Here is a 219889-nt window from a genome sequence, read left to right as displayed (position 1 = left end):
GAGTTACGGCGGCCATAGCGGAGGGGAAACGCCCGGTCCCATTCCGAACCCGGAAGCTAAGCCCTCCAGCGCCGATGGTACTGCACTCGACAGGGTGTGGGAGAGTAGGACACCGCCGAACATAAATTGCGAATGCCTCGCACTACAGTCTCGTAAGAGGGTGTGGTGCGGGGCATTTCGCATTTCCAGGGACTGCCCATCCCTGTCCACTTCCCGATGGCGATGGCGATGGCGATGGCGATGGCGATGGCCCGAGTCCGACACCCGCCATTGCGATAATGCTGGTTCTTCTGGTGCCTGCTGGGAAGTCGGAACCACTGCCCACCGGACGGCTACTCGTCGTAGAGGCTCCCGAACTCGTGTGCGCTGACGAGTCGCTTCGGTGCGGTCAGAGCCCAGGCCTCGGTGACCAGTTCCAGCAGTTCGTCGGATTCGATCTTCGGCAGGTGGACCACCACCCACCCGAACTGGCCGGCGGTGAACTGAACCTCGAACACCTCGGGACGTTCGGCGACGAGCGCGATCTGCTCGTCGAGGGTCGCCTTGAGGCCCACCGTCTGGGTCTTCTCCCAGACGAAGCCGAATCCCTTACCGCCGACCTTGAGCGAGATCCAGTTCCCGGTGTCGGTCTGCGTGGTCTCGGGCAACGTGCCCAGCATCGTGAGGAACTCGTCGACTGTCACACTCATGCCCCACATCTACCATCACGCACCGACAGGGGTTGCCAGCCGGGTGGCGGCAGCGCGGCCGCGTAGCACCACCGCGTCACCGAGCGTCCACTGCTGTGACTCCCAGGGATCGGCGGCGGCCACGGCTCGATCGGAGGCGACCAGGGCTCCGGGAACTGTTTTCGCGAGCTCGGACAGCCGCGCGGCCTCGTTGACCGGATCTCCGATCACGGTGTACTCGAAGCGTTCTCGTGCGCCGATGTTTCCCGCGACCGCGGTGCCGGCAGCGACGCCGATCGCGGCATCACAGTCGGGCACCTCGACCAGCAGCCGGGCCCGGATGCGTCGCGCGGCGGCAAGGGCGTTGCCCGCGGGGTCGGGGATCTCCGCCGGGGCGCCGAAGATGGCGAGGGCAGCGTCCCCCTCGAACTTGTTGACGAACCCCGCGTGCCGGTCCACCTCGTCCACCACGACGTCGAAGAACCGATTCAACAGGTCGACCACTTCCCGGGGTGGCCGGGTCGCGGCGAGCTCGGTGGAACCGATCAGATCGATGAAGAAGACTGCGATATCGCGTTCCTCGCCGCCCAGTTCGGGATTGCGTGCGATGGCGGCCGCGGCGACCTCGTGCCCGACGTGCCGGCCGAACAGGTCCTGGATGCGTTGGCGTTCACGTAGCCCTTCGGCCATCCGGTTGAAGCCACTCTGCAGCTCGCCGAGTTCGGTCCCGTCGTACACCGCGACCGGACCGTCGAGGTCGCCGACCTCGACCTTCGCCATCGCCCGGGTCACCGAGCGGATCGGCGCGACCGTGGCGCCGATGCCCAGCAGCGTCAGCGACAGCCCGAACAGGAGGGTGATCGCCCCAAGGACGAGGATGATGACGGCGAGCTGATTGCTGTCGACGTCGTAGCGCACCAGGCTGAAGATCGCGATAAGCATCAGGCCGATCACCGGTACGCCGGTCCCCAGCAACCAGGCCAGCAGGTTGCGACCGGTGACACCGGCGAGGCGGTACCGCCTCGGGTCGCCCGCCTCGAGGGCGCGGGCCGCTGCCGGGCGCAGCGCGAACTCGCTGAACAGATAGCTGAACGCGCACACCGTGACCCCGGACAGTGCGACGGTGAAGGCCACCTTGGGAATCGTCTCCGGCCCGATCAGCCCGTAGCTGAGAGTGAAGACGACGAGCCCACCCGTCCACAGGACTGCCTGTATCTGGGTCAGCCGCCACGGCATCGTCAGCGCGGTGGTGGCCTCGCGGCGGGTCGGCGCCTTGCCGTCGATCGCCCACCGCAGGCCCCTGACCGCCCGCAGCGTGCCCCAGAGAACGCCGACGGCGATCGCAAGGCCCACGTACACGGGACCGATCACAGCATTGACGAACAGGTACTCCCGGGTGAGCAGGTCGGGGCCGGGGATGACCACGGTGATCAGCGCGCCGACCATGACCGCGCCGATGAGGTTGGACAACACCAGGCTCGCGGTCAGCAGTACCTGTACCCGGATCCGGCGGCGTCCACTGCTCTCGTTCTCGCCGCCGAGCAGTCGCGAACCGAGTGGGGCGTCGGCGAGTCCGGGAATCTGCATGGTCGCCCCAGACTAGTTGGTGCAACGGTGGTGTCGGGGTCTGTGTGCTCTAGGGTGGTGCGCGTGCGCCTCGTGATTGCCAGCTGCCATGTCGACTACGTCGGCCGTCTCACCGCACATCTGCCGAAGGCGCGCAGGCTCCTGCTGGTCAAGTCCGACGGCTCGGTGAGCGTGCACGCCGACGACCGTGCGTACAAGCCCTTGAACTGGATGAGCCCGCCCTGCTGGCTCGTCGAGAACGACGGTGACGAGGGCACTCAGCTGTGGGTGGTGACGAACAAGGCCGGCGAGGAACTGCGGATCACCATCCACGAGGTCGAGCACGACTCCTCACACGAGCTCGGCATCGACCCGGGTCTGATCAAGGACGGTGTCGAAGCGCACCTGCAGGAACTGCTGGCCGAACACGTGGAGACCCTCGGCGCCGGTTACAGCCTGGTGCGCCGCGAGTACATGACGGCCATCGGTCCGGTCGACCTGATGTGCCGTGACGCCGACGGCGCTTCGGTGGCGGTGGAGATCAAGCGTCGGGGTGAGATCGACGGCGTCGAGCAGCTGACCCGGTATCTCGAACTGCTCAACCGGGACCCGCTGATCGCGCCGGTGCGTGGCGTGTTCGCCGCGCAGCAGATCAAGCCGCAGGCGAAGACGCTGGCGGAGGATCGTGGAATTCGTTGCCTGACCCTCGATTACGAGGCGCTGCGCGGGATCGAGAGCACTGAGTTCCGGCTGTTCTGAGAGAGCTTGTCGACCGCGGATAAAGTGGACGTCATGCCTCGCCGCAATCAGCACCGCCCCTCCGGCGGGCCCGCCCCCGTCGGACTGAATCAGCCGCGGGTGGAGTCGGGGCCGGCCGGTTACGACGGCGAGCGATTCCTGGTGCGGCAGGTACCGGGGGCGCGGGCGACCAAGACCTACCGCTGCCCGGGCTGCGACCACGAGATCCGGCCTGGGGTCGCACACCTGGTGGCCTGGCCGGCGGATGATCTCGGCGGGGCCGAGGACCGCCGGCACTGGCACACCGGATGTTGGAACGGTCGCGGATCGCGGGGGATCACCCGACGCTGGTCGTGACCGACTTCTGCGAGGCGTCATCGTCTGACGCGTCGGAATCCGCGTCCTGCGCGTCGCTCTTGGAGGGAACGCCGTCGAGCAGCTCACCCTCTCGGTTGACGGACGCGAGCATGGCGGGCACCGAGTCCAGCTGACCGCGAATTCCCAAGAGCTGAGCCAACACTCGGCCGCGCAGCACCCGGAGTTCCTCGGCGAGTTCCTTGGCGTGCGCGATTCGCTTCTCGGCCTGCTCGGTCGCGGTCTGCAGGCGTCGACGGGCCTCGTTGGTCGCGTCGGTGAGCCGGCGCTCGGCCTCGGCCTTGCTGGAGGACTCGAGTTCCTCGACCGCGGCGACGACCGTGGTCCGCCGCTCGGTCATGGTGATCTCGAAGTCCTGCTGGATCCGCGCGCGCTTGGCGTCGGACTCGGCCTCGAGCCGTGCGGCCTCGGCCTGCGCGGACTCGACCGTCCGGGCAGCCTCGGTGCGCGCGCTGGCCATCGTCTGCTCGTGCTCGGTCTCCATCGCCGACCGACGGTCCGCGAGCTCGGCCAGCTTCGCCTCGTACTTGCCGCGCAGGGCGGTCGCGTCCTGCTCGGCGATCGAGACCATCTCGGCGGACTCCGCCTGGGCCTTGGCCCGCACCTCGGAGGCCTCGTCGGAGGCCAGCCGGAGCATCCGGGAGATGCGCTCGCTCATGCCCTCCGCGGTGGTCGGGGGCACCGACAGTCGGTCGACGTCCTTGCGCAGGTCGTCGATCTCGTCACGGGCGTCCTCGAGCTGGTGCGCCAGGTCGCGGGCCTGCGCCGCGGCGGCATCGCGGTCGGTCGCGGTGACGCGGAGCTCCGCGTCGAAGCGATCGAAGAAGTTGCGTACCTCGTCCTTGTCGTAGCCCTTACGAACAATGTTGAAGGGCAGGGGGACGGGACCGCGGTCGTGCTCGTTGGACATGGTCAATAACCTACCGTGGCTGGGATGTCGGGGGCGATGCTCTTCGAGTCAGTGTGACGGATTCGCGGCCGGTTCGACCAGCTCCACGAGTACGCCGCCGGCGTCCTTCGGGTGCAGGAAGTTGATCCGGGAGTCGGCGGTGCCACGACGCGGGGCGTCGTAGAGCAACCGGACGCCGCCCGCACGCAGGCGTGCGGAGATCTCGTCCAGGTCGGTGACGCGGTAGGCGAGCTGCTGCAGGCCGGGACCGCTGCGGTCGATGAACTTGGCAATCGTGGAGTTCTCGTTGAGCGGTGCGAGCAGCTGGATCATGGTGGCACCCTCCGGGCTGCCCGGCACGGCCAGCATCGCCTCGCGCACGCCCTGCTCCTCGTTGACCTCTTCGTGGGTCGAGACCAGGCCGAGGTGCTCGCCGTACCACGCGATCGCGGCGTCGAGGTCGGGGACCGCGATACCGACGTGGTCGATGGCCGTGACGAGCTCGGAGGCCAGGGGAGAAGTCGCTGCGCTGGGGGCGGAATGTGTCATGGCACTGACGGTAGCGCTACCGTCTTTGTAGGCCCTCGACGGGATGTGACTTCGGTCGCTGCCCGCCGAGCCGATCCCGTCGCAGTTGATCGTTGGAGGAAGTCGTGAGCAGTTCTGTCATCGTCGCCGGAGCCCGTACCCCTGTGGGTCGGCTGCTCGGATCGCTCAAGGATTTCTCGGGGTCGGACCTCGGTGGTGTCGCGATCGCGGGTGCGTTGGAGAAGGCGGGGGTGGCGCCGGAGCAGGTGCAGTACGTGATCATGGGTCAGGTGCTCACTGCGGGTGCGGGGCAGATGCCGGCCCGTCAGGCGGCGGTCGCCGCCGGTATTCCGATGGATGTGCCCGCGTTGTCGATCAACAAGGTGTGTCTGTCGGGGATCGACGCGATCGCGTTGGCGGATCAGCTGATCCGGGCGGGTGAGTTCGACGTGGTGGTGGCCGGTGGTCAGGAGTCGATGTCGCGGGCGCCGCACATGCTCGAGAAGTCGCGGGAGGGTTTCAAGTACGGGGATGTGACGTTGCGTGATCACATGGCGTACGACGGGTTGCATGACATCTTCACCGATCAGCCGATGGGCAATCTGACCGAGCAGGCCAATCAGGGTGAGGGTCAGCGGATCAGTCGTCAGGAGCAGGACGCGTTCTCGGCGGCGTCGCATCAGAATGCGGCGCGGGCGTGGAAGGACGGGCTGTTCGACGCGGAGGTGGTGCCGGTGTCGATTCCGCAGCGCAAGGGCGAGCCGGTGGTGTTCGCGCAGGACGAGGGCATCCGCGCCGACACCACCGTCGAGTCGCTGGGCAAGCTGCGTCCCGCGTTCTCCAAGGACGGGACCGTCACCGCCGGGTCGGCGTCGCAGATCTCGGACGGCGCCGCCGCGGTCGTGGTGATGAGCAAGGCGAAGGCGCAGGAGCTGGGCCTGAGCTGGATCGCGGAGATCGGTGCGCACGGTGTGGTGGCCGGGCCGGATTCGACGTTGCAGTCGCAGCCGGCGCGGGCGATCGCGAAGGCGTGTGCGCGTGAGGGTATCGATCCGAGGGATCTGGATCTGGTGGAGATCAACGAGGCGTTCGCGGCTGTGGGGATCGCCTCGACCGTGGAGCTCGGCCTCGATGCGTCGAAGGTGAACGTGAACGGTGGGGCGATCGCGATCGGGCATCCGTTGGGGATGTCGGGTGCGCGGATTGCGTTGCATCTGGCGTTGGAGCTTGGTCGTCGTGGCGGTGGTGTGGGCGCGGCGGCGTTGTGTGGTGGTGGCGGGCAGGGTGATGCGTTGATCATCCGGGTGCCGAAGCAGTAGTCGCCGACACGTAAGTCGCGACTACAGGGCGTCGTAGATCACAGTCTGCGGCGCCCGGTGGTCGGGCACAATGGAGCGCATGCCCAAGTTTCTCGACGTGTCCACGCCCGCGAAGCGGTTCCGCCTTGTCGCCTTCTGGGAGGCCGTGACCTGGGCAGCCCTGCTCGTGGCGATGTTCTTCAAGTGGGTCCTCGGCCACGAGGAGGCCGTCAAGATTCCCGGAATGGTGCACGGTGTCGCGGCGTTCATCCCGTTCGTGATCATCGCGCTGCTGACCGCGCGATCGCTGAAGTGGAACCTGACGACCACCTTCTGGGCGCTGGTGTCGAGCGTGCCCCCGTTCGGTTCGGTGGTGTTCGAGCGCTGGGCCGTGCGCACCGGAAAGCTCGGCGAACTCTCCGCACCCGGCACCGCGGCCCCCGCCGCCGATCCGGCTCTCAGCAGGGCCTGACCCCTTCCCGTCCCCCCACTGTGCCCGGCGAATCGTGACGGTTCGCCGGGCACAGTGCTGTCCGGGCGGGGGCGGCCGGGGGTGAGCGGAGGTGCCCGCCCGTCGTGCGTGCCAAAATGTCAGGTGTGACTCGACCCGGATCTCGCCAGCCCGCACGTCCGTCCGCCGCGATGGCCGCCGCCATGTCCGGGGCAGTGGACCTGTCCGGATTCAAGGACAGTCCGCAGCCCCCGGCAGCGACCCCCTCAGGCGGCCCGGCCGCGCCCGCCGGTGGGCTCGCCCCGATCGTGGAGGTCACCGAGGCGAACTTCGAGGCGGAGGTTCTCGAACGATCCATGCAGGTCCCGGTGGTCGTCGAGCTGTTCGCGGGCTCGATGCCGGCGAGCGCTGCGTTCTCCGCGACCCTCGACGACCTGGCGAGCGCCCAGGGCGGTTCCTGGGTGCTGGCCAAGGTGGACCTGGACGTGAGCCCCCGGATCGCCCAGGCCTTCCAGGTGCAGGTGGTTCCCGCGGTGATCGCGGTCGCGGCCGGTCGACCGCTCGCGGACTTCGACGGCGGCGTCGAGCAGCTCGGTCAGTGGGTGGACGCGGTGCTCGCCGCGACCGAGGGCAAGCTGTCCGGACCGCCGCCGGTCGAGGGAAGCGAGTCCGAGCCCGAGCCGGAGGATCCCCGTTTCGTCGCGGCCGAGGACGCCCTCGCGGAGGGTGACCTCGCGGGCGCCGAGGCCGGTTACCAGGCGATCCTCGACGCCGAGCCGACCAACGTGCAGGCGCAGGCCGCGATCCGGCAGGTGCGCTTCCTCGCCCGCGTGCAGACCGTCGCGCCCGACGCGGTCGCGACCGCGTCCGCGGAGCCGACGAACGTCGAGGCCCAACTCGACGCCGCCGACGCCCTGCTCTACACGCAGCAGCCCGAGGAGGCATTCGGACTGCTCGTCGAGGCGATCCGGCGCTACGCGGGCGACGACCGCACCGCGGTGCGCACCCGGTTGCTCGAGCTGTTCGAGCTCTTCGACCCGGCCGACGCGGTGGTCGTCGCGGCCAGGCGCAAACTGGCGTCCGCCCTGTACTGAGCGCTGCGCGACTGTGCGCGCCAATTACCCCGATCGGGGTGAACGGCGCGCACAGGCGCCGCAGGCGCTAGCCGTACCGGTTGGCGCAGGCGGGCTGGCCGCCGAGGACGCCGGACCGGAAGGCGTCCACCCGGGCGAACCCGCTCGGAACGGTCGTGCCGTCGACGTCGCTGGCCATCAGGCCGTCGGTGAGCAGACCGGAGACGGCCTCGTCGAGGTCACCGGGGGAGAGCTTGAGGGCACCGGCCCGCCCGGTCGCGGTGGCGGCCGTCCAGGCCCCGGACAGGCAGGCGGCCCGGACCGCGGTCTTCGCCTCGGTGAGGGAATCGCCCGCGACGCGCTGGACCGCGAGGGTGAAGCGCGAGGCCACGAGGACGTAGGCGCCGAAGTCGCCGCGGACGTCGGCGGCGATGTCGTTGGGGGACTCGCCGCGCGGGGTGCCGCGCTCGATCAACTGCGGCATCGAGACGCCGATGGTGTTGGTCGAGGGGCAGTAGGACACCGGCTCGGTGCTGCGGGCATCGGCGCAGCCGGTGTCGGCGCCGTCGAACACGACCTTCGGCTTGTCGGGCAGTGTGAACAGGGCCTGCAGGGAGTCGACGGTCTGCCTGACGGTCGACTCCGTCACCGGGGTCTCGCCGTTGCCGCCGGTCGTGGAGAACTGCTGCGGCAACTGTGCTCGCCGGCCCTCGACCTCGGCCTCGTCGATCTTGGTGCACGAGCGGGCTCCGTCTGTGAAGCCGATCTGGAACGCGGTGACCCGTTCGAATGCGGAGCCGTGCACCGACTCCGGATCGTTCGGGTTGGTGTCGCGCACCGCGACCATCGCGGCCATCACCGAGTTGAGTCCGTCCGAGGTGTTGAGGGTGAAATGCGCGGCGTCGCCCTCGGCCACGTGCCGCATGAATGCACCCGCGAAGCAGTCCGCCTGCTGCTCGAGCACCAGCACCGGGTCGTCGTCGCCGGCGAGGCCCGAATCGTGCTGGACGGCGTGCCCGTACTCGTGCGCCATCACCATGACCACCGCCATCGGACCGAAGGTGTCCATCAGCGTCGGCAGCAGCGTGGTGCGATCCCAGCCGATGGAGCCGTCCCGGGTGCAGTAGCCCGCGTTGACCACCCCGTGAGTGCTGTCGCCGCAGAAGGTGTCCGAGCGGGCCGCCGGAATGTCCGGGTCCCAGGACACCAGGTCGGTGACCGGTCGGAAGTCGCCGGTGAACACCTTCGGGTACTCGTCGTGCCAGAAGGCGGTGATGTCGTCGATCGCGTTGGTCGCCAGGACGTCGGCGGCCGAGCCGTCCGCGCCGCGCACCGGCAGCGTCGACGCGGCCGCGTCCTCGCGGGGACCGCTCGGCCCCGACGTCGCGGGCAGACCGGCGACGGTGAACGGGTTGTCGTAGATCGAGACTGCGCGTCCACCGACCGTCGACGCGCAGCCGGCCAGCAGCAGCGCCAGGGAGGCCGCGGCGAGGGTCGCCGCGGTCCGCCCGCTCACCCGCGCTCCAGGCACAGCCAGATCGCGCTGTTCGCGGGCAGCATCACCGCGGCGGACGCGGGACGTCCGTGCCAGGAGTCGGTGGTGGCGTGCACCTCTCCGAAGTTACCGAGTCCGGAGCCGAGGTACTCGCCGGCGTCGGTGTTGAGGATCTCGAGCCACCGGCCGGGCTCGGGCAGTCCGACCCGGTAGTGCGCGTGCGTGGAGCCGGAGAAGTTGAACAGGCACGCCACGATCGACCCGTCGGTGCCGTACCGCAGGTAGCTGAGCACGTTGTTCTCGGTGTCGTTGGCGTCGATCCACGAGTAGCCGCCGGGGGAGGTGTCCAGGGTCCACAGGGCCGGGTGTCCGCGGTAGACGGCGTTGAGGTCCCGGACCAGGCCCCGCAGCCCGCGGTGCAGCTGCGCCTGTGATCCGTGCTCGAGCTGTTCCCAGGCCAGTCCGTGCTCCTCCGACCACTCGGTCCGCTGGCCGAACTCCTGCCCCATGAACAGCAGTTGCTTGCCGGGGTGCGACCACATGTACGCGAGCAGCGTGCGCACGCCCGCGGCCTTGGCGTAGTCGTCGCCGGGCATCCGGGTCCACAGCGTGCCCTTGCCGTGCACCACCTCGTCGTGGCTGATCGGCAGCAGGTAGCTCTCGCTCCACGCGTACATCAGCGAGAAGGTGACCTCGTGGTGGTGGAAGCTGCGGTGGATGGGATCGCGGCCCAGGTAGCCGAGGGTGTCGTGCATCCAGCCCATGTTCCACTTCATCGTGAAACCGAGCCCGCCGACCGAGGTGGTGCGGGTGACCCCCGGCCAGGCGGTGGACTCCTCCGCGACGGTCACCACCCCGCGGTGGTGCTTGTGCACGGTGGCGTTCATCTCCTGCAGGAAGGCGACCGCCTCGAGATTCTCGCGCCCGCCGTGGATGTTCGGGGTCCAGCCGCCGGGCGGCCTCGAGTAGTCGAGGTAGAGCATGGACGCGACCGCGTCCACGCGCAGCCCGTCCACGTGGAACTCCTCGATCCAGTACAGCGCGTTGGCGACGAGGAAGTTGCGGACCTCGGGTCTGCCGTAGTCGAAAACGTAGGTGCCCCAGTCCAACTGCTCGCCGCGTCGGGGATCGGCGTGCTCGTAGAGCGGGCCACCGTCGAACCGGGCGAGGGCCCACTCGTCCTTGGGGAAGTGCGCGGGCACCCAGTCGACGATGACGCCGATGCCCGCCCGGTGCATGCGGTCGACGAAGACCCGGAAGTCGTCGGGCGAGCCGAACCGCGCGGTCGGCGCGTAGTACGAGGTGACCTGGTAGCCCCAGGAACCGCCGTAGGGGTGCTCGGCCACCGGCAGCAGCTCGACGTGGGTGAAGCCGGCGTCCTGGACGTAGGCCGAGAGTTGCTCCGCCAGTTCGAGATAGCTCAGTCCGGGGCGCCACGACCCGAGGTGCACCTCGTACACGCTCATCGGGGCCTGGTTCGGTTCGATCCGTTCGCGGGCGGCGATCCAGTCGTCGTCGGTCCAGACGTGGCTGCCCTGGTAGACGACCGACGCGGTGGCAGGCGGTACCTCGGTGGCGAACGCCATCGGGTCGGCCTTGTCTGCCGCCGAGCCGTCACGCCCGTGCACCCTGAACTTGTAGAGCTCGCCGGGCCCGACGCCGGGCACGAACAACTCCCACACCCCGGTCGACCCGAGGACGCGCATCGGGGCGGACCGGGCACCCCACCCGTCGAAGTCACCCATCACGGTGACGCCGAGCGCGGACGGCGCCCACACTGCGAAGGACGTCCCGGTGACCTCGCCGTCCGGGGTGGTGTAGCTGCGGGGGTGCGCCCCGAGGACGTCCCAGAGCCGTTCGTGCCTGCCCTCGGCGAGCAGGTGCAGGTCGAGTTCGCCGAGGGTCGGCAGGAAGCGATACCCGTCCGCCACGACGACCGTCTCGCCGCCCGCGTACTCGACGACCAGGCGGTAGTCGATCAGGTCCTCGACCGGGACCACGCCACTGAACAGTCCGTCGGCCAGGTGGTCGAGCGGGTGGTCGGTGTCGCCGATCCGGGCCGAGACCGCGATGGCGTGTGGCCGCAGGGTGCGGATGACGGTGCCGCCGGGATGCGAGTGGGCGCCGAGGACCGAGTGCGGGTCGTGGTGGGTGCCGTCGGCGAGGCGGGCCAGGTCGGCTGCGGGCGGGGCGGCGTCGTACCGCCTGGGCGCGCCGCTCACGAAACCGGTGCGCGCAGGGCGAGGTGCATCCGCGCGGGGTAGGGGACGGGCGGCAGGGCGAGGATGTGCGCGACCGCGCGCCAGGGCTCGAGTCGCACGAAATTGGTCTGGCCCCAGTGGAACTGATCGCCGGTAACCTCGTCGAGCACCGTCAGGTGATCCTGCCAGTCGCGGCCGAGCGCGGGCATGTCCAGCCAGATGGTGCCCTGCTCGGCGCCGAACGGGTTGAGGTTGACCACCGTGAGCACCGCGTCGCCGGTGACCGGGTCGAACTTCGAGTACGCGAGCAGCGAGTCGTTGTCGATGTGGTGGAAGGTGATGGTGCGCAACTGCTGCAGCGCGGGATGCGCGCGCCGGATCCGGTTGAGCATGGTGATCCACGGCTCGAGCGACTCGCCCCGCGCGCGCGCCTCGTCGAAGGGGCGGGGGCGCAACTGGTACTTCTCGGAGTCGAGGTACTCCTCGCTGCCCTGGTGCACCGGAAGATGCTCGTAGAGCTCGTATCCCGAGTAGACGCCCCAGGTCGGGCCCAGGGTTGCCGCGAGCACCGCTCGCAGCGCGAACATGCCGGGACCGCCGACCTGCAAGCTCTCGTGCAGGATGTCGGGCGTGTTGACGAACAGGTTCGGACGGGCCTCGTCCGCCTTCGCAGCGAGCTCGAGCGCGAACTCGGTGAGCTCGGACTTGCCCACCCGCCAGGTGAAGTAGGTGTAGGACTGCGTGAACCCGCGCTTGGCGAGACCGTACATCCGCGCGGGCCGGGTGAACGCCTCGGACAGGAACAGTACGTCCGGGTCGCCGGACTTGACCTCGGCGATCAGCCACTCCCAGAAGTCCGGTGGCTTGGTGTGCGGGTTGTCGACCCGAAAGATCTTGACCCCGTTGTCGATCCAGTAACGCACCACCCGCAGGACCTCGGTGTAGATGCCGTCGCGGTCCTCGTCGAAGTTGACCGGGTAGATGTCCTGGTACTTCTTCGGCGGGTTCTCGGCGAACGCGATGGTGCCGTCGGGAAGGACGGTGAACCACTCGGGATGACTTGTGGCCCAGGGATGGTCGGGCGCGCACTGCAGGGCCAGGTCGAGTGCGACCTCGAGGCCGAGGCGTCGCGCCCGGGTGACGAACGCCCGGAAGTCCGCGAGGGTGCCCAGCTCCGGATGGATCGCGTCGTGTCCGCCCTCGGCCGAACCGATCGCCCACGGCGACCCGACGTCGTCCGGTCCGGGGGTCAGTGAGTTGTTCGGGCCCTTGCGGTTCACCCGCCCGATCGGGTGGATCGGCGGCAGGTAGACCACGTCGAATCCCATGCCCGCGATCCGGGGCAGGTCGTTGGCGGCGGTGGCGAAGGTGCCGTGCCGGGGCCTGCCCTCGGCGTCCCAGCCGCCGGTCGAGCGGGGGAAGAACTCGTACCACGAACCGAACAGAGCGCGCTTGCGGTCGACCGACACCTGCAGGGTGCGACCGCGGGTGACGAGATCACGCAGCGGGTGGGCGCGCAGAAGCTGGGCGATGTCGGAGGCGAACGCCGGCGCGACCCGGGCGGGCAGTTGCTGATCGCTGCGCAGCGCCGCGGCCACCGCGGCGCACCGCGGCCGGTCGGCCCGCGGCACCGTCCGCGCGGCGCGGTCGAAGAGCCGGGCGCCGAGCTCGAGATCGTTGGCCAGCTCTGCCGGTCCCTGCCCGACCGACAGCTTCGCCTCCACCGCGGCGCGCCATCCGGTGATCGGGTCGCCCCACCCCTCCACCCGGTAGGTCCAGGTGCCGGCGCAGGTCGGGGTGAACACCGCCGCGAAGGTGTCCGGAAGGGGGCCGGGGAGCATCGGGATCCGGATCGTCGAGGCGGACTCCGGACCGCGGACCGCCAGCGTCGCGGCGACCGCGTCGTGGCCCTCCCGCCAGACCGTCGCGGACACGGGAAACGTCTCGCCAACCACGGCTTTCGCCGGATACCGACCGCCCGCGATCTCGGGGACGACGTCGTCGATTCCAATCCGCCCGGTCATGTCCTCAACCTTACGGGTAGGTGCAGGGCCCCCGCGTGCCGAACGCGGCCGCCGGACGACAGGACCGCGGCACCGCATTTGCGTAGTCTGTGCCGGGTGAAAGCCTTGCGTCGGTTCACCGTCCGTGCCCACCTGCCCGAGCGGCTGTCTGCCCTCGGGCCGTTGTCGACGAACCTGCGGTGGTCGTGGCATCCGCAGACCCAGGATCTGTTCGCGCGGATCGACCCGCAGCTCTGGTCGCAGGTCCGCCAGGACCCGATCCGGATGCTCGGCGAGGTCTCGCCCGCTCGGCTCGACGAACTGGCCGAGGACGCGGACTTCGGGGCGGAGCTGGACCGTCTCGCCGCGGATCTCGACGACTACCTTCAGCGACCGCGCTGGTATCAGAACCAGCAGGCGAAGGGGGTCGACCTGGCCAGCGGGATCGCCTACTTCTCAATGGAGTTCGGTGTCAGCGAGGTGCTGCCGAACTACTCGGGAGGGCTCGGGATCCTGGCGGGCGACCACCTCAAGGCCGCCTCCGACCTCGGCGTACCGCTGATCGGGGTCGGTCTGCTGTACCGGTCCGGCTACTTCCGCCAGTCGTTGACGGCGGACGGCTGGCAGGCCGAGCACTATCCCTCGCTCGACCCGCAGGGGCTGCCGCTGCGACTGCTGACCGAGTCCGGCTCGGGCGCACCGGTGCTGCTGCACGTGGCGATGCCCGGTGGCCGGGTGCTGCGGGCGCGGGTGTGGATCGCGCAGGTCGGCCGGGTTCCCCTGCTGCTGCTGGACTCCGACATCGCCGAGAACGACCCGGACCTGCGCGGGGTCACCGACCGGCTGTACGGCGGCGACCAGGACCACCGGATCAAGCAGGAGATCCTGGCCGGGATCGGCGGGGTGCGCGCGGTGCGGGCGTACACGCGCTCGGAGGGACTCGCGGATCCCGAGGTGTTCCACATGAACGAGGGGCACGCGGGCTTCCTCGGCGTCGAGCGGATCCGGGAGCTGATCACCGGGGCCGGGCTGGACTTCGAGTCGGCGCTCGCCGCCGTCCGCGCGGCCACCGTCTTCACCACCCACACCCCGGTGCCCGCGGGGATCGACCGGTTTCCGGCGGATCTGGTGCGGCACTACTTCGGCGGCGCGGGCGGCGAGAACGCGTCGGCGCTGCTGCCGGGGCTCACGGTGGACCGGATCATCGAGCTCGGCCGGGAGAACGATCCGTCGGTGTTCAACATGGCCCACATGGGCCTGCGGCTCGGCCAGCGCGCGAACGGGGTGTCGAAGCTGCACGGCAGCGTCAGCCGGGAGATGTTCAACGGCCTGTGGCCCGGTTTCGACGCCGCCGAGGTGCCGATCGGGTCGGTCACCAACGGGGTGCACGCACCGACCTGGGCGGCGCGTGAGTGGATGGACCTGGCGCGACGGGCGGTCGGACCCGAACTGGTCGAGGAGGCGCGGGGCTGGGAGCGGCTGAGTGAGATCGCGCCCGCCGAGCTGTGGTCCACCCGCAACACCTTGCGCGCGCAACTGGTCGCCGAGGTGCGCCGGCGGGTGCGGGCGTCGTGGCTCGAGCGCGGGGCCACCGATGCCGAACTGGGTTGGGTGTCGGGCGTTTTCGACCCGGAGGTGTTGACCGTCGGGTTCGCCCGCCGGGTGCCGACGTACAAGCGACTGACGCTGATGCTGCGTGACCCGGAGCGGTTGCGGGCGATGCTGCTGGACCCGGAGCGTCCGGTGCAGTTGGTGGTCGCGGGCAAGTCGCATCCCGCCGACGACGGCGGCAAGGCGCTCATCCAGCAGGTGGTGCGCTTCGCGGACGAGCACGACGTGCGGCACCGGATCGTCTTCCTGCCGGACTACGACATGTCGATGGCACGGTTCCTCTACTGGGGATGCGATGTGTGGCTGAACAATCCGCTGCGACCGCTCGAGGCGTGCGGCACCTCGGGGATGAAGTCCGCGCTCAACGGGGGACTGAACCTGTCCATCCGGGACGGCTGGTGGGACGAGATGTTCGACGGCGAGAACGGCTGGGCCATCCCGACCGCGGACGGCGTCAGCGACGAGGTGCGCCGCGACGACCTCGAGGCGAACGCGATGTACGACCTGCTCGAGCAGTCGGTGCTACCGAAGTTCTACGACCGCGGGCCCGGTGGCGTTCCGGTCCGGTGGGTGGAGATGGTCCGGCACACGCTGCAGTCGCTCGGCCCGAAGGTGTTGGCGTCGAGGATGGTTCGCGACTACACGGTGGACTACTACGCTCCCGCGGCCCGCGCCTCGCGCGCGGTGATCGCGGACGGGTACGCCGGTGCCCGACAGGTCGCGCACTACCGCGAACGTGTCGACACTGCGTGGCCGGGCGTCCAGGTGGTTCAGGTGGACAGCGCCGGGCTGCCCGACACCCCGGTGATCGGGGCCGAGTTGTCGCTACGTGCCTACGTCCGCCTCGGCGGGCTGGATGTCGCCGACGTCACGGTCCAGGCGGTGCTCGGCCGGGTCGGTGCGGACGAGGAACTCGTCGACCTGGTGACCGTGCCGATGACCCACGCCGGCTCGGAGGATCTCGGCGAGGTGTTCGTCGCGACCACGCCGGTGCCGCTCTCGGGCGCGGTGGGGTACACGATCCGGGTGCTACCGCATCACGAACTGCTGGCCGGTGACGCGGAACTCGCGTTGGTGGCGGAGCCGGTCGGCTAGGGCACCGATCACGCGCCGCGCAGGTGCCGCAGGGCCGACTCGGCCGCGTTGTAGCCGCACATCCCGTGCGCGCCCGCGCCCGGGGGTGTCGAGGCCGAGCACAGGTAGACACCCGGCACGCCGGTGCGGTACGGGTCGAGCGCGACCCGCGGTCGCAGCACCACCTGGGTCTCGGTGTTGGCGCCACCGATGATGTCGCCGCCCACGTAGTTCGGGTTGGACTCCGCGAGCCGGGCCGGACCGCTGCTCACCGTGGCGACGATCCGGTCCCGGAAGCCGGGCGCGAACCGTTCGACCTGCGCGACGATCGCCTCCGTGGCGTCGCCCGGGTATCCGTGCGGCACATGGGCGTACGCGTACACCGGGTGCAGGTTCCCGTTGGATCGGGTGGGGTCCGCGAGGTACTGCTGGCCGAGCAGCACGAACGGTCGCTGCGGCATGCGGCCCGCCGTGACGTCGCGTTCGGCCCGCGTGATCTCGGCGAAGTCGCCACCGAGGTGCACCGTGCCGGCGCGGCCGCAGTCGGGGGCGGTCCACGGGACGCCGCCCTCGACCGCGAAGTCCACCTTGAACGCCGCCGCCCCGTGCCGGAACCGGCGGTACGCGCGGGCCACCCGTCCCGGTACCCGGTCGCCGAGAATCTCCAACGCGGCTGCGGGGGTGACGTCGAGCATGACGACGTCGGCGGGTGGGATGTCGCGGGTGCTGCGGACTCGCACCCCGGTGGTGATCCTCCCGCCCCGATCGGTGAGCATCGCCGCGAGGGCCGCCGCGATCGACTGCGAACCGCCCTCGGCCACCGGCCACCCGTAGCGATGACCGGCGGCGACGATCATCAGCCCGACGGCGGAGGTGGCCGGGCGGTCGAGTCGGTGGTAGGTGTGCGCCGCGACGCCCCCGAACAGCGCCCTGGCCCTGTCGGTGCGCCACCACCGGGCCGTCGCGGTCGCGGGCAGCAGCGCCCTCGAGCCGAAACTCGCCAGCCGGACCGGGTGGCGCGGCACGCTCGCGATCGGGCGCATCAGGTCGGCTGCCAGGTCGTCGAAGCTGTCGGCGAGCCCGCCGAACATGCGCTGCCAGCGCCTTCCGTCCGCGCCAAGGCCGGCTGCGGTCTGCGCCACCGACCGGTACAGCAGCCCCGCGTCACCGTTGTCGAGGGGATGGGCGCAGTCGACCTCCGGCCACCGCCAGGTGAGCCCGTACCGCTCGAGCCCGAGGGTCTGCAGGAAGGGGGAACCGGCGCCCATCGGGTGGAACGCCGAGCACTCGTCGTGCAGCAGTCCGGGCACCGTGAGTTCGGCGGACCGCGTTCCGCCGCCGATGGTGTCGGCGGCCTCGAGTACCTGGACGTCGACCCCGTGGCGGGCGAGGTGTACCGCGGCGGCGAGCCCGTTGGGTCCGCTGCCGACGACGACGGCCGTCGTCACGGTCGTACCGGGCCGGTGTCGCGCATCGTTCGAGCCCTCCGTCATTCGGTGTCCGACTCGTCTCGGTCGAATCGGATTTCAGTGTGCCGCACCTCGAACGGTACGGGCCGGCCGTTACCTGTTGCCGCGCTTCGTGCCGTGGCGGAACCGGTCCGGGGGCCCGACGGCTGCGACCATCAAGGAATGACTGTCACCACTCGCAGATCCGGAAGCGCAGACCGTCACGGGATACTCGCGCTGATGCAAGCTTCGCGCGGAGACGACCTGTCGCCCGAGGAGCGGGCCGAGCGCGGCTTCGTGCAGGGCGTGATGGACGAGTCGACGCTGACCCGTCTCCAGGAGGGCTCGGGTGTGTTCGTCGCCGAGGAGGACGGAGAGCTCGCCGGTTTCGCGATGTCCTCGCTGCCGGGGATGTTTGCGTCCGGTCCCGCCAAGGAGACGGTCGACGCGGTGGCCGCGCTCGCGCCGGCGGGGACGAGGTTCTTCCTCTACGGCCCGGTAGCGGTGGACCCGCGATTCCAGGGGCGCGGCGTCATGACGGCGTTGTTGACGGCGCTGAGCCGAGACCTCGCCCCAGACTACGACCTCGGCTCGGCATTCGTCGAGGTTGCCAACGCCAAATCGATTGCGGTGCACCGGCACTACGGCATGGACGAAGCCGCCCGGTTCAGCATCGGCGAGCGGGAGTACGTGGTGTTCACCTTCGACCCGACGGAGTTCGCAGAGCGGTCCGGCTAGCCGTCAGGGCGCATTCATCGCCTCTCGCCCCGACGCGAGCGGGTGTTCCCGAGGTGTCCTTGGTGAGGATTCCTCGAACCGCCTTGCGTTAGGTTGACCTGGTGGAGGTACTCATGAGCGCCTCAGTCGTCTCGACACTGTGCGCTGCGTCGGTTTGGCTGTTCGTAGTACCGCAGCTGGCGACGTCGGGAATGGTCGAGCCTGGACCATTCCTCGGTCTCATGGTTCTGCTACCTACCCCGGTCGGATGGATCGCTGCGCTTGTTGGAGTTGTCGCCGGAGCGATTGGGCTCGCCCGGCGGACCAATCGGAGGTGGGCCACCATCTTGATGACACTCGGTCAGGCTTTGACGTGGATTCTGGCCATCCTGATCGCCGTCTGGGCGCTGAACTTCGGTTCTACCGGGTGGGAGTTGCTGCTGCTGCCGGCCTCGCTGATGCTGGGACAGGTTGTGGTCGCATCCGGTCTGGTTCTCACCATGGTTGGTCGACGCAGAGAGATGCGCCCCGAAGCACGGGAAGAATGGCGGGTCGTCTAATTGCTTGGTCCGCCGGGCTAGCCGGCCGCGAGCCTCGTCAGGGCCTTGCGCACGACCTCCGGATCCGAGGTCTCCCAGAACGGCGGAAGCGACGCGCGGAGGTAGCCGCCGTAGCGGGCGGTCGCCAGCCGCGAGTCCAGCACCGCGACCACACCCTTGTCGTCGACGCTGCGCAGGAGTCGGCCCACGCCCTGGGCCAGCAGCAGTGCCGCATGGTTCGCGGCCACGGACAGGAAGCCGTTGCCGCCGCGGGACTCCACGGCCCGCTGCCGCGCGACCAGCAGCGGATCGTCCGGTCGGGGGAACGGGATGCGGTCGAGGATCACCAGGCTCAGGGACGGTCCGGGCACGTCCACGCCCTGCCACAACGACAGGGTGCCGAACAGCGACGTAGCTTCGTCCTCGGCGAACTTACGGACCAGCTGACCCGTGGCGTCCTCACCCTGGCACAGCACCGGGGTGTCCAGGCGGTCCCGCATGATCTCGGCCGCGGCCTTCGCTGCTCGCATCGAGGAGAACAGGCCCAGCGTGCGCCCGCCCGCCGCGGTCACCAGTTCGGCGATCTCGTCGAGGTAGCTCGGGGCCAGCCCGTCCCGGCCCGGCGCGGGCAGATGCTTTGCGACGTACAGGATTCCGGCCTTGGCGTGGTCGAACGGCGAGCCCACGTCGAGGGAGTTCCACTTGATGTCGGACGCGTCCGAGGGCGCCTCGGTGCCGGTGGCCATCGCCGGGTCGCTACGGACCCCGGACTCCGGCGGCAGCCCCCAGTTCACCGCGAGTCCGTCGAACGAACCGCCGACCGTCAGGGTCGCCGAGGTGAGCACGACCGTCGACTCGGCGAACAGTCGCGAGCGCAGCAGCCCGCCGACCGACAGCGGCGCCATCCGGACCAGCCTGCCGCGGCGTTCCTCGTCCGCCAGCCACACCACGTCGCGGCGCTTGGCGTGGTCGGGCTCGTCGAACGCGGTGAGCACGCGGACGGCGCTGTCGTGCACCTCGTCGACGGCGGCGAGCGCGGTGTTGCGGGCCGCGGCGGCCTCCGGATCGGTCGCGTTCATGCCCGGCCGCACCGGGCCGATGGCCGTGCGCACCGACCACGCCGCGTCCCGAACCGCGGCGAGCGCGGGCGCCGCGCCGTCGGGCAGGTCCTCCCACCGTCCGACGCGGGACTCTTCGAGCACCGCCGCCCAGCCCTCAGCGGAGGCCTCCATCCGGTCGGCGTCCTGCTCCTCGACCAGCTTCACGCAGCGGCGGGCCGCGGCGCTGATCGTGGACGGGGACAGTTCGGCCGTCGCGACCCCGGTGACCCGGTCCACCAGTTCGTGCGCCTCGTCGATCACCACGACGTCGTGCTCGGGCAGGACCGCGATGCCGGTGATCGCGTCGATCGCCAGCAACGCGTGGTTGGTGACCACCACGTCCACCTTCGAGGCCTCCGCCCGCGCGAGTTCGGCGAAGCAGTCCTCGCCCACCGGGCAGCGGGACTTGCCGAGGCACTCGCGGGCGGTGACGCTGACCTGTCGCCAGGACTGGTCGCTGACACCGGGTACCAGCTCGTCGCGGTCGCCGGTCTCGGTGTCCGAGGACCACTTGGTGAGCCGCTGCACCTCACGGCCGAGGCGGGAGATTGCGAACGCGTCGAACAGTTCGGCGTTCTCCGGCTCCTCCGCCGCACCGGTGTGGATCTTGTTCATGCAGAGATAGTTGTTGCGGCCCTTGAGGATTGCGAAGGTCGGCGGCCTGCCGAGTGACTTCTCGAGCGCGTCGGCCAGCCGAGGCAGGTCGCGGTCCACGAGCTGACGCTGCAGTGCGATGGTCGCGGTGGAGATCACCACGGTGCGGCCGGACTCGACGGCGTGCCGGATGCTCGGGACGAGGTAGGCGAGCGACTTGCCGGTGCCGGTGCCGGCCTGCACAGCGAGGTGCTCGCCGGTGTCGATGGCGTGCGCGACCGCCGACGCCATCGTCAACTGGTTGCGGCGTTCGGCGCCGCCGAGCGAGCGCACCGCCACAGAGAGCAGGTCGGGGACGGCGGGGAGTTCGGGCACCGAACAAGGCTACGTCGCCGTACCGACGGGCCGACGCAGTGACACCTGCCGGTGGGGGAGGCGGGCGCGGTCAGGCGGGGGTCGCGACCTGCCCGACCAGGCGCACCCCGGCGGCCCGCATCCGGTCGAGGGGACCGTCCAGGGCGTCGGGGGAGACCGCCGCGGTGTACCCGAGCAGCACCGTCGTCGCGAATCCCGCCCGGCGGGCGTCCAGTGCGGTGGCCAGCACACAGTGGTCGGTGGCGATCCCGACCACGTCGACCGCGTCGATCCCGCGGGTGCGCAGCCAGTCGGCGAGGGAGTCGCCGGAACGCGACGCGCCCTCGAAGCCCGAGTAGGCGGCCGAGTACTCGCCCTTGGTGAAGATCTCCTGCACGGGGCCGGCGTCCAGTGCGGGGTGGAACTCGGCTCCCGGGGTGCCCGCCCGGCAGTGCACGGGCCAGGTGTCCACGTAGTCGGGGTGGTCGGAGAAGTGGGCACCCGGGTCGATGTGGTGATCCGCGGTCGCGACCACCGCCGCGTAGCGGGGGCGGTCCGTCCCGGCCAGGTAGTTCGACACGGCGGCGGCGACGGCTGCGCCGCCTGCGACCGCGAGGGAGCCACCCTCGCAGAAGTCGTTCTGCACGTCGACGACGATCAGCGCGCGTGTGCCCGCGGCGGGGGACTGGCCGGTGGCGCTCATCAGACTCACCGGTCCCGGCCGACGAATCGGGTCGGCACGGCGGCCTCGCCGCGGGAGAGCTTCAGGCCCTCCCAGGGCAGACTCACCAGGCCGTGGGCGAGCAGGTCGCGGCTCTGCGTCAGTGTCGGCTGCCCCGGCTCCGTGACTCCGCCGCGCACCATCGGCACCATCAGTGGCTGGGCCGTCAGACCGCCGGGGTCGGGCTCGGCGGAGCCGGCCGGGTAGACGACCTCCTCGACGATCGTGCCGGTGGCGCGGGCGAGGCGCATCGCGCACTTCGTCCCACCACGCGAGGCCTTGTTGCTGCTGCGCTTCTCCACCGGGATGCCCTCGACCTCGACCAGCTTGTAGACCATGCCTGCCGTGGGCGCGCCGGAACCGGTCACCACCGAGGTGCCCACACCGTAAGTGTCCACCGGTTCCGCGCGCAGCGCCGCGATCGAGTACTCGTCCAGGTCGCCGGAGACCACGATCTTCGTCTTGGTGGCGCCCAGGTCGTCGAGCTGATCGCGCACCTGACGCGCCCACACACCGAGGTCGCCGGAGTCGATCCGGACCCCGCCGAGTTCCGGCCCCGCGACCGCGATCGCGGTCTTGACGCCCTCGGTGATGTCGTAGGTGTCCACCAGCAGGGTGGTGCCCACACCGAGTGCCGCGACCTGCCCGCGGAACGCGGCGGCCTCGTCCGGACCGTCCGCGTCGGTGTGCAGCAGCGTGTACGAGTGTGCGCTGGTGCCCGCACCCGGCACGCCGTAGCGGCGCACCGCCTCGAGGTTCGAGGTGGCGTCGAAACCGGCCAGGTAGGCGGCCCGCGAGCACGCCACCGCGGAGTCCTCGTGGGCGCGGCGCGAACCCATCTCGATCAGCTTGCGGCCCGCGGCGGCGCTGACCATCCGTGCGGCGGCGGCGGCGATTGCGCTGTCGTGGTTGAGGATCGACAGGATCAGCGTCTCGAGCAACACACACTCGGCGAAGGTCCCGCGCACCGACAGGATCGGCGAACCCGGGAAGTACAGTTCGCCCTCGCGGTAACCGTCGATGTCGCCGGAGAACCGGTACTCGGACAGCCACGTCACGGTGCGCTCGTCGAGGAACTTCGACACGACCGCCAGTTCGGGGTCCCCGAAACGGAACCGTTCGAGGGCGTCGAGCATGCGCCCGGTGCCGCCGACCACCCCGTAGCGCCGACCGTCGGGCAGTCGCCGGGCGAACGCCTCGAAGGTGCAGCGGCGGTGCGCGGAACCGTCGGCGAGCGCGGCGGAGAGCATCGTGAGTTCGTACTGGTCGGTGAGCAGCGCGGTGCTGGTCGCGGGGCCGGACCAGTCGGCTGCGGGGTTCGACGCCGGAGTGTTCGTCACGCGCTCACCTTACGAGTCGCGACCGCGTGGAGGGCGTTCGTCGAGCCCGGCGTTTTGCCGGCGGTGGTTCAATCTGTCCGGATCACGTCGTAGGCTGGGGGCATGGCCCCATGCCCAACCGAATTCCCGATGGTGGCCCCGACGGCGAGCATGCCCGCCCCGGCGCCGCAGGTGCTGCCTGCGGAGGCGGAGCAGGAGGTCACCGACGCCGACGAAGCTCAGGACCGTCCCTGGGTGACGGTCGTCTGGGACGACCCCGTGAACCTCATGCACTACGTGACCTACATCTTCCAAAAGCTGTTCGGCTACAGCAAACAGAAGGCCACGGACCTGATGATGCAGGTGCACAAGGAGGGCAAGGCCGTCGTCTCGTCGGGCTCGCGCGACAAGATGGAACACGACGTGCAGCGGCTGCACATGGCCGGTCTCTGGGCCACCATGCAGCGGGACAGCTGACGCGGGACCTCCCGCGACGGCCGCATCACCACCTCGAGAGGACCTGTAGGTACGCATCGTGCGCACATGGAGTCGGAAGAATTCGCTGAGCGGCGTGAAGTTTCGCTCCGAGATGGACGCCCGTGAAGCGTCGGTGTTGCGGTCGCTGGTGACGTCGGTGCTCTCGTTGCTCGAGGAGCGGTCCGAGTCCGCGCCCCAGGACGACCTCGCCGAGCTGACCGGGCTGCGGACCGGGAACTCCACCGCTCCAACGGATGCGGCGCTGGCCCGACTGCTGCCGGACTTCTTCAAGCCCGAGGACGCGATCGCGGACGGGGACGCGCGGGACTCGAATGCCAATGGGGCACTGCGCAGTCTGCACGAACCCGACATCATCGACGCGAAGCTGCAGGCCGGTTCGGTGATCCTGCAGACCGTTCCCGCCGAGGGCGGCAAGGTGGTGCTCACCCCGGAGCAGGCCGACGCCTGGCTGTCCGGGCTCAATGACGTGCGCCTCGCGCTGGGCACCACCATCGGCATCGACGCCGACACCCCGGACGAACTCGACCCCGACGATCCGCGCGCCCCGCACCTCGACGTCTACCACTGGCTCACCTGGATGCAGGACTCACTCGTGCAGGTCCTGCTGCCGTGACGGGACCGGATACCCGGACGGGGGCGCGGAACTCGCTCACCGACGTCGACGGACTGCTGGTCGGGCACCGACACGAACTCGACGAGGACGCGAGCCTGGGTTCCGGCCGGGCCACCGGATGCACGGTGGTGCTGGCGCCCGCCGGAACCGCCGCGGCGGTCGACGTGCGCGGCGGCGGGCCGGGGACCAGGGAGACGGACCTGCTTGACCCGAGCCACAGCGTCCAGCAAGTGGATGCGGTGTTGCTCACCGGCGGCAGCGCGTACGGGTTGGCCGCGGCAGACGGGGTGATGCGGTGGCTCGAGGAGCGCGGACGGGGCATCCCGATGGACGCGCAGGGTCACGTGGTTCCGATCGTGCCGGGCGCGGTCATCTTCGACCTGCCTGTCGGTGACTGGTCGGTTCGGCCCACCTCCGACCACGGCTACCTCGCGGTCGACGCGGCGGCGCCCGACTTCGCGCGCGGGTCGGTCGGGGCGGGCGTCGGGGCGCGCGCCGGCATCGTCAAGGGCGGCGTCGGCACGGCCAGCGCAATGCTCGGACCCGGCCCGGCCGAGGGCGTCACGGTCGCGGCACTGGTGGTCGCGAACCCGGTCGGCTCGGTGTTCGATCCGGGCACCGGCCTGCCGTGGGGCGTCGGGTACGCCGACGCCGCGAGCTGGGGGCTGCGCCCGCCGGACCGCGCCGAGTTGGCCGCCGCGCTCGAACTGGGACAGAAGGGCACCGTCCTCAACACCACCATCGGGGTGGTCGCGACGGACGCCGCACTGAGCAAGGCCGGCTGTCGCCGGGTGGCGGTCGCCGGGCACGACGGCCTGGCCCGGGCGATCCGGCCCGCGCATTCGCCCCTCGACGGCGACACGCTCTTTGCGCTCGCGACCGGAACCGCACAGACCCCGCCGGTCGAGGTACCCGCGGCGTTCCCCGCCGACCTGCCCGTGCTCGACGCGGTGTGTGCAGCCGCGGCAGAGGTGGTGACCCGCGCGATCGTCGACGCGGTGCTGTCCGCGACCCCGGTCGCCGGCATCCCGACCTATCGCCAACTGTTCCCGTCGGCCTTCCGAGCCTAGGTTCGCGCGCTCTCCCGGGCCTCCTCGATTCGGGTGATGGTTCCCTTCGTCCTGTCAGACCGAATGCAGGTTCCCATCACCGTTGAAGGCGGTGGTCCGGACGCGTGCGGCGGTAGGCTCGAAGCAGCGGGACGAGTCCCCGACAGTCGGGGGCGTGGGGCGGCGAAAGAGGTTCGGACAGTGGCAATGCCGAATGGTTCGAGCGACGCGTTCAACGTGAACCCGGCGGGTCTGCCGGTGCCGGGGAAGTCGAACCCGCCCGCGGCCAGGTCGGTCGGCGAACGACCGCTGTGGCAGCAGGCGGCGATGGTGATCGGCGTATTCGTGTTCGCGCTCTACGTCCTCGAATTCGTCGACATGCTCTTCCGCGGCAGCCTCGACAACGGCGGAATCCAGCCGCGGACCCTCGACGGACTGTGGGGCATCGTGTTCGCGCCGGTCCTGCACTACGGCTGGGGACACCTGGTCGCGAACACCATCCCGTTGCTGGTCCTGGGTTTCCTGGTGTTGCTGTCGGGGATCGGGCGCGGCTTGACCGCCACCGGCATCATCTGGGTCGTCGGAGGTCTCGGTACCTGGCTGTTCGGCGGCGCCAACAGCAACCACCTCGGCGCATCGGTACTGGTGTTCGGCTGGCTCACCTACCTGATTGCGCGCGGGCTCTTCACCCGGCACTTCGGACAGTTGGCGCTCGGGGTGGTGGTGTTGTTCGTGTACGGCGGGCTGCTGTGGGGCGTGTTGCCCGGCACGGCAGGCATGTCGTGGCAAGGGCACCTGTTCGGTGCCCTCGGCGGTGTCCTCGCGGCCTGGGTTCTTGCCTCCGACGTGCGCAAGGAGCGCTCCGCGAAGGCCCTCACACAGTAGGTCGCGTGCCCCGATGTGACGGCGCGCGCAGACCCTCGCGTCGAGGTTGTTCGTCTCGAATCGACCCGAACCTTTTTCGGGATCGGGTCCCCGTGGCAGCATGACATCATGCGCATCACCGTCCTGGGTTGTTCGGGCAGCGTCGGGGGTCCCGACTCGCCCGCGTCGGGCTACCTCCTGACCGCACCGGACACCCCACCCGCGGTCATCGATTTCGGTCCGGGTGTGCTCGGTGCGCTGCAGCGGTACGCAGACCCGGGCGAGGTGTCGATCTTCCTGACGCACCTGCACGCCGACCACTGCTTGGACGTGCCCTCGCTGCTCGTGTGGCGGCGCTACCACCCGAACCGTCCGTCCGGTCGGACGCTGATGTACGGGCCCACCGACACCGCCCGCCGGATCGGTGCAGCCTCCGCCGAGTGCGCCGGCGAGGTCGACGACATCACCGACACCCTCGACCTGCACACGCTGACCGACAACGGCACCGTCGAGTACGGCGCACTCACCGTGCAGTCCCGCCGGGTGTTCCATCCGCCGGAGGCCTACGGGCTGCGGTTCACCGACCCCGCCGGTCGCGCGCTGGTCTACACCGGCGACACCGGCATGTGCGACGAGGTGGTCGAACTCGCGCGCGGCGCGAACGTGCTGCTGTCCGAGGCGTCGTGGACCCATCACCCGAGCCGTCCGCAGGGCATCCACCTGTCCGGGACCGAGGCGGGTCGGGTGGCGGCGCTCGCCGGGGTCGACGAGTTGCTGCTGACCCACATCCCGCCGTGGACCTCCCGCGAGGACGTCATCGCCGAGGCGAAGGCCGAGTTCTCCGGCCCCGTACACGCGGTCACCGCCGGGGACGTCTTCGACATCTGATCGCGGGCACTAGGCTGGCGGCCGTGAGCAGACGACTGGACGGCAGGGCGGACGACGAACTCCGCGAGGTACGGATCACCCGAGGTTTCACCAGCCACCCGGCGGGATCGGTGCTGGTCGAGTTCGGCAACACCCGGGTGATGTGCACGGCGAGCGTCGAGGAGGGCGTGCCGCGCTGGCGGAAGGGATCGGGCCTCGGCTGGCTGACCGCCGAGTACGCGATGCTGCCCGCCGCCACCCACACCCGCAGCGGCCGCGAGTCGGTCAAGGGCAGGGTCGGGGGACGCACCCAGGAGATCAGCCGCCTCGTCGGCAGGTCCCTGCGCGCCTGCATCGACCTCGCCGCCATCGGGGAGAACACCATCGCCATCGACTGCGACGTCCTCCAGGCCGACGGCGGTACCCGCACCGCGGCGATCACCGGCGCGTACGTCGCGCTCGCGGACGCTGTCACCTACCTGCGCGCGGCTGGTCGGCTGGCCGACCCGCAGCCGCTGTCCTGCGCGATCGCCGCGGTGAGCGTGGGCGTCGTCGACGGCCGCGTGCGTCTCGACCTGCCCTACGAGGAGGACTCCCGCGCGGAGGTCGACATGAACGTCGTCGCGACCGACACCGGCACCCTGGTCGAGGTGCAGGGCACCGGCGAGGGCGCGACCTTCCCGCGGACGACGCTGGACAAGCTGCTGGACTCGGCTCTGGCCGGCTGCGAGCAGCTGTTCGAGGTGCAGAAGCAGGCGCTGGCGCTGCCGTACCCCGGCGAGTTGCCCGAGCCGAAGGAGCCCGAGGCGGCGAAGAAGAAGTTCGGTGCCTGAGCCGGTCCGCCTGCTCGTCGCCAGCCGGAACACGAAGAAGCTGAAGGAACTCCGGCGGGTGCTCGAGGCCGCCGGGGTGAGCGGCATCGACCTCGTCGGCCTGAACGAGGTCCCGGAGTTCCCGGAGGCGCCGGAGACCGGCGCGACCTTCGAGGACAACGCGCTGGCGAAGGCCCGCGACGGCGCCGCCGCGACCGGTCTGCCCTGCGTCGCCGACGACTCCGGTCTCGAGGTGGACGCGTTGAACGGCATGCCGGGTGTGTTGTCGGCGCGCTGGTCGGGCGGTCACGGCGACGACGCGGCGAACACCTCGCTGGTGCTCGCGCAGCTGTCGGACGTACCGGACGGGCGTCGCGGGGCGGCGTTCGTGTCGGCCTGCGCGCTGGTGGTGCCGGGCGGCGCCGAACGTGTGGTGCGCGGCTCGTGGCCGGGCGCGATCGCGCGCGAGCCGCGTGGCGACGGCGGGTTCGGCTACGACCCGGTGTTCGTGCCCGAAGGGGAGCGGCGCAGTGCTGCCGAGCTCACCCCGGAGGAGAAGGACGCGGCCTCACATCGCGGCCGGGCGCTGGCGCAGCTGGTGCCGGACCTCGCTGCCCTCGCCGCGCGCTGACCGCCCCTCAATTCCCGAATGGCCCCCCGTTCAGTCAGAGTGAACGGGGGGGGGGGGCCATTCGGGAACGAGGGGGACGGCGGTCAGACGCCGAAGTCGCGCTTGACCTGCTGGGTCCGCCAGTGCTCGACGAAGAAGGACAGGAACGGGACGGTGCCGGCCAGCAGGGTGCCGACGGTGCGGCCCGCGGGCCAGCGCACCTTCACGGCGAGATCCATCGTCAGGATCAGGTACACGAAGTAGACCCAGCCGTGCACGATCGCGATCCAGCTCGGCAGGTTCTCGACCTTGAAGATGTACTTCGCGACCATTTCGGCGGTCAGCACGAGCAGCCAGATGCCGGTGGCGTAGGCGAGCACGCGGTAGCGAAGCAACGCTCCGGCGATCTTCTTGGTGTCGCGGGTGGGGGTCGCGGCGACCGTGTCTTCGGGGGCCGTGCTCACGTGGTGCTCCTATCGGCTGCGCGCAACTGCGCGAGGTAGTTGTTGTAAGCCTGGTGGGCCTCGTCGTCGGGGTTTGCGGCGTCCAGCGTCTCGGTGCGACCAACGGTCCGCTGCGGCAGTAGGTCGACCGGGATCTCGCGGGGCTCGGTGCCGTTGGCGACCGCTGGGCGGTCCTCCGGTGCGGTGTCCTCGAGTTGGACGAATCGTCGGTAGGCGTACACGACGAACGCGGCGAACAGTGGCCACTGGAAGGCGTAGCCGAGGTTCTGCCCGGTGCCGCCCGCGGACTCGAACCGGGTCCACTGCCACCAGCCGAGCGCCAGGCACGCGGCAAAGGCGATGACGACGAAGACAATCAGCGCTGGTCGGCGACGGGAGGGGGAACTTGCCACACCACGACGGTACCGGAGCGGGACGGGCCCAAGGCAGGGGTGTGGGGGAGGTGACCATCACAGGTCACGGGAAGTTCTGGTGCGCGAGGGGGGACTTGAACCCCCACGTCCGTTGGACACCACATCCTAAGTGTGGCGCGTCTGCCATTCCGCCACTCGCGCGTGCCGGAACAGACTACGCCACGGCATCGCCGCGAGTCGCGCCGGACACAGTACGCGCGGACCTGTTCCGGCCCGCCCAGCTCGCGGTCTGGGTATGACAATTCGGGCACAGGAACCGCAGGTTCTCGCGCCGGCAATCCAGATAGTCGCCGTTGACGTGATCTACGTGCAGCGTCAACGCGGCACCGTTCCATGTCGGTGGGATGCCACAACACGAGCAGGCGTACGGAACTCCCGATTCGACCAATGCGCGCCGCAGGTGGTGTGGCTTGGCACGCGCACTTCCCGGCGGGCGTACTACGAGGATGTCCGCCGGAGTCAGGCGGTTGAAGGCGGACTGTCCGCGTTGGTGCCCCGAGCCGGTGAAATGCGAAGTGTCGATCTCGAACTTCTTGATTCGCCGGCTGAGGTGAGCGTGTGAACCCCCGGTGATGGAGAGGCCGAGGTATCGCATGACCCCGGCGACGCTCTGCGAACTCTGAACCGCTTCCTGGAGCACTTCTCTCGTGTACTTCACTGGAACCCCTGCCGCTGCCGTGATCGAATATGTGTTCGACAGTAGCCGAGGAGGCCGACAACTTCGGCGCGCTGCCGACCGGCCGGCGCGAGCATTGTCGTCGGCACCCGTCATGAACTGCCCGGCAACTGTGCGCGCGATTCACCCCAATTGGGGTGAATGCCGCGCACGGGCGGCGGAGTCGCACATAACGGTTTTATAACGATCAACGTGAGGAATTCCTCAGGTTTGCTACTCGCCAGTTTTTCCTTCAGCCAGCGGGTTCGTTTCTTACTCGGGAGTCACTTGGACGGTTGGATTGTGACCTGTATCACGCCTACTACCTGGTAGAACGCTTGGGCAGCCGCGAAACGTGAGGAACTCCTCATGATTCTGTGCGAACCTGATCGCGCCCCCGAAGAACATTCCGTGGACCGCCCATGCGCCCGCGAGAGCGTTGTGACGTCGGTGGGTTCCGACCAGGAGAGGACCATCCAGCGTGACGATCGACGAGAGCACACCACTGGGCAACGGAGACGGCTCCGGAGGGTCCCGGTACGCGCCGGCGCGGCCGACCACGGCCAAGCTGCCGCTGCGCGACCGCCTCCTCGCGGGTGAGCCCTACGCGCTCGCATTCGGCGGCCAGGGTGCCGCCTGGCTCGCCCCCCTCGAGGAACTGATCCGCGACAACGGCCTCGAGCCCGACATGACCGACCTGGTCAACGACGCCGCCGCGATCCTCGCGCCCGTCGCGCAGGACCTGCTGGTGGTCCGCCCGGCCGGCTTCGACCCCATCGGCTGGATCCTCGAGCAGGACGTCGCCGACGAGGACGACGCCCCCGCAGGACCCTCCGCCGCGGCCCTGACCTCCGCCTCGGTCTCCCTGCCCGGCGTGCTGCTCACCCAGCTCGCCGCGCTGCGGTCGCTGCGACTGCAGGGCCTCGACCCGGCGACGACTCCGCCCGCCGCCGTGATCGGCCACTCGCAGGGCCTGGTCGCCGCGGAATCGATCGCCGACGGCGGCACGACCGACGGCGAACTGCTCGCCGTCGCGCAGCTCGTCGGCGCAGCGTCGGTCCTGGTCGGCCGTCGCCGCGGTGTCCTCGGCGGCGCCGAGCGTGCGCCCATGCTCGCGGTCTCCGACGTCGACCCGGCCCGCATGCAGGCGATCGTCGACGAACTCGCCGAGGGACTCGACCCCGACCGCGCCGCCGTGATGGCCATCCGCAACGGGCGCCGCCGCGTGGTCGTGTCCGGTCCGCCCGCGCAGCTCGCCCGGGTGCAGCAGCGCGCCGAGCAGATCGCCGCCGACGAGGCCCGCGACCGCGACGCCAAGAAGCGCGGCGGCGCCGTGTTCGCCCCGGTCTTCGAGCCGCTCGCGGTCGAGGTCGGATTCCACCACCCCGCGCTGCAGGACGCCGTCGACACCGTCGGCGCGTGGGCCGTGCGCTGCGGTCTCGACGCGGACCGCGCCACCCGACTGGCCCGCGCCTGCCTGACCGATCCCGTCGACTGGGTGGCCGCCGTGGACTCCGCGATCGACGCGGGCTCCGCGTGGGTCCTCGACCTGGGCCCCGGCGACCTGCTCACCCGGATGACTGCCGGCGCCCTGCGCGGGCACGGCGTCGGCATCGTCGCCACCGCCACCCGCGGTGGCCAGCGCAGCCTCGTCACCCCCGGTGCCGCACCCGAGGTCGACAAGTCCTGGTCCGAGTTCCGGCCGACGCTGGTCACGCTGCCCGACGGCAAGGTCGCCACCTCGACCGCATTCACCCGGCTGACCGGCCGCTCGCCGATCCTGCTCGCGGGCATGACCCCCACCACCGTCGACGCCAAGATCGTCGCCGCGGCGGCCAATGCCGGCCACTGGGCCGAGCTGGCCGGCGGCGGACAGGTCACCGAGCAGATCTTCGCGGACCGCGTCGCCGAGCTGCAGACCCTGCTCGAGCCGGGTCGCGCGGTGCAGTTCAACTCGCTCTTCCTCGACCCGTACCTGTGGAAGCTGCAGCTGGGTGGCAAGCGCCTGGTGCAGCGGGCTCGTGCGGCGGGCGCGCCCATCGACGGCGTGATCGTCACCGCGGGCATCCCCGAGCTCGACGAGGCCGTCGCGCTGATCGAGGAACTGTCCGAGGCCGGCATCAGCCACGTGGCGTTCAAGCCGGGCACCGTCGCGCAGATCCGCTCGGTCATCCGCATCGCGGCCGAGGTGCCCGACTTCCCGGTGATCGTCCACATCGAGGGCGGCAAGGCCGGTGGCCACCACTCCTGGGAGGACCTCGACGACCTGCTCGTGTCCACCTACGCGGAGCTGCGCGCTCGGCCGAACCTGGTGATCTGCGTCGGCGGCGGCATCGGTACCCCCGAGCGGGCCGCCGACTACCTGACCGGCCGCTGGTCCACCGAGTCCGGCTACCCCGCGATGCCGGTCGACGGCATCCTGGTCGGCACCGCCGCGATGGCCACCCTCGAGGCGACCACCGCGCCCGAGGTCAAGCAGCTGCTCGTCGACACCCCCGGCACCCCGGACTGGGTCGGGGCCGGCACGGCGTCCGGCGGTATGGCCTCGGGCCGTAGCCAGCTCGGCGCCGACATCCACGAGATCGACAACGCGGCGTCCCGTACCGGGCGCCTCCTCGACGAGGTCGCCGGCGACGCCGACGCCGTCGCGCAGCGCCGCGAGGAGATCATCGCCGCGCTCGACGTCACCGCGAAGCCGTACTTCGGCGATGTCGCGACCATGACCTACGAGCGCTGGCTGCGCCGCTACCTGGAGCTGGCCGTCGGCATCGACGCCGCGAAGGAATTCGACTGCGGCACGGACTGGGCGCTGGCCTACGCGGAAGCGACCGAGTCGGTCTGGCTCGACATCACCTGGCGGGACCGCTTCGCCGAGATGCTCCAGCGTGCCGAGGCCCGACTGCACCGCAACGACCGCGGGCCGATCCAGACGCAGTTCACCGACGAGCTGACCCTCGAGCGGCCCGAGGCCGCCCTCTGCGCACTCAAGGCCTCCTACCCGGACGCCTCGACCACCCTGCTGCACCCGGCCGACGTGCCATTCTTCACCTCGCTCTGCAAGATCCCGGGCAAGCCGGTCAACTTCGTCCCCGTCATCGACAAGGACGTGCGCCGCTGGTGGCGGTCCGACTCCCTGTGGCAGGCGCACGACCCGCGCTACTCGGCCGACGAGGTCTGCATCATCCCGGGCACCGTCGCGGTCGCCGGCATCACCGAGGTCGACGAGCCGGTGGGCGCCCTGCTCGACCGGTTCGAGCGCGCCACCACCGACGAGCTGCTCGCCGACGGTGTCGCACCCGCCCCGGTCGCGAGCCGGCGGTCGGCGGACGCCCGCGGGCTGCTCGGCGTCGTGCTGTCGGCGCCGGACGTGCTGTGGGCCGGTCGCCTGACCCGCAACCCGGCGCACCGCCTCGGCGACCTCGCCGAGTGGGCCGTGTCCGACGACGTGTCGACGCACGCCCCGACCGGCGCCACCCTGCGCGCCCTCGATGCCGAGCGCGTCGAGCTGCGGGTGCCGCTGGCCGCCGACCGCGCCGTCACGATCGCGCTGACCGTGCCCGACTCGACCCGCGACGGCGGCGCCCCCGTGGTCACCGAGGCCGACGCCGAGGCCGCGATGTCCGCGCTGCTCGGCGTGGCCGCGGGCCAGGAGCTGCCGACCGTCAAGGCGGACGTCGCACGACTGAACGTCGCGTGGATCCCCGACCTGGTCGCAGACCACGCCGGCGTCACCGCGTCCGGGCTGCCCGACTCGCTGAGCCCCGGCACCTCCGCGGTGCCGGACGTCCTCGTCGGCGCCTGCTGGCCGGCGGTGTTCGCGGTGCTCGGCGCCGCCACCACGACCGACGGCGTGCACACCATCGAGGGCATGCTCGACCTGGTCCACCTCGACCACGCGGTGAACCTGGTCGACGCGGTCCCGACAGACGCCGCGGTGCTCACCGTCAAGGCGGAGGGCGCGTCCGTCGTCGACACCGACCTCGGTCGCGTCGTCGAGGTCCGCGTCGAGGTCGGCGCCATGCGCGGCGAGCAGGGCACCACCGCCCCGGTGTTCGCAACCATGGTGGAGCGCTTCGCGATTCGCGGCCGTACCGGCAAGGCCGAGCTGGCCGACCCGCAGCGTGTGGGAGGGTCGCTGACCGATGCCGCCGTCGACACCCCGCGTCGGCGCCGCCGCCAGACCACGATCGTCGCGCCCCGTCACATGGCCGCGTTCGCGCGGGTCTCGGGCGACCACAACCCCATTCACACTTCCGACGCGGCCGCGCTGCTCGCCGGTCTCGGCGCCCCGATCGTGCACGGCATGTGGCTCTCGGCCGCGGCCCAGCAGGTCGTGACCGCCGTCGACCCGGCGGCCACGGTGCCGCCGCGCCGGCTGACCGCGTGGACCGCCCGTTTCCTCGGGATGGTCCGTCCGGGCGCCGAGATCGACGTCCGCGTCGACCGGATCGCCCACGACCGCGGCGCGGAGATCGTCGAGGTCGGGTGCCGGGTGGACGGCGAGTTGGTGATGGTCGCCTCCGGCCGCACCGCCGCCCCGAAGACCGTGTACGCGTTCCCCGGTCAGGGCATCCAGCGTCCCGGCATGGGGCTCGACGCCCGCTCGCGTTCCAAGGCCGCCCGCGACATCTGGGACCGTGCCGACAAGCACACCCGCGCTGCCCTCGGCTTCTCGATCCTCGCGGTGGTGCGCGACAACCCGACCGTCGTCAAGGCGCGCGGCATCGAGCACCGGCACCCGGACGGGGTGCTGCACCTGACCCAGTTCACCCAGGTCGCGATGGCCACCCTCGGCGTCGCGCAGGTCGCGGAGCTGCGGGAGTCCGGCGCCTTCGTCGAGGACTCCTACCTGGCCGGCCACTCGGTCGGCGAGTACAACGCGCTCGCCGCGGTCGCCGGTGTGCTGCCGCTCGAGGCGGTGCTCGAGGTGGTGTTCCAGCGCGGTTCCGCCATGCATGCGCTGGTGCCGCGTGACGCCGCGGGCCGCTCGAACTACCGGCTGGCCGCGATCCGGCCGTCGCAGATCGGTGTCGCCGACGAGGACCTCGCGCAGTTCGTGGCGGACGTCGCCGCGGAGTCCGGTGAGTTCCTCGAGATCGTGAACCTCAACCTGCGCGGATCGCAGTACGCGATCGCGGGCACGGTCGCGGGACTCGACGCGCTCGAAGCCGAGATCGACGTGCGCCGTGAGGCTTTCGGTGGCAAGCGCGCCTACATCCAGATCCCCGGCATCGACGTGCCGTTCCACTCGACCGTCCTGCGCGGCGGCGTCGACGACTTCCGCGAGCGGCTGCTCAAGCTGCTGCCCGAGGAGATCGACCCGGCCATCCTGATCGGCCGCTACATCCCGAACCTGGTGCCCAAGCCGTTCAACCTGGGCCGCGACTTCATCCAGGAGATCGCGGACCTGGTGCCGTCGCAGCAGCTGTCCGACGTGCTCGCCGACTTCGACTCCTGGGCGGCGAAGCCGGTCGCGCTGACCCGTGTGGTCCTCGCCGAGCTGCTGGCCTGGCAGTTCGCGAGCCCGGTGCGCTGGATCGAGACCCAGGACCTGCTCTTCGCCGACGAGTCCGACGGCGGGCTCGGCATCGAGCGGTTCGTCGAGATCGGCCTCGGCGCGGTTCCGACCGTGGCGAACCTGGCGTCGCAGACCCTCAAGCTGCCCGGTCGTTTCGGCAACCCGGTGGAGGTGCTCAACATCGAGCGCGAGGCGGGCGTGGTGTTCTGCACGGACACCGACCCGGCGCCGGTCGAGGATGACGAGCCGGTCGCAGAGGCGGTGTCGGAGGCACCCGCTGCGGCGGCCGCACCCGTCGCGGCCCCCGCGGCACCGTCCGGCGGCCCCCGCCCCGACGACATCGCGTTCTCGGCGTCCGACGCCACCGCCGTGCTGATCGGACTGTGGACCAAGCTGCGTCCCGACCAGATCGGTCCGGCCGACACCATCGAGGCGCTGTGCGACGGCGTGTCCTCGCGCCGCAACCAGCTGCTCGTGGACCTCGGCGCGGAGCTCTCGCTCGGCGCGATCGACGGCGCCGCAGACGCGGACATGGGTTCGCTCGCGGTGACCGTCAACAAGCTGGCTCGCACCTACAAGCCGTTCGGGCCGGTGCTCACCGATTCGCTGAACGACCACCTGCGCAAGGTGTTCGGGCCCTCGGGCAAGCGACCGGCCGCCATCGCGGAGCGGGTCGCCAAGGTCTGGGAGCTCGGCGCGGGTTGGGCCAGCCACGTCACCGCCGAGGTGGCGCTCGGCACCCGCGACGGGTCCAGCGTGCGCGGCGGCGCGATGGGCGGTCTGCACGAGGGTGCGCTGTCCGACGGCGGTGCGGTGGACGCGGTGATCGACGCGGCCGTGCAGTCCGTGGCCGCGCGCCGCGGGGTCGCGGTGTCGATGCCGGCGGCGGGTGGCGGTGCCGGCGGCACCGTCGACGCGGCAGCGCTCGGTGAGTTCACCGAGCACATCACCGGACGCGACGGCGTGCTCGCCTCGGCGGCCCGGCTGGTGCTCGAGCAGCTCGGCCTGACCGACGAGGTCTCGACCGCGTTCTCCGACAACGACACCGAACTGGTGGACCTGGTGTCCGCCGAACTCGGTTCGGACTGGCCGCGTCTGGTCGCGCCGGCGTTCGACGCCCGCAGGGCGGTACTGATCGACGACCGCTGGGCCACCGCCCGTGAGGACCTGGCGCGGCTGTGGATCGGCGACCACGCCACGGTCGTCTCGGTGACCGAGGCCGATTTCACCGGGGCCGGTGGCGCCGTTGCCGCCCATGCCGACTGGTGGCGCAAGCGGGCGGAGTCCGAGGGCCGCGAGGATCTGGTCGGCGCCTACGCCGGCATTGCCGCGGCGGCCGCGGTCGCCGACGAGGAGCCCGGGGTGTGGGCCGACCAGGTGGCCGTCGTCACCGGCGCCAGCAAGGGCTCCATCGCGGCCTCGGTGGCCGGCAACCTGCTGCGCGGCGGCGCGACCGTCTTCGTGACCACCTCGCGGCTCGACTCGGAGCGACTCGGCTTCTACCGGAAGCTGTACCGCGCCAACGCCCGTGCCGGTGCCGCGCTGTGGGTGGTGCCCGCGAACATGGCCTCCTACGCGGACGTCGACGCGCTGATCTCCTGGATCGGCGAGGAGCAGACCGAGACCGCGGGCGGCGCCAAGAAACTGGTCAAGGAAGCCGTCACCCCGACCCTGCTGTTCCCATTCGCCGCGCCCCGAGTCGGCGGCGAGCTCTCCGACGCCGGCGCACGCGCCGAGATGGAGATGCGGGTGCTCCTGTGGTCGGTCGAGCGGCTGATCGGCGGACTGTCGAAGATCGGCTACGACCGTGACGTCGACACCCACCTGCACGTGGTGCTGCCCGGTTCGCCGAACCGCGGACTCTTCGGCGGCGACGGTGCCTACGGCGAGTCGAAGGCCGCGCTCGACGCGGTGGTCACGCGCTGGAAGGCCGAGCGCACCTGGGCCGAGCGGGTCACGTTGGTGCACGCGCTGATCGGCTGGGTGCGCGGCACCGGGCTGATGGGCGGCAACGACCCGATGGTCGAGGCGGTCGAGGCCAAGGGCGTGCGGACCTGGTCCACCGACGAGATGGCGGCCCAGATGCTCGAGAGCTGCGCGCCCGCGGTCCGGGAGCAGGCGGCGACCGCGCCGGTGGAGGTGGACCTGACCGGCGGCCTCGCGGAGGTCCGGCTGGACCTGGTGGCCCTCGCGAAGGACGCCGCGGAGGCCGAGAAGGCCGCGGCGGCAGCCGAACCCGAGGACGACGCGGCCGACACCGTGGATGCGCTGCCCGCGCCCCCGCGGCTCGTGGACGCACTGCCCGCACCGGTGTGGCCGGAGTTGGACGTCAACCCGTCCGACCTGGTCGTCATCGTCGGCGCCGGCGAGCTCGGCCCGTACGGCTCCTCCCGGACGCGTTTCGAGATGGAGGTCGACGAGCAGCTGTCGGCGGCCGGTGTACTCGAGCTGGCGTGGAACACCGGACTGGTCTCCTGGGAGGCCGACCCGGTCGCCGGCTGGTACGACGCCGAGACCGGTGAGTTGGTGCCGGAGGCCGAGATCGCCGATCGCTACCACGACGCCGTCGTCGAGCGGTGCGGCATCCGCACCTACGTCGACGAGGGCGCCATGGTGGACAACACCATGCCGCTGATGACGTCGGTGTTCCTGGACAACGACCTGACCTTCGTGGTCGGCTCCGAGGCGGAGGCCCGCGCCTTCGTCGACTCCGACCCCGAGCACACCGTCGCGGCGGCGGTCCCGGACAGCGGCGACTGGCAGGTCACCCGCCGGGCCGGCACCGAGATCCGGGTGCCGCGCAAGGCGAAGCTTTCGCGGACCGTCGGCGGCCAGATCCCGACCGGGTTCGACGTCACCAAGTGGGGCATCCCCGCGGACATGGCCGGGTCGGTCGACCGGGTCGGTCTGTGGAACCTGGTCACGACGGTGGACGCGTTCCTCACCGGCGGGTTCACCCCGTCGGAGCTGCTGCGCTGGGTGCACCCGTCGACGGTGGCGAACACGCAGGGCACCGGCATGGGCGGCATGACCTCGATGCGCTCGCTCTACATCGACACCCTGCTCGGGGAGTCCCGCGCCAACGACATCCTGCAGGAGGCGCTGCCGAACGTCATTGCCGCGCACGTGGTGCAGTCGTACGTCGGCGGCTACGGCGCGATGGTGCACCCGGTCGCGGCCTGCGCCACGGCGGCGGTGTCCGTCGAGGAGGGCGTGGACAAGATCCGGCTCGGCAAGGCGCAGCTGGTGGTCGCCGGCGGGTTCGACGACCTCGGCATCGAGGGCATCGTCGGCTTCGGCGACATGTCCGCGACGGCGAAGTCGGAGGACATGGCGGCCAAGGGCATCGATGAGCGCCGCTACTCGCGGGCCAACGACCGTAGGCGCGGCGGGTTCGTCGAGTCGGCGGGCGGCGGCACCATCCTGCTGGCGCGCGGCGACCTGGCGCTCGAGATGGGTCTGCCGGTGCTCGGTGTGGTGGCCTGGGCGGGCTCGTTCGCCGACGGTGTGCACACCTCGATCCCGGCCCCCGGTATCGGCGCGCTCGGCGCCGGTCGTGGCGGGCAGGACTCGCAGCTGGCCCTGTCGCTCAACGCACTCGGCGTCACCGCGGACGACATCTCGGTGGTGTCCAAGCACGACACCTCCACGGCCGCAAACGATCCCAACGAGGCCGAGCTGCACGAGCGGCTCGCGGCGGCGCTGGGTCGCAGCGAGGGCGCGCCGCTGTTCGTCATCTCGCAGAAGTCGCTGACCGGTCACGCCAAGGGTGGCGCCGCGGCGTTCCAGCTGATCGGCCTGTGCCAGGTGCTCGGGCAGGGTGTCATCCCGCCGAACCGCAGCCTGGACTGCGTCGACGACAAGATGGCCGAGTTCTCACACCTGGTGTGGGCGCGTGAGCCGCTTCGGTTCGGCGAGCAGTTCCCGCTCAAGGCGGGCCTGCTCACCAGCCTCGGCTTCGGCCACGTGTCCGGGCTGATCGCGGTCGTGCACCCGCAGGCGTTCGTCGAGTCGATCCCCGCCGAGAAGCGGGACGAGTACCTCGAGCGGTCGCAGCAGCGCACGATCGAGGGGCAGCGTCGCCTCGCGTCGGCGATGTGCGGTGGCGCGGACCTCTACGAGCGGCCCGCCGACCGTCGCTTCGGCGGCGACGCCGTGCCGGCGAAGGCGGCCCGCCAGCTCGAGGCGGACGTCCTGCTCACCGAGGACGCGCGCCTCGGCGACGACGAGGTCTACCGCTCCGGACTGCCGGGGTGCCAGTAGATGGCCATCCTGGGAATCGGTTTCGACCTGGTCACCGTCTCCGAGTTCGAGGAGCAGCTGTCCCGGCCGGGCACGGCGATGAAGTCGAGCTTCCGGCCGGGGGAGCGGCGGTACTGCGAGTCCAAGAGCACCGACCCGGCGCGGCACTACGCCGTCCGGTGGGCGGCGAAGGAGGCCGTGATCAAGGCGTGGGCGGCATCCCGATTCGCCCGTCCGCCGGCGGTCGGGGACAACGCCTACGTGCAGATCGAGGTGGTCAACGACGCCTGGGGTCGGCCGTCGATCAAGCTGCACGACGAGGCCGCGGAGTTCCTGCCGGGCGCGATCATTCACCTGTCGCTGACCCACGACGGTGACATGGCCGGGGCGATGGTCGTGATCGAGGAGCCGGACATCGTGGTCCCCCTCGGGAACTGACACCGCCCGGGTCTCCGGGTTCGGAACGGGCCGTTCGATGCCACTACGGCATCGGACGGCCCGTTTTCGCATGCCCGGACCTCGCCCGCCCCTCGAGCAAGATGGCCCAAGGACCGGACAGCGCGCGGACATCGGCGTAGAACGTAAGACGAGGCTGTTCGACGTTCTGTCGATGAAACCAATGGTGGGCGCCTCCGGCACGCGTCGTCGCCAGTCAGCGTCCTCCGGAAGGGCGCATCATGCTCGAATCGACACGGCAACACCCGACACGTCGACCCACTCCGGTCGGCGCGGCGGCGGTCCTCGGATTCGCCGCAGTGCTCGCCCTCGTCCTGGGTGGGTGCGGCTCGAACGACAACACCACCTCCGGCACCGCCCCCACCTCGACTACCGCAACCGGCGACGCCCATGCCGCCGTGACCAACGCGTTCGTCGCGTTCTTCTCGGGGGACACCCCGGGGGCCGAGAAGATCACGCTGGTCCAGAACGGTCAGGCATTCGCGGACACCATCAACGCCCAGGCCGGCTCTCCGATGGCGAAGGGCACCACCGCGACCGTCTCGACAGTCGACCTGGACGCGCCCGGCCACGCGACCGTCACCTACACCGTCCTGATCGACGGCAAGCCCGTCCTGCCGGACCAGATGGGCGAGGCGGTCGACGTGGACGGCAGCTGGAAGGTCGCGCAGACCACGTTCTGCGCGCTGCTGACCCTCGAGGGCAACCCGCCGCCGGTGTGCGCGGTGCCGACCACCGCCGCAGCGCCGAGCTGAGGTTCGCGTGACCTCCGACGCCGCCACGCGGGTGGGCGCGGCGGCGAAGCCCCGGATCGCGCTCGCGACCGTCTGTGCGGTGCTGTTCCTGACCTTCCTCGACACCACGATCGTGAGCGTGACCCTCGGCAGCGTGCAGTCCGACCTGCACGCCGGGGTTATCTCGCTGCAGTGGGTGGTCAACGCGTACACGCTGGTCTTCGCGAGCCTGATGCTCACGGCCGGCTCGCTCGGCGACCGGTGGGGCCGTCAGCGCGTGATGGTCGCCGGCATGGTCGTCTTCTGCGCTGGTTCCGCGGTGTCGGCGCTGGCCCCGACCGTCGCGATGCTGATCGTCGGGCGGGCCGTGATGGGCGTCGGTGCCGCCGCATCCGAACCCGGCACGCTCTCGGTGATCCGGCACATCTACCCCGACCGGGCCGACCGCGCGAAGGCGCTCGGCGCGTGGGCGGGAGTGTCCGGGCTCGCGTTGGCGCTCGGTCCCGTGATCGGTGGCCTGCTGGTGGGCGCGTTCGACTGGCGTGCGGTGTTCTGGTTCAACCTCGCGCTCGGCGCGGTGCTGTTCGTGGCGGCGGTCCGGTTCGTCCCGGACAGTTCCGATCGGCAACCCGGACCGCTCGATCTGGCCGGCTTCGTGCTCGGTTCGACGTTCCTCGGCTGCGTCATCTACGCGGGTATCTCCGGCGAGAGCGTCGGGTACGGCGCGACGTCGGTGGTGACGTTGTTCGTGGTGGGCGGTCTTGCACTGGTCGCGTTCGTCGCGGTGGAGATGCGGGTGCGCAACCCGATGCTCAACTTCCGGTTCCTGCGACCGCCGATGGTGCGCAGCGCGCTGATCGTCGCGTTCGCCGTCTATTTCGGGGTCTTCTCGATCTTCTTCTTCACCGCGTTGTATTTGCAGGAGGTGGTCGACTACTCCGGAATGCGCACGGCCGCAGTCTTTTCGCCGATGGCGGTGGCGATCGTGGCCGGCTCGGTGGCGTGCGGCTTCTGGGTGGCACGCAGTACCGCGGCAGTGCCGATGGTCGTGGGATGCGTGCTCGGTGGCGTCGGGATCCTGTTGACGCGAGCATGTCTGGGGGAGAATCCCTCGTTCACGCTGCTGGCCCTGGCGCTGACGGTAGCGGGGCTCGGATTCGGGATCGCGGTGGTGCCGTTGACCTCCGCGGTACTGACGGGGGTACCGGCCGCGCACTCGGGCATGGCCGCGGCCGCGACGAACACCATGCGTCAGGTGGGGGCGGTGGTGGGGGTCGCGGCGCTCGGCGCCCTGGTGAACGCGCACCTGACCACCGATCTGACCGGCAGGCTGAACCAACTCGCCGTCCCGGTGAACTTCCAGTCCATCATCATCGACGCCATCGAGAAGGGCACGGTGCCCGCGGGCGGAGACGCGTCGGCGTCGGCGGCGTACGGACCGATCGTCGACAAGGTCATCCATGCCACCTACGCGGCGTTTCACGCCGGACTCGACACCGCACTGCTGGTGTCGGCGGTCATGATCTTCGTCGCGGCGGCGGTCACCGTCGTCGCGACACTGCGTGCGTCCACCCACGGCGGCTACGACGAGATTCCGGCGTCGTGACGGTGGGTGACCCGTCGCGGCGTCCGTTCAGCCGGACCGCGATTCCTTCTCCGCGACGAGCAGGTACGCGACCATCAACCGTTTGAGTTCGTCGACGGCGTCGGCATGCGACTGGCCGTCCTGGACCGAGAAGTTGAGCATCGAGTACACGACGTGCACCAGCACCTCGGCCATCATGATCCGGCGGTCGCGCTCGGTGCGAGGGGTGAGCGGGGCCAGCATCAACGCGATCTGCCCGGCCAGCGCCTTCTCCTGGATCTTGCCGGTCGCGCGAGTGGAGGGGGTGGACTGCATCGCCAGCCACACCTCCCGCCGCGACGGGTCCGAGGTCCAGAGCTTCGCGAGGTGGTCGACGAAGTTGTTGAGGAACCGCAGCCAGTCCAGCGACGGGACCTCGCCGTTGAACTGCTCGAGTTCGTCGTGCACGGACGTGAAGTCCTGCCGGTTCAGCTCGCACACTATGACGTACTTGTTGGCGAAGAACTGGTACAGCGTGCCGATCGGGACGTCCGCGCGGGAGGCGACCTCCTCGCAGGTGAACGACTCGAAGCCGACGTCGGTGAGCAGTTCCCTCGACGAGGCCAGGAGTGCGTCGAACTTGCGACGGCTGCGCTCCTGGGTGGGCCGCTTGCGGGGTAGCAGTTCCTGCGGGGCGTCGTCGGTCCCCGCCGACAGCGCATCCGGGTCGCCGGTCCCCGCCGACAGGGCCGGGTCCGCGCGGCGCGAGGCTCGACTACTGGTCATGGCGTCCACCAGTCCAGGTTAGCCGCCACAGGTACCGGATTCGACGAACCCCCGACTTCGGTGTTTCTCCGAGTACCGGATACCTGCGGGCGCCGGGTTGCCCGGGTCAGGCGGCGACGCGGCGGCGGTAGAGCACCGTGGACCAGGCGAACCCGATTACCGTGATCGCCGCGCACCAGCCCAGGGCGAGCCACGCACTGTTGCCGATCTCGGTGCCCATCAGCAGCCCGCGGACGGTCTCGATGATCGGGGTGACCGGCTGGTTCTCGGCGAACCACTGCAGCCACGACGGCATTGAGTCGGCAGGAACGAACGCGCTGCTGACGTACGGCACGAACATGATCACGAAGGTGAAACCGCTCGCCGCCTCCGGATTCTTCGCGAGCAGTCCCAGTGCCGTGGACAGGTAGGACAGTCCGAAGATGAAGGCGCCGATCACCCCGACCACCCCGAGCCACCTCAGCGGGTCACTGGTCGGGCGAAAGCCCATCAGCAGCGCGACCGCGATGACGATCGCGGTGGTGGCGAGGTTGCGCACCACGCTGACCAGTACGTGCCCGGTCAGGAAGGACGACTGCGCGATCGGCAGCGTGCGGAAGCGGTCGATGATGCCCTCGGTCATGTCGGTGGACACGCTGACCGCGGTGGTCGAGGCGCCGAATGCCGCGCACAGCAGGATGATTCCGGGAACGACGTAGTTGATGTAGTCGGTGCCGGTGTTGATCGCGCCGCCGAAGACGTAGACGAACAGCAGCATCAGCATGATCGGCAGCGCCACCGCCATCAGCATGGTGTCGGGGCTGCGCAGGACGTGTTTGAGGTTGCGGCGCAGCATCACCGCGGAATCGGCTGCGACAGAAGTGAATTCGCTGTGTGTGACGGTGCGGGTGCTCATCGGACTGCTGCTTTCGTCGAGTCGGAACCGGTGGCGCGGGGTGCACCGGTGAGGGCGAAGAAGACGTCGTCCAGGTCGGGGGTGTGCAGCGCGAACTGCTCGACCGAGAGTTCGGGGGAGTCGATCCGGTCGAGCAGCGTCTTGAGGGAGGCGATACTGCCGTCGGTCGGCACCTCGACGGTCAGGGTGCCGGCGTCGGTGACAGCCCCGGGCAGCGCGACAGCGGCCCGGTCGAACTGCGTGCGGTCGGCGAACTGAAGTTCCACGTGTCCGCCGTTGACCAGCTTCTTGAGCTCGGTGGGGGTGCCCTCGGCCACGATTGCGCCGCCGTCGATGACGGCGATGCGGTCCGCCAGTTCGTCGGCCTCCTCGAGGTACTGCGTGGTCAGGAAGATGGTCACCCCGCCGTCGGCGAGTTCGCGGATGACGGACCACATCTCGCGACGGCTGCGCGGATCGAGTCCGGTGGTCGGCTCGTCGAGGAAGACGACCTGCGGGTGCGCGACCAGGCTCATGGCCAGGTCCAGTCGGCGCGCCATGCCGCCCGAGTACGTCTCGGCCCGGCGGTCGGCCGCACCGACGAGATCGAATCGGTCCAGCAGTTCCGCCGTGCGGCGGCGTGATTCGGTCCGGCCGAGGTGGTTGAGTTCGGCGACGAGCATGAGGTTCTCGCGGCCGGTCAGCACCTTGTCGACCGCCGCGTACTGGCCGGTGACGCTGATGCTGCGGCGCACCGACTGCGCTGCGCCGGGCAGCGAGTGCCCGGCGACGGTCACCTGGCCGGAGTCGAAGGGCAGCAGCGTGGACAGGATGCGGACGGTGGTGGTCTTGCCTGCGCCGTTCGCGCCGAGCAGGGCGAAGATCCGGCCGACAGGCACGTGCAGGTCGAGTCCGTCGAGGACCAGGTGGTCGCCGTACTTCTTGGTGAGGCCGTGGACGCGGATCGCGTCTCCGGGTTCGTCGTGGTTCATCGATGTTCTCCGATCGCTTCGAGGTTCAGTCACTTCGAGTTCGAGCTCGCTGCATGTCCAGAACTGTGTATGTCATATACTTCGGTTTATAAGGTACACAGTTTTAGGATGAGCGCAAGAGGGGCCGACGACGGGAGAGTTGTACCGATGGACACCGCGGACGAACGCGACCTGCCGCGGACGGTCGCGCTCGCCTGGGGGCTGGCCGAGGCCGGCAGCCGCGGCCCCCGGCGAGGTCTCAGCATCGAGCAGATCGTCGACACGGCAATCGAACTCGCCGACGCCGACGGCATCGCGGCGCTGTCGATGGCCCGCGTCGCCAAGCAACTCGGCTTCACGACCATGTCGCTCTACCGCTACGTCGCGAGCAAGGACGAACTGGTCGAGCTGATCTCCGACCGAGTGGTGGGGCCGCCGCCCGCGATCGCGCCGTCGACCCCGTGGCGGGAGGCGCTCGCGGCGTGGGCGGGCGCCGAGTACGCGGCACTCATGCGGCACCCGTGGTGGCTGCAACTGTCGATCGGGGGCGCCCCGCCGACCGGGCCGAACAACATCGCCTGGCTGGACGCCGGACTCAGCGCCCTCACCGACACGCCGCTGCCGCATTCCCTCCGCTTCCAGGTAGTCCTCACCACGTCGCTGTACGTGATCGGACGGGCGCGTTTCGCCGCGGACTTCGCGACCGCCTCGGCGACGGTCTCGGCGGAGGACGCCGCCGTACGCGACTACCCGGCCCTGCTGCCGCGACTGTTCGAGCCCGACCGGTTTCCGCACCTGTCCGAGGCGTTGGCCGCCGGCGCGTTCGATCCCGACCCCGACGTCGAATGGGAGGACGCGGACTTCGGCTTCGCGCTCGACCTGCTGCTCGACGGCGTCGAGCAGTTGATCGACGCCCATCGCTGACCGGTGCCGCGTATTCACCCGATCCGGGTGAATACGTGCTCGGCTCGCCGTTATCCACTGCACGAAGCCCCCGCGCGGGGGATAGTGCTAGGAAGCCTGCGGCCGCACACAGTCGTCGAAGCTGTGGCGGCCCGTCCGACGGGATGGTGGACCGAATGAGCCTGGACACTGCCGGAGAGTCGAGTTCCACCACTGCGCGCCGGTTGCCGGTCGCGCCGCGGCAGCAGTACATCACCTGGATCGCGCTGGCGATGATGACCACCAGTTCGGTTGCGAGCCTTCGCTCGGCGCCGTCGATGGCCGTCTACGGCCTCGCCTGCGTGTTCCTCTACATCGTTCCCGCGATCGTGTTCCTGCTGCCGACGTCGTTGGTTTCGGCGGAACTGGCGTCCGGCTGGTCCGGCGGCGTCTATCGCTGGGTGGGGGAAGGTCTTTCGGACAAGCTGGGCTTCCTCGCCGTCTGGTGCCAATTCGCGATGACGATCTTCTACTACCCGACGCTGCTCGCCTACGTCGCGAGCACCTTTGCGTACGTGGTGAATCCGTCGCTGGCGTCGAACGGCCTCTACACAGCGATCATCATCGTCACGCTGTTCTGGACGGGCGTGTTCGTCTCCTCACGCGGGATGAAGGCCGTCGCCGGACTCTCCAGTGCCGGACTGGTCCTCGGCACCCTCATTCCCGGCGTACTGCTGATCGTGATGGGCATCGTCTTCCTGGGGCAGGGCAACGCGTCCGCCGCGCCGATGGAATTCAGCGCGCTGCTGCCCGCCTGGACCGGCATCGCCAGCCTGGTGCTCATCGTCAACAACTTCCTGTCCTACTCGGGCATGGAGATGAACGCGGTGCACGTGTCGAGCCTGCGCAAGCCGGCCAGCGAATTTCCGCGCGCCATGTTCGTCGCGATGGGCCTGGTGCTCGGCATCTTCATCCTGCCCGCCATCGCGATCAGCTGGGTCGTGCCGGCGGAGAAGCTCTCGCTGACCGCGGGTGTGATGCAGGCCTTCGACACCTTCTTCGCGCACTTCGGATTCGGCTGGGCCACACCGATTCTGGCCCTGATGCTGATCGCCGCCTCGCTCGGTGGCATGTTGACCTGGCTGGCCGGACCCTCCAAGGGCCTGCTGATGATCGGTCGGCAGGACGGGTTCCTGCCGCCGGTACTGCAGAAGCTCAACAAGCATGGCATCCAGCAGAACATCCTCGTCGCCCAGGGCGCGGTGACCACGCTGATCGCGTTGTTGTACGCCTTCATCCCGGAGGTGTCCAGCGCCTACTGGATCCTGTCGGTCATCACGACCCAGGTCTACCTCGTGGTCTACGTCCTGATGTTCGCCGCGGCGATGCGGCTGCGCCGCCGACAGCCGGACCATCCGCGCGGCTACCGCGCTCCCGCCCTCTTCCTGCTCTGCTGGGTCGGCATCGTGGCCAGTGTCGCGGCCTTCTGCATCGGCTTCGTCCCGCCGTCCCAGTTCGGCGGCGGAAACGTCCTCGTCTACGTCCTGATCGTCGGCGGCGGGTTCGGCGTCGTCGGAATCGGAGTGCCCCTGCTGATCCTGGCGATGCGCAAGCCGTCCTGGAAGCAGGACGTGACAGTCGACCCGCTCGCCGCGCTCAAGGCCGAGGAGGCGTGATGACCGCGCACACCCCCCGGCACGCGGCGGGCCACGAGGTCAACGTCGCCGCGGTGGACGACCTGCACACCCGGCCCGAGAACACCCACCTGATCATCTACCTGGTCGCGTTCGCGCTCTTCGTCGGACTGTCGGTGTGGGGCCTGGTGGCGTTCAACCAGAACCAGCGCGACGCCGAGTCCCTCTCCAAGGCCACCGCATTGGCCGAACGGTTCCAGGCGGCCGGGCTCGGCACCCTGGACGTGGACGCCACCGCCAGGGTGCTCGGGACCACTGGGGGCGTCGCGTGCTCGCATCCGGGCGATGCGCTGCGTCGCGGCGTGCTGGACCAGCAGATAGTCAACGGTGCCGCCGGACCGGGCCAACGCCCGATCATCGCGACCACCGATGTGGTCGCGGGCGAGCGGATCGTGATCGAAACCTACTGCCCCGACCAACTCCGGGGCTTCGTGCAGTACGCCGACGACCTGAAACTGGTGGACGACAAGTGACCGGCGACAAGGCCGGCCGAGACACACGAGGAGGCGACCGTGTCGGATGACAAGACGGATTCGGACCAGATCCGCGCCAAGGTGCAGGCTCTGATGCCCACCGCGCGAGACGAACTCGCGACGCTGGTCGGCTTCCGTTCGGTCGCAGACCCGCGGCAGTTCCCCAAGGAGGAGTGCGTCCGGGCCGCGACCTGGGTCCGGGACGCCTTCCTCGCGGCAGGTGTCGGCAAGGTCGAACTGATCGAGACCACGGACGGCTCGAATGCCGTCGTCGGCCACCAGCCGGGACCGGAGGGTGCGCCGACCGTGCTGCTGTACTGCCACTACGACGTGCAGCCGCCCGGCGACGAGAACAAGTGGCACACCGCGCCGTTCGAGCTCACCGAACGCGACGGTCGCTGGTACGGGCGCGGCGCGGCGGACTGCAAGGGCAACATCGTCATGCACCTGCTGGCGCTGCGGGCCCTGCGGAGTTCGACGACCGATGGCTCGCCGTTCCCGGTCGGGATCCGCCTGGTCGCGGAGGGTTCCGAGGAGATGGGCACGGGCGGCCTCGAGGACCTGGTGCAGGAGCAGCCGGAACTCTTCCAGGCGGACATGATCCTGGTGGTCGACACGGGTAACGCGGAGGTCGGCGAGCCCACCGCGACCGTCACCCTCCGAGGCGTCGCGAACGTCGTGGTGCACGTGGAAACCCTGGCGGGCGAGATCCATTCGGGCATGTTCGGCGGCCCCGCACCCGATGCGATGGCCGCGCTGGTTCAGATGCTCGCGACACTGCGCGACGCGGACGGCAACACCGTGGTCGACGGGCTCGAGTCCGGCCAGTCCTGGGACGGGGTGGGCTACGAGGAGTCCCAGTTCCGCACCGACGCGGGGGTGCTCGACGGGGTCGATCTGCCCGGGACCGGGTCGGTCGCGGACCGGGTGTGGGCCCGACCCGCCCTGACCATCCTCGGGATGGACTGCCCGCCCGTGGTCGGGTCGGCGGCCGCGATCCAGCCGCGGGCCTCGGCCCGGCTGAACCTGCGGGTGCCGCCCGGGATGGATCCGCAGCGGGCACAGGACGCGCTCACCGCGCACCTGCTGTCCAAGGCCCCGTGGGGAGCCCGGGTCACGGTCGAGCCCGAGCAGGTCGGCTCGCCGTTCCGCGCCCGCACCGACGGCCCGGGGTACGCGGCCCTCGGGGCTGCGATGGCGGAGGCGTTCGGCAAGCCGCTGGGCACGGTCGGCCAGGGCGGGTCCATCCCACTGTGCAACGTCTTCGCCGCCGAGGTGCCCGGTGCGGAGATCGTGATGCTCGGCGTCGAGGAGCCACGCTGCCTGATCCACGCGCCGAACGAGAGCGTGGACCCGTCCGAGATCGAGAACCTTGCGGTGGCCGAGGCGTTGTTCCTCGAGAGGTTCGCCTCGACTCCCTCTGCCTGACCCCTGGTGAAGGGAACCTTCATTCGGTCTACCTGGCTGCAGGTTCCCCTCACCCGAGGAGGGGAGTGGGGTCGGACGGGGACAGGGTCGGCGTTACACGGACAGGTCGCGGCGGAGCTTCGCGACGTGTCCCGTGGCCCGCACGTTGTACTGCGCGACCTCGATCTTGCCGTTCTCGTCGACGAGGAAGGTGGAGCGGATGACGCCCTGAACCTTCTTGCCGTACATGGTCTTCTCGCCGAACGCGCCCCACGCCTCGAGCGTGGACTTGTCGGGGTCGGAGAGCAGCGGGAAGGTCAGCTCCTCGGCGTCGCGGAACTTGGCCAGCTTGGCGGGCTTGTCCGGGGAGATGCCGACGACCTCGAGGCCGGCGCCGTTCAGTTCGCCGAGGTTGTCGCGGAAGTCACAGGCCTGCTTCGTGCAGCCGGGCGTGCTGGCGGCGGGGTAGAAGTAGACGATGACCTTGCGTCCGCGGTAGTCGGACAGCGACACCTCCTTACCGTCTGCGTCGGGGAGGGTGAAGGCGGGCGCGGTGTCTCCGGCGGCGAGCCGGTTGTTGTCGGTCACGGTGGTCAGGCTACTTCGTTTCTGCCGTCGGGCGTTCCTGCCGACGACCGTGCGCGGGGCACCGGTACGGTCATGGCAAGCAGATCGACAGACGATAGAAAGTGGGATTCACGTGCCCAGGGACACCGAGAGCATCGAGCGCGACATCGAGCGGGCCCGCAACCAACTCGCGAGCACCCTCGACGAGCTGAGCGTCCGCACCAACCCGAAGCGTCTGGTCGAGAACACCAAGGCCACGTTGTTGGCCAAGGTGAACGAGCCGCCGGTGAAGTTCGCACTGATCGGTGCGGGCGCGTTGGTCGCACTCCTCGTGGTGCGCAAGATCTTCCGGTAGGCCGCGGAGGTGTCCACCCGACTGTCGGGTGGACACCGTGCCGGTCGGTGGGTGGGGCCGGAAGCTGTGCGTCCGGGTACCGGAGTGATCCGCTCGAGTGCGGTGAGATGTGCCCGGTCCCAGAACCGGTTCGTTGTGCGCCATCAGGGACTTGAACCCCGAACCCGCTGATTAAGAGTCAGCTGCTCTGCCAATTGAGCTAATGGCGCCCGTGACGCCTGAGCGACACGAAATCAAACAAGCCCCGGTCCGAGGACTGGGGCTTGTTCGTTGTGCGCCATCAGGGACTTGAACCCCGAACCCGCTGATTAAGAGTCAGCTGCTCTGCCAATTGAGCTAATGGCGCATGTGCGTCTCGCGCTCGTTTCCTTGCGCTCGGTGCGAGAGGAACATTAACAGGAGTTGGCGCCTGAAGTGAAATCGGCTGGTCAGGAGCGGTATCCGGTAACGCCGAGCGGCCCGGGATCGATTGCAATGTGAACGTTATCGCCGTCGTCGTGGCGACCGGGGGTCGGTCCCGCCGTCGGCTGGGATCATTGCTGTTCGCAGGTCACGTCGGTCCGGTACTGGCGGCGGCCTGATCTGGAGTCGTTGTGGAGTGGGGTGGAGTGACGATGAATCGGGTTTCGCTGAGCGCGGTGGCGCTGGGGGCAGCGGCCCTGGTGCTGGGGATCTCGGGATGCACGGTGCCGTCCGGCGGCAGCGAAGCGGGAGCATCGACCGTCGCGATCGACTTGAACCCGGTTGCCGAACTGATCAAGCCCAAGCTGACCTCCGGGGTCGCGGACGGAGCGGTCGGGCATTCGCCGAGTGACCCGGTGACCGTCCTGGTCGGTGACGGCAAACTGTCCGTCGTCACCCTCGCCGACGAGGCCGGCGTGCCGGTGCCCGGTGCCATCGCGCCCGACGGGAAGTCGTGGGTGAACACGGCGCCGCTGGTCTACAACGGTCGCTATCGACTGCAGGCGGACGCCTTCGGCCTCGGTGGCACCGCGACGATCGTCTCGAGCTTCACCACCAGTTCGCCCGGCAATCTCGCGAAGCCGTACATCCTGCCGACAGAGGGCGAGGTCGTGGGTATCGGGCAACCGGTGGCCGTCCAGTTCGACGAGAACATTCCGGACCGCAAGGCCGCGCAGGACGCCATCATCGTCGTCACGAACCCGCCCGTCGAGGGCGCCTTCTACTGGGTCAACAATCGGGAGGTGCGCTGGCGCCCTGAGAATTTCTGGGCCCCGGGCACCACCGTCACCGTCGACGTGAACGTCTTCGGCCGCAATCTCGGCGGCACCCTGTTCGGACAGGTGAACCAGCGGTCGGAGTTCCGGATAGGGGACGCCATGATCGCGACCGCCGACGACAACACCAAGCAGGTCACCTTCGAGCGCAACGGTCAGGTGGTGATGACCATGCCGACCTCGATGGGTAAGGACAGCACGCCCACGGACAACGGCGTCTACATCATCGGGGACCGGTTCGCGAACCTGGTGATGGACTCGTCCACCTACGGGGTGCCGGTGAACTCCCCTCAGGGCTACAAGACGCCGGTGGACTGGGCCACCCGCATGTCCTACAGTGGCATCTTCTTCCACTCCGCGCCGTGGTCGGTCGGACAGCAGGGCTACACGAACACCAGCCACGGCTGCCTGAATCTCAGTCCGGCTGACGCCAAGTGGGTGTACGACAACACCAAGCGCGGGGACCTGGCGATCGTGAAGAACACCCTCGGCGGCACGCTCTCGGGTACCGACGGCCTCGGCGACTGGAACGTCCCCTGGGCCACGTGGAAGGCTGGCAACGTCGCGATGTGACGCCCGCTCGACCACCGTTTCGGGGTGATGGTCCCGCCCGGTGGTGAGGGTTCCTAATTGATTCTTACGCGGGCCCGAAAGCCCGTTCAGCCGGGCCCTTCGTGCCGGTGGGGTGTGATGCTCATGGGTTCCTGGCGGCCGCTCCCGCGGGACGCCTTCACACAGAGAACGGCGCGGCTCACCCGGCGTGGAGGGTTTCGGTGGTGTCCTGCTCGTGGTGCGAGCCGGCCGCAGGGATCAACCTCTCGTGTGGTGTTCACGAGCTGCGAGCTCTTCGATAGATCGAGGCCCCTGCGGTGTGCTGGCGTCACGACACGACTGATGAGATGACGGACCCGCATCCTGCGTGAGTCCTGCAATTAGGGCGTCGTGTGACTCCACTTCGGTTCGACCGACCGTGTTCCTCGACGTGGCAGGAGAGTGGATGTGGACCGTTTCTGCGGAATCGATTGGGCCGACGATCATCACGACATCGCCGTCATCGACGACACCGGGGCCGTGCTGATCAAGGGGCGGGTGAGCAACGATGCGGACGGGTTCGCCCGGCAGCTCGAGATGCTGCCGACGCCGGTGACAGTCCGGAGAATCCGATCCCGATCGCGATCGAGACTGATCGCGGCCTGTGGGTCGCGACTTTGCGGGCGACCGGCCGGGTCGTCTATGCGATCAACCCACTCTCCGCTTCTCGCTATCGCAGCCAGCGCGCCGTGTCCGGTGCGAAATCCGATGCTGCGGATGCCGTGATGTTGGCAAACATCCTGCGCCTCGACGCCGACTCGCACCGACAGATTCCCGATGACACCGACCTCGCTCGCGCGATCAAGGTCCTTGCCCGCGCCCAGCAGGACGCGGTGTGGGCGCGGACGGCACTCGGTAACCAGATTCGTTCGCTGCTCAAGGACTACTTCCCGGCCGCTTTAGTTGCGTTCGATGCGTTGAGCGGTGGCGGGATCACTCGAGCCGACGCCCGAACAGTGCTCGTCGCGGCTCCAACTCCCGGTGATGCGGCGAAGCTGACGCCCGCGAAACTGCGTGCACTGTTGAGGAAGGCAGGCCGGCAACGCAACGTCGACGCCGACACTGCCCGACTTCGTGAGGTCTTCCGCACCACCCAGCTACAGCAGCCCGAGTTTTTGAGCACGCAATGGGCATCCAACTGCGGACGCTGGTGCAGCGGCTCGATGCTGCCTGCGCCGCGGTCGAGGCCCTGACCGAGGCGACAACCCGGCACTTCGAGCGTCATCCGGATTCCGAGATCATCACGAGCTTCCCCGGTCTCGCCGCGGTCAGCGGGGCACGACTGCTTGCCGAGATCGGCGATGATCGCTCACGGTTCGCCGATGCACGCGGGTTGAAGGCGTATGCCGGCGCCTCACCTGTTACCCGCGCGAGCGGCAAGCGAACTGTCGTGATGCACCGGCAGATCAAGAACAACCGCCTTGCGTCTGTCGGCTCGTTCTGGACCCTCGTCGCGATCCAGACCTCGCCCGGAGCCCGGGGACACTTCGACCGACGCCGCACCTCTGGGGACTGGAGTCGGCAAGCTCAACGCCACCTGTTCGGCAAGCTCCTCGGCCAACTCCACACCTGCCTCCGTACGCGACAGGCTTATGACGAACTGAGAGCATTTCCACTCGCATCGGCGATCGCTGCGTAGCTCGATCGACAATTGCGCGAGCGCTGTCCCACCTGCCTACTCGGAGCCCCTGCTGGTCCACTCGCCACCTGAAACTGCTGATCCCCCAGACCCCTTCACCATTGGTTGGTCAACGGTGTTGCTGGTGGGCTGCGAGTCCCGAACGAAGTCGGCGACAGTGCGTGGCGGTTCGTCATCCGAAATGAACGGCTCTTCCAAGTCATCGAGGCACTCGAATTGGTCGTCGTTCGGCTGGACGTTGTCGGTCACAGAGCTCTCCTCAGCGATGTCGCTTGCTGAATCGAGACGCTACTCCAACCAAGCGCCTGATCCCACGTATGAGCGCCCTGTTAACTGCACCTTCGAGACAGAGCCCGCGGATCTGACGAAGTGGTGGAGCGGAATGGACTACTGCTGCGCGTTACGACGAGAATCGGTTGATGATCCGTTGCGGATCAACAGATTCAGGGGGCAATCGCCGCAGTAGAGCGTCGAGCACCATTCCATCCAGCGCGGCTGCAAGCTGGGCAGCGTCGGCCTTCGTCAAGCCGCGTTCGCACAGAACTGCAACGAGGCGGTCCCTGCCGTGAACCAATTCCGTCGCGAGCTCGTCGTCGTGAAATGAGGCGACGATGAGTTCGTAGCGGGCACGGGTTCTCCCTGCCTCTACATCGAGCCACCGTGCAGTCTGTTGATGTGGGGTTTCCCCTGGAGACGGCAAGTCTCCGTCGAGTAGGTGACGGACCATCCTCAGAACCAAACCGCGTTGGTTCGCGAAGTGATGCCGGGCTGTGCCGTGTGGGACGCCGGCCTCGTCTTCGACACCTCGCATCGACCAGCCTCGGAACCCGACTCTGCCGAGTAGCTCCAATCCGGCATCGAGCAGAGCCTCCCGCGTGGACTTCTCCATGCGGAGAGTTTATCGTGAGGCGGCCCTCTCCACGTGGAGAAATCTTTCAGATTGGAGCATCCAGTGGTGATCTTCTTCGACGTCCTTCTCGCACTCGCCATAGCCATGACGCTGTGGTTCGTCGGTTACGTGCTCTACCGCCTGGTGAGCGACGCGCCGAATCAGCGGTAGGCAGACCCTCCGGCGGCGCACTCTCTGAGGGTCGATAACGCGCGGTGAGAACAGGCTGGAGAAGTCTCCGGAGCAGCCCACGCCTTGAATAGTGCAGTGAAACGGCTTCTGACCACAGATGCGCCGCAACCACTTGCGCCTTAGCAAACTGAGATGTCTCTGTGTAAGTCAAGCAGGAACTTCGTTCGAACGCCGAGGCAACCGAGTTTGGTGCGGGTCGATGAGGGAAGCATCGGCCCGCACCATTTTTCCTGTTCAGGGACGTAAGCCCGCGGCCCGCAACCTAACTGATTCGCCCTCTGGCCGGGCGGCTACGTGCAGCAGTTCGGGTCGAGGACCAGGCGCAGTGCGTCGAGGGAGTCGGTCCGGGCGCTGTAGAAGACGTTCATGCCGCGGCGTGTGGGCGCGACCATGCCGGCCTTCTTGAGCTGGCCGAGGTGGTGGCTGACGGTCGATTCGGCGAGGCCGACGCCGGTGGCCAGGTCGCAGGTGCAGACCTCGCCGCCGTCCGCGGTGAGCAGGATCGACATCAGCTTGATCCGGACCGGATCGGCCAGCGCCTTCAGGCGCAGTGCGACCTGGAGGGCCGTGTCGTCGCTCATCGGCGCGGCGGACACGGGGGCGCAGCAGATGGGCGCGCTCACATCGACGATCGGCAGGGCCTTCGGCATGGGGTCGATACTACCTAGTTTCTTGACTTATGTCGAAAAGGTGGGAGGCTGTAGCCGTCCCCTTATTCGACATAAGTCACATCCATGGAGGCTGTCATGTCACGCGCCCAGCTCGCTCTCAACGTCGACGACCTGCAGCAGGCGGTCATGTTCTACTCCAAGCTGTTCAATACCCAGCCGGCGAAGCTCAAGCCCGGCTACGCGAACTTCGCCATCGCCGAACCGCCGCTCAAGCTCGTACTGCTCGAGAACCCCGGCCAGGGCGGCACCATCAACCACCTCGGCGTCGAGGTCGAATCGTCGACGAAGGTGCACGAGGAGATCGCGCGACTGACTGGGGAAGGCTTGTTCACCGACGAGGAGATCGGCACCACCTGTTGCTTCGCCACCCAGGACAAGGTGTGGGTGACCGGCCCGGCCGGGGAGAAGTGGGAGGTCTACACCGTGCTCGCCGACTCCGAGACCTTCGGCTCGAGCCCCCAGCACCTCGACCCCGAGACCGAAGGTGGCGTGTGCTGCGGCACCGCCGCCGAGGAGAATGCACCCGCCGGAACGTCCTGCTGCTGAACGACACACCGCCTGCCCGGCCCGGAGGCTCGGAGCCGGGCAGGCGGTCAGTCGTGATTCCGTAGGCCTGCTGCGAGGTCGGTGACGCGGGCAGCGATGTCGTCGCGGACCAGGCGCATCCGCTCGATGCCGTCGATGCCGCGCTCGGACGGTTCGTCGGTGTCCCAGTTCTCGAATCGGGTGCCGGGCACCGGGTCGAGGTGAGCCTCGGTGCCGAGGGGGACGTCGACGTCGACGTCGCGCACGAGCTGCGCGTCGATGGGCTTCGGGTGCTCGCCGGTGATGTCGACACCCACTTCGAGCAGGGATTCTGCGGAGAGGGCGTTGATCGCAGCGCCGGGTTTCGTTCCGGCCGAGTGGACGTCGACGGTGTCGCCGGCGGCGGCTCGCATCAGGCCGGCGGCCATCTGCGACTTACCGCCGTTCTTGACGCACACGAACAGCACAGAGGGTCTGGTCATCGAGGGGTCCTCGTCTCAGGTGGTCGCGGGAACGAGTTCGGCGATCAGCGCTTCGACACGCTCGCGTATCTGGTCCCGGATCGGGCGGACGGCCTCGACGCCCTTGCCTGCCGGATCGTCGAGGGCCCAGTCGCGGTAGCTGATTCCGGGGAACACCGGGCACGCGTCGCCGCAGCCCATGGTGATCACCACGGTCGAGGATTCGACTGCGTCGGGGGTGAGGATCTTCGGCGACTGCATCGAGATGTCGACGCCGACCTCGGCCATCGCCTCGACGGCCGCGGAGTTGATCGTCTCGGCGGGTGCGCTGCCGGCGGAGCGGACTTCGATCGACTCGCCGGCGAGGTGGGTGAGGAATCCGGCGGCCATCTGGGAGCGGCCGGCGTTGTGGACGCAGACGAACAACACGCTCGGTGTCGTGGACATGAACGGTCCTTTCGGGAGACGAAGTCGGTCAGGCGGACACGGGTGTGCTGGTGAAGCGTTTGCGCAGTGCGAGGGAGACGTAGACGAGCCCGACGAGGACGGGGACCTCGATGAGCGGACCGACCACCCCGGCCAGCGCCTGGCCGGACGTCGCGCCGTACGTCGCTATGGCGACGGCGATGGCGAGTTCGAAGTTGTTGCCCGCCGCGGTGAACGCGAGCGTGGTGGTGCGCTGGTAGCCCAATCCCAGTGCGGCGCCGAGAAGGTAGCCGCCGCCCCACATGATCGCGAAATACGCGAGCAGCGGGATCGCGATTCGCACCACGTCGAGGGGACGGGAGGTGATCTGGTCGCCCTGCAGCGCGAAGAGGATCACGATGGTGAACAGCAGCCCGTACAGCGCCCACGGGCCGATCCTCGGTAGGAACGTGGACTCGTACCAGTCGCGCCCCCTGGCCTTCTCGCCAAAGCGGCGGCTCAGGTAACCAGCGAGCAGCGGGATGCCGAGGAAGATCAACACCGATTTGGCGATCTGCCACGGCGAGGTGTCGATAGTGGTCTGCTCCAGTCCGAGCCAGCCGGGCAGCACCGAGAGGTAGAACCAGCCGAGGACGGCGAACATGAGCACCTGGAAGACGGAGTTGATCGCGACCAGGACGGCCGCGGCCTCGCGGTCCCCGCACGCGAGGTCGTTCCAGATGATCACCATCGCGATGCACCGGGCCAGGCCGACGATGATCAGCCCGGTCCGGTACTCGGGCAGGTCCGGCAGGAAGATCCAGGCGAGGGCGAACATCAGTGCGGGCCCGAGGACCCAGTTCAGCACCAGTGAGCCGATCAGGAGCCTGCGGTCGCCGGTGACGGTGTCGAGGCGGTCGTAGCGGACCTTCGCCAGCACCGGGTACATCATGACCAGCAGGCCGAGCGCGATCGGCAACGAGATGCCGTCGATCTGCACCCTCCCGATCGCAGTGTCCAGTCCGGGGATCGCGCGTCCGAGGAGCAGTCCGGCGACCATTGCCGCGCCGATCCAGACGGGCAGGTAGCGGTCGAGGGTGGCCAGCTTGCCGACGACCACGGAATGTTCGGTTGTCGTGGTCACGCGGGAACCTCCGTGCAGGCCTCGGACGCCGCAGCGGGTTCACCCTCGGTGAGCAGCACGGCCGAGAGTTGCTGCAGCGCAGCGGGGATCGCCCGGTAGTAGACCCAGGTGCCCCGTCGCTCGCAGTCCAGCAACCCCGCCTCGCGCAGCACCTTGAGGTGGTGCGAGATGGTCGGCTGAGACAGCTCGAACGACTCGGAGATGTCGCATACGCAGGCCTCTCCGCCGGCATGACTGGCAACCAGGCTCAGCAGTCGCAGACGGACCGGATCGCCGAGCGCCTTGAACATCCGGGCCAGGTCACCCGCCCAGTCCTGGGTCAGCGGCTCGCGCGCCAGCGGCGCACAACAAGCGCCGATCTCCGACGATTCCTGATTCGACACCCGTCAATATTGACAGATTTCAAATCACGAGTCGAGGGTGAGCCCCTGACTCCTCGTGCGATTGCCGCGGCGTGCGCCGTCAACCTGCCCAGTTGGTCGTCACGCATCGTGCGCCAAAGTCGTTTCGCAACCTTCCTTTTCAGGCAGCGCATCGCCTCGCGTGGCGTCTTGCCCTCCTCGATCCTGCGGCGGTGATATCCGTAGCCGGGGCTCATCGGTGTCCGCGCCTGGGGCACGGCGACGATGTGGATGGCGGCGTCGAGGGTCCGGTCGCCGCCACGGGAGAGTCGGTGGCGCTGCTTGTCGGCGCTGGCGACCTCGACTGGCGCGGTGCCGGTGTAGCTCGCAAACTCGGCCTCGTTCGCGAATCTGGTGGGGTTGCCGGTACGGGCGAGGAACGATGAACTGATCCGGATCGACCCGAGGTCGGTATTCGACGCCGGGTCGACGGCGGTGGCGGTGTGGGTGGACTTGTGTGGGTCGATACCAATCACGATCACCGAGGCGGGCCTCTTCCATGCGAGTGGACAGGGGGTATCCGCGGCCGGCATTCCGACTTCCGGTCGCATCCTTCGGCGACGGTCCTCTGTTGAGCCAAGCCACGAACGGGAACCGTGGGGAGGACAGAACCCTCTTTGAGCCAACCCTTCGGCCGGACGGGTGGCAGGAAGCGCCTCGAGCCATCCCCACGGTCACACGGCACGCCAATAACCCGTCAGTTCGAACGCGAGGCCGCGAACCCATACAAGTCGGAAGCGTCGACCTGCACCGTTCTTCGAGGAGCTCGCCCTACGTGACTGCGTGTCTGATTCGGGGACCCCAGATTAGGGTTGCCGTATGCCGTGGAACTTCACGACCGATGAGGACTTTTTCGGTGATCGCGAGGTGGCGAGCCGAACCTACTCACCTACGCAACCGCGGATGACGCAGCGTCATCGGCAGTTGATTGAACTGTTCGAGCGGCCTACGGAGGCATGGTCGTGTCGCGCACTTCATGCATGTCTCGCGAGTGTCGCCAGCAATTCGTGGTCCATGGTGTGGGGTGTCGGTGTCATCGACGCCTGGGTTGAAGGAGATGTGGCGTTCTGTGTGGTGTACCGGTACCACGGGTACCCGAGCACATTGGGTATTCGTCGAACGGTGGACGACTACCCGAACGGTGCGGCCGCTGAGGATCCTGTGCGGTTCGGGCAGGACGTTGCCGCCGGAGACCTCGGCGAGCCGCTGGGAACCGTGGCGCGGAAATTGAAGCCAGACGCCGCTGGTATCCATTGGTGGGGATCGCTGGGAGAGTCCCTCCCAGTCAACCCAGCTGAGCGCGAAACTTAGCGGCCGGATTCGGGTCGAGGTCGGCAAGTTCGCGTGACAGTTGATAGTCGTCGCGCATGGTGCGCCAGAGCTTCTTGGCGACTTGCGGTTTGAGGCGTCGCATGGCCTCGCGGGAAGTCTTGCCTTCCGCCATCTTGCGTTGGTGGGAGGCGTATCCGCCGCCGGCATTCCGACTTCCGGTCGCATCGTTCGGCGACGGTCCTCTGTTGAGCCAGGCAGCGAACGGAGACCGTGGGGAGGGCAGAACCCTCTTTGAGCCAACCCTGCATCCGGACGGGTGACAGGAAGCCACCGAGCCATCCCCACGGTCACCTACGGCACGCTACGAACCCGTCAGTTCGAACGCGAGACGGCGAGCCAATTCAAGTCGAAAACCATCGCTGGTGGGTGTTCACCGGCCCGCCGCCGACGTGTCACTGCGCTGACGCCGGTTCGCAGCCCGGATGCCCGACTCTTCGATGCGTGACCCCCACCGAGGCTCTCGCCCAGGATCGGCTCGCCACCCTCACCGCACCGCGGTACACCCTGCTGCTGTCCTCCGATCGGGAACACCGGACGGCGGCGCAACGACTTCGCTACCAGGTCTTCGCCGCCGAACCGGGCTTCGAGTCCGCCGTCCGCGGCATCACCGACGGCCTCGACGCCGATCACTTCGACGAGTACAGCGACCACCTGCTCGTGCGCGACGAGCTGACCGACGAGGTGGTCGGCTGCTACCGGATGCTCACCCCGGACGCGGCGACCGCCGCGGGCGGGCTGTACGCGGCCACCGAGTTCGACGTCAGCGCACTCGACCTCCTGCGCCCGGGACTGGTCGAGATGGGCCGGGCCTGCGTACACCCGGACCACCGCACCGGGTCGGTGCTCGGGTTGATGTGGGCCGGCATCCTCAACTACCTCGACCTCACCGGCTACCGCTGGGCGATGGGCTGCGTGTCGGTGCCGATGCGGGCGCTCCCGGACGACGTTCCCGGAGCCAACGTCCGCGCGGTCCGCGACCTGTTGCTCGCCGGGCACGCGACCGCCCCGGACCGTCGGGTCCGGCCGATCCGCCCCGTGCCGATGCCGGACGCGGCGCCGACGCGGTCGGGTCGGGCGGTCCTGCCGCCGCTGCTGCGCGGCTATCTGCGGCTCGGCGCGAAGGTCTGCGGGGAACCCGCGCACGACCCCGACTTCGGCGTCGCGGACTTCGTCGCGCTGCTGGGCATGGACCAGGCCAACGACCGGTACCTGGACCGGCTGCGGTCGGTCGCGGCGCAGGTCCCGGTGATCACCCGGTGAACCACCAGTGGATGCCGTCGAGTCCCTGCGGCGACGGCTGCGTGCCCGCCGCCTCCGAGCGGGCCGGGGTGGTGCGTGTCGCCGGCCGGTACGCGATGCTCGCCGCCATGCTGCTGACCCTGCCGGTGCTGCTCGCCGGTGGGATCCTGCCCGGGCGCTGGCGACGTCGACTGCAGCGGGGCTACGCGCGGGCCGCGCTGCGGGGGATGGGCCTGCGGATGCGGGTGCACGACGACGGCCGAGCCGAGCAGTCGCTCGGCCGAGGCGTACTGGTGGTGGCGGGGCACGTGTCCTGGACGGACGTGCTGGTGCTCAGCGCCCTCGAACCCGCGGACTTCGTCGCCAGGGCCGACCTGCTCGACTGGCCGCTGCTCGGCACACTGGCCCGACGCATGCGGGTCATTCCGATCGACCGGGGCCGACTGAGCGAACTGCCGGGTGCCGTGGACGAGGCGGCCGAGCGGATGCGGGGCGGGGCCCGGGTGGTCGCGTTCCCGGAGGGCACCACCTGGTGCGGCCGGGCCTACGGCAGGCTCCGCCCCGCGATGTTCCAGTCCGCGATCGATGCGGGGGCGCTGGTGGCGCCGATCGGCATCCGGTACTGCCGGGCCGGCGGCGAACTCGACACCGCTGTCTGTTTCGTCGGCGACCAGACCATGGCCGCGTCGCTGCGCCGGATCGTGCGGCTGCGCCGGATCGAGGTCGAGGTCCGGTTGGCGCCGCTGCTGGAACCGGGCACCGATCGCCGCGAACTGGCGGCGCGGTGCGAGGCGCTGGTGCGGTGCGACGCCGACACGGTCGCACACGAGATTCTCGAGCGCACCCTGGTGGGGCGCGCCACATTCGCATCCTGACGCGCCTACCAGCGCAGTCGCCCGTCGGGGCGGGATGTGGCGACGGGCTATCCTGGTCGGGACATGAATTCGCCTCGCCCCCGTACTCCCGGCCGCAGTGACACCCCGCGGTCCGCTCCGGTGTACCTCGATCACGCCGCGACCACCCCGATGCTTCCCGAGGCGGTCCACGCCATGACGGAGGTGCTGTCGACGGTCGGCAACGCGTCGTCGCTGCACGGATCCGGGCGGGCGGCGCGCCGCCGTGTCGAGGAGTCGCGCGAGTCGATCGCGGCCGACCTCGGCGCACGGCCGTCGGAGGTCCTGTTCACCTCCGGTGGTACCGAGTCCGACAATCTCGCGGTCAAGGGGATCTACTGGGCGCGCCGCGATGCCGACCCGCGCCGCCGTCGCATCGTCGCGAGTGCCGTCGAGCACCACGCCGTCCTCGACGCCGTGGAGTGGCTGGCCTTGCACGAGGGCGCGGAGGTGACGTGGCTGCCCGTGGACGCGCAGTGCCGCGTCGACCCCGCCGTGCTGCGCGCCGAGCTCGAACGCCACGGCGACGAGACCGCCCTGATCACGGTCATGTGGGCCAACAACGAGGTCGGTTCGATCATGCCGATCGCGGAACTGTCCGCCGTCGCAGCCGAATTCGGCATCCCGATCCACAGCGACGCGGTGCAGGCCGCCGCTCAGCTGCCGGTGGACTTCGCGAGCAGCGGACTGTCCGCGCTGAGCGTTGCCGCACACAAGTTCGGCGGACCGCACGGAACCGGTGCGTTGCTGCTCGGCCGGACGGTGCCGTGTGTTCCGCTGCTGCACGGCGGTGGTCACGAACGCGACCTGCGCGCCGGAACCCTGGACACCGCGTCGGTGGTGTCGATGGCGACCGCGCTGCGAAAGACCGTGACGGATCTGGACTCCCGAACCACGGAACTGACCCGGTTGCGCGACCGCCTGCTGGACGGTGTGGCGTCGGTGATCGACGGCGCGGTGCTCAACGGACCGCGCGGTGCCGACCGGCTGCCGGGCAACGCGCACTTCACCTTTCCCGGTTGCGAGGGTGATTCGCTGCTCATGCTGCTGGACGCGGCCGGCATCGAGTGCTCCACCGGATCGGCGTGTACGGCCGGAGTGGCGAGCGCCAGTCACGTGCTGATCGCGATGGGCGTCGACTCCCGGTTGGCGCGCGGATCATTGCGGTTCTCGCTCGGGCACACCTCGACCGACGCAGATGTGGACGCACTCGTTGCGGCGCTACCGCAGGTCGTCGAAAGAGCAAGGGCCGCTGGACTTGCCGGCGCGGGATCACGGGGAGGAGTGCGCTGATGCGAGTACTGGCGGCGATGAGTGGCGGAGTGGACTCCGCGGTGGCCGCGGCGCGCGCCGTCGAGGCCGGACACGAGGTGGTCGGGGTGCACCTGGCGCTGTCCACCGCGCCGGGGACCCTGCGCACCGGCTCGCGTGGGTGCTGCTCCAAGGAGGACGCCGGCGACGCCCGCCGCGCGGCCGACGTCCTCGGGATCCCGTTCTACGTCTGGGATTTCGCGGACCGGTTCAAGGAAGACGTGATCGAGGACTTCATCGAGTCCTACGCCGCCGGCGAGACACCCAACCCGTGCCTGCGCTGCAACGAGAAGATCAAGTTCGCCGCGCTGGCCGACCGCGCGCTCGCGCTCGGCTTCGACGCCGTCGCCACCGGGCACTACGCGCAGCTCACCGACGGGGTGCTGCGCCGCGCGGTGGACGCGGACAAGGACCAGTCGTACGTGCTGGGCGTGCTCACCGCGGCGCAGTTGTCGCGGGCGATGTTCCCGGTCGGCGACACCCCGAAGCCGCAGATCCGCGCCGAGGCCGCCGAGCGTGGGCTCGCCGTCGCGGACAAGCCCGACAGCCACGACATCTGCTTCATCCCGTCCGGGGACACCCGTGCGTTCCTCGGCGCGAAGATCGGGATCCGGCCCGGCAAGATCGTCGACGCCGACTCCGGCGAGGAACTCGCCGACCACGAGGGCGTGCACGGTTTCACCATCGGCCAGCGCAAGGGACTCGGCGTCGAGGGCCCGGCGGCGGACGGCAAGCCGCGCTACGTCACCGAGATCGAGCCCGAGACCGGCACCGTGAAGGTGGGTTCGGCCGAGCGACTGCAGGTGTGGTCGATCGCGGCCGACCGCGCGATCTGGACGTCGGGCGTCGCGCCCACCGGCCCCGTCGAATGCGTCGTGCAGGTGCGCGCGCACGGCGGACTGGCGCAGGCCGTGGTCGAGGCCACCGTCGACGGCGGGCTCGACGTGCAGCTGCGCGAGCCGCTGACCGGCGTCGCGCGCGGTCAGGCGGTCGTGCTGTACCGGCCGGACCCGGCAGGCGACGTCGTGCTCGGCAGCGGCACCATCGCCGGCACCGGCTCGGACCGTCGGTGACGTCGGCGTCGATCCCGGTCGGGATCGCGACCGGCGTCGGCTCCTGGCCCGGCACCGATCCCCGCGAGGCCGGCGCCGTCTCGGTCGGCGAACTGTCGGCGTTGCCGCACCTGGTCGAGTTGCCCGCCCGCGGGCTCGGCGCGGACATGATCGGCCGCGCGGCGGCACTGCTGGTCGACCTGCCGCTCGACACCTCGACCACCGGCTATCGCATCGCGCAGCGGCCCGGGAAGGTCACCCGCACGGCGCGGGACCTGCTGGCCCGCGACCTCGACGCGCTCGAGGAGTCCTGGGAGGTCGCCGGGCTGCGCGGCACTGACCAGCCGGTCAAGACGCAGTCGGTGGGTCCGCTGACCCTGGCCGCGCAGCTGGAACTGTTCGGCGGGCACCGAGCGCTCACCGATCCCGGCGCGGTCCGGGACCTCGCGGAGTCGCTGACCGAGGGCGTGCGCGCGCACGTCGCCGAACTCACGCGCCGGCTCGGCTCGCCGGTGGTCGTGCAGTTCGACGAGCCGAGCCTGCCCGCAGTGCTGGACGGTTCCCTGTCGGGGGTGTCGATCCTGCAGACGCCCCGCGCGATGCCCGAACCGGAGGCACTGTCGGTGCTGCAGTCGGTGGTCGGGCAGGTGGAGGTCCCGGTGCTGGTGCACTGCTGCGCGGCGGGCGCGCCGCTGGACCTGTTGCGGCGCAGCGGGGCACAGATGATCGGGCTGGACGTGAGCCTGCTGAGGGCCGCGGACCTCGACGGGGTCGGCGAGGCGCTCGAGGCCGGGCTGTCGTTGGCGCTGGGTCTGGTCCCGACCGTCGCGCCGGACCGTGTTCCCGGCTGGCGGGCGCTCGCCGAACCGGCGGTCACGCTCGTCGACCGTCTGGGTTTCCCGCGGGCCGTGCTCGCCGACCGGGTCGTCGTCACACCACGATGCGGGCTGGCCGGCGCGAGTGCCGGCTGGGCGCGCGAGGCGTTGCGACGTTCCGCCGAAGTCGCGCGGGCGTTCGCCGACGGCGCCGAGTTCGACTCCTGAGCCACTGAACGGCGGGGCCCCCGGGACAGCGCACCAGTGGCACTACGATCGCCCCATGAGTAACTTCGACGCGGCCGTCATCGCCGCGGTCATCGGCCACATGAACGGCGACCACGCCACGGACAACCTGACCATCGTGCGCGCCTTCGCAGAACCCACCGCCGCCGCGGCCACCATGACCGGACTCGACACCGAGGCCGGCGAATGGACGGCGACGGTCGACGGCGCCGAGAAGGCCGTTCGGGTGCCGTGGCTCGGACCGGTCACCGACCGCGCCTCCATCCGCACCGAGGTGGTCGCGCTCTACCAGGCCGCCAACGAGCGCCTCGGCATCGAACCTGTCGAGCACTGAACCGAGTCCGGCTGCGGCGCTGTTGCAGCCGGACTCGTCGGCATCGCGTCAGCGCGTGAGCGCCCGGCGAATCAGGGTTGCCGTCTCGTCGTCGTAGGCCACCAGGGTGACAACGTCGACGTCGGTGGTCGCGGTGGTGACCGCGTCGACGGCCACGTTCACGGCGTCGTGTCGGGGCCAGCCGTACGCTCCCGCGGAGATCAGGGGGAAGGCGACGGTGCGCGCGCCGAGCGAGTCGGCGAGCGTGAGACTCCGCGTGTAGGCAGATCGCAGCAGGTCCGTGCGGTCCTCGGTGGTGGAATGCCGCGGGCCGACGGTGTGGATGATCCACTGCGCCGGGAGGTTTCCTGCCGTGGTCGCGACGGCCGCACCCACCGCGAGGCCGTCGGGCAGGGTGGTGGCGCGCAATGTCTTGCAGGCATCGAGCACGGCCGGTCCGCCGGCCCGGTGGATGGCTCCGTCGACACCGCCCCCGCCGAGCAGGGAACTGTTGGCGGCGTTGATGATTGCGTCGGCATGCACGGCGGTGATGTCGCCACGGACGACCCTGATCGAGGTCGTCGCCTGGTCGTCGTCCCGCCCGCCCCGCACGGTCTCCATGGCGAGCCGCACCAGATCCGGTGCGGTGTGTCCGGGCCAGCCGTGCAGGATCCGTCGCCAGCCGGCCGGGACTGCGGACGCGCCCCACCGGGCGCCGAGCAGGCCACCGGCGATGGCGGCGGTGGTGTCCGTGTCGCCGCCGGCGCGGACCGCTGCTTCGAGGGCGCGCGGCAGGTGCCGATCGTCGGAATCGTCGGTGGACGTGATCGCCCACCACGCGGTCTGCAGGGCGTGCACGACCCACCCGTTGTTGGAAAAGTCTGCGGGCGTGCCGTTCTCGGCTTGATCGAGCAGCGGACCCCAGAACTCGGCGACGTCTGCCGCGGCGACCTTGAGGTAGCCTCGGACGCCATCGAAGGTGCCGTGCAGGACTGCGTGCCGGATCGCGTGGGTCCACAGCTGGCAGGCCTGGGCGGCGGTCGGGTCGTCGTGGGTCAGCGAACTGATCGCGGATGCCGCATCCAGGCAACCCTTTTCGTCGTCGAGGTAGGCGAGCGCGACCGGGGCGGTGCGCATCAACGAACCGTTGCCCGCCTTGCGCCCGGTCAGGGCCCTGGCGCGGGCCTGCATCGCGGCGGCGCCGGCGGGACGGGCCGAGAGCACCGCGCTGGTCTGGTTGCCGATGTCCTTCGGCTTCGAGTCGAACCAGCGGACGAACTGTGCGGCCACCGCGTCGAGTCCGGCTCCGCGGCGGATGTCGCCACCGGTAGCGGCGACCTCGGCAATGGCCAGCGCCATGGCAGTATCGTCGGTCCACTCGCCCGGCTCCCAATGGAACGGTCCGCCACCGATCATCTCGATGGGGGTTTGGGCGGCGGGGTAAGTGAACTCGTAACCGGCCCCGAGTGCGTCGCCCGCCGCCGAAGCGAGCAGGACTCCGGACGCGCGGTCACACTGCTGACTGTTCAACTTCACGACTACTCCTCGGATCACCAACTGTTAGAGCAAGAGTGCGCTAAATATAGAGCATGATTGAGCTAACATGCAAGCGTGACTGAATGGAGAGACACGAGTGGGTCGACGCTGACGGACTACCCGCGACCCTCGGTGGCGGTGGACGTTGCGGTGCTGACGTGTCGTGACGATGTACTTCAGGTGGTGGTGGTCGAACACCGGCTCGGTGAGTCGGCGCTGCCCGGGACGTTCCTGCACGAAGGCGAACGGCTGGCGGACGCCGCTGTGCGGGCCCTGCGGGACAAGGCCGGCCTGACAGGCACTCGGTTTCATCAGCTGGCGCTGTTCGACGATCCGGACCGTGACAACCGGGGCTGGGTGATCTCGATGGCCCACACCGCGGTCATTCCCTTCGGTGACCTTCCCGAGGGCGCCGACCTCGTGGAGGTGCACGACGGCGAGGCGGCGCAGGATCTCGCCTTCGACCACGCCGACATGGTGCGGTTGGCGGTCGACGACCTGCGCACCCGATACGCGGAGCGGGTCGATCCGGATCGGCTGCTGGGCGAGTCGTTCACGGTGCTGCAACTGCGCCGACTCTACGAGGCGGTGTTCGGGCTGACACTGCAGAAGGACTCGTTCCGTAGGCACGTCAGGGACGCACTCGAGGCCACCGAGCGGCGGGAGTCCGACGGCGCCGGTCGACCCGCCGAGGTGTTCCGCCGGAGGGGCGAGGCACGGCTGTCCGCCAAGGCTGCCGTCCTGTTCGCCGGTTAGCACTGCCGGATCTAGGGCCTGTCTCCCAATCCCCGTTTCGGCGCCCCTGGCGTCCAATCGCCGCCCTGCGGCGTTGTCGCCGTCGCCGATACAACACCGGTATCGGCTCCTCCTCCGCCTTCCAGGACGACGATTGTCTCGCCAGGTGCATCCGACAGAGATTAGGAGACACACCCTAGCCCCGTCGCCCGTCGCGGCGGTCCACACCGCCGAATCGGTCGGTGGCCTGGGATAGCCTTTTTCGCGTGACCGACAACGTGGCAGCGACGGCCGACGAACGCGACGAGTGGCAGCGACTCGCGGAGGAGGTGCGCGAACACCAGTTCCGGTACTACGTGCGGGACTCGCCGATCGTCTCCGACGGCGAGTTCGACGCGCTGCTCGGCCGGCTGATCGCGCTCGAGGAGCTCCACCCGGATCTGCGCACGCCGGACTCGCCGACCCAGCTGGTCGGTGGCGGCTTCGCGACCGAGTTCACCGCGGTCGATCACCTCGAGCGAATGCTGAGCCTGGACAACGTCTTCGACGAGGACGAACTGCGCGCCTGGATCGCTCGCGTCGAGGTCGAGACTGGACCCGACCTGCACTACCTCTGCGAGGTGAAGATCGACGGCGTCGCGCTGAACCTGGTGTACGAGAACGGCAGGCTGGTGCGCGGTGCCACCCGTGGAGACGGCCGCACCGGCGAGGACGTCACCCTCAACGCCCGCACCATCGAGGAGATCCCGCACACCCTCACCCCGAGCGAGGAGTTCCCGATCCCGACACTCCTCGAGGTGCGCGGTGAGGTGTTCTTCCGGCTCGAGGACTTCGAGGCGCTCAACGCCTCGCTGGTGGCCGACGGCAAGGCGCCGTTCGCGAACCCGCGGAACTCGGCGGCCGGCTCGCTGCGACAGAAGAACCCGGCGGTGACGGCGAAGCGCCGGCTCGGGATGATCTGCCACGGACTCGGCCGGATCGAGGGATACGAGCCGGCCAGCCAGCACGATGCCTACACGGCGCTCGCCGCGTGGGGCCTGCCGGTGTCGACGCACACGTCACGGGTCCAGGGTGCCGACGCGGTCGTCGCGAAGGTCGCCTACTGGGACGACCACCGGCACGACGTGGAACACGAGATCGACGGCCTGGTCGTCAAGGTCGACGAGATGGCGTTGCACCGCCGCCTCGGCGCGACCTCCCGGGCGCCGCGCTGGGCGATCGCCTACAAGTACCCGCCCGAGGAGGCGACCACCCGCCTGCTCGACATCCGGGTCAGCGTCGGTCGTACCGGACGGGTCACCCCGTTCGCGTACATGGAGCCGGTGACGGTGGCCGGCTCGACGGTCTCGCTGGCGACGCTGCACAACGGGTCCGAGGTCAAGCGCAAGGGCGTGTTGATCGGCGACATGGTCACCATCCGCAAGGCGGGAGAGGTGATCCCGGAGGTTCTCGGACCGGTGGTGGACGTGCGCACCGGCGACGAACGCGAATTCGTGATGCCGACGCACTGCCCCGAGTGCGGGACCGAACTCGCGCCGGCGAAGGAGGGCGACGCCGACATCCGCTGCCCCAACCAGCGGTCCTGCCCGGCGCAGCTGCGCGAGCGGGTCTTCCACGTCTCCGGCCGCGGCGCGTTCGACATAGAGGTGCTCGGCTACGAGGCGGCCACCGAACTGCTCCGGGCCGGGGTGATCGTCGACGAGGGCGACCTGTTCTCGCTCACCGCCGACGACCTGATGAAGACCGCGCTGTTCACCACCAAGGCCGGCGCACTGTCCGCGAACGGCAAGCGACTGCTCGACAACCTGGACTCGGCGAAGGACAAGCCGCTGTGGCGGGTGCTCGTCGCCCTGTCCATCCGCCACGTCGGGCCCACTGCGGCCCGCGCGCTGGCCTCGGAGTTCGGCAGCCTCGACCGGATCGAGAACGCGTCCGTCGAGGAACTCGCGGCGGTCGACGGTGTCGGCGGGACCATCGCCGCCGCGGTCGTCGAGTGGTTCGCGGTCGACTGGCATCGCGAGATCGTCGAGAAGTGGCGCGGCGCAGGTGTTTCCATGGAGGACGCGCGCGACGAGTCGATCGAGCGGAACCTCGAGGGCCTGTCGATCGTGGTGACCGGATCGCTGGTCGGCTTCACCCGGGACGGCGCCAAGGAGGCGATCCTGATGCGCGGCGGCAAGGCCGCGAGCTCGGTGTCGAAGAAGACCGCGTTCGTGGTGATCGGAGAGGCCCCCGGGTCGAAGGCCGACAAGGCCGAGCAGCTCGGCGTGCCGATCCTGGACGAGGACGGTTTCCGCCTGCTGCTCGAGGGCGGGCCGGACGCTGTGGCGCCGACCGCACCGGAGAATCGCTCCGAGGGGTAGTCGAGAGGGGCTGGCCGGGCCCACCCAAGACGAACAACGCCGACGTGGCTCTACTACCCGGTGCCCGGAATTTTGTGGATCTGGCGCACAGTCTTCGGCTTCATTTTCGGCGCAAACAGCGGCATCGCGTGGGCGCTTGCCGTTGTGTTCCTGGTCTTTACCCTGCGGGCGGTGGCCTGACGGCGCGCGTTGATGGGCTGGACGATCAACACCGGCTTCATCGTGAACTATGCACTTGAACCTTGCCTCCACCGCCGTCAAGATCCATAACCCGAGGACGTAGGTGGGCGAGTCCACTGCCCGTGCGGCTCAGCTGGCGACGGCCACTCGGTTTCTGGGTGGGCGGCGGCGCGCTACGGGTAGAGCTGATCCACAACCCAATTCGCGGCGTCCGGGCTCGACCGAAGGCTCGAGTGAACCACCAGGGGGGCGCCGGGGAACAAGTCTTCTAGAAGATGTTGGTGACGCCGGGCTCGGTCATGAACGAGCAGGGTCCAGCGGGGTGGCGACCGCGTCGTTCTTGGTCGCAATCACCGCGTAGCGCACCCCGGGCTGGGTGAGGGGGCCGTCGTCCATCACGGCTTGATAGACCTCGGAGACGGGACTGAGCTGCAGCGCGGACGCCATGTCCGGCATCGCCGCCGTCATCACCGGCAACGGCCAGGGCATCGCCTGCAGGACCTGCACCGGGGTGAGCGGCGGATCTGTCACCCCGTATTGAGTCAGTGGGCCCGCGCCGTCGCGGCCGCGCACCTCGGGTGCCAGCAGGGCGACATTGTGCACGTCCGCGCCGCCGCCAAGCACTTTGAGGTAGAAGTTCGCCACGAAAGACCCTGCCGAGTGGGCGACGTTGTCGACCTTTGCCGCCCCGGTGGCCTTCTTGACGTCGGCGCTGGGCAGCACGATCACCGGAACGGCCGGGCATCGGTGGGGCGGCAGTCGACGGGCGGCTCGATCGCCGATCCTGCCGGTACCTGCGGCGCGGATGAGCCGGCGTCGGGAGCCGCGGTGGCGGGTCCCGACGCGATCGCCAGTGCGCCCCCGAGCACCACCGCCAACACTCCCGCCCGCATGGCCACAGATCGTCCGTAGCGCCTGATCATCATGTGCTGCACTCGCCATATGTAGAGCTGGGCGAAGTTCAACCCCGGGCGGGCGGAAGCGAAGCCGACTGGGCGCGCCTACGGTCTGAAGGAGAGCTCAGGAGCCTGATATCGCCAACTGTGAGACCAAAATCTGCGGGGCGGCAACCAATATCCGCGAGGGGGAGAAGTTGCAGGTAAATTCATCACATCCGATCGAGGGGAAGTCGCCGTAGACGGGGATGCCGAGCAAGCCGGCGAGGGGGCCGCTCAGGCTGCCACCGGCGGGTTCCGCGGCCGACGCCGTGCCCCCGCCGAGGGCCAGACCGCCGCCGAGCAGAGCCGTGGCGACAAGGACGGACGCGCAGCGGCGCGCCAGGGATCGAGACATGGCAGATTCCTTCGCTCGAGGTGTGATGACGGGGCGGCCACACCCATCGGACGCCCACTGACCGCGCCAGCATAGGGGCTGTCCGCCCGCCCGACGGCCGAACCCGAGAATTGGCGTCTTCGCAGGTCAGTCATTCGGGAGTGCCAATCGTGGTGCCGATCCGGTCGGCCGAAGCAGATCTGCCGTCCGTTCGTCGTCGGCGATACCACCTACGAACCGGGCCAGCTGGTCAAGGCAGGGGTCGGTCGGCATGAAAGTTCCGGTCGCAGCTCCGCTCGTCAACAACTACGGGGCTCGAGGAAACGCCCCCCACCGGGGGGTGGGGGGGTGTCGCTGCCGGGCCGGAATTGACCTAACGGATCTCGTGTCCGCGAGCGCTTCCGCCGTCGAACGTCTCGAGCGCATATTGGAACCGCAGGAAGGTAGCCTGCACGGAATTGTCGTCGATGATGTCCAGGGCGAACGAATCGGACAGGGTGCCTTGCTGGGCGGTCACCACGTAATGGCCTGCCGCCTGCGGTGTCCACGCCAGGTCAGCAAAGTTCAGGTTGTTGATCTCGACGGGCATGGCCGTGCCAACTACCGTGCCATTGAGCCTGAACGTGACTGGGGTGGCGGTATCGGTGACCTCAGCCCACAATTCGCAGCTCGATCCGGTCGCCACACATGCGAGCGGAACACCCAACGTACTCATTCCCACCTTCAGGGCGGTCGAGGCCGACGCCGTGCCCCCACCGAGGGCCAGACCGCCGCCGAGCAGAGCCGTGGCGACAAGGACGGACGCGCAGCGGCGCGCCAGGGATCGAGACATGGCAGATTCCTTCGTACGAGGTGTGATGACGGGGCGGCTACACCCATCGGACGCCCACTGACCGCGTCAGCATAGGGGCTGTCCACCCGCCCGACGGACGAATCCGAAAATCGGCGTCTTCGCAGGTCAACCGTTAGACGCAACGGATTCGGCCGACCGGATCGGCACTCCCGACGTTGTCGTGGGCCAAATTCTGGCCCGCCCCGGGTCTGGCAGCGACACGCCGCCAAGTCTGCTGGTCAGGGCCTCACCGATTTCCACCACTCCAGGGACTCTCCCTCAACGCCGGCGCTGAAGTTCGCGGTCTGCGTTCGCTCACCGGGTGATCGAGCTGCCGGCGGAGTCGTCGCGGTGCAACGCCCTCGGCAGGAAGGCGGCACCCGGTCCGTAGCTGGCTGCGGCGTCGCCGGGATTCGACAGCGCGCAGGTCTTGAGCGACAGGCAACCGCAGCCGATGCACGAGTCCAGGCCGTCGCGCAGCGCCACCAGCGCGTCGATCTGCTCGTTGAGTCGGGTGCGCCAGTGCTGGGACAGTCGGGTCCAGTCCGCCCTGGTGGGTGTGCGCCCGCCGGGCAGATCGGTGAACGCGTCGGCGATCTCCTCGAGGCTCAGTCCGATGCTGCGCGCCGCCCGGATGAAGGCGATCCGCCGCAACACGCTGCGCTGGTATCGACGCTGATTGCCGGACGTTCGGCTCGACTCGATCAGGCCTTCGCTCTCGTAGTACCTCAGGGCCGACGCGGCGAGCCCGCTGCGTCGGGTCACCTCGCCGACCGTCAGCAGGTCCGTGGTCCGCACGTTGTCGCCCTCCTTGACATCAAGTGAACTTCAACTTCCAGGATGGACTCAGAAGCCGTTGACGGCAAGGAGCTCTCATGGACACCGCTCGAACAGCACTGGTCACCGGGGGATCGGCGGGACTCGGCCGCGCCCTCGCTCGCGAACTCGTTCGCCGCGGCTGGGAGGTGGTCATCACCGGACGACGCCCCCAACGACTGCGGGCGGTGGCGGCGGAGTCGCCTGCGATGACGCCGATCGTCGGTGACGTGACCGACTCGCGGCATCGCACCGCACTGGTTGCCGAGGTGTCCCGGCGCGGCAGGCTCGACCTGCTGGTCAACAACGCCAGCGCGCTCGGGCCGAGTCCGTTGCCTGTGTTGCGGGACTACCCGGAGCAGGCGCTGGCGGAGGTGTTCGCGACCGACGTGCTCGCCCCGCTCGCGCTGATCGCCGACCTACTGCCGTGGGCTCACAGCGCTGGTGGAGTCGTGGTGAACATCACCTCGGACGCCGCGGCGGAGGCCTATCCGGGGTGGGGTGGCTACGGTGCGGCGAAGGCCGCCCTCGACCACGCGAGTGCGGTGCTGGCGGTCGAGGAACCCGACGTCGCCGTGTACTCGTTCGACCCAGGCGACATGCGTACCGCCATGCATCAGGCGGCCTTCCCGGGGCAGGACATCTCCGACCGGCCGGAGCCCGAGACGGTGGTCCCCGCGCTGCTCCGACTGCTCGACGAACGACCGCCGAGCGGACGGTACCGGGCCGCCGACCTGACCGCGGCGTGGGACGACGCGGTGGGGGCACGGCGATGACCACCGCCGACCGGACGTCCGAACCCCGGACCCGGTTCGAGTTGTCGCACCGGCAGGAGGCCGACGTTCCGCCGGAGGCGAGGGGGCTGGCACGCGACGGCGTCCGGTTGCTCGTGTCCGATCGGGAAAAGCTCGAGCACAGCGTCTTCCGTGACATTCCGCGGTTCCTGCGCGCCGGCGACCTGCTGGTGGTGAACACCTCCGCGACCCTGCCGGCAGCGGTGGACGCCGAGATCGACGGCGAGGGCCGCGTGGTCGTGCACTTCTCCACCCCGCTCGGCTCCGGCCCGCTCGGTGGACAGGACTGGGCGGTCGAGGTTCGTGGGCCCGGTCCGGTCACCGGGCCGCTGCCCGGAATCGGCGTCGGGACACGGATCCGACTGCCGCGCAACGCCTCCGTGATGCTCCTGGAGCCGTGGCCGCCCGGGTCGCGCCGGCTGTGGCGGGCGCGGGTGGACGGGATGGCGGACGTGACGTCGGACCTGCTGGCCGCGGAGGGCAGGCCCGTCACCTATGCGTACGTCTCCGGCCGCTGGCCGCTGCCCTACTACCAGACCGTCTTCGGTCGTGATCCCGGCAGCGCTGAAATGCCCAGCGCGGGAAGGCCGTTCACAGACGTTCTGATCGCCGATCTGGTGGCGCGGTCGGTGCTGGTGGCGCCGGTGCTGCTGCACACCGGTGTCTCGTCGCCGGAGGCGGGCGAGCCGCCCCTGCCGGAGCGGTATGCGGTGCCGGCGACCACCGCCCGGTTGGTCAACGAGACCCGCGCCGCGGGCGGCCGGGTGATCGCGGTCGGGACCACCGTGACGCGGGCCCTGGAGACCGCGGCGACCGTCGGCGGGCGGGCGGTTGAGGGGGCCGGCTGGACCGATCTGGTGCTCGGCCGACACCGCCGCGCCCGGGTGGTGGACGGGTTGGTTACGGGGTGGCATGCGCCCGGCGCATCGCACCTGATGCTGCTCGAAGCCGTGGTGGGGGAGTCCGTCGTGCGGCGGGCATACGAGGCCGCGCTAACTCACGGCTACCTGTGGCACGAGTTTGGGGACAGCGCGTTGTTGCTGCGATAGTGACCCCATGATCACGATTCGCCCCGTCGACCCCGCCGACTTCGACGCCGTCGCACACCTCACTGTGGACACCTACGTGGGTGGCGGATTCGTCGCTGAATCCAGCAACTACGTTGCCCGGCTCCGCGACACCGCGGCCCGAGCGGACCAGGCCGAGGTCGTGGTGGCGGAGATGAACGGCGAGGTGGTCGGTTCGGTGACCATCGCGGAACCGGGCTCACCGTTCGCCGACGTCGCATCGACCGGCGAACTCGAGTTCCGGATGCTGGCCGTCTCGCCCGATTCGCGCGGCAAGGGAGCGGGCTCGGCCCTGGTGCGGCACGTCCTCGACGCCGCCTACGACCGCGGTCTGCACGCGGTGGTCATCTCGACGGAGCCGGAGATGGTCGACGCCCGACGCATCTACGACCGCTACGACTTCACCCCCGCGCCGGACCGGAACTGGGAGCCGGTGCCGGGGATGTCGCTCACCGTGCTGGTGCGCGAGATCGCCTGAGGCGCAGCCTTCGTGGAGGTCGGCGGTCCTCAGCCCAACACGGTGGCGACGATGCCGGCGAGGTAGCCGAGCCGAGCGATCTCGGACGGCCGGAAGTCCGGTCCGCCCGGCCTGCCGAGCAGGAGTGCTCGCCCGGAGTGCCCCAGTGGCGCCGCGGCGAGCGTGGTGTTCATGTCCTTCCAGAACTGGGGAACCCAGTCGGCCTCGCCGTCGAGCACTGTCGGCTTCTGCAGCGGCATCCACGGCACGTCACCGGCCTGGGTCTCGGGTGCACCCGGGCTGCCCACCACCCGGAAAGCGCCGTGCGGGCCGATGCCCACCACCACCGTCCATCCGACCCTCAGTACCCGCGCGGCGCCGTCGACCAGCACCTGCAGCCGGTCGTCGCGCGCGGTGGCGACCTGGTCGATCAGCTCGAGTTCGCGGTGCGTGTCGAGGAATCCCGAGTACGGGCGGATCGAGTCGACGTGGACTCCGCTCAGCTGCTCGGCCGCGGTGATGAGGGTGTCCGGCAGCGAGCCCTGTGCGACGTCGACCACGAGGTCGTCCACCGCCACGCCCGCGCCACGCTCGACCACGTCGAGCGAGAGGATGTCCGCGCCGACCGAGCCCAGTGCGACTGCCAGCGAACCCAGACTGCCGGGCCGGTCGGGGAGCTGGACACGCAGTAGATAGGACACACCGATTCCTTCGTCGCGCAGATCGCCGGAGGTCGTCGTTGCCCCCGCAGGAGTCATCCTTTCACCATCGACCGACGGCGGCGGATCCCAACATGGCGGAGCTCTGGCGGACCGGTCGAGAACCCGCAGCTCGCCGCAAAATGGTCACATCGCCGACATGTGGCCGCCGCGGGATCGAAACGCGGGCGGCGCGATCGAAGGCGCTGCCCGCAGCGGGATCGGCCGCAGCCGATAGGCTGACAGGCGATCGTTGTCCGTTGACCTGAAAGGGGCCCACGCGGTGCCTGCCATCTCCCGTGACGAGGTCGCCCACCTCGCCCGGCTGTCCCGGCTCGCGCTGTCCGACGCCGAACTCGACGAGTTCGCCGGCCAGCTCGACTCGATTCTCAGCCACGTCAAGGCCGTCGCGGAGGTCGCCGCGGACGACGTGCCCCCCACCGCGAGCCCGAACCCGATCACCAACGTGACGCGACCGGACGTCATCGTGCCGGGCCTGACCCCGGAGCAGGCGCTCTCGGGCGCCCCGGCCGTCGAGCAGGACCGTTTCGCCGTGCCGCAGATCCTGGGAGAAGAGCAGTGACCGCCGACCTCACCGCGCTCGACGCGTCCGTCCTCGCGACCAAGATCCACACGCGCGAGGTCTCCTCCGTCGAGGTCACCCAGGCGCATCTGGACCGGATCGTCGCCGTGGACGGCGAGCTCAATGCCTTCCTGCACGTGGCGGGGGAGCAGGCACTCGCGGCCGCGAAGGACGTCGACGACTCCCTCGCGGCGGGGAACGCCCCCGCGTCCGCGCTCGCCGGAGTGCCGTTGGCGCTCAAGGACGTGTTCACCACCGCCGACATGCCGACCACCTGCGGCTCGAAGATCCTCGAGGGCTGGGTCGCGCCGTACGACGCGACGCTGACCACGAAGCTGCGCGAGGCCGGGATCCCGGTCCTCGGCAAGACCAACATGGACGAGTTCGCGATGGGCTCGTCCACCGAGAACTCCGCGTACGGACCGACCCGCAACCCGTGGGACACCACCCGGATCCCCGGCGGCTCGGGCGGCGGCTCGGCGGCGGCGCTCGCGTCCAACCAGGCCCCGCTCGCGATCGGGACCGACACCGGCGGGTCGATCCGTCAGCCCGCAGCCGTCACCGCGACCGTCGGCACGAAGCCGACCTACGGCACCGTCTCGCGGTTCGGCCTGGTCGCGTGCGCGTCCTCGCTGGACCAGGGTGGCCCCTGCGGGCGCACCGTCCTCGACACCGCGCTGCTGCACGAGGTCATCGCCGGCTACGACCCGCGCGACTCCACGTCGATCGATGCGCCGGTCCGGCCGGTCGTGGCGGCGGCGCGCCAGGGTGCCACCGGTGACTTGAAGGGCGTGCGCGTCGGCGTGGTCAAGGAGCTGCACTCCGACAGCTACCAGCCGGGCGTGATCTCCTCCTTCGACGCCGCGGTCGCCCAACTCACCGAGCTCGGCGCCGAGGTGGTCGAGGTGTCCTGCCCCAACTTCGAGTACGCCCTCGCCGCCTACTACCTGATCCTGCCGAGCGAGGTGTCCTCGAACCTGGCCCGCTTCGACGCGATGCGGTACGGCCTGCGCGTCGACGACGGCAACATGAGTGCCGACCAGGTGATGGCCGCGACGCGCGCCGCCGGATTCGGCAAAGAGGTCAAGCGCCGCATCATGATCGGCACCTACGCGTTGTCGTCGGGCTACTACGACGCCTACTACGGTTCGGCGCTCAAGGTCCGCACGCTGATCGCCCGCGACTTCGACCGGGCCTACGAGTCCGTCGACGTGCTGGTCTCGCCGACCAGCCCGTTCACGCCGTGGAAGCTGGGCGAGAAGGTCGACGACCCGTTGGCGATGTACCTGTCGGACCTGTGCACGCTGCCGACCAACCTGGCCGGGCACTGCGCGATGTCGGTGCCGTCGGGATTGTCCGCGGACGACGGCCTGCCGGTCGGGCTGCAGATCATGGCTCCCGCCATGGCCGACGAGCGCCTGTACCGGGTCGGCGCGGCCTACGAGGCGGCTCGCGGCCCGATCAAGTAGCGCTCCGCGCCTGTGCGCGCGTTTCACCCCGACTGGGGTGAAACGCGCGCACAGTTCGCGTCACCCGGTGAACCAGCGGCGACGCCGGGTCGCCGCGAAATCCGCCTTCTCCTGGGCGAGTTCGGCCGACGGCCCGTAGAGCGGCGCGACCGGCGCGGGACCCGAGAGGAAGTCGGCGTCCACCTTGGCGACGAGTCCGCCGCCGAACTCGATGTAGCACGATCCCTGGCCGCGGTACTTCTCCGGCGGCGGGGATCCGCGCAGCTGTGCGGCGATACCGGCGGCGACCGTCCGGGCGGCGTTCTCGGCGAAGACGCCGGCCCGGGGGACGGGGGCGTCCGCGCAGTCGCCGACCGCGTAGACACCCGGGTACGGCGTGGCGAGCGTGCCCGGGTCGACGCGGATCCAGCCGTCCGCACCGCCCTCGGTCAGCCCCGACGCCTCGACCACCTCTGGCACCCGGTGCCGCGGGATCCCGATGAACAGGTCGTAGGCGAGTTCACCGTCGCGGGTGGTCGCCACGTGACGGACCGGGTCGAGCGACTGGACGCGCAGTCCGGGCGTGTACCCGATGTCGCGTTCGCCCAGCGCCGCGACCAGCGCCGCCGAGGTCTCCGCGGACACCGGGATCGGGGCGGGCATCGGGGAGACGACATGGATGCGTGCGGCGTCGCGGAGACCTCGACGGGTGAGGTGGTCGTGCAGCAGCAGGGCGCCCTCGTACGGGGCGGGCGGACACTTGAACGGCACGCTCAGGATCCCGATCAGCACGGTCCCGCCGGTGAACTCGGCGAGGCGGTCCCGCAGCCGGCAGGTGCCGTCGATCGAGTAGTACTCGTGGCCGTCCTCGACGAATCCGGGCGTCGCGGCGTGGTCGTAGTCGGCGCCGAGCGCCACGACGAGGGTGTCCGGTTCGTACTCCGACCGGTCGGTGACGACCCGCCGGGTCCGTGGATCGATCGAGGTCACCCGCTCCTGACGGAACTCGACGCCCGGTCGGGTGAGGTCGGCGTACGGGATCCGGACGGCCTCGGGCGCCTTGTCGCGGAACAGGATGTCGATCTTGGAGAATCCGAAGGTGAACGAGTCGTTCTGGTCGACGAGGACGACACGAGCCTCGTCGGCCAGCGACTCCGAAATGCATGCGGCCAACTCGAGCCCCCCGAAACCGGCACCGAGAATCAGGACGGTGTGCATTCGTCCAGTGTCCTCGTGCGTCCGGGCCAGGGGAAGGGCGTTCAATCGGCGTCCGGCGGTGCGCACTGCGGCAGCGCGGTGCCCTGGTCCGTCCCGTACCGGTGCCCGTGTCCGGCCGGGGCGTCCAGTGCGGTCAGCAGGTCGACGGTGGTCTGCACGAAGCTGACCACGGGCAGCCAACCCGGTGTCGGGGCGTCGGGTCGGGTTTCGTCCAGCCGGGGCGGCGCGACGAGCAGTCGGGGCGACCAGCGGACGACCGGGTCGGAGGCATTCGCGAGCACCGTCGCGCCGTCCGTGCGCACGGCGCCGGCAGGCGGGCCCGCGTACAGGGCGCCGCACGGGGCTGCGACGGTCGGGTCGCGCAGCGCCGCGCTGGCGCCCACCGAGCCGAGGCTCTGGCCGTACAGGTAGACGTTGGGCCGGCGGTCCGTCGGCAGCTGCGAGACACGCTGTGTCACAGCGGAGTACAGGGCGCGTGCCGATTCCTGTGCGGCGTCGCGACCGAAGACGAATGTCACCCAACTGGGCGCGACCGAGTACTGCACCGCGACCTCGGCGACATCGCCGGCGAAGCGCCGCTCGAAACCGGCCACCGCGTTCGCGTCGAGCCAGCCGGAACCGGTGGGCACCGCGACCACCACGTTCGCACGGTCGAATCCGCCGGACCTGTCGAGTTCACGGACCGCGAGCCGCACCCGGGAGTCGAGGTCGGGCGCGGTGTCCACGCCGACGTACGTGCGGGCCACGCTCGGCGCTGCGGGCGCCGCGACGAATCGGCGTCCCTCCGCGCCGAGCGAGTCCCAGGGCGTCAGCGATGCCGCGCTGCCCGACATCGAGGGCGACGAGGGTTGTGGCAGTGCGGGATCCACGGTGGAGTTCGAGCTGGCGTAGGAGCTTGCGAGCTGGTTCCACACCGCGGGCGCCGCCCAGAAGGTGATGGCGAGGCAGGCCGTGACGAGTGCGGCCAGCGTGCGCGCGGTGCCGAGCCTGCGTCCGAGGGCGTGAACAACGCCACCGATCCCGACGAGCAGGGCGCACACCGCCGCGCCGCCCGCCAGGACCAGGAGCCAGTGCCCGGGCCCGACCGCCGGAGCGCCCATCGCGGCGCGCAGTTCGTTCTGCCAACGGTCCGCGACCAGTACCGACCACCCGAGCACCACGGCCCCGGTCAGCGCCGCGAGCGGACGCGCCGAGCCGCCCGAACCGGGTCGGTGCCGAGGCATTCGGCGCCACAGGGCGGCCAGTCCCCACCCGAGCGCCGTCAGCACGCCGGTGAGCAGCGCCTGGGTCGTCGCTCCGCGCGGCAGCAGCGAGGGGGCGAGCGAGATCGCCGCGGTCGTCGTCAGAGCCACCGTGGTGGCCACCCGTGGACCCGCCAGGGACAGCCCGGCAGTCCAGCCGGCGAGGTGCCGGTCGAATTCCGCTGCGGGAGAATCGAAGATCATGCCGGCACCGCCCCTCCGGCCGGCGTGGTCGCGAACTCCGGTTCGCGGCGGCGCCGATGCACCACCGCGGCGCCGACCAGCAGGGTGATGCCCACCCCGCCGGCGAGCGCGTACGCACCGATCGGCTCGGGGCGTGGGGCGTCGTAGTTCTGCCGCCACGAGTTGGAGTTCACGGCGGCGGTCGCGACATTCGCCATCACGTAGCAGGAGGTCCGGGACTCGTCGTCCGGTCGCGTGGCGCAGGCGGCGTGCATGCGCTCGTCGAGCTGTCGGTCCAGGGCCTGGCGCGCCCACGGTCCGAGCGGTGCGCCGGCGACGTCCGCGTACCGCAGCAGGTCGTAGCCGAGATCGTGCCCCTTGCAGGCGGTGTCGAATTCGGCGGGCAGGGGTACCGGCGAGGAGCAGTCACCGTGCGGGTTGACGAGCATTCCGTCGATCCGCGTCGGCCGGTACCCCATCACTGCGTCGAAGTCGACCGGCATCGCTGCGGCGGCGGTCGCGGGGTCGGTGGAGGTGACGGTCTCGATCGCCCGAGCGGCCGAGGCCTGGGCCGTGCTGGCGGCGGCGTCGAGAGCGGGCCCGGTCGAGGCATCGGCAGGGTGCGGCGCGAGCGCGGTGGTCAGGGCGATGGCGCCGCCGACGGTGAGCACTGTCCAGGTGGTTTTCCGCATGTCATCGACGCTAGGAATCGAGAACACACGGGCACATCACCCTGCGGCGCGGTCGTCGGCTCGCACCCGGGAGGCGAGCGGGTGCGCCCCTCATACCTGGGTGCCAGTGCGCATCTCACTCCGAGGTATGAGGACTTTCCGGGTCGGGATTCCTAGTCTTCTCGGTGTGAGGAAGAAGAAGAGGGCGTTGGACAGGGCCGCGCGCACCACCGCTACGGCGGTCGCGCCGAGGCTGAAGCGACTGACCGCCGGCCAGCGACTGGATCTGCTGGTGGTGTTCGTGAGTCTGGTCCTGTACGCGATCGCCTGGCCGACGCTACAGGTCACCCATCACGTGCCCGCCGGGGTGCAGCCGGTCATCGCCGGGCTCGCTGCATTGCCGCTTCTGCTGATTCGGGCGAATCCTGCTCTCGGATGGGCGATCTCGGCGGCCGGCGCGCTGGTGATCCCGCTGGTGTACGACCGCGCCGACGGCTACGACTTCCCGTGGCAGGTCGTGCACGTCATGGTGATCATGGCGTTGCTGCTCGCCGTGAGCATGCGCTCGCCGCTGCCCGTCGTCGGCGTCGCATGGATGGCCACCGCCCTGCTGTTCCTCGCCGACGCGCCCGGTCAGGACGGACGCGGCTGGGCGTTCGGGCTGACGGTCCTGGTCCTGTTCGGGCTGCTGATCCGCTGGCTCGTACTGTCCCGCCGTCAGCTCGCCCAGCAGGAGGAGGTCAACGAGGTCGAGCGGGCGCGGCGCGCGATCCTCGAGGAGAAGACGCGCATCGCGCGGGACCTGCACGACGTGGTCGCCCACCACATGTCCCTGGTGGTGGTGCAGGCGCAGAGCGCGCCGTACCGGATCGCGGGCGTCTCCCCGGAGGTGAAGGCCGAGTTCGAGTCGATCGGCGCGACGGCCCGCGAAGCGCTCAACGAGATCCGCGGCATGCTCGGTGTGCTCCGCAGCGACGGCCAACTCGCCGAGAACGCACCCGTCCCGGGCATCGGCCGCATCGACGAACTGATCGAGGGCAGCAGGCGCGCCGGGATGACGGTGTCGATCGAGCGCCACGGGCTGCCTGCGTCGATGTCGGACACTGCCGGGCTGGCGATCTACCGGATCCTGCAGGAGTCGCTGTCGAACGCGGCCCGGCACGCGCCGGGGGCCGCGGTCCGCGTCGCGCTCGCAGTCGAGGGCGCCCTGGCCACGCTGATCGTCGCCAACGACGCTCCGCCGAGCCCTCCCGCAGTCTCGTCGAGTCGATCGGGCGGTCACGGCATCATCGGTATGCAGGACCGGGCGCTGTCTGTCGGTGGCACGCTGACCGCGGTCTCCGCGCCCGACGGCGGCTTCGAGGTCCGCGCGAGAATCCCGATCGGGGCGACCCTGGCGGTGTCCGAGGTGCCCGTCGCACCGGCATAGGGTGGCCGGGTGGCGATCACGGTGTTCATTGCGGACGATCAGGCGATGGTGCGGCAGGGTTTCGGGGCGCTGCTCGCCGCCCAACCGGACATCAGCGTCGTCGGTGACGCCCCGGACGGGAAGGTCGCCGTCGCGGAGGTGCTGCGGCTGCGGCCCGACGTGGTCCTGATGGACGTGCGGATGCCGGAGATGAACGGTCTCGAGGCGGCCGACCGGATCCTGTCGGCATCGCTCGAACCGCCGGTGCGGGTGCTGATGCTGACCACCTTCGACATCGACGACTACGTCTACGAGGCGCTGCGGGTCGGAGCGAGCGGGTTCATGCTCAAGGACGCGCCCGCCGAGGAGTTGGTGCGCGCGGTGCGGGTGGTTGCGGACGGTGAGGCGCTGCTCGCGCCGACCGTCACCCGCAGGCTCATCGCGGACGTCACCAGCAGGCGGGCCGCACGACGGCCCGAACCCGCGCAGTTGTCCGCCCTGACCCCGCGCGAGCGGGAGGTGCTCGAACTCATCGCCCGCGGCCTGTCGAACACCGAGATCGCCGAGTCGTTGTTCGTGGCCGAACAGACCGTCAAGACCCACGTCGGGAAGGTGCTGGCGAAGCTGAACCTGCGCGATCGAGCGCAGGCCGTCGTGCTGGCCTACGAGACCGGGGTGGTCACACCGGGCTGACCGTCCGGAGCTTCCGGGGGTGCCGGGTCGGCCGAGCGAGGGCAGTATTGCCGGTAGTGGACCGAGCATTCCGACGCCGACGAACCGGGGGCAGTGCATGACCACGATCGGCATTCTCACCAGCGGTGGCGACTGCCCGGGCCTGAACGCGGTCATCCGGGGTGCGGTCCTCAAGGGCGACACTGTCTACGGGCAGCAGTTCGTCGGATTCCTGGACGGGTGGCGTGGCCTGGTCGAGGGTGAGGCGATTCCGCTCGACCGCAGCCGGGTCCGTGGCCTGTCCCACGAGGGTGGCACCATCCTCGGGACCAGCCGGTTCGGACCGTTCCAGGGGCCGAACGGCGGGGCCGACAACATCGCCCGCACCCTCGAGCGACTCGACGTCGACGCGGTGGTCGCGATCGGCGGCGAGGGCACCGCCGCCGCCGCCCAACGCCTGTTCGACGAGGGGATCAAGATCGTCGGCGTCCCGAAGACCATCGACAACGACCTCGATCAGACCGACTACACGTTCGGCTTCGACACCGCGGTCGAGATCGCGACCGAGGCGATCGACCGGCTGCGCACCACCGGCAACTCGCACAAGCGGTGCATGGTGCTCGAGGTGATGGGCCGCAACGCCGGGTGGATCGCGCTGCACTCGGGAACCGCGGGTGGCGCGCACGCGATCCTCATCCCCGAACAACCCGAGAGCATCGAACAGATCTGCGCGTGGGTCACCAGCGTCCGCGATCGCGGACGGTCGCCGATGGTGGTGGTCGCCGAGGGGTTCACGCTGCCGGACATGACCGCGGCGCACTCGACCAAGGGACTGGACGGGTTCGACCGTCCACGGCTCGGCGGCATCGCCGAACTGCTGGCCCCGATGATCCAGGAGCGCACCGGAATCGAGACCAGGGCGACGGTGCTCGGGCACATTCAGCGCGGCGGCGTGCCGACCGCGTTCGACCGGGTGCTGGCCACCCGGCTCGGCATGGCGGTCACTGATCTCGTTGCGCGGCAACGGTGGGGGCACATGGTCGCGCTGCACGGGACCGAGATCGTCGAAGTCGGATTCGACGAGGCGCTCGTCGACCACAAGTCGGTACCCGATCACCGCTACCGCGAGATGCGGATCATCTTCGGCTGACGGCGGGCTACGGTCGCACCATTTCGGGCCACCGTGTACGGGATGGTCGCGCTGCGGCCGGCGAGGGTCGAGGGCACCTTGGGCCCGTGGCAGAAGGTGCACGAGCAGATCTACAACCTGGCCGATCTGCTGCTCCCGGTACGCGACGCATAAACTCGTGACCATGACTGCAGCCGGCCGGGTGGCGACCACGACAGACCTTCTCGACTACGACGAGGTGCTCGCGAAGTTCGAGCCGGTGATGGGCATGGAGGTGCACGTCGAGCTGCACACCGCGACCAAGATGTTCTGCCCGTGCCCGACCACCTTCGGTGCAGAGCCGAACACCCAGGTCTGCCCGGTGTGCCTGGGCCTGCCCGGGTCGATGCCGGTGGTCAACGAGAAGGCCGTCGAATCGGCGATCCGCATCGGCCTCTCGCTGAACTGTTCGATCACCCCGTGGGGCCGGTTCGCGCGGAAGAACTATTTCTACCCGGACCAGCCGAAGAACTACCAGATCTCCCAGTACGACGAGCCCATCGCGACCGAGGGCTACCTCGACGTGGTCCTCGACGACGGGTCCACCTTCCGGGTCGAGATCGAGCGCGCGCACATGGAGGAGGACACCGGCAAGTCGCTGCACGTCGGCGGCGCCACCGGACGCATCCACGGCGCCAGCCACTCGCTGCTCGACTACAACCGGGCCGGCGTTCCCCTCGTCGAGATCGTCACCAAGACCATCGAGGGAGCGGGTGAGCGCGCCCCCGAGGTCGCCCGCGCCTATGTCACCGCGCTGCGAGACCTGCTCAAGTCCCTGGACGTGTCCGACGTCCGGATGGACCAGGGCTCGATGCGCTGCGACGCCAACATCTCGCTGATGCCGATCGGCGCCAAGGAGTTCGGCACCCGCACCGAGACCAAGAACGTCAACTCGCTCAAGAGCGTCGAGGTGGCCGTCCGCTACGAGATGCGTAGGCAGGCCGCTGTTCTCAGCTCCGGTGGCGAGGTCATCCAGGAGACCAGGCACTTCCAGGAGGCCGACGGCACCACCTCGGCCGGTCGCCGCAAGGAGACCGCGGAGGACTACCGCTACTTCCCGGAGCCGGACCTCGAGCCGGTCGCGCCGAGCGCGGAGTGGGTCGAGGAGCTGCGCGGCACCCTGCCCGAACTGCCGTGGATCCGGCGCGGCCGCATCCAGGCCGACTGGGGCGTCTCCGACGAGGAGATGCGTGACCTGGTGAACTCCGGGGCACTGGAGTTGGTCATCGCCACCACGGAGGCCGGCGCTCCTGCCGACGCTGCGCGATCCTGGTGGGTGGCGTACCTGTCGCAGCAGGCCAACACCCGTGGCGTCGCGCTGGCCGAGCTCCCGATCACACCGGCACAGCTGGCCCGCATCATCGCGCTCGTCGCCGACGGCACCCTGGCGAACAAGCAGGCAAGGCAGGCTGTCGACGGCGTCCTCGCAGGCGAGGGCGAGCCGGACGAGGTCGTCGCGAAGCGAGAGCTTGCTGTGATGCGCGATGATTCGGCGCTGCAGGCGGCGGTCGACGCCGCACTCGCCGCGAACCCGGACATCGCCGAGAAGATCAGGTCCGGAAAGGTAGCCGCCGCGGGCAAGATCGTCGGCGACGTGATGAAGGCGACTCGCGGCCAGGCCGACCCGGCACAGGTCAAGGACATGGTCATCGCAGCCTGCTCGTAGCACCCCGCCGCGGCGCCGAGCGTGCACTTCTCGTCGGTCGCTCTCGGGCGATACCACGGTAAGTGCACTCTCGACGGCTGACGGGCTGACGGGCGATCCTGCGTGGAAACGTAGGGGGCGGCAAGCATAATCGGCCCATGCCTTCGGTCGGTGCGTCCCTGTTCTGGATCGCCCTGTGCGCGGTGATCGCGCCGCTGCTAGCCGGACTGGTGCCGCGCAAGCTGGTGCCCGAGGTGGTGCTGCTGCTGATCGCGGGCATCGTCATCGGTCCGCACGTCCTCGACATCGCGGTGGCGGGCAGCGAGATCGGCCTGCTCCGCGAACTCGGCCTCGGCATGCTGTTCCTGCTCGCCGGATACGAGATCGACACCAGTGAGCTGTCCGGTCGCGGCGGGCGACGCGCGTTGGTCACCTGGCTCGGATGCCTGGTTCTCGCCTTCGCAGTGGTCGGGCTGCTGGGGCTCACCGGGGCGATCAACGCGGAGATCGCGGTCGCGATCGCGTTGACGTCGACGGCCCTGGGCACCCTGCTCCCGATCCTCAAGGACAGCGGGATGCTCGAGACGCGGCTGGGCAGAACGGTGCTCAACCACGGCGCGTTCGGTGAACTCGGCCCGGTCGTCGCGATGGCGGTGCTGCTCGGTTCGCGGGGCGCGCTCGCCTCGCTGCTGGTGCTGGCGGCGTTCGCGGCACTGGCCGTGGCCGTCGCGTACATCCCCGCGAGTGTCCGCCGCGAGGGCTCGAAGCTGCTCGCGATCATCCGGCTCGGCTCCGAGACCACCGCGCAGACCACGGTGCGGCTCACGATCCTGCTGCTGGTCACGCTCGGCGCGCTGGCGACGATCTTCGACCTCGACATCATCCTCGGCGCGTTCGCGGCCGGGTTCATCCTGCGCCGGACCGTCCCCGCCGGGGACGAGAAGCTCGAGGCCAAGCTGGACGGGTTGGCGTTCGGGCTGCTGATCCCGGTGTTCTTCATCACCTCGGGGATGGCGATCGACGTGAAGGCTGTGGCAGCGGCGCCCGGCGTGCTGATCGCCTTCCTGCTGTTGATCCTGCTCGTGCGGGGGCTGCCGGTGTTCTTCGCGGAGCGCTTCGATCGCGGACCCGCAGGCACCGACGCGCCGCCGACCGTTCGTGACCGCGGGCGGGTCGCGCTCTACGCGGCGACAGGCCTGCCGCTGATCGTGGCCGTCACCGAGGTCGCGGTCGACGCGGGGCAGATGACCACCGCCAACGCCTCGATTCTGGTCGCGGCGGGCGCCATCACGGTGCTGGTGCTGCCGCTGAGTGCGTCGTTGCTCGCGCCGAAACCGGTCGAGGCCCACGTCCGCTAGCGCCGAGCGTGCAGTTGCCGTCGCGGCCACCCGACCGATGCGACGGCAACTGCACTTTCGTCGACTGCCTAGTCGAAGCCGCCGCCGCCCTGGGGGGCCGGGATCTTCACGACACGGTCGTCGGTGGGGCCGACCTCGTTGCCCGACTTGTTGACGGTCGAGACCCACACCTGGTTCTTGTCGCCCAGGGCGGCGCCGCCGAGCTGTCCGTACTTGTTCTGCGCCAACAGGGCCGGGGCCGCGGTTGCGGAGCCGGTGTGCGGGTCGAGCGCGACCAGCGCCAGCGCCTTGCCCGCCGTCAGCGACACCGCGACCGCGTCCGGGCCTGCCGCACAACCGGCGACGCCGGGACGGTCGGGCCAGGTCCACACCGGGACGCCCGCGGCGCCGTTGGGCGCGACGCGTTGCAGCCGGTCCTCGAGCGCGGTCCGGTCCGTCACCCAGACCCCGCCGCCGTGCGGGTCGACGCAGACGCCGCCCGCCGTACCGATGCCCGACAGTACGATCTGCGGAAGCGGTTGTCCGCCGGGCAGATCCGGGGTCAACGCGGTGACACGCAGCAGCTTTCCGGCCAGCGAGGCGGGATCGGTTGCGGCGCCGGGGTTGCCGGCATTGCCGGTGAGGACCATCAGTTCGTTCGGGGCGCTGAAGGCCAGTGCCCCCGCGTTGCCGGTCGCGCCGCGCGGGATGCCGGTGAGCACCGCCTTCGGTGCATCGCCCGGCGCGAGCCGCACCACTCGGTTGTCGGTGGCTGTGCTGACGTAGGCGTAGAGCAGGTTGTCCTCGACGTAGGTGGGGGACAGGGCGATCGAGAGCAGTCCGCCGTCGCCGGAGCCGTCGACGTCGAGGCGGGCGACCTCCTCGGGTGCGGTGCCAGGTGCGACCCGCAGGATCCGCCCGGTGCGGCGCTCCGTGACCAGGGCGGACTGCGCGCCGGGCAGCATCGTCAGGCCGCCGGTGGTGTCCAGGCAGGTGGCCACGACGTTCGGGTCGGCATCCTCGCAGGGTGCGAGTGCCCGTGGTGGCTCGGTCGTGCCGGCACTCGGGCTCGACGTCGGAGCCTGCTGACGTGGCTGCACCTCGCCACCCGCGGAGAAGGTCGGGACGGTGGTGAAGGGTGTCGAGGCGGTGTCGTCGAACCGGGCGCAGCCGGCGACGGCGAGGCCGACCAGACACGCGGACATCGACGCGGCAGCGGTGCGGCGAATCGACGGCAGTCCCATGCCTTCGAACGGTACGCAGCCGCGGGCGGGTACGACGCGCCGACCCTCGACCCGCTCCCGGACGCGCCGTCGCGCTCTACCCTGGGGTCCGTGACCGACAAGCCGCGACAGACCTCCGACCGTGACGCCGCCGAGCGATCGGTTTCGAGCCCGTTCGACCAAGCGACCGAACGGATCCCGACCACCGACGAGGACCTGGGTCTGCTTCCGACCGAGCAGATTCCGATGTACCGCGGCGCCCCGCTGCCGCCGCTGACGGCCGACGATCCGGTGGTCGAGCAGGTGCGCGCCGACACCGACGTCCCCTCCCATGACTTCGCCGCAAACGACTTCGCCGCCAACGACACCGAGGTGATGCGGCGCGACAACGTCACCGAGGAACTGCGCACCGCAGACTCCTTCGACCGCGAGCTGGCCGCGTCGTTCGCTGCGGGCCAGGCGGTGCCCGAGGTGGTCGCGCCCGCACCGGTGGTCGCGACGCCGCGCGGGACGCTGGATCTCGGACTGTTGGTGTTGCGGGTGGCGCTCGGTGCGGTCGCCGTCGTGCACGGGCTGCAGAAGCTCTTCGGCATCTGGGGCGGGCCCGGCCTGGACGGCTTCCAGACCTACCTGCTCGACGCGGGGTTCCAGCAGGCCCGACTGCTGGCGGTCGTCGGCGCGGTCGGGGAGGTCGCGGGTGGGCTCTGCCTGATCGTCGGGCTGCTGACACCGTTGGCCGCCGCAGGCCTGCTCGCCGTGATGATCAATGCGTGGTGCGTGCGACAGGCGGCGGAGCCGGGATTCCAGTTCTTCGCGCCGGCCGGTCCCGAGTTGGAGGCGGTGCTGGGCGCTGCGCTGGTCGCGCTGATCCTCACCGGCCCCGGACGGATCTCGGTGGACGGACGCCGCAAGTGGGCCACCCGCCCGCACGTCGGGTCGGCGCTGGCACTGGTTATCGGGGTGGCGGGCGGCGTGTGCCTGTGGATCTTCCTGAACGGCACGAATCCGCTGCGCTGACCCCTCAACGCAATCCGCACCCCGGATGTACGCGTCGCGGCCGCACGTGCGGGAGCGAGGCGCACAACCGGGGTGCGGATCGTGGTGCCGGGGTGCTTACGGAACCTGGCGGACGGCGCCCTTGTCGGCCGAGGTGGCGAGCGCCGCGTAGGCGCGCAGCGCGGTGGTGACGGTGCGCTGGCGGTCGACCGGCTGCCACGGCCGCTCGGACGCCTCCATCTTCGCGCGACGCTCGGCGAGCACGGTGTCCTCGACGAGGATCTCGAGGGTGCGGGTCGCGACGTCGATGCGGACCTGGTCACCGTTCTCCACCAGACCGATGACGCCACCAGCGGCGGCCTCCGGCGAGATGTGGCCGATCGACAGGCCCGAGGTGCCGCCGGAGAAACGGCCGTCCGTGACCAGCGCGCACTCCTTGCCGAGGCCGGCGCCCTTGAGGAATGCGGTGGGGTGCAGCATCTCCTGCATGCCCGGGCCGCCCTTCGGTCCCTCGTAGCGGACCACGAGGACGTCGCCCGACTTGATCTTCTTCTGCAGGATCACCGAGACGGCCTCCTCCTGCGACTCGACGACCAGCGCCGGGCCCTGGAAGGAGAACAGTTCCTCGTCGATGCCCGCGGTCTTGAGGATGGCGCCGTCGACGGCGACGTTGCCGCGCAACACGACCAGCCCGCCCTCGACGGTGTACGCGTGCTCCTTGTCGCGGATGCATCCGCCGGCGGCGTCCGTGTCCAGCGCGCTCCACCGGTTGTTCGTGGAGAACGGCTCCGTGGTGCGCACTCCGCCCGGCGCGGCGTGGAACAGTTCGATCGCCTCCTCGGAGGCCTTGCCGGAGCGGATGTCCCAGGTGTCGAGCCACTCGTCGAAGCTCTTCGTGTGGACCGTCGAGACGTCCGTCTCGAGCAGTCCGGCGCGGCGGAGTTCGCCGAGCAGTGCGGGGATGCCGCCGGCCCGGTGCACGTCCTCCATGTGGTAGTCCGAGTTGGGGGAGACCTTGGACAGGCAGGGCACCCGGCGACTGATCTCGTCGATGGTGTCGAGATCGAAGTCGACCTCGCCCTCCTGCGCGGCGGCTAGGGTGTGCAGCACGGTGTTGGTGGACCCGCCCATCGCCACGTCGAGCGCCATCGCGTTGCGGAATGCCTTGGGGGTGGCCACGTTCCGCGGGAGCACCGACTCGTCCTCGTCGCGGTAGTAGCGCAGGGCGGCCTCGACGACGGCGGTGCCGGCCCGGCTGAACAGGGCGCGGCGAGCCTCGTGGGTGGCCAGCGTCGAGCCGTTGCCGGGGAGCGCGAGACCGAGTGCCTCGGTCAGGCAGTTCATCGAGTTGGCGGTGAACATGCCCGAGCAGGACCCACAGGTCGGACACGCGCTGCGCTCGACCTCGTCGAGGCCCTCGTCCGACACCGAGTCGTTGGCGGACGCGGAGATCGCGGTGATCAGGTCGGTGGGGGCCTGGGCGACGCCGCCGACGACGACGGCCTTGCCGGCCTCCATCGGACCGCCGGAGACGAACACCGTCGGGATGTTGAGGCGCATCGCGGCATTGAGCATGCCGGGGGTGATCTTGTCGCAGTTCGAGATGCACACCAGAGCGTCGGCGGTATGCGCGTTCACCATGTACTCGACCGAGTCGGCGATGATCTCGCGGCTGGGCAGCGAGTAGAGCATGCCGCCGTGACCCATCGCGATGCCGTCGTCGACCGCGATCGTGTGGAACTCGCGGGGCACGCCGCCGGCGGCACGCACCGCCTCGGCGACGATGTCGCCCACGTTCTTGAGGTGCACGTGGCCCGGCACGAACTGGGTGTACGAGTTCGCGATCGCGACGATGGGCTTGCCGAAGTCGGAGTCGGTCATGCCGGTCGCGCGCCACAGCGAGCGCGCTCCGGCCGCATTGCGTCCGACGGTGGTGGTGCGTGACCTCAACGGGGGCATGGACGTGTCCTTGAGATATCGGGGCACGACCGAGCGTGCCGTGATCGGGGGAACTCGACGCGCGGGGGCTGCCGCGGCGAGCGGTCGCGGGGGTGGGCGGACCGCCCGACTGACGTCGGGTGCTTGCCGCCAACGGTACTCGCGTGTTAGTTCGCGTCCCGATCCGCGTCGGGCTGCTCGGCTGTTGCGTGCTGCTCGGCGTCGGCCTGCTCACGCTCCCGACGATCGCGGGCGGCCTGGTCGGCGGCGGCGTACGGATCGGTGACCCGGCCGCCGCTGGCGGCGGCCAGTTGCGGCAGCCGGCCGAAGGTCACCACCGGCAGGCGCACCTCGCTGCCGTCGGTGAGTTCGGCGAAGGCCCAGCCGCGCTTGGGGAAGCGGAAGCCCTTGATCTCGCTCCACGACAGGGTCCGGCTCGAGAACGCGCGGCGCAGTCGCAGGCCGTCCGCGTCGACGATCGTGCGGACGCGCAGCATCCAGTACGCGACCGCGATCGGGATGAGCCACAGCAGTGACGTGACCCACGAACTCGCGAAGATCACGAAGGTGAAACCGAATGCGAGCAGTCCGACGGCGAGGAGGCCGAGCTTCGAGATGTGTATGGACTGCTCGGCCGGATCCGCGGTGTGGGAGGATGGGCGTGGTGGCACGGGCTGCGATGGGGATGACACAGCACCATCCTCGCATCGCCGCCAGCGCTTCTCACATTCTGGGACAGCAGACTCATCAAAGTTGACTGTTTACCCTTGACGCGCCTACCTTCGAGCGCGTGAAGCAGAATGAGTTGCTCGTAATCGGCCGGCGCGTCGTCGCCTGAGTCGATCGAAGTCAACTCGCAAGCACGACGCGCCACCCTCGTCCAGCAGTGAATGCTGACGGGGGTTTTTTGTTGCCCGGAGTCAGCTAGAGATCGTCAAGACCAGAGGATTACCAGTGAGCGCACCAACAGCACGGCCGCAGCCCACGCCGCGCAAGTCGGGGGGCCAAGGTCAGCCCAGCCCCGCGACGGCAGCATCCCAGCCCGGCACCCGTCGCCAGGTCGCCCCCGAGCGGGTCACCGGCGCCCAGTCCGTGGTGCGTGCCCTCGAGGAGCTCGAGGTCGACACCGTGTTCGGCATTCCGGGTGGCGCGGTTCTCCCCGTCTACGACCCGCTCTTCGACTCGCAGAAGGTCCGGCACGTGCTGGTCCGGCACGAGCAGGGCGCGGGCCACGCCGCGACCGGCTACGCCCAGGCCACCGGCCGGGTCGGCGTCTGCATGGCCACCTCCGGTCCCGGTGCCACCAACCTGGTCACGCCGCTCGCCGACGCGCAGATGGACTCCGTGCCCGTCGTCGCCATCACCGGCCAGGTCGGTCGCAGCCTGATCGGCACCGACGCGTTCCAGGAAGCCGACATCTCCGGCATCACCATGCCGGTCACCAAGCACAACTTCCTCATCACCGACGGCATCGACATCCCGCGGATCATGGCCGAGGCGTTCTACCTCGCTTCCTCCGGTCGTCCCGGTGCCGTCCTCGTCGACATCCCCAAGGACGTCCTGCAGGCCCAGACCACGTTCTCGTGGCCGCCGGAGATGCGTCTGCCCGGCTACCGTCCGGTGAGCAAGCCGCACGGCAAACAGGTCCGTGAGGCCGCCCGGCTGATCGCCGAGTCCACCTCGCCGGTCCTCTACGTCGGCGGCGGCGTCATCAAGGCCGACGCGTCCGCCGAGCTGCTCGAGCTCGCGGAGCTGACCGGGATCCCCGTCGTGACCACGCTGATGGCCCGTGGGGCGTTCCCCGACAGCCACCCGCTGCACTGCGGCATGCCCGGCATGCACGGCACCGTGGCCGCGGTCGCCGCCCTGCAGAAGAGTGACCTGCTGATCACCCTCGGTGCCCGTTTCGACGACCGCGTCACCGGCCAGCTCGACTCGTTCGCGCCGGACGCCAAGGTCATCCACGCGGACATCGACCCCGCCGAGATCGGCAAGAACCGCTACGCGGACGTGCCGATCGTCGGCGACTGCCGCGAGGTCATCACCGAGCTGATCGAGGCGATCAAGGCGGACAAGGCCACCGGCACCACGATGGACCTGACGCAGTGGTGGGCCTACCTCGACGACATCCGCAAGACCTACCCGCTGGCGTACGGCAAGCCGTCGGACGGCGCGCTCTCGCCGGAGTTCGTCATCGAGGCGGTCGGCCGGCTCGCCGGTCCCGACGCGATCTACTGCGCCGGCGTCGGCCAGCACCAGATGTGGGCCGCGCAGTTCGTCAAGTACGAGAAGCCGCGCACCTGGCTCAACTCGGGTGGCCTGGGCACCATGGGCTACGCGGTGCCCGCCGCGATGGGCGCGAAGATGGGCATGCCCGACCGCGAGGTGTGGGCCATCGACGGCGACGGCTGCTTCCAGATGACCAACCAGGAGCTGGCCACCTGCGCAGTCGAGGGTGTCCCGATCAAGGTCGCGCTCGTCAACAACGGCAACCTCGGCATGGTCCGGCAGTGGCAGACGCTGTTCTACGACCAGCGCTACTCCAACACCAACCTCGGCACGCACGGCGCGGTCCGCATCCCGGACTTCGTCAAGCTCGCGGAAGCGTTGGGCTGCCACGGAATCCGTGTCGAGCGCGAGGAGGACGTCGAGGCGGCGATCCGCGAGGCGCAGTCGATCAACGACAAGCCCGTGGTCATCGACTTCATCGTCGGCAAGGACGCGCAGGTGTGGCCGATGGTCGCCGCGGGCACCAGCAACGACGAGATCCAGGCGGCGCGGGGAATTCGCCCGCTGTTCGACGACGACGAGACGGCCTCCGAGCCGGCCGTCATCCACGAGGCGATGGAACGCGAGCAGCGCGACGGCGAGGCCGCCGCTGCCACGGAAGCGGAGGACAACCAGTGAGCACCAGCCACACCCTCAGTGTTCTCGTCGAGGACAAGCCGGGAGTGTTGGCCCGTGTGGCCGCCCTGTTCTCGCGCCGGGGATTCAACATCGAGTCCCTGGCGGTCGGTGGCACCGAGCTGCCCGAGATCTCCCGAATGACCATCGTCGTGACCGTCGACGAGTTCCCGCTCGAGCAGGTGACCAAGCAGCTGAACAAGCTGATCAACGTCATCAAGATCGTCGAGCAGGACAACGAGGCGTCGGTGGCACGCGAGTTGGTCCTGATCAAGGTCAGGGCCGACGCAAGCGTGCGGACTCAGGTCATCGAAACGGTGAACCTGTTCCGCGCCAAGGTGATCGACGTCTCGCCCGAGTCGGTGACCGTCGAGGCGACCGGTACCCGGTCGAAGCTCGACGCTCTACTGCGGATGCTCGATCCCTACGGCATCCGGGAGATCGTGCAGTCCGGGGTGGTGGCGGTCGGACGTGGTCCGAAGTCCATCACCGCAGCCCGGTAGTACTTTCTAGACAACTTTCAGCCAGGCTTTGACGTTAAACCAGAGGAGAGGTAATACCAGTGGCAGTCGAGATGTTCTACGACGATGACGCCGACCTGTCGATCATCCAGGGCCGCAAGGTCGCTGTGATCGGTTACGGCAGCCAGGGCCACGCGCACTCGCTGAGCCTGCGCGATTCCGGCGTCGATGTGCGCATCGGCCTCAAGGAGGGCTCGAAGTCCCGCGCGAAGGCCGAGGAGCAGGGCCTGACCGTCGGCACCCCGGCCGAGGTCTCGGAGTGGGCCGACGTGATCATGGTGCTCGCCCCCGACACCGCGCAGGCGTCGATCTTCACCAACGACATCGAGCCGAACCTCAAGGACGGCGACGCGCTGTTCTTCGGCCACGGCCTCAACATCCACTTCGACCTGATCAAGGCTCCGGAGTTCGTCACGGTCGGCATGGTCGCCCCGAAGGGCCCCGGCCACCTGGTGCGTCGCCAGTTCGTCGACGGCAAGGGCGTTCCCGCGCTCATCGCCATCGACCAGGACCCGAAGGGTGAGGGCCAGGCGCTGGCGCTGTCCTACGCCAAGGGCATCGGCGGCACCCGCGCCGGCGTCATCAAGACCACCTTCAAGGAAGAGACCGAGACGGATCTCTTCGGCGAGCAGGCCGTGCTCTGCGGCGGCACCGAGGAGCTCGTCAAGACGGGCTTCGAGGTCATGGTCGAGGCCGGCTACGCGCCCGAGATGGCGTACTTCGAGGTGCTGCACGAGCTCAAGCTCATCGTCGACCTCATGTACGAGGGTGGCATCGCCCGGATGAACTACTCGGTGTCCGACACCGCGGAGTTCGGTGGCTACCTGTCCGGCCCGCGCGTCATCGACGCCGGCACCAAGGAGCGCATGAAGGCGATCCTGGCCGACATCCAGTCCGGCGAGTTCACCCGTCGCCTCGTCGCCAACGTCGAGAACGGCAACACCGAGCTCGAGGGCCTGCGCAAGGCCAACGCCGAGCACCCGATCGAGGTCACCGGCAAGAAGCTGCGCGACCTGATGAGCTGGGTCGATCGCCCGATCACCGAAACCGCGTAAGGCGGCTCCGCCGCCTGTGAGTCCTTTTGGTCCCTGACTGGACCAGAAGGACGCACAGGCGCGAAGCGCGATGACGCCGGCCCGGTGTCACACTCACAAGGCAACTGCCCGAGTGTGACACCGGGCCTTCGCGTTTCACGGGACCGACTACGGATGGTGATCGATGGCAGGGGAATCGGCGATTCGGCGATGGCTCCCGGGCGTGGAGGTGGCCCGGACCTACCGGCGTGAATGGCTGCGCTCGGACATCGTCGCCGGGCTCGCCCTGACCGCATTGCTGATCCCGGCGGGAATGGGATACGCGCAGGCGGCAGGACTGCCACCCGAAACCGGCCTGTACGCGACCATCGTGCCGCTGCTCGTCTACGCGCTCGTCGGGCCGTCGCGAATCCTGGTGCTGGGGCCCGATTCGTCGCTCGCGCCGATCATCGGTGCGGCGGTGATCCCGCTCACTTCAGGCGACCCGCAGCGGGCAGTCGCGCTCGCCGGTCTGCTCGCGATTCTGATGGGTGCCGTGCTGGTTCTCGGCGGCTTGCTGAACCTGGGCTTCGTGACAGACCTGCTCTCCAAACCGATCCGGCTCGGCTACCTCAACGGCATCGCGCTTGTCGTCGTCGTCAGCCAGGTCCCGAAACTGCTGGGCTTCTCCATCGAGGGCGTGGACCTGATCCACGAGATCCGCGCCACCGTGTCCGCGATCGCGGCGGGCAGGGTCGATCCGACCGCGACGGCTGTAGGAGTTGGCGCACTCGTGGTGATCCTCGGATTTCGGTTGTGGCGCACGCGGATCCCGGGAGTGCTCGTCGCGGTCGTGGGTGCCGTCGCGGTGGCGTACTTCCTCGGACTGTCCGACGACATCCCGATGGTCGGGGCGCTGCCGCACGGACTGCCCGCGCCCGCACTCGGCGGGTTGTCCTGGTCGGACGTCGGCACGCTGATCGGACCGGCCGCCGGCATCGCGTTGATCGCGTTCGCGGACACCGGTGTGCTGTCCCGGACGTTCGCAGCACGCCGCGGCGAGAGCGTCGACGGCAGTCAGGAGATGCGGGCGATCGGCACCGCCAACGTGGCCAGCGGACTGCTCGGCGGCTTCCCGATGTCGGCGAGTTCGTCGCGCACGCCCGTCGCGGAACAGAACGGCGCCAAGTCGCAGCTGGTCGGCGTCGTCGGCGCCGTGGCGATCGTGCTCTTCGTCCTCGTGGCACCGGGCCTGACCGGCTACCTGCCGACCGCCGCGCTCGCGGCGGTGGTGATCGTGGCCGCGACCTCGCTGGTCGACGTCCGCAGTGTCGTCGCGATGTGGGCGATGAGCCGGGTCGAGACCGGGCTGGCGGTGGCGGCCTTCCTCGGGGTCGCGCTGGTCGGCGTACTCGAGGGCATCCTCGTCGCCATCGGCTTGTCGTTCGTGGCGGTGGTCGTGCACGCGTGGCGGCCGTACCGGACCGAACTGGTGGTCGTCCCTGGTGTCGATGGCTACCACGACGTCAAGCGGAACCCGACCGGCAGCCGGATTCCGGGTCTGGTGATCGTGCGGTTCGACGCGCAGCTCTTCTTCGCGAACGGTGCGATCTTCGACGAGTACACCCGCCGGGTCGTCGCGCGGGCGCCGGAGAAGGTCCAGTGGGTGGTGATCGCGGCCGAGCCGATCACAGGTCTGGACACCACCGCGATGGACGAGCTCGTCGAGCTCGACCAGTACCTGTCCGGCAACGGGATTCGCCTGGTGTTCGCGGAGATGAAGGACCCGGTGAAGGACAAGCTGCGCCGATTGGGGCTGGGCGAGCGATTCGGGCCGGACCACTTCTATCCGACCCTCGACACCGCCGTCGGGGCGTTCCGGGGCGAGGCGTCCCGGTAGCTCCGACGCCTTCCTGTGGTGTCCATCATGTGGTATCGGTGACCCGCGGGGTGGGTTCGGCGGGGTTGGACCACTAAGCTGTTCGGGTCACGGTTCCCGTGGGCGCCGGCGCGGCGCCGCGGACCGGGCACGATCCGCCCACACCTAAACCGCAGGGGAGTTCACTCGTGAGCCAGCCAGGCCGTCCCGTTGTCCTGATCGCCGACAAGCTCGCGCAATCGACCGTCGATGCGCTCGGTGACGGTGTCGAGGTGCGCTGGGTCGACGGCCCGGACCGTCCGGCGTTGCTCGCCGCGGTTCCCGAGGCGGACGCCCTGCTGGTCCGCTCCGCCACCACCGTCGACGCAGAGGTCCTCGCCGCCGCGACGAACCTGAAGATCGTCGGTCGCGCCGGTGTCGGCCTCGACAACGTCGACATCCCGGCCGCCACCGAGCGCGGTGTGATGGTCGTCAACGCCCCGACATCGAACATCCACACCGCCGCCGAGCACGCCGTCGCGCTGCTGCTGTCCACGGCCCGCCAGATCCCGGCCGCTGACCGCACCCTGCGCGAGAAGACCTGGAAGCGCTCGAGCTTCAACGGCACCGAGATTCTCGGCAAGACCGTCGGCGTCGTCGGCCTCGGCCGCATCGGCCAGCTGTTCGCGCAGCGTCTCGCCGCGTTCGAGACCCACGTCATCGCGTACGACCCCTACCTGCCCGCGGCCCGCGCCGCCCAACTCGGCATCGAGCTCGTCGACATCGACGAACTGGTCCGCCGCTCCGACTTCATCTCGGTGCACCTCCCCAAGACCAAGGAGACCGCCGGCCTGATCAACGCCGAGCGTCTCGCCACCGCCAAGGACGGGCTGATCATCGTCAACGCCGCCCGCGGCGGGCTGATCGACGAGGACGCGCTGTACGACGCGCTCGTCTCCGGCAAGGTCCGCGCCGCCGGCCTGGACGTGTTCAACACCGAGCCGTGCACCGACTCGAAGCTGTTCGACCTCGACAACGTCGTCGTCACCCCGCACCTCGGTGCGTCCACCTCGGAGGCCCAGGACCGCGCGGGCACCGACGTCGCCAAGTCCGTGCTGCTGGCGCTGGCCGGCGAGTTCGTGCCCGAGGCCGTCAACGTCTCGGGTGGTCCGGTCGGCGAGGAGGTCGCGCCGTGGCTCGACCTGGTCCGCAAGCTCGGCCTGCTCGCGGGCACCCTGTCGCCGGAGGCCGTGCAGAACGTGCAGGTCGTGGTCAGCGGTGAGCTCTCCGCCGAGAACGTCGAGATCCTCGGCCTCGCCGCACTGCGCGGGCTGTTCTCCGCCAGCAGCGACGAGGCCGTCACCTTCGTCAACGCCCCGCAGCTCGCCGAGCAGCGCGGCGTCGGCGTCGAGGTCGACAAGCACAGCGAGGCGCAGACGCACCGCAGCGCCGTCGAGGTGCGCGCGGTTGCCGCCGACGGCACCGTCACCGCGGTCGCGGGCGCGCTGACCGGCCTGCAGCAGGTCGAGAAGATCGTCAACGTCAACGGCCGCAGCTTCGACCTGCGCGCCGAGGGCCACAACATCGTCGTGCACTACCAGGATCGTCCGGGCGTGCTCGGCACCCTCGGCACCGTGCTCGGCAACGCGGGCATCGACATCCAGGCCGCGGCGCTGAGCCAGGACGTGGAGGGTGCCGGCGCGACCGTCATCCTGCGCGTCGACCGCGTCGTCGGTGACGCCGAGGTGGAGCAGATCGTCGCGCAGCTCGACGCCCGCGTCGCCCAGGTCGACCTGTCCTAGTCGAAGCGTGATCGGTGGCCGCGACCATGCAGTTGGTCGCGGCCCCGCCGTTTCTACCTGCAGTCGTATCCACTTGAAGGAGTGTTCATGAAGCTTGCGGTCATCCCCGGAGACGGCATCGGTGTCGAGGTCACGACCGAGGCGCTCAAGGTGCTGCGAAAGCTGGTCCCGGACCTGGAGACCACCGAGTACGACCTCGGTGCCAAGCGCTACAACGCGACCGGTGAGCTGCTGCCCGAGGCGGAGCTCGCGGAGATCCGTCAGCACGACGCGATCCTGCTCGGCGCCATCGGCGACCCGCGGATCGTCGCCCCGGGGGTGCTCGAGCGGGGCCTGCTGCTGAACATGCGGTTCCAGCTGGACCACCACGTGAACCTGCGGCCGTCGCGGCTGTACCCGGGCTCGACGTCGCCGCTGGCCGCGAACCCCGACATCGACTTCGTGGTCGTGCGTGAGGGCACCGAGGGTCCGTACACGGGTAACGGCGGCGCGATCCGCGTCGGCACCCCGCACGAGATCGCGACCGAGGTCTCGATCAACACCTGGTTCGGCGCCGAGCGCGTCGTCCGGTACGCGTTCGAGCTCGCGCAGACCCGACGCAAGCACCTCACGCTGATCCACAAGACCAACGTGCTCTCGAATGCCGGCGCCATCTGGACCCGCGCGATCGAGACCGTGGGCGCCGAGTTCCCCGAGGTCGAGACGGCGTACTGCCACATCGACGCGGCGACCATCTACATGGTGTCCGACCCGTCCCGCTTCGACGTGATCGTCACCGACAACCTGTTCGGCGACATCATCACCGACCTGGCCGGCGCGGTCACCGGCGGTATCGGCCTCTCGGCGTCCGGCAACATCGACGCGTCGGGCACCAACCCGTCGATGTTCGAGCCCGTGCACGGCAGCGCCCCGGACATCGCGGGCAAGGGGATCGCCGATCCCACCGCCGCGATCTCGTCGGTCGCGCTGCTGCTGCGTCACCTCGGCCGTGACGAGGACGCCGCCCGCGTCGAGCGTGCGGTCGAGGCTGACCTCGCCGCTCGCGGTGACGCCCCGATCGTCACCGCCGAGGTCGGCGACCGCATCACCGCCGCCGTCTGACCGGTTCCCAACCTGGGTGAAGGGAACCATCATTCGGTCAGACCGAATGATGGTTCCCTTCACCAGTTCTAGGAGGCGCGCTCGGGGTGGTCCGGCGGGACCAGGGGAGCAGCGAGCACGGGACACAGCGCGGCGAGCGCGAAGGCGGCCGGGAATCCGAACACCCCGATCACTGCGCCGAACAGCGGCGGCACCACCGAGGCGGCCAGGTACTGGCTGGTGTTCTGCGCGCCCAGCGCCCGACCGCTCCAGTAGGGCCCGGAGATCTCGGCGACGGCGGTGAACGCCAACCCGTTGTCCGCGACCGTGATCACCGAAGCCAGGAGCAGCAGGGCGACGGAGATCGGCGAGTCCAGCCAGTCGGTCACCGCCAACGCGGCCATGGACACCGCGGCGGCCAGTGCGACCTGACGCAGCGGCCGCATCCGGCTGCCCACCCGGTCCGACCAGGCGCCGGCGCCGATACGCCCGGCCGCACCGAGCAGTTGCGCTGCGGTGACGAGCACACCGGCCGACGCGGCCGACCAGTGCCGGTCGGTGATCAGCCACACCAGTGCGAACGTCCACACCAGGTACTGCGGGACCACCAGCAGCACCGACACCGCGTGGATCCGCCACAGCACACTGCGTCCGCGGTACGGGTTGTCCAGCAGTCCCTGCTCGGCGGCGTCGGCCCGGCTCGGCCGGGGCGGGTCGATCACGAACGCCAGGCAGCACACCGCGGCCGCCACACAGATGATCGCGGGAAGTGTCATGGCCCAAGAGATTCCGTGGTCAGATGCGATCCGCGGGACGGTCAACGCCGCCACCGCGACCCCCAGTGGCAGGGCCATCTGCCGGATGCCCATGGCGAATCCACGTTGGTGAGCCGGGAACCAGCCGACGACGACGCGTCCGCTGGCGGCGTTGGCGCTCGATGCGGCGGTGCCGCCGAGGAACAGGAACGCGCCGAGCAGGCCCAGCGAGATGTCGGCGGTGACGGCGGCCGCGGCCGAGGCGAGCGCCGCCGCACCCAGTCCGATGCCGAGTACGCGACGTTCGCCGATGCGGTCGACCACCGCGCCCCACGCGATCAGGCTGACCAGGAAACCGACGGTCGGCATCGCGGCGATGACGCCCGCCTGGGCGAGGCTCAGCCCCGCGCGATCGTGCAGGGTCGGGATGAGGAATGCGGGGGCGTTGGCGAAGACACCGCCCGCGGCCTGTGCAAAGACGCCGAGGCCGAGCATCGACCAGCGTCGGGTGGTGCTGACGGCGGGCGGCGCGGCGGTGGTCATGCCTCCACGCTACGAGGAGTGTCCCAGTACCTGAAATGGCAATCCCACATAATGGACGAGCGCTAGGATTCCGCCATGCGCCTAGGTCGAATTGCCAGCCCCGACGGGGTCGCCTTCGTGTCCATCGAGGGGGAGGGCGACGCGCGGACGGCGAAGGAGATCGCCGAACATCCCTTCGGTACCCCGACTTTCACCGGTCGGAGCTGGCCGCTCGCCGACGTGCGACTGCTCGCTCCGATCCTCGCCAGCAAGGTGATCTGCGTCGGCAAGAACTACGCCGCGCACGCCGCCGAGATGGGCGGCGAGGCGCCCGAGGATCCGGTGATCTTCCTCAAGCCGAACACCTCGATCGTCGGGCCGGGTGCGCCGATCCTGTTGCCGCCCACCTCGAACGAGGTGCACTACGAGGGCGAGCTGGCGATCGTGATCGGCCGTCCGTGCAAGGACGTGCCCGCTGCGAAAGCGCTCGAGGTGGTGCTCGGCTACACCGTGGCCAACGACGTCTCCGCGCGCGACCACCAGCGGAAGGACGGGCAGTGGACTCGGGCCAAGGGCCACGACACCTTCTGCCCGCTCGGGCCCTGGATCGAGACGTCGCTCGACGCGTCCGATCTCGAGATCAAGACTGAGGTCGACGGTGCGCTCAAGCAGCGCAGCCGCACATCGCTTCTGCTGCACGACATTCCGAAGATCATCGAGTGGGTCACCGCGGTGATGACGCTGCTGCCCGGCGACGTGATCCTCACCGGCACCCCGGAGGGCGTCGGCCCGATCGTCGCCGGCGACACCGTCAGTGTGACGATCGAGGGCATCGGCACCCTCACCAATCCGGTCGCCGCAAAGGGCTGAACGGCGCCGTCCGTTCCGGACGGCGGAACCGGTGTGGGACTAACCTGTAGGGGACCGATTTCATCCCCTAGAGCCAAGTGAGCCATGACCACCAGCGAAGTGCGTGTTCGTTTCTGCCCGTCACCCACCGGAACCCCGCACGTCGGGCTGATCCGTACGGCCCTGTTCAACTGGGCTTACGCGCGGCACCACGGCGGCAAGTTCGTCTTCCGCATCGAGGACACCGACGCGGCCCGCGACTCGGAGGAGTCGTACCAGGCGATCCTCGACGCGCTGCGGTGGCTCGGACTGACCTGGGACGAGGGACCCGAGGTCGGCGGCCCCTACGAGCCGTACCGGCAGTCCCAGCGCCGGGACCTGCACCTCGAGGTGGTGGCGAAGTTGCTCGCCGCGGGTGAGGCCTACGAGTCGTTCTCCACGCCGGAGGAGGTCGAGGCCCGGCACAAGGCTGCCGGCCGCGACCCCAAGCTCGGCTACGACAACTTCGACCGCGACCTGACCGACGAGCAGCGCCAGGCGTACCTCGACGAGGGACGCAAGCCCGTCGTGCGGCTGCGGATGCCCGACCACGACCTGACCTGGGTGGACCTCGTGCGCGGCGAGACGACGTTCAAGGCGGGCACGGTGCCGGACTTCGCGCTCACCCGCGGCAACGGCATTCCGCTGTACACGCTCGTGAACCCGGTCGACGACGCGCTGATGAAGATCACCCACGTGCTGCGCGGTGAGGACCTGCTGTCCTCCACGCCGCGTCAGCTGGCGCTCTACGAGGCGCTGCAGCGCGTCGGCGTCGCCGAGTTCACCCCGGAGTTCGGGCACCTGCCGTTCGTGATGGGGCAGGGCAACAAGAAGCTGTCCAAGCGTGACCCCGAGTCGAACCTGTTCATCCACCGCGACCGCGGGTTCATCCCCGAGGGCCTGCTCAACTACCTGGCGCTGCTGGGCTGGAGCATCGCCGACGACCACGACGTGTTCTCCCTCACGGAGATGGTCGAGGCGTTCGACGTCTCGAAGGTGAACTCGAATCCGGCGCGCTTCGACCAGAAGAAGGCCGACGCGATCAACGCCGAGCACATCCGACTGCTCGAGCCCGCCGACTTCTCGGCCCGACTGCGGGCGTACCTGACCACGCACGGTCACCCCGTCGATGCCGTGACCGTCGAACAGTTCGACGTCGCAGCCGACCTCGTGCAGACCCGCATCGTCGTGCTCTCCGACGCCTGGGACCTGCTGAAGTTCCTGTTCGTCGACGAGGCGGACTTCGCGATCGATCCGGCCACCGCGGCGAAGAACCTGGGCGCCGACGCCGCGCCGGTGCTCGACGCGACAGTCGCCGCCCTCGACGGGCTGGAGACCTGGGTCACCGCGGATCTCGAGGAGGCGCTCAAGGCCGCACTCATCGAGGGGTTGGAACTCAAGCCGCGCAAGGCCTTTGCTCCGGTGCGCGTCGCGGTGACCGGTTCGCACATCAGTCCGCCGCTGTACGAGTCGATGGAGTTGCTCGGCCGCGAGAAGACGATGGCCCGGTTGCGCTCGGCACGCGCCCAGGTCGGCCAGTAGGTCCGGCGGTCGCGGTCAGGGGGCCGATATCGGCCCCCTGACCAGCCGATTTGGAGAATCACCCCAGGGCTTTGCTATTGTTCTCCTCGTCCGAAACGGAGCGCACAGCCGCAAGGTTGAGCGAGCCGCCGAGGTCATTGGGGTATGGTGTAATTGGCAACACAGCGGTTTCTGGTACCGCCATTCTAGGTTCGAGTCCTGGTACCCCAGCGGTGAGTTCAGTGAATATTTCGCCGGACTGTCCGAGCAGTACACGGCACGTTCCCTGGCCCCGTCGTCTAGCGGCCTAGGACGCCGCCCTCTCAAGGCGGTAGCGCGGGTTCGAATCCCGTCGGGGCTACCACGGAGAGCGTGCCGAAAACATGTGATCGCGAGAATGTGGCGATCATGATCCTGGCCCCGTCGTCTAGCGGCCTAGGACGCCGCCCTCTCAAGGCGGTAGCGCGGGTTCGAATCCCGTCGGGGCTACAACGAAAAGACCCTCCGGTTGTCCGGAGGGTCTTTGTCGTTTCTGCGCGAGCTCAGCCGCTTTTGCGGCGGAATTCTCGCTTGTGGTCGGCGGGCCCGTGGGTGTGATGAATTTTCGAGTCGCCGGCCGAACTCGACGCCGGCGTCGCGTTCTTGTGGTTCTTCCGGTCGAGCGCCTCACGGAACTGCTGCTTGATCTGTTCGTTCTCGGAGTCGGTCACGATGCGTTCCTCCTGTTGTCGGTCGCACCGTGACCGTACCGCCGTCGCCGCCTCGCGTCGCGGCAATTTCCCGCGAGCCGGGCCGTGCCGGCGGAGACGCAGTGTGTCAGAGGGTCAGAGGTACTGTGCGGTGCTGCCGCCGACCGGCATCTGGGGCAGTCCCAGCTTCCGGTGATCCCAGGAGCGCACCCGGTCGGGCCGGACGCGCACCGCGACCCGCTTGTGCAGCATCATCTCGATGGCCGGATCGACGTCGGCGGAGTACGGGCCGGTGTAGCGCTCCCAGATGCTCACGCCCACCTGCCAGAGCGCGTCGGCGTCGTCGACGATCTCGGCCGTGCCCTCGAACGAGACACCGCGCAGGGTGTCGTAGGTCTGCCCGTCCTCGATCATGACGGTGATCCGGTCGTCTCGACGGAGGTTGACGGCCTTCTGCGACTTGGCCTTCGTCTCGAACCAGAGCTCGCCGTCGATCAGCGCGTACCACATCGCGATGAGGTGCGGTGCCCCGCTGTGGCCGACGGTCGCCATGGTGGCGACCCGGCTGCGTTCGACGAACTGCGTGATCTCGGACTCGGTCATCGTGATCTGAGACCGTTGGTTGGTGCCCACTGCGACGTCCTCCCATGGGGATCGGAACCTGTTGTCGCATGCACTGTGCCACGGCTGGGCGCGTCGGCGGCCGAGATCTCAGAGGCGCTTGTGCAGAGCCTCCGCGGCCGCGAGCAGGTCCGCCGCCCAGCGTGCGCCCGGACGCCTGCCCATCCGGTCGATGGGGCCGGAGACGGAGATGGCCGCGACCACGGCGCCGCTGCGATCGCGTACCGGTGCCGCGACGCTGGCGACGCCGGGCTCGCGCTCGGCCGCGCTCTGTGCCCAGCCACGCTTGCGGACCTCCACCAGTACCCGTTCGCTGAACAGTGCGTCGGGCAGGACAAGTCGCTGCACCTGTGGATCTGCCCAGGCGAGTAGCACCTTCGCCCCCGAGCCCGCGGTCATCGGCAGCCGGGCCCCGACGAGCACGGTGTCGCGCAGGCCGGTCGGCGGCTCCATCGAGGCGACGCAGACTCGCTGCAGGCCCTCGCGGCGATAGAGCTGGACACTCTCGCCGGTGATCTCGCGCAGCCGCGGCAGCACCAGTGCGGCGGCTTCGAGCAGGCTGTCGTTCGCTGCGGGAGCCAGCTCGGACAGTCCGGGGCCCGGCCGCCACAGGCCGTCGGAGTCGCGCGCGAGCAGTCGGTGCACCTCGAGCCCGACGGCGAGGCGGTGGGCCGTCGCGCGCGGCAATCCGGTGCGCGCACACAGTTCGCCGAGATTGCACGGTTGCTCGGCGACGGCGTACAGAACCGACATGGCCTTGTCGAGTACCCCGATCCCGCTGGTGGCGGGGGAGCCGCTATGCTGTCTCATAGGTCGATACTATCGTCTCGCATTATGAGATGGAAATTCGGGACGATGCGATCGACTCGAACCGAGAGATGATGGAAGTCGGGCGCCGACCGGGCCCGTCTGATCCCCGGGGCGGGACGAATCACAAAGAGGTGGAGAACATGGCCAGCACAGGGCGCACCCTGGCGGAGAAGGTGTGGGACGAGCACGTCGTCGTCAAGGGAGAGGGCGAGGGATCGGCGCGCAAGCCGGACCTCATCTACATCGATCTGCATCTGGTTCACGAGGTGACCAGTCCGCAGGCGTTCGACGGACTCCGGCTGGCGGGCCGCCCCCTTCGGCGTCCCGACCTCACGATCGCGACCGAGGACCACAACGTGCCGACGGTCGACATCGACAAGCCGATCGCCGACCCGGTCTCGCGCACGCAGGTCGAGACGTTGCGCCGCAACTGCGAGGAGTTCGGTGTCCGCCTGCACGCGATGGGCGACCTGGACCAGGGCATCGTGCACGTGGTCGGTCCGCAGCTCGGCCTGACCCAGCCCGGCATGACCGTCGTGTGTGGTGACAGCCACACCTCGACGCACGGTGCTTTCGGTGCTCTCGCAATGGGAATCGGAACCAGCGAGGTCGAGCACGTGATGGCGACGCAGACGTTGTCGCTGCGTCCGTTCAAGACGATGGCGATCAACGTCGAGGGTGAACTCGCGCCCGGCGTCATGAGCAAGGACCTGATCCTCGCCGTGATCGCCAAGATCGGGACCGGCGGCGGTCAGGGCTACGTGCTCGAGTACCGCGGCGAGGCCATCAGGAACCTGTCGATGGAAGCCCGAATGACGATCTGCAACATGTCGATCGAGGCGGGTGCACGTGCCGGCATGATCGCCCCCGACGAGACGACCTACGAGTTCATCAAGGGCCGCCCGCACGCCCCGTCGGGCGCCGACTGGGACGCCGCGGTCGCGTCCTGGGAGCAGTTGAAGACCGACGAGGGTGCGGTTTTCGACAACGAAGTGACCATCGACGCATCCACGCTCACCCCATTCGTGACCTGGGGCACCAACCCGGGCCAGGGCGCTCCGCTCGGCGCGACGGTGCCGAACCCCGCCGACATCGTCGACGAGAGCGAGCGGGCCGCGGCCGAGAAGGCGCTCGGCTACATGGGACTGGAGGCGGGCACGCCGCTGCGTGAGATCGCCGTGGACACCGTGTTCGTCGGTTCCTGCACCAACGGGCGGATCGAGGATCTGCGGGCCGTGGCGAGCGTCCTGAAGGGCCGCAAGGTGGCTCCGGGTGTGCGCATGCTCGTGGTGCCCGGCTCGATGCGGGTACGCGCGGAAGCCGAGAAGGAGGGCCTGGGTGACATTTTCGTCGCGGCCGGCGCCGAATGGCGGCAGGCAGGTTGCTCGATGTGCCTCGGCATGAACCCGGATCAGCTGGCGTCGGGCGAGCGTTCGGCCTCCACGTCCAACCGGAACTTCGAGGGCCGACAGGGCAAGGGCGGGCGTACGCATCTGGTTTCGCCGCTGGTTGCTGCGGCGACCGCCGTGCGCGGAACGCTCTCCGCGCCTGCGGACCTGGACTGAAGACACGGAAGCGACAGGAGATAAATCGATGGAAGCCTTCACCACTCACAAGGGCATCGGCGTCCCCCTGCGGCGATCAAATGTCGACACCGATCAGATCATTCCCGCGGTCTACCTAAAGCGGGTGACTCGCACGGGTTTCGAGGACGGGCTCTTCGCGGCCTGGCGTAACGATCCGGAGTTCATTCTCAACATCGCGCCCTACGACAAGGGAACGGTTCTGGTGGCCGGGCCGGACTTCGGCACCGGGTCCTCCCGCGAGCATGCGGTGTGGGCGCTCTCGGACTTCGGTTTTCGGGTCGTGATCGCGTCCCGCTTCGCCGACATCTTCCGCGGCAACGCCGGCAAGGCCGGTCTGCTCGCTGCCGAGGTCGAGCAGGCGGACGTCGAGTTGCTCTGGAAGTTGCTCGAGGAACAGCCCGGACTCGAAATTGTTGTGGATCTCACGAATCGGACGATCAGCGCCGGAACTCTAGTGGTGCGCTTCAGCATTGACGACTACACGCGGTGGCGTCTGCTCGAGGGCCTCGACGACATCGGATTGACGTTGCGCCAGGTAGACGCGATTTCCGAGTTCGAAAAGTCAAGGCCGTCATGGAAACCTGCGACTCTTCCGGAGCGCATCGCAGAGGGTGACCGATAGGCGGACTAAGCAGATCGGTAGCCGGACAAGGGGAGCCACGCCGCTGAGAAGGGCATGAGAATTGGCGTGGCACATAGACTCTTGCGCTTTTCCGGTTTACCGTATTTGCTAGTCGGTCCGACAATGGGCCATTGGTATGCGGAGGTACATCCAATGAACAAGGCAGAGCTCATTGATCAGCTCACCGAGAGACTGAGCTCGGACCGTCGGGCTGCGACCGAAGCGGTCGAGCACGTCGTCGACATCATCGTCCGCGCCGTGCACGCCGGTGAGAACGTCACCATCACAGGATTCGGCGTCTTCGAGCAGCGCCGCCGCGCGGCTCGCGTCGCGCGCAACCCGCGCACCGGTGAGACCGTCAAGGTCAAGCCGACGTCGGTCCCGGCCTTCCGTCCCGGCGCTCAGTTCAAGGCCGTCATCGCGGGCAAGCAGAAGCTGCCGGCCAGCGGTCCCGCCGTGAAGCGTGGCTCCGCAGCGGCGCCGGCCAAGAAGGCGGCCGCGAAGAAGACGGTTGCCAAGAAGGCGGCACCCGCGAAGAAGACCGTCGCCAAGGCGGCACCGGCCAAGAAGGCGGCGCCCGCCAAGAAGGCGGTCGTGAAGAAGGCGGCACCGGCCAAGAAGGCGGTCGTGAAGAAGGCGGCACCGGCCAAGAAGACGGTCGCGAAGAAGACCGTCGCCAAGGCGACCCCGGCGAAGAAGACCGTCGCCAAGAAGACCGTCGCCAAGGCGACCCCGGCGAAGAAGACCGTCGCGAAGAAGGCGGCACCCGCCAAGAAGGCGGTCGTGAAGAAGGCGGCACCGGCCAAGAAGGCTCCGGCCAAGAAGGCTCCGGCCCGCAAGCGATAGCAGACCGACTGCGCGAAACAGGGGCGGCGACGGGACATCCCGTCGCCGCCCTGTTCGTGTGTACGACTTACACGTCCGGCAGTGCGCTGTCGATGTGGTTCGCGGCGACCAGTTTGCCGCCCGACAGCGACAGCACCCAGGTGCTGCCCTTTCGGTTGCGGGCAGGTGGGAGATCGATTCCGTCACGCTCGGCCCACCGCTCGAGCAGGTCCGGGATCACCCGGCCCTGGCTGCAGATGACCTGAACGCCGCCGCGTGCCGCGATCTTTCGGGTCACCGCCTGCGCCGCCGCGGGATCCTTCGCGTACGCCTCCTCGGAGAGCGCCGGCTCGACTGCGATGTCGACACCGATGGCCTCCGCGAGAGGTTCGACCGTCTGGACACACCGCGCCCGATCCGCTGCGTGAATCTCGGTCGCCCCGAACGCCTGCAGCAGCGTGCTCAGGGCGGCGGCCTGCGTCCTGCCGTTCTTGTCGAGCGGCCGGAGTGCGTCGTCGCCCGAGTACCGCTCGCTGCGGCCCGCCTTCGCGTGCCGGACCACCAGCACGGTGGTGGTGTCGACGGGCAACTTGAGGAATCGGCGCAGGACCTTGTGGTCCACCGAATACGACAGCGCCCCGAACACGTCGTCCGGCGCGAGCCAGCGCAGCACGTCGACCTCGTTGTTGGGTACGAACTCCCCGCCCAGCGCCTCCGCCGCCCAGTAGTCGACCCGCTTGCGCCTGCGGTGCCCCGGGATCTCGTAGGACACCCGGGTGACATGCCTGCCGAGTTGCACCCGAAGGCCGGTCTCCTCCTCCACCTCGCGCAGCGCGGCGACCACCGGAGTCTCGCCCGGGTCGAGCTTGCCCTTCGGGAATGACCAGTCGTCGTACTTCGGGCGGTGGATCAGGGCGATCTCGATCTCGTACGGGTTGGTCGGCGACTTGCGCCACAGGACCGCCCCTGCCGCAAAGATGTTGGCTTTGATCGGGCGATCCGACTTCGAGGTCACAAAGTTGCCTTCCTGCGCTCGGGAGAAGTGGCCTAGGCGCCGCCGCCGCGGCGGCTGCGCATCAGTTCCTGTTGGTGTTCGCGGACCTGCTCGCCGCGCGCGGGCGAGGCCGCCCAACTGCCGTCGGACTGCAGCACCCAGCACCGGGTGGTCGGGTCGAGCGCGGAGTCGAAGATGTCGCCGAGCTGGCGGCTCAGGCGTGGATCCTTCACCTGAGCCATGACCTCGACGCGGCGGTCGAGATTGCGATGCATCATGTCGGCGCTGCCGATCCAGAACTCGTTCGCGCCGACGAAGTGCAGGATGCGCGAGTGCTCGAGGAAGCGTCCGAGAATCGAACGCACCTCGATGTTCTCGCTGAGGCCGGGGACGCCGGGTTTGAGTGCGCAGATTCCCCGGACGACGACCTGCACGGGGACCCCGGCCTGCGAGGCGCGGTAGAGCGCGTCGATCACCTGCTCGTCGACGAGTGCGTTGGCCTTGAGGCGGATTCCGGCGGGGCGGCCCGCGAGCTTGGCCTCGGTTTCTGCCTGGATGCGCGCGACGATGCCCGCTCGCACTCCGTAGGGAGCGACGAGAAGGTTGCGGTACTTGGCTTTTCGCGAGTACCCGGTCAGTGAGTTGAACAGGTCGGTGAGGTCCGCGCCGATCTCGGGCGAGGACGTCAGCAGGCCGACGTCCTCGTAGAGCCGGGCGGTCTTGGGGTTGTAGTTGCCGGTGCCGATGTGGCAGTAGCGGCGGATGGTCGAGCCCTCGCGGCGTACCACGAGGCACGTCTTGCAGTGCGTCTTGAGACCGACGAGCCCGTACACCACGTGCACGCCGGCCTGCTCCAGCTTGCGGGCCCACTTGATGTTCGCCTGCTCGTCGAAGCGCGCCTTGATCTCCACCAGTGCGACCACCTGCTTGCCTGCCTCCGCGGCGTCGACGAGGGCGTTGACGATCGGGGAGTCTCCGGAGGTCCGGTACAGCGTCTGCTTGATGGCGAGTACGTGCGGGTCGGCGGCCGCCTGTTCGATGAACCGCTGCACGCTCGTGGAGAAGGAGTCGTACGGGTGGTGCACCAGGACGTCCCCGTCGCGCAGGGTCGAGAACACACTCTTGGGTGTCTCGCGTTCGCCGAACGCCGGGTGGGTGGCGGGTACGAACGGCGCGTCCTTGAGGTTGGCGCGGTCGACGCCGTAGACCTGCCACAGGCACGACAGGTCGAGGAGTCCGGGCACCTGGATCACATCGCCCGGGTCGACGTCGAGCTCGCGCAGCAGCAGTTCGAGCATGTGGTCGGTCATGTCGTCGGCGACCTCGAGCCGGACCGGGGACCCGAACCGGCGGCGGGCGAGTTCGCGTTCGAGGGCCTGTAGCAGGTCCTCGTCCCGATCTTCCTCGACCTCGAAGTCGGCGTTGCGAGTGATCCGGAAGGCGTGGTGCTCGACGATCTCCATGCCGGGGAACAGGACGCCGAGGTGCGCGGCGATCAGCGCCTCCATCGGCAGGAACGCCGGGATGGTGGCGGGGGAGTCGGTGCGGTTCACCCGGACGAACCGATCCACGTTGTCGGGCACCTTGACCCTGGCGAAGTGTTCGCCGCCCGTCGACGAGTCCTTCACGGTCACCGCGAGGTTGAGACTGAGGCCGCTGATGTACGGGAACGGGTGCGCCGGATCGACGGCCAGCGGGGTGAGGACCGGGAACACCTGGTCGATGAAGTACTCCGACAGCCGGCGCTCCTCGGTGGCGTCGAGGTCGGACCACCGGATGATCGAGATGCCCGCGGTCGCGAGCTCGGGGAGCACCTTGTCGAGGAAGGTGCGCGCATGGCGCTCCGTGATCTCCTGGGAGCGCCGATTGATCAGAGCCAGTTGTTCGCGCGGGGTCAGCCCGTCCGCCGAGCGGACCGACAGTCCGGTCTCGTCGCGGCGCTTGAGGCCGGCGACGCGCACCATGTAGAACTCGTCGAGGTTCGAGGCGAAGATCGCCAGGAACTTGGCGCGTTCGAGGAGGGGGAGCGACGGATCCTCGGCCAGGCTGAGCACCCGGGAGTTGAAGTCGAGCCAGCTGAGTTCGCGGTTGAGGTAGCGGTCCTCGGCCAGCGGGATCACCGAACCGTCGACGGCCAGCGGGGTGGCGGCGGGCGGCGCGGTCGGGATCACCGGCAGGTGGTTGGTCGTCGCCGGGCCGGCCTCACGCACCCCGTTGGTCGCCGCCTGTGCTCCGATGTCCTGTCTCACGCTCTCGCCGTTGCTCACGCGTCGATCATCCCCCAGATCGAGAGCCCACGACAATCGACGACCTCAGATTTCAGATGAATTCTGTGCTGCGCCGATACCCTGGCTGCCAACCGATTCGGTGCAGCGTCTCGGCAGTAGCGGGCCCTGGGCCGAGGACTGCTGCGGCGTCCAGATCGGCGGCGGTGTCGACGTCGAGTCGCAGACCCGGCCAGTTCCCGGCCAACGCCGTGGCGCCGGAGTCCAGGTGACGCCGCGCCGAGCCCGCACCGAAGCGCGGGTCGAACTCCGTGCTCGGGTCGCCCACGATCAGTGCGGACGTCCCGGTGCCGTGATGGTCCACGACGATCGCGCGCGGATACGACCGAGCCCGGTCGAGCGCTTCGGACAGTTCGGTCCCGGCCAGGCACGGCAGGTCGCCCTGGAGCGCGACGAGTGGGCCGTCGGCCACACGGGAAGCGGCTACCCGGGCGGCAGCCCGCAGCACCCCGTTCAGCCCGTCCCCGCCGGGGTCCTCCGGGTCGCGGTACCACCGGGCGCCGGCGGCCTCGGCGGCCTCGGCGACCGTCGCGTCCGGGGTGATCACGGTGACCTCGCCCACCGCCGGCGCCGAGCGGGCGGCAGCCAGGGTGTCTCGCAGCATGGCCAGGACCAGGGCATTGCGGTCGGCGGGGCCGAGGCGCGGTGCCAGCCGGCTCTTGGCCCGGTCGAGGTCCTTGACGGCGATGAGCACGTGCGCCTGCCCGGGGGGCGGTGTGCGGGGCGCGACGTCCATGGGACCAATCCTGCCAGCATCGCCGGTTCGGGCGGTCGGCCGTGGCCCCCTCTCCGTCGATTGCTGACAGAATGCGGTGAGTTGCGGGCTGGAGTGGGCGGAGGAGCTGGATGGCGAGAGCAGCGGTACTTGGGGCGGGTTCGTGGGGGACCGCGTTCGCGAAGGTGTTGGCGGATGCCGGCACCGACGTCACGCTGTGGGCGCGCAGAGCGGAAGTGGCGGAAGCGATCTCGACCGGCCATGTCAATCCGTTCTATCTCGACGGCATCGAGCTGCCGCCCACGCTTGCGGCCACGAGCGATCCGGAGCGGGCGCTCGACGGCGCGGACATCGTGGTGCTCGCGGTCCCGTCGCAGTCGTTGCGGGAGAACCTGGCGGCGTGGACACCACTGATCGGGTCCGACTCGTCGCTGTTGTCGCTGGCCAAGGGCATCGAGAGCGGCACCCTGCTCCGAATGAGCGAGGTGATCAGTGAGGTCACCGGCGCCGACCCGTCCCGGGTCGCGGTGCTGTCCGGGCCGAACCTTGCTCGCGAGATCGCGGCAGGCCAGCCCGCCGCGACGGTCGTCGCGTGCACCGACGAGGCGCGGGCTGTCGAGATTCAGAAATCTTGTGCGACAGGATATTTCCGTCCGTACACCAATGTCGACGTGGTCGGGTGCGAGATCGGCGGGGCCTGCAAGAACGTCATCGCACTCGCGTGTGGCATGGCATCGGGACTCGGCCTCGGTGAGAACACGAACGCCTCGATCATCACCCGGGGGTTGGCGGAGATGATCCGACTCGGCGTGGCGCTCGGCGCGAACCCGGCGACTCTGGCCGGTCTGGCCGGCGTCGGCGACCTGGTCGCGACCTGCTCCTCGCCGCTGTCCCGAAACCGGACGTTCGGTACTCACCTCGCGCAGGGCGGCACCCTGGCCAGTGCCCAGGCGGCGACCAGAGGGCAGGTGGCCGAGGGCGTCAAGTCGTGCACCTCGGTCCGGGCGCTCGCGCAGCGCAGCGGCGTGGAGATGCCGCTCACCGAGGCCGTGCACAAGGTCTGCCACGAGGGGTTGTCCGTGCGTGAGGCGGTCGGACTGCTGCTCGGTCGGCGCATTAAACCCGAATGAGGGCGCGCACGGGTTGGAACGGTACTGTTTGCAGGTGAGTAATCCGCGTACGAGGGTGGCTGTGGTCTTCGGTGGCCGCAGCAGTGAGCACTCGGTGTCCTGTGTTTCCGCCGGCAGTGTGCTGCGCTACCTCGATCCGGAGCGCTACGAGGTGGTGCCGATCGGAATCACCCCCGACGGCGCCTGGGTGCTCGGCCCGGCCGACCCCTCGACCTTGGCGATCGACGGCCGCTCGATGCCCTCGGTGGACACCACCGGTGCGGCGCTGACGCTGACCGCCGACCCGACCCGGGCCGGCGCGCTGGTCGCCCTCGGTAACGAGGAGGCGGGCGCGATCCTGGCGTCGGTCGACGTGGTCTTTCCCGTCCTGCACGGCGCCTACGGCGAGGACGGCACCATCCAGGGGTTGCTCGAACTCGCGGGGCTGCCCTACGTCGGCCCCGGCGTGCTGGCCAGCGCTGCGGGCATGGACAAGGAGTTCACCAAGAAGCTGCTCGCCGCGGAGGGACTGCCCGTCGGCAGACAGGTGGTGCTGCGCCCCGGCACCGCCACCCTGGCGGAGGCCGACCGAGCGGAACTCGGACTGCCGGTGTTCGTCAAGCCCGCTCGCGGCGGATCCTCGATCGGGATCAGCCGGGTCTCGTCCTGGGAAGACCTGGACGAGGCGATCGCGCACGCGCGCAGCCACGACCCGAAGGTGATCGTGGAGGCCGCGATCCACGGCCGCGAGGTCGAATGCGGAGTTCTCGAATTCCCCGACGGCGCAGTGCGTTCGAGCGTCGTCGCGGAGATTCGGATGCCCGAGTTCGCGGAGGACGACGGCGCCTTCTACGACTTCGACACCAAGTACCTCGACGACATCTGCGAGTTCGACGTCCCGGCCAAGCTCGAGGACGACATCAGCGAGGAGATCCGCGCGATCGCCGTGCGCGCCTTCGCCGCGCTGGACTGCCAGGGTCTTGCCCGGGTGGACTTCTTCGTCACCGAGAACGGCCCGGTGATCAACGAGATCAACACCATGCCCGGCTTCACGTCGATCTCGATGTTCCCGCGCATGTGGGACGCCGCCGGCATCGACTACCGGACCCTGGTCTCGACGCTGGTCGACACCGCGCTCGCGCGCGGCACCGGACTCCGCTGACCTCGTTCCCCTAGGGGTTCGGCACCGGCGCCGGATCGAGCGGCTTCGGTTGCAGCGCCGCCGCGACCGCGTCGGAGGCGTCCTGCAGCGGGCTCGGTCCGAGTCCGTGCGGGATCGTCGCAGCCACGTACACACCGCGGTCGACGGCGAACCATGTGCTGGCGTCGACTCCGTCGCCGCCGGGCACCTCGAACCACTGCACGCCGTTGACGACCTGCAGGGCGCTCGCCGCGTTGAACTCGGTGGGCCGGTCGAGGCCACAGCGGAGCACGATCTCCGAGGCGTCCGCCGACTGCCAGGCCGCCGCGGCCTCCGGGGCCGGGTCGACCAGTTCGGCGCGGGTGAAGTCGCCGAGTTTCTCGGGTAGCGCGCCGGTCAGTGCGGTGCACTCGGGCGAGCCCGAGGCGGGTGCCGGGACCGCGCCGAGGGCGACGGGTTCGAGTGTCGGATTGCGCCCGGCCATGAACGCGGCGACTAGGACGCCCACGACCAACGCGACGGGCAGTGCGACGGCGGCGGCGATCAGGCCGGGACTGCGGCGGGAGGCAGCGTCGGACTCTGTCGCAGCGTCGGACTCGGTTACAGCGTCGGACTCGGACACTGCGTCGGGTTCGGAAGAGTTCTCGGTCACGCGCTCGCCGCCACCTGACAGGTCAGGGTCCGGGTGATGCCCGCGACCTGCTGGATTCGCTGAACCACGGCCGGCATCTCGTCGGCGCCGGCAGCCTCGATACGTACGACGACGTCGTACGGCCCGAGAACGTCCTCGGAGGTAAGTACGCCGGACAGTCCCGCGATCTGCTGCGCGATCGACGTGGCCTTGCCCACCTCGGTCTGTATCAAGATGAAAGCCTGCACCACCGGTGGGCCCCTTCCCAGCGCAGCGCCATCACGACCTCGGTAGAGTCGCGGTGACCTGGCTTGCTCCGTGCTCGACCGGGTCGATCCCCGGCCGCCCTCAAGGGTACCGCGGTCACTTTCGACGGAGGTGCGCCATCAGCTCGACGGATCCCGACGCGGGACGCACGGTCGCCGACATCGGGGAGTTCGCGGTGATCGAACGCGCCGTCGCGGGTCGGCCGCAGCCGGACACCACGCTGCTCGGTCCCGGTGACGACGCTGCAGTGGTGCGGGCGCCCGACGGACGGGTGGTCGTCTCGTCCGACATGTTGGTGCAGGGCAGGCACTTTCGCTTCGACTGGTCGAAGCCCGAGCAGGTGGGACGCAAAGCGGTCGCGCAGAACGGCGCTGACATCGTCTCGATGGGCGCCTGGCCCACCGCGTTCCTGGTGTCGCTCGGGTGCCCACCGGACACCCCGGTCGCGCTCACCGACGCACTGACGGACGGCATCTGGGCCGAGGCGCAGGCGCTGGGCGCGGGGGTGGTCGGCGGCGACACGGTGCAGTCCGAGCAGGTGGTGCTGTCGATCACTGTCCTCGGCGACCTCGGCGGTGCGGACGCGGTACTGCGGTCGGGTGCGCGTCCGGGCGACCTGGTGGCGGTCGCGGGCAGGCTCGGCTGGTCGGCCGCCGGACTTGCAGTGCTCCTCGTGGGGTCGGTCGACTTTCCGGAACTTGTTGGCGCGCACCAGGTGCCGGTTCCGCCGTACGTTGCCGGACCCGCCGCGGCCCGGGCCGGTGCGACCGCGATGACGGATGTCTCCGACGGACTGGTCGCCGACCTCGGACACATGTGCACGGCCTCCGGAGTGGGCATCGACCTGGACTCCTCGCTGCTCGAACCCGCGACTGAACTGCGGGCCGCGGCTGCGGCACTGGACGTCGACGCACGGCACTGGGTCCTCACCGGCGGTGAGGATCACGCCCTGGCTGCGACATTCCCCACAGAGGCGGTGCTGCCCGAGGGTTGGCGCCGGATCGGTGAGGTCCGCGCGGGTGCCGGTGTCACCGTCGACGGGCAGTCGTGGACGGGTGCCGGCGGCTGGCAGAGTTTCTCTTAGATAGGTTGCACGCATGCCAATCTATGCACTCGGTGACCGCGAGCCCGACATCCATCCGGACGCCTACGTCCACCCCGATGCGGTGGTCATCGGCGCGGTGACCCTCGCGGCGGGTGCCTCGGTGTGGCCGCAGGCCGTCCTGCGTGGTGACTATGGAACCATCAGCATCGGCGAGAACACGAACATCCAGGACGGCACCGTCATCCACTGCACGCCGATCGACCCGACGGTGATCGGGTCGGGTTGCGTGGTCGGGCACAGCGCCCACATCGAGGGGTCGACGATCGGGGACGACTGCCTGATCGCGTCCGGATCGATCGTGCTGAACGGATCGAAGATCGGTGCGGGTGCGATCGTCGGTGCGGGCGCGGTGATTCCGTTCAAGTTCGAGGTCCCTGCGCGGCGCATGGCGCTCGGCGTTCCGGCGAAGATCCGCGAGGGCTACGAAGTGCCGATCGGGCACGTCGAGATGAACGTGAAGATGTACGCCGCGAATTCTGCGTTCTACCGCGAGTCGCTGCGCAGGCTCGACTGATGGCGCCGCGTCCACTGGCTGAACTGGTGGATCCGGGATGGGCGGCCGCGCTCGCACCTGTCGCGGACCGGATCACCGCGATGGGGGAGTTCCTGCGCGCGGAGACCGCGGCGGGTCGTGACTACCTGCCTGCGGGCGAGAACGTGTTGCGCGCGTTCGGGCAGTCGCTCGACGACGTCCGCGTCCTGATCGTCGGACAGGATCCCTACCCGACCCCCGGTCACGCAGTGGGACTGAGCTTTTCGGTTGCCCCCGATGTCCGTCCCGTGCCGCGAAGCCTGGCCAACATCTTCACCGAGTACAGCGCCGACCTCGGGTACCCGACTCCCGCCAACGGGGACCTGACGCCGTGGGCGGAGCAGGGCGTACTGCTGCTGAACAGGGTGCTGACCGTGCAGCCGGGCCAGGCCGCATCCCATCGCCGCAAGGGGTGGGAGCAGGTGACCGAGCAGGCGATTCGGGCGCTCGTCGAGCGGACCGATCCCGCCGGGGCGCCGCGACCACTCGTCGCGATCCTGTGGGGGCGCGACGCCGCCACCCTCAAACCGATGCTCGGGGACGTGCCGGTCGTCGAGTCGGTGCATCCGTCGCCGCTGTCGGCCTCGCGGGGGTTCTTCGGCTCGCGCCCGTTCAGCCGCGCCAATCGGCTGCTCGAGGAGTCGGGCGGCAAGCCGGTCGACTGGCGCCTGCCCTGACGAAGTCCCCGTAGGTTCCGGGGGCTGTCAATCGACGCTGGTCGAGCTCGCCGGGTCCGGCACAGTGTGTACGTCGCGAATTCTCAATCTGTACAGAACGTGCGATCTGTACAGATTGAGAATTCGGTAGGTCCAGTCTTCTGCGTCCGCTGGTTCAGCGGTTGGTCGCGAAGTCCGCGCGGCGCTTCTCGACGAACGCGTCGACACCCTCACGGCCCGCTGGAGTGCCCGCGGCGGCGGAGATCGACGCGGTCTCGGCGTCGAGCTGCTCCGACAGGGTGGCCGAACCGGAGCCCTCGAGCAGTCGCTTGATGCCGGCGTACGCGCTGGTCGGTCCGGCTGCGAGGGTGCGGGCGACGCGCAGGGCCTCGTCCTTGACCTCGTCGTCCCCGACAAGCCGGCTGAGGACACCGACGCGCACTGCCTCGTCTGCGCCGAGTACGGCGTCGGTGAGCAGGATCTCGCGGGCGCGGGCGACGCCGACGATCCGCGGCAGGTTCCAGGACATGCCGCCGTCGGGCGTGTAGCCGATCGACGGGTACGCCGGGCGCAGCTTGGTGGACGGGCCGCCGATCGCGATGTCCGCCGCGCACACCAGGCTCATCCCGGCACCCGCCGCCCAGCCCTGTACCGCCGCGATCACCGGGACCTCGGTGGCGTCGATCGCCCGCACGAACTCGTGCAGGGTTCGGGCGAGGTCGCCGACGAACTCGCCGCGGTTCTCGGCCCCGGCGAACGCGCGCACGTTGCCGCCCGCGCAGAAGTTGGCGCCCTCGCCGATCAGCAGCACGCTGCGGGCGGCGAGTGTGCCGGCTGACACGGCGGTCAGGGCCTGGGTGCCCTGGTCGACGCCGTCGAAGTCCAGGGAGGTGCCGTTGTCGGCGGTGGCGATCGCGATGCGGAGAACGTCGCCTTCGAGGCTGACGCGGCTGAGGCCGTCGAGTGAAGTCACCGGTGCACCATATCTATTTCGTCTGTCGGGCCGTGACCCCGATCCCGTTCGGCCCGTGCATGGTCGCGAATACGACTGTGCCCCCGACACCGGGTGGTGTCGGGGGCACAGTCGATGCTGGGGAAGATCAGCCGCGAACGACCTTGCCCGCCTTCAGGCAGGAGGTGCACACGTTGAGCTTCTGACGGGTACCGGGTCCAACCTGGGCCCGGACAGTCTGAATGTTCGGGTTCCAGCGACGGTTGGTACGCCGGTGCGAGTGCGAGACCGACTTACCGAAGCCGGGTCCCTTGGCGCATACGTCGCAGACGGCAGCCATAGTCGCGAACTCCTTGATTTGGTGAATGGATAACTTCATTGTCGTGCAGTCGAGCTGTGTTGCGGTGGTGCTTGTTGTGCTCGCCTACGAACAGGGGTAGCCGAAGCGACCCTTGCGAGGCAACCGCTCAAGACTAGCTGCAACGGGATCGAATGGCCAAACCGGCCCGCCCCGCGCATCGAGCCGCGTGCATCGCCGCACCCGCCCGCTAGTCTTGCGGGACCGACACTACCCACACGGGCGGAGGGACAGAACCGAGGTGCTCGAGGCCCTTCAGAGCGTTGACGGGGCGGCGTTACGCCGCTGGGCGCGGGTCTGTGTGGACGGCCTCGCGAGTCGCCGCGAGGAGATCAACCGGCTCAACGTCTTCCCGGTGCCCGATTCCGACACCGGAACCAATCTGCTGTTCACGATGCGTGCCGCCGCCGACGAGGCGAGGGGCGCAGTCGAGGAAGCCTCGGTGGGCGAGGTCGCCGCAGCCCTCGCGCGCGGCGCAGTCGCCGGCGCCCGCGGCAACTCCGGGGTGATCCTGTCCCAGGTACTGCGCGGCATCGCGGAGATCGCCGGAGCGGGCCCTCTCGATGCGGAGAGCGTGCGTGGCGCACTGAACGAGGCTGCTGTTCTGGCGGCCGAGGCGATCAGCATTCCGGTCGAGGGGACGATCGTGACTGTGCTGCGTCACGCCGCGGCGGCGGCCGACGCCTGCCCGCGCGGCACCGACCTCGGCGGCGTGGTGTCGGTCGCGGCTGCGGCCGCGGCCGAGGCACTCGGCAAGACCCCGTCCCAGCTGGCCGCGCTCGGCAAGGCGGGCGTGGTCGACGCGGGCGGCCTCGGGCTGGTGGTGATCCTCGACGCGCTGGTCGGAGTGGTCACCGGCGTCATCCCCGAGCGGTCCGACCTCACCGTCGTCGCGGTCGCGGCCCCCGCACCCGAGGCTGTCGAGGCACCGACCGGGCCACCGGTCGAGTGCGACCACGACGCGGGTGGGCAGGACTACGAGGTCATGTACCTGCTCGGTGACTCCGACGACCACCGGGTCGGCGCCCTGCGCTCGCGTCTCGACGAACTGGGCGGGTCGGTGATCATCGTCGGCGACGGCGGCGGGTCATGGTCGGTGCACGTGCACTGCGCGGACCCCGGCGCTGCGGTGGAGGCGGGCCTGGCCGCGGGCAGGCCGCGACAGATCCGGATCTCGTGCTTCGCGCTCGACGCCGCGCGCGAGCGGCCGCCCGTGCCGGCCCGGTCGGCAGGGCGCGCCATTCTGGCCGTGGTCGCAGGGGACGGCGCTGCCGAACTGTTCGCGGCCGAGGGCGCCGCGGTGCTGCGCTGCGACGAACCGGTGACGCCGCACCAGTTGCTCGCCGCGATCCGGCGGCTGGGCTACGGAGAGGTACTGGTGCTGCCCAACGGCGCGTTGCCGGCCCAGGAGTTGGTGACCGTCGGCGTCGCGGCGCGCGACGAGAACCATTCGGTGCTGCTGCTCCCGACCTCCTCGGTGGTGCAGGGGCTGGCGGCGTTGGCCGTGCACGATCCCGAGCGGGTCGCCGTGGACGACGCGTTCGCGATGTCCGAGGCCGCCGCGACCACGCGGTGGGGGTCTCTGCGCGTCGCCGAGGAGCGGGCGCTGACGCTGATCGGCACCTGCGAGCGCGGCGACGGCCTCGGCCTGCTCGGCCGCGAGGTGGTGGTGATCGCGCCCGACGCTGCCGAGGCAGGTCGGCGGCTGCTCGACAACGTCCTCGGGGTGGGTGGTGAACTGGTCACCCTGCTGCTCGGCGCCCAGGTTCCCGACGGGCTCGCCGACCTGCTCACCGACCACGTCGCCAAGCACCATCCCGGTGTCGAGGTCCTGATCTACCCCGGTGGACAGGACGGCGACCTCCTGCAACTCGGCGTCGAATAGGCGGACAAGCACTGATGGCGACACTGACGGACCGGCTCGACCACCTGCTCGGGCGCAAGATGGCCGACGCACTGGCCGAGGCCTTCGACATCCACACCGTCGAGGACCTGCTGCGGCACTACCCGCAGCGCTACGCGACACAGGGCGCGGAACTCGGCGAGAGCAAGCCGCCCGAGGGCGCACACATCACGATGGTCGCCACTGTCGTCAAGGCCGAAGTGGTGCCTTTCAAGAACCGCAACGGCAAGATGCTCCGCACCGCGCTCGAGTCCGACAAGCAGCGGGTCGATGCGACGTTCTTCAATCCGCAGAAGGTCGCGCACGTGATCAAACCTGGTGTGCGGGCGATGTTTTCGGGCACCGCGAAGTACTTCCGGGAACAACTCCAGCTGACGCACCCGAGCTACCTGATCCTGCCGACCGGGGACGGTGAGCCGGTAATCGGCGGTCGGGTCCGTGGTTCCGGGGAGCTCGCCGGCATGGCCCGCAGCGCGCAGGGGGCGGACGCGGGTGTCGACATGGAGATCTTCGACCGGGAACTGATCCCGATGTACCGGTCGACCCGGGACGTCGAGACCTGGGCGATCGCGAACTCCCTGCGGCAGGTTCTCGACCAACTCGACGACGTACCAGATCCGCTGCCGGACGCCGTCCGCGAGGATCTCGGGCTGATCGGCCTGGACGAGGCCCTGCGCCTGGTGCACCTGCCGGAGACGAACGACGACATCGACCGGGCCCGCGAACGATTGCGGTTCGACGAGGCGGCGGCGCTGCAATTGGTCCTGGCGCAGCGCCGGCACGCCGTCGACGAACGCGTCGCCCCTGCGTGCCCGCCGAGGGCCGACGGCCTCGCCGCGGCGTTCGACGCGCAGCTGCCGTTCACCCTCACCGACGGACAGCTTGCGGTGGCTGAGGAGATCTCGGCAGACCTGTCCCGGCCGCACCCGATGAACCGGCTGCTGCAGGGCGAGGTCGGGTCGGGCAAGACGGTCGTCGCGCTGCGCGCGATGCTGCAGGCGATCGACGCCGGCCACCAGTGCGCGCTGCTCGCTCCGACCGAGGTGCTCGCCGCGCAGCACGCCCGATCCGTGCGACAGATGCTCGGCGGCCTCGCCATGGCAGGCGAACTCGGTGCCGCGGAGCACGCGACTCGGGTCACCTTGGTGACCGGGTCGATGTCGGTTCCCGCCAAGCGGGCGGCGCTGAACGAGGCGATGGTCGGTGACGCGGGAATCGTCATCGGCACCCACGCCCTCATTCAGGAGGGCGTCACGTTCTTCAACCTCGGCATGGTCGTCGTGGACGAGCAGCACCGGTTCGGTGTGAAGCAGCGGGACGCCCTGCGCGCCCGCGCCCGCGAGGGACTGAGCCCGCACGTGCTCGTGATGACCGCGACCCCCATTCCGCGGACCATCGCGATGACCGTGCTCGGCGACCTCGAGACCTCCACCTTGCGGGAGCTGCCCCGGGGTCGTTCCCCGATCGTGAGCAGCGTCGTGCCCGCCGGGGAGAAGCCGGCGTGGGTGGACCGGGCGTGGCAGCGGATCCTCGAGGAGGTCGCCGACGGGCGTCAGGCCTACGTGGTGTGCTCCCGGATCGGCGACGGCGACGAGGACGACGAGGCAGGCGGCGAACCCGCGCTCGACCTCGACGACTTCTTCGGCGGCGACAGCGGTCCGGAACCCACGCCACGCAAACCTGCCCGGAAACCGAAGCAGCCCAAGGGGGGTGACGCGCCGCAGACCGCGGCCGCCGTCGCCGTGTTCGACGAGCTGCGTTCGGGCCCGCTCGCGACCGTCCGCACCGGACTGCTGCACGGCCGGCTGCCGTCCGACGAGAAGGACGCGGTGATGCGCGACTTCACGGCCGGCTTGATCGACGTCCTGGTGTGCACCACCGTCGTCGAGGTCGGCGTCGACGTGCCCAACGCGACGGTCATGGTCATCGTGGACGCGGACCGCTTCGGCGTCAGTCAGCTGCACCAGCTCCGCGGTCGCGTCGGTCGCGGCAAGCACCAGGGCCTGTGCATCCTGGTCACCGGCATGAAGACCGGCTCGCCGCCGTTCCAGCGACTGAGTGCGGTCGCGGGCACCAACGACGGTTTCGAGCTCGCCCAACTGGACCTCGCGCAGCGGCGGGAGGGTGACGTGCTCGGTGCGGCGCAGTCCGGCAACGTGAAGACCCTGCGACTGCTCTCGCTGCTCGACCACGAGGACGTGATCGCGTCGGCGCGTGAATTCGCCCAGCAGGTGGTTGCCGCCGATCCGGACCTGACCGAGCATCCGGGGCTCGCGTCGATGGTGACCGCCGCGCTCGACGCCGACCGCATCGAATTCCTGGAGAAGTCCTGACATGACCGACGACCTGTTCGCGTACCGCGACGAACTGCCGGCAGTGGCGCGGCGAGCCGGATCCGACCGTCGGCTCGATCGCGGAAAGTAGCTGAAACCGCAGTTCACAGGGGGTGTCGTGACTCTGTGAGGTGCCTGCCGGTAGCGTACTGCATCGTTACAGGTGGCCAATTGTGCGGGAGATTCCCGGATGGTGGAACGCCACGCCGCGATCGTGACGAACGCAGGGGTAATTTTCAGCGATGTTCTCAAAAGTCTTGGTTGCCAATCGCGGCGAAATCGCGATCCGGGCATTCCGCGCCTCCTACGAGCTGGGCGCGGGCACCGTTGCCGTCTTTCCCTACGAGGACCGCAACTCGGTCCACCGTCTGAAGGCCGACGAGAGTTACCAGATCGGCGAGCAGGGTCATCCCGTGCGCGCCTACCTCTCCATCGCCGAGATCGTGGCGGCGGCGAAGAAGGCGGGGGCGGACGCCGTCTACCCGGGCTACGGTTTCCTCTCCGAGAACCCCGACCTCGCCGCGGCCTGCGCCGCCGAGGGCATCACCTTCGTCGGACCGTCTGCCGAGGTGCTCGAGCTCACCGGTAACAAGGCGCGCGCGATCGCCGCGGCGAAGGCCGCGGGCCTGCCGGTGCTGGCGTCCTCCGAACCGTCCGCCGACGTGGACGAGCTGCTGGCGGCCGCCGAGACGATGGAGTTCCCGATCTTCGTCAAGGCCGTCGCGGGCGGTGGCGGACGCGGCATGCGCCGGGTGGCCGAGCGCGCCCAGCTGCGCGAGGCGATCGAGGCGGCCGCGCGCGAGGCCGAGTCCGCCTTCGGCGACGCCACCGTCTTCCTCGAGCAGGCGGTGATCGACCCCCGCCACATCGAGGTGCAGATCCTCGCCGACGGCCAGGGCAACGTCATCCACCTGTTCGAGCGCGACTGCAGTGTGCAGCGCCGGCACCAGAAGGTGATCGAGCTCGCGCCCGCTCCGAACCTGCCCGAGGAGCTGCGGGCCCGGATCTGTGCGGACGCCGTCGCGTTCGCCAAGCAGATCAACTACAGCTGCGCAGGCACCGTCGAGTTCCTGCTCGACAAGCGCGGCAACCACGTCTTCATCGAGATGAACCCGCGAATCCAGGTCGAGCACACCGTGACCGAGGAGGTCACCGACGTCGACCTCGTGCAGGCGCAGCTCCGCATCGCCTCCGGTGAGTCGCTGGAACAGCTCGGCCTGAGCCAGGATTCGATCAAACTCCGCGGAGCCGCCCTGCAGCTGCGCATCACCACCGAGGACCCGGCCAACGGATTCCGCCCCGACACCGGGCGGATCACCGCCTACCGCACCCCCGGTGGTGCGGGCGTGCGACTCGACGGCGGCGCGAACCTGGGCGCCGAGGTCGGCGCCTACTTCGACTCCATGCTCGTCAAGCTCACCTGTCGTGGCCGCGACCTGCCCGCCGCGGTCGCGCGCGCCCGCCGCGCGGTCACCGAGTTCCGCATCCGCGGTGTGGCGACGAACATTCCGTTCCTGCAGGCGGTGCTCGACGACCCCGACTTCCGCGAGGGCCGCGTCACCACCTCGTTCATCGAGGAGCGGCCGCAGTTGCTCACCTCGCGGGCATCGGCGGACCGTGGCACCAAGATCCTGACCTATCTGGCCGACGTGACCGTCAACAAGCCGCACGGGGAGCGGCCGTCGACGGTCTACCCGCGCGACAAGCTGCCTGCCATCGACCTCAAGGCGGCCCCGCCCGCCGGCTCCAAGCAGCGCCTGGTCGAGCTGGGGCCGGAGGGCTTCGCGCGCGCCCTGCGCGAGCAGAAGGCCCTCGCCGTCACCGACACCACCTTCCGCGACGCGCACCAGTCGTTGCTCGCGACCCGGGTGCGCACCGGTGGCCTGCTTGCGGTCGCCGGGCACGTCGCCCGGATGACGCCGGAACTGCTCTCGATCGAGGCCTGGGGCGGCGCGACTTACGATGTGGCGCTTCGCTTCCTGCACGAGAGCCCCTGGGAGCGTCTCGCTGCGCTGCGCGAGGCGGTGCCGAACATCTGCCTGCAGATGCTGCTGCGCGGACGCAACACCGTCGGCTACACCCCGTACCCGGAGGCCGTGACCCGCGCCTTCGTCCACGAGGCCGCCGCGACCGGCGTCGACATCTTCCGGATCTTCGACGCGCTCAACAACGTCGACCAGATGCGGCCCGCGATCGACGCGGTCCGCGAGACCGGCACGACCGTCGCGGAGGTCGCGCTGTCGTACACCGGAGACCTGTCGAACCCGAACGAGAACATCTACACCCTCGACTACTACCTCAAGCTGGCCGAGCAGATCGTCGAGGCGGGCGCGCACGTGCTCGCGATCAAGGACATGGCGGGACTGCTGCGCGCGCCGGCGGCCGCCACACTGGTGTCCGCGCTGCGCAGCAACTTCGACCTGCCGGTGCACGTGCACACCCACGACACCCCGGGCGGACAGCTGGCGACCTACCTGGCCGCCTGGCACGCCGGCGCCGACGCCGTCGACGGGGCTGCGGCCCCGCTCGCGGGCACCACCAGTCAGCCGGCGCTCTCGGCGATCGTCGCCGCCGCGGCGCACAGTCCGTACGACACCGGCATCGACCTCGCGGCAGTGTGCGACCTCGAGCCGTACTGGGAGGCGCTGCGAAAGGTGTACGCGCCGTTCGAGTCCGGCCTGCCCGCCCCGACCGGCCGGGTGTACACGCACGAGATCCCCGGCGGCCAGCTGTCGAACCTGCGTCAGCAGGCCATCGCGCTCGGTCTCGGCGACCAGTTCGAGGAGGTCGAGGCCAAGTACGCGGCCGCGGACCGGATGCTCGGCAGGCTCGTGAAGGTCACGCCGTCCTCGAAGGTCGTCGGCGACCTGGCGCTGCACCTGGTCGGCGCGGGTGTGTCGACGGACGAGTTCGCCGCGGACCCGTCCCGGTTCGACCTCCCGGAGTCGGTGATCGGGTTCCTGCGTGGTGAGCTCGGTACCCCGCCCGGTGGCTGGCCGGAACCCTTCCGCAGCAAGGCGCTGGAGGGTCGCGGCGAGGCGAAGCCCGAGGCGGAGCTGACGGCGGCCGACGAGGCCGGGTTGGCAGGCTCCTCGAAGGAGCGGCAGGACACCCTCAACCGGCTCCTGTTCCCCGGTCCGACAAAGGAATTCCTCGAGCATCGCGACAAGTACGGGGACACCTCGCGGCTGTCGGCCAATCAGTTCTTCTACGGCTTGCGCCGCGGCGAGGAGCACCGGGTCGAGCTCGCGCCCGGCGTCGAACTGCTCATCGGGCTCGAGGCGATCTCGGAGGCGGACGAGCGCGGCATGCGCACGGTGATGTGCATCCTCAACGGCCAGCTGCGGCCGGTGTCGGTGCGGGACCGTTCGATCTCCAGTGAGGTTCCGGTCGCGGAGAAGGCGGACCGCGGCAATCCCGGCCACGTGCCCGCCCCGTTCGCCGGCGTCGTCACCCTGGTCGTCGCCGAGGGCCAGAAGGTCGCGGCGGGCGACACCGTCGCCACCATCGAGGCGATGAAGATGGAGGCCGCGATCACCGCGAGCCGCGGCGGCATCGTCACCCGCCTCGCGATCGGGCCGGTCCAGCAGGTCGAGGGCGGGGACCTGCTCGCGGTCATCTCCGTCGTCGCGGCAGAGGAGGACGGCCCGCAGTGACATCGTGCGTGGCCGGGGCCGCGAGGTGACCCGGATCGTGGCCGGCGCCGCAGGTGGGCGCCGGCTCCGGGTGCCCGCCGCGGGCACCCGGCCGACTTCCGAGCGGGTCCGGGAGGCGTTGTTCAGCGCCCTCGACGCGCGCGTCGAACTCGACGGCGCGGCCGTGCTCGACCTCTATGCGGGGTCGGGAGCCCTTGGGCTGGAAGCCCTTTCGCGTGGGGCCGAGCACGTCGTGCTGGTCGAGTCGAACGCCAAGGCCGCGGCGGTGGTGCGGGAGAACGTCGCCACCGTCGGGCTGCCGGGCGCGTTGGTGCGGACGGCGCCGGTGGCCGCGGTGGTCGCCGGTGCGCCCGACCGCGAGTACGACATCGTGTTCCTCGACCCGCCGTACGCGCTGGGGGAGGAGGAGCTCGGTTCGGTGCTCGCCGCGCTCGCCGGAGGCGGCTGGATCGGGGAGGGCTCGATGGTGGTGGTCGAGCGTGCGTCCCGCTCCGCGGACACCGTGTGGCCGGCCGGACTGGTGGTCGAGCGGGTCCGCAAGTACGGCGACACTCGGGTCGAGATCGCCTGTTACGGTCTGCAGTCATGAGCAGTGCGGTCTGCCCCGGGTCCTTCGATCCCGTCACCAACGGTCATCTCGACGTGATCGGCCGTGTCGCGGCACAATTCGACGAAGTCATCGTCACGGTGATGGTCAACAAGAGCAAGCAGGGCATGTTCACCGTCGACGAGCGGATCGCCATGATGCGCGAGGCCACCTCGGACCTGTCGAACGTGCGCGTCGACTCCTGGCACGGACTGCTGGTCGACTACGCGCAGGCCAACGGCGCCACCGCGATCGTGAAGGGCCTGCGCGGCGCCAACGACTTCGACTACGAACTGCAGATGGCGCAGATGAACCACAAGCTGACCGGGGTCGACACGCTGTTCGTCGCGACGAACCCGCGGTACAGCTACCTGTCGAGTTCGTTGGTCAAGGAGGTCGCGACCTTCGGCGGCGACGTGGCCGACATGCTGCCCGCGAAGGTGCACGCACAGCTGCTGGCGCGCATCGAGGAGCGTCGCGCGCAGTAGGTCCCGACACACCGGGCGTGGCGAGGCGTCCACGAGCGCGTCGGCAGGCAGACTGGTGCAGGTAAGCCGTCGACGACGAATGGGGTGTGGCGTGTACCGGGTATTCGAGGCGCTCGACGAGCTCGTCGCGATCGTGGAAGAGGCTCGCGGTGTCCCGATGACCGCCGGCTGCGTGGTGCCGCGCGGCGACGTGCTGGAGCTGCTCGACGACGTCCGTGACGCGATCCCCGGTGAGCTCGACGACGCGCAGGACGTGCTCGACCACCGCGACAAGCTGGTCGGCGACGCGCGCACACAGGCAGACCAGACGGTGTCGAGCGCCAACGCGGAGGCCGACGAGACGCTCTCCAGTTCGCGCGCCGACGCCGACCGGATCCTCGCCGACGCCAAGGACAAGGCCGACCGGATGGTCTCGGAGGCACAGGCACACGCGGATCAGCTCGTCGCCGATGCGCAGGACGAGGCGGAGCGCACCATCGCGGATGCGCGCAACCAGTACGACGACGTCACCGGCAGGGCGGCGGCCGAGGCCGACCGCATGATCGAGTCCGGCCGGGCCGCGCACGAGCGGTCGATCGCCGAGGGGCAGGCGGAGCAGGACCGCCTGGTCTCGCAGACCGAGGTGGTGCAGGCCGCGCACGCGGAGTCCTCGCGGGTGATCGACGCCGCGCACGCCGAGTCGGATCGGCTGCGCGGGGACTGCGACCTCTACGTCGACAACAAGCTCGCCGAGTTCGAGGAGTTCCTCACCGGGACCGTCCGGTCGGTCGGCCGCGGCCGTCAGCAACTTCGGACCGGCTCGGGCGTGCCGACCTACGACGAGCCGGAGGATCGACGGTCCGAACGTCGCCGCTGAGACCTGGGGGCGTCGCCGCTGACGGATTTCGTGAACCCGCAGGTATCGCGTACCCTGGGGTGGTTGCCCAGTCCGCTTGGTTACCTGACGAAAGAGTATTCGCGTGTCCTCCCACAGTTCCGCCTCCCACCGTCCGAAGGTCGGTGGCTTCGTGCTGGACACCCGCAGTCTCGGCCGTCGGCCCGGATCCATGGCAACCGTCACCCGCACCGTGACGTCGCCGTCGCGCATCGGCCTGGACCTGATCTGGGTTCCCGAAGGCGCCGACGTCGACCTGGACCTGCGCTTGGAATCGGTTTCCGAGGGCGTGCTGGTCACCGGCACCGTCCACGCCGAGACCAAGGGCGAGTGCTCGCGGTGCCTCGAACCGTTCGAGGGTGAGTTCGATCTCCACCTCACCGAACTGTTCGCATACCCGGACAGCGTCACCGAAGAGACCACCGAGGAAGACGAGGTCTACCGAGTCGAGGACGACCTGATCGACCTCGAACCGGTGATCGTCGACGCCGCCGGGCTCGAACTTCCGCTGCAGCCGTTGTGCAGCGAAGACTGCCAGGGACTGTGCCCCGAATGTGGGGTTCGCCTGGCGATTGCAGAATCAGGGCATGGACATGAGATACTGGATCCTCGTTGGGCTGCCCTCGCGGGGAAATTGGACGCCGGTCTCGACGTCGATACTGCAGCATCCCAGTCCAGCAAGAGTCGTGTGAACACCGAAGCCGAGGAGAAGTAGAAGTGGCTGTCCCCAAGCGCAGAATGTCGCGATCCAACACCCGGTCGCGGCGCAGCCAGTGGAAGACCACTGCGCCCACCCTCATCACCTGCCCGAACCGTGGCTGCGGCGAGAAGACGCTGCCCCACATCGCGTGCCCGTCCTGCGGCACCTACAAGGGTCGTCAGGTCACCGCTGCGGTCTAGTCGCGCAGTGACGAGCAGTACGAGCAACACAGCTCCCGCCGGCGGCGAGGAGGGGACTCACGGTTCCCTCCTCGCCGCTCTTGGCGTTGTTCTGGACGAACCGCTCCTGACGTTGGCCTTGACCCACCGCTCGTACGCGTACGAGAACGGTGGACTGCCGACGAACGAGCGACTGGAGTTCCTCGGTGACTCCGTCCTGGGCTTGACCATCACCGAGACGCTCTACGTCGCCCACCCGGACAAGTCCGAGGGCGAGCTCGCGAAGATCAGGGCCAGCATCGTCAACATGCACGCGCTGGCCGAGGTGGCGCGCGAGCTCGGCGAGGGTGGCCTCGGTGCGCACCTGTTGCTCGGCAAGGGCGAGGAGATGACCGGCGGACGCGACAAGCCGAGCATCCTCGCGGACGGTATGGAGTCGCTGCTCGGTGCGGTGCACCTGCAGCACGGCATCGACACCGCGCGCACCGTCGTGCGGACGCTGTTCGCCGGGTTGCTCGAGCGGGCCCCGAAGCTCGGTGCCGGCCTCGACTGGAAGACCAGCTTGCAGGAACTGACCGCCGAGCGCGGCGACGGCGTGCCCTCGTACGAGATCAGCGCGACCGGACCCGATCACGACAAGGAGTTCACCGCGACCGTGGTCGTCGCGGGCAACCCGCTCGGCGTCGGCATCGGACGGTCGAAGAAGGAAGCCGAGCAGAAGGCCGCGAGCACCGCCTGGAAGTCGCTCTCGGAGGGCAACTCCGACCAGGTCGGCTGACGGAAGTGCCCGAGCTGCCCGAGGTCGAGGTGGTCCGGCGCGGACTCGACGCACACGTCGTGGGCGCACGGATCGAATCCGTCGAGGTGCTGCACCCGCGCGCGGTGCGCAGGCATCTGCTCGGCGGCGCCGACCTTGCTGCGCAGCTCGCCGGACTGTCCGTGACCGGTGCCCGCCGGCGCGGTAAGTACCTCTGGCTCGAGCTCTCGCCCGGCGACCTGGCCGTCGTCGTGCACCTCGGGATGAGCGGACAGATGCTGGTCCAACCGCCGGAAGCGGTGCGCGAGAAGCACCTTCGGATCCTCGCCGAACTCGACACCGGCACCCAGCTGCGGTTCGTCGACCAGCGGACCTTCGGCGGCTGGGCGCTCGCTCCGATCGTGGTCGTCGACGGGACCGCGCTGCCGGAGTCGGTCGCGCACATCGCCCGCGACCCCCTCGACCCCGCGTTCGACGCGGAGGCCGTGGTCGGTGCGATTCGCGGCAAGGGCAGCGAGATCAAACGGGTGCTGCTCGACCAGACGGTGCTTTCCGGGGTCGGTAACATCTACGCCGACGAGGCGTTGTGGCGCAGCCGAATTCACGGCAACCGGCCCGCGGACCGGTTGACCCGACCGCAGGTGCGTGAGCTGCTCGCCGCCGTCACCGAGGTGATGGGGGAGGCGCTCGCGCAGGGCGGCACCTCCTTCGACGCGCTGTACGTCAACGTCAACGGCGAATCCGGGTACTTCGACCGGGCGCTGTCCGCCTACGGACAGGAGGACCGGCCGTGCCCGCGCTGCGGCGCCCCGATCCGCCGCGAGAAGTTCATGAACCGGTCGTCGTACAGCTGCCCGAAGTGCCAGCCGCGGCCGCGAGGCGGCTCCGCCGCCCGTGCGCGCGTTTCACCCCCATTGGGGTGAAACGCGCGCACAGTTCCGGTCAGCGTAGGGGTTCGGGAAGCGGGGTAGGTGTCCTGATGGTCGACCAGTTGGACCACTTCGTCGCGGTGCGTGATTCGTGCCCGGACGACGACCCCTGGCCGCACCGCACCGCCACACTGATCAGCTCGGTGTGGGCCGCAACCCGCCAGAACATCACGAAATCACCGATCCCAGCAGGCCATCGCCAGGCGCGGCGCGCAGTACGAGGGCACCTTGCGTCGGCACTTTCGTCGGGCCGACGGCACTGTCCGTGACACCGTCATGTTCGCCGCCACCGCGGAGGACTGGCCGGACGTACGGGAGAGTCTCGCCGTGTCAGGTTGTCGAACGCGCGAACTTGTCGATGCGTTCGGCTACTTCATCACGCCAATGCGGTTCGAGCAGACCATGGGGCATGCCCGGAACAACATGAGCGGTGACTCCGAACCTCCTGGCGGTACTTTGTGCTCCCTTGACCGTGAAGATCGCGTCATTCTCCCCAGCAATGACCGTCATCGGGATGGCGGGGATGTCCTTGCGTCGAGGCGGCAGCGCGAAGGTCATGTCGACGACGGCGCGAAACGACTCATCTTGAAGGTGGCTGTGCATTTCAAGCACTCGCTCTTCGGTCGTTTCGGGCCCGAGAACCCATTCACGGAAGTGATCCGGCTTTTCCACGACCGGCATCAGGCTCAGCGTGAGATAGCAGCGAAGCCACACCCGCGGATGGCGGCGAATCAAACGCATTGTGAACCCGCGAATCCCCGCCGCCGGCACCGGAGCGATCAATACGGCGGCCGCAGCGGGGTGGCCCTTCGTCAAATACCGTTGAAGGACAAACCCGCCCATCGAGTGGCCGACAATCAGCGGCGGCGTGGGCAGTGAATCCGCGACCGAGCGGACGTCGTCGACGTAGTTCTTGATGCTCGCCCAGCGGAGTTTGTCTCTGCCCTCACTCTTGCCGTGGCCGCGCAGGCTCAGTGCATACACTTCCCAGCCGAGCTCGGTCAGCTTGTCGATGAACCCGTACTCCCAGCACCAAGCACCACACCACCCACCGTGCACGAGCAGAATCGGAGGACCGTTCGGAGTCCCGACTGGTTTGCAATGAATCAGCTCGAGTTTCGGCACGATCTAACCTCCGTAGCAGCAACAAACAGTCGCGGATCTGCAGAGTGAGACTTCATCGTGAGTTGCCGCGTAACTAGGCGACTCTGACCAGCCAGGATACGCCTTGCCGCAGTCCCCCAAGAAGACCCTGAACGGACCGATCACCGCGTGAGGTAATCGGTCGCGGTGTCGATGGGTGAACCCAAATGGTTGTTGTCGGTGAACAGCGGGTGGGACGAGCGTCGTGGAACTGTGAGCGCCTGTTACCCCCACCGGGGTGAAACGCGCGCACGGGCGCGGAGCGCGTAAAGAACGCGTCAACACACCAGGTCACGCCGTCAGCGACCCGTAAGGGACGGCGAAACGGGCGATTTCGGGGAGCACTCTGCACTGTGGCCCGGTCACCGGGCCCGGTTCGCCGATGGCCGGCGACCGTGCACAGTCGAAGAGGAAGCGTCATGGCTGATCTGGCCTACGTTCTGCTGATCATCGGGATATTCGGTGCCTGCGCGCTGGTGCTGCGCGTGCTGCAGAGCGGTTCCGGTCGTTCCGCGGGATCCACCCACAACACGAGCGCGCGGTGACGGTCGCGGGCACGTTGAGCGTCGTTCTGATCGCGCTCGCGGTGGCCCTCGTGATCTACCTGCTGGTCGCGCTCGTCGATCCCGAAAGGTTCTAGCCAAGTGAATCCCGCTCTTGCCGCGGGACTGCAGACAGCACTGGTACTCGGCGTACTGGCGATTCTGTACGTTCCCGTCGGCGACTACATGGCGAAGGTGTACACCACCGATACCGAACTCAGGTCCGGCGACCTGCGCGTCGAGTCGGTGCTGTACCGCTTGTGCCGCATCAACCCTCGTGCCGAGCAGACCTGGTACGGCTACGCAGGCTCCCTGCTCGGGTTCTCCGCGGCGAGCGTGCTGTTCCTGTACTTCCTGCAACGCATCCAAGGCGTGCTGCCGCTCAGTGGAGGCCTGTCCGGGGTGAGCCCCGCGGTCGCGTTCAACACCGCCGCCTCCTTCGTGGCGAACACGAACTGGCAGTCGTACGCGCCCGAGACCACGATGAGCAACCTCACCCAGCCGCTCGGTCTGGCCGTGCAGAACTTCGTCTCCGCGGCCGTCGGCATGGCCGTCGCGGTCGCGCTGATCCGCGGCTTCGTCCGGGTCTCGCGAGGCGGCGAGATCGGCAACTTCTGGGTGGACCTGACCCGCGGCAGCTTGCGGATCCTGCTGCCGTTCTCGTTCGTCATCGCGCTGATCCTGTTGAGCCAGGGCGTGATCCAGTCCTTCCACACCGGCTTCGGGTCCACTGGCCTCGACGGGCACTCGGTGACCAACGCCCTGGCGCCGGTCGCCTCGCAGGAGGCCATCAAGGAGCTGGGCACCAACGGCGGCGGCATCCTGGCCGCAAACTCGGCGCATCCGTTCGAGAACCCGACCCCGATCACCAACATCGTGGAGATCATCGCGATCCTGTTGATCCCGGTCGCGTTGACCCGCACCTTCGGCACGATGGTCGGGGACAGGAAGCAGGGCCTGACCCTGCTCTCGGTGATGGGGCTGCTCTGGGCCGGTCTGCTCGCGGTCACCCTGGCCGCCGAGTCCGGGCACCGCGGGGTCGCCGCGACCGCGGCCGGCGGCATGATGGAAGGCAAGGAAGTCCGGTTCGGCATCCCCGGCAGCGCACTGTTCGCCGTGAGCACGACGGGAACCTCCACGGGCGCGGTCAATTCCGCGCACGACAGCATGTCGCCGCTCGGCGGCGGGGCGGTCCTGCTGAACATGCTGCTCGGCGAGATCGCTCCCGGCGGGGTGGGAACCGGGCTCTACTCGATCCTGATCTTCGCCCTGATCGCGGTGTTCGTCGGCGGTCTGCTGGTCGGACGCACCCCCGAGTACCTCGGCAAGAAGCTCGGCAAGCGTGAGATCACCCTGGCGGCCCTGTCGGTGCTCGTGATGCCGGCTTTGGTGCTGATCGGCACCGGGATCACCGTGATCCTGTCGTCCACCACCGGATTCCAGGGCAACAGCGGCGACCCGGGCACTCCCGGTTCGATTCACGGCTTCACCGAGGTGCTCTACGCGTTCGCGTCGGCCTCGAACAACAACGGCAGCGCGTTCGGTGGCCTCACGGTCACGAGCGACTGGTTCCAGGCCTCGCTCGGCGTCTGCATGCTGCTGGGACGGCTCCTTCCGATCATCTTCGTGCTGGCACTGGCCGGATCGCTTGCCTCGCAACGCAAGACCGCGCCCACCGCGGGCACCCTGCCGACTGCCGGCCCGATGTTCGCCGGACTGCTCACCGGCACCGTCGTTCTGGTGGCGGCACTGACATTCTTCCCGGCCCTGGCGCTGGGCCCGATAGCGGAGGCTTTGCAATGAGTGTGCAGTCAACGGTCGAGGAGCGACCCGGCGTGGCCGGGACGTTGCCGGACGACCCGCACGAGCCGACCCCGGTCAAGGCCGGGATCTTCAGTCCACGGCAGATGCTCACCGCGCTGCCCGGCGCGGTCCGCAAGCTCGACCCGCGCCACTTGGCTCGCAATCCGGTGATGTTCGTCGTGTTCGTGGGGTCGGTCGTCACGACGCTGATGGCGGTCGGTGACCCGTCCGTCTTCTCGTGGGTGGTGACGGCGTGGCTGTGGTTCACCGTGCTGTTCGCGAACCTCGCCGAGTCGGTGGCCGAGGGGCGTGGCAAGGCGCAGGCCGCCAGCCTGCGAAAGGTGAAGCAGGACACCACGGCCCACCGCCTCACGACGAGCGGAACGACCGAGTCGGTGCCCGGCACCGAGCTGAAGGTCGGCGACCGGGTGGTCGTGACCGCCGGGGAGGTGATCCCCGGCGACGGCGACGTGGTGGAGGGCATCGCGACCGTGGACGAGTCCGCGATCACCGGTGAGTCCGCGCCGGTGGTCCGTGAGTCCGGTGGCGACCGGTGCGCCGTGACCGGCGGCACGATCGTGCTGTCCGACCGGATCGTCGTCGAGATCACTGCGGCGCCGGGTCACTCGTTCGTCGACCGGATGATCGCGCTCGTCGAGGGCGCGGCACGGCAGAAGACGCCGAACGAGATCGCGCTGAACATCCTGCTCGCCTCGCTCACCGTCGTCTTCATGCTCGCAGTGGTGGCGATCGGCCCGATGGGGCTCTACGCCGGCCACGAGCAGGACCCGGTCAAGCTGATCGCCCTGCTTGTGTGCCTGATCCCGACGACGATCGGTGCCTTGCTCTCCGCCATCGGTATCGCGGGCATGGACCGACTGGTGCAGCGCAACGTGCTCGCCATGTCCGGCCGTGCGGTGGAGGCCGCAGGCGACATCGACACCCTGCTCATGGACAAGACCGGCACCATCACCTTCGGTAACCGGCGCGCGACGGCGCTGCACCCGGCGCCCGGCGTCGACGCGGCCGAACTCGCGGCGGCCGCGCGGCTGTCCAGCCTGGCCGACGGAACCCCCGAGGGTCGCAGCATCGTCGACCTGTGCGCGGCGGAGTTCGGGCTGTCCCCGGATCCGACCGAGAGCGAGCGGGCGGCCGAGTTCGTGCCGTTCACCGCCCAGACCCGGATGAGCGGACTCGACCAGCCGGGGGCGGAGATCCGCAAGGGCGCGGGCGACGCAGTGCTGGCCTGGGTCGCCACCCACGGCGGCAGCGCCGAGCCGGCGGTGACCGACACGGTGAACGAGATTGCGCTCGGTGGCGGAACTCCGCTGGTGGTCGCGCGGGCGAGCGCCGGGCAGACCCGGGTCCTCGGCGTGGTCCAGCTCTCGGACGTCGTCAAACCCGGTATCGCGCAGCGCTTCGCGGAACTTCGGGCGATGGGCATCCGGACGGTGATGGTCACCGGCGACAATCCGCTGACCGCGAAGGCGATCGCCGCAGAGGCGGGCGTCGACGACTTCATGGCCGAGGCCACCCCGGAGGACAAGCTCGCGCTGATCCGCAAGGAGCAGGCGGGCGGCCGGCTGGTCGCGATGACCGGCGACGGCACCAACGACGCCCCCGCGCTCGCGCAGGCCGACGTCGGGGTCGCGATGAACACCGGGACCTCCGCCGCCAAGGAAGCCGGCAACATGGTGGACCTGGACTCCGATCCCACCAAGCTCATCGAGGTCGTCGAGATCGGCAAGCAGTTGCTGATCACCCGGGGAGCCCTGACCACGTTCTCGCTCGCCAACGACCTGGCGAAGTACTTCGCCATCCTGCCCGCGCTGTTCAGCGGGATCTACCCGCAGCTGGGCGCTCTGAACATCATGCACCTGGCGACGCCGCAGTCGGCGATCGTCTCGGCGGTGGTGTTCAACGCGCTCGTGATCGTCGCGCTGATCCCGTTGGCGCTCAAGGGCGTCCGGTACCGGCCGTCGACTGCCTCACAGCTGCTGGGACGAAACCTGTTGATCTACGGACTCGGTGGCGTGATCACGCCGTTCGTCGGGATCTGGTTGATCGACCTCGTTGTCCGTCTCGTTCCTGGAATTGGGTGAGCTCGAATGCGATTCACAATCGGTTTCATGCGGCAGGTGTGGGCGGGACTGCTGGTCCTACTCGCCCTCACCGCTGTCCTCGGCGTGCTCTATCCCGCGGCCGTCTGGGGAGTCGGCAGGATCAGTGCCGGTTCCGCGGAGGGATCGCCCGTGCACGACGCCAACGGCTGCGTCGTCGGAAGCCGGTGGGTCGGCGTCGACTCGCAGGTGCCGGCCGGCGCGCCGGATCCGTTCTTCCACAACAGGGTCACTGGCTCGGTGTCCGACGAGAACGCCTTCGCCCCCGGTGACCCGGCCACCGCCCTGCCCACCAATCTGGGGCCCAGCAGTGAGCTGCTGGCCTCGTTCGTCGAGCAACGTCGCGCGAAGATCTCCGAGCGTGAGGGAGTGCCGGCCTCGGCGGTTCCCCTCGACGCGGTGACCGGCTCCGGTTCGGGCATCGACCCGCACATCAGCCCCGAGTACGCGCAACTGCAGGTGCGCCGCGTCGCTGCGGTGAACGGGATCTCCGAGGCCCGGGTGCGCGAGCTGGTCGACGAGCACACCGAGGGTCGCCAGCTCGGGATTCTCGGTGCCGAGCGCGTCAACGTGCTCGAACTCAACCTCGCGCTCGGCCTGACCGCGCCTTCGTGCGGCACCTCCTCGACTGGTGGATGATGGCCAGGTGAGCGGTACCGACACCCCCGACGAGCGCAGGCGCGGAGAACTGCGGATATACCTGGGCGCGGCGCCGGGTGTCGGAAAGACGTTCGCGATGCTCGGCGAGGCGCACCGGCGCCGCGAGCGGGGAACCGACGTGGTCGCGGCCGTGGTGGAGACCCACGGCCGCGCCCGCACCGCCGCGCAACTCGGCGACCTCGAGGTTGTCGCGCCGAAACTCCTCGAGTACCGCGGCACCACGATGGGTGAGCTGGACGTGGACGCGGTGCTGCGTCGCCGGCCGGCGGTCGTGCTCGTCGACGAGCTCGCCCACACCAACACCCCCGGCAGTCGCAACGAGAAGCGTTGGCAGGACGTCGAAGAACTACTCGTTGCGGGTATCGACGTGCTGACCACGCTGAACGTCCAGCACCTCGAAAGTCTCGGCGACGTGGTCCGCCAGATCACCGGGGTGGCTCAGCAGGAGACCGTCCCCGACGGCGTGGTGCGCGCGGCCACTCAGGTCGAGTTGGTCGACATCACGCCGGAAGCACTGCGGCGCAGGCTCTCCCACGGAAACATCTACGCCGCCGAGAAGGTGGACGCGGCGCTGAGCAACTACTTCCGGCGCGGGAACCTCACGGCACTGCGGGAGATCGCACTGCTGTGGGTGGCCGACCAGGTCGACGCGGCACTGGCGAAGTACCGGGCCGAGAACGCGATCACCGACACCTGGGAAGCACGCGAACGGGTGGTCGTCGCCGTCACCGGTGGCCCGGAGTCGGAGACGTTGGTGCGACGCGCCAGCCGGATCGCCTCGAAGGCCAGTGCCGAACTGATGGTCGTGCACGTGGTGCGCGGCGACGGGCTGGCCGGGGTGTCCGCGCCGGAGATGGGTGCCGTGCGCGCGCTGTGTGCGAGCATCGGCGCGAGCCTGCACAGCGTGGTCGGTGACGACGTCCCGGCCACGCTGCTGGACTTCGCACGGTCGGCGAACGCGACCCAGTTGGTGCTGGGCACCTCCCGGCGTTCGCGCTGGGCGCGGATGTTCGACGAGGGCATCGGCGCGAGCGTGGTGCAGCGATCCGGCAGCATCGACGTGCACATGGTCACCCACGGCGAGACCAACACCCGACGAAGACTGTCCCCGCCGGGATCACGCTCGCGCACGATCCTCGCATGGCTCGCCGCGGTGCTCGTGCCGGTCGCGGCGTCCTCGGTGATGGGGGTGACCAACCACCACTTCGGTGTCGGCGGCGAGAGCGCACTGTTCTTCATCGTCGTGCTGCTGGTCGCGCTGCTCGGCGGTGTCGGCCCGGCGGTGTTGTCCGCGTTGATGTCCGGACTGCTGCTCAACTACTTCTTCACCCCGCCGCTGCACAGCTTCACGATCGCCGAGCCCGACAACTTCATCACCACCGTGGTGCTGCTGGTGATCGCGGTGGCCGTCGCGGTGCTGGTGGACGCGGCAGCGAAGCGGGCCAGGGAGGCTCGCCTGGCCTCGCAGGAGGCCGAGCTGCTCGCCCTGTTCGCCGGCTCGGTGCTGCGCGGCGCCGACCTCCCCGCGCTGCTGGAGAAGGTGCGCGAGACCTACGGCCAGCGGTCCGTCAGCGTGATCCGCCGGGGGACCGGCGTGGTGAGTTCCGTCGGGGAGACGCCGCCGACATCGGTCGCCGAGGCGGACACCGCCTGCGAGGTCGGCGAGGGCGAGTACGCACTGGCGCTGAGGGGCAGCGAACTGCGGGCCCGGGACCGCCGGGTGCTGGCGGCCGTCGCGAACCAGGCGGTCGGGCTGATCCGACAGGCCCAGCTCGCCGAGGAGGCCAGCACCGCGCAGGCCCTGGCGGAGGCGGACCGGCTGCGGCGTTCACTGCTGTCGGCGGTGAGCCACGACCTGCGCACGCCACTGGCCGCGGTCAAGGCCGCGGTGTCCAGCCTGCGCAGCGACGACGTGGAGTTCTCGCCCGAGGACACGGCGGAACTGCTTGCGACGGTGGAGGAGTCCGCCGACCAGCTGACCAACCTCGTCGGCAACCTCCTCGACTCCTCGCGCCTCGCCGCGGGTGTGGTGCGACCCACGTTGCGGCCCGTCTATCTGGAGGAAGTGGTGCATCGCGCGCTGGTCGGGGTGGGTGTCGGGACCCCGGTCCTCGGCAACGCCGGCCGCGAGCGCGTCCAGGTCGACGTCGGTGGGCACGCGGTCGCGGCGGACAGCGGACTGCTCGAGCGGGTGATCGCGAACCTCGTGGACAACGCGCTCCGGTACGCGCCGGACTCGCCGGTCCGCATCGCGGCGGCGGAGGTGGGGGACCGGGTGCTGATCACCGTGGCCGACACCGGGCCCGGGGTGGCGCGCGGCGCGGAGGATCAGATCTTCGACTCGTTCCAACGTCTCGGCGACCGCGACAACTCGACCGGCGTCGGTCTGGGACTGTCGGTGGTGCGCGGATTCGTCGAGGCGATGGGTGGAACAGTCAGCGCCACCGACACACCCGGTGGCGGGCTGACGATGGTGGTGGACTTGGCGGGAATCGGGAAGGTGACTGCATGACCGAGGTGACCGGGTGACCCGGGTACTGGTGATCGACGACGAGCCGCAGATCCTGCGGGCACTCCGGATAAATCTGAGCGTGCGTGGTTACGAGGTGACCACCGCCGCGAACGGGGCGGCGGCGCTGCGGGCGGCCGCCGAGCGTCACCCCGAGGTGATCGTCCTCGATCTCGGGCTCCCGGACATGGACGGCATCGAGGTGCTCGCGGGCCTGCGGGGCTGGTCCACCGCACCGGTCATCGTGCTGTCCGCGCGCACCGACTCCGCGGACAAGGTCGCCGCCCTCGACGCGGGGGCGGACGACTACGTCACCAAACCCTTTGGCATGGACGAGTTCCTGGCCCGGTTGCGGGCGGCAGTGCGTCGCAACACCGCGGCGGCCGATGCCGCAGAACCGGTGGTGGTGACCGACTCGTTCACCGTCGACCTCGCGGTGAAGAAGGTGACCAAGGGGGGCGAGGAGGTGCACCTCACCCCGACCGAGTGGGGGATGCTCGAGATGCTGGTGCGCAACAAGGGCAAGCTGGTCGGGCAGAAGGAACTGCTGCGCGAGGTGTGGGGGCCGGCCTACGCCACCGAGACGCACTACCTGCGCGTGTATCTGGCGCAACTGCGGCGCAAACTCGAGGACGACCCGTCGCATCCGCGGCACCTGATCACCGAGGCCGGAATGGGGTACCGCTTCCAGGAGTGACACGGGTGGGGCGGCTCTCGTCGAGGTTCGTCAGCGCCGGTCGCGCACGATCATCAGTGGGCACTCGACCCCGTGCAGCAGGGCGCGGCTGGTCGACCCGAGCAACATCCCACGGAACCCGCCCCGTCCACGACTGCCGACCACGACGAGTTGCGCGGTGCCGGCCTGGTCGAGGAGTAGCTGGACGGGGCGGTCCTTGGCGACCACTCGTTCCACCGCCACGTCGGGGAACTTCTCTTCCCAGCCCGCCAGTGCCGCCGCGAGCGCCTCCCGCACACTGTCGAGTGCCGTGTCCGGTTCGTGAACGACATTCAGGAAGCGGTCCACGGCGTGGTCACTCGCTGCAAAGGCCGCGACCAACGTCGACCCGCGCAGTGACGCCTCGGTGAACGCGGCCCCGATCGCCGGTCCGCTGTTCGCGGAGCCGTCGACGCCGACGACGACCGGTCCGTTCCCGGGTTCGGTGACGGCGCCGCGGATCACCACCACCGGACACGACCCGTGGGTGGCGAGGGCGTCCGCGACCGAGCCGAGGACCGCGCCGGTGAACTCGCCGCGTCCGCGCGATCCGAGGACCACGAGCGCGGCGCGCTCGGACCAGTCGAGCAGCACCGGAACCGGTTGCCCGGCGTGCAGACTCGCCTCGACCACGAGGTCGGGTGCACGTTCGAGTGCAATGGTCCGCGCCTCGTCGAGCAGCCGGCGGCTCTCCGCCTCGAGGTCGTCGTAGAAGTCCTGGCCGACCGCCGCCATCCCGGCGAACGGCAGCGGCGCCAGTGCCGCGGATACCAGGCGCAAGGTAGTCCCGCGGGCCGCTGCCGAGTCGGCGGCCCAGGCCACCGCGGCCTTCGACGAGTCCGACCCGTCGACGCCGACGACGATCTGGGAGTGATCGGCCATGTGTGCCTCCTGGGGAAAACTGTTGCCGGCGTGGCACTGACGTGCCGCTCGTCTCGAAACTAACCCTGGGGACGAGGTTGTGCTTGCCGAGAGACGAGCGGCACGCACGCCCCGCCGACCGGGATGGCAAAATTGCCGTATGGCTGAACAGAATCCCGAGACCACTGCCGCCGCCACCGAGCTGTGGGTGGAACGGACCGGAACCCGCCGCTACACCGGCCGCAGCTCGCGCGGCGCCGAAGTGCTGATCGGATCGGAGACCGTGGACGGGGTGTTCACGCCGGGCGAGCTGCTGAAGATCGCGCTCGCGGCCTGCACCGGGATGAGCTCCGACCTGCCGCTCTCGCGCCGGCTGGGCGACAACTACGACGCGAGGGTGCGGGTCTCCGGAGCTGCCGACCGGGAGAACGAGGTGTACCCGCGGCTCGACGAGGTGCTCGAGGTCGATCTCAGCGAACTCGATGCCGAAGCGCAGGAACGGCTGCTGACCGTGGTCCTCAAGTCCGTGGACAAGGTCTGCACCGTCGGCCGGACACTGAAAAATGGCACCGTCGTGAACCTTTCAGTCGAGACTGATTCGTGATCGAATAGGCGCCATGATTCTGTCCCGCGTTGCGATGGTCGGCGCGGTGGTCGCCGGCGTGTTCGCCGGTGCACCACTGGCCGGCGCCCAGCCCCTCCCGACCTCCGGCCCCGAGGCCCCGCAGCTTCCCGTTCTGCCGGTGCCGATTCCGGGCGTCGCGACGACGCCGGTGGTCGCGCCGACGACGACCTCCGCGGCCCCTGCACCCGCGACGACATCCGTTCCGGCTCCGTCCACCACGGCCACCCCGGCTCCGTCCACCACGGCCACCCCGGCTCCGTCCACCACGGACGGTGCCACACCGTCCACAGCGGCTGCGGTCGAGACCAAGCCCGCAGCCTGTGCGAAGTGGACCGTGAGCACTGTCGCCAGCGGATTCGGAACGCTCGAGAACCTGAGCTTCGACGGTCGCGGCAAGATGCTGCTGTCGGAGAGCGCGGTGCTCGGTGACGGCGCCATCCGGACCCTCACCCCCAACGGCGACAAGGGCACTCTCGTGTCCTCGGTGAACTCGCCCGGCGGAATCGTCGTGGACGGCGACCGGGTCCTGTTCAACACCGGGAACAACGTGATGGCGGGGCTGTACGGCAGCACCAACGGCACGGTCGAATCGGTGGATCTCGACAGTGGCAAGCAGACCACGGTCGCCCGCGGCCTGACCATGCCCAACGGTCTGGCCAAGCTCGACAACGGCGACCTGTTGGTGACCAACGTGCTCGGCGGCAAGCCGGGCGTCGTGCGGATCCCGGCGACCGAACCGCGTGAGCCGGTCACGGTGCGCACGGACATCGGTTCCGCCAACGGCATTTTCGCGTCGGCGGACGGGAAGCACGTCTACGTCGGCAACACGCTGGAGGGCACCACGCAGATCCGGGTGCTGGACACGAACGATCTCACCGGCCCGGTCCGAGTTCTCGGGCTGCCCGGTCCGGGTCCCGCGAACGCCGGTGACGACCTCACCCTCGGCGCGGACGGCTACCTGTACGAGGCGCTCAACGGGGCGGGCAAGGTGGTCCGCGTCGATCCCGTCAGTGGTGACACCTGTGAGATCGCGACCGGCCTGCCCCTGACCTCCTCGGTCCGGTTCGGCGCCGGTCCCGGTTGGGACGCGACTGCGTTGTACGCGACCAGCTTCGAGGGCACCGTCCACAAGCTCGTGCCGCCGGCGAACTGACGGCGGATCGATGTCTCCGCACCAGGCCCGGCTCACCGCGTGGGTGCACGGTTCGGTCCAGGGAGTGGGCTTCCGGTGGTGGACCCGAGCGCGAGCGCTCGAACTGGGCCTGGTCGGGCACGCGACGAATCGGCCGGACGGCCGGGTGCTGGTGATTGCAGAGGGCACGAGGTCGTCCTGCGAGCGGCTGCTCGCGCTGCTGCGGTCGGGATCGACCCCGGGGACCGTCGACCTGGTCGTGGAGAGTTGGTCGGACGCGGCGGGCGGGCTGGTCGGATTCGTCGAACGATAGGGTCGGGTCGATGACGTCACACGGTGGGGAGGACGCGGTGGGACCCGAGGGGGACAACCCGGACGAGTCGAGCGCGAAGGATCCGGCGTCGCCGGGGGACTCGGCGGCCGAGCAGCCGACGACACCCGCGGGCCGGATCCGTCGCCAGGAAGCCGGCACCACCCAGCCTCGCCCGCCGACCGTCGGTGAGGCGAGGGCCAGGGACAAGGCCCGCAAGCAGCGCGCCGAGGAGGAGCGGCTGGCCGCTGAGGCCGCCGCGAACGAGGCCGCCAAGAAACGCAAGCGCCGCAACGCCATGATCGGCGGTGTCGCTGTGGTCGGCGTGGTGGGGCTTGTCGCGCTCGGCTACTCGGCGCTGTCCTCGGACAACGTCGAGGCCACCTGCATCGACCCGAACACCGAGGTCGTGGTCGACGATTCCTACTGCGCGCAGGGCACTCCCGGTAGCGGCGCCTCGGCCGGCATGTTCATCTACGCAGGCTCGCAGTACCGGTACTACTACGGCGGCCACGGCGGCGGCGTCGGCACGAAGATGTCCGGCGGCACCGTCGTCACACCCAAGGGGGCGACCATCACGACCAAGTCCGGCACCACGATTCAACGCGGCGGCTTCGGCAGCAAGAGCTCCGGAAGCAGCGGGACCTGACGTGCGCAGACTTCGCGGCACCCCGCGACCGGGGTGGCAGGAGACGGTGGCGTCGCAGGGCATGGTGTACGGCAGCCCTGCTCGTCTGGCCGACGGCTCCGACCGTCCGTACTGGGACGAGTCGGTCCACTACGAGTTCGAGATGGACGAGATCCTCGCGCTGGAGGCGGACGTCGAACTGCTGCACTCGATGTGCCTCAATGCCGTCGAGCAGGTCATTCTCACCGAGCGGTACCGGGACTTCGGCCTGCCCGAATGGAGCTGGGAGCCGATCGCCGAGTCCTGGCGACGGGGCGACCCGCACATCTACGGACGGTTCGACCTGCGTTACGACGCCCGGCGACCCGCGAAACTGCTCGAGTACAACGCCGACACCCCGACCACGTTGCTGGAAGCGTCCATCCTGCAATGGCATTGGCTGACCGATGCGCATCCCGGCGACGACCAGTGGAACTCCCTGCACGAGCGGCTGGTCGAGCGCTGGGCGGAGGTGCGCAAGCAGTTGCCCAGTACGGACCTGCATTTCGCGTGGTCGACGGCGGACGCGAGTGGCGAGGACAACGTCACGGTGGCGTACATGCAGGAGTGCGCCGCGGAGGCGGGTCTCGACACCGTGGCGCTGCCCATCGAGGAGATCGGGTTCGACACCGAACTGCACCGCTTCGTCGATCTGGAGGAGGCGCCGATCTCCTCGTTGTTCAAGCTCTACCCGTGGGAATGGATCCTCGACGACGAGTTCGGTAGGCGGGCACTCGAACTGCTACCCGAGACGATGTGGATCGAACCTCTGTGGAAGACGTTGCTGAGCAACAAGGCGATCCTCGCTGTGCTGTGGGGCATGTACCCCGGGCACCCGAACCTGCTGCCCGCCTACCTCGACGATCCGCACGAGCTCACCGAGTACGTGCGCAAACCCAAGCTCGGGCGCGAGGGCGCGAACGTCTCGATCGTCGGCGCGGGGATGGACACCAGCACAGGCGGGATCTACGGCGAGGAAGGGTTCGTGTACCAACTGCTCGACCCGCTGCCGGAGTTCGACGGCATGCGGCCGGCACTCGGCGCCTGGATCGTCGGCGACGAGGCCGCGGGGCTGGGTATCCGGGAGACCGCCGGCCTGGTCACCGACGACGGTGCGGCGTTCGTGCCCCATCGAATCCCCAAGCAGTGAATGTGCTTTCACGCCGAACTCAGACGAAACGGAGCCCGGAATGACGACAACGGTGGTGGCCCTCGGTAGCGACTACTGGTCGACCCTCGGCCGAGGTGTCTCGGCGATCGTGTTGTACGCGATCGTCGGATTGGCCCTGATGGTCCTGGGGTTCTTCGCCATCGACTGGACCACCCCCGGTGCGTTGCGCACCCTGGTGCGGGAGGGGCGGCCCAATGCCGGAGTCGTCACCGCGTCCGGCATGGTGAGCATGGCGTTGATCGTCGTCCTCGCGATCTACGCGTCGTCCGGCCGGTTGCTGGAAGGCCTGGTCTACAGCTTCGTGTTCGGTCTGGTCGGCATTGCGGCACAGGTCTTCTCGGTCCGATTTGTCGAGTTGGTGACCGGCATCGACATCGGTGAGGTCCTCGCCCGAGACAAGTTCACGCCGGAGGTGCTGGTGGTCGCCGCTGCCCATCTCGCGCTCGGCCTCGTCGTGGCTGTGGCGATCCTGTAGGTCCGGGTATTTCGTGGCGTGACACGGTCAACGCCCGCGATACGTGGTCTGGTGCAGAGCCGACCCGCTGACCGTGCGGGCCTCGGGTAGGAGCATCACTTCTGCATGAAGTCGAAAAGGTACAACTCGCCGAAAATGTACAGATTCAGCGAGTTGTACCTTTTCAGTTCCACTCGGAATAGGTGTCGCCGGGCCGCCGTCGGCTCACGAAACGGGTGCACGCTCCCGCTCAGGCAACCCGCGACCGATCGTCTCGCCGTCGAAGAAGGCCCGCTCCCGACTGCGCCACCACCACATCAAAGGCAGGCCGAGCGCCATCGAACCGACCCCGAGGATGAACACGCCGCCGATGTGCCAGTGCGGGGCGAACGGCATCGCCCAACTGGTTTCGCCCGACGTCCCCGAGAACGACGTGACCGCCGTCCAGCCTGCGGCGAACAGCAGCATTGCACCACCGAGTAGCGGAAAAATGCCCCGCACCACCAGGTCCCGCGTACTGCGCCGCAGGGTGTGGCGGTAGAGCCAGGCGCAGGCGACGCCGGTCATGCCGTAGTAGAAGCCGACCGAGATGCCCACCGCCGACACCGCGTCGAAGATCAACCCGCCGTCGGACACGAAATTGAAGACCACGTACAGCGCGGCCGACACTGCTCCCATCGCCAGCGTCGACACGGTCGGAGTGAGGAAGCGCGGATGCACCCGCGCGAAACTGTCCGGCAGCGCCTTGAACACGCCCATGGACAGGGTGGTGCGCGCGGTCGGCAGGATCGTGGTCTGGGTGGACGCGATCGCGGAGGTCAGGATCATCAACAGCAGCACATGCGTCAGCACCTGCCCGAGCATTCCCTCGCCGAACACCGCGGTACCCAGTGCGGCGAAGAAGTCGTCGAAGTGCTCGGGGTTGGCCAGTCCGGTGCCGTCTTCGCCGACGCCCGCGAAGGACTGTGCGGCGACGGTGACCAGGACGTAGAGCGCGACGAGGACCACGGTCGAGATCACCGCGGACCGGCCCGGTGTGCGGCGGGCATCGACCGTCTCCTCGTTGACCGAGACCACCGAGTCCCAGCCCCAGTAGATGAACACCATCAGCAGGATCGCGTTGACGAACGTGGAGAACGAGCCGATCTCGAACGGGTTGAACCAGCTCCACTGCGGCGTCAGGGCGCCCGCCCCCGCGGTGCCCAGCCACACCCGGACCAGCGCCACCGCCGCGAACACGACCAGCGCGACGAATTCGACGGTGAGCAGGACCGACTGGAACCGCGCGGAGATGTCGATGCCGCGAAAGCACAGGAACGTCATCGCGATCATGAACACGACGCCCAGCGCCAGCACCCACACGCTCGTCGGGTCGTGTCCGATGCCCTCGGCGCCGAGCATGAGGAAGGTGTACTGGCCCGCGACCTGGGCCAGGCTCGCCATCACCAGTACGTCGGCGACCACGATCGCCCAGCCCGACATCCAGCCCCAGGCCGGACCGAACGCGCGGGTCGCCCAGACGAAGGTGGTCCCGCAGTCCGGGTCGGCGGCATTGAGTTCCTTGTAACCGAGCGCCGCGAACAGGATCGGCACGAACGCGAGTAGCGCCACGATCGGGGCCTGCAGTCCCACGGCCGCGACCACCAGGCCGAGCGTCGCCGCGATGCTGTATGCGGGTCCGGCGGAGGCGACGCCGATCACCACGCTCGAGGTCAGGCTCAGCGCACCGGCCCGCAATCCCTTGGCGGCTCCCGCCGCGTCATCAATCACTCGGGGCAGATTAGTGCAGTCCGGGGAGCGCGCTTCCATCGTCCTTGTCGGTGCGGGCGGCTAGCGTCGAGTCGTACCCGACAGCTGAGGAGTAGCTATGAGTGCCGTCACGACGAATCAACCTCTTGGCACACCCACCTGGGTCGACCTGGGGATCCCCGATCTGGACCGCGCGATGGCGTTCTACGGAGCGGTCTTCGGGTGGGAGTTCGACATCGGTCCCGAGGAGTTCGGGAGGTACACGATGTGTCTGCTGCGGGGCAAGAAGGTCGCCGCGTTGATGCCGCATCCCGACGAGAACGCCACCGACTTCTGGTGGAACGTCTACCTGGCCACCGACGACGTCGACGTGACTGTGGCCCGGTCGACCGACGCGGGTGGCGTGGTGCTGGCCGAGCCGATGGATGTGATGGGCGAGGGCCGGATGGCGATCCTGCGGGATCCCGCCGGAGCGCAGTTCGGGCTCTGGCAGGGGCGGGCGCACGTCGGCTGCGAGCTCGTCAACGAGCCGAACACGCTGTTGCGCAACGATCTGGTGACGCCGAACCCCGGTCCGGCGCGGGACTTCTACACCGCTGTGTTCGACTTCACGCTGGACGGGAACTCTGACCTGGCGGGCACGGACTTCACCTTCCTGCGCAGACCCGACGGGCACGAGATCGGCGGCATCATGGGTGCCGCGGCCGCGCCCGAATCGGCCTGGGGCACGCTCTTCCAGGTCGCCGATGCCGACGCGGCCGTGGCCGCTGCCCGGGCCAACGGGGGCTCCGCCGACGACCCGACGGACATGCCCTACGGTCGGACCGCGGAGGTCACCGATCCGTTCGGTGCGACGTTCACAGTCGGCTCGCCGCTGGCGGGGGCCTCTCGGTAGCGGTTCAATGGCCGATCCGGTCGGTGCCGTGCAGTAACGTCTTTCGCCATGCATCTCAAGAGTCTGACGCTGAAGGGCTTCAAGTCCTTCGCGTCCGCGACGACTCTGCGTTTCGAGCCCGGTATCACCTGTGTCGTCGGGCCCAACGGGTCCGGCAAGTCGAACATCCTCGACGCACTGACCTGGGTGATGGGGGAGCAGGGCGCGAAGGCACTGCGCGGCGGGAAGATGGAGGACGTCATCTTCGCCGGGACCGCCGGCCGTGCGCCGCTCGGCCGCGCCGAGGTGACCCTGACCATCGACAACAGCGACGGGGCGCTGCCGATCGAGTACTCCGAGGTCTCCATCACCCGCCGGATGTTCCGCGACGGCGCAGGCGAGTACGAGATCAACGGGACGTCCTGCCGGCTGATGGACGTGCAGGAGTTGCTGTCGGACTCCGGCATCGGCCGAGAGATGCACGTGATCGTCGGGCAGGGCCGGCTGGCCGCGATCCTCGAGTCCCGGCCCGAGGACCGCCGCGCCTTCATCGAGGAGGCCGCGGGCGTCCTCAAGCACCGCAAACGCAAGGAAAAGGCCGTCCGAAAGCTGGACGCCATGCAGGCCAACCTGGCCCGGCTCACCGACCTCACCACCGAGCTGCGCCGCCAGCTCAAGCCCCTCGGCAGGCAGGCGGAGGTCGCGCGGCGGGCGCAGACCGTGCAGGCGGACCTGCGCGACGCCCGGCTGCGGCTGGCCGCCGACGACCTGGTCACCCGGCGCACGGAATTGGCATCCCAGGCCAAGGACGAGGCGATGGCACGGGCCCAGCAGGAGCACGTGCAGGCCGAACTCGAGGCCGCTTCCACCGAACTCGGCCAGCACGAGCAGGCGCTGGCCCGTCTGAACCCCGGCGCCGAGGCCGCCGGACAGACCTGGTTCCAACTCTCCGCCCTCGCCGAACGGGTCAACGCGACCATCCGGATCGCCGCCGAACGCGCTCGGCACCTCGATGCCGCGCCCGCCGGCGGCCGCGGGCAGGACCCCGACCAACTGGAGGCGCAGGCCGAGCGGGTGGCGGCCGAGGAGGCCGAACTGCTCGAGGCGCTCGAGATCGCCCGGGCGACCCTGGACGCGGCCAAGGAGCAGCTGACCCACTACGAGGAGGCGTCCGCCGCCGCCGAGCGCGCCCACCTCGCCGCAGTGCGTGCCATCGCAGACCGCCGCGAAGGCCTGGCCCGGCTCTCCGGTCAGGTCGACACACTGCGCAGCCGCGCCGATTCCGTCGACTCCGAGGTCGCGCGACTGTCGGTGGCCATCGACGAGGCCCGCGCACGCGGTGACGCCGCACAGACCGAGTTCGAGACCGTCCAGGAGAAGATCGGCGACCTCGACGCGGGCGAACTCGGCCTGGACTCGCACCACGAGCGGGCCACCGCCGCGCTCGAGACCGCGACCGCGCGGGTGACCGAACTCCAGGACGCCGAGCGAGCTGCCGGGCAGGAAGTCGCATCCCTGCGCGCCCGCATCGACGCGCTCTCGATCGGACTGCAGCAGAAGGACGGCGCCGCCTGGCTTGGCGATCACCACACGGGCGACGGTCTCGTCGGCCCGCTGGCAGGGCTGCTGCGCATCCGATCTGGCTTCGAGGTGGCGATCGCCGCGGCCCTCGGACCCGCTGCTGACGCCATCGCCGCGCAGTCCGTCGACTCCGCGCGGGCGGCCGTGACCGCACTCAAGGCAGGCGATGGTGGCCGCGCGGCACTGGTCATCGGTGGCACCGCCGCGGCGCCGACCGCGACGACCCCGATGCCGGTGGGGGCAAATCGAGCACTCGAGCTGATCGAACACCCCGGAGACATGACGGGTGCGCTGACCGCCCTGCTCGGTGCGGTCGCGGTGGTCGCGGACCTCGATGCTGCCTCGGAACTCGTTGCCGCGCAGCCACATTTGCGTGCTGTCACCCTGGACGGCGACCTGGCCGGAGCCGGCTGGATGACTGGCGGCTCGGATCGCAGGCCGTCGACCCTCGAGGTGCAGTCCGCGATCGACGCGTCCACCGCTGGTCTCGCCGATGCCGAACGTCGCGCCGACGAACTGGCCGCCGCGCTCGCCGGAGCCGAGGCCGAGCGCGCGGACCGCGCCGAGTCCGCGGAACAGGCCCTGGCCGCCCTCAACGAGTCCGATGCCGCGATGTCCGCAATCTACGAGCAGCTGGGCAGGCTCGGGCAGGTGGCCCGGGCCGCGCACGCCGAGTCGGACCGGCTCGCAGCCCAGCGAGCCACCGCCGAGGGTGGCCGCGAGGAGGCGGTCGCGGCGCTGCGCGAACTCGAGGAGCGCCTGGCGCTCGCCCAGCAGGAACAGTCGGCGGACGGCGACCCCGCAGGTAACGACCCGAGCAGTGGGGAACGCGAGGCCGCTGCCGCGGCCCTGTCGGAGGTCCGGGCGGTCGAGGTCGAGGCCCGGCTGACCCTGCGCACCGCCGAGGAACGCGCGGAATCCGTGCGCGGCAAGGCCGACTCGCTGCGGCGCGCGGCGCAGGCCGAACGCGACGCCCGGGCTCGCGCCGAACGCGCGATGGCCGCCCGGCAGAATGCGGCCGCGGTGGCCGCGGCGGTCGCCGAGTCCGGCCAGCGGGTTGCCGCACACCTCGAAACTGTGGTGGCCTCGGCGGTCGCGCACCGCGACGAGCTGACCCGTCAGCGCACCGAACGGTCCCAGCAGCTCGAGGCGGTCAAGGAGCGGGTGCGTCAGTACACCGCCACCCTCACCGCGCTGACCGACGCCGTCCACCGCGACGAGGTGGCCCGCGCGCAGGCCGCCACCCGCATCGAGCAGCTCGAGGCGACCATCTCCGAGCAGCACGGCATCGGCCTCGACGACCTGATCGCCGAGTACGGGCCGGACGTGCCGTTGCCGCCCTCCGAGCTCGAGATGGCCGAGTACGAACAGGCCCGCGAGCGCGGGGAGCAGGTCGTCGCGCCTGCCCCGATGCCCTACGACCGCGCCAGCCAGGAACGGCGCGCCAAGCGTGCGGAGAAGGACCTCGCCACCCTCGGCAAGGTCAACCCGCTCGCGCTCGAGGAGTTCGCCGCCCTCGAGGAGCGCTACAACTTCCTGTCCACCCAACTCGAGGACGTCAAGAACGCCCGCAAGGACCTGCTCGGTGTGGTCGCCGACGTGGACGCCCGCATCCTGCAGGTGTTCACCGAGGCGTGGGCGGACGTCGAACGCGAGTTCGTCGGGGTGTTCGCCAAGCTGTTCCCCGGCGGCGAGGGCCGGCTCGTGCTCACCGATCCCAGCGACATGTTGACCACGGGCATCGAGGTCGAGGCCCGTCCGCCGGGCAAGAAGGTCAAACGACTCTCGCTGCTGTCCGGCGGCGAGAAGTCGCTGACCGCGGTCGCGATGCTGGTCGCGATCTTCCGTGCGCGACCGTCCCCGTTCTACGTGATGGACGAGGTCGAGGCGGCGCTCGACGACACGAACCTGCGCCGGCTGATCGGACTGTTCGAGCAGCTGCGGGAGAAGTCGCAGCTGATCGTCATCACCCACCAGAAGCCGACCATGGAGGTCGCCGACGCCCTCTACGGCGTGAGCATGCGCGGGGACGGCATCACCCAGGTGATTTCCCAGCGGCTGCGGGGTCAGAACCTGCGGACCCCGCAGCCGGTCGGGGAGTAGCCGCGTCGGTCAGCCGCCGAGGCGCCGCAGGTCGGGATAGGTGGTCAGGTCCCATCCGCCGTCCACGACCAGGCTCGCGCCGGTGATGTAGCTGGCGTCCTCGCTCGCCAGGTACAGGCACGGTCCGGCGATCTCCTCCGGGGTCGCCGCGCGAGCGGCGGGGATGCGTTCGAGGAACATCTCTTTCGCCGGCTCGTAGGCCATCACCGGTGCCACCAACGGCGTGTCCACCAGGCCCGGCAGCACCACGTTGACCCGGATGCCGTCGGGCGCCAGTTCGACGGCCGCGGTCTTGCTGAACATCACGACTCCCGCCTTGCCCGTCGAGTAGGGGCTGCCGGCGGGCATCGGTACGACGGCGTTGAGGGACGACACGTTGACGATCGCACCGCCGCGTCCGGACGCGCGGATGTGCCGGGCCTCGTGCTTGGTGCACAGGAACACGCCCTTCTGGACGAGGTCGACGGTGAAATCCCAGTCGGCCTCCTCGAGATCGACGATCGCCCCGACGCGGGATGCGCCCGCCACGTTGAAGGCGAGGTCCACCCCGCCGAACCTGGTCGCGGCCGCGTCGAGTGCGGCGGCGACCTCGGCCTCGACGGTCACGTCGGCCGGTGCGGGCAGGAAGGACTCGCCGAACTCCTCGGCCATCCGTTCCAGGGCGTCCTTGGCGACGTCGAGTCCCACGACGTTCGCGCCTTCGGCCAGCAGTCGCGCCGCGATCGCCTCGCCGATTCCGGATGCGGCTCCGGTGACCACAGCGGTCTTGCCGGCGAACCTGTCTTCGTCCATGTACGTCACTCCATTTGCTGATTCATGTAGGTGTTGTGGCACAGGGTGATTCGACTACCGGGCGCCGGAGCGGAGGAAGCTCCCGGTGCGCCGGGTCCCGAGCGCCGGTGCCGGCTCGCCGTCGCCGAACACGTACTCGCCGCCGACGAACACGGCGGTCACCGCGTCGTCGTTCCGGTTCACCATCCGGGAGAGGCCGTCGTACTCGGGGACCGGGCATTCGGCGTAGGCGTCGAGCGAGGCGTCGAGATGCGCCGGGTCGATCACCACGACGTCGGCCCGGTCGCCCTCGCGCAGGTGCCCGGCGTCGAGGTCGTACCAGTCGGCGAGCTCGCCGGTGAGCCGGTGCACGGCCTGCTCCACCGACATGAACGGCGTCCCAGCCCGTTCGGCGTCGCGGACGCGCCGCAGCAGGCGCAGGCCGAAGTTGTAGAAGGCCATGTTACGCAGGTGCGCACCCGCATCGGAGAAGCCCAGCTGGATACCGGGATCGGACGCGAACTTGTTGAGCACCTCGGGGCGGTGGTTCGAGATCGTGGTGCGCCACCTGACCTTGGTGCCGTGCTCGACGACCAGGTCGAGGAAGGCGTCCACCGGATGCACCCCGCCCCGGTCGACCCCGACCTGTCCGAAGGTCTTGCCGATCACGGACTCGTCCGGGCACTCGACGATCTCGGCGTCGAAGAAGTCGCGGTGCCAGACCCGCGGCCCGTACTTCTTGTCGTAGTCCTTGCGGAATCGGCGGCGGTAGGACTCGTCGGCCAACAGGGCGCTCCGTTGCTCGAGTTGGTTGGACAGGTCCAGCGCCGCCGCTCCGGAGCCGAACTCCTCGAAGACAGGAAGGTCGATGCCGTCGGAGTACACCTCGAACGGCACGGGCAGGTGCTGCCACCGGAAGTCGCCGCGCATCCCGTTGACGGCCCGCGCCATGGCCGGGAAGACGTGCGCCACAGCCGGTATCGCCTTGACGTCGGCGGCCGAGAGCAGGCTCACCTTCAACGGGCGGCGGAAGAGCCCCACGCTGCTCAGCGCCAACGCGACCATGGACTGCGGGCGGCCCACGTCCGGGCCGGCCTGCAATGCCCGGCCCCGGCGTCGCAGGATCGCACTGAGGCGGCGACGTTCCTGCCGAGTCGAGTACGTCGAGGGCAGGGTCCGGGACCGGCAGACCTCGCCGTCGAGCTTGTCGAACAGCAGTTCCTGCGAGGACATGCCGATGAAGCCCGCGTCGAGCGCCTCCTCGAGTTTGGCTGCCATCGCGTCGAGTTCGGCCGCGGTGGGCTTGACGTCCTTGCGGGTCGCCCGGTCCAGGCCCATCTGCGCGGCGCGGATGTCCGAATGGCCGATGAAGGAGGCGACGTTCGGGCCCAACGGCAGCGCCTCGATCGCCTCGACGTACTCGCGCGCCGAAGTCCAGTTCTTCGACTCGGTGAGCGTGTCGACCACGTGCTTGCGCGGGATGGCCTCGACCCGGCCGAACAGGTCGCCCGCGTCGGAGGGGCCGGCATGGACCGCCGACAGCGAGCAGGACCCCAGGAAGATCGTGGTGACGCCGTGTCGCACCGACTCCGTCAGGCCCGGACTCAGGATGACCTCGACGTCGTAGTGGGTGTGGATGTCGACCATGCCCGGGATGACCCACTTCCCGGCGGCGTCGACCACCTGCGGACAGTCCGACTCGTCGAGCGCCTGGGTCGACGCCGCGGCCACCCGCCCGTCACGGATGCCGAGGTTCCGGGTCTCGGATCTCGCGCCGGTGCCGTCGAACCACCGGCCGTTCTTGATGATCACGTCGTAGCTCATCGCTGACAGGTCCATTCTCGAATGTCGGTTGCGGACAGGGGGGCCATCAGAGCACCACCTTGGTGCGCATCGTCTTGCCGGTCGCGTTGCGTGGCAGGGGAGTGGTGGTGATCCGCCACCGGGCCGGGACCTTGAAGTAGGCGAGGCGTTCGCCCGCGAAGGCCCGCAGCTCCTCCTCCGTGACGGCCTCCTCCGACCGCGCGACGACCACCGCGCCCACCTCCTGGCCGAGATCGGGGTGCTCAACGCCGATCACCACGCACTCGAGAACGGCAGGGTGTTCGTCGAGGCACTGCTCGACCTCGACGGGGTACACGTTCTCGCCGCCCCGCAGGATCAGGTCGGACCGTCGCCCCGTGAGCCGGATCCGGCCGTCCTCGAGCATCCCGTAGTCGCCGGTCCGCAGCCAGCGGTCCGCGCTGATCGTGGAGGCGGTGGCCTCGGGGTTCTCCCAGTAGCCGAGCATCACGTAGGGGCTTCGCACACAGATCTCGCCCTCCACCCCGTCGGACACCTTCTCCCCGAACGGGTCCCGGACCTCCACGCTGACTCCGATGATGGGTTGGCCGAGGGTGCCGGGGAACGCCTGGAGCTCCGGCGGCGTCGCCACGGACACCGCCGTGCTGCACTCGGTCTGACCGTAGCTGTCGACCAGTGCGTTCTTCGCGAACGGCAGCGTCTCGCGGAGCCGTTCCTGGAAGGCCGGTGACGACGGCGCCGAGGCCAGAGCGAACCCGGTGAGGGACGAGAGGTCGTATCGCGACAGATCCTCGTGCTCGAGCAGGCGGTTCGCCAGCGTGGGGACGGCGCCCCAGTTGGTCACGCGTTCGCGTTCGACGAGCCGGAGCATCCGGTCCACGTCGAACGAGCCCTGGTAGATCACCACCGCGCCACCCGTGGCCAGCCTGGGAACGGCCAGATTGTGCAGGCTGGCGATGTGGAACAGCGGCGAGGTGAGCAGGTACCGCAGGTCGCTCGGCGCATCCGAGTTCGGGTCGCCGCCGGTGAACGCGGCGGCGAGCGCGTCGCTGAACCGGTGATAGTCGATGACCGCGAGCAGGTTCCGGTGCGAGTGCACGGCGCCCTTGGGTCGGCCGCTGGTCCCGCTCGTGTAGAGGATCACCGCCGGATCGTCCTCGTCCACCTCGTTGCGTGGCAGGTCGGAGCCGGCGAACTCCGCGACCAGACGGGGGACGTCCGCCTCCATGGTGAGCGCCGGTACGTCGATGCCGAGCTCGTCGAGCAGTGCAGCGCGCTTGGCATCGACGATCACGACCGTGGGCTCGGTGTGCCCGATGCCGTATTCGACCTCGCGCGGCGCCCACCAGGCGTTGAAGCCGACCGCGATCGCGCCGAGCGCCTGTGCCGCCCAGAAGGCGACGAGCCACTCGGGGGTGTTGGCTGCCAGGATGCCGATGCGGTCGCCCTTGCCGACGCCGTACCGCTCACGCAACGCCGTGGCGAGTGCGGCCGCGGCGGCCCCGTGTTCGGCGTAGCTCATCCGGCGGTCCTCGGTGACCAGGTAGTCGCGGTCGCCGAATGCGAGCGAGGCAGCCAGGACGTCGCCGAGCGCCTGGTCGCGGCCCAGCATCACCGGGATCTCGGTCCCGAGCACGTCCTCGACACCCAGTTCGAAGCGCCCGCCCGGTCCCGTCAGTCCGGCCATCACCGAGGCGATGTACGCCTGGGGGTCAACAGCTTTCGTCACTGCATTTCCTTTCGGATCGTCTTGTACCCGGTCACGGGACCAGCACCGCCCGTCCGCGGATCTTGCCCGCCTCCAGTCGGTCGAACGCCTCGCGGGCGTCGGCGAGGTCGAACCGGTCCACCTCCACGACCAGCTTTCCGGCCTGCGCCAGCGCGATCGAGTCGACGAGGTCACTTCTGGTGCCGCCGTAGGACTTCCGGACGGACGCTCCCCACGGCCAGCCCGGGCCGCCTGCCGGGTCGGCAGTCACCCCCGGCACTCCGCCGCCGAGACCGACCATCCGGTAGGCACCGTTCGGTGCCACCGACTCGACCGACATGCGGGCGGTGGGATCGATACCCACGAAGTCGAACACCGCGTCCGCGCCGCGGCCGCCGGTCAGTTCGAGGATCTGGCGCGCGGTGTCCGGACCGGATTCGAGGGTGATGTCGGCGCCGCAGCGCTTCGCCAGGTCCAGTTGGTCCCGGCCGAGGTCCACCGCGACGATCCGGGTTGCGCTGAGCGCACGCAGGATCTGCACGGCGACGTGCCCGAGCCCGCCGACGCCGATCACCACTGCGGTGGAACCGGGACGCAGGTGCTCCTTGGCGCCTCGAATGGCGTGGTAGCTGGTCAGCGCGGCATCAGCCATCGGAGCCGCCTGAAGGAAGTCCAGGTCACCGATGGGGACGAACGACCGGGCCGGGACCTTGACGTACTCGGCCATGCCGCCGTCCGGGCCGAGACCGGGGCACGGCGGCATGGCGGTCCGGCCCGCGGCGAGGCAGACGTTCTCGTTGCCGCTGACGCACTCCCGGCAGACGCCGCACGACCAGCACAGGTAGACGATCCCGCGTTCCCCGACCTGCCGCCCGTCGACCCCGCTACCGACGGACTCGACGGTGCCGGCGATCTCGTGCCCGATGGTGAGCGGTTCCTCCCGCATCTTGACCGGGAAATGCAGCAGGTGCAGATCGGAGTGGCAGATCCCGGCCGCGCCGACCCGGATCAGGAGGTCCGACGGGCCGATCTCCGGCACCGGGACCTCCCGGATCTCCAGCACGCCGGGGTCGGTCAGTTGCAGTGCCCGCATCACGCCACCGCCTCGAACGCCGCGGTGAGGTAGGCGTCGGCTCGGTCAGAGCCGATCAGCCCGGGCGCCATCTTGTTCATCGCGTACGCGAAGGTGACGCCGCGGTCGAGGTCGTTGACGACGAACGAGCCGCCGACCCCCGCCCACCAGCACACCCGGCCGTCGGGAACGGTGGGGGCCGTCTGCGCCTGCGGCAGCCCGTACCCGATGCCGAACCGCAGCGGCGTCATCAGCGCCAGGTCGAAGCCGTCGGACTGCTCCCGGAAGATGGCGTCGACGGTGCCGGGGGACAGCCATGTTCGGCCGTCGAGCAGGCCACCTCCGGAGACGATCGACTGCAGACGTGCGATCGACCGGGCGTTGCCGTGGCCGTTGACGGCGCCGATCTCGGCGCTGCGCCACGCCGGGTCCGCGGTGCGCTCGTAGTCCAGCAGCGGGCAGGTGAGCGTCTTGACCAGGATGCTGTCCTGGTCGAGGGTCGCCATGTCGAACTCCAGTGCCGGCGGCGGCACGATCGGGGCGATCCGGCCGAAATGCTCGGGGCCGGTACCGATGTGGAAGTCGGCGCCGAGCGGCCGCGCCAGCTCCTCGTCGAAGAACCGTCCGAGGGTGCGGCCGTCGATCCGGCGGATCACCTCGCCGATCAGGTGGCCGTAGTTGAGTGCGTGGTACCCGGACGCGGTGCCCGGCTCCCACCACAGCGGCTGACCGGCCAGCCGGGCCGCGGCGGACTCGTGGTCGTAGACGTCCTCGAGCTGCATCGGCGGCTCCCACCCGGAGACGCCCGACGTGTGCGCGAGCAGGTGCCGGATCTCGACGTCCGCCTTGCCGTTCGCGGCGAACTCCGGCCAGTAGTGCGCGACCTTCTCGTCCAGGTCCAGGAGGCCGCGGTCGACGAGCAGCAGCGCGCTCAGGGCAGTCATGGTCTTGGTGATGGAGAAGACGTTGACGAGAGTGTCGCGCTCCCAGGCGGTGTCGCGGGTGGTGTCGGTGTGGCCGCCCCAGATGTCCACCACCGGCTCGCCGTCCACCGTGACGCAGATCGATGCGCCGAGTTCCTCGCCCGTGGCGAGCTGTTGTTCGAGTGCCTCGCGCACCGGCTCGAAGGCCGTGTCGCAGAATCCCTGTGTCAGTGTCATGTCGAATCTCTCCCTTACGCGTTCTGCATGGCACGGGCCGGCACGGGCAGCGCGTTGCCGGCGGCCTGGGCGCGCTTTCCGCCGCTGACGATTTCCTTCTTCAGGTTCCGCACGTACGGATCGAACTCGCACTGGATGGTGTGCCGCGGCGACTTGTAGTACGGCTTGAGGTAGTACTCCTCGTCGGCGGCGAGGACGGCGCCCATCTCGCTGGGCGCCGGGGGCAGGTACTTGCCCGCGAGGTAGGCGGCGACGAGCTTGCTCTGCTGCTCGGCGAAGTTGACGAGGGTCGGCATCGGCTGCGCGAGGCCCATGAAGAACAGGTTGTCGATGTCGGGCTTCATCATCCGCTTGAACAGCGGGAAGCGGTTCTCGCTGTCGGGCAACAGGTTCGGATCGGTGAAGAAGGGGAAACTGATGTGGTAACCGGTGGCGCAGACGATCACGTCGACGTCAAGGGTGCTGCCGTCGGCGAAGCGCACCTGCTTGCCCTCCAGTGCGGTGATCGCCGGCTTGAACGCGATGTCGCCCGAGCCCGCCTTGCCGAGGAACTCGCCACTCGCCGACGGGTGCGCCTGGAAGGGCAGGTGATCGGGCTTGGGCAGGCCGTAGCCCTCCATGGTGCCGATGTTCTTGTCCAGGAAGCGCCGTTGCAGCGCCATGGACAGCGGGCGGGGTATCCACGCCGGCATCGACATCTTGTCCCCGGCCACGCCCTTGAGGTACTTCGGCAGCACCCAGACGCCGCGGCGGGCGGAGACGGTGAGCGTCTTGGCCAGGAAGCGCTGCGAGAGCTCGGAGGCGATGTCGAGGCCGGAGTTGCCCATCCCGACCACCACGACGTTCTTGCCGCGCATGTCGACAGGGTCGAACGGGTCGTTGTACTCGTGGCTGTGGATCAGGGTGCCGTCGAACTCGCCGGGGTAGTCAGGTGTCCGCGGGTCCCAGTGGTGGCCGTTGCACACGATCAGCGCGTCGTACGTGCGGGTCTCGCCGGTGGACAGCGCGACGGTCCACAGCCCGTCCGCGGCCCGCTCGGCATGCTCGACGGAGGTGTTGAAGGTGATCGACTCCCGCAGTCCGAAGTGGTCGACGTAGTCCTTGAAGTACTGGAACAGCAGCGAGTGGTGCGGAAAGTCGGGCCACTCGGCGGGGACCGGGAAGTCCTCGAAGGCGAGGCGCCATTTGGAGGTGTCGATGTGCAGGCTCTGGTAGCACGCCGACATCCCGTTCGGGTTCTTGTAGTACCAGTTGCCGCCGACCTCGTCGGAGGCCTCGAAACAGTCGAACGGGATGCCGTGGTCCTTCAGCCGTTTCGCTGTCGTGATTCCGGACGGTCCGGCGCCAATGACGCAGACCCGTGGCAGGTTCGTGGATGTCATGACGTTCTCTCTCGGAAAGTAGTTCCATGTGACCTGCGCCATAAAACAGTGTTCGCTAACGGTATGTCAAGTGAATCTTCACACCGATTGTGAGTGCCTGTTAGATCAGTGAGTGGTCGCCGGGTATCCTGGTCTGCATGGTGGAGGCGGTGCGCAAGCCGGCAGGCAACAGGCGGGGGACCCTGCGAGACGAACAGAAGCGGGCCACCCGGGCCCGACTCGTCGAGTCAGCAGGTGCGCTGTTCGCCGCGCGGGGATACGCCGCCGTCACGGTCGACGACATCGCGGCCGAGGTCGGGTGCAGTCGGGCCACCTTCTATCTGCACTTCCCCGGCAAGGTGGACATCCTGCGCACGCTCAGCGCAGAAGGCACCGTGCCGAGCACCCTCGCGATCTATCAGGACCTCGATCGCGTCCTCGACACCGGCTCGCGGACGGAGTTCACCGGCTGGATCATGCGGGCGATCGAATGGTTCCAGCAGTACCGGGCACTGCTCCGGGCGTGGGACGAAGCGACCGTGCTCGAACCCGAATTCGCGGCGATCGCCCGGGAGGGCATGCTCTCGCTGCCGAACGTGATGACGACCTACCTGGCGCGGTGGCCCGAATCGGGCCGCGACGAGGCACGACTTCGGATCGAACTCCTGTCGACTCAGATCGAGCGGTTCTTCACCCGGTGGGCGATGCAGGGCACGATCGACGTGTCGGCCGAGCGTGCCGCCGAGGTGCTGACCGACATCTGGTTCCCGGCCCTGTCGGCCCCGGCCCAGCACTGACCGGTCCCGCCGACGCGCCTCGTTCACCCTCGTCACGCGGGCCTGAGAGTATGGGGCGGTGACTACCGGAGCTTGGATCGCAATCGCGGCCGTCGTGGCCGTCCTTCTCGTCGCCCTCGTCGTGGGGGCGGTGCTGTACCGCCGACGGCAGGTCAGCCTCGCGCCGAGCGACAAGACCACGACCGAGGCGCTCGGCGAGGCCAAGGACCGCTCAGGCGGGTACAAGGCCGAGAGCGGGTTCAGCTTCAGTCAGGGCGCGACTGCGACCGCGCCGCCCAAACCGAAGCCGGAACCGGTGGCGCCGAAGGTCGTCGTCCCGCCGATCGTCGAACCGAAGGTCGTCGAGGCCGAAGCCGAGGCCGAGGCCGTAGAAGCTGAGGCCATAGAACCGGGGGTCGTCGAACCTACGGTGGCCGAGCCCGAGGTCGCCGAGACGACGGTCGTCGAGCCGGAGGTTGCCGAGCCGGAGGTTGCAGAGCCGGGGGTCGAAGCGGCTCCGGCCGCGCCGGAACCGGAGGTGCTCGCCCCCGAACCCGTGACGGAACCGGCGGTGGTCACCCCCGAGCCGGCGGCTCCGGCCGCGGCGGTGATCGAGGAGATCGCGCCGACCGCAGGCCGCCTGGACCGCCTGCGCGGCAGGCTCGCACGCTCGCAGTCTGCGGTCGGCAAGTCGCTGCTCGGACTGCTCGGCGGCGGCGACCTCGACGAGGACTCCTGGGAGGAGATCGAGGACACGCTGCTGATCGCGGACCTCGGCAGCGCGGTGACCGAACAGATCGTCACGAAGCTGCGCGCCGAGATCGCGGGCGGAAGCGTCAAGACCGAACCGCAGGCGCGCGCGCTGCTGCGGTCGGTGCTGATCGACGCCCTGCACCCCGAGATGGACCGCTCGATCAAGGCGCTGCCGCACGACGCGACCCCGGGTGTGCTGCTGGTGGTCGGTGTCAACGGCACCGGCAAGACCACCAGCACCGGCAAGCTTGCCCGAGTGCTCGTAGCGGACGGGCGTCGGGTGCTTCTGGGTGCCGCCGACACGTTCCGCGCGGCCGCCGCGGATCAGCTGCAGACCTGGGCGGAACGCGTCGGGGCGGAGGTGGTCCGCGGCAAGGAGGGCGCCGACCCCGCCGCGATCGCGTTCGACTCGGTCAGCAAGGGCATCGAGACCGGTGTCGACGTCGTCATCGTGGACACCGCGGGCCGGCTGCACACCAAGACCGGACTGATGGACGAGCTCGGCAAGGTCAAGCGGGTGGTGGAGAAGCAGGCGCCCGTGGACGAGGTGCTGCTGGTGCTCGACGCGACGATCGGGCAGAACGGGCTCGTCCAGGCGCGGGTGTTCGCCGAGGTCGTCGACATCACCGGCGTCGTGCTGACCAAGCTGGACGGCACCGCGAAGGGCGGCATCGTGTTCCAGGTGCAGCACGAACTCGGTGTCCCGGTGAAGCTGGTCGGGCTCGGTGAGGGCGCCGACGACCTTGCCCCGTTCGAACCGGAAGCCTTCGTGGACGCGCTGCTCGGCTGACGCCGCCACCGACGGTTCCCGTCCGGGAGTAACAACTGGATAACGATGCGCTGGCAGTGGGTCGCGATCGAATGACTGTCGTGTCTACTGGCCGCGTTCGATCGTGACTTACGCCACATCGAGCGACGTCGGTCGGGTTCAGTCAGACGAGAGGACGCCCGTGCGTTTCAGCGCCATCGCAGCGAGGTTCACCCGAAGGATCGTCACCACCACAGCCGCAACGGCGCTTTGTGCGGGCGTACTCGCCCCGGTCTTCGCGGCACCCGCGCAGGCCGACGACTTCGCCGGCGCCCAGGCCCGACTGAACGCCGCAGTCGCGGCCTCGGGCGGCGCCCCGCTGACCTATCAGTTCGGTCCCGACTTCCCGGTTCCGATGATCACCGCCGCGGGCCGGGCCTACGACATGCCCACAGACGCCCGCCTGGTCGTCATCGGGCGCGCCTCGCACTCCGGGCTCGTGTCGCAGCTGCTGACCGACTCCTCCGGCCGCTGCGAGGGCAACCCGAACGCCGTCACCGCCGACGGGATGCGGCAGAACTCGGAGCTCTACGGTCCCGTCGAGGCGTGGCAGCGGATGGGTTCGCCGGCGATCGCGATCAATGCCAACTTCTTCGACGTGCGCCCGCAGGCCGCGGGCACCAACTGGGCGCAGAACGGCTGCAGCTCTCCGCTGGGCGCCTACTACGACGCGCACCCGGACACGCACAGCGCCGCGTCCATCTTCGACTTGGCCAGCCGCTACTACGTCGGCAAGGAAGGCTTGAGCGACGGTGCCGGAAAGGTGTGGTCGCCGCTGTCGACCTTCGTCATCGGCGACGGGTTCCTGGGCATGCCGACCGATGCGAACTTCGATCTCCGCGACGCGGAGTCGGCGACCCTGAACAACGCGGCGGAGGCGCTGGTCAACCAGCTCGAGTTCAGTGGCAAGTCGTTCGTCGCCTTCGGCGGCCTCAAGATTCGTGGTCCGGGACCGGACTTCCAGTTCGTCGACAACCCGATCCGAAGGGCCGCGCGTACCGCGGTGGGCTTCAACACCGCGCGCGACGAGCTGTACGTCTTCCAGGGCGGCAGCAACGAATCGGACGGATTCACCATCGGCAACGTGCAGGACGCGTTCCGGGCCCTCGGCTCGGACCGCGCCGTCGTGCTCGACGGCGGCGGATCGTCGGCTCTGGTCATGAACAAGAACGCCGGAATCACCTGGGCGGGGCAGGGAATCAACGCCGGCATCGCGCCCGTCGGATCATGCGCTCAGATTCCGGGGGCGTACTGCTCGCCGGGTGCCGCGCGCCCCGTGCCGGGCTGGCTCGGACTTCGCACCGGGCGGTAGATCTGCTCGTGACGCGACGGACCGTCGGGCCCGTCGGCGGGCTTCCTCTCGCCCGTCGACGCCCGGTCGGCGCATCACGAAACCTAGAAGCAACAGAGACCCCGAATGCGTTCACTTGAGTGAAACACCACAGCGCCACGGCTGAAACACCAGCTGAGCACTCTTCTCATCAGGTCGACAGCCGCACCGGCAGGACGACAGAAGGAGGAGCTCAACGTGGAATTTCCCACTATCGGAGTGCCGGACACCGGCGACACTGCGTGGATGCTGATCAGCGCCGCGCTGGTGTTGCTGATGACCCCGGGACTCGCGTTCTTCTACGGCGGCATGGTTCGCGCGAAGAGCGTGCTGAACATGATCATGATGAGCATCGGCGCCATGGGCGTCGTCGGGGTGCTCTGGGTGCTGTACGGCTACTCGATGGCCTTCGGCGAGGACAAGGGTCACCTTGTCGGCGACCCGTTCCAGTTCTTCGGCCTCAAGGGTCTTTTCGGCGGTGAGTACCTCGCCAACGCAACCACCGGAGCCGCGGTCGCCATTCCGCTCGTCGGCACCATCCCCGCGACGGTCTTCGTGGCGTTCCAGGCGATGTTCGCGATCATCACGGTCGCGCTGATCTCCGGTGCGGTCGCCGACCGCCTGCGCTTCGGCCCCTGGCTGCTCTTCGCGGGCCTCTGGGCGACGATCGTCTACTTCCCGGTCGCGCACTGGGTGTTCTCGTTCGACGGCGTCACCGCCGAGCACGGCGGCTGGATCGCGAACAACCTCAAGGCAATCGACTTCGCCGGTGGTACCGCGGTGCACATCAACGCCGGTATCGCCGGTCTGGTACTGGCGATCGTCCTCGGCAAGCGCCGCGGCTGGCCGACCACGCCGTTCCGGCCCCACAACCTGCCGTTCGTGATGCTCGGTGCTGCACTGCTGTGGTTCGGCTGGTTCGGATTCAACGCGGGTTCGGCGGTGGGCTCCAACGGTATTGCCGGTGCCACCTTCATCACCACGGTGGTCGCGACCTGCGCCGCCATGCTGGCCTGGCTGCTGGTCGAGCGCATCCGTGACGGTCACGCCACCACACTCGGTGCCGCGTCCGGAATCGTCGCGGGCCTCGTCGCGATCACGCCCTCCTGCTCGTCGGTGAACGTGCTCGGCGCCCTCGTCATCGGCGTTGTCGCCGGCGTGCTGTGCGCACTCGCGGTCGGCCTGAAGTACCGCTTCGGGTTCGACGATTCGCTCGACGTCGTCGGCGTGCACCTGGTGGGCGGTCTGATCGGCACCCTGATGGTCGGACTCGTAGCCACGTCGGAAGCTCCCGCGGGTGTCGAAGGCCTGTTCTATGGTGGTGGCTTCGACCAGCTCTGGCGTCAGGCGGTCGGCGCGGGCGCGGTTCTGCTGTACTCGCTCGTCGGCACGACAATCATTGCCCTTATCGTGAAGTACACGATCGGACTTCGGGCGAGTGCGGAGAGTGAAGCCAGGGGTCTGGACGATACGGAACACGCTGAGAACGCATACGACTTCGTCGCAATCGGAGCGAGCACGGTGCCGAGCCGCGCGACCGTCACCGTCAGGGAGGCATGAGAAATATGAAGCTGATCACGGCAATCGTCAAGCCGTTCACCCTCGAGGACGTCAAGACCGGACTCGAGCAGGCCGGGGTGCTCGGCATGACAGTCAGCGAGGTTCAAGGGTACGGCCGGCAGAAGGGCCACACCGAGGTCTACCGCGGTGCCGAGTACTCGGTGGACTTCGTACCCAAGGTGCGAGTCGAGGTGGTCGTGGACGACGGGGCCGTCGACAAGGTCGTCGAGGTGATCGTCGAGGCCGCGCGCACGGGGAAGATCGGCGACGGCAAGGTGTGGGTCTCTCCGGTGGAGTCGGTCATCCGGGTCCGTACCGGCGAACGGGGCGCGGATGCGCTCTGACCCCACAGGGTCCGGATCAGGTGGCCCCGATCCCGCCGCGTCGTCGGCGGGGTCGGGGCCGCCCCCGTCCGGGGGTACGGTCGCCGCTGACGACCTCGTCCGGGCCCGGAAACAGTTGCTGGACGGCGGTTCCCGCACTCGCAGGCTGGACGCACCGGCTGTGCGTCAGGCACTCGTCGACCTGCACGAGTTCTGGCTGACCACCAAGGGTGCCGAACTCGGAATCAAGCCCGACAGCGGATTCGCCATCGTTGCGGTGGGCGGCCTCGGCAGGCGCGAACTGCTGCCGTACTCGGACCTCGACCTGGTGCTGCTGCACGACGACATGGCGCCCGAGATCGTCTCCGAGGTGGCGGACCGGCTCTGGTATCCGCTGTGGGACGCGCACATCAAGCTCGATCACAGTGTGCGGACGGTCCCGCAGGCGATCCAGGTCGCCTCCACCGACCTGACTGCCGCACTGGGACTGCTCGAGGCCCGCCACATCGCCGGTGACGCGGAACTGAGCAACCTGCTGATCGGCGGCGTGCGCAGGCAGTGGCGGACCGGAATCCGTTCGCGCTTCGACGAACTGATCGAGCTGACCCGCGCACGGTGGTCGCGCAGCGGCGAGATCGCGCACCGCGCCGAGCCGGACATCAAGAACGGCCGCGGCGGGCTGCGGGACGTGCAGTTGCTCGATGCGCTCGCCATCGCCCAGCTCACCGACGCGGTCCCCGGGCTCGGACCCGACACTCCCGGTGGCGGACTGGCCTTCGCGCACGACAGGCTGCTCGACGTGCGCACCGAACTGCACCGGGTGGCGGGTCGGGGCCGCGATCAGCTGCGCGCCCAGGACGCCGACGAGATCGGGGCGGCCCTGCGCATCGGGGACCGTTTCGACCTGGCCCGCATGCTCAGCGACTCCGCGCGCACCATCAGCTACTCGGTGGACGTGGGGCTCCGGACAGCGGCGAACGCGCTTCCCCGGCGCGGCCTGTCGCGGTTGCGTCGGGTGCCGGTGCGCAGGCCGCTCGACGAGGGTGTCGTGGAGCACGCGGGCGAGGTGGTGCTGGCCCGCGACGCCAAGCCGACCAAGGATCCCGGCCTGATCATGCGGGTGGCGGCGGCCGCCGCGCAGACCGGCATGCCGATGTCGGCCTCGACCCTGAGCAGGCTCTCGGACAGTGCGCCGGAGCTGCGGGAACCGTGGCCGCGGGAGGCGCTCGGGGACCTGCTGGTGGTTATCGGGTCCGGCAGTCGCACGGCCCCGGTGGTCGAGGCGCTGGACCGGACCGGTCTGTGGGGGCGGTTGCTTCCGGAGTGGGGCGCGGTGCGCGACCTCCCGCCCCGCGACGCCGTGCACACCTGGACCGTGGACCGTCACCTGGTGGAGACGGCGGCGCAGGCGAGCGCGTTCACCACCCGGGTGTCGCGGCCCGATCTGCTGGTGCTCGGTGCGCTCCTGCACGACATCGGCAAGGGACGCGGAGGCGACCACAGCGTCGTGGGCGCGGAACTGGCCACGCAGATCGGTAATCGGCTCGGCATGTGGCCGTCCGACGTCGCGCTGCTCACGGCGATGGTCCGCCACCACCTGCTGCTGCCGCAGACCGCCACCCGACGCGACCTCGACGACCCGGCCACCGTTCAACTGGTGGTGGACGCGATCGGTGGCGACCTGGTCCTGCTCGACCTGCTCGCCGCCCTGGCGGAGGCCGACTCCCTGGCGACCGGGCCCGGCGTGTGGGGCGACTGGAAATCCTCGTTGCTCGGCGAACTGGTGCGGCGTTGTCGCCTGGTGATGGCCGGCGAGCAACTGCCCGCGCCGGACCCGATCGACCCCGAACACGCCGAGCTGGCCGCAGACGGGGGAGTGCACGTGCTGTTGCGGCCCGCGGAGGGCGCGCACACCTACACGGTCACGGTGGTCGCCCCGGACACCCCGGGACTGCTGTCGGACGCCGCCGGCGTGCTGGCACTGCACTCGATGCGGGTGCTGTCCGCCTCGGTCGGCAGTCACGAGGGGTCAGCGGTGAACTCGTTCACGGTGTCGCCGCGGTTCGGCGCCCCGCCGCAGGCTGGGTTGCTCCGACAGGAGCTGATCCGGGCGATCGCGGGGGAGCTGGATCTGGTCGCGATGCTCGAGCAGAAGGAGGAGCAGGCCAACGCCGAGCAGGCGCTGGAGCTCGGCGTCGCGGGCGTGCCCGTTCAGTACGCGCAGGCACCGCCGCGCATCATCTGGTTCGACACCGCCGTCGACGGTCAGGCGATCGTGGAACTGCGCGCCGAGGACCGGCTCGGCCTGCTCTGCCGGTTGGCGGCGGCGCTCGAGCAGCACGGCGCGGACGTCCAGTGGGCGCGCGTGTCGACCCTCGGATCCTCGGTGGTCGACGCGTTCGGACTGAACCTGGGCGACACCGACACGCGGGTGACGCGCCAGGACCTCGAGGCCGCGATCCTGGCGGTGGTGCCGCAATCGCCGCCGAAGAAGGACAGTGCGGACGGGGGCGGAGCCGGTAGCGGCTAGGCTGGGGCGCAAGTAAGCACGTCCGCAGGCGGCAACTCGACCAGCCAACTCGACCAGCCAGGAGCCCGATCGGTGTTCGAATCCCTTTCCGACAGGTTGACCGGTGCCCTCAAGGACCTGCGTGGCAAGGGTCGGCTGTCCGGTGCCGACATCGACGCAACCTGCCGGGAGATCCGGCTCGCGCTCCTCGAGGCCGACGTCGCGCTGCCGGTGGTGCGGTCCTTCATCGCCAAGATCAAGGAGCGGGCGAAGGGCGCCGAGGTGTCCGGCGCCCTCAACCCGGCCCAGCAGGTCGTCAAGATCGTCAACGAGGAACTCGTCGGCATCCTCGGCGGCGAGACCCGGCGGCTGCGGTTCGCGAAGAACCCGCCGACCGTCATCATGCTCGCCGGCCTGCAGGGTTCCGGTAAGACCACCCTCGCGGGCAAGCTCGCCAAGTGGCTGACCGGGCAGGGACACACGCCGCTGCTGGTGGCCTGTGACCTGCAGCGGCCCGGTGCGGTCAGCCAGCTGCAGATCGTCGGCGAGCGGGCCGGCGCGGCGGTCTTCGCCCCGCACCCGGGTACCTCGATCGGCGGCGGCGACAACGCTCTCGGCGTCTCCGCGGCAGACCCGGTCGACGTCGCGCGTCGCGGCGTCGAGGAGGCTCGCGGCAAGCACTACGACGTGGTCATCGTCGACACCGCGGGCCGCCTCGGCATCGACGAGGAACTGATGGGCCAGGCCGCGGGCATCCGCGATGCGGTACAGCCCGACGAGGTGCTGTTCGTTCTCGACGCGATGACCGGTCAGGACGCAGTGCACACCGCGCAGGCGTTCCAGACCGGCGTCGGGTTCACCGGCGTGGTGCTCACCAAGCTCGACGGCGACGCACGCGGCGGCGCGGCGCTCAGCGTCCGGGACATCACCGGCGAGCCGATCATGTTCGCCTCCACCGGTGAGAAGCTCGAGGACTTCGACGTCTTCCACCCGGACCGGATGGCCAGCCGGATCCTCGGCATGGGCGACGTGCTCAGCCTCATCGAGCAGGCCGAGCAGGTCTTCGACGCCCAGCAGGCCGAGGCCGCCGCGCACAAGATCGGTTCAGGCCAGCTCACCCTCGAGGACTTCCTCGAGCAGATGATGGCCGTGCGCAAGATGGGTCCGATCGGCAACCTGCTGGGCATGCTGCCCGGCGCGGGCCAGATGAAGGACGCGCTCGCCAACGTCGACGAGAAGCAGCTCGACCGGGTGCAGGCGATCATCCGCGGCATGACCCCCGCCGAGCGCGAGGACCCGAAGATCATCAACGCCTCCCGCCGGCTGCGCATCGCGAACGGCTCCGGCGTCAAGGTCTCCGACGTCAACCAGCTGGTAGACCGCTTCTTCGAGGCCCGCAAGATGATGGCGGCGATGGCCGGCCGGATGGGGATGCCCGGCGCGCGGTCGAGCCAGCGCAGCAAGAAGGGCAAGAAGGGCAAGAAGGGCGGCAAGGGCCCGACCCAGCCGAAGATCCGCGGCGGCTTCCCGGGCATGCCTGCCGGGATGCCCGGCGGGTTCCCGGGGCTGCCGGCGGGGATGGACCTGTCGAAGATGCCGAAGGGCCTCGACGAGTTGCCGCCCGGACTCGAGGGCATCGACCTGTCCCAGCTGAAGCTGCCGAAGAAGTAGTCGTGGCGGTGCGGCTGGCCGGTGTGGGGCTGCCCGACGAGCAGCCCGTCGAACTGTGGATCGACGGCGGGATCATCTCCACCGAACCCGTCGCCGGGGCCGAGACGCTCAGCGAGTCGGGCTGGGTCCTGCCCGGACTGGTCGACGCGCACTGCCACGTCGGAATCCGCTACGGCGGCGGTCACGAGGACGAGGCCGGCGTGCTCGCCCAGGCGCAGACCGAACGCGACACCGGGGTGCTGCTGCTGCGCGACGCGGGCTCACCGGTGGACACCCGCGCCCTCGACCAGCGCGAGGACCTGCCGCGGATCATCCGTGCGGGCCGCCACATCGCGATGGCCAAGCGGTACATCCGCGGACTGCCGATCGACCTGGAGGACGAGTCGCAGCTGCCCGCCGCCGTGACCGAACAGGCGTTGCGCGGCGACGGGTGGGTCAAGCTCGTCGGCGACTGGATCGACCGGTCGGTGGGCGACCTGCGCCCGCTGTGGGGCGACGCCGTGCTCAAGGAGGCGATCGACGCCGCGCACCGGGTGGGGGCCCGGGTCACCGCGCACGTGTTCGGCGAGGACGCCTTACCCGGCCTGATCGAGGCCGGCATCGACTGCATCGAGCACGGCACCGGACTGACCGCGGACACCATCGAGATGATGGTCGAACGCGGCACCGCACTGGTGCCGACGCTGATCAACATCGCCACGTTCCCGGAGATCGCGGACTCGGCCGACCGGTTTCCCGTCTACGCCACGCACATGCGGGACCTGCACGCGCGGGTCGGCGACACGATCGGCGCCGCGCACGAGGCGGGCATCCCGATCTACGCCGGTACCGACGCCGGCGGGTCGATCCGGCACGGCCGGATCGCCGACGAGGTCGCCGCGCTGTCCGCGGTCGGACTCGGGCCGACCGGCGCGCTCGGCGCCGCCTGCTGGGACGCGCGCACCTGGCTGGGGCATCCCGGCTTGGAAACCGGGGCGCCCGCGGATCTGCTTGTCTACGACCGCGATCCGCGCACCGGGCCGGACGTTCTCGCCAACCCGGATCTGGTGGTGTTGCGCGGCCGCGTCGTCAAGGCGCGCGGCCGCTTCGCCTGACGGCGGCCCTCACTTCGCGCAGCCGTCGCCCCCGTCGCCCGCCCGGGCGGTGAACCGAACCTCGCTGACCGAGGTGACGTCGTTGAACGGCGCGAACTGCTCGCCGGTCCGGTTGGTGACCGGCTGACCGTCGACGGTCTGGACGACCGTCATCTTCGCCGTCCGACTGGTCTTGTCGACCTCGAGGATCTGGATGCCCCGCTCGGGCTTCAGTTGCTGCTCGACGGTGCTGCCGTCGTCGAAGGACCAGGTCACCTTGGTGACCTTGCGGTTCTGCGCGAACCGGTCGGAGCCGTCGATGTCGGTCTTGTCGTAGCCGGGGTCGATGCCGACGGTCGCGAGGTGCTGGGCGCACACGAAGCTGACCGACAGCGACTGCCCCGCGATGCCCTGGCAGCGCCACGCCGTCGTGAGGTCGCCGTCGGTGGCGTTCGGCGCCTCGTAGGTGTGCGGCCGCCCGGCCGAGTCCACCGCGGGCGGGAAGGTCGTGCAGGTCGCGACCGCCCCGGTGGGGGTGACTGGGACCGTCTCCTTCGGCCCTGTGGTGCCGGGTGTCGCGTCGGTCGAGTCGCCGGATCCGCTCGGCTCCGCGGTGGCGCTGCCGGCGGTCGTCGAATTGCTCTGTGTCAGTGCGCGATCGAGGAGGTATCCGCCGCCGCCGAGCAGGGCGATCACGATCGCCACCACGGCGAGCACCGCCAGCCATCCGCGTACCGACAACGGCGGGCGGTACGGCGGCGAAGGCGTCTGCGGCGGAGCCGGGGCGGCCGGGGGCAGCACCACGGTCTGCTCGTCGGCGCTGGGGGGAGTCGGAGTCGGAGTCGGGGGAGCCGGGGTCGGAGTCGGGGGAGCCGGGGTCGGGGGAGTCGGGGTCGGAACCGGAGCGGCCGATTCGGGGCTCGGCGGCGTGGCGTCCGGCTTCGGGCTGTCGGTCATGGGGCGGCGACTTTCTCGGGGGCGCGGCGCGACTGCAGGAGGCCGAGGTCGTAGGCGAGGGCGGCGAATGCGACCAGCGACTGCACCACCGCCAGCGCGAGGACCGCGATGCCGGCCCAGCCGAGCCCGACCACCAGGGTCAGGTCGTCACGGGAGTCCCCGACCAGGTCCTCGCCCAGTCGCGGCACGTTGCTCACCACGATCAGCAGGAACAGCGCCAGCAGCGCGCCGACCGTGGCGGCCGCGGTGGAAATTGCGTGCAGCACGGGTCCCGCGCCCCGGACCTGGGCGAGCCGCGGCAACGTGGACAGTCCCGCGGTCATACCGGAGAACAGCAGGCAGACGACCACGAGCAGGCCCTGCGGAAGCACGAACCCGCTGATGGCGACCTCGCCCGCGGAGGTGTGCACGCTCAGGTACGGACCGAACCCGATGAGCAGGCTCGCCAGGCCGAGCACCAGGACGGTGGCGGCCAGGACGCTGGCGCGACTGCGGTCCGGTGGCGGTGGCCCGTCCGTGAATGCCGAATACGACAACTGACCCCCTCGCTCGTGCTGCTGATACTGCTCGTGCGCTGCGACTGTCCGGAGTTTAGGCGGACGAGGTCGGGGGAGCCGGGCAATCGGCGTCGCGCCGGGCGATTCGTCCCCTGGGCCGTGCGTCTGGCAGAATGGACCGCTGTTCGCCCGTCTCCGGTCACGTACCGCGCGGCGGTCACGACAACCCTCCAACGCAAAACCGGGTGCGCACTCCTTGCGCATCGCAGAATTGCGCCGTGACCACCTGAAAGGCTCCATCATGGCTGTCAAGATCAAGCTCATGCGGCTCGGCAAGATCCGCACCCCGCACTACCGCATCGTCATCGCCGACTCTCGCACCCGCCGCAACGGCCGTGCGATCGAGACCATCGGCAAGTACCACCCCAAGGAAGAGCCCTCCCTGATCGAGATCGACTCGGAGCGCGCGCAGTACTGGCTCGGCGTCGGCGCCCAGCCCACCGAGCCGGTCGAGAACCTGCTCAAGATCACCGGTGACTGGCAGAAGTTCAAGGGCCTGCCGGGCACCGAGGGCACCCTGAAGACCAAGGAAGCCAAGCCGTCCAAGCTGGAGCTCTTCCAGGCCGCGCTGGCGCAGGCCGACAGCGAGCCGGTCGCCGAGGCGATCACCCCGAAGAAGAAGGCCGCCAAGAAGGCCGACGCAGAGGAGGCCGCCGAGGCCCCCGCCGAGGCTGCCGCGGATTCCGAGGCTGCTGACAAGTGAGTGCCGTTGTCGCCGATGCCGTCGAACATCTCGTTCGCGGCATCGTCGCCAATCCCGACGACGTCCGGGTGGAGCTGATCACCGGACGCCGCGGGCGCACCGTCGAGGTGCACGTGCACCCCGAGGACCTGGGCAAGGTCATCGGGCGTGGCGGGCGCACCGCGACCGCGCTGCGGACCCTGGTCACCGGCATCGGTGGTCGCGGGATCCGCGTCGACGTGATCGACACCGATCAGTAGTCGGGCGCGAGTAGTGGAGCTCGTCATCGGGCGTGTGGCCAAGTCACACGGCATCAGGGGTGAACTCGCCGTAGACATACGGACCGACGATCCCGAGCTGCGTTTCGCAGTCGGTGCCGTGTTGCACGGTCACAAGCCCCGCGAGCAGAAACTCACCAGTTACACGGTGGAAGCCGCCCGGGAGCACTCCGGGCGGCTTCTGCTGCGTCTGCGGGGCGTCGACGACCGCACCGCCGCGGACGCGATCCGCGGCATGCTGTTCGTGATCGATACCGCGGACCTGCCGCCGTCCGACGATCCGGACGCGTTCTACGACCACGAACTCGAGGGGCTCGAGGTCCGACTGGCCGACGGCACCCCGATCGGCACGGTCAACGAGGTACTGCACTCGGCGGCCGGGGAGTTGCTCTCCGTGCGCCCCGAGGGGCAGCCGTCGGGCGAGATCCTGATCCCGTTCGTCACCGCCATCGTCCCCGTCGTCTCCGTGGCCGAGGGCTACGTCGAGATCGATCCGCCCGAAGGTCTACTGGATCCGGAGTAGTCGTGCGCCTGGACGTCATCACGATCTTCCCCGAGTACCTCGAACCACTGCGCACCGCGCTGCTGGGCAAGGCCATCGACAAGGGCCTCATCTCCGTCGGTGTGCGCGACCTGCGGGACTGGACCCACGACGTGCACAAAGCCGTCGACGACTCACCGTACGGCGGCGGCCCCGGCATGGTCATGAAGCCGACGGTCTGGGGTCCGGCCCTCGACGAGGTGTGCCCGGACGACGCGCTGCTCGTGGTGCCCACTCCCGCCGGCACCCCCTTCACCCAGCAGACCGCGCACCGGTGGGCGGAGGAGAAGCATCTCGTCTTCGCATGCGGCCGTTACGAGGGCATCGACCAGCGGGTGTTCGACGACGCGGCGCGGCGGGTGCGCGTCGAGGAGGTCAGCATCGGCGACTACGTGCTGATCGGTGGCGAGGCCGCGGTGCTGGTGATGGCCGAGGCTGTCGTCCGGCTGCTGCCCGGCGTGCTCGGTAATCAGCAGTCGCACCAAGAGGATTCGTTCTCCGACGGTCTGCTCGAGGGACCGAGTTACACCCGTCCGGTCAGTTGGCGCGACCTCGACGTTCCGCCCGTGCTGCTCTCGGGCGACCACGCCAAGGTGGCCGCCTGGCGACGCGAGCAGTCCCTGCAGCGGACCGCGCAGCGTCGACCCGACCTGCTGCCCGAGGCGGACCGCCCGGCGGAGTAGCGGCCCGTTCGGGGGTCCGGCTCAGTCGATTCGCCCCTCGGGGAACAGGATTCGCACCACGTCGGTCATCGTCTCGCGGGCGTGGGCCGCGCTCGCGTCGTCGGACGCTGTGGTCACCGTGGTGTCCGGGTACTGGCGGACCTGAACGTAGTGGTGTGGACGGGCGGTGGTGGTCGGTGTCGCGGTCGGGACCGGACTGGTCACCTCGGTGGGGGTGCTCGCGACGGTGGGTTCGTCCGCGCCGGCGGGCTCGTCGCGTGGCTCGTCGGAACGGTCGTCGTCGACCTCGACGGTGACGGTGGGCCAGCCGTCGGGATAGTCGACGTCCTCGCGGGACGCGACCACCAGAACGTACCGGTTCCCCGCCCCGACCAACCCGGTCGACAGGTGCAGCCACTGGTTGGCGATGCAACACATCCAGCCCTGCTTGACTGCGACGGTGGACTCGCCGGGCAGCCCGTCGGGGATGCCGAACCGCTGGTCGTAGCCGTCCGCCGCGGTCGCCTTCGCGGCCTCCAGGTAGCCGAGCATGTCCTGCCGGCCCCCGCGTTCCAGGCCGCCCCGGCCGTCGAGCAGTCCCGAGTAGTAGCCGACCAGGTCCGCGGCCGTGGTCTCGGTGTTCCACCAGTTGCCGTCGTACGGTTCGGATGTCGCGGTGAGCCGGTAGCGCCCGATCACGTCGGCCACCAGGTCGCTGGCGCCGTGCTCGTTCCACAACTCGTTCGCGGCGTCGTCGTCGGAACTCTCCAGCATGTGCTCGATCAGGTCCCGGTCATCCTGGGACAGTGGGGTCTTCGTGCTGGATTCGCGGTACAGCAGGGCGTCGGCGATGAACAGTTTCGCCACCGAGGCCGTCGTGACCGGCGTGGTGTCCGCGCTGCCCGCGTACTGGCCGGTGCGGCGATCGAGCAGGGCGATGGAGATCTCGGAGCCGCGGTCGCGGGCCGCTGCGCTCGCCCGCGCCAGGCGATCGTCGAGCGTGCGCTGGTCCATCGGTACGGCGGGATCGGTGGGCACCGCAGTGTCGACGGTGGCTGGCGCGGACTCGGGCGTGGTGCCCGACGGCACCGCCACGGACGATCGTCCGGTCGCGGTGTCGGCGGTCACGGCCGCACATCCACCGAGCGCGCCGACCGCTGCGACGACCACTGCCAGGCACAGCGCGGTCAGCTCCGCGCGGCGACCCTTCACCACTTCGATTCCTTCCCCCGCGCCGACACGATCGTCGACGCCGACTGTCACAGGCTAGCGGTAGGGTCGATCGCCGTGACCTCAGCTGTGAACGCACCCGTTCTGAAATCAGTCAACGCACGGATCGCCGCCGAACTCGACGTCCGGGAGGAGCAGGTCCGCGCGGCGGTGGACCTCCTCGACGGCGGCGCGACGGTTCCGTTCATCGCCCGCTACCGCAAGGAAGTCACCGGAACCCTCGACGACGCGCAGCTGCGCCTGCTCGAGGAGCGGCTGCGGTACCTGCGCGAGCTCGACGAGCGTCGCGTCGCGGTGCTCGACTCGATCCGCTCCCAGGACAAGCTCACCGACGAGCTCGCGGGCCAGATCATGTTGGCGGACACCAAGGCCCGGCTCGAGGACATCTACCTGCCCTTCAAGCCGAAGCGGCGCACCAAGGCGCAGATCGCGCGCGAGGCCGGCCTCCAGCCCGTCGCGGACGCCCTGCTCTCCGACCCGACCACCGATCCCGCGCAGTACACGGCCGAGCAGCTCGCCGGCGCCCGCGACATCCTCGTCGAGCAGTTCGCCGAGGACGCCGACCTGGTCGGGGAACTGCGTGAGCTGATGTGGAACCGCGGGCAGGTCAAGTCCGCGGTCCGCAAGGGCAAGGAGACCGACGGCGCCAAGTTCTCCGACTACTTCGAGTTCTCCGAGCCGTTCGGAAAGCTGCCCAGTCACCGCATCCTCGCCATGTTCCGCGGCGAGAAGGAGGAGGTGCTCTCGCTCTCGCTCGACCCCGAGACTGAGGAGCAGCCGCTCGGCGAGGTCAGCGTGTACGAGGGCCGGATCGCCTCGCGCTTCGGCGTCGCCGACCGGGGACGGCCCGCCGACCGCTGGTTGCTGGACACGGTGCGCTGGGCGTGGAAGACGAAGATGCTGATCAGTCTCGGCATCGACACCCGGATGCGGCTGCGCCAGGCCGCCGAGCGCGACGCCGTCGACGTGTTCGCGATGAACCTCAAGGACCTGCTGCTGGCCGCGCCGGCCGGCACCCGCACCACGATGGGCCTGGACCCCGGATTCCGAACCGGCACCAAGGTCGCCGTCGTCGACTCCACCGGCAAGGTGCTCGCCCACGACACGATCTACCCGCACCAGCCCGCCAACAAGTGGGACCAGTCGCTGGCGACCCTGGCCGCGCTGGCCGCTCGGCACGGGGTCGACCTCATCGCGATCGGCAACGGCACCGCGTCCCGCGAGACCGACGCGCTGGCGGCCGACCTGATCAAGAAGTTCCCCGAGGCGGGCCTGACCAAGGTGATGGTCTCGGAGGCGGGCGCCTCGGTGTACTCGGCGTCCGCGTACGCCTCGGCGGAACTGCCCGACCTGGACGTTTCCATCCGCGGCGCGGTCTCGATCGCCCGGCGTCTGCAGGACCCGCTCGCCGAACTGGTGAAGATCGACCCGAAGTCGATCGGCGTCGGCCAGTACCAGCACGACGTGTCCGAGACGCTGCTCGCGCGGTCGCTGTCGGCGGTCGTCGAGGACGCGGTGAACGCGGTCGGCGTGGACGTCAACACCGCCTCGGTGCCGCTGCTCTCACGAGTGTCCGGCATCACCGGCTCGCTCGCCGAGTCGATCGTCGCGCACCGGGACACCAACGGCCCCTTCCGCAGTCGGACGAGCATCCTCGACGTCGCGCGGCTCGGGCCGAAGGCGTTCGAGCAGTGCGCTGGCTTCCTCAAGATCACCGACGGCGACGACCCGCTCGACGCGTCCGCCGTGCACCCCGAGGCGTACCCCGTGGTCCGGCGGATCGTCGAGGCCAGCGGGTCGGGGGTCAAGGAGATCATCGGCAACACCTCGGTGCTGCGGTCGCTGCGGGCACAGGACTTTGCCGACGAACAGTTCGGTCTGCCGACCGTGACCGACATCATCACCGAGCTCGAGAAGCCGGGCCGCGACCCGCGTCCGGAGTTCAAGACTGCGACGTTCGCCTCGGGGGTGGAGAAGGTCGCCGACTTGAAGCCGGGCATGACCCTCGAGGGCGTCGTGACGAACGTCGCCGCGTTCGGCGCGTTCGTCGACGTGGGTGTGCACCAGGACGGGCTCGTGCACGTCTCGGCGATGTCGCACAACTTCGTGAAGGATCCCCGCGAGGTGGTCAAGTCCGGCGACGTGGTCAAGGTCAAGGTGATGGAGGTCGACCTGCAGCGCCAGCGGATCGGTCTGAGCCTGCGCCTCGACGACGAGCCCGGAGCGCCCAAGCAGTCGGGACCGCGACAGGGCGGCCAGCAGTCCGGTGGCCAGCGTCAGGGCGGCGGCCAGCAGTCCGGCGGCCAGCGTCAGGGTCAGGGCGGGCAGCGTCAGGGCGGCAGCAGGCCGGATCGGCAGCCCGCGGGCGGCTCGATGGCCGACGCCCTGCGCAAGGCGGGCTTCGGTAAGTAGCGGCTGCGCCGCCCGTGCGCGCGAAGTACCCCAACTGGGGTATTTCGCGCGCACGGTTCGCGTCAGTAGCCGCCGATGCCCTTGCCGATCATCACCACACCGATGACGAGCAGGAGCACGGCCATCACGGTGGCGTTGTTCGCGGTCAGCCAGGACTTGAGTTCGCCGAGCCAGACGGTCGCTTTCTCGCGGGCAGCGAAGTAGGCGATCACGGGCACTGCCACTGTGCTGGCCGCGATCACGGTGAACACGATCCCGGCGACGGTGATGGCACCGCCGCTGACACCGAGGTTCGCAACCGCGACGGCGGCGCCGACGATCATCAGCAGGTTCTTCGGGTTCACCGCGGACAGCGCGAAACCGAGACCCAGTGCCTTGCCGGGAGTGACCTTGTCGATCGCGGCGAGCCACCCCGGCATGGTCGGCTCGGCGCCGGGCGCGGGCCTGCCCTTCCACTGCTTGACCGCGAGGCCGAGCATCAGTACGCCGAGAATGATCTTGATGGTGGCGGTGGTCGGGTTGCCGCCCGACGAGGTGTGCAGGCCGACCGCGCTGGCGATCACGACGATCACCGCATACGCCACGGCTATGCCGAGGATCCACCCCGCTGTGAACGAGGTCGCGGTGCTGCCGGCCTTCGGCGTCAGCAGCATGAGGATCGCGGCGATGATCGGAATCGGGCTGATCGCGACACCGAGCGCGAGCGGAAGGATGTCACCGATTGCTGTTCCCATGCCGTGATGCTGTCAGGGCATTCGCCGCGCGGACCCATCCGAAACGGGTGAATCCTCCGCGTGCGGACTCCGCGGTCGAGATGACATGCTCGTGGACATGGCACCGCAGACCGTCTCCATCACGACGAAGCAGACCGCCCCCGAGTCCACGAAGGCTGTGTCCACGAAAGACATGTCTTGGATTCCCGGGGGAACCTTCTGGATGGGTTCCGAGGACTTCTACCCCGAGGAACGCCCCGTTCACCAGGTGCAGGTCGACGGGTTCTGGATGGACACCCATCAGGTGACCGTCGCCGAGTTCCGGCGGTTCGTGAAGGACACCGGGCACGTCACTGTCGCCGAGACCGCACCCGATGCCGCCGACTACCCGGACGCCGACCCTGCGCTGCTGGTTCCCGGATCGTTGGTGTTCACCCCGCCGCCCGGACCGGTGTCCCTCGACGACTTCCACCAGTGGTGGTCCTGGGTGCCGGGTGCGGATTGGCGTCACCCGGAGGGCCCGGGCAGCAATGTCGGTGGGCGCGAACGGCATCCGGTCACGCACGTGGCCCTCGCCGACGCGCAGGCCTACGCGTCCTGGGCCGGCAAGGAGTTGGCGACGGAGGCCGAGTGGGAGTTCGCCGCGCGCGGTGGACTCGACCGTAAGTCGTACACCTGGGGTGATGACTTCACGCCGAACGGCAAGCATCAGGCCAACACCTGGCAGGGCCAGTTCCCGTGGCAGAACCTCGCCGAGGACGGCTTCGTCGGAACGTCGCCGATCGGGTCGTTCCGTCCCAATGGGTACGGCCTCGTCGACATGGCGGGCAACGTGTGGGAGTGGACCACCGACTTCCACACCGGCGACCACAGTCAATCCGGCAAGAACGTCGCCCCCGCGAGCTCGTGCTGCATCCCGCGGAATCCGCGGGTGGACGCCGCGGCCGAGCGGGACGGGGAACCGTACCCGCGCCGGGTGATCAAGGGCGGCTCGCACCTGTGTGCGCCGAACTACTGCCTTCGTTACCGCCCTGCGGCACGGCAGGGCGAGTCCGAGGAGACCTCCACCTGCCACCTCGGCTTCCGCTGCGTCGTCAGGGGACACGGACCGAGCTGATGAGCAACTGGCTGCAGGACGAGATCATCGCGCACGGCAGGCTGCCACTGCTGTTCTTCCTGCTGGGATTCATCGGCGGCTTCGTCTTCATCCGGTTCAGCGTCCGGATGATCCGCGCGAAGGTCCGGTGGTGGCCGGGCAACGTCACACCGGGCGGCCAGCACGTGCACCACGTCGTGTTCGGAGTGGTCGCCATGCTGCTGTCCGGTATGGCACTGATCGCGACCTACGAGGACGGCACACCGACGACCGGGGCGGTGCTGGCGGCCTGCTTCGGTGTCGGGGCGGCGCTGGTGCTCGACGAGTTCGCGCTGATCTTCTACCTCAAGGACGTGTACTGGGCCGAGCAGGGGCGCGCGTCCGTGGATGCGGTATTCGTCGCCCTCGCGGTGACCGGCCTGCTGCTGATCGGGGCCCGGCCGGACGCGATCATCAACGTCTCCGACTTCCGGGACAATCCGGAAACCTGGGTGCGCGTGGTGCTGGGCGTGATCTCGCTGGTCAGCCTGGCGATCGCGGCCGTGGTGATCGCGAAGGGCAAGATCTGGACCGGACTCGTGGGGATGTTCTTCTTTCCGCTGCTGCTGGTCGGGGCGATCCGGCTGAGCAGGCCGGGAGCGCCATGGGCGCGGTGGCGCTACGGGAACAAGCCGAAGCGGATGCGCCGCGCCATCGAGCGTGAGAAGCGGTATCGCCGCCCGATCGTCCGGGCCAAGATCTACGTGCAGGACCTGATCGCGGGCAAGCCCAGTGTCGAGCACGCACTGTCGGCCACGGAGGAGGAGCTCGATCGGACAGTGCACGCCGCTCCGCCGGTCCCACAGCACGAGCATGCCGGCGGTTAGACCCCGGATTTCGACGTGGACCTGCCCATCTGGCACAATTGACGGGTTGCCTGTAACGGGCGCACCTACCTAATCGGAGTACGAACCAGCCGAGTGCCGCTGACGCGGTGCCGCTCGGGTCCTCTGCTCATGCGAAAAACGCAAGGATGGATCAACCGATGAACACACTGGACTTCCTGGACGCCCAGTCTCTCCGCACCGACATTCCGGAGTTCCGTCCCGGTGACACCCTGAATGTGCACGTGAAGGTTATCGAAGGCTCGAAGGAGCGCGTGCAGGTCTTCAAGGGCGTCGTCATCCGTCGCCAGGGCGGCGGCATCCGCGAGACCTTCACCGTCCGCAAGGTCTCCTTCAGCGTCGGCGTCGAGCGCACCTTCCCGGTGCACAGCCCGAACATCGCCGAGATCGAGGTCCTCACCCGCGGCGACGTGCGTCGCGCCAAGCTGTACTACCTCCGCGATCTGCGTGGCAAGAAGGCCAAGATCAAGGAAAAGCGCTGAGCTTTCGCGTCGGCCCGGCCCCGGAACAGTCAATCTGTTCCGGGGCCGGGCTAACCTGATCCGGTGGTAGATACCCCGCAGGAATCGACGCCGCCGACCAACGGCGCGGATGGCCCCGACTCGACGTCGGAGAGGCCCAAGAAGAAGCCCCGCTCGTTCTGGCGGGAACTCCCGATACTCATAGTCGTCGCGCTGCTGATGAGCTTTCTGCTCCAGACCTTCATCGCGCGGGTGTACCTGATTCCGTCCGAGTCGATGGAACCCACCCTGCACGGCTGCGCCGGCTGCACCGGCGACCGAATCCTGGTCGAGAAGATCGGCTATCACTTCGGGGACCCGAAGCCCGGCGACGTCGTCGTCTTCAAGGGACCCGACTCCTGGAACGCCGAATTCCACTCCACCCGCTCCTCCAACGTCGTCATCCGCGGTCTGCAGGAGGTCGGTTCGCTGGTCGGACTGGTGCCCCCGGACGAGAACGACCTGGTCAAGCGCGTCATCGCGACCGGTGGCCAGAAGGTCGAGTGCTGCGACAGCCAGGGCCGGATCCTGGTCGACGGCAAGCCACTCACCGAGCCGTACGTCGTCAACGACTTCCCCTTCACCCCCGGCGTGCAGACCTGCGAGACCATGCCCAAGTCGGGGCGCTGCTTCGGCCCCTTCACCGTGCCCGACGGCAACCTGTGGGTGATGGGCGACAACCGCAGCAACTCCGCGGACTCGCGCTATCACATCGGCGACGAGTACAACGGAAGCGTGCCCGTCGACAACGTGATCGGCAAGGCCGTCGCGATCGTCCTACCCCCGTCGCGGTGGGGCACGATCTCGTCACCCAACCCACAGAGCAACTGAGCACCTGAACACACGTGAGTACCTGGCCACCACGGACGATCATTCGCAGAGCCGCCGGACTGCGAACGATGGAGTCTGCGCTGATCCGAACCGGGCTCGGACCGGTCGCCGGCGTGGACGAGGCGGGCCGGGGCGCGTGCGCCGGCCCGCTGGTGGTCGCCGCGTGCGTACTCGGACCGAAGCCGCACCGGGCCCTGGACGGGCTCGACGACTCGAAGCGGCTCACCGAGCGGGCGCGGGAGGAACTGTTTCCCGCCATCCAGCGGTTGGCCCGGGCGTGGTGCATCGTGGAGATCCCCGCGTGGGAGGTCGACGCGCTCGGTGTGCACGTGGCGAACATCGAGGGCATGCGGCGCGCGGTCGCGGGTCTGTCCTCGGTGCCGGGATACGTTCTCACGGACGGGTTTCGAGTACCGGGCCTGCCCGCGCCATCCCTCCCGGTGATCGGCGGTGACGCGGCCGCCGCCTGCATCGCCGCGGCGAGCGTGCTGGCGAAGGTCTCCCGCGACCGGACCATGATCGCCCTCGACGGACAGCTGCCCGGCTACGGGTTCGCCGGGCACAAGGGCTACAGCACGGCCGTCCACACCGCGGCGATGGCCGCGCTCGGCCCGAGCCGAGAACACCGGATGTCGTACGCGAACGTGCGCGCGGCGGCCGCACAATGCGACGCGGGCCGCGACGACCTGCTCGCGCAGCGTCGAGGGACGGGCGAGATGTACACCGCGGCGGTCGGTGCGCGATGATGTGTGTTCACAGATGACGCTGGTGCAGCGATGGTGTTGATTCAGCGCAGAGCAGGAGGACGGCGAAACACATGAGTGCCGAAGATCTCGAGAAGTACGAAACGGAGATGGAGCTCTCGCTCTACCGTGAGTACAAGGACATCGTCGGCCAGTTCGCCTACGTCGTCGAGACCGAACGCCGCTTCTACCTTGCGAACTCGGTGGAGCTGGTGCCGCACAACGCGGACGGCGAGATCTACTTCGAGGTGCGGATGGCCGACGCCTGGGTGTGGGACATGTACCGCCCGGCCCGGTTCGTCAAGCACGTCCGGGTGATCACATTCAAGGACGTGAACATCGAGGAGCTCGAGAAGTCCGACCTGCGGCTGCCCGACAACGGTCCGTTCGGCGACTGACGCTCAGACCAGCCGGACACCGTTCTCGGCCATGGTCGTGCGCAGCACGAAAGCGGTCTCGCTGCCGAGGATCTCCTCGACCAGGGTGAGATAACGCCCGACGAATTCCGGGCCGTGCGGGGCCAGGTCGACGCCCGCGGGTTCCAGGTGGTGCGCGAGCTCGTGCAGGACCACCAGCTCGCGCAGCGCCCACGCCGTGCCCCGCCGGTGCACCGGGATGGCGAGGGTCGCGGTGTCGGGTTCGTAATGCGCGGCCGTGGTACCGGCCCGGGCCCGGACGGCCATCGGGATGGCCGCCTCGGGCCAGCGAGCCCGCACCCAGTTGAGCGCGAGCACCCGCCCGGCGTAGTCCTGCACAGACTCCACCGAGGCGAACTTGCGCTCGGTCGGCAGGGTGATCCGGGAACCGAACAGCTCGAGCTGGCGGCCGGTGCCGTTGTCCGCACGGTCGAGGATCCGACGCACGACGGACTCCGCCTCGTACACCCGTGAGCGCTGGGCGTCACGGACGCTCACGCGAGTTGTCTACGGCCGGCGGGTAGTTCGGGGGATGGGCCCAGACGTGCCTCTCGACCGGCCCGGTCACCGGCGCGCCGCGCCTTGGCGGAGGGCGCGACCGTGGCCTTGGACCCGCGCCAGGTGCCGCGGGCCTGTGAGGTCTGCTGATAGAAGTCGGACAGCTCGATCTGCTTGTCGCGCAATACGAGTGCGGTTCCGGTCGGTTCCGGTGCGGCGCCGGCCAGGTCCGCCCTGACGGTATCCGCCCTGATCGCGTCCGCCCTGATCGCGTCCGCCTCGGCCTCGCGTTTGGCGGTGGCGAGCCGCTCGCCGATCCGGGCGGCGAACGCGAGTTGGAAATTCAGGCGCGCGGTGACGCCGGCGACGGGCCGGTGTGCGCCCGAGCGGATGAAGGCGTCCGAGGCCCGGACCATCTGCAGCAACAGGCTCGAGTACAGCGCCTCGCAGGCGTCGATGTCGGTGTCGAATCCGTAGGCGAACACCTGGGTGGAGTTGTGTGCGACATCGCACTGCACGTCGTTGGCGGCGGCGATCGAGACGAACAGGTGCACGTAGGTGCGCAGGCCCTTCTTGCCGGTCTCGCCGATCCGGATCGACCGCTGCACCGGGGTTGCCCGGCGCTCGCGCTGCGAGGTGTGCGATCGGGCCACCGCGAGGTCGATGGAGGTCGCGGTGGCGAGGCGCTGCGCGGCCTCCATGAACGCCTGCGCCTCGTGCGGGTTGGTGGTGGACTCGGCCTGCCGCAGCAGGCCGCCGATCCGCGCCAGCATCTTCTCGGAACTCACCCGGTCGAGGGTAGACGGCGGGTCGGACAAGGGATCGGGCCTGTGCGCACCCGGCGGCGCCGTCACACGGCGGGTGGCGCCGTCACATCCCGGCTGGGCGTACAGAACCGTTGAGATCGTGGCAACGGGTGTGAGATCACCCGGGTTCGGGTCGGCGCTGGGCTCGAGTCAAGCGGTTCGTCCACAGGCCCGGATTCATCCACAGGGCGCCGGAAAGCGCCAGGACGGCCGGCTCGGCGGGTCGCGGCGGGGGCGCATGGTCATGTCATGGCGCGAAACCTGGAGTTGGGGGCACGGGGCGAGGACCTGGCGGTCGAGCATCTCGTCGGGCGGGGAATGACCGTGCTGGAACGCAATTGGCGGTGCCGCTACGGCGAACTGGACGTCATCGCGCGGGACGGCGAGGCGGTGGTGTTCGTGGAGGTCAAGACCCGCTCGGGTCGGGGCTTCGGGACGCCCGCCGAGGCGGTGACCTTCGCCAAGCAGTCCCGGATCCGACGGCTCGCGGGGCTGTGGCTGCGCGCACAGCCGCGGGGCTGGGCGCGGGTGCGCTTCGACGTCGTCGCGATCGTCGTCGAGGCCGGCCGACAGCCCGAGATCGTGCACCTCGAGGCGGTGTTCTGATGACGCTGGGACGGGCGCACTCGGTGGCGGTCCGCGGAGTCGAGGGGCAGCTGGTCGAGATCGAGGCGGACCTCGGTCGCGGGCTGCCGGGGGTGCACCTGGTCGGGCTGCCGGACACCGCGCTGCAGGAATCGCGGGACCGGGTCCGCGCCGCGGTCACCAACTCCGGTGAGAAGTGGCCGGATTCGCGGGTGATCCTGGCGCTCTCGCCGGCGACGCTGCCCAAAGGCGGCAGTGCGTACGATCTGGCGCTCGCGTGTTCCGTGCTGGCGGCGGATGCGAAGGTGCCGAGCGGCGACCTCGACAAGTCGGTGCTGCTCGGCGAACTCGCACTCGACGGTCGGTTGCGGACGGTCCGGGGCGTGCTGCCCGCGGTGCTCGCCGCCAAGAACGCCGGCTGGTCGTGCGTGGTCGTGCCGCACGCCGCGCTGCCCGAGGCCGGGCTCGTCGAGGGTATCGAGGTGCTCGGTGCCCGCGACCTGCGGGAGGTCATCGAGTGGCTGCGCGGGGAACTGATGCTGTCGAAACCGGGCCCGATGGACCAGGACCTGACACCCGCGGTCGCCGACCTCAGCGAGGTCGCCGGTCAGTCGGAGGCTCGACTGGCGCTCGAGGTGGCCGCCGCCGGGGCACACCACCTGATGCTCACCGGACCGCCAGGGATCGGCAAGACCATGCTCGCCCAACGACTTCCGGGGGTGTTGCCGCCGCTGAGCGAGGGCGAGGCGCTGGAGGTGACGGCCATCCACTCGGTCGCCGGACTGCTGACCAGCGAACGTCCGCTGATCACCGAGCCGCCGTTCGTCGCCCCGCACCACTCGTGTTCGATCAGTGCGCTGGTCGGCGGCGGGTCGGGGATGGCGCGGCCGGGCGCGGTCAGCCGGGCACACCGCGGCGTGCTGTTCCTCGACGAGTGCGCCGAACTGGGGGTCAAGGCGCTCGAGGCGCTGCGCACGCCGCTCGAGGACGGGGAGGTTCGGATCGCCCGCCGTGACGGCGTGGCCTGCTACCCGGCCCGGTTCCAGCTCGTGCTGGCGGCGAACCCGTGCCCGTGTGCGCCGCCGCGGGAGGTGGACTGCATCTGTGCCCCGACCGCCCGGCGCCGCTACCTCGGGAAGCTGTCGGGCCCGCTGATGGACCGGGTGGACCTGCGGGTGCGGATGCGGGCGCTGTCCGTCGGTGCGCTCAACGGCGAGGCCGCGGAGTCGACGGCGACGGTTCGGGACCGGGTGGCGCAGGCGCGGGCCACCGCGGTCGAGCGGTGGAGCGACTTCGGCTGGCGCACCAACGCGGAGGTGCCGGGACCGGCACTGCGGCAACGTTTCCGGCTCGCCCGCAGCGCACTCGCCCCGTTGGAGCGGTCGCTGCGGGAGGGCCAGATCACCGCCCGCGGCGCCGACCGCGCACTGCGGGTCGCGTGGACGCTGGCCGACCTCGCCGGGCTGACGGTGCCCGGTGAAGACCAGGTCGGCATGGCGCTCGAGTACCGCGATCGGCGGGGAGAGTGAACCCGCGCCGGGCCGCCTGGGCCTACCTGTCACAGGCGGCGCTCGGACCGTGCGCACCGCTGGTCGAACTGGTCGCGGCGGTCGGTCCGGAGGACGCAGCGCGGGCGGTGCGGCAGGCCGACCTGCCGGAGGTGCTGCGTTCGCGCACCGCCGCCCGGCGGGACCTGGACACCGCCGAACGCGACCTCGCGGCGGTCGAGCGGCTCGGCGGCCGGCTGCTCACCCCCGACGACGACGACTGGCCGGCATGGAAGCTGCTGGCCTTCGACGCGATGGACCAGCGCCGGGACCGCGAGTGCGCGCCTCCGCTGGCGCTGTGGGTACTCGGGAGCCGTTCGCTGACCGAGCTCACCGAACGGGCGGTCGCGGTGGTCGGAACGCGTGCCGCCACCGGCTACGGCGAGCACGTGACCACGCAGTTCGTCGACGACCTGGCGGGGGAGGGTTGGACCGTGGTCTCCGGTGCGGCCTACGGAGTGGACGGGGCCGCCCACCGGGCGGCGCTGGCCGCGGGGGCGCCGACGGTCGCGGTGCTGGCCTGTGGGGTGGACCGTGCGTACCCGGCCGGTCATGCGCGACTGCTGCGCGAGATCGCCCGCGAGGGCGCAGTGCTCAGCGAGTACCCGCCTGGAACCGCTCCCGCGCGGCACCGGTTCCTCGCGAGGAACCGGCTGGTCGCGGGGTTGTCGGACGCGGTGCTGGTGGTCGAGGCCGGTGCCCGCAGCGGTGCCCGCAACACCGCGGTGTGGGCCGCCGGACTCGGCAGGCCGGTCCTTGCGGTTCCCGGTCCGGTGACCTCGGCCTCGTCGGTCGGTTGTCACCGGATGATCCGTGACGGCGAGGCGGTGCTGGCCTCGCGGGCCGCCGACGTGTCGGTCGCGGCGGGTCCGATCCGGGCGGGGGAGAGCGAGGGTGGCCCGGCCCGACCCCTCGACGGGCTGTCGCACAAGGCCGCGGTGGTGTACGAGGCGTTTCCGGCGTCCGGTTCGGTTGGCGTACGGCAACTTTCGGAGGACTCCGGGCTACCCGTCGAGGCGGTGCGCGGTGCACTGCCGGTACTCGAACTCGAAGGGCTGGTCGGGTCGGACGAGACGGGCTGGTTCCGGCGGGGATGAGAAGGACGAGAAGGGAGTGGGCAATGCCAATTTCACGGGGGGACGTCGGGTGCTGGATCGTCAAGGGCAACCCGACGGTGTGGGACTACTTCGGCAGCATCGGGGACGAGACACGACCGGAGGTGTACCCGAGCAGTTGGAGTCTGAGCGGAAGCTCGCGGCGTCCCGCGCTCGTCGAGCGGGGAGACCTTGTGGCGCTGTGGATCACCGGGCCGAAGAACCCGGGCATCTACGAGGTCGGGCGGGTCACCAGTGACGGCGCGGTCGACTGGCCGGCTGGATTCGACGCCGCGCACGCGGTCGACAGGGAGAAGGCGTCGCGACCGTGCCTGGGCGTCGAGTTCGACGGGGTCCGGCTGTCCGGCCCGACGTACGTTCCGCGGGAAGAGATGCGGGCGGCACCCGCATTGCAGCGGTGCGAGCAGTTCCGGGTACCGAGGATGTCGAATCCGAGCTTCCTGACCCCGGACGAGACGGCGGCACTGGCGGCGCTGCTCACGGACCGGGTGCCACCCGCCCTGCTGGCCCGGGTGGGGTGGCACCTCGGGTAGCCGCGCAGCAGATCGGATTCAGAGCCTGGTGCCGTTGTGGACCAGGCGACCGCTGACGCTGTAACCACCGATCCCTCGAGCCGTGACGGACTGGTTCGCGGGACGCTTCCCCGTGGACCAGGCCGTCACGGCTCGGGCTCAGCTCGCGAACTGCGGGCAGATGTTCGCCAGCGCGGCGGCGTAGACCTGCTGGGCGTCCGCGGCCGCGGACGGATCGCCCTTGGTCATCATCGCCACGTAGCCGGACCAGTCGGACCAGGCACCGGTGGAGGTCGCGGAGGGACGGAGTTGTTCGAAGGCGTCACAGTAGTTGTGCCCGGCCGCGACCAACGCGCCGCGCTGCGAGCGTGCGGTTGCCAGGGTCGAACCGTCGGGGGCGACCACGTCGTCCCAACGGGACTGCGAGCAGACCGCTTTCGCGAAGGCGGCATCCCCGCCCGTCGGTACCGCCTTGAAGACGGCGCTGTCGCGCACGCGCGCCACCTGGGCGTCACGGCCCTGGTCGAACTGCGTGGCCAGTTGACGGAAGGTGTCGTCGGCCCCGCCCGGGCCGGACGGTTGCGGCTTGAGCACGTCGACGAGTTCCTCGGCGGACGCATTGGGGAGCGAGGCGTCGACGCAGTCCCGCGCGCCGGAGGCGGAGTCATCGGCCTGGGCGGACGAGGAGCAGCCCACGACCGCGGCGGCCGCGGCGGCGACCAGCAGGGAAACGGAACAGGCGCGGCGAACGGGGTGCATTTTCCTCCGATGACGATGATGAAAGACGGTTGACGACAACGCGTCAGGAGTATTCCAGTCGTCGGCCGATCCGGGGGCGGATCTTCCCTGCCAGTTCGCGTTCAGTGACCTCACACGGAGTCGATGTACCGTTAGGCAAGGCTAATAATGGAGGTTCCGGGATGTCTCGTCCGATCACCACCCTGACCGTGCTGCGCACCGAGCAGCTGACCCCGCACCTCGTGCGGGTCTACCTCGGCGACCCCGGATTCGACGAGTTCGTGCCCAACGGCCACACCGACGCGTACGTCAAACTGATGTTCGGCACCGACGAAGAACCGGTGGTGCGCACCTACACGGTGCGCAGTGTCGACGACGAGAAGCGCGAGATCGCGATCGACTTCGTGGTGCACGGTGACGAGGGCATCGCGGGGCGATGGGCGGCGTCGGCTCAGCCCGGTGAGACCGTACGGCTGCGCGGGCCCGGCGGTGCCTACGCCCCGCGCCCCGACGCCGACTGGTACCTGCTCGCCGGCGACGAATCGGCCGTCCCCGCAATCTCTTCCGCCGTCGAGGCGCTGCCCGCCGGTGCGGTCGCGCAGGTGTTCCTCGAGGTCGCCGGTCCGGAGGACGAGGTGGAACTGAGCAGCGCGGCGAATCTCGACGTCACCTGGATCCACCGCGGCGGCGGTGCCAACGAGGTCGGCGACGACCGCGCGGGCGACAACGCGCCGATCGTCGCGGCAGTACGGGCAGCGCAGTGGCTGCCCGGTCAACCGCACGTGTTCATCCATGGCGAGGCGCACGCCGTCATGCACGGACTGCGCGCCTACGTGCGTAAGGAGCGCGGCGTCACCGCGGAGTGGGCGTCGATCTCCGGATATTGGCGCCGCGGCCGCACCGAGGAGGGCTTCCGGGTGTGGAAGTCCGACCTCGCCGCCTCGGAGAGTGTGGGCTAGACGTCTTCGGCCCCCGGCGCGGACCTCGGGCTGGTGAGTACGTACACGCTGATCACCACCGCCCACACCGGAAAGACCAGGGCTACCCAGATGCTGAAGCTGACCACGACCAGCAGGGTCAGCGCGAGCAGGTAGGTGGCGATCACCAGCCATCGAGGCATCAGTCCGGTGCGTAGCCAGATCGTTCCGAGCGAGATCATGAACACGCCCGCCATGCGCACCCCGTAGACGTTGTTGAGGTGCAGCATCACGATACGGCCCAAGTTGACGGTCTCGTCGTGGCCGGCGTTCGCGTCACGGGAGACGGCGAGAATCCCGCCGGCGACCGCCATCGAAGTGAAAGTCGTCGCCAGGAACAGCAGGCCGCTGCCGAGAGCGACTGTCGCGAAGAAGCGATCCTCGTAGGTGCCGAGCCGGTCGCGGAGGACGCCGAGGAACCACAGGAACGCGATCCCGGCGAGCGGTGCGAGCGTCAGGGCGGTGGCGATTCGCGAGCCGTTGTGCACCCACGGGGTGGCGGTGTCGGCGGGTAGCGAGGTACCCAGCAGGACGATGCTCGTCGCGAAGAGCACCCCGAAGGCGATCCCGGCGACCGCCGCGGCGCGCGGCGTCCGCAGTCGACGGAGTTCGGTCGCACCGCGCCTGTCGTCCCCGCCACTGACTCCCGGCCGCTGGCTCCGCCCCCGCCCTCGCGGAGGCGGAGCCGACGTGGCCACGGCGTCACTCGCGGGAGAGCATCGCGGCGGCTTCCCGTTCGAGGTCGACGAAGGGTTCGCCGCTCACGTCGACCGCCACCCGGTCCAGCGTCCCTCCGGTGAACTCGAACGGGGCGCGGCCGGAGTAGTGGTCGGTGATGGCCTCGGCGCCGCTCCGGCCGACCGTGAGGCCTGCACCTGCAAGCCCGAACATGCCGGCTTGGGTCCGGATCCGGCCCTCGCCGACCTTCCGGTCCCCGTAGTACAGGCTGAGCATGCCGCGGGCCGTTCCGGGCGGATCCTCGCCCTCCTTGTCGAAGGACGCGGCCAGGATCAGATTCTCGCCCTCGGGCAGGTCCACGGTCGCGCTGATCCGCTGCTCCTCGCTGCCGACGAAGTTGTAGACGTAGTGCAGGCGGTTGTCCTTGACGTAGAGCGCGTGGCCGCCGAACCGGCTGCCCTGCGCGAACAGGACACCGGCCGAACCGGGGCCGGGCAGGTCGACGAGCGCGCCGATCGAGTACGACCGGTTGCGGAAGCTGACCGCGACGGTCTCGGGAACCTCGGCTCGACCGGGGCGATAGACGTAGCGGTTGCGCGGCGGCGCGAGTTGCGGGCGGGGGGTCGTCAGGATCTCGACCGGGGAACGGTCGTCGAGAGGGTAGGCCTGGTTCGCGCCCGCCTCGTGGAACCACAGTCCCACCAGCTCGGCGAGCCGTCCGGGTTCGGCGGTGGCGAGGTCGCGCAGCTCCGTGCGATCGGTGTCGGTGTGGTAGAGCTCCCAGGTGTCGTCCGGGAAGTGGCTCCAACCGCTGATCGCCGGATGGGTGGTGACCGCCTTCCAGCCGTCGTGCCAGATGCCCCGGGTGCCGAGCATCGAGTAGAACTGGGTGTGCTTGGCGGTCGGGATGGCGCCGTGGTCGAAGCTGTAGCGCATGCTCACGCCCTGGATCGGGTGCTGCGTGTAGCCCTTCACCGTGTCCGGGAGTTCGACGCCGAGGCAGTCGAGCAGGGTCGGCACGATGTCGACGGCGTGGTGGTACTGGTCCCGGGTCTCGCCGCGCGCGGCGATCCCGGCCGGCCAGGACAGGATGCACGGATCGCACGTACCGCCGTTGAACGAGTAGCGCTTCCACATCTTGAACGGGGTGTTGAACGCCATCGCCCACCCGTTCGGGTAGTGGTTGTAGGTCCTCGTACCGCCCAGTTCGTCGATCATGGCCATGTTCTCGGCCAAATCGTCGGCGACTCCGTTGAAGAGCTTGTTCTCGTTGACCGAGCCGTTGGGACCGCCCTCGCCGCTGGCACCGTTGTCGGAGACCAGCACGACGATGGTGTTGTCGAGCTGGTCGATCTCGTCGAGGTAGGCCAGGAGGCGGCCGATCTGGTCGTCGCAGTGCGACAGGAAGCCCGCGTACACCTCGGCCATCCGGGCGAAGAGTCGTTTCTCGTTGGCGGACAGAGTGTCCCACGGTCGGGTGAAGTCCAGTGGCGGGAACGGTTTCCCGTCGGGGCCCGTCCGGTTCTCGGGGGTGCCGATCGGGTTGAGCGGCGGCAGCCCGGCGTCCTGCGGGACGAGGCCCATCTCCTTCTGCCGGGCCAGCGTCCGCTCGCGCATCGCCTCGTAGCCCTCGTCGAACCTGCCCCGGTAGCGATCGGCCCACTCGCGCGGCGCCTGGTGGGGTGCGTGCGCGCAGCCCGGTGCGTAGTACAGGAACACCGGCCGATCCGGTGCAATCGCCTTGACGTCGTCGATGAACTCGATGGCCCGGTCGGTGATGTCGACGCCGAAGTGGTAACCCTGATCCGGCGTTGCCGGCTGCTCGACCGGGTGGTTGTCGTGCACCAGGTCCGGGTACCACTGGTTCGTCTCGGCGCCGAGGAAGCCGTAGAAACGCTCGAAACCTCGGCCGACAGGCCAGTTCGCCTTGGTGGACGCCAGATTCATCTCGTCTGCGGCGCACAGGTGCCACTTGCCGACCATCGCGGTGCTGAACCCGCGTTCGACCAGGATCTCGGCGAGGGTGGCGCACTCCGGCGGAATGTGTCCGTTCGCGCCGGGAAACCCGACCGCCGCCTCGCTGATGCAGGCCATGCCGTTGGAGGTGTGATTACGCCCCGTCAGCAGACAGGATCGGGTCGGGGAACACAGTGCGGTGGTGTGCCATTGGCCGTAACGCAGACCGTTCGCCGCGATCCTGTCGATGTTCGGCGTGTCGATGGGACCGCCGTAACAGCCGAGTGCCCCGAATCCCACGTCGTCGAGCACGATGTACAGCACGTTCGGCGATCCCGGCGGTGCCTTCGGCTGCTCGTACGGACCCCAATCGGGGATCGAGTCACGAATATCCAGGTTGACGACACCTCTGAACGGCTTGGCCATGACAAGGCTCCTCACACGGGATCCGCCCCTGCCCCTCCACTCAAGCACCCAGCCCCGGTGCTGGCTAGACGGTCGCCGACTCCGGGGCCGCTTCTCGTGTCGCCGGGCGCGTCAGCGTCAGCAGGGCCGTCGTCGCGACCGCAGCGCACACCAGGATGCTCGTCGCCATTCCCGTCGCCGAACCGCCGACCAACGGCGACACCAGGGCCGCGAGACCGAACTGGCCCGCGCCCATCAGCGCCGAACCGGTACCCGCCGCCCGCGGCACCTCGGACTGCCCGAGCGCGGTGGCGTTGCCCATGACGAATCCGATGGCGGTGGTCATCAGGAACAGCAGCGGCAGGACCGCCCAGCGGTTCGTCCCGCCGACGGTCACCTCGAGCACGAGGGCCGCCCCTACGGTGAGGAGTGCGAGCACGCCGAAGGTCAGCAGTTGGCGGGCGTGGAACCGGCCGATCAGTTTGGTGTTGACGATGCTGCCGCCGACGATGCCGATCGAGTTCACGCCGAACACGATCGAGAACTGTCCCGGGGACAGGCCGAGCACGTCTTGCACCACGAACGGCGACGCGGAGATGTAGGAGAACAGTGCGCCGAACCCGAACATGAACGTCAGCGCGTATCCGACGTAGCGCCGGTTGCCGACCGCGTAGCGCACGTTGCGGGCGAGGGCTGCCAACCCGCCGCCGTGCCGTCGTTCGGCCGGCAGGGTCTCGGGGATCAGCGTCGCGACACCGAGGACCATCAGTACTCCGGCGCCGGTGAGGACCCAGAAGATGCCGCGCCAGCCGATCGGGCCGAGCAGGGCGCCGCCGAGCAGCGGCGCCACCACCGGGGCGACGCCGCCGATGATCATCATGATCGAGAACAGCTTCGCGGCCAGATCACCCTTGGCGCGGTCGGCAATCACCGCGCGCGCCAACACGATTGCCGCACCGCCGCTCAGGCCCTGCAGCAGTCGGGCGGCGATCAGCACCTCGGCGGTCGGCGCGAGTGCGCACAGGACGCCGCTGATCGCGAACGCGACGGTGCCGCCGAGGAGCAACTTGCGCCTGCCCCAACCGTCGGAGAGCGGGCCGACGATCAGCTGTCCGATACCCAGACCTGCCATGAACGTGGACAGGGTCAGCTGGACCGTGCCGTCCGCGGTGGCCAGGTCCTCGCCGAGCGCTGGCAACCCGGGCAGGTACATGTCGGTCGCGAGCGGGGCGATGGCGGACAGCAGCGCGAGGGCCAGCAGCATGGGAATCGAAATGGCTCGGGTCACATGTGGAACCCAGCGGCGCGGATGCTTGATTTATTCCAGTTCCGGGGACAACCTTCGTCACATGGCATCGGACGCGGCATCGGCTCACGACGAGTTGCCGGCGCGCCTCGCCGAGCATCTGGACGCCTACGCCGAGCATCTGCGGCTCGAGCGCGGCCGCTCCGAGCACACCGTGCGCGCCTACGTCGCCGATGCCCGTTCGCTGCTCGGGCACCTGGCCACCGACACGCCCGACGCCGGACTCGGCGATCTCGACCTGCGTGCGATGCGGGCCTGGCTGGCCGCGCAGGCCGCCTCGGGGGTGGCCCGCAGCACCCTGGCCCGGCGGACCGCGGCCGCGCGGACCTTCACCGCCTGGCTGGCCCGCACCCGCCGGATCGCCCGCGACCCCGGCATCCGGCTCGCCTCGCCGAAGTCGCACCGCGCCCTGCCCGCAGTGCTGCGCCAGGGGCAGGCCGCCGAGGCGATGGCGGCCGCCGAATCCGGAGCCGCGCAGCTCGAACCCGTCGCCGTGCGGGACCGGCTGATCGTGGAGTTGTTGTACGCCACCGGGATTCGCGTCGGCGAGCTCTGCGGTCTGGACCTCGGCGACGTCGACCACGACCGTCGGGTGCTGAAGGTGCTGGGCAAGGGCAACAGGGAACGCAGCGTTCCGTTCGGCGGGCCGGCGGCCGCGGCCCTCGACGCCTGGCTGCGCTCCGGACGCCCGGCCCTGGTGACCGCGGACTCGGGGACGGCGTTGCTGCTCGGCAAACGCGGCAGGCGGCTCGACCAACGGCAGGCCCGGTCGGTGGTGCACGAGGTGCTCGAGGCGGTGCCCGGCGCACCGAGCCTCGCCCCGCACGGACTGCGGCACTCGGCGGCCACCCACCTGCTCGAGGGCGGCGCCGACCTGCGGGTCGTCCAGGAACTGCTCGGACACACCAGCCTCGCGACCACCCAGCTGTACACCCACGTGTCGGTCGCGCGGCTGCGCGCGGTGCACGACCAGGCCCACCCGCGGGCGTGATCATCCGGTCCTCGCCACAGGCCCGGCGTGCAGCGGCTTGAGCCGCACCGGCGTTGCCCGGACCAGCCCCAGCGGGTCGAGGTACTCGCGGCCGCGCCGCACTCCCCAGTGCAGGCACGCGCCGGGGCACTCCGGGTGTCCCGGTTCGAGGGTGCCGAGCACACTTCCGCGGTCGACCCGCTGACCGGTGCGCACCGTGGCCCGCACCGGCTCGTAGGTCGTGCGCAGTCCGCCGGCGTGGTCGACCGAGACTACGGGCTTGCCGGCGACCGTCCCGGCGAAGGCCACCAGTCCGTCGCCGGCGGCAAGCGCCGGTTGACCGTCGCTGCCGAGCAGGTCGACGCCTCGGTGGCCGGGCAGCCAGTCGTGCTCGGGGCGGTCGAACGGTCGCCCGACCGCCGGTCGGGGGCGCAGCGGCCAGTCGAACCCACCCGCGGGTGCGGCGGCACTGGGCGCGGCGGTCAACAGCAGCAGGGCGGACAAGCCGAGCGAGGCCGGTAGTCGCATCCCTCCACGGTCCGGGAGGCTGCCCGGTGACGGAACCCCCTCTGCGGGACCTGTGGATCGTCCCGCCGTCCATCCACAGACGCCTGACCGCCGGTTATGACCTGTGAGTGTCAACCCGTACACTCGACACGCGGTCTGTGTTTGCGCAGTCCGACTTCGCGCGCCCGCGCAAGAACAATCGGCCTTCGGCTGGTCCTGCATCCGTGCAGGTCCGAGGGTTGGCGGGCGCCAGGGCAGGGGTCACCCGACCGCCTGCGACAACCGGCAATGAAAGAGGTACACAGCCATGGCTGTCGTCACCATGAAGCAGATGCTCGACAGTGGTACCCACTTCGGGCATCAGACCCGTCGCTGGAACCCGAAGATGAAGCGTTTCATCCTTACGGACCGCAACGGCATCTACATCATCGACCTGCAGCAGACCCTGACGTACATCGACAAGGCGTACGAGTTCGTCAAGGAGACCGTCGCCCACGGCGGCACCGTGCTCTTCGTCGGCACCAAGAAGCAGGCGCAGGAGTCCATCGCCGAAGAGGCCACCCGCGTCGGCATGCCCTACGTGAACCAGCGCTGGCTCGGCGGCATGCTCACCAACTTCTCCACCGTCCACAAGCGTCTGCTGCGCCTCAAGGATCTCGAGGCCATGGAGCAGACCGGTGGCTTCGAGGGTCGCACCAAGAAGGAAATCCTCATGCTCACGCGTGAGATGACCAAGCTGGACCGCACCCTCGGTGGCATCCGGGACATGGCCAAGGTTCCGTCGGCCATCTGGGTCGTCGACACCAACAAGGAGCACCTCGCGGTCTCCGAGGCTCGCAAGCTGAACATCCCGGTCATCGCGATCCTGGACACCAACTGCGATCCCGACCTGGTCGACTACCCGATCCCGGGCAACGACGACGCCATCCGCTCCGCCGCGCTGCTGACCAAGGTCGTCGCCTCCGCGGTGGCCGAGGGCCTGCAGGCCCGCGCGGGCCGCGGTTCCGCGGACGACGCGAAGCCCGAGGCCGGCACCGAGCCGCTCGCCGAGTGGGAGCAGGAGCTGCTCTCGCAGGCCGCCCCCGCCCCCGCCGCCGACGCCGAGGCTGCCCCGGCCGCCGAGGCACCGGCCGCCGACGCGGCCCCCGAGGCCCCGCTGGCCTAGTTGACTCGGCCCTGACCGTCACGGTCAGGGCCGTTTCACTCCTATTCACCCGGCTCCACAATTACGAGGAGGCTCGCCCCAGATGGCGAACTACACCGCCGCTGACGTGAAGCGGCTCCGTGAGCTCACCGGCTCCGGAATGATGGACTGCAAGAACGCACTCGCCGAGACCGACGGCGATTTCGACAAGGCTGTCGAGCTGCTGCGCATCAAGGGCGCCAAGGACGTGGGCAAGCGCGCCGAGCGCACCACGGCCGAGGGCCTGGTCGTGGCCAAGGACGGCGTCATGGTCGAGCTCAACTGCGAGACCGACTTCGTCGCGAAGAACGCCGAGTTCCAGGAGCTCGCGGACAAGGTCGTCACCGCGGCCGCCGCAGCCAAGCCTGCCGACCTCGAGGCCCTCAAGGCCGCCACCGCCGGCGATCAGACCGCGGACGAGCTCGTTGCGGCTCTCTCCGCCAAGATCGGCGAGAAGCTCGAGCTGCGTCGCGTCGTCGCGTTCGACGGCCCGGTCGCGACCTACCTGCACAAGCGCAGTGCCGACCTGCCGCCCGCCGTCGGCGTTCTGGTCGAGTACACGGGCGAGGGTGACGCTGCCGCGGAGGCCGCTCGCGCCGCCGCCATGCAGGTTGCCGCGCTCAAGGCGAAGTACGTCACCCGCGACGAGGTCCCCGCGGACATCGTCGAGGCCGAGCGTCGCGTCGCGGAGGAGACGGCCAAGGAGGAGGGCAAGCCCGAGGCTGCACTCCCCAAGATCGTCGAGGGTCGCGTCAACGGCTTCTTCAAGGACGTCGTGCTCACCGAGCAGTCCTCCGTCACCGACTCGAAGAAGACCGTCAAGGCTCTTCTCGACGAGGCCGGCGTGACCATCACCCGCTTCGCGCGGTTCGAGGTCGGCGCCAGCTAGTCGCTGCGTAACCGCACAACGGCCCCGTCACCTTCGTGGTGGCGGGGCCGTTGTGCAGCTCCGCTGCCTGTGCGCGCGTAGTACCCCAGTCGGGGTGAATCGCGCGCACGGGCGGCGCAGCCGCGGCTACAGGTCGGGCAGGCCGAAGTCGAGGTTCGGGACCTGCAGCCCGCCGTCCACCTCGAGCACCTTGCCGGTCAGGTACGACCCGGCGGGTGAGCACAGATACAGCACGGCCGCGGACGCGTCCTCCGGGTCCCCGATCCTCTGTAGTGGCGTCGCGTTCTCCATCGTGGTCTTGATCGTCTCGTTCTGTGCGACCACCTCGAGCGCTGAGGTCAGCACCGACCCGAGGGAGACGCAGTTGACCCGGATCCGCGGTGACAGGTCGGCAGCGGCGAGGCGCGTGTAGTGCGCGACCGCGGCCTTCGCGGTGCCGTAGGCGGCGTATCCGCGTCCGCCGACCCGGCCGACCACCGACGACACGTTGACGATCGCGCCGGCGCCCGCGGTCTCCAGGATGTGCGGCACCGCGGCCCGGACCAGCGCGTGCGCGGTGGAGACGTTGAAGTGGAACGCCTCCTCGAGCTGGCGGGGCTTGGTCTGCAGCAGGGGAGTGGGCATTGCCCCGCCGACGTTGTTGACCACGATGTCGAGGCGGCCGAACACCTCGCGGGCGGTCTCGGCGAGGCCGGCGACGGCGTCGAGATCCGCCAGGTCCGCGGCGACCACGTGGGCCCGGCGGCCGGTGGCCCGTACCCGCTGCGCGACCTCCTCGAGCTGGTCCTCGCTGCGCGCGGCGAGCAGCACGTCGGCCCCGGCCTCGGCGAGCGCGACAGCGGAGGCCGCGCCCACCCCTCGGCCCGCACCGGTGACCACGGCCACCTGATCGGTCACCAGGAACCTGTCGAGAATCATCTTCTCTCCCGTCGTCGCGTCGCGGCGGTGTGTCACGCCGGGCGCAGCCTACGGCCCCGACCACCGTTCGCGGGGCCGGATAAGGCAGGATGAGGAGGTCATCTGTGGCCGCACCGGCCGGGGTGGCCGATTCATGCTGGCCGCAGGCGCCTACTATGGCCCGCCGGAGAAGAGGAGAGCCATGACCGAACCCGCCCCGACCGATTCCGCGCCCCGACGTGCAGGCTTCAAGCGTGTCCTGCTCAAGCTCGGTGGCGAGATGTTCGGTGGCGGCGAGGTCGGTCTCGACCCCGACGTGGTGCAGACCGTGGCGCGCCAGATCGCGAAGGTCGTCGAGACCGGTGTGCAGGTTGCGGTCGTGATCGGTGGCGGCAATTTCTTCCGCGGCGCCGAGTTGCAGCAGCGGGGCATGGACCGGGCGCGCTCCGACTACATGGGCATGCTCGGCACGGTCATGAACTGCCTTGCGCTGCAAGACTTCCTGGAGAAGGAAGGCATCGACACTCGCGTGCAGACCGCCATCACGATGGGTCAGGTCGCGGAGCCGTACCTGCCGCTGCGTGCCGTCCGTCACCTCGAGAAGGGGCGGGTCGTCATCTTCGGTGCCGGCATGGGCATGCCGTACTTCTCCACCGACACCACGGCCGCGCAGCGTGCCCTCGAGATCGGCGCCGAGGTGGTCCTGATGGCCAAGGCCGTCGACGGCGTCTACAGCGCCGACCCGCGCGTGGATCCGGCGGCGACCATGTACACCGAGATCAGCCACCGCGAGGTCATCGAACAGGGCCTCCAGGTTGCCGATGCGACGGCGTTCAGCCTGTGCATGGACAACCAGATGCCGATGATGGTGTTCAACCTGCTCACCGAGGGGAACATCGCACGTGCGGTGGCCGGTGAGAAGATCGGAACACTCGTCAAGTCATGAACCATCCCACCGCACCCGCCGAGCCTGGAGGAACACCGTGATTGATGAAGCTCTCTTCGACGCCGAGGAGAAGATGGAGAAGGCCGTCGCGGTGGCCAAGGAGGACCTCGGCGGTATCCGCACCGGTCGCGCGAACCCGGGCATGTTCAACCGGATCCACATCGAGTACTACGGCTCGGTCACCCCGATCACCCAGCTGGCGAGCATCAACGTGCCCGAGGCTCGGATGGTCATCATCAAGCCGTACGAGGCCGCGCAGCTCGGGCCGATCGAGACCGCGATCCGCAACTCGGACCTGGGCCTCAACCCCAGCAACGACGGCAGCATCATCCGGATCTCGGTGCCGCAGCTCACCGAGGAGCGCCGCCGCGAGTTCGTCAAGCAGGCGAAGGGCAAGGGCGAGGACGCGAAGGTCTCGATCCGCAACGTGCGACGCAAGACGATGGACGAGCTGTCCCGGATCCAGAAGGACGGCGAGGCGGGCGAGGACGAGGTCGGTCGGGCCGAGAAGGAGCTCGACAAGACCACGGCCAAGTACGTCGCGCACATCGACGAGTTGGTCAAGCACAAGGAAGCCGAATTGCTGGAGGTATAGGCAGTGCCGACTGAAGGCACAGGGGCAGGCGGCTCGCCGCCGGCCCCCGCAGGCGCCGCGACGACCTCGAAGGCCGGGCGCAACCTGCCCGCCGCGATCGCGGTCGGCGGTGGGCTCGGCGCACTGTTGATCGTCACGCTGATCTTCGCGTCACGGTTCTGGTTCGTGATCGTCGCGGCCGCGATGGCGGTGGCGACCTGGGAGGTCGCCAAGCGCCTGCGCGAGTCGGGCATCCTGGTGCCGAGGATCCCGCTGATCCTCGGGGGCCAGGCGATCATCTGGCTCGGCTGGCCGTACGGCACGACCGGTGTGCTCGCCGGTTTCGCGGGCACGGTACTGGTGTGCATGGTGTGGCGACTGGTCGAACAGGGGCTCGACGCCGCCCCGCGCAACTACCTGCGCGACGTCGCGATCACCGTGTTCGTTGCCGCCTGGATTCCGCTGCTGGCCTCCTTCGCGACCCTGATGGTGTTGCAGGACAAGGGCGCCGACCGGGTGTTCGTCCTGATGATCGGGGTGGTCTGCTCCGACGTCGGCGGGTACGCGGCCGGGGTGCTGTTCGGCAAGCACCCGATGGCGCCCGCGATCAGCCCGAAGAAATCCTGGGAGGGCCTGGGCGGTTCGCTGCTGTTCTGCGTGATCGGGTCGGTGCTCACCGTCACGCTGCTGCTCGACGCCGCGTGGTGGAAGGGCGTGCCGCTCGGCATCCTGCTGGTGGTCGTCGCGACCCTGGGCGACCTGGTCGAGTCGCAGGTCAAACGCGACCTCGAGATCAAGGACATGGGCACCCTGCTGCCCGGTCACGGCGGGATCATGGACCGGCTGGATTCGCTGTTGCCGTCGGCATTCGTGACCTGGCTGGTACTGACCGCGCTGCTGTAGTGCCCCGCGAACGCAGTGGTGCCGGGCCGATCCCGAGCCCGAACATCTGGCATTGGCCGGACATCTACGAGACGGAGAACCGCGCGCAGGACGTCGACGGAGTGGTCTTCGGCGCCCTGCGTGCGCTCGCCGACTGGTCGGGTCGGGACGTGCTCGACGTCGGCTGTGGCACCGGGTTTCACCTGCCGGTGTTCGCGCGCGACGCTCGCAGCGTGACCGGGGTCGAGCCGCACCCGCCGCTCGTCGCGCGCGCCCGCGACCGGATGCGCGAGGCCGGGTTGGCGGTGGAGGTGGTCGCCGGATCGGCCGAACGGATCCCACTACCCGACGACAGTGTCGACGTGGTGCACGCGCGCACCGCGTACTTCTTCGGTTCCGGTTGCGGGCCCGGAATTCTCGAGGCCATGCGGGTCCTGCGACCGGGCGGCGTGCTGGCGGTCGTCGACCTGGACGCGACCGTCGGCGACTACGGCGACTGGATGCGCGCCGACCTGCCGCACTACGATCCGACGGCGGTGGAGGCCTTCTTCGGCGCCCAGGGCTTCGAGCTGACGCGGGTGCGCACCCGGTGGGAGTTCGACAGTCGGGAGGACCTGCGCGCCGTGCTCGGGATCGAGTTCAGCGGCAAGATCGCGCAGCGTGCCTACGAGCAGACTCCCGGGCTGGCGCTGGAGGTCGGCTACCGAATCCACACCAGACGTGCGCCCGCCGGGCTGCTGTTGCCGTGAGAGAACGGTCGCCGCTCGGTGCCGTCGTCAGGGCTGACCTGCCCGCGCCTTCCTGGCCACACGCCTGATCTGCAGGATCCGGACCCCACCGGCGAGGGCCATGACCAGCGCCCCGGCGATCGCGGCGAGCAGCACCACGATGCCCAGCGGTACGGAGAAGTCCCACAGGAACACCTTGAGCGTCACCCTGTCGAGGTTCTGCAGGATGAACACCAACAGCAGGACGAGCACCAGCACGCCGATGACGAGACCGGTCCAGGTCACGGCGGCGCGGGTGCGCTCGATCTCGACCTGCGGGGCGGTCGGCCGGGTGTCCGGAGCGTGCGCGGCAGGCTCGCCCGCGTCCGACTCGGGGAGGTCGTCGCGGGGTCCCTCGGAGGTCGCCATGCCACGATCATCACGCACGATGTGTGTGATTGCACGCTCACATTCGCATGTCGCGGCGGTTCGATGGGACACTGGATGACACTATGGCCGTTTCAGTCCCGCTCGTGTTCAATGCCCCGCGCCGCGGCATGCCTCCGACCCACCTCGCCGACCTCGACTCCGAGGGCCGTCGTGCGGCGGTCCAGGAGCTCGGCCTGCCCGGGTTCCGTGCCGACCAGTTGGCCCGTCAGTACTACGGCCGGCTCGAGGCCGACGCCGACAAGATGACCGATCTGCCCGCGTCGGTGCGTGAGAAGGTCGGCGAGGCGCTCTTCCCGACGCTGCTCACCCCGGTCAAGCACGTGGCCTGCGACGACGGCACCACCCGCAAGACGCTGTGGAAGGCGAACGACGGCACGCTGCTCGAGAGCGTGCTGATGCGTTACCCGGACCGCGCGACCCTGTGCATCTCCAGCCAGGCCGGCTGCGGCATGGCCTGTCCGTTCTGCGCCACCGGTCAGGCGGGACTGACCCGGAACCTGTCGACCGCCGAGATCGTGGACCAGGTGCGGTCCGCGGCCGCGGCGATGCGTGACGGTGAGATGGCCGGCGTCAGCGCCGATGGTCGCTCCGCCGGCTCCGCTCCGGGCCGGCTGTCGAACGTGGTGTTCATGGGCATGGGCGAGCCGCTGGCGAACTACAAGCGGGTGGTCGACGCGGTCCGCAAGATCACCGCGCCCGCGCCCGACGGCCTCGGCCTGTCGCAGCGCTCGGTCACCGTGTCGACGGTGGGGCTGGCGCCCGCGATCCGCAAGCTGGCCGACGAGGGACTGTCCGTCACGCTGGCCGTGTCGTTGCACACCCCCGACGACGAACTGCGCGACACCCTGGTCCCGGTGAACAACCGCTGGTCGGTGGCCGAGGTGCTCGACGCGGCCAAGTACTACGCCGACCAGACCGGTCGTCGGGTGTCGATCGAGTACGCATTGATCCGCGACGTGAACGACCAGCCGTGGCGGGCCGACATGCTCGGCAAGAAGCTGCACAAGGCACTCGGCTCCCGGGTCCACGTGAATCTGATCCCGCTGAACCCGACACCGGGCAGCGAGTGGGACGCCAGCCCCAAGCCGGTGGAGCGCGAGTTCGTGCGCCGCGTCATCGCACAGGGCGTCTCGTGCACGGTCCGCGACACCCGCGGTCAGGAGATCGCCGCGGCCTGCGGGCAGCTGGCCGCCGAGAACTGATCCCGCCGGATTTCTCTCACACTCTGTGAGCTGTGTGCGCGAATCCTGCCGCGGCGCGCGCAGAGTGTGAGTCGGCTCCGAAACGACAACGGCCGCGCTGCTCCGAAGGGGAGCGGCGCGGCCGTTGCCGAAAGTGCTTGTCTACCGCGGCTTGCGGCGACGGATGATGTCGCGCACCAACATGAACACGATGAACAGTGCGAGGCCGCCGAGCCAGAGGTCCTCGACCTTGCCCTCGTGGTTGCCCTTCATGTACACGACCAGGAACACGGCGAAGAACCAGCCGAGGAACCTGAACAGTCGCGGCGCCTCGCCACTCCAGCCCCAGGCAGCGGACGGTACTTCTGCGGTGTCGACGTGTGCGGCGACGAGGGGCTCGTTCACGCTGGGGTCCAGCTCGGTGGCCACGGTCGATCCTCCTGCTCGTGCGGGTGTGCGTTGTGTCTGCATATCGTGGCATACGACCGCCTGTCGTACCTAGCTGGGTCGGCGGTCGGCGATCCGGCCGGGTTTCGCCCGGACAGCGGCGGGAATTGCGCCCGATCGTCCTCGGACAGAGGACCATCAGGCTGCTCTCAGGTGCCATCGGGAACAATGGACGAGTGGCAGAACCTACGCGCGTGCTCCTGCTCGGCAGCACCGGATCCATCGGCACCCAGGCCCTCGAGGTCATCGCCGCCAACACCGACAAGTTCAGCGTCGTGGGACTCGCGGCCGGCGGCGGGAACGTCGACCTACTGGCCGAGCAGATCCGCGCGACCGGGGTCACCGACGTGGCCGTCGCCGACCCCGCGGCCGCGGCCCGGCTGGACCTTCCCGGGGTGCTCTCCGGCCCCGACGCCGTCACCGAACTCGTCCGGTCGGTCGAGGCGGACGTGGTCCTCAACGCGCTGGTCGGCTCGCTCGGGCTCGCCCCGACCCTGGCCGCGCTCGAGTCCGGCGCCCGGCTGGCCCTGGCGAACAAGGAGTCCCTCGTCGCCGGCGGCCCACTGGTCACCGCGGCCGCGGCCCCCGGCCAGATCGTGCCGGTCGACTCCGAGCACTCGGCGCTGGCGCAGTGCCTGCGCGGCGGCCGCGCGGAGGAGGTGGACCGCCTGGTGCTCACCGCGTCGGGTGGACCGTTCCGCGGCTGGACCGCCGCCGCGCTCGAGTCCGTCACCCCCGAGCAGGCCGGCGCCCATCCGACCTGGTCGATGGGCCCGATGAACACGTTGAACTCGGCGACCCTGGTGAACAAGGGACTCGAGCTGATCGAGACGCACCTGCTGTTCGGCATCGACTACGACCGCATCGACGTGACCGTGCACCCGCAGTCGATCGTGCACTCGATGGCCACCTTCACCGACGGCTCCACCCTCGCCCAGGCCAGCCCGCCGGACATGCGGCTGCCGATCGCATTGGCCCTCGGCTGGCCGGACCGGGTGCCCGGCGCGGCCCACGCCTGCGACTTCTCCACCGCCGCGACCTGGACCTTCGAGCCGCTCGACAACTCGGTCTTCCCGGCTGTGGACCTGGCCCGCGCGGCGGGCACGGCGGGCGGCTGCATGACCGCGGTGTACAACGCCGCCAACGAGGTGGCCGCCCAGTACTTCCTCGACGGCGCCGCGACGTTCCCGTCGATCGTGCGCACTGTCGAGAGGGTCCTCGCCGGTGGTGACGAGTGGTCGGCACCACCGACTACCGTGGACGACGTGCTGGCCGCCGACGGCTGGGCGCGGGCGCGGGCACACGAGCTCGTCGAGCGGAAGGGTTAGACCGACGATGTTGATCATTGGCGTGATCCTCTTCGCACTGGGCATCACGATCTCGATCGCGCTGCACGAGGCCGGTCACATGTGGACTGCCCGCGCACTGGGCATGAAGGTCCGCCGCTACTACATCGGCTTCGGCCCGAAGATCTTCTCGTTCCGTCGCGGCGAGACCGAGTACGGGCTCAAGGCCATCCCGGCGGGCGGGTTCTGCGACATCGCAGGCATGACCCAGCACGACGAGCTCGAGCCCGACGAGGTCGACCGGGCGATGTACAAGCAGAAGACGTGGAAGCGTCTCGTCGTGATGTCCGGCGGCATCGTGATGAACTTCGTGCTCGGCATCGTGCTGGTGTTCGTGCTGGCGATGGGGTGGGGCCTGCCGAACCCGGAGACCCGCGCGGTCGTCAACGGGCTCGTCTGCGTCGCGCCGACGCAGGCACCCAAGGAGCAGGACTTCGCGCTTGCCGAGTGCTCGGGCGTGGGCCCCGCCGAGGCGGCCGGGATCAAGCAGGGCGACGTCATCGTCGCGGTCAACGGCAAGACCACCGAGACGTTCTCGGACGTGGTCGACGCGACGCAGCCGCAGACCGGCACCGTCGACTACACGGTGGAGCGCGACGGCCGGACGCTGGTGATCCCGGTACCGGTCGCGCAGGCCCAGCGGTACGTCAACAACCCGGCCAACACCGACAGCCAGTCGCTGCCACCGGTCTCCAAAAACGTCGGCGCGATCGGCATCGCGGCCCCGCCGTTGCTGGTCAAGTACTCCGCGCTCGACGCGGTACCGGCGACCTTCTCGTTCACCGGCGACATCTTCGGACGCAGCGTGCAGGGCCTGGTCCAGATGCCGGGCAAGGTCGTCGACCTGTGGCATTCCGTCACCGGCGGCGAGCGCGGACTCGACACCCCGGTCAGTGTGGTCGGCGCCTCGGTGATCGGCGGCCAGGCGGCCGAGCACAGCAACTGGGAGACGTTCATCCTGCTGCTGGCGACGCTGAACTTCTTCCTCGGCATCTTCAACCTGCTGCCGCTGCTTCCGCTCGACGGCGGGCACATGGCGGTCGCGATCTACGAGAAGATCCGCAACGCCATCCGCGGCCGCCGCGGCCTGCCGGTCGGAGGCCCGGTCGACTACACGAAGTTGATGCCACTGACCTACGTGGTGATCGTCATCGGCGGCGCGTACATGCTGCTGACACTGACCGCGGACATCGTCAATCCGATCAAGATCTTCTAGCGACGCTAGACTTTTGGTGTGGCTGTCCCGGTTCCGGGAGCCCACGTGAATACGAAAGAAGGCACCCCCGTGACTAGCTCCGTTGGACTGGGCATGCCCGCCGGCCCGGCCGCCGTCCTCGCACCCCGTCGCAAGACCCGGCAGCTCATGGTCGGCAACGTGGGAGTCGGCAGCGAGTCGCCGGTGTCGGTGCAGTCGATGTGCACCACCAAGACCCACGACGTCAATGCGACGCTGCAGCAGATCGCCGAGCTCACCGCGTCCGGCTGCGACATCGTGCGCGTCGCCTGTCCCCGCCAGGAGGACGCCGACGCGCTCGCGACGATTGCGCGCAAGAGCCAGATCCCGGTCATCGCCGACATCCACTTCCAACCGCGGTACATCTTCGCTGCGATCGACGCCGGCTGCGCTGCGGTGCGGGTGAACCCCGGCAACATCAAGGAATTCGACGGCCGCGTCGCGGAGGTCGCCAAGGCCGCGGGCGACGCGGGCATCCCGATCCGGATCGGCGTCAACGCGGGGTCGCTCGACCCGCGACTGATGCAGAAGTACGGCAAGGCAACTCCCGAGGCTCTGGTCGAGTCGGCGCTGTGGGAGGCGAGCCTGTTCGAGGAGCACGGCTTCGGCGACATCAAGATCTCGGTCAAGCACAACGACCCGGTGATCATGGTCGAGGCCTACCGGCAGCTCGCCGCGCAGTGCGACTACCCGCTGCACCTCGGCGTGACCGAGGCCGGTCCGGCCTTCCAGGGCACCATCAAGTCCGCGGTCGCGTTCGGCGCGCTGCTGTCGGAGGGCATCGGCGACACCATTCGCGTCTCGCTGTCCGCCCCGCCGGCCGAGGAGATCAAGGTCGGCACGCAGATCCTGCAGTCGCTGAACCTGCGTCCGCGCAAGCTCGAGATCGTCTCCTGCCCGTCCTGCGGGCGCGCGCAGGTGGACGTGTACACCCTCGCCGAGCAGGTGACCGCCGGGTTGGAGGGCATGGAGATCCCGCTCCGCGTCGCGGTGATGGGCTGCGTGGTCAACGGTCCCGGCGAGGCTCGGGAGGCCGACCTCGGTGTCGCTTCCGGCAACGGCAAGGGGCAGATCTTCGTCAAGGGCAAGGTCATCAAGACCGTGCCGGAGGCGCAGATCGTGGAGACGTTGATCGAGGAAGCGATGCGGATCGCCGAGGAACTCGGTGACGATTCCGACTCGGGCGCACCGGTCGTCACCGTCAGCTGACTCGGCACCGTATCGTGGGCGTCAAGTCCACATCCGACCGACCGCACCCGGGGGTGACTCGGTGCTCAAACTGCTCGGCGCCAGGCAGCTCGGCTCACGTGACCGTGCCGACGTACTGCGTGTGCTCGACGCCGACCCCGTCGCTTCGTGCATGGTGGCGGCCCGCGTCCAGGATCTCGGGGTGGAACCCCGGTCGATCAACGGTGAGCTGTGGAGTCGCGGCGGCCCGGACGAATCGCTCTGCTTCTCGGGCGCGAACATGGTGCCGCTGCGCGGGGGCCTCGGCGACCTGCGCGCATTCGCGGACCGGGCCTGTCGGATCCCGCGGATGTGCTCGTCGCTGGTCGGGCGCGCGGAGCTGACGCTACCGCTGTGGGAGATGCTCGAACCGGACTGGGGGCCGGCCCGGGAGGTGCGCCCGGACCAGCCGCTGCTTGCCCTCGCCGCCCCTCCGGCCATCGAACCCGACCCGTCGGTGCGGCTGGTCCGGATGGACGAACTCGACACCTACCTGGTCGCCGCGATCGCGATGTTCATCGAGGAGGTCGGTGTCGATCCCCGCGCGAACGACGGCGGCCGCGGGTACCGGCGCCGGGTGGCCGGGCTGATCGCGTCGAACCGTGCGTTCGCCAGGTTCGAGGACGGCGAGGTCGTGTTCAAGGCGGAGATCGGATCGGCCTCACGGCAGGTCGGACAGATCCAGGGCGTGTGGGTCGACCCGCGCTACCGGTGTCAGGGCATCGGCGCGGCCGGGACGGCGGCGGTCGCGGCGGCTGTGGTCGCCGGCGGTCGGACCGCGAGCCTGTACGTCAACAGCTTCAACCAACCCGCGCGGCGGACCTACGACCGGATCGGGTTCACGCAGGTGGCGACGTTCGCCACAGTGCTCCTGGACTGACGCGGCTCTGCCGCCCGTGCGGGGTGGGAGTGGAGCCTGCGGAACGACCCGGCGTTCGTAGCACCCCGAGTGGGGTAAACGGCGCTCACAGTTCCTGCGGTGTCTGCGCGGTCGGGTCGCATCGCGCCCCTAGGATGGGCACCAATGATCTCCCGTGTCTCGATCTCCCGTGTCTCCCGCCGTGCCTCCACGTCCCTCGTTCTCGTCGTGACGGCGACGCTCGCCGCCTCCGTCGCGGCCTGCACGCCCAAGCCCGACGGTCCGGAACCGGCTGCGCAACAGTTCTTCTCCGCGCTGGCCGATCGCGACACCGCGAAGGCCGCCGGACTGTCCGATCGGCCGGACGCGGCGAAAGCGGCGCTCGAGTCCGCGTGGACGAACCTCCAAGCACAGTCGTTGACGACCACGCTGGGGTCGGTCCGGGTCAACGGCGACACGGCCACCGTGGGCTACACCTACGAGTGGCACCTGCCCAAGGATCGGGTGTGGACGTACTCCGGCGACCTGCAGATGGGCCGCCGCAACGGGGACTGGGCGGTGCGCTGGAACTCGACCGACCTGCATCCCAAGCTCGGTGACACGCAGACGATGTCGCTGCGGTCGACGCCCGCGCCGCGCGCCCGGGTCAACGAGCGGTCGGGTACGGACGTGCTGGTTCCCGGCACGGTGGAGCGAATCAAGTTGAATGCCAAGCAGGCCGGGAACCTCGGGTCGGTCGCGGCCGCGCTGGCGTCGACGCTCGCACCGTTCGACAAGTCGCTGACCGCGCAGGCGATCGCCGAGTCGGCGTCGACCGCCAAGGGTGACTACCCGGTGGCGACGCTGAGTCAGGACCAGTACGCGCCCGTGGCGGCTGCGTTGCAGGCACTGCCCGGGGTGTCGGTGACCGAGGAGGCTGATCTGCTGCCGACGAATCCCGACTTCGCGCCGGACCTGATCAGTCAGGTCAAGAAGCGGGTGATCGACGAGGTCGACGGCAAGGCCGGCTGGAGCGTGGTCACCGTCAACCAGAACGGCATCGACACCGATGTGCTGACCGACACCAAACCCCAACCGGCGCCGTCGTTCTCGGTGAGCCTGGACCGCAACGTCCAGGTTGCCGCGCAGAACGCTGTCAATGCGCGCGCCGAGCAGGCGATGATGGTGGTGATCGCGCCGTCGACGGGCGCGATCCTGGCGGTTGCGCAGAACAAGGCCGCGGACCGGGACGGTCCGGTCGCGTCGACGGGCCTGTATCCGCCCGGGTCGACGTTCAAGATCATCACCGCCGGCGCCGCCATCGACAACGGGCTCGCGCAGCCGGACTCGATGGTCGGCTGCCCGGGCAGGATCGAGATCGGGGAGCGGTCGGTCCCGAACTACAACGAATTCTCGCTCGGGACGGTCTCGATGAGCACGGCGTTCGCCCGCTCGTGCAACACCACGTTCGCGAAACTCGCCAGCGAGATGAAGGCCGACACACTCACGGTCGCGGCGGCGCGCTACGGCATCGGCCCCGACTACACGATCCCCGGGCTGCCGACCGAGTCCGGATCGGTGCCGCCCGCCTCTGACCTGGTGCAGCGCACCGAGGACGGGTTCGGGCAGGGCAAGGTGGTGGTGAGCACGTTCGGCATGGCGCTGGCTGCGGCCACCGTCGCGCACGGGTCGACGCCGGTGCCGCACCTGATAATGGGGGAGGACACGAAGGTCGAGGGAGCTCATCCGCCGATCACCCCGCAGATGGTCGACGGCCTGCGCGGGATGATGCGCCAGGTGGTCACCAGCGGGACCGCCACCCGAATCGCAGGCGACGGCGAGGTGTACGGCAAGACCGGGGAGGCCGAGGTCGACGGCGGTTCGCACGCCTGGTTCGTCGGCTACCGCGGCGACCTCGCGTTCGCGACGCTGGTGGTGCGGGGCGGGAGCTCCGACAATGCGGTCGCGGTCACCAAGGACATGTTCGACGCGCTGCCGGACGGGTACTGACCGCCTCAGTCGTTCGTGTACACCGCGCACTCGCTCACCGTGTGGTTCTTGCGGTTGAGGTAGGCGAAGAGCACGGCCGGGGCCCCGTCCGCGGTGCAGGACGCGGTCACCGAGTCGCCGGCGGCGATCAGCTTGGTCAGATCGGTGATCTTGGCGTCGCCGAGCAGCTGCTGGGACCGTGCGTCGCCCCGCTGCGCGGACTCGACCAGTTGTTCCACTGCCCGCTTGCCCGCCTTGCCGACGCTGCGGACGGCGGCGCCGAACGCGAGTGTCCCGCCGAGGCCCTGCAGGCGCAGCATCCGTGCGCCCATCCCCAGCCCGACCTTCAGCTTTGCCGGATCGACTCCGGCGACCTGCGCGAACATCGGCGCGACCTCCCAGTGTGCGGCGATTCGGCGGATGCGCGGTTCGCCGTCGTCCAGGGTGGTCTCGTAGAGCAGGTGCATCGGCGCGCGCGCGGTGACGCCGCCGCCGAGCCGGGTCTCGATGGTCACGTCGCGCACGATGTTCAGCCCGCTGACGATGTCCTCGCGCTCGATGTGGAAGCGAATGTCGTTGGGGCCGATGAAGGTGTCCCAGAACCGGGCGAGAGGTTCGCCGCCGCGTCGGGCGCTGCGCTTGTCGTACAGACCGCCGAGCACGGGCCGTCCGCCGACCGGGTCCTCGACCACGTGGAGCCGGGCGAACAGGTCGAGCCAGGCCTGCTTGTCGTGGACGGCAACGGCAGCGGGGGAGGCGTGGGCCAGCGCCAGCAGGTCGGCGGCGGTCGGTTGCACGGACATGGCACTCCCAGGATCGGCTGCTTCGGTCACCCGGAGTATGCCAGGAAACCTGGAACGTGTTCTAGAACTTCCCCGAGTGAACGAGGTCAGGGCAACAGGCCCAGTCGTCGCGCCGTCACCACTGCCTCGTGCCGCGAGTGCGCGTCCAGCTTGCCCATCGCGTTGCGCAGATAGCTCTTGACGGTCTCGGGTTTGAGCGAGAGGCGGTGGGCCACTTCGTTGTTCGTGCAGCCCAATGCGATGTGTGCAAGGACGTCGAGTTCGCGCGGCGACAGGCCGACCGCCGAACCGGCATCGTTCCCGTCATCGCCGGCCAGGCCTGCCAGTTTCTCGGCGACGGCCCGCAGCCTGGACCGCAGGGGGCCGTCGGGGACCGACTGCGCCAGGCCGCGAAGTTCGGCGTGGGCGTCCCGGATGCCCTCCGACACGGCGGACGGCGCAGCGCCGCGGGTGACATCGAGCGCCCCGAGCATCTGCAGGCGGCGGTCCACCTCGTCGCGCACGGCGATCTCCGCCGCGAGCCTGTGGCAGGACGCGACGATGGCCTCCGCGGTGCGGTCGCCGATCGGGGTGCACTCGCGGACCGCGGCGTATAGCACGGCCCGTGAGACGCCGCCGACGACCACCGGTACCGCGAGAATCGACCGCAGGCCCTCGCCGAGCACCGGACGGTCGTAGTGGTGGGTGATGGACAGCGCACTGCTGTAGTCGGGCACCGAGGCCGGTCGGCGCTGATGGACGACCCGGCCGCCGAGCCCGGAACTCGGCGGGATCGCGAGACCACGGAGGCCGTTGGTGCGCGTGCCGAGGAACTCGGTGAGGTGCAGGGTGCCGTCGTGCACCTCACCGCCGAACAGCACCGGAACGTTCGCCAGGCCCGCGGCGTGGCGCAGTTCGGCGCGCAGCGCGTCGCCATCGCGCGGGCGCAGGAGGCTGTCGTGCGGGCGGAGGAGGGACGGGTTTCGAGAATCCATCCGGCTACCCCTTTCCGGGGGTGGTGGAACGGCTGTGTGAGCTAGATCATAAGTCGTACGAAGAATCCGGTGTCGGCCGGATCTGCACTGGGAGGAGCCTCATGGCCATCGACACCGACGTCCGGGTGCGGGAGCTGCTGGGACAGTACGACACCCCGGAGGCCTGCGCGGCCGAGCTGCTGTGCGACCGGCACCCCGAGACCGACGTCGCGTTCACCGTGATCGAGGCCGACCTGACCTCGCGTGACCTCACGTACGGGGAGCTGCGCGCCGCGTCGACGAAGTTCGCCGCCGCCCTCGCGGACCTCGGTGTCGAACCCGGTGACTGCGTGGCCACGCTGATGGGCAAGTCGGCGGAACTGGTCGTCGCGCTGCTCGGCATCTGGCGTCGGGGCGCCGTGCACGTCCCGCTGTTCACGGCGTTCGCCGCGCCGGCGATCGCCTTCCGGCTCAGCTCGAGCGGCGCCAAGGTGATCGTCGCGGACCGGGACCAACTGTCCAAGCTCGCCCCGGGCGAGGACATGCCCGCCGACGGCGGCTGGCGCGTGATCGTCGCCGCCGGAGAGCCCGAGTCCGACGACCAGTTGCGCTTCGGCGACCTGCTTGCCGCGCACGACGCCGACGACCCGAAGGGCGCGGCGGTCGCGGTCGGCGGCGACGCCCCGATGGTGCAGCTGTTCACCAGCGGGACCACCGGGACCCCGAAGGGTGTTCCGGTCCCCGTACGCGCGCTCGCCTCGTTCCACGGCTACATGGAGTTCGGTCTCGACGTCCGCCGCGACGACGTGTTCTGGAACGCCGCCGACCCGGGCTGGGCCTACGGGCTGTACTACGCGTTGCTCGGCCCGATGGCCGCCGGGATCCGCAGCCTGCTGCTGCACGCCGGGTTCTCGGCGCCGCTGACGTGGCAGATCGTGCAGAAGTTCGGCGTCACCAACTTCGCGGCCGCACCGACGGTGTACCGGAGCCTGCGGGCGGACACCGGTCCGGTACCGGACGGGATTTCGTTGCGACGGGCGTCGTCGGCGGGGGAGCCGCTGACGCCGGACGTGGTGGCGTGGTCGCGGTCCACGCTCAGCTGCGAGGTCCGCGACCACTACGGGCAGACCGAGCACGGCATGTTCGTCGTCAACGCGTGGGCCGACGGACTGCGCGAGGACGTCCCGGCGGGGTCGATGGGCTCGCCGCTGCCCGGGTGGTCATGCGCGGTGCTGCTCGACGACGCCGACGAGGTGGCGCCGCCGCGCACCGCGGGCCGGGTCGCCATCGACGCGTCGGCCAGCCCGATGATGTGGTTCACCGGGTACGTCGACGCTCCCGAGAAGACCGCACAACGGTTTTCGGAGGACGGCCGCTGGTACGTCACCGGCGACGCGGGGAGCACAGACGAGGACGGGCACTTCTTCTTCTCGTCCCGCGACGACGACGTGATCATCATGGCCGGCTACCGGATCGGACCGTTCGACGTCGAGTCGGTACTGGTGATGCACGATCAGGTCGTCGAGGCGGCGGTGGTCGGCATGCCCGACCAGTTGCGCGGCGAGGTGCTCGAGGCGTTTGTGGTGCTGCGCGACGGTGTCGAGGGCACCGACACGCTCGAGGCCGAACTCCAGACACTGGTGAAGAAGAAGTTCGCCGCGCACGCGTACCCGCGGACAGTGCACTTCGTGCCCTCGCTGCCCAAGACGCCGAGCGGCAAGGTGCAGCGCTACATCCTGCGCAAGGGCTGACGCCGGTCCCGTCTCCGCCCAGCGGGAGCTCACGGTCGATCCTCTCCCGAGGAACCGACCGTGAGCTCCCGTTCGTCGGTGTCGCCGCCTTTCCGAACGGACACCCGTCGGCGCCCCCCGGCACCCCTACGGGCATTTGCCGAAATAGTTCAGGACGTCACGCGACTCGGACGCCACAACCTTCACCCGTCCAACCATGTTCCGACCATGTCTTCTTGGTTGCAGCTGTACTGATTGACGATCGCCTCACAGGCGTCGGTCCTCGAGACTCTCCAGGTACAGGAACGTCGGCGCTCGCACTCCGGCCTCCGCCCGGATTCGCACCAGTTCCGGAGACTCGAAGAACTCCCTCGCGGCAGTCAGTGACGTCCATCGCGAGAAGTGGACGACTTCGTTGGCGTCGTGTTCCTGCCGGAGCAACTGATAGCCGATCTCCCCGGCGGCCTTGCGCAGTGGCGCGGCGTCGTCGAACATCCGCTTCCAGGCGGCGTAGTCGGCGACCTCGTGAACGATCAGTACGTGATGCATGCCATCGCTTTCGCTGGTCACCCGGCGAGCCGCTCGGTGAAGAAGGCCAGGATCTCGTCGCGGGCGGCGATCGTCGGCTCGCCCGTGCGGTCGATCAGGTGGGCCGTCACCACGCTGTGGGGGCTGGCCACCACCTCCGCGAAGAACGGAGCGGGCGCGGGGTTGGCCGCGCTGTCGAGGAGCACTCGCCCGACGAATCGGTCGCCCAGCGCCGCGGTGTACGCGGCGAAGCGCTCGGCCCGACACCATTTGTCGCCTGCGAAGCGGTACGCCAGGACTGTCAGGTCGTCGCGGTCGAGGCGCTCGCGCACCGACCGCAGGTCGTCCGGCGCGATCTCCAGTCCGGAGGGCTCGTCGAGCGGCAGAGACGGTTGGGACACGACGGGCGCGAGCACCGACGATTCGAGCGTCATCGTCAGCGCGAAGTTCCCGGTGAAGCACATTCCGATGGCACCGACGCCCGGGCCACCGCACTGCTTGTGTGCGGTCCTGGCCAGCGACCTGAGCCACTGGGTGACCGGGCTCGTCCGGTTCGCCCCGAAGGCGCGGAACTCGGCGCTCACGCAGGCGCGTTGCATGACGGCGGTGCCTTCCTCGACGGTGGCAACGGCGCCGTCGCGTCCGAACAGCGACGGGATGTAGACAGTGAACCCGGCCTCGCGCACCCAGCGCGCGAAACGCGCCACGGGAGGGCTGATTCCGGGCATCTCCGGCATGACGATCACGGCCGGACCGGCACCGGAGACGCGGACGATCTTGGTGACGCCGTCGAGGGTGATGCTGCGAGACTCGAAATCCTCGAGCGGATCGTCCGCGGTCATCTCGCGAGTCGGCATCGGCAGCCCTCCTGTGCGTCAAATCGGTGTGCTCGGTGCGAGCGACTCGATCCTCTCCCCGAATGCGCGTCGCGGGGAGGGGCGGGATCGCCAGAAGTCGGGTCGATCCCGCCACTGTCACCGCAATGTGAGGCCGAGCGGCGCCGAGCGCGCTGGCGCGTGGCTGCGGAACTGCCGGCGGTAGTCGGCCGCGCTGATACCGACCTGCTCGGTGAACAGCCGCCGCAGCGTGCCCGGGTCCTGGTATCCGACCCGCCGCGCGATCGTCCCCAGGGAAATGTCGGTTTCCGACAGCAGGCGTTTGGCGGCGCCGATCCGCGCCTCCTGCAGGAACGCCAGCGGGGTCCGGCCGGCCTCGGCGCGGAACCTGCGCAGCAGTGTCCGGGTGCTGACGTGGAACGCCTCCGCCAGCCGCGGCAGGTCGTAGGGCTCGGTCAGGCGCTCGACCAGCCACCGGCCGACTGCGTCGGCGAACGGTCCGTGCGCAGCACGGACCATCGACTCGACGATGTACGGCGCCTGGCTGGTTCGGTTCTCGGAGACGAGCGTGACTCGTGCTGTCGCCCTGGCGATCTCGACGCCGAGGTGTTCGCGGACGATGGCGGTGGCGAGGTCGAGCGAGGCGCTGAAGGCAGCCGTTGTGGTGACGTGCTCGTCGCTGACGATCAGCGACTCGGCGCACACGGTCGAGCGTGGATAGCGCCGGGCCAGTTGCGACGCGAACAGCCAGGAGGTCGTCGCCTTGCGGCCGTCGAGTGCGCCGGCCTCACCCAGCAGGAACGCGCCGATACACACCGAGGCGATCCGGGTGCCGCGCCGCTCGGCGGCGCGAAGGAAATCGATCTCGTGGTTCCATGCGGTCAGCCGGTCATCCACGTTCTCGGTCGGGACGAGTTCGAACCCCGGCACGACGAGCAGATCGAATCGGTGGTGCCACCGTTGCGCGCCGATCGCGAAGCCGCCGGCCGCGGCGACCGTGGTGGCCGCCGCCCCGATCACCGACACCCGGAACAGGTTCTCGGCCGCGACACCGCGCTCGCGGGCGATGCGGTTGGCGATCCGGAGGATGTCCGAGACCGTGAAGATCTCCGACCCGAAACAACCGTCGTACGCCAGGATCCCGATCCGCATCGCTCCACGGTATGCGCGTCAGCGCTTACGGATGCGACCGACCACCAGCAGTGCCAGCAGGGTGACGGTCAGCAGCAGCGTGGTGTCCGCGGCGGCGAGGAACACCTGGCCGCGGTCGGTGAGGCCGAAGATGTTCACCGGCAAGGTCTTCCACGTCGCGGGGTACACCATGATCGTGGCGCCCAGCTCACCCATCGACAGTGCGATGGACAGGCCGGCCGCCGCGCCAAGGGCGGGCAGGAGCAGCGGCAGCGTGATCCGGGTGAGCACCCGGGCCGGCCCGGCGCCGAGGGACTCCGCTGCCTGACGATATGCGGGGTCGAGGCGGTCGAGGGCCGCCGAGACGGAGCTGAACGCGAACGCCAACACCAGCACCGTGTGCGCGAGGATCACGATCCACTTGGTGCCGCCGAGCAGCAGCGGCTTGGAGTTGAACGCGATCAGCAGGCCGAGGCCGATCGCCACCGACGGAACCGCGATCGGTAGGTGGAACACCGCGTCGGTGGCCTTGCGCAGCCACCCCGGTGCCTCCCGGGCCGCCAGCGCCGCCCAGGTCCCGACGAACAGGGCGAGCGCGCCGGCGATGAAGGCCGTCTGCAGGCTGACGGTCAGGCTCGCCATGTTCTCGTCCGACAACGCGGCCGAGAGGTTCTTGCCGCCGAGATCGGACGGCAGTGGGCCCGTCCACGACCCGGCCAGGGCGGCGAGGACGACGGTGGCGATCGGGGCGACGAACACCACCGCGACCACCACACCGAATGCCGCGAGCGCCAGTGTCCTAGCGCGCGTTGTCCACAGCAGCACGGCTGCCTCCCGTCAGTCTGTTGAAGAGGAATCGGTACCCGCCGTACAGCGCGAGCGAGAGCAGCACCTGGACGGTCGCGATCACCGCGGCCCCCGGCAGGTCGAAGGTGACGATGCCGCGCGTGTAGATGAGCATCGGCAGGGTCACGACGTCCTTCGCGCCGGTGAACAGGACGATGCCGAACTCGTTGAGCGTGAGCAGCAGCACCAGCGAGCCGCCCGCCATCAGCGCGGGCCAGGCCTCGGGCATCACCACGGTGCGCAGCACCCGCCACGGCGACGCGCCGAGGCTCGCGGCGACGTCGAGCTGTTCGCGCGGCATCTGGGTGAACGCGGCGAGCAGCGGGCGCACCACGAAC

Annotated in this window: 203 protein-coding genes, 6 tRNA genes, 1 rRNA gene and 3 pseudogenes (1 of these 213 only partly in view); 130 read left to right on the top strand and 83 right to left on the bottom strand. The window is 69.6% G+C overall.

Annotation, left to right across the window (positions count from 1 at the left end; all coding sequences use genetic code 11):
* The first annotated feature begins 4 nt into the window (after positions 1 to 4).
* Positions 5 to 121 (top strand): 5S ribosomal RNA (rrf, locus tag FK531_RS16980).
* Between the two features lie 211 nt (positions 122 to 332).
* Here rrf and FK531_RS16975 read toward each other — a convergent pair.
* Entirely contained in the window at positions 333 to 689 is a 357-nt protein-coding gene (locus tag FK531_RS16975; protein WP_181762996.1) for an MmcQ/YjbR family DNA-binding protein, read from the bottom strand.
* A 15-nt stretch (positions 690 to 704) separates the two neighbouring features.
* Positions 705 to 2255: an adenylate/guanylate cyclase domain-containing protein gene (locus FK531_RS16970; RefSeq protein ID WP_142101363.1), complete on the bottom strand. Its 1551-nt coding sequence runs from the start codon at positions 2253 to 2255 to the stop codon at positions 705 to 707.
* A 63-nt stretch (positions 2256 to 2318) separates the two neighbouring features.
* Between FK531_RS16970 and nucS the strand changes: the two genes are divergently transcribed.
* Positions 2319 to 2993 (top strand): endonuclease NucS, encoded by a 675-nt coding sequence (gene nucS, locus FK531_RS16965; protein ID WP_142101361.1) that lies wholly within the window; start codon positions 2319 to 2321, stop codon positions 2991 to 2993.
* 33 nt (positions 2994 to 3026) lie between these two features.
* Positions 3027 to 3329 carry an Rv1322 family protein gene (locus FK531_RS16960; protein ID WP_181762995.1) on the top strand — a complete coding sequence of 101 codons (303 nt, stop codon included), beginning with the start codon at positions 3027 to 3029 and terminating at the stop codon, positions 3327 to 3329.
* On the opposite strand, the gene FK531_RS16955 is transcribed toward FK531_RS16960, so the two are convergent.
* Positions 3310 to 4257 carry a coiled-coil domain-containing protein gene (locus FK531_RS16955; RefSeq protein ID WP_142101359.1) on the bottom strand — a complete coding sequence of 316 codons (948 nt, stop codon included), beginning with the start codon at positions 4255 to 4257 and terminating at the stop codon, positions 3310 to 3312. The two genes, FK531_RS16960 and FK531_RS16955, sit on opposite strands and share 20 nt — an antisense overlap.
* 48 nt (positions 4258 to 4305) lie before the next feature.
* A complete protein-coding gene (mce, locus tag FK531_RS16950) occupies positions 4306 to 4785 on the bottom strand; it encodes a methylmalonyl-CoA epimerase (RefSeq protein WP_142101357.1) in 480 nt (159 codons plus the stop codon).
* A 104-nt stretch (positions 4786 to 4889) separates the two neighbouring features.
* Between mce and FK531_RS16945 the strand changes: the two genes are divergently transcribed.
* The 3 genes from FK531_RS16945 (at position 4890) to FK531_RS16935 (ending at position 7607) form a co-directional block, all read left to right on the top strand.
* Entirely contained in the window at positions 4890 to 6083 is a 1194-nt protein-coding gene (locus tag FK531_RS16945; protein ID WP_142101355.1) for an acetyl-CoA C-acetyltransferase, read from the top strand.
* A gap of 79 nt (positions 6084 to 6162) precedes the next feature.
* Positions 6163 to 6534 (top strand): DUF3817 domain-containing protein, encoded by a 372-nt coding sequence (locus FK531_RS16940; RefSeq protein WP_142101353.1) that lies wholly within the window; start codon positions 6163 to 6165, stop codon positions 6532 to 6534.
* A 182-nt stretch (positions 6535 to 6716) separates the two neighbouring features.
* Positions 6717 to 7607, top strand: a complete 891-nt coding sequence (locus FK531_RS16935) for a tetratricopeptide repeat protein (protein ID WP_142101431.1) — start codon at positions 6717 to 6719, stop codon at positions 7605 to 7607.
* A 67-nt stretch (positions 7608 to 7674) separates the two neighbouring features.
* On the opposite strand, the gene FK531_RS16930 is transcribed toward FK531_RS16935, so the two are convergent.
* From FK531_RS16930 to FK531_RS16920, 3 genes are read right to left on the bottom strand one after another with little or no spacing between them, the layout of a single operon-like run.
* Positions 7675 to 9102 (bottom strand): neutral zinc metallopeptidase, encoded by a 1428-nt coding sequence (locus FK531_RS16930; protein WP_142101351.1) that lies wholly within the window; start codon positions 9100 to 9102, stop codon positions 7675 to 7677.
* Entirely contained in the window at positions 9099 to 11303 is a 2205-nt protein-coding gene (gene glgB / locus FK531_RS16925) for a 1,4-alpha-glucan branching protein GlgB (protein WP_142101349.1), read from the bottom strand. Before glgB ends, FK531_RS16930 begins: the two co-directional genes overlap by 4 nt.
* Positions 11300 to 13306 (bottom strand): alpha-1,4-glucan--maltose-1-phosphate maltosyltransferase, encoded by a 2007-nt coding sequence (locus FK531_RS16920; protein WP_142101347.1) that lies wholly within the window; start codon positions 13304 to 13306, stop codon positions 11300 to 11302. Before FK531_RS16920 ends, glgB begins: the two co-directional genes overlap by 4 nt.
* A gap of 96 nt (positions 13307 to 13402) precedes the next feature.
* Between FK531_RS16920 and glgP the strand changes: the two genes are divergently transcribed.
* Entirely contained in the window at positions 13403 to 15991 is a 2589-nt protein-coding gene (gene glgP, locus FK531_RS16915) for an alpha-glucan family phosphorylase (RefSeq protein WP_142101345.1), read from the top strand.
* Positions 15992 to 15999: 8 nt separating this feature from the next.
* Here the strand turns inward: glgP and FK531_RS16910 are convergent, their stop codons facing one another.
* Positions 16000 to 17418 (bottom strand): phytoene desaturase family protein, encoded by a 1419-nt coding sequence (locus tag FK531_RS16910; protein ID WP_142101429.1) that lies wholly within the window; start codon positions 17416 to 17418, stop codon positions 16000 to 16002.
* A 240-nt stretch (positions 17419 to 17658) separates the two neighbouring features.
* Between FK531_RS16910 and FK531_RS16905 the strand changes: the two genes are divergently transcribed.
* Both FK531_RS16905 and FK531_RS22765 read left to right on the top strand, forming a co-directional pair.
* Complete coding sequence (locus FK531_RS16905) at positions 17659 to 18156, top strand: GNAT family N-acetyltransferase (protein WP_181762994.1); 498 nt, start codon at positions 17659 to 17661, stop codon at positions 18154 to 18156.
* 329 nt (positions 18157 to 18485) lie between these two features.
* Positions 18486 to 18695: a hypothetical protein gene (locus tag FK531_RS22765; protein WP_246098215.1), complete on the top strand. Its 210-nt coding sequence runs from the start codon at positions 18486 to 18488 to the stop codon at positions 18693 to 18695.
* 17 nt (positions 18696 to 18712) lie between these two features.
* Here FK531_RS22765 and FK531_RS16895 read toward each other — a convergent pair whose 3' ends face one another.
* The 3 genes from FK531_RS16895 to FK531_RS16885 form a co-directional block, all read right to left on the bottom strand.
* Positions 18713 to 20743, bottom strand: coding sequence for an ATP-dependent DNA helicase (locus FK531_RS16895; protein ID WP_142101340.1), 2031 nt, complete (start codon positions 20741 to 20743; stop codon positions 18713 to 18715).
* Positions 20744 to 20813: 70 nt separating this feature from the next.
* On the bottom strand, positions 20814 to 21425 hold the full coding sequence (locus FK531_RS16890) for an isochorismatase family protein (protein WP_142101338.1): 612 nt from the start codon (positions 21423 to 21425) through the stop codon (positions 20814 to 20816).
* Positions 21426 to 21430: 5 nt separating this feature from the next.
* Positions 21431 to 22783, bottom strand: a complete 1353-nt coding sequence (locus FK531_RS16885; protein ID WP_290367634.1) for a nicotinate phosphoribosyltransferase — start codon at positions 22781 to 22783, stop codon at positions 21431 to 21433.
* 102 nt (positions 22784 to 22885) lie between these two features.
* Between FK531_RS16885 and clpS the strand changes: the two genes are divergently transcribed.
* From clpS to rdgB, 7 genes are all read left to right on the top strand, one after another.
* Complete coding sequence (gene clpS, locus FK531_RS16880; RefSeq protein ID WP_142101336.1) at positions 22886 to 23239, top strand: ATP-dependent Clp protease adapter ClpS; 354 nt, start codon at positions 22886 to 22888, stop codon at positions 23237 to 23239.
* A 58-nt stretch (positions 23240 to 23297) separates the two neighbouring features.
* A complete protein-coding gene (aosR, locus tag FK531_RS16875; RefSeq protein WP_142101334.1) occupies positions 23298 to 23873 on the top strand; it encodes an oxidative stress transcriptional regulator AosR in 576 nt (191 codons plus the stop codon).
* Positions 23870 to 24943, top strand: a complete 1074-nt coding sequence (locus FK531_RS16870; RefSeq protein ID WP_142101332.1) for a P1 family peptidase — start codon at positions 23870 to 23872, stop codon at positions 24941 to 24943. The genes aosR and FK531_RS16870 overlap by 4 nt, the downstream gene beginning before the upstream one ends.
* A gap of 186 nt (positions 24944 to 25129) precedes the next feature.
* The gene (locus FK531_RS16865) at positions 25130 to 25807 is read left to right on the top strand and encodes a rhomboid family intramembrane serine protease (protein WP_142101425.1); all 678 of its coding nucleotides are present in this window, start codon (positions 25130 to 25132) and stop codon (positions 25805 to 25807) included.
* Between the two features lie 108 nt (positions 25808 to 25915).
* Positions 25916 to 26674 (top strand): cyclic nucleotide-degrading phosphodiesterase, encoded by a 759-nt coding sequence (locus FK531_RS16860; protein WP_142101330.1) that lies wholly within the window; start codon positions 25916 to 25918, stop codon positions 26672 to 26674.
* 23 nt (positions 26675 to 26697) lie between these two features.
* Positions 26698 to 27486 (top strand): ribonuclease PH, encoded by a 789-nt coding sequence (gene rph, locus FK531_RS16855; RefSeq protein WP_142101328.1) that lies wholly within the window; start codon positions 26698 to 26700, stop codon positions 27484 to 27486.
* Positions 27479 to 28096 (top strand): RdgB/HAM1 family non-canonical purine NTP pyrophosphatase, encoded by a 618-nt coding sequence (gene rdgB / locus FK531_RS16850; protein WP_142101326.1) that lies wholly within the window; start codon positions 27479 to 27481, stop codon positions 28094 to 28096. The genes rph and rdgB overlap by 8 nt, the downstream gene beginning before the upstream one ends.
* An 83-nt stretch (positions 28097 to 28179) precedes the next feature.
* On the opposite strand, the gene FK531_RS16845 is transcribed toward rdgB, so the two are convergent.
* The 4 genes from FK531_RS16845 to FK531_RS22760 form a co-directional block, all read right to left on the bottom strand.
* Positions 28180 to 28539 (bottom strand): DUF3817 domain-containing protein, encoded by a 360-nt coding sequence (locus FK531_RS16845; RefSeq protein ID WP_142101324.1) that lies wholly within the window; start codon positions 28537 to 28539, stop codon positions 28180 to 28182.
* Positions 28536 to 28931: a transcriptional regulator gene (locus FK531_RS16840; RefSeq protein WP_142101322.1), complete on the bottom strand. Its 396-nt coding sequence runs from the start codon at positions 28929 to 28931 to the stop codon at positions 28536 to 28538. The genes FK531_RS16845 and FK531_RS16840 overlap by 4 nt, the downstream gene beginning before the upstream one ends.
* Positions 28932 to 29008: 77 nt before the next feature.
* Positions 29009 to 29093, bottom strand: a tRNA-Leu gene (locus FK531_RS16835).
* A 13-nt stretch (positions 29094 to 29106) separates the two neighbouring features.
* Positions 29107 to 29610, bottom strand: coding sequence for an HNH endonuclease signature motif containing protein (locus FK531_RS22760; protein ID WP_142101423.1), 504 nt, complete (start codon positions 29608 to 29610; stop codon positions 29107 to 29109).
* 478 nt (positions 29611 to 30088) lie between these two features.
* On the opposite strand from FK531_RS22760, the gene FK531_RS16825 reads away from it, so the two are divergent.
* From FK531_RS16825 to FK531_RS16810, 4 genes are all read left to right on the top strand, one after another.
* Complete coding sequence (locus FK531_RS16825; protein WP_142101320.1) at positions 30089 to 39388, top strand: type I polyketide synthase; 9300 nt, start codon at positions 30089 to 30091, stop codon at positions 39386 to 39388.
* Positions 39389 to 39805 carry a holo-ACP synthase AcpS gene (acpS, locus tag FK531_RS16820; protein WP_142101318.1) on the top strand — a complete coding sequence of 139 codons (417 nt, stop codon included), beginning with the start codon at positions 39389 to 39391 and terminating at the stop codon, positions 39803 to 39805. It begins immediately after the preceding gene.
* A 239-nt stretch (positions 39806 to 40044) separates the two neighbouring features.
* Positions 40045 to 40578: an MTB12 C-terminal domain-containing protein gene (locus tag FK531_RS16815; RefSeq protein ID WP_142101316.1), complete on the top strand. Its 534-nt coding sequence runs from the start codon at positions 40045 to 40047 to the stop codon at positions 40576 to 40578.
* Positions 40579 to 40585: 7 nt separating this feature from the next.
* Positions 40586 to 42163: an MFS transporter gene (locus FK531_RS16810; RefSeq protein ID WP_142101314.1), complete on the top strand. Its 1578-nt coding sequence runs from the start codon at positions 40586 to 40588 to the stop codon at positions 42161 to 42163.
* Positions 42164 to 42190: 27 nt separating this feature from the next.
* Here the strand turns inward: FK531_RS16810 and FK531_RS16805 are convergent, their stop codons facing one another.
* The 3 genes from FK531_RS16805 to FK531_RS16795 form a co-directional block, all read right to left on the bottom strand.
* Positions 42191 to 42907 carry a TetR/AcrR family transcriptional regulator gene (locus FK531_RS16805; protein WP_142101312.1) on the bottom strand — a complete coding sequence of 239 codons (717 nt, stop codon included), beginning with the start codon at positions 42905 to 42907 and terminating at the stop codon, positions 42191 to 42193.
* Positions 42908 to 43013: 106 nt separating this feature from the next.
* Positions 43014 to 43802, bottom strand: coding sequence for an ABC transporter permease (locus tag FK531_RS16800; protein WP_246098213.1), 789 nt, complete (start codon positions 43800 to 43802; stop codon positions 43014 to 43016).
* A complete protein-coding gene (locus FK531_RS16795; protein WP_142101310.1) occupies positions 43799 to 44773 on the bottom strand; it encodes an ATP-binding cassette domain-containing protein in 975 nt (324 codons plus the stop codon). Before FK531_RS16795 ends, FK531_RS16800 begins: the two co-directional genes overlap by 4 nt.
* 147 nt (positions 44774 to 44920) lie before the next feature.
* Between FK531_RS16795 and FK531_RS16790 the strand changes: the two genes are divergently transcribed.
* From FK531_RS16790 to FK531_RS16775, 4 genes are all read left to right on the top strand, one after another.
* On the top strand, positions 44921 to 45676 hold the full coding sequence (locus FK531_RS16790; protein ID WP_142101308.1) for a TetR/AcrR family transcriptional regulator: 756 nt from the start codon (positions 44921 to 44923) through the stop codon (positions 45674 to 45676).
* A gap of 155 nt (positions 45677 to 45831) precedes the next feature.
* Positions 45832 to 47310, top strand: a complete 1479-nt coding sequence (gene gadC / locus FK531_RS16785; protein WP_142101306.1) for a glutamate/gamma-aminobutyrate antiporter GadC — start codon at positions 45832 to 45834, stop codon at positions 47308 to 47310.
* Complete coding sequence (locus FK531_RS16780) at positions 47310 to 47801, top strand: hypothetical protein (protein WP_142101304.1); 492 nt, start codon at positions 47310 to 47312, stop codon at positions 47799 to 47801. The genes gadC and FK531_RS16780 overlap by 1 nt, the downstream gene beginning before the upstream one ends.
* 39 nt (positions 47802 to 47840) lie before the next feature.
* Entirely contained in the window at positions 47841 to 49229 is a 1389-nt protein-coding gene (locus FK531_RS16775) for a dipeptidase (RefSeq protein ID WP_142101302.1), read from the top strand.
* Positions 49230 to 49322: 93 nt separating this feature from the next.
* Here FK531_RS16775 and bcp read toward each other — a convergent pair whose 3' ends face one another.
* The gene (gene bcp / locus FK531_RS16770) at positions 49323 to 49796 is read right to left on the bottom strand and encodes a thioredoxin-dependent thiol peroxidase (RefSeq protein ID WP_142101300.1); all 474 of its coding nucleotides are present in this window, start codon (positions 49794 to 49796) and stop codon (positions 49323 to 49325) included.
* Between the two features lie 112 nt (positions 49797 to 49908).
* Between bcp and FK531_RS16765 the strand changes: the two genes are divergently transcribed.
* Positions 49909 to 50130, top strand: a complete 222-nt coding sequence (locus tag FK531_RS16765) for a DUF3618 domain-containing protein (RefSeq protein WP_142101298.1) — start codon at positions 49909 to 49911, stop codon at positions 50128 to 50130.
* A 136-nt stretch (positions 50131 to 50266) separates the two neighbouring features.
* Here FK531_RS16765 and FK531_RS16760 read toward each other — a convergent pair.
* Both FK531_RS16760 and FK531_RS16755 read right to left on the bottom strand, forming a co-directional pair.
* Positions 50267 to 50339: transfer RNA gene (locus tag FK531_RS16760), tRNA-Lys, on the bottom strand.
* Positions 50340 to 50403: 64 nt separating this feature from the next.
* Positions 50404 to 50476: transfer RNA gene (locus tag FK531_RS16755), tRNA-Lys, on the bottom strand.
* A 268-nt stretch (positions 50477 to 50744) separates the two neighbouring features.
* Between FK531_RS16755 and FK531_RS16750 the strand changes: the two genes are divergently transcribed.
* Together FK531_RS16750 and FK531_RS16745 are read left to right on the top strand one after the other, a co-directional pair.
* On the top strand, positions 50745 to 51941 hold the full coding sequence (locus FK531_RS16750) for a L,D-transpeptidase (protein ID WP_142101296.1): 1197 nt from the start codon (positions 50745 to 50747) through the stop codon (positions 51939 to 51941).
* A gap of 426 nt (positions 51942 to 52367) precedes the next feature.
* Positions 52368 to 53598: pseudogene (locus tag FK531_RS16745) on the top strand (IS110 family RNA-guided transposase).
* Positions 53599 to 53998: 400 nt separating this feature from the next.
* On the opposite strand, the gene FK531_RS16740 reads toward FK531_RS16745, so the two are convergent.
* Together FK531_RS16740 and FK531_RS16735 are read right to left on the bottom strand one after the other, a co-directional pair.
* Complete coding sequence (locus FK531_RS16740) at positions 53999 to 54487, bottom strand: TetR/AcrR family transcriptional regulator (protein WP_142101294.1); 489 nt, start codon at positions 54485 to 54487, stop codon at positions 53999 to 54001.
* 482 nt (positions 54488 to 54969) lie between these two features.
* Entirely contained in the window at positions 54970 to 55329 is a 360-nt protein-coding gene (locus tag FK531_RS16735; RefSeq protein ID WP_142101292.1) for an Rv2640c family ArsR-like transcriptional regulator, read from the bottom strand.
* A gap of 96 nt (positions 55330 to 55425) precedes the next feature.
* Between FK531_RS16735 and FK531_RS16730 the strand changes: the two genes are divergently transcribed.
* Positions 55426 to 55896, top strand: coding sequence for an ArsI/CadI family heavy metal resistance metalloenzyme (locus FK531_RS16730; RefSeq protein WP_142101290.1), 471 nt, complete (start codon positions 55426 to 55428; stop codon positions 55894 to 55896).
* 47 nt (positions 55897 to 55943) lie between these two features.
* On the opposite strand, the gene FK531_RS16725 is transcribed toward FK531_RS16730, so the two are convergent.
* From FK531_RS16725 to FK531_RS22450, 6 genes are all read right to left on the bottom strand, one after another.
* The gene (locus tag FK531_RS16725) at positions 55944 to 56357 is read right to left on the bottom strand and encodes an arsenate-mycothiol transferase ArsC (RefSeq protein ID WP_142101288.1); all 414 of its coding nucleotides are present in this window, start codon (positions 56355 to 56357) and stop codon (positions 55944 to 55946) included.
* Positions 56358 to 56372: 15 nt separating this feature from the next.
* Complete coding sequence (locus tag FK531_RS16720) at positions 56373 to 56783, bottom strand: arsenate reductase ArsC (protein ID WP_142101287.1); 411 nt, start codon at positions 56781 to 56783, stop codon at positions 56373 to 56375.
* A 28-nt stretch (positions 56784 to 56811) separates the two neighbouring features.
* Positions 56812 to 57885, bottom strand: a complete 1074-nt coding sequence (gene arsB, locus FK531_RS16715) for an ACR3 family arsenite efflux transporter (RefSeq protein WP_142101285.1) — start codon at positions 57883 to 57885, stop codon at positions 56812 to 56814.
* Complete coding sequence (locus FK531_RS16710; RefSeq protein WP_142101283.1) at positions 57882 to 58268, bottom strand: ArsR/SmtB family transcription factor; 387 nt, start codon at positions 58266 to 58268, stop codon at positions 57882 to 57884. The genes arsB and FK531_RS16710 overlap by 4 nt, the downstream gene beginning before the upstream one ends.
* Positions 58205 to 58768, bottom strand: a complete 564-nt coding sequence (locus FK531_RS22755; protein ID WP_246098212.1) for a transposase — start codon at positions 58766 to 58768, stop codon at positions 58205 to 58207. The genes FK531_RS16710 and FK531_RS22755 overlap by 64 nt, the downstream gene beginning before the upstream one ends.
* 803 nt (positions 58769 to 59571) lie before the next feature.
* The gene (locus tag FK531_RS22450; protein WP_181762993.1) at positions 59572 to 59730 is read right to left on the bottom strand and encodes a hypothetical protein; all 159 of its coding nucleotides are present in this window, start codon (positions 59728 to 59730) and stop codon (positions 59572 to 59574) included.
* Between the two features lie 329 nt (positions 59731 to 60059).
* On the opposite strand from FK531_RS22450, the gene FK531_RS16695 reads away from it, so the two are divergent.
* The 6 genes from FK531_RS16695 (at position 60060) to FK531_RS16670 (ending at position 65508) form a co-directional block, all read left to right on the top strand.
* Positions 60060 to 60878 (top strand): GNAT family N-acetyltransferase, encoded by an 819-nt coding sequence (locus FK531_RS16695; RefSeq protein WP_142101281.1) that lies wholly within the window; start codon positions 60060 to 60062, stop codon positions 60876 to 60878.
* 11 nt (positions 60879 to 60889) lie between these two features.
* The gene (locus FK531_RS16690; protein ID WP_142101279.1) at positions 60890 to 61732 is read left to right on the top strand and encodes a lysophospholipid acyltransferase family protein; all 843 of its coding nucleotides are present in this window, start codon (positions 60890 to 60892) and stop codon (positions 61730 to 61732) included.
* Between the two features lie 63 nt (positions 61733 to 61795).
* Positions 61796 to 63043: a cysteine desulfurase family protein gene (locus FK531_RS16685; RefSeq protein ID WP_142101277.1), complete on the top strand. Its 1248-nt coding sequence runs from the start codon at positions 61796 to 61798 to the stop codon at positions 63041 to 63043.
* Positions 63043 to 64134 carry a tRNA 2-thiouridine(34) synthase MnmA gene (mnmA, locus tag FK531_RS16680; protein ID WP_142101275.1) on the top strand — a complete coding sequence of 364 codons (1092 nt, stop codon included), beginning with the start codon at positions 63043 to 63045 and terminating at the stop codon, positions 64132 to 64134. The genes FK531_RS16685 and mnmA overlap by 1 nt, the downstream gene beginning before the upstream one ends.
* Entirely contained in the window at positions 64131 to 65156 is a 1026-nt protein-coding gene (locus FK531_RS16675; RefSeq protein ID WP_142101273.1) for a methionine synthase, read from the top strand. Before mnmA ends, FK531_RS16675 begins: the two co-directional genes overlap by 4 nt.
* A 55-nt stretch (positions 65157 to 65211) precedes the next feature.
* Entirely contained in the window at positions 65212 to 65508 is a 297-nt protein-coding gene (locus FK531_RS16670; protein ID WP_142101271.1) for a DUF2470 domain-containing protein, read from the top strand.
* A gap of 48 nt (positions 65509 to 65556) precedes the next feature.
* On the opposite strand, the gene FK531_RS23075 is transcribed toward FK531_RS16670, so the two are convergent.
* The gene (locus FK531_RS23075) at positions 65557 to 67023 is read right to left on the bottom strand and encodes an O-acetyl-ADP-ribose deacetylase (protein ID WP_142101269.1); all 1467 of its coding nucleotides are present in this window, start codon (positions 67021 to 67023) and stop codon (positions 65557 to 65559) included.
* A 75-nt stretch (positions 67024 to 67098) separates the two neighbouring features.
* On the opposite strand from FK531_RS23075, the gene FK531_RS16660 reads away from it, so the two are divergent.
* The 3 genes and pseudogenes from FK531_RS16660 to FK531_RS22740 form a co-directional block, all read left to right on the top strand.
* Positions 67099 to 67779 (top strand): NUDIX hydrolase, encoded by a 681-nt coding sequence (locus FK531_RS16660; RefSeq protein WP_142101267.1) that lies wholly within the window; start codon positions 67099 to 67101, stop codon positions 67777 to 67779.
* A 245-nt stretch (positions 67780 to 68024) separates the two neighbouring features.
* Positions 68025 to 70121 carry an NAD-dependent DNA ligase LigA gene (gene ligA / locus FK531_RS16655; RefSeq protein WP_246098211.1) on the top strand — a complete coding sequence of 699 codons (2097 nt, stop codon included), beginning with the start codon at positions 68025 to 68027 and terminating at the stop codon, positions 70119 to 70121.
* Between the two features lie 60 nt (positions 70122 to 70181).
* Positions 70182 to 70295: pseudogene (locus FK531_RS22740) on the top strand (membrane protein insertase YidC); the annotation flags it as partial.
* 303 nt (positions 70296 to 70598) lie between these two features.
* Here the strand turns inward: FK531_RS22740 and FK531_RS16645 are convergent.
* The 5 genes from FK531_RS16645 to soxR all read right to left on the bottom strand — a co-directional run bounded on the left by FK531_RS16645 (position 70599) and on the right by soxR (position 73203).
* The gene (locus tag FK531_RS16645; RefSeq protein ID WP_142101265.1) at positions 70599 to 71030 is read right to left on the bottom strand and encodes a lipase family protein; all 432 of its coding nucleotides are present in this window, start codon (positions 71028 to 71030) and stop codon (positions 70599 to 70601) included.
* Positions 71027 to 71194 carry a hypothetical protein gene (locus tag FK531_RS22445; RefSeq protein ID WP_181762992.1) on the bottom strand — a complete coding sequence of 56 codons (168 nt, stop codon included), beginning with the start codon at positions 71192 to 71194 and terminating at the stop codon, positions 71027 to 71029. The genes FK531_RS16645 and FK531_RS22445 overlap by 4 nt, the downstream gene beginning before the upstream one ends.
* A 127-nt stretch (positions 71195 to 71321) precedes the next feature.
* Complete coding sequence (locus FK531_RS16640; RefSeq protein WP_142101264.1) at positions 71322 to 71594, bottom strand: hypothetical protein; 273 nt, start codon at positions 71592 to 71594, stop codon at positions 71322 to 71324.
* A 352-nt stretch (positions 71595 to 71946) separates the two neighbouring features.
* Positions 71947 to 72405 carry an Ig-like domain-containing protein gene (locus tag FK531_RS16635; protein WP_142101262.1) on the bottom strand — a complete coding sequence of 153 codons (459 nt, stop codon included), beginning with the start codon at positions 72403 to 72405 and terminating at the stop codon, positions 71947 to 71949.
* A 315-nt stretch (positions 72406 to 72720) separates the two neighbouring features.
* Entirely contained in the window at positions 72721 to 73203 is a 483-nt protein-coding gene (soxR, locus tag FK531_RS16630) for a redox-sensitive transcriptional activator SoxR (protein WP_142101260.1), read from the bottom strand.
* Positions 73204 to 73280: 77 nt separating this feature from the next.
* Here soxR and FK531_RS16625 point away from each other — a divergent pair, with 77 nt between their 5' ends.
* Genes FK531_RS16625 through FK531_RS16615 form a run of 3 tightly spaced genes read left to right on the top strand, consistent with a single transcriptional unit; the run spans position 73281 to position 75560 of the window.
* Positions 73281 to 73997, top strand: coding sequence for an SDR family NAD(P)-dependent oxidoreductase (locus tag FK531_RS16625; RefSeq protein ID WP_142101258.1), 717 nt, complete (start codon positions 73281 to 73283; stop codon positions 73995 to 73997).
* Positions 73994 to 75064, top strand: coding sequence for an S-adenosylmethionine:tRNA ribosyltransferase-isomerase (locus FK531_RS16620; protein WP_142101257.1), 1071 nt, complete (start codon positions 73994 to 73996; stop codon positions 75062 to 75064). The genes FK531_RS16625 and FK531_RS16620 overlap by 4 nt, the downstream gene beginning before the upstream one ends.
* 7 nt (positions 75065 to 75071) lie before the next feature.
* On the top strand, positions 75072 to 75560 hold the full coding sequence (locus tag FK531_RS16615) for a GNAT family N-acetyltransferase (RefSeq protein WP_142101255.1): 489 nt from the start codon (positions 75072 to 75074) through the stop codon (positions 75558 to 75560).
* A 29-nt stretch (positions 75561 to 75589) separates the two neighbouring features.
* Here the strand turns inward: FK531_RS16615 and FK531_RS16610 are convergent, their stop codons facing one another.
* On the bottom strand, positions 75590 to 76240 hold the full coding sequence (locus FK531_RS16610; RefSeq protein ID WP_142101253.1) for an ACT domain-containing protein: 651 nt from the start codon (positions 76238 to 76240) through the stop codon (positions 75590 to 75592).
* A gap of 280 nt (positions 76241 to 76520) precedes the next feature.
* Here FK531_RS16610 and gatC point away from each other — a divergent pair, with 280 nt between their 5' ends.
* Positions 76521 to 76820: an Asp-tRNA(Asn)/Glu-tRNA(Gln) amidotransferase subunit GatC gene (gatC, locus tag FK531_RS16605; RefSeq protein ID WP_142101251.1), complete on the top strand. Its 300-nt coding sequence runs from the start codon at positions 76521 to 76523 to the stop codon at positions 76818 to 76820.
* Positions 76817 to 78289, top strand: a complete 1473-nt coding sequence (gene gatA / locus FK531_RS16600; RefSeq protein WP_142101249.1) for an Asp-tRNA(Asn)/Glu-tRNA(Gln) amidotransferase subunit GatA — start codon at positions 76817 to 76819, stop codon at positions 78287 to 78289. Before gatC ends, gatA begins: the two co-directional genes overlap by 4 nt.
* Positions 78290 to 78349: 60 nt before the next feature.
* On the opposite strand, the gene FK531_RS16595 is transcribed toward gatA, so the two are convergent.
* From FK531_RS16595 to FK531_RS16585, 3 genes are read right to left on the bottom strand one after another with little or no spacing between them, the layout of a single operon-like run.
* A complete protein-coding gene (locus FK531_RS16595) occupies positions 78350 to 79486 on the bottom strand; it encodes an NAD(P)/FAD-dependent oxidoreductase (RefSeq protein WP_142101247.1) in 1137 nt (378 codons plus the stop codon).
* A 41-nt stretch (positions 79487 to 79527) separates the two neighbouring features.
* Complete coding sequence (locus tag FK531_RS16590) at positions 79528 to 80931, bottom strand: alpha/beta-hydrolase family protein (protein ID WP_142101245.1); 1404 nt, start codon at positions 80929 to 80931, stop codon at positions 79528 to 79530.
* Positions 80928 to 81602, bottom strand: coding sequence for a hypothetical protein (locus tag FK531_RS16585; protein ID WP_246098210.1), 675 nt, complete (start codon positions 81600 to 81602; stop codon positions 80928 to 80930). Before FK531_RS16585 ends, FK531_RS16590 begins: the two co-directional genes overlap by 4 nt.
* A gap of 127 nt (positions 81603 to 81729) precedes the next feature.
* Here FK531_RS16585 and FK531_RS16580 point away from each other — a divergent pair, with 127 nt between their 5' ends.
* From FK531_RS16580 to FK531_RS16560, 5 genes are all read left to right on the top strand, one after another.
* Positions 81730 to 83010 carry a sensor histidine kinase gene (locus tag FK531_RS16580; RefSeq protein ID WP_142101243.1) on the top strand — a complete coding sequence of 427 codons (1281 nt, stop codon included), beginning with the start codon at positions 81730 to 81732 and terminating at the stop codon, positions 83008 to 83010.
* A 9-nt stretch (positions 83011 to 83019) separates the two neighbouring features.
* Entirely contained in the window at positions 83020 to 83682 is a 663-nt protein-coding gene (locus FK531_RS16575) for a response regulator (RefSeq protein WP_142101241.1), read from the top strand.
* A gap of 97 nt (positions 83683 to 83779) precedes the next feature.
* Positions 83780 to 84811 (top strand): 6-phosphofructokinase, encoded by a 1032-nt coding sequence (locus FK531_RS16570; RefSeq protein WP_142101239.1) that lies wholly within the window; start codon positions 83780 to 83782, stop codon positions 84809 to 84811.
* A 163-nt stretch (positions 84812 to 84974) separates the two neighbouring features.
* The gene (gene gatB, locus FK531_RS16565) at positions 84975 to 86495 is read left to right on the top strand and encodes an Asp-tRNA(Asn)/Glu-tRNA(Gln) amidotransferase subunit GatB (protein ID WP_142101237.1); all 1521 of its coding nucleotides are present in this window, start codon (positions 84975 to 84977) and stop codon (positions 86493 to 86495) included.
* Positions 86496 to 86632: 137 nt separating this feature from the next.
* A complete protein-coding gene (locus FK531_RS16560) occupies positions 86633 to 87832 on the top strand; it encodes a cation:proton antiporter (RefSeq protein ID WP_142101235.1) in 1200 nt (399 codons plus the stop codon).
* A 68-nt stretch (positions 87833 to 87900) separates the two neighbouring features.
* Here FK531_RS16560 and FK531_RS16555 read toward each other — a convergent pair whose 3' ends face one another.
* A complete protein-coding gene (locus tag FK531_RS16555) occupies positions 87901 to 89055 on the bottom strand; it encodes a PQQ-dependent sugar dehydrogenase (protein ID WP_142101233.1) in 1155 nt (384 codons plus the stop codon).
* 90 nt (positions 89056 to 89145) lie between these two features.
* On the opposite strand from FK531_RS16555, the gene FK531_RS16550 reads away from it, so the two are divergent.
* Positions 89146 to 90051, top strand: coding sequence for a DoxX family protein (locus FK531_RS16550; protein WP_246098209.1), 906 nt, complete (start codon positions 89146 to 89148; stop codon positions 90049 to 90051).
* 96 nt (positions 90052 to 90147) lie between these two features.
* Here the strand turns inward: FK531_RS16550 and ilvD are convergent, their stop codons facing one another.
* Positions 90148 to 91989, bottom strand: a complete 1842-nt coding sequence (gene ilvD, locus FK531_RS16545) for a dihydroxy-acid dehydratase (RefSeq protein WP_142101231.1) — start codon at positions 91987 to 91989, stop codon at positions 90148 to 90150.
* A 146-nt stretch (positions 91990 to 92135) separates the two neighbouring features.
* Positions 92136 to 92639: a PH domain-containing protein gene (locus tag FK531_RS16540; RefSeq protein WP_142101229.1), complete on the bottom strand. Its 504-nt coding sequence runs from the start codon at positions 92637 to 92639 to the stop codon at positions 92136 to 92138.
* A 283-nt stretch (positions 92640 to 92922) separates the two neighbouring features.
* On the opposite strand from FK531_RS16540, the gene FK531_RS16535 reads away from it, so the two are divergent.
* The 6 genes from FK531_RS16535 (at position 92923) to FK531_RS16510 (ending at position 101167) form a co-directional block, all read left to right on the top strand.
* Positions 92923 to 94875, top strand: a complete 1953-nt coding sequence (locus FK531_RS16535) for an acetolactate synthase large subunit (RefSeq protein ID WP_142101227.1) — start codon at positions 92923 to 92925, stop codon at positions 94873 to 94875.
* A complete protein-coding gene (ilvN, locus tag FK531_RS16530; RefSeq protein ID WP_142101225.1) occupies positions 94872 to 95375 on the top strand; it encodes an acetolactate synthase small subunit in 504 nt (167 codons plus the stop codon). Before FK531_RS16535 ends, ilvN begins: the two co-directional genes overlap by 4 nt.
* A 71-nt stretch (positions 95376 to 95446) precedes the next feature.
* Complete coding sequence (gene ilvC / locus FK531_RS16525; protein ID WP_061700158.1) at positions 95447 to 96448, top strand: ketol-acid reductoisomerase; 1002 nt, start codon at positions 95447 to 95449, stop codon at positions 96446 to 96448.
* A 163-nt stretch (positions 96449 to 96611) separates the two neighbouring features.
* A complete protein-coding gene (locus tag FK531_RS16520; RefSeq protein WP_142101223.1) occupies positions 96612 to 98306 on the top strand; it encodes a SulP family inorganic anion transporter in 1695 nt (564 codons plus the stop codon).
* A 167-nt stretch (positions 98307 to 98473) separates the two neighbouring features.
* Complete coding sequence (gene serA, locus FK531_RS16515; protein WP_142101221.1) at positions 98474 to 100066, top strand: phosphoglycerate dehydrogenase; 1593 nt, start codon at positions 98474 to 98476, stop codon at positions 100064 to 100066.
* Between the two features lie 87 nt (positions 100067 to 100153).
* A complete protein-coding gene (locus FK531_RS16510) occupies positions 100154 to 101167 on the top strand; it encodes a 3-isopropylmalate dehydrogenase (RefSeq protein WP_142101219.1) in 1014 nt (337 codons plus the stop codon).
* A gap of 68 nt (positions 101168 to 101235) precedes the next feature.
* On the opposite strand, the gene FK531_RS16505 is transcribed toward FK531_RS16510, so the two are convergent.
* Positions 101236 to 102444, bottom strand: a complete 1209-nt coding sequence (locus FK531_RS16505; RefSeq protein ID WP_181762991.1) for an MFS transporter — start codon at positions 102442 to 102444, stop codon at positions 101236 to 101238.
* Between the two features lie 75 nt (positions 102445 to 102519).
* Between FK531_RS16505 and FK531_RS16500 the strand changes: the two genes are divergently transcribed.
* From FK531_RS16500 to FK531_RS16480, 5 genes are all read left to right on the top strand, one after another.
* A complete protein-coding gene (locus FK531_RS16500; RefSeq protein WP_142101217.1) occupies positions 102520 to 103293 on the top strand; it encodes a fumarylacetoacetate hydrolase family protein in 774 nt (257 codons plus the stop codon).
* A gap of 84 nt (positions 103294 to 103377) precedes the next feature.
* The gene (gene gltX / locus FK531_RS16495; RefSeq protein WP_142101215.1) at positions 103378 to 104853 is read left to right on the top strand and encodes a glutamate--tRNA ligase; all 1476 of its coding nucleotides are present in this window, start codon (positions 103378 to 103380) and stop codon (positions 104851 to 104853) included.
* Positions 104854 to 104991: 138 nt separating this feature from the next.
* Positions 104992 to 105063: transfer RNA gene (locus FK531_RS16490), tRNA-Gln, on the top strand.
* A 57-nt stretch (positions 105064 to 105120) separates the two neighbouring features.
* Positions 105121 to 105196: transfer RNA gene (locus FK531_RS16485), tRNA-Glu, on the top strand.
* Between the two features lie 52 nt (positions 105197 to 105248).
* Positions 105249 to 105321 (top strand) — tRNA-Glu (locus FK531_RS16480).
* 53 nt (positions 105322 to 105374) lie between these two features.
* Here FK531_RS16480 and FK531_RS22440 read toward each other — a convergent pair.
* From FK531_RS22440 to FK531_RS16470, 3 genes are all read right to left on the bottom strand, one after another.
* Positions 105375 to 105542 carry a DUF5302 domain-containing protein gene (locus FK531_RS22440; RefSeq protein ID WP_181762990.1) on the bottom strand — a complete coding sequence of 56 codons (168 nt, stop codon included), beginning with the start codon at positions 105540 to 105542 and terminating at the stop codon, positions 105375 to 105377.
* A 114-nt stretch (positions 105543 to 105656) separates the two neighbouring features.
* Entirely contained in the window at positions 105657 to 106154 is a 498-nt protein-coding gene (locus FK531_RS16475) for a PPOX class F420-dependent oxidoreductase (protein WP_142101213.1), read from the bottom strand.
* 78 nt (positions 106155 to 106232) lie between these two features.
* A complete protein-coding gene (locus FK531_RS16470) occupies positions 106233 to 106952 on the bottom strand; it encodes an IclR family transcriptional regulator (protein ID WP_142101211.1) in 720 nt (239 codons plus the stop codon).
* A 131-nt stretch (positions 106953 to 107083) separates the two neighbouring features.
* Between FK531_RS16470 and leuC the strand changes: the two genes are divergently transcribed.
* From leuC to FK531_RS16455, 3 genes are all read left to right on the top strand, one after another.
* Positions 107084 to 108517: a 3-isopropylmalate dehydratase large subunit gene (gene leuC, locus FK531_RS16465; protein ID WP_181762989.1), complete on the top strand. Its 1434-nt coding sequence runs from the start codon at positions 107084 to 107086 to the stop codon at positions 108515 to 108517.
* 28 nt (positions 108518 to 108545) lie between these two features.
* Positions 108546 to 109160 (top strand): 3-isopropylmalate dehydratase small subunit, encoded by a 615-nt coding sequence (leuD, locus tag FK531_RS16460; RefSeq protein WP_142101208.1) that lies wholly within the window; start codon positions 108546 to 108548, stop codon positions 109158 to 109160.
* Positions 109161 to 109313: 153 nt separating this feature from the next.
* Positions 109314 to 110006: an HU family DNA-binding protein gene (locus tag FK531_RS16455; RefSeq protein ID WP_142101207.1), complete on the top strand. Its 693-nt coding sequence runs from the start codon at positions 109314 to 109316 to the stop codon at positions 110004 to 110006.
* Between the two features lie 67 nt (positions 110007 to 110073).
* Here FK531_RS16455 and FK531_RS16450 read toward each other — a convergent pair whose 3' ends face one another.
* From FK531_RS16450 to cofC, 3 genes are all read right to left on the bottom strand, one after another.
* Positions 110074 to 111000: an NUDIX hydrolase gene (locus FK531_RS16450; RefSeq protein WP_142101205.1), complete on the bottom strand. Its 927-nt coding sequence runs from the start codon at positions 110998 to 111000 to the stop codon at positions 110074 to 110076.
* 32 nt (positions 111001 to 111032) lie between these two features.
* Complete coding sequence (locus tag FK531_RS16445; RefSeq protein ID WP_290367635.1) at positions 111033 to 113189, bottom strand: RNA degradosome polyphosphate kinase; 2157 nt, start codon at positions 113187 to 113189, stop codon at positions 111033 to 111035.
* A 109-nt stretch (positions 113190 to 113298) separates the two neighbouring features.
* A complete protein-coding gene (cofC, locus tag FK531_RS16440; protein ID WP_142101203.1) occupies positions 113299 to 114000 on the bottom strand; it encodes a 2-phospho-L-lactate guanylyltransferase in 702 nt (233 codons plus the stop codon).
* Between the two features lie 110 nt (positions 114001 to 114110).
* On the opposite strand from cofC, the gene FK531_RS16435 reads away from it, so the two are divergent.
* Entirely contained in the window at positions 114111 to 115109 is a 999-nt protein-coding gene (locus FK531_RS16435) for an NAD(P)H-dependent glycerol-3-phosphate dehydrogenase (protein ID WP_142101202.1), read from the top strand.
* Positions 115110 to 115143: 34 nt separating this feature from the next.
* A complete protein-coding gene (locus FK531_RS16430) occupies positions 115144 to 116250 on the top strand; it encodes a D-alanine--D-alanine ligase family protein (RefSeq protein WP_142101200.1) in 1107 nt (368 codons plus the stop codon).
* A 10-nt stretch (positions 116251 to 116260) separates the two neighbouring features.
* Here FK531_RS16430 and FK531_RS16425 read toward each other — a convergent pair whose 3' ends face one another.
* The gene (locus FK531_RS16425) at positions 116261 to 116851 is read right to left on the bottom strand and encodes a DUF3515 domain-containing protein (protein ID WP_246098219.1); all 591 of its coding nucleotides are present in this window, start codon (positions 116849 to 116851) and stop codon (positions 116261 to 116263) included.
* A 26-nt stretch (positions 116852 to 116877) separates the two neighbouring features.
* Positions 116878 to 117108 carry an Lrp/AsnC ligand binding domain-containing protein gene (locus FK531_RS16420; RefSeq protein ID WP_220126959.1) on the bottom strand — a complete coding sequence of 77 codons (231 nt, stop codon included), beginning with the start codon at positions 117106 to 117108 and terminating at the stop codon, positions 116878 to 116880.
* 194 nt (positions 117109 to 117302) lie between these two features.
* Here FK531_RS16420 and FK531_RS16415 point away from each other — a divergent pair, with 194 nt between their 5' ends.
* The 3 genes from FK531_RS16415 to FK531_RS16405 are packed head-to-tail and all read left to right on the top strand — an operon-like array spanning position 117303 to position 119441.
* Entirely contained in the window at positions 117303 to 118211 is a 909-nt protein-coding gene (locus tag FK531_RS16415) for a thiamine-phosphate kinase (RefSeq protein ID WP_246098208.1), read from the top strand.
* Positions 118212 to 118224: 13 nt separating this feature from the next.
* Positions 118225 to 118746 (top strand): gamma carbonic anhydrase family protein, encoded by a 522-nt coding sequence (locus tag FK531_RS16410; RefSeq protein ID WP_142101194.1) that lies wholly within the window; start codon positions 118225 to 118227, stop codon positions 118744 to 118746.
* The gene (locus FK531_RS16405; RefSeq protein ID WP_142101192.1) at positions 118746 to 119441 is read left to right on the top strand and encodes a uracil-DNA glycosylase; all 696 of its coding nucleotides are present in this window, start codon (positions 118746 to 118748) and stop codon (positions 119439 to 119441) included. Before FK531_RS16410 ends, FK531_RS16405 begins: the two co-directional genes overlap by 1 nt.
* Before the next feature lie 154 nt (positions 119442 to 119595).
* Here the strand turns inward: FK531_RS16405 and FK531_RS16400 are convergent, their stop codons facing one another.
* The gene (locus FK531_RS16400; protein WP_142101190.1) at positions 119596 to 120393 is read right to left on the bottom strand and encodes an enoyl-CoA hydratase-related protein; all 798 of its coding nucleotides are present in this window, start codon (positions 120391 to 120393) and stop codon (positions 119596 to 119598) included.
* 127 nt (positions 120394 to 120520) lie between these two features.
* Positions 120521 to 120712 carry a 50S ribosomal protein L28 gene (gene rpmB, locus FK531_RS16395; protein ID WP_072750141.1) on the bottom strand — a complete coding sequence of 64 codons (192 nt, stop codon included), beginning with the start codon at positions 120710 to 120712 and terminating at the stop codon, positions 120521 to 120523.
* Between the two features lie 259 nt (positions 120713 to 120971).
* Between rpmB and FK531_RS16390 the strand changes: the two genes are divergently transcribed.
* The 10 genes from FK531_RS16390 (at position 120972) to mutM (ending at position 133129) form a co-directional block, all read left to right on the top strand.
* Positions 120972 to 122615, top strand: coding sequence for a DAK2 domain-containing protein (locus FK531_RS16390; RefSeq protein WP_142101188.1), 1644 nt, complete (start codon positions 120972 to 120974; stop codon positions 122613 to 122615).
* A 14-nt stretch (positions 122616 to 122629) separates the two neighbouring features.
* Positions 122630 to 124966, top strand: coding sequence for an ATP-dependent DNA helicase RecG (gene recG / locus FK531_RS16385; protein WP_142101186.1), 2337 nt, complete (start codon positions 122630 to 122632; stop codon positions 124964 to 124966).
* Positions 124967 to 125208: 242 nt separating this feature from the next.
* Positions 125209 to 128622 (top strand): pyruvate carboxylase, encoded by a 3414-nt coding sequence (locus FK531_RS16380; protein ID WP_142101184.1) that lies wholly within the window; start codon positions 125209 to 125211, stop codon positions 128620 to 128622.
* A 25-nt stretch (positions 128623 to 128647) separates the two neighbouring features.
* Positions 128648 to 129211, top strand: coding sequence for a 16S rRNA (guanine(966)-N(2))-methyltransferase RsmD (gene rsmD, locus FK531_RS16375; RefSeq protein WP_142101407.1), 564 nt, complete (start codon positions 128648 to 128650; stop codon positions 129209 to 129211).
* A complete protein-coding gene (gene coaD, locus FK531_RS16370) occupies positions 129208 to 129696 on the top strand; it encodes a pantetheine-phosphate adenylyltransferase (protein WP_142101182.1) in 489 nt (162 codons plus the stop codon). Before rsmD ends, coaD begins: the two co-directional genes overlap by 4 nt.
* Positions 129697 to 129787: 91 nt before the next feature.
* Positions 129788 to 130552: a DivIVA domain-containing protein gene (locus tag FK531_RS16365; RefSeq protein WP_142101181.1), complete on the top strand. Its 765-nt coding sequence runs from the start codon at positions 129788 to 129790 to the stop codon at positions 130550 to 130552.
* A gap of 151 nt (positions 130553 to 130703) precedes the next feature.
* Positions 130704 to 131285 carry a YceD family protein gene (locus FK531_RS16360; RefSeq protein WP_142101405.1) on the top strand — a complete coding sequence of 194 codons (582 nt, stop codon included), beginning with the start codon at positions 130704 to 130706 and terminating at the stop codon, positions 131283 to 131285.
* A 2-nt stretch (positions 131286 to 131287) separates the two neighbouring features.
* Positions 131288 to 131470: a 50S ribosomal protein L32 gene (gene rpmF / locus FK531_RS16355; protein ID WP_137799096.1), complete on the top strand. Its 183-nt coding sequence runs from the start codon at positions 131288 to 131290 to the stop codon at positions 131468 to 131470.
* A gap of 7 nt (positions 131471 to 131477) precedes the next feature.
* On the top strand, positions 131478 to 132227 hold the full coding sequence (rnc, locus tag FK531_RS16350; protein ID WP_142101179.1) for a ribonuclease III: 750 nt from the start codon (positions 131478 to 131480) through the stop codon (positions 132225 to 132227).
* 5 nt (positions 132228 to 132232) lie between these two features.
* Positions 132233 to 133129, top strand: coding sequence for a bifunctional DNA-formamidopyrimidine glycosylase/DNA-(apurinic or apyrimidinic site) lyase (gene mutM / locus FK531_RS16345; RefSeq protein ID WP_142101177.1), 897 nt, complete (start codon positions 132233 to 132235; stop codon positions 133127 to 133129).
* Between the two features lie 336 nt (positions 133130 to 133465).
* Here mutM and FK531_RS16335 read toward each other — a convergent pair whose 3' ends face one another.
* Positions 133466 to 134260, bottom strand: coding sequence for an alpha/beta hydrolase (locus FK531_RS16335; protein WP_181762987.1), 795 nt, complete (start codon positions 134258 to 134260; stop codon positions 133466 to 133468).
* A 437-nt stretch (positions 134261 to 134697) separates the two neighbouring features.
* On the opposite strand from FK531_RS16335, the gene FK531_RS22900 reads away from it, so the two are divergent.
* The 7 genes from FK531_RS22900 to FK531_RS16305 are packed head-to-tail and all read left to right on the top strand — an operon-like array spanning position 134698 to position 142609.
* The gene (locus FK531_RS22900) at positions 134698 to 134823 is read left to right on the top strand and encodes a hypothetical protein (RefSeq protein WP_290367633.1); all 126 of its coding nucleotides are present in this window, start codon (positions 134698 to 134700) and stop codon (positions 134821 to 134823) included.
* Positions 134820 to 134918, top strand: coding sequence for a K(+)-transporting ATPase subunit F (gene kdpF, locus FK531_RS16330; RefSeq protein WP_142101174.1), 99 nt, complete (start codon positions 134820 to 134822; stop codon positions 134916 to 134918). Before FK531_RS22900 ends, kdpF begins: the two co-directional genes overlap by 4 nt.
* A 4-nt stretch (positions 134919 to 134922) precedes the next feature.
* Positions 134923 to 136623, top strand: coding sequence for a potassium-transporting ATPase subunit KdpA (kdpA, locus tag FK531_RS16325; protein WP_142101172.1), 1701 nt, complete (start codon positions 134923 to 134925; stop codon positions 136621 to 136623).
* The gene (gene kdpB / locus FK531_RS16320; protein WP_142101171.1) at positions 136620 to 138725 is read left to right on the top strand and encodes a potassium-transporting ATPase subunit KdpB; all 2106 of its coding nucleotides are present in this window, start codon (positions 136620 to 136622) and stop codon (positions 138723 to 138725) included. Before kdpA ends, kdpB begins: the two co-directional genes overlap by 4 nt.
* Before the next feature lie 6 nt (positions 138726 to 138731).
* Complete coding sequence (locus FK531_RS16315; protein ID WP_142101170.1) at positions 138732 to 139382, top strand: potassium-transporting ATPase subunit C; 651 nt, start codon at positions 138732 to 138734, stop codon at positions 139380 to 139382.
* 7 nt (positions 139383 to 139389) lie between these two features.
* Entirely contained in the window at positions 139390 to 141915 is a 2526-nt protein-coding gene (locus FK531_RS16310; protein ID WP_290367632.1) for a DUF4118 domain-containing protein, read from the top strand.
* Positions 141916 to 141928: 13 nt separating this feature from the next.
* Positions 141929 to 142609 carry a response regulator gene (locus tag FK531_RS16305; RefSeq protein ID WP_142101166.1) on the top strand — a complete coding sequence of 227 codons (681 nt, stop codon included), beginning with the start codon at positions 141929 to 141931 and terminating at the stop codon, positions 142607 to 142609.
* 30 nt (positions 142610 to 142639) lie between these two features.
* Here the strand turns inward: FK531_RS16305 and FK531_RS16300 are convergent, their stop codons facing one another.
* The gene (locus tag FK531_RS16300) at positions 142640 to 143509 is read right to left on the bottom strand and encodes a universal stress protein (protein WP_142101164.1); all 870 of its coding nucleotides are present in this window, start codon (positions 143507 to 143509) and stop codon (positions 142640 to 142642) included.
* Between the two features lie 139 nt (positions 143510 to 143648).
* On the opposite strand from FK531_RS16300, the gene FK531_RS16295 reads away from it, so the two are divergent.
* From FK531_RS16295 to FK531_RS16270, 6 genes are all read left to right on the top strand, one after another.
* Positions 143649 to 144092: an OsmC family protein gene (locus FK531_RS16295; protein ID WP_142101163.1), complete on the top strand. Its 444-nt coding sequence runs from the start codon at positions 143649 to 143651 to the stop codon at positions 144090 to 144092.
* Between the two features lie 13 nt (positions 144093 to 144105).
* Entirely contained in the window at positions 144106 to 145266 is a 1161-nt protein-coding gene (locus FK531_RS16290) for an SMP-30/gluconolactonase/LRE family protein (RefSeq protein ID WP_246098207.1), read from the top strand.
* A gap of 10 nt (positions 145267 to 145276) precedes the next feature.
* Complete coding sequence (locus FK531_RS16285) at positions 145277 to 145558, top strand: acylphosphatase (protein ID WP_142101159.1); 282 nt, start codon at positions 145277 to 145279, stop codon at positions 145556 to 145558.
* A 136-nt stretch (positions 145559 to 145694) separates the two neighbouring features.
* Entirely contained in the window at positions 145695 to 146204 is a 510-nt protein-coding gene (locus tag FK531_RS16280) for a hypothetical protein (protein WP_142101403.1), read from the top strand.
* A 1-nt stretch (position 146205) separates the two neighbouring features.
* On the top strand, positions 146206 to 147372 hold the full coding sequence (locus FK531_RS16275; protein ID WP_142101158.1) for a glutathionylspermidine synthase family protein: 1167 nt from the start codon (positions 146206 to 146208) through the stop codon (positions 147370 to 147372).
* A 40-nt stretch (positions 147373 to 147412) separates the two neighbouring features.
* Positions 147413 to 147868 carry a DUF350 domain-containing protein gene (locus FK531_RS16270; RefSeq protein WP_142101156.1) on the top strand — a complete coding sequence of 152 codons (456 nt, stop codon included), beginning with the start codon at positions 147413 to 147415 and terminating at the stop codon, positions 147866 to 147868.
* A gap of 204 nt (positions 147869 to 148072) precedes the next feature.
* Here FK531_RS16270 and FK531_RS16265 read toward each other — a convergent pair whose 3' ends face one another.
* Positions 148073 to 149617, bottom strand: a complete 1545-nt coding sequence (locus FK531_RS16265; protein WP_246098205.1) for an APC family permease — start codon at positions 149615 to 149617, stop codon at positions 148073 to 148075.
* Positions 149618 to 149714: 97 nt separating this feature from the next.
* On the opposite strand from FK531_RS16265, the gene FK531_RS16260 reads away from it, so the two are divergent.
* Both FK531_RS16260 and smc read left to right on the top strand, forming a co-directional pair.
* Positions 149715 to 150491: a VOC family protein gene (locus FK531_RS16260; protein ID WP_142101152.1), complete on the top strand. Its 777-nt coding sequence runs from the start codon at positions 149715 to 149717 to the stop codon at positions 150489 to 150491.
* 48 nt (positions 150492 to 150539) lie between these two features.
* Positions 150540 to 154154: a chromosome segregation protein SMC gene (smc, locus tag FK531_RS16255; protein ID WP_142101150.1), complete on the top strand. Its 3615-nt coding sequence runs from the start codon at positions 150540 to 150542 to the stop codon at positions 154152 to 154154.
* Between the two features lie 9 nt (positions 154155 to 154163).
* Here smc and FK531_RS16250 read toward each other — a convergent pair whose 3' ends face one another.
* From FK531_RS16250 to FK531_RS16225, 6 genes are read right to left on the bottom strand one after another with little or no spacing between them, the layout of a single operon-like run.
* A complete protein-coding gene (locus tag FK531_RS16250; protein ID WP_142101148.1) occupies positions 154164 to 154946 on the bottom strand; it encodes an SDR family NAD(P)-dependent oxidoreductase in 783 nt (260 codons plus the stop codon).
* 54 nt (positions 154947 to 155000) lie between these two features.
* Positions 155001 to 156749 (bottom strand): N-acyl-D-amino-acid deacylase family protein, encoded by a 1749-nt coding sequence (locus FK531_RS16245; RefSeq protein ID WP_142101146.1) that lies wholly within the window; start codon positions 156747 to 156749, stop codon positions 155001 to 155003.
* Positions 156750 to 156795: 46 nt separating this feature from the next.
* The gene (gene casG / locus FK531_RS16240; protein WP_142101144.1) at positions 156796 to 158457 is read right to left on the bottom strand and encodes a steroid-24-oyl-CoA synthetase; all 1662 of its coding nucleotides are present in this window, start codon (positions 158455 to 158457) and stop codon (positions 156796 to 156798) included.
* A gap of 31 nt (positions 158458 to 158488) precedes the next feature.
* A complete protein-coding gene (locus FK531_RS16235) occupies positions 158489 to 159529 on the bottom strand; it encodes an NAD(P)-dependent alcohol dehydrogenase (protein ID WP_142101143.1) in 1041 nt (346 codons plus the stop codon).
* Positions 159529 to 160668 carry a serine hydrolase domain-containing protein gene (locus FK531_RS16230; RefSeq protein ID WP_142101141.1) on the bottom strand — a complete coding sequence of 380 codons (1140 nt, stop codon included), beginning with the start codon at positions 160666 to 160668 and terminating at the stop codon, positions 159529 to 159531. Before FK531_RS16230 ends, FK531_RS16235 begins: the two co-directional genes overlap by 1 nt.
* A 14-nt stretch (positions 160669 to 160682) precedes the next feature.
* Entirely contained in the window at positions 160683 to 162050 is a 1368-nt protein-coding gene (locus FK531_RS16225) for a flavin-containing monooxygenase (RefSeq protein WP_142101139.1), read from the bottom strand.
* A gap of 137 nt (positions 162051 to 162187) precedes the next feature.
* On the opposite strand from FK531_RS16225, the gene FK531_RS16220 reads away from it, so the two are divergent.
* The 8 genes from FK531_RS16220 to FK531_RS16185 all read left to right on the top strand — a co-directional run bounded on the left by FK531_RS16220 (position 162188) and on the right by FK531_RS16185 (position 172853).
* On the top strand, positions 162188 to 162826 hold the full coding sequence (locus FK531_RS16220; RefSeq protein ID WP_142101137.1) for a TetR/AcrR family transcriptional regulator: 639 nt from the start codon (positions 162188 to 162190) through the stop codon (positions 162824 to 162826).
* Positions 162827 to 162884: 58 nt separating this feature from the next.
* The gene (ftsY, locus tag FK531_RS16215) at positions 162885 to 164348 is read left to right on the top strand and encodes a signal recognition particle-docking protein FtsY (RefSeq protein ID WP_142101136.1); all 1464 of its coding nucleotides are present in this window, start codon (positions 162885 to 162887) and stop codon (positions 164346 to 164348) included.
* Positions 164349 to 164508: 160 nt separating this feature from the next.
* Positions 164509 to 165678: a phosphodiester glycosidase family protein gene (locus tag FK531_RS16210; protein ID WP_142101134.1), complete on the top strand. Its 1170-nt coding sequence runs from the start codon at positions 164509 to 164511 to the stop codon at positions 165676 to 165678.
* 264 nt (positions 165679 to 165942) lie between these two features.
* The gene (locus FK531_RS16205; RefSeq protein ID WP_181763000.1) at positions 165943 to 167256 is read left to right on the top strand and encodes an ammonium transporter; all 1314 of its coding nucleotides are present in this window, start codon (positions 165943 to 165945) and stop codon (positions 167254 to 167256) included.
* Positions 167257 to 167261: 5 nt separating this feature from the next.
* Positions 167262 to 167600: a P-II family nitrogen regulator gene (locus FK531_RS16200; protein ID WP_142101132.1), complete on the top strand. Its 339-nt coding sequence runs from the start codon at positions 167262 to 167264 to the stop codon at positions 167598 to 167600.
* The gene (locus FK531_RS16195) at positions 167590 to 170109 is read left to right on the top strand and encodes a [protein-PII] uridylyltransferase (protein WP_142101131.1); all 2520 of its coding nucleotides are present in this window, start codon (positions 167590 to 167592) and stop codon (positions 170107 to 170109) included. Before FK531_RS16200 ends, FK531_RS16195 begins: the two co-directional genes overlap by 11 nt.
* 72 nt (positions 170110 to 170181) lie before the next feature.
* Positions 170182 to 171759 (top strand): signal recognition particle protein, encoded by a 1578-nt coding sequence (gene ffh / locus FK531_RS16190; RefSeq protein WP_142101129.1) that lies wholly within the window; start codon positions 170182 to 170184, stop codon positions 171757 to 171759.
* A 2-nt stretch (positions 171760 to 171761) separates the two neighbouring features.
* Positions 171762 to 172853 carry an amidohydrolase family protein gene (locus FK531_RS16185; protein ID WP_142101127.1) on the top strand — a complete coding sequence of 364 codons (1092 nt, stop codon included), beginning with the start codon at positions 171762 to 171764 and terminating at the stop codon, positions 172851 to 172853.
* A 9-nt stretch (positions 172854 to 172862) separates the two neighbouring features.
* On the opposite strand, the gene FK531_RS16180 is transcribed toward FK531_RS16185, so the two are convergent.
* Both FK531_RS16180 and FK531_RS16175 read right to left on the bottom strand, forming a co-directional pair.
* Positions 172863 to 173789, bottom strand: coding sequence for an NADase-type glycan-binding domain-containing protein (locus tag FK531_RS16180; protein WP_142101126.1), 927 nt, complete (start codon positions 173787 to 173789; stop codon positions 172863 to 172865).
* Positions 173786 to 174325, bottom strand: a complete 540-nt coding sequence (locus FK531_RS16175; protein ID WP_142101124.1) for a DUF5336 domain-containing protein — start codon at positions 174323 to 174325, stop codon at positions 173786 to 173788. The genes FK531_RS16180 and FK531_RS16175 overlap by 4 nt, the downstream gene beginning before the upstream one ends.
* Positions 174326 to 174587: 262 nt before the next feature.
* Between FK531_RS16175 and rpsP the strand changes: the two genes are divergently transcribed.
* The 4 genes from rpsP to trmD are packed head-to-tail and all read left to right on the top strand — an operon-like array spanning position 174588 to position 176530.
* Positions 174588 to 175049, top strand: a complete 462-nt coding sequence (gene rpsP / locus FK531_RS16170; RefSeq protein ID WP_142101122.1) for a 30S ribosomal protein S16 — start codon at positions 174588 to 174590, stop codon at positions 175047 to 175049.
* Positions 175046 to 175288 (top strand): RNA-binding protein, encoded by a 243-nt coding sequence (locus tag FK531_RS16165; protein ID WP_142101121.1) that lies wholly within the window; start codon positions 175046 to 175048, stop codon positions 175286 to 175288. The genes rpsP and FK531_RS16165 overlap by 4 nt, the downstream gene beginning before the upstream one ends.
* A 13-nt stretch (positions 175289 to 175301) precedes the next feature.
* On the top strand, positions 175302 to 175829 hold the full coding sequence (gene rimM, locus FK531_RS16160; protein WP_142101119.1) for a ribosome maturation factor RimM: 528 nt from the start codon (positions 175302 to 175304) through the stop codon (positions 175827 to 175829).
* Positions 175830 to 175831: 2 nt separating this feature from the next.
* Positions 175832 to 176530: a tRNA (guanosine(37)-N1)-methyltransferase TrmD gene (gene trmD, locus FK531_RS16155; protein WP_142101118.1), complete on the top strand. Its 699-nt coding sequence runs from the start codon at positions 175832 to 175834 to the stop codon at positions 176528 to 176530.
* A gap of 21 nt (positions 176531 to 176551) precedes the next feature.
* Here trmD and FK531_RS16150 read toward each other — a convergent pair whose 3' ends face one another.
* Positions 176552 to 177721, bottom strand: coding sequence for a class A beta-lactamase-related serine hydrolase (locus FK531_RS16150; RefSeq protein WP_220126960.1), 1170 nt, complete (start codon positions 177719 to 177721; stop codon positions 176552 to 176554).
* 75 nt (positions 177722 to 177796) lie between these two features.
* Between FK531_RS16150 and FK531_RS16145 the strand changes: the two genes are divergently transcribed.
* Positions 177797 to 180151: a Tex family protein gene (locus FK531_RS16145; RefSeq protein ID WP_246098204.1), complete on the top strand. Its 2355-nt coding sequence runs from the start codon at positions 177797 to 177799 to the stop codon at positions 180149 to 180151.
* Positions 180152 to 180213: 62 nt separating this feature from the next.
* Here the strand turns inward: FK531_RS16145 and FK531_RS16140 are convergent, their stop codons facing one another.
* A complete protein-coding gene (locus FK531_RS16140) occupies positions 180214 to 180885 on the bottom strand; it encodes a GAP family protein (RefSeq protein ID WP_142101116.1) in 672 nt (223 codons plus the stop codon).
* Between the two features lie 97 nt (positions 180886 to 180982).
* On the opposite strand from FK531_RS16140, the gene FK531_RS16135 reads away from it, so the two are divergent.
* From FK531_RS16135 to FK531_RS16110, 6 genes and pseudogenes are all read left to right on the top strand, one after another.
* Entirely contained in the window at positions 180983 to 181981 is a 999-nt protein-coding gene (locus tag FK531_RS16135) for a formylglycine-generating enzyme family protein (RefSeq protein WP_494338132.1), read from the top strand.
* A pseudogene (locus FK531_RS16130) lies at positions 181981 to 182899 on the top strand (YrzE family protein). The gene FK531_RS16135 and the pseudogene FK531_RS16130 overlap by 1 nt, the downstream one beginning before the upstream one ends.
* Before the next feature lie 85 nt (positions 182900 to 182984).
* Positions 182985 to 183326, top strand: a complete 342-nt coding sequence (rplS, locus tag FK531_RS16125; protein ID WP_142101113.1) for a 50S ribosomal protein L19 — start codon at positions 182985 to 182987, stop codon at positions 183324 to 183326.
* 63 nt (positions 183327 to 183389) lie between these two features.
* Positions 183390 to 184175, top strand: a complete 786-nt coding sequence (gene lepB / locus FK531_RS16120) for a signal peptidase I (protein ID WP_142101111.1) — start codon at positions 183390 to 183392, stop codon at positions 184173 to 184175.
* 14 nt (positions 184176 to 184189) lie between these two features.
* Complete coding sequence (locus FK531_RS16115; protein ID WP_142101110.1) at positions 184190 to 184921, top strand: ribonuclease HII; 732 nt, start codon at positions 184190 to 184192, stop codon at positions 184919 to 184921.
* 71 nt (positions 184922 to 184992) lie between these two features.
* On the top strand, positions 184993 to 185316 hold the full coding sequence (locus FK531_RS16110) for a DUF2469 domain-containing protein (protein ID WP_142101108.1): 324 nt from the start codon (positions 184993 to 184995) through the stop codon (positions 185314 to 185316).
* Between the two features lie 3 nt (positions 185317 to 185319).
* Here FK531_RS16110 and FK531_RS16105 read toward each other — a convergent pair whose 3' ends face one another.
* Together FK531_RS16105 and FK531_RS16100 are read right to left on the bottom strand one after the other, a co-directional pair.
* Complete coding sequence (locus FK531_RS16105) at positions 185320 to 185832, bottom strand: TIGR04338 family metallohydrolase (RefSeq protein ID WP_142101107.1); 513 nt, start codon at positions 185830 to 185832, stop codon at positions 185320 to 185322.
* Positions 185829 to 186620, bottom strand: a complete 792-nt coding sequence (locus tag FK531_RS16100) for a DUF2786 domain-containing protein (RefSeq protein ID WP_142101105.1) — start codon at positions 186618 to 186620, stop codon at positions 185829 to 185831. Before FK531_RS16100 ends, FK531_RS16105 begins: the two co-directional genes overlap by 4 nt.
* A 267-nt stretch (positions 186621 to 186887) precedes the next feature.
* On the opposite strand from FK531_RS16100, the gene FK531_RS16095 reads away from it, so the two are divergent.
* From FK531_RS16095 to FK531_RS16080, 4 genes are read left to right on the top strand one after another with little or no spacing between them, the layout of a single operon-like run.
* A complete protein-coding gene (locus tag FK531_RS16095; RefSeq protein WP_142101103.1) occupies positions 186888 to 187244 on the top strand; it encodes a YraN family protein in 357 nt (118 codons plus the stop codon).
* Positions 187244 to 188752 carry a YifB family Mg chelatase-like AAA ATPase gene (locus FK531_RS16090; protein ID WP_142101102.1) on the top strand — a complete coding sequence of 503 codons (1509 nt, stop codon included), beginning with the start codon at positions 187244 to 187246 and terminating at the stop codon, positions 188750 to 188752. Before FK531_RS16095 ends, FK531_RS16090 begins: the two co-directional genes overlap by 1 nt.
* Positions 188749 to 189867 carry a DNA-processing protein DprA gene (gene dprA / locus FK531_RS16085; protein WP_142101100.1) on the top strand — a complete coding sequence of 373 codons (1119 nt, stop codon included), beginning with the start codon at positions 188749 to 188751 and terminating at the stop codon, positions 189865 to 189867. Before FK531_RS16090 ends, dprA begins: the two co-directional genes overlap by 4 nt.
* 23 nt (positions 189868 to 189890) lie before the next feature.
* Positions 189891 to 190418, top strand: a complete 528-nt coding sequence (locus tag FK531_RS16080; RefSeq protein ID WP_142101099.1) for an EVE domain-containing protein — start codon at positions 189891 to 189893, stop codon at positions 190416 to 190418.
* 138 nt (positions 190419 to 190556) lie between these two features.
* Here FK531_RS16080 and FK531_RS16075 read toward each other — a convergent pair whose 3' ends face one another.
* Positions 190557 to 191156, bottom strand: a complete 600-nt coding sequence (locus FK531_RS16075) for a hypothetical protein (RefSeq protein ID WP_142101097.1) — start codon at positions 191154 to 191156, stop codon at positions 190557 to 190559.
* A 161-nt stretch (positions 191157 to 191317) separates the two neighbouring features.
* Here FK531_RS16075 and FK531_RS16070 point away from each other — a divergent pair, with 161 nt between their 5' ends.
* Positions 191318 to 192094, top strand: a complete 777-nt coding sequence (locus FK531_RS16070) for a siderophore-interacting protein (RefSeq protein WP_142101095.1) — start codon at positions 191318 to 191320, stop codon at positions 192092 to 192094.
* On the opposite strand, the gene FK531_RS16065 is transcribed toward FK531_RS16070, so the two are convergent.
* The 3 genes from FK531_RS16065 to FK531_RS16055 form a co-directional block, all read right to left on the bottom strand.
* Complete coding sequence (locus FK531_RS16065; RefSeq protein ID WP_142101393.1) at positions 192091 to 192711, bottom strand: hypothetical protein; 621 nt, start codon at positions 192709 to 192711, stop codon at positions 192091 to 192093. The genes FK531_RS16070 and FK531_RS16065 overlap by 4 nt on opposite strands.
* Before the next feature lie 103 nt (positions 192712 to 192814).
* On the bottom strand, positions 192815 to 195172 hold the full coding sequence (locus FK531_RS16060) for an arylsulfatase (protein WP_142101094.1): 2358 nt from the start codon (positions 195170 to 195172) through the stop codon (positions 192815 to 192817).
* 64 nt (positions 195173 to 195236) lie between these two features.
* Positions 195237 to 196415 carry a multidrug effflux MFS transporter gene (locus FK531_RS16055; RefSeq protein ID WP_142101391.1) on the bottom strand — a complete coding sequence of 393 codons (1179 nt, stop codon included), beginning with the start codon at positions 196413 to 196415 and terminating at the stop codon, positions 195237 to 195239.
* A gap of 85 nt (positions 196416 to 196500) precedes the next feature.
* Between FK531_RS16055 and FK531_RS16050 the strand changes: the two genes are divergently transcribed.
* Positions 196501 to 197448 (top strand): tyrosine recombinase XerC, encoded by a 948-nt coding sequence (locus tag FK531_RS16050; protein ID WP_142101092.1) that lies wholly within the window; start codon positions 196501 to 196503, stop codon positions 197446 to 197448.
* On the opposite strand, the gene FK531_RS16045 is transcribed toward FK531_RS16050, so the two are convergent.
* Positions 197449 to 197955 (bottom strand): M23 family metallopeptidase, encoded by a 507-nt coding sequence (locus FK531_RS16045; protein WP_142101091.1) that lies wholly within the window; start codon positions 197953 to 197955, stop codon positions 197449 to 197451. It lies immediately after the preceding gene.
* Positions 197956 to 198241: 286 nt separating this feature from the next.
* Here FK531_RS16045 and rpsB point away from each other — a divergent pair, with 286 nt between their 5' ends.
* The gene (rpsB, locus tag FK531_RS16040) at positions 198242 to 199099 is read left to right on the top strand and encodes a 30S ribosomal protein S2 (protein ID WP_142101089.1); all 858 of its coding nucleotides are present in this window, start codon (positions 198242 to 198244) and stop codon (positions 199097 to 199099) included.
* Between the two features lie 82 nt (positions 199100 to 199181).
* A complete protein-coding gene (tsf, locus tag FK531_RS16035) occupies positions 199182 to 200006 on the top strand; it encodes a translation elongation factor Ts (protein ID WP_142101088.1) in 825 nt (274 codons plus the stop codon).
* Positions 200007 to 200132: 126 nt separating this feature from the next.
* On the opposite strand, the gene FK531_RS16030 is transcribed toward tsf, so the two are convergent.
* On the bottom strand, positions 200133 to 200924 hold the full coding sequence (locus FK531_RS16030) for an SDR family oxidoreductase (RefSeq protein WP_142101086.1): 792 nt from the start codon (positions 200922 to 200924) through the stop codon (positions 200133 to 200135).
* A gap of 181 nt (positions 200925 to 201105) precedes the next feature.
* On the opposite strand from FK531_RS16030, the gene pyrH reads away from it, so the two are divergent.
* From pyrH to FK531_RS16010, 4 genes are read left to right on the top strand one after another with little or no spacing between them, the layout of a single operon-like run.
* The gene (gene pyrH / locus FK531_RS16025; protein ID WP_142101084.1) at positions 201106 to 201849 is read left to right on the top strand and encodes a UMP kinase; all 744 of its coding nucleotides are present in this window, start codon (positions 201106 to 201108) and stop codon (positions 201847 to 201849) included.
* Between the two features lie 37 nt (positions 201850 to 201886).
* Positions 201887 to 202444 (top strand): ribosome recycling factor, encoded by a 558-nt coding sequence (gene frr / locus FK531_RS16020; RefSeq protein WP_142101083.1) that lies wholly within the window; start codon positions 201887 to 201889, stop codon positions 202442 to 202444.
* 3 nt (positions 202445 to 202447) lie between these two features.
* Positions 202448 to 203326, top strand: coding sequence for a phosphatidate cytidylyltransferase (locus FK531_RS16015; RefSeq protein WP_142101081.1), 879 nt, complete (start codon positions 202448 to 202450; stop codon positions 203324 to 203326).
* Positions 203326 to 204054: a class I SAM-dependent methyltransferase gene (locus FK531_RS16010; RefSeq protein ID WP_142101079.1), complete on the top strand. Its 729-nt coding sequence runs from the start codon at positions 203326 to 203328 to the stop codon at positions 204052 to 204054. Before FK531_RS16015 ends, FK531_RS16010 begins: the two co-directional genes overlap by 1 nt.
* Before the next feature lie 27 nt (positions 204055 to 204081).
* Here the strand turns inward: FK531_RS16010 and FK531_RS16005 are convergent, their stop codons facing one another.
* Positions 204082 to 204441, bottom strand: a complete 360-nt coding sequence (locus FK531_RS16005) for a LapA family protein (protein WP_142101077.1) — start codon at positions 204439 to 204441, stop codon at positions 204082 to 204084.
* An 83-nt stretch (positions 204442 to 204524) separates the two neighbouring features.
* On the opposite strand from FK531_RS16005, the gene rlmN reads away from it, so the two are divergent.
* Positions 204525 to 205664 carry a dual-specificity RNA methyltransferase RlmN gene (gene rlmN, locus FK531_RS16000; RefSeq protein ID WP_142101076.1) on the top strand — a complete coding sequence of 380 codons (1140 nt, stop codon included), beginning with the start codon at positions 204525 to 204527 and terminating at the stop codon, positions 205662 to 205664.
* A 141-nt stretch (positions 205665 to 205805) separates the two neighbouring features.
* Here the strand turns inward: rlmN and FK531_RS15995 are convergent, their stop codons facing one another.
* The gene (locus FK531_RS15995) at positions 205806 to 206114 is read right to left on the bottom strand and encodes a DUF2631 domain-containing protein (protein WP_142101074.1); all 309 of its coding nucleotides are present in this window, start codon (positions 206112 to 206114) and stop codon (positions 205806 to 205808) included.
* Between the two features lie 152 nt (positions 206115 to 206266).
* Here FK531_RS15995 and dxr point away from each other — a divergent pair, with 152 nt between their 5' ends.
* The 5 genes from dxr (at position 206267) to FK531_RS15970 (ending at position 212745) form a co-directional block, all read left to right on the top strand.
* Entirely contained in the window at positions 206267 to 207418 is a 1152-nt protein-coding gene (gene dxr, locus FK531_RS15990; protein WP_142101072.1) for a 1-deoxy-D-xylulose-5-phosphate reductoisomerase, read from the top strand.
* A 7-nt stretch (positions 207419 to 207425) separates the two neighbouring features.
* Positions 207426 to 208652, top strand: a complete 1227-nt coding sequence (locus FK531_RS15985) for a M50 family metallopeptidase (protein ID WP_142101070.1) — start codon at positions 207426 to 207428, stop codon at positions 208650 to 208652.
* Between the two features lie 69 nt (positions 208653 to 208721).
* Complete coding sequence (ispG, locus tag FK531_RS15980; protein ID WP_142101061.1) at positions 208722 to 209879, top strand: flavodoxin-dependent (E)-4-hydroxy-3-methylbut-2-enyl-diphosphate synthase; 1158 nt, start codon at positions 208722 to 208724, stop codon at positions 209877 to 209879.
* 61 nt (positions 209880 to 209940) lie between these two features.
* A complete protein-coding gene (locus FK531_RS15975) occupies positions 209941 to 210777 on the top strand; it encodes a GNAT family N-acetyltransferase (RefSeq protein WP_142101059.1) in 837 nt (278 codons plus the stop codon).
* A 144-nt stretch (positions 210778 to 210921) separates the two neighbouring features.
* On the top strand, positions 210922 to 212745 hold the full coding sequence (locus tag FK531_RS15970) for a penicillin-binding transpeptidase domain-containing protein (protein WP_142101058.1): 1824 nt from the start codon (positions 210922 to 210924) through the stop codon (positions 212743 to 212745).
* Between the two features lie 5 nt (positions 212746 to 212750).
* Here FK531_RS15970 and FK531_RS15965 read toward each other — a convergent pair whose 3' ends face one another.
* Together FK531_RS15965 and FK531_RS15960 are read right to left on the bottom strand one after the other, a co-directional pair.
* Positions 212751 to 213527: a nuclear transport factor 2-like protein gene (locus FK531_RS15965; protein ID WP_142101056.1), complete on the bottom strand. Its 777-nt coding sequence runs from the start codon at positions 213525 to 213527 to the stop codon at positions 212751 to 212753.
* Between the two features lie 86 nt (positions 213528 to 213613).
* The gene (locus tag FK531_RS15960; RefSeq protein WP_142101054.1) at positions 213614 to 214501 is read right to left on the bottom strand and encodes a LuxR C-terminal-related transcriptional regulator; all 888 of its coding nucleotides are present in this window, start codon (positions 214499 to 214501) and stop codon (positions 213614 to 213616) included.
* A 101-nt stretch (positions 214502 to 214602) separates the two neighbouring features.
* Here FK531_RS15960 and FK531_RS15955 point away from each other — a divergent pair, with 101 nt between their 5' ends.
* Positions 214603 to 216231 (top strand): AMP-binding protein, encoded by a 1629-nt coding sequence (locus FK531_RS15955; RefSeq protein WP_142101052.1) that lies wholly within the window; start codon positions 214603 to 214605, stop codon positions 216229 to 216231.
* Positions 216232 to 216477: 246 nt separating this feature from the next.
* Here the strand turns inward: FK531_RS15955 and FK531_RS15950 are convergent, their stop codons facing one another.
* The 5 genes from FK531_RS15950 to FK531_RS15930 all read right to left on the bottom strand — a co-directional run.
* Entirely contained in the window at positions 216478 to 216759 is a 282-nt protein-coding gene (locus tag FK531_RS15950) for an antibiotic biosynthesis monooxygenase (RefSeq protein WP_142101051.1), read from the bottom strand.
* Positions 216760 to 216776: 17 nt separating this feature from the next.
* Complete coding sequence (locus FK531_RS15945) at positions 216777 to 217595, bottom strand: dienelactone hydrolase family protein (RefSeq protein WP_142101049.1); 819 nt, start codon at positions 217593 to 217595, stop codon at positions 216777 to 216779.
* 117 nt (positions 217596 to 217712) lie between these two features.
* A complete protein-coding gene (locus tag FK531_RS15940) occupies positions 217713 to 218726 on the bottom strand; it encodes a GlxA family transcriptional regulator (RefSeq protein WP_142101047.1) in 1014 nt (337 codons plus the stop codon).
* A gap of 18 nt (positions 218727 to 218744) precedes the next feature.
* A complete protein-coding gene (locus FK531_RS15935) occupies positions 218745 to 219530 on the bottom strand; it encodes an ABC transporter permease (RefSeq protein WP_142101045.1) in 786 nt (261 codons plus the stop codon).
* On the bottom strand, positions 219505 to 219889 hold the end of the coding sequence (locus FK531_RS15930) for a 2-aminoethylphosphonate ABC transporter permease subunit (RefSeq protein WP_142101044.1). The gene runs 521 nt beyond the window's last position; 385 of the gene's 906 nt are visible here — the last part of the coding sequence; the start codon falls outside the window, past its right edge; the stop codon is at positions 219505 to 219507. The genes FK531_RS15935 and FK531_RS15930 overlap by 26 nt, the downstream gene beginning before the upstream one ends.

This window comes from Rhodococcus spelaei (genome assembly GCF_006704125.1).
Lineage (GTDB): Bacteria > Actinomycetota > Actinomycetes > Mycobacteriales > Mycobacteriaceae > Rhodococcus_G > Rhodococcus_G spelaei.
Note: the sequence above shows the minus strand (reverse complement) of the source record. Positions and strands in the feature narration are given on the sequence as shown.

Bases quoted from the DNA above. Each gene is read 5' to 3' on its own strand.
- FK531_RS16865 (WP_142101425.1), top strand. From the start codon at position 25,130: ATGCCGAATGGTTCGAGCGACGCGTTCAACGTGAACCCGGCGGGTCTG.
- FK531_RS16935 (WP_142101431.1), top strand. From the start codon at position 6,717: ATGTCCGGGGCAGTGGACCTGTCCGGATTCAAGGACAGTCCGCAGCCC.
- FK531_RS16815 (WP_142101316.1), top strand. From the start codon at position 40,045: ATGCTCGAATCGACACGGCAACACCCGACACGTCGACCCACTCCGGTC.
- FK531_RS16790 (WP_142101308.1), top strand. From the start codon at position 44,921: ATGGACACCGCGGACGAACGCGACCTGCCGCGGACGGTCGCGCTCGCC.
- FK531_RS15970 (WP_142101058.1), top strand. From the start codon at position 210,922: ATGATCTCCCGTGTCTCGATCTCCCGTGTCTCCCGCCGTGCCTCCACG.
- FK531_RS15955 (WP_142101052.1), top strand. From the start codon at position 214,603: ATGGCCATCGACACCGACGTCCGGGTGCGGGAGCTGCTGGGACAGTAC.
- FK531_RS16080 (WP_142101099.1), top strand. From the start codon at position 189,891: ATGCCAATTTCACGGGGGGACGTCGGGTGCTGGATCGTCAAGGGCAAC.
- FK531_RS22765 (WP_246098215.1), top strand. From the start codon at position 18,486: ATGACACTCGGTCAGGCTTTGACGTGGATTCTGGCCATCCTGATCGCC.
- gatB (WP_142101237.1), top strand. From the start codon at position 84,975: ATGACTGCAGCCGGCCGGGTGGCGACCACGACAGACCTTCTCGACTAC.
- FK531_RS15985 (WP_142101070.1), top strand. From the start codon at position 207,426: ATGTTGATCATTGGCGTGATCCTCTTCGCACTGGGCATCACGATCTCG.
- FK531_RS16970 (WP_142101363.1), bottom strand. From the start codon at position 2,255: ATGCAGATTCCCGGACTCGCCGACGCCCCACTCGGTTCGCGACTGCTC.
- FK531_RS16640 (WP_142101264.1), bottom strand. From the start codon at position 71,594: ATGTCTCGATCCCTGGCGCGCCGCTGCGCGTCCGTCCTTGTCGCCACG.
- FK531_RS16315 (WP_142101170.1), top strand. From the start codon at position 138,732: ATGCGATTCACAATCGGTTTCATGCGGCAGGTGTGGGCGGGACTGCTG.
- FK531_RS16585 (WP_246098210.1), bottom strand. From the start codon at position 81,602: ATGCGGAAAACCACCTGGACAGTGCTCACCGTCGGCGGCGCCATCGCC.
- FK531_RS22450 (WP_181762993.1), bottom strand. From the start codon at position 59,730: ATGGCGGAAGGCAAGACTTCCCGCGAGGCCATGCGACGCCTCAAACCG.
- rplS (WP_142101113.1), top strand. From the start codon at position 182,985: ATGAACACACTGGACTTCCTGGACGCCCAGTCTCTCCGCACCGACATT.
- gadC (WP_142101306.1), top strand. From the start codon at position 45,832: ATGAGCCTGGACACTGCCGGAGAGTCGAGTTCCACCACTGCGCGCCGG.
- FK531_RS16410 (WP_142101194.1), top strand. From the start codon at position 118,225: ATGCCAATCTATGCACTCGGTGACCGCGAGCCCGACATCCATCCGGAC.
- FK531_RS16110 (WP_142101108.1), top strand. From the start codon at position 184,993: ATGAGTGCCGAAGATCTCGAGAAGTACGAAACGGAGATGGAGCTCTCG.
- FK531_RS15940 (WP_142101047.1), bottom strand. From the start codon at position 218,726: ATGCGGATCGGGATCCTGGCGTACGACGGTTGTTTCGGGTCGGAGATC.
- FK531_RS16560 (WP_142101235.1), top strand. From the start codon at position 86,633: ATGCCTTCGGTCGGTGCGTCCCTGTTCTGGATCGCCCTGTGCGCGGTG.
- FK531_RS16470 (WP_142101211.1), bottom strand. From the start codon at position 106,952: ATGAGACAGCATAGCGGCTCCCCCGCCACCAGCGGGATCGGGGTACTC.
- FK531_RS16135 (WP_494338132.1), top strand. From the start codon at position 180,983: ATGGCACCGCAGACCGTCTCCATCACGACGAAGCAGACCGCCCCCGAG.
- FK531_RS16225 (WP_142101139.1), bottom strand. From the start codon at position 162,050: ATGACATCCACGAACCTGCCACGGGTCTGCGTCATTGGCGCCGGACCG.
- FK531_RS16300 (WP_142101164.1), bottom strand. From the start codon at position 143,509: ATGGCCGATCACTCCCAGATCGTCGTCGGCGTCGACGGGTCGGACTCG.
- FK531_RS16055 (WP_142101391.1), bottom strand. From the start codon at position 196,415: ATGCTGCTGGCCCTCGCGCTGCTGTCCGCCATCGCCCCGCTCGCGACC.
- FK531_RS16920 (WP_142101347.1), bottom strand. From the start codon at position 13,306: ATGACCGGGCGGATTGGAATCGACGACGTCGTCCCCGAGATCGCGGGC.
- FK531_RS16805 (WP_142101312.1), bottom strand. From the start codon at position 42,907: ATGACCAGTAGTCGAGCCTCGCGCCGCGCGGACCCGGCCCTGTCGGCG.
- leuD (WP_142101208.1), top strand. From the start codon at position 108,546: ATGGAAGCCTTCACCACTCACAAGGGCATCGGCGTCCCCCTGCGGCGA.
- FK531_RS16070 (WP_142101095.1), top strand. From the start codon at position 191,318: ATGTCTCGTCCGATCACCACCCTGACCGTGCTGCGCACCGAGCAGCTG.
- FK531_RS16960 (WP_181762995.1), top strand. From the start codon at position 3,027: ATGCCTCGCCGCAATCAGCACCGCCCCTCCGGCGGGCCCGCCCCCGTC.
- FK531_RS16740 (WP_142101294.1), bottom strand. From the start codon at position 54,487: ATGGAGAAGTCCACGCGGGAGGCTCTGCTCGATGCCGGATTGGAGCTA.
- FK531_RS16270 (WP_142101156.1), top strand. From the start codon at position 147,413: ATGACGACAACGGTGGTGGCCCTCGGTAGCGACTACTGGTCGACCCTC.
- FK531_RS16200 (WP_142101132.1), top strand. From the start codon at position 167,262: ATGAAGCTGATCACGGCAATCGTCAAGCCGTTCACCCTCGAGGACGTC.
- FK531_RS16615 (WP_142101255.1), top strand. From the start codon at position 75,072: ATGATCACGATTCGCCCCGTCGACCCCGCCGACTTCGACGCCGTCGCA.
- rpsP (WP_142101122.1), top strand. From the start codon at position 174,588: ATGGCTGTCAAGATCAAGCTCATGCGGCTCGGCAAGATCCGCACCCCG.
- FK531_RS16140 (WP_142101116.1), bottom strand. From the start codon at position 180,885: ATGGGAACAGCAATCGGTGACATCCTTCCGCTCGCGCTCGGTGTCGCG.
- rlmN (WP_142101076.1), top strand. From the start codon at position 204,525: ATGGCCGTTTCAGTCCCGCTCGTGTTCAATGCCCCGCGCCGCGGCATG.
- FK531_RS16050 (WP_142101092.1), top strand. From the start codon at position 196,501: ATGGCATCGGACGCGGCATCGGCTCACGACGAGTTGCCGGCGCGCCTC.
- FK531_RS15995 (WP_142101074.1), bottom strand. From the start codon at position 206,114: ATGCAGACACAACGCACACCCGCACGAGCAGGAGGATCGACCGTGGCC.
- FK531_RS16940 (WP_142101353.1), top strand. From the start codon at position 6,163: ATGCCCAAGTTTCTCGACGTGTCCACGCCCGCGAAGCGGTTCCGCCTT.
- FK531_RS16955 (WP_142101359.1), bottom strand. From the start codon at position 4,257: ATGTCCAACGAGCACGACCGCGGTCCCGTCCCCCTGCCCTTCAACATT.
- FK531_RS16730 (WP_142101290.1), top strand. From the start codon at position 55,426: ATGTCACGCGCCCAGCTCGCTCTCAACGTCGACGACCTGCAGCAGGCG.
- FK531_RS16635 (WP_142101262.1), bottom strand. From the start codon at position 72,405: ATGTCTCGATCCCTGGCGCGCCGCTGCGCGTCCGTCCTTGTCGCCACG.
- FK531_RS16290 (WP_246098207.1), top strand. From the start codon at position 144,106: ATGATTCTGTCCCGCGTTGCGATGGTCGGCGCGGTGGTCGCCGGCGTG.
- FK531_RS16230 (WP_142101141.1), bottom strand. From the start codon at position 160,668: ATGACACTGACACAGGGATTCTGCGACACGGCCTTCGAGCCGGTGCGC.
- FK531_RS15945 (WP_142101049.1), bottom strand. From the start codon at position 217,595: ATGCCGACTCGCGAGATGACCGCGGACGATCCGCTCGAGGATTTCGAG.
- tsf (WP_142101088.1), top strand. From the start codon at position 199,182: ATGGCGAACTACACCGCCGCTGACGTGAAGCGGCTCCGTGAGCTCACC.
- FK531_RS16520 (WP_142101223.1), top strand. From the start codon at position 96,612: ATGGCAGGGGAATCGGCGATTCGGCGATGGCTCCCGGGCGTGGAGGTG.
- FK531_RS22900 (WP_290367633.1), top strand. From the start codon at position 134,698: ATGGCTGATCTGGCCTACGTTCTGCTGATCATCGGGATATTCGGTGCC.
- FK531_RS16620 (WP_142101257.1), top strand. From the start codon at position 73,994: ATGACCACCGCCGACCGGACGTCCGAACCCCGGACCCGGTTCGAGTTG.
- FK531_RS16220 (WP_142101137.1), top strand. From the start codon at position 162,188: ATGGTGGAGGCGGTGCGCAAGCCGGCAGGCAACAGGCGGGGGACCCTG.
- gltX (WP_142101215.1), top strand. From the start codon at position 103,378: ATGACCACCAGCGAAGTGCGTGTTCGTTTCTGCCCGTCACCCACCGGA.
- FK531_RS16595 (WP_142101247.1), bottom strand. From the start codon at position 79,486: ATGCACACCGTCCTGATTCTCGGTGCCGGTTTCGGGGGGCTCGAGTTG.
- FK531_RS16435 (WP_142101202.1), top strand. From the start codon at position 114,111: ATGGCGAGAGCAGCGGTACTTGGGGCGGGTTCGTGGGGGACCGCGTTC.
- FK531_RS16195 (WP_142101131.1), top strand. From the start codon at position 167,590: ATGCGCTCTGACCCCACAGGGTCCGGATCAGGTGGCCCCGATCCCGCC.
- cofC (WP_142101203.1), bottom strand. From the start codon at position 114,000: ATGGACGTCGCGCCCCGCACACCGCCCCCCGGGCAGGCGCACGTGCTC.
- FK531_RS16180 (WP_142101126.1), bottom strand. From the start codon at position 173,789: ATGACCGACAGCCCGAAGCCGGACGCCACGCCGCCGAGCCCCGAATCG.
- FK531_RS15965 (WP_142101056.1), bottom strand. From the start codon at position 213,527: ATGTCCGTGCAACCGACCGCCGCCGACCTGCTGGCGCTGGCCCACGCC.
- FK531_RS16250 (WP_142101148.1), bottom strand. From the start codon at position 154,946: ATGGACGAAGACAGGTTCGCCGGCAAGACCGCTGTGGTCACCGGAGCC.
- FK531_RS16045 (WP_142101091.1), bottom strand. From the start codon at position 197,955: ATGCGACTACCGGCCTCGCTCGGCTTGTCCGCCCTGCTGCTGTTGACC.
- FK531_RS16005 (WP_142101077.1), bottom strand. From the start codon at position 204,441: ATGGCGACCTCCGAGGGACCCCGCGACGACCTCCCCGAGTCGGACGCG.
- FK531_RS16380 (WP_142101184.1), top strand. From the start codon at position 125,209: ATGTTCTCAAAAGTCTTGGTTGCCAATCGCGGCGAAATCGCGATCCGG.
- FK531_RS16060 (WP_142101094.1), bottom strand. From the start codon at position 195,172: ATGGCCAAGCCGTTCAGAGGTGTCGTCAACCTGGATATTCGTGACTCG.
- FK531_RS16505 (WP_181762991.1), bottom strand. From the start codon at position 102,444: ATGACCACCGCCGCGCCGCCCGCCGTCAGCACCACCCGACGCTGGTCG.
- coaD (WP_142101182.1), top strand. From the start codon at position 129,208: ATGAGCAGTGCGGTCTGCCCCGGGTCCTTCGATCCCGTCACCAACGGT.
- FK531_RS16500 (WP_142101217.1), top strand. From the start codon at position 102,520: ATGCGCCTAGGTCGAATTGCCAGCCCCGACGGGGTCGCCTTCGTGTCC.
- FK531_RS16725 (WP_142101288.1), bottom strand. From the start codon at position 56,357: ATGACCAGACCCTCTGTGCTGTTCGTGTGCGTCAAGAACGGCGGTAAG.
- pyrH (WP_142101084.1), top strand. From the start codon at position 201,106: ATGACCGAACCCGCCCCGACCGATTCCGCGCCCCGACGTGCAGGCTTC.
- FK531_RS16860 (WP_142101330.1), top strand. From the start codon at position 25,916: ATGCGCATCACCGTCCTGGGTTGTTCGGGCAGCGTCGGGGGTCCCGAC.
- rpsB (WP_142101089.1), top strand. From the start codon at position 198,242: ATGGCTGTCGTCACCATGAAGCAGATGCTCGACAGTGGTACCCACTTC.
- FK531_RS16685 (WP_142101277.1), top strand. From the start codon at position 61,796: ATGAATTCGCCTCGCCCCCGTACTCCCGGCCGCAGTGACACCCCGCGG.
- FK531_RS16510 (WP_142101219.1), top strand. From the start codon at position 100,154: ATGAAGCTTGCGGTCATCCCCGGAGACGGCATCGGTGTCGAGGTCACG.
- mce (WP_142101357.1), bottom strand. From the start codon at position 4,785: ATGACACATTCCGCCCCCAGCGCAGCGACTTCTCCCCTGGCCTCCGAG.
- FK531_RS16295 (WP_142101163.1), top strand. From the start codon at position 143,649: ATGGCTGAACAGAATCCCGAGACCACTGCCGCCGCCACCGAGCTGTGG.
- recG (WP_142101186.1), top strand. From the start codon at position 122,630: ATGGCGACACTGACGGACCGGCTCGACCACCTGCTCGGGCGCAAGATG.
- FK531_RS16905 (WP_181762994.1), top strand. From the start codon at position 17,659: ATGCAAGCTTCGCGCGGAGACGACCTGTCGCCCGAGGAGCGGGCCGAG.
- FK531_RS16555 (WP_142101233.1), bottom strand. From the start codon at position 89,055: ATGGGACTGCCGTCGATTCGCCGCACCGCTGCCGCGTCGATGTCCGCG.
- smc (WP_142101150.1), top strand. From the start codon at position 150,540: ATGCATCTCAAGAGTCTGACGCTGAAGGGCTTCAAGTCCTTCGCGTCC.
- FK531_RS16625 (WP_142101258.1), top strand. From the start codon at position 73,281: ATGGACACCGCTCGAACAGCACTGGTCACCGGGGGATCGGCGGGACTC.
- FK531_RS16075 (WP_142101097.1), bottom strand. From the start codon at position 191,156: ATGCACCCCGTTCGCCGCGCCTGTTCCGTTTCCCTGCTGGTCGCCGCC.
- FK531_RS16670 (WP_142101271.1), top strand. From the start codon at position 65,212: ATGAGTAACTTCGACGCGGCCGTCATCGCCGCGGTCATCGGCCACATG.
- FK531_RS16095 (WP_142101103.1), top strand. From the start codon at position 186,888: ATGGCGCGAAACCTGGAGTTGGGGGCACGGGGCGAGGACCTGGCGGTC.
- FK531_RS16455 (WP_142101207.1), top strand. From the start codon at position 109,314: ATGAACAAGGCAGAGCTCATTGATCAGCTCACCGAGAGACTGAGCTCG.
- FK531_RS15950 (WP_142101051.1), bottom strand. From the start codon at position 216,759: ATGCATCACGTACTGATCGTTCACGAGGTCGCCGACTACGCCGCCTGG.
- FK531_RS16260 (WP_142101152.1), top strand. From the start codon at position 149,715: ATGAGTGCCGTCACGACGAATCAACCTCTTGGCACACCCACCTGGGTC.
- FK531_RS16690 (WP_142101279.1), top strand. From the start codon at position 60,890: ATGCCGTCGAGTCCCTGCGGCGACGGCTGCGTGCCCGCCGCCTCCGAG.
- FK531_RS16285 (WP_142101159.1), top strand. From the start codon at position 145,277: ATGTCTCCGCACCAGGCCCGGCTCACCGCGTGGGTGCACGGTTCGGTC.
- clpS (WP_142101336.1), top strand. From the start codon at position 22,886: ATGGCCCCATGCCCAACCGAATTCCCGATGGTGGCCCCGACGGCGAGC.
- FK531_RS16245 (WP_142101146.1), bottom strand. From the start codon at position 156,749: ATGAGCTACGACGTGATCATCAAGAACGGCCGGTGGTTCGACGGCACC.
- FK531_RS16090 (WP_142101102.1), top strand. From the start codon at position 187,244: ATGACGCTGGGACGGGCGCACTCGGTGGCGGTCCGCGGAGTCGAGGGG.
- rpmB (WP_072750141.1), bottom strand. From the start codon at position 120,712: ATGGCTGCCGTCTGCGACGTATGCGCCAAGGGACCCGGCTTCGGTAAG.
- ilvC (WP_061700158.1), top strand. From the start codon at position 95,447: ATGTTCTACGACGATGACGCCGACCTGTCGATCATCCAGGGCCGCAAG.
- FK531_RS16735 (WP_142101292.1), bottom strand. From the start codon at position 55,329: ATGCCGAAGGCCCTGCCGATCGTCGATGTGAGCGCGCCCATCTGCTGC.
- FK531_RS16570 (WP_142101239.1), top strand. From the start codon at position 83,780: ATGACCACGATCGGCATTCTCACCAGCGGTGGCGACTGCCCGGGCCTG.
- mnmA (WP_142101275.1), top strand. From the start codon at position 63,043: ATGCGAGTACTGGCGGCGATGAGTGGCGGAGTGGACTCCGCGGTGGCC.
- kdpB (WP_142101171.1), top strand. From the start codon at position 136,620: ATGAGTGTGCAGTCAACGGTCGAGGAGCGACCCGGCGTGGCCGGGACG.
- FK531_RS15960 (WP_142101054.1), bottom strand. From the start codon at position 214,501: ATGGATTCTCGAAACCCGTCCCTCCTCCGCCCGCACGACAGCCTCCTG.
- FK531_RS22445 (WP_181762992.1), bottom strand. From the start codon at position 71,194: ATGCGGGCGGGAGTGTTGGCGGTGGTGCTCGGGGGCGCACTGGCGATC.
- FK531_RS16030 (WP_142101086.1), bottom strand. From the start codon at position 200,924: ATGATTCTCGACAGGTTCCTGGTGACCGATCAGGTGGCCGTGGTCACC.
- FK531_RS16780 (WP_142101304.1), top strand. From the start codon at position 47,310: ATGACCGCGCACACCCCCCGGCACGCGGCGGGCCACGAGGTCAACGTC.
- FK531_RS16975 (WP_181762996.1), bottom strand. From the start codon at position 689: ATGAGTGTGACAGTCGACGAGTTCCTCACGATGCTGGGCACGTTGCCC.
- FK531_RS16890 (WP_142101338.1), bottom strand. From the start codon at position 21,425: ATGAGCGCCACCGGCCAGTCCCCCGCCGCGGGCACACGCGCGCTGATC.
- FK531_RS16795 (WP_142101310.1), bottom strand. From the start codon at position 44,773: ATGAACCACGACGAACCCGGAGACGCGATCCGCGTCCACGGCCTCACC.
- FK531_RS16580 (WP_142101243.1), top strand. From the start codon at position 81,730: ATGAGGACTTTCCGGGTCGGGATTCCTAGTCTTCTCGGTGTGAGGAAG.
- ilvD (WP_142101231.1), bottom strand. From the start codon at position 91,989: ATGCCCCCGTTGAGGTCACGCACCACCACCGTCGGACGCAATGCGGCC.
- FK531_RS16750 (WP_142101296.1), top strand. From the start codon at position 50,745: ATGAATCGGGTTTCGCTGAGCGCGGTGGCGCTGGGGGCAGCGGCCCTG.
- FK531_RS16720 (WP_142101287.1), bottom strand. From the start codon at position 56,783: ATGTCCACGACACCGAGCGTGTTGTTCGTCTGCGTCCACAACGCCGGC.
- FK531_RS16405 (WP_142101192.1), top strand. From the start codon at position 118,746: ATGGCGCCGCGTCCACTGGCTGAACTGGTGGATCCGGGATGGGCGGCC.
- FK531_RS16800 (WP_246098213.1), bottom strand. From the start codon at position 43,802: ATGAGCACCCGCACCGTCACACACAGCGAATTCACTTCTGTCGCAGCC.
- acpS (WP_142101318.1), top strand. From the start codon at position 39,389: ATGGCCATCCTGGGAATCGGTTTCGACCTGGTCACCGTCTCCGAGTTC.
- FK531_RS16235 (WP_142101143.1), bottom strand. From the start codon at position 159,529: ATGCGGGCACTGCAACTGACCGACCCCGGCGTGCTGGAGATCCGGGAG.
- FK531_RS16205 (WP_181763000.1), top strand. From the start codon at position 165,943: ATGCTGATCAGCGCCGCGCTGGTGTTGCTGATGACCCCGGGACTCGCG.
- FK531_RS16590 (WP_142101245.1), bottom strand. From the start codon at position 80,931: ATGATCTTCGATTCTCCCGCAGCGGAATTCGACCGGCACCTCGCCGGC.